This is a genomic window from Pseudomonas fortuita (assembly GCF_026898135.2).
GTDB lineage: Bacteria > Pseudomonadota > Gammaproteobacteria > Pseudomonadales > Pseudomonadaceae > Aquipseudomonas > Aquipseudomonas fortuita.
The window spans coordinates 1221654-1452339 of record NZ_CP114035.2 but is presented as its reverse complement, the minus strand read 5'-3'; the positions used below and the strand labels follow the sequence as shown (position 1 = coordinate 1452339).

Sequence of the window (230686 nt, the reverse complement as noted above, 5' to 3'; positions counted from 1 at the left end):
TAAGCAGAACACTATTGCAGCGGGCCAAATGGCCTGAAGTAACAGGAATACACAATGCAATACGATAATCCCGTATCGAGCAGCGATCTGCTGGCAACCCTGACCGCCGACAGCGCCAACCTCTCCGACTCCACTATCGCAGCTATTAACAGCCTGCTGAACCTGGATAACGTAGACACCGTTGACGTTGCTGGCATCACCGGCACCACCGTTCAGCTGCCACAATCCGGCACCGCAAGCGCCGTTCACGGCACCGTTGCTGGCGTTAAAGGCGACACAGTCGTTGTTGACCTGGCCGCTGCTGAAGCCGCTGGCGCTAGCGTTTATCACCTGCAGAGCGATGCCAACCTGGTTGTGAACCTGGAAGGTCAAGCTGCTGCTGGCGCTGCCGACGTACAACTGTTCGCTGCCCTGGCAGTCGACACCTCGGCTATCGACCTGGTAGTTACCACCGGCAACGGTGATGACGTGATCACCGTCAAAGGCGACCAGAACACCCTGATCGACGCTGGCGACGGCAACGACACCATCGTTACTGGCAACGGCGACAACGTCGTTATCGCTGGCGCTGGCAACAACAACGTGACCACCGGTTCGGGCAATGACACTGTCATCCTGAGCGGCAGCAACCACGCTGACATCGTCAACACCGGTGCAGGCTACGACGTTGTCCAGCTGGACGGCTCGGCTGAAGACTACGACTTCGCAGTCGGCAACAACTTCACCGTGAACCTGACCGGCAACCAGACTGCTGCAATCAGCAACGCTGAGTTCCTGTCGTTCGCCAACGGCGACACTGTGGCCCTGGCTCACAGCGACGACGAAGCTGCTGCCCTGCGCCTGTACCAAGGCATCCTGGGTCGCGACGCTGACCTCGACGGCGCTAAAGCCTTCGTTGAAGCTGTCAACGCTGGCACTTCGCTGAACGACATCGCCAACACCTTCCTGAACTCTGACGAGTTCGGCGGTGCCAACAACGCTGCTGACATCAACGAGCTGTACAAAGCTCTGCTGGGTCGTGACGCGGAAGAAGGCGGTTCGGCTGTATGGCAAGAAGTTCTGGCCAACGGCGGCTCCCTGGCTGACATCGCTGCTGCTATCGCAGTATCGGCTGAAGCTCAGGAGCTGGACGCTTCGAACGCTACCTTCGTTAACGACCTGTACGTGAACGTACTGGGCCGCGACGCGGAAGAAGCTGGCCTGAACAACTGGGTCGACGCTCTGTTCAACGGCGCAAGCCGCGCAGAAGTTGCCCAAGCCATCGTTGGTTCGTCGGAAGCTTCCGACAAAGCCAACAGCGACTTCGTCGACGCTCTGTACCAGTCCGCACTGGGCCGTACCGCTGACGAAGCTGGCAAGGCTGCCTGGACCGAAGCACTGGCTGCTGGCGTTTCGCACGCTGACGTGGCCCTGGGCATCGTTGGTTCGGCCGAAGCCATCGACCACATCGACAACGTCGTTGTACTGCACGGCCAAGTTTAACTAGCCCTGCTTTGACGTTGCATATGTCCGGCCTTCGGGCTGGGCATATGCCAAAGGGGCGACTTTCGGGTCGCCCCTCTTTTTTATTTGTGTAGCCAAGCCAAAGCTTATGTCCATACACCTCGATCATGGGCGAGAAACGCTCATGGACATTTTCCATCGCCACCGCAATGCCGGTGAACATGAACTTGCCGCCAGCGTACTGGAGCGGGCCACGCAAATCGCTGAGCACCGGCCGGAAGCGTTGATATGGAAAGGGATTGCGGCTCTGCCGCGTAACCCGAAGCTGGCCTTTTTATTTCTTGTAACCGCTGCACAGCTGCTACCAGAACGCGCCGATGTTAAGGCACTGGCAGGCCGCGCCCTGCTGGCACAAGGGCACGCGGAACTCGCCACTCGCTATCTCACCATGGCATGGCAGAAACTCCCCGGGGACGCCACGCTTCGCATGCTGCTATGGCAAGCACGCAGCCAGTCTGAAACACCGGCCAAGCTACGCAGCATGATTCTTGCCCATTTGCCTGAGATCAATTCGCCCAAGGAACTGGCGCAGGTACTCAAGTTACTCACAGCGCAAACTGGCGCCGCTGGCACAGTAGGTGTGGTGCATTACCTGGAGCAGCAGCGCGAAGTGCAGGGCTGGGCCATTGATCTTGGCAACCCGCACGCTCCGGTCTCATTAAAGATTGAGGCTGGCAGCGCCAAGGTTGACGCCGTAGCCAATATACCCCACCCATTACTTAGCGCTGCCGGCCTGCCGACCACCCATGGCGGCTTGCGCATACGCGTGCCAAATCCCACCGCCGCTGTGCATATCCGCTTTGCGGACAATACACCGCTACTGGGCAGCCCTGTGTTTGCGGCGCCGTCATTTGTGCCGCCTCCAGAACACCCCAGCCTGGGTGTGCAGCAGCACGTAGATGTACTGATACCGGTTTATAATGGGCTGCACGAAACACTTGAATGCATCAACAGCGCCCTCGAAGCTCGCAAACTTAACCGCACGCCTCATCGCCTGGTCGTGATCGAAGACGCCACACCCGTGCCGGCTCTGGCGAAAGCGCTGAAAATGCTGGCCGGTAAAGGCAAAATCACGCTGGTGAACAACGCTGTGAACCTGGGTTTCATCCGTACCATGAACCGTGCGATGGCACTGAGCCCTGGCAGGGATGTGGTATGGCTGAATGCCGACACACGGGTACAGGGCAACTGGCTCGACCGCTTGCGCAACATCGCTCTCAGTAGCGCAGATATCGCCTCTGTCACGCCATTCACAAACAATGGCGAGCTGATGAGTTTCCCACAGAGTCAAGTCAGCCATGCCATGCCCAATGCTCGTGAGCAGGCAGCGCTGGATGAACTGGCCAAACATGCCAACATCTCTCCCGTCGAGATCGAGACTGGCTGCGGCTTCTGTCTGTATATAAAGCGTGCAGCGCTCAACCAGGTCGGCTACCTGGATGAAGTTCACCTGGCCAGAGGTTATGGCGAAGAAACCGACTGGTGCCTGCGTGCGCGCAGCTTTGGCTGGCGCCATATGGGCGCGCCTAATGTATTCGTGGCACATCAAGGCGGGATTTCTTTCGGGGCAGAAAAAACACTGCGCGTAGCACAGAACAACGCTATCTTGCGCCGCCGCTATCCAGACGCTTCGGTACGCTATAATGCGTTCTGCCTGCGGGACCCGATCAAGGCTGCCCGTGGCGCGCTACAGCGTGCCCGCCTGGCCCGCTTCGCACAACAAAGCGATGAACGAAAAGCCTCGCAATGGCCGATGGAGGCAAGTCATTCGCTGCACATTCACGACGGCACAGGGGCTGATTCTATCCTCTCTCTTGTCTGGCACCGGGACAGCCATCGCACTTGGGTCACATTGAAAGCCCCGCTTGCCCCCTTGCCTTTGGAGCTTGACTACGAGATGCCTGGAGAATTCTCCGAGCTGGTCAAGAACCTGGCCGCGCTGCCACTGAAAGACATCGTGCTCGAACACCAGGTCCAGTGCCCCTCCAAGCTCTGCGATCTGCCTTCACTGCTGAACATTCCTTACACAATCGTATACCGTGACGGCCATCTGCAAGGCCTGGACGCTACCTACGATTGGCAGCGCTTTGCCAACCAGGCAGAAAGCGTGGTTTTACCGTGGCAGTCCTGGCATAGCGCATTCGCCGAGGCGTTCCCGCAAGCCAACCTCGTGATTCAACCATGCGCCGAACTGCCCACGCCTGCAACCAGCCAACCCAACATACTGCTGATCGGCGACGCCCTGGATGATCCAGAGATCATCCAGACCTGGGTTCGCCTTGGCAGACGCATCACTCGAGAGCGGTTACCGCTTACGCTACTGGTCAAACAAGACACACCGTGGCTTAAAACCTTATCTGCAACCGGTGCGGTTCAGGCACTACCCCAAGTGAACGGTTTCAGCTTGCCGGAGATTGCCAAGGCGACCGGATGTGATGCAGTGGTCAGTCTTGCCCCTTCTCCTGGCGAAAAATGGCAAGCCCCGGAACTTGCCAGCGAGTACGATTTGCCGTTGTATACGCGTTGCCATTCCCTAGGCACTGAAGCAAGGGCGAACTGTGTAACCCAATTACCATTTTCACTGAGCCAAGCCTGATGACACAGAACGTCCTGAACGAGCAGCCGGCGGGTCAGAAACCTATAGCGCTCTCCTCTTTTCGTGGCTGCATCAACGGACTGTACGGGGATGTTCTGCAGGGGTGGGCTATCGATATCACGCAGCAAGATCAGCGGCCTGTCATCGAGGTGTTCGTTGATGGGGCCAGTGTCGCATTGGCCAGAGCAGACCAACATGAGCCCAATGCTCCGCACGGCGATCAATTCCATGGCTTTACCGTGCAACTGCGCCAGAGCCTGCTGGCAAATGCCAACCGAATAACCGCTCAAATTGCTAATACAGGCATCCAGCTCGAAGGTGAGATTGAGCTCCCTTCCCAGCCTCCACAAGAAACTGCTGCCGTAGCTTCACAGGTATGGCATACGGGTGGGTTGCGCGTCGGCGGCTGGTCTTGGGATCCACAGGCGCCGCATCGCCATGTGGAAGTTACGCTACGCGAAGGTAGCCGGGTTATCGCCCAGGTCACTTGCAATACCCACCACCAGGCACTCGCGTATCGCGCCACAAGTGATCACGGTTTCACGATAGACCTGCCGTGGGAACTGGCAGATGGCAAGTTGCATGTCATTGAAGTGACCAATGACCTCGGACAGTCGTTATCAGGAAGCCCGATTCGTTTGCGCTGCCGCCCGGAGGGCCTGGAAGGCCTGTTGCATCAGCTTGAACTGAAACCCGATTCTGCAGTGCAGGCACTGGTGGCAGAAGTTGCGAAGGAGCAATCATCGCGCTTGCCAAAAAGCGCAGGATGGCAGCACTACCCACGATGGTACGACGCCTTCCAGAAGCGCGAACCTATCGCTGCCACCCCGTCCAGGTTCACACCCGGCCTGTTGCTGCTCAGTGAAGGTGACGCCGCCCTGGAACAAATCAGCCTCGATAGCCTGGGCGATGACGCTGAAAGTGTCCATCAGCTGGCGAAGGCTGCCCCGGCCGACCTCCTCCCCGCCGTTGAACAACTGCTGGCAGCCGGCTGCGACAGCATTATCCAGATCGCTGCAGGTGACAGACTGGCGCCCCGAGCCATCGCACAGCTTTGCAATTTGCTGGAGGATGGTTGCGCTTGGGCCTATGCCGACTGTGACCGCGACGGGCCGCAAGGCCAACGTAGCCAGCCATGGTTCAAGCCGGTTTGGGACATTGACCTGTTCATTGGCGCAGACATTTTCTCTGCTGGCGCAATTTTCTCTGCCGCCATTGTCAAAGAGGCTTTGGTTCTGCTCAACGCAGGCCAAAAGCAGTCTGCCATTAACCGCCACGATCTAATCGCCGGTATAGCACTAGCTACGGAGCTAAACGGCCGATCTGTAACACACCTGCCTCGGGTTCTCTACCATCGCTCTAGCGATGCCTGTACAAGCCCGGAGCAAGCTGCGCCCTCAAAGCAACGCAAGGACGCCGTGACGTGGTTATGCCAAAGCCTCGCACCAGGCGCGCAGGTCAGCGCCGTAACAGACTACCCTGCTCTGCTCAGGGCTCACTGGCCGCTCCCTGAGCAACTGCCACGTGTCAGCCTGATCGTACCCACACGTGACCAGTACAAGCTGCTGCACGCCTGTATCGAAGGCCTGTTGAACAACACGGATTATCCAGACCTGGAGATCATTGTTGTCGACAACCAGTCGACTGATCCGCAGACATTGGCCTACCTCGCCGAACTCATTCAGCGCGGCGTTAAGATTCTTGCGCACCCACACCCCTTCAACTACTCCACGGTCAACAATCGCGCGGCGAGCGTTGCCACGGGAGAGCTGATCGGCCTGGTCAACAACGATATCGAAATCATCGAAAGCGGCTGGCTGAAAGAAATGGTTTCGCAGGCACTGCGCCCCGGAATCGGCGCAGTGGGTGCCAAGTTGCTGTGGCCCAACAGGATGGTCCAGCATGGTGGCGTAGTTGTTGGCGTCAATGGCCTCGCTGCCCATGCCGGCAACACCTTGGAGCAACGAGATGCCGGGTACCTGGGGATGAACCAGGTTACCAGGCGGCAGAGCGCGGTTACGGCGGCATGCCTGCTGCTCCGCAAGTCGTTGTTCGACTCGATTCAGGGATTGGATGAACGAGCGTTTCCTGTGGCGTTCAACGATGTCGATTTATGCTTGCGCATTCATGAACTTGGCCTGCGTAATCTATGGACCGCCTTCGCGCAATTGATCCATGCCGAATCCGCCAGCCGAGGGAAAGATATCTCGCCAGAGAAAATGGCACGCGCCCAGCGAGAGCAGCAGTTGTTTACAGAACGATGGTCCGTCAGCTACAGGGATCCCTACTACCATCCCGCATTAAGCCTGGACTATCTGACCGGCCCCTACGGGGGCTTGTCATTGCCGCCAGAACCAGAATATTGCGCCCCCAGAAAATTGGCATCCAGTGAGATTCATGGTCATATCTACTTGGCTGATCCTTCCTGAAGCGCCAATACAATCACCCATCAATACAGGGACACATTGACATGAAGCATCTGGACTGCACACTTCGAGATGGTGGTTATTACAATAACTGGAACTTCTCCGAAGCGCTGATTGCACAGTACATAACCGCCATGCAAGCGGCTGGCATTCAAACGATTGAACTGGGCCTTCGTTCGTTAAAAAACAGCAGTTTTAGCGGCGCCTGCGCTTATACCACTGATGCCTTCCTGAGCACCCTGGATCTGCCCCCCTCCATGACGATTGGCGTGATGGTTAACGGCAGTGAACTGGTCGGAAAAAACGCGGGGCAGCAAGCACTGCAGCTACTGTTCCCCAGCCCGGCGAGTGAATCGCCGGTTGACCTGGTGCGTATTGCTTGCCACGTTCATGAGTTTGCAGAAGCACTCCCAGCGGCGAGCTGGCTTAAGGAACAGGGCTACGATGTAGGCTTTAACCTGATGCAGATCGCGAACTGCTCAGAAAGCGAAATCAAAGCGCTGGCTAAACTTGCAAACAACTACCCGCTGGATGTGCTGTATTTTGCTGACAGCATGGGGAGCATGTCCCCTGATGAAGCGGCACAGATCATCCAGTGGCTGCGTAGTGAGTGGCAGGGGGCCTTGGGGATCCACACCCATGACAATCTCGGCTTGGCGCTTTCCAATACCTTGCGCGCGATGGATGAAGGCGTTACCTGGGTCGACTCTACAGTCACGGGCATGGGCCGAGGGCCCGGCAACGCCCGTACCGAGGAGCTGGCTATCGAGATTGCTGCACGCACTGGGAAACCCGCGAATCTGATACCTTTGATGACGCTTCTTCGTGAGCACTTCAAACCCATGCAAGTTAAGTATGGCTGGGGGACCAACCCCTATTATTACCTCGCTGGCAAATATGGTATCCACCCAACCTACATTCAAGAAATGCTGGGTGACTCCCGCTTCGGCGAAGAAGATATTCTTGCGGTCATTGAATACCTTCGCAATGAAGGCGGTAAGAAGTTCAGCGTGCATACACTTGATGCCGCCCGACACTTTTACCGTGGCGCGCCCACAGGTCAGTGGGCACCGCAGGATCTTTTCGCCGGCCAAGATGTATTGCTTCTAGGTACGGGCCCTGGCGTAGCGGCGCACCGGCAAGCGTTGGAACACTTCATTCGCCAGCATAAACCGGTTGTGATGGCGCTGAACACGCAGAGCTCAATTGCCGCTGAATTGATTGACGTCAGGGTCGCTTGCCATCCCGTCCGCCTTCTGGCCGATTGCGAGGCACATATCGAGCTGCCTCAGCCTTTGATTACGCCCTACTCCATGCTACCGATGGATGTGCAGGGTGCGCTCGCCAATAAAAACGTTCTTGATTTCGGCCTGAATGTTCAGCCCGATAATTTCACGTTCGAGGACACCCATTGCACTATCCCCACCTCGCTAGTGGTAGCGTACGCCATGGCTGCCGCCAGCTCTGGCAAAGCTAAACGCATTCTCATGGCTGGCTTCGATGGGTATCCTGGCGAAGACCCGCGAAATGCTGATACCAACAAGCTTTTGAGGCAGTATCAAGACACCCCGTCCAGCACGCCGCTGCTCTGCCTGACGCCAACTCGATATGACATTAGCTGCCAAAGCATTTATGGGCCACTGAAATGAAATATGAAAAAACGACGTGTTTTCTGCCCTGCCGAAAAGGCAGCGAACGCATTCCGAATAAAAATATAAAACCATTTGGCGGCCACGCATTCGGCTTGATTGAAATCAAGTTGAAGCAACTGCTTGAAGCTGAGGCTGTTGATGCCATCGTGCTGAGCACCAACGACGAAAGCATCCTTGACTACGCCTCATCGCTTCAAAGTAATAAAATCACACTCCATAAGCGACGAGAAGAGCTGTCTTCCAGCCAGACCAGCACTGACCAGTTGGTGGCGCATGCGCTTGAGTTGATCGGCGAAGGTAATATCTTGTGGACCCACGTTACCTCGCCCTTCCTCAGCGCCAGTCATTACAACGAAATCGTAAAGCTTCACAATGAGAAAGTACTGACCGGGTACGACTCCTTGATGACCACAAATTTGCTGCACGGCTTCCTCTGGCAAAATGGCGAAGCCATGAACTATGACAGAAACGTAGAGAAATGGCCGAGAACGCAAACCCTCACCCCCGTACATGAAGTAAACAGTGGTGTATTCCTTGCTCATGCAAGTATTTACAGGGAGCTAGATGACCGAATTGGTCGTAAACCCTACCTTCATCCACTGGGCAAACTGATCAGCCATGACATTGACTGGCCGGAAGACTTCACCATCGCAGAATGCCTGCTAGAAAAAGGTTTGGTTACCCTATGAAGAGTATTAAATCGAATCTAGGCGACTACGCCACCCTGGTTTTTGACTGCGACGGCGTGCTGCTAGATTCGAATAAAGTGAAAACCCAAGCCTTCTACCAAGCAGCGCTGCCTTACGGCGAAATGGCCGCCCAGGCTCTCGCTGATCACCACGTCGCTAATGGCGGGGTTTCACGCTATAAAAAGTTTTCATATTTCTTAGAACACATAGTCGCCCAACATGTTGAAGGACCTACATTAGAGCAGCTTCTACACCGCTATGCTGAACACGTAAGGAGCGGCCTGCTCAGCTGCGATATAGCGAGTGGCATACGGGAGCTTCGAGCAAAAACTCCGAATACTCGCTGGTTGATCGTTTCTGGCGGTGACCAGACCGAACTCCGTGAGGTTTTTGCACAGCGAAAGCTTGCTGAGATGTTTGATGGCGGCATATTCGGAAGCCCAGATGCTAAAGAGGAAATTCTTGCGCGCGAGCAACGCAACTCAAATATCGTATCCCCTGCCCTCTTCATCGGCGACAGTAAATATGACTTCAAGGCAGCTCGCGAATCGAATTTGGATTTCCTTTTTTTGAGTGACTGGTCCGAAGTTAAGAACTGGCAGCAATGGTGCCATGAGAATAATATATATGCCCTAGGCAATATTTCTTCTCTGCTCGAAACCTGCACCCATCCTGAATAGAGAACGCATTAAATTATTACGCATTGGGCAGCGCCACTCCAGGCACTGCCTTGCGGGGAATATCCTGCACCCTCTGCGCTTTGTAAATTTCATTTCAACTTCAGCGCCCCAACCGAAAAATTTATTTCAGAACTCAGCCTCAGTCAAAGGTAAAAACCAGAGTCTAGCAAACCAAGTCAAATCCTGATAAACCATCTATGCCTACTTAGCATTGTAATTTTTACATTTTTATGATCGGACATTAACATGATTATTGGCCCCTCGCACGTAGTACGCTGGCAAAGGCTGAGAGATTTTTTTGAAATCGATAGCAAGTTTCATGGAGTCGGTGGCCTCCCGATCTGGCATGATAGTATCAAGCGCTGCTCAAGAACAAATAGCCCATTCATCATGGTAGGTGACTTTAGATTCGGCAACACTTATCACCTGACGCATAATGAAAGCGACGCCTTCATTGTAAAGAAAGAATTTATAAACCCAGAAATAGACAAGCTCATGTATGACAAGTCTGTTGAAAGCCTGGAAACTCTTCAAAGAGATGATATAAGGCTAGTTTTCTGGTGCCTATTAATCAGAGAATATAAAAATATCAATGAGGATAAATATTTCAAGAACAGCACATACCAACACCCCATTTGGAATCTACCCGAAATTGAAAACAAATTCAGGAACAGCGTAAAACTTTCTGACATACTTCATTACGATCTTAACTTTTTGTTTATTGACTCCAGCAATCATCCTTCAATTTTTGGTTATTACTTCCTCAAAAAAATCCACGAAGGATTGACTTCCACCCAAGCACTAACCTTGGCTCTGAAGGCAAAAAAATCGTTTTTCAAAATATTTGATTATTACAAAAACGACAGCTTTATTGTATCGGGAACCACTAACACATTCAGACTCATCAAGGATTACCTAAGACGAGGAATTCTTGACACAACAACAGTCGGCGGCTTTCATGTCAGGGAAGCTGATGAGGCTCTTTTTTCATCACATAAATATCATAAAACGCTAATCTATTTTGCAAAAGAAGAAGATTCCAAACCGAACGAAGCCAGTCTTACCTTCTTCGACAAAGCGCCATATCAAAATAAAGTACTCATCATAAAAAAAGACGGCAAGACCTTTTTTTACAAAGCATTTAAGCAAGAGAAACCAACACTATGCTTCGTAATGATTAATACTACTGAAGACGAAGAAATAGCTGGCGATATTTACAACCTCATCGGACTCGCGCAAGTACTTTATCTATCAATGGCCTTAATCAACAAAGATGGCACCATTAAAACCAATCCGTATTGCAAACTTAAATCAATATTATCATAACTACACATCAAAAAGCCTGAGGCGAGCGATTCCACATCCAAAAAACCGGTCGCCTCAGCTAAGCAAATTTATAAATAGCTCATTGCAAATCTGCAACGAGCCATTTAATTTTCTAGGATATCAAGAGCAGGTAGACTCTGAATACCCTGCTATGAATTAAGCGCCATTTCAGTCACGTCAAAAAACTCACTTTTAAATTTAGACCGCGAACTTTGAAACCTTGAAAATACGGGCGCGAAGCTTATTTTTCCACTGTACTTGATATCAGCATACCGGGACTCGGAGGGTATCCTGCCTAGACTTTTAGCAGCACATTTCATCGCTAATTCCCCGAGATTCAGGAGCGCATGGCAGTCCGATATCTGCCCCAGAACCCAATCATTCCTAGAATGGAATGTATCGTTTATAGCTTTTCTCGAAAAATCAAATGCAGCAAGGAACTTCCAGCCTGACTCTTTATTTCTACCAACAAAGGCAAGTATTGCAGCCTTTAGAATCAAGCACTGACAATAATTCCAATAGCTGAGCTGGTTTAGATTGGGCTCATATCTGCGCAGCGCCGAATCGATTACCCACTCAGCATCTTCAACACGGTCATTAAGGAGAAGCACTAGGGCAAATGCTGTCGCTGAGGAAATACCCCAGCGCGCAGTATTAGGGGTACAATATTCTACCGCGTCGTCAAACTTTGTCTTTGACTCCAATAGAACACCAATCACCCACCCCCGATACTCCGGGGCCTCAAGGTACTTATAGGAAATCAAAGTTATTAATGCGCCGTAAAAATGGTTGTTCACAGGCATAATTGACAGGGCATTGAATGCAACGAAAAATAATTCGTTATTTTCCATGCCGCGAGTAGCAGCGTTGATTATGGCGCCTGTAACATAGAACTCATCAGCGAGCTTTTTTTCATCCAGCCTATATTTTTCAAAGGCTCCGGCTAGCTCCAACTTATGTTCATCAGAAGCAAGTTGCAGACTTTCATAGACCGAAAAATCTCTGATATTGACCTCAATGGCTACCTGCTGAGGATCGCCAGCGTCCACCCATTTGAATGGCACCTCCCGCTGCGCCTGGCTAAGATTTATAAATTTGGAAGCATCGACGCTCGCAAATTCAATCACGACTGAGGACAGCCCTATATTTGTCACTTTCATTTTATAAGCTTCCTTCCTACTGCATGGCCATCTTTCAAGGTCATGTAGAGCTTCTTGAGGTCCATAGCTTGGCTAGCTGAGGTTCTCCTTACCTCTATGTCGGATGCCGCCTTGTGTTGGGCAATTGAGCTACTGATATGCTTTAACGTTACTACTAAGGCTTCCGTACTAGGCTCAATAACATAACCATTCTTATTTGGAACAATGTCTTCGCCTATGCCTCCCATGTTACTGGCGACCGCCCAGCATCCGCTAGCAACCGCTTCACGGGTTACAAGGCCGAAGCTTTCCGGCCACATCGATGGCGCAAAGAGGACATCCATTTTCCCATAAAGGTCTACGATTCCTTTCTGGCTTACGCGACCGATAAAGGTTACTGGCACTTTCCCCCACTGAGAATGATGTTCATACCCCTCTTCCTTGGAATGGTCAACAATCAAAAACTCAAGGTTCTCAGGCTGACTCTGAAGCACTGCTTCCTTAAGCAGATAATACCCCTTGTGCTCCGACATTCCGCCGATATGCCCGCAGACAACCCGCTTGGTGTAAGAGGTATCTTTCTGCGTCCACGGAATGTCACTGGAGACGCCATTAGCTACAACTTCTATCTGCGGGATACCGTTTCGACGATAAATGTCTGCGAACGCGTTCGACACGGTCAGCACCCTCGAAGCACTGTGCAGGAGGTCTTTGAGATCGCGGCGTCGCTCGATGGAATCTGCCAACTTCATATTCGTTGGCATTTCTATGAGCTCGTAAGGGTCAGGATGCCCGTCAGGATAAACTTTTGAGTTATGGTCGACCAAGAACTGGAAATCCGAGATCCACCAAGCATCGTGAATAGTGACCATGTAAGGAATTTTGGCATCTCGTGCCGCTTCCACAATCGAAGCTGTCAAGCGCTGGACGCAATGGAAGTGGATCAAATCGGGTTTTTCCAGCTCCAGGAACTCTTGGAACAGGCGATACATCTCTGGGTCTTTAGGATGCCAATCCATGTGCTCACGCCACAGGGTTGTAGACCGGTAGACCCGGCAGCCCTCATAGGTGTAGACAGTCATCTGATGAGCGGGTCTGCACTCGACATCCGCTGTGAACACACAGACATCGAAGTCCTCGGCGTAAGCGCTTCTGAACTCTGAGAAGTTATCAGCAACAACACGCGTGGCACCACCAATCGCCTGCGGTGGGAAAAATACGTTGACCAACGCAATTTTTTTCCTCGGCTTGGCTTTCTGAATGCCACTTACGAAATCATCGAGCGTAGCTGCCAGCGTACTTCCAAGCGCCTGCAGGCTGTAATCGTCCTGGGCCCGTTTCTGAGCGGCCTGGCCTACCTGTTGCCGTAAGGCTTGGCTACCAGCGAGGTTTTTTAATGCCAGGTACCATTCTTCTTCAGTCGTGGCAAGGAAACCATCTTCTCCATCTTTGACAACATCACGGTAATTGGCCGTGCTGCTCAAAACCGATGGGATACCAAAACAGCCTGCTTCAAACCATTTCAGCTCGCTTTTACAGGCATTGACTTTGTCATCGTGCAACACCGCGATATTGATATCCGCTTGCTCAAGCAGCGACCAATAACCTTGCACACTGTCCATGGCCGGCAACTGGGTAAACTGCTGAGCGTATTTTGCGGTAAATGACACTGGCAATCGCAGGTAACCCACAACGACCAAACGAGCCTGAGGGGTCTCGCTAAGCACACGCTCAATCGCAGGCAGCGCCTGTTCGATAAAGTCGGTGTTGTGTGCTTGAGTACCGCTGCCATAGAAGATATCGATGGTCTTCTTGTGCGATTTGTCGTTTGTGCGAATCTGATTCAATCTGTCCAGGCCGTTGCGATGCAACCAGCACTGTTTTTCTCTCACCAGCTTGGCGAGTTCCGAACGCAGCGGCTCAGTGGATGCGATCCCCTGACGGCAAAGTCGCGCAGCGGCATTGAACAACGCCATGCCGCGCGTGAGTTCCCGGTGTGTGGCCAGCGAGACATAACCACCATAGCTATCGATCGACGGCGGGTACTCCGGAACAAATAGCAGATCATCAATTTCGTACAGGCTGAGCTTACCCGTTGCGTTGACTTGAGCGATGGCCTTGATAACTTGAACTACCGCTGGCACTCGATAGAAGATCACCACATCGTGCAGTGCTAATGCATTTTGGTTCTTGTCCAGCTCGGTCCAGCTTATGGCAGTTACCTGCTTGCCAACTGCTTCCAGCTGTTCAATTTTCTGCTCAATGCGGTAGCGCACGCACTGGGCGATGTGGAAGTCACCAACAATTAAGACACGATCGGTATTCAAATTGCCCAAGGGCGGCAGTGCGGGCAAATCGTCTGCGGCGCTTTCCGACAGATCACCGTAAACAGGCAGGTACGCTCGATACAAGTCAACCGCGTAAGCGTAGGCCTCATTGATCAAGCGCTCCCGGTCCAGCATATCCACTCGGGTCATGAGCTTTGCGTGTAAGTCACGCCATTTCTGCTCGGCCAGACGCTCGAGTTCGTCTTGCTGGGGACGGTGATTCGGGTTGGTAGCAATACCTGCAGAAAGCACCCGAATGGCTTCATCTAGCTGATGCAGCTTAGCCAAGCAGTGCGCTCGGTTGAAGGCGGTCCACACCGGCGGATTCGGCAATTGCGCGGCAGCATTGAAGTACTGCAAGGCAATACTGAAGTGACCATCCTCCATGTAGCTACCGCCTAGACGGTTGAATACCTCAGCACTCGGCGCGATGCTCAAAGCCGCCTCAAGCAGGATTCTGCCCTCCTGGACCTTGTGCCGGGACAGGTAATGCATACCCAGTTTAGAGAACACTACCTGGCTTTTCTGAGGCGTCTCGGCGAGATCAACAGGGATAACATCCTGCCCCAGGAATATGCCCATGACCCGCTGTGGTTCAACCTCAAGGCCGCGCTTGGCGCTCCGTTCAATGACGGCGGAAAGGCTGAACCCGTTCGGTAACAGCTCTGGTGGGAGCTCGTGCTTCTTAGCCCAGGCATCGGGGGTAGGAAGTCGCCCCTCCGCCCGTCCGAAGCGTTGGAAATGTGCTTCCGCAATCGCTTGAGTTTCAACGCCGCCGGCTTTGAGGTCAGGGTAAAGGGTCAGGTAAAAATCCAAGTCTACTTTAGCAACATCAGGCTTGACCATGACGGCGCTGTCGGCCGCATTGAGCACTGCTTCAGCGATAAGCTCCGCATCACCACTTTCGTGCGAAGCCGAGGCATAACGGCCTTCTTGATAACCGAACGCATGCCAATGCTGCTCGAGCGCATCGTCCGTGAGCGAAGACAGGTCTGGGTATCGATTCCGATAATAAGCCAGATCCAGCACGAATCGCCTTGAGCCAGTCTTTTTCTGGGTGGCGGGTACTGAATTTCTCTTAACATGCATGCTCGGCTGCACATCTACGCTCGGCAAGCCTTCCTTAACAGACATTTTTCACTTTCCTATGAATTTTCAAGAGCGCCAGACCGCTGAAACATGAAGAATGACGTCTAACCTGCCGAGCCCCGAGCCTATTATATTTTTTGTTGGGTTGTTCAACATGAATGCAAGAACTGCCATCACTCTAATTCCTATTTCAGGAATGCTGACAAATAAAAATGACACTTTTCAACCCCCGGAAACGAACCCGACCCCTGAGGCGCGCGCTGCACGGCCATGCCCACCGAACTGGAACCACAAGATAGCGGTAGCTCAAGGCACTCTAGACTTGCCAGCACTCAGGTCAATCTCCGTGAGTTGCATTGCTCAAACAGCTGTTTGTTGCATGGACACCTGACGACTCCCTGTTGTGTCATGGCAACCATGAGGTCACCTTCCACCGCTGCAACGGCTCCTCCTCGTCCAGCATGAGCAGATCGGCACGGTCAGTACCGGCACCCAGCAGTGTATTTTTCGACATCAGGGTGGTCTAATTCCGGGCAGCGCTAGCAGCTCGCCTTGCGTTGCCGGGGCGAAGTTTCTCAGCGTCATCTGTCTACGACAACACCTTTTGTCCAATTAGAGCCAAATTATGATTCTAGTAACAGGCGGAGCCGGCTTCATCGGCTCAAATTTCGTACTGCAATGGTGTGCGAACAATGAGGAACCCGTCCTCAACCTCGACGCCCTGACCTACGCAGGCAACCTGGCCAACCTGCAGTCGCTGGAAGGCAACCCTCAACATCGCTTCGTCCAAGGCAATATTTGCGATGCAGCACTGCTGGCCAAGCTGTTTGCCGACCATCGCCCACGCGCCGTGGTTCACTTCGCCGCCGAATCCCATGTAGACCGCTCGATCACCGGCCCCGAAGCGTTTGTCGAAACCAACGTGATGGGCACGTTCCGCTTGCTTGAGGCCGCCCGGGCGCATTGGAACAGCTTGGAAGGTGCAGAGAAGGAGGCCTTCCGTTTCCTCCATGTCTCTACCGACGAAGTCTACGGCACTCTGGGGCCAAACGACCCGGCGTTCACCGAGACCACGCCGTACGCGCCGAACAGCCCGTACTCCGCCAGCAAGGCAGCCAGTGACCATTTGGTACGCTCGTATTTCCATACCTACGGCATGCCGGTACTCACTACCAACTGCTCCAACAACTACGGGCCGTTCCACTTCCCGGAAAAACTGATCCCGCTGATGATCGTCAACGCGCTCGCCGGCAAGCCGCTGCCCGTCTATGGCGATGGCCAGCAAATCCGCGACTGGCTGTATGTCGAAGACCACTGCTCGGGCATCCGTCGCGTACTGGAAGCCGGTGCGTTCGGCGAGACGTACAATATTGGCGGCTGGAATGAAAAAGCCAACATCGACATTGTGCGTACACTTTGCGGCCTTCTCGACGAGATGGCACCTGCGGCATCGCGCCAGGTGATCAACCAGAAGACCGGCGAGCCTGTCGAACAGTACGCAGAGCTCATCGCCTACGTAACCGACCGCCCAGGCCATGACCGCCGTTATGCCATCGATGCACGCAAGATCGAGCGGGAGCTCGGCTGGAAACCTGCCGAAACCTTCGAGACGGGCATTCGCAAGACAGTCGCTTGGTACCTGGCCAACCAGGAATGGGTAAAAGGTGTCATGGACGGCAGCTACCGTGACTGGGTGGCACAACAATACGGGGCAAATAAAGCGTGAAAATCCTGCTGTTGGGGAAAAACGGGCAAGTAGGCTGGGAGCTACAGCGCGCCTTGGCGCCGCTGGGTGAGGTCATCGCGCTGGATCGTCAGGGGGCCGAAGGCTTATGTGGCGACTTGTCCAACCTGGACGGCTTGGCCGCTACGGTTCGTCAACTGGCGCCGGACGTGATCGTCAACGCTGCTGCCTACACTGCAGTGGATAAAGCTGAGAGCGATCAGGCACTGGCCGCAATGATCAATGCCGAGGCTCCCGCTGTATTAGCACGTGAAGCAGCAGCTTTGGGCGCCTGGCTGATTCATTATTCCACCGATTATGTATTTGACGGCAGTGGCAGTCAGCGCTGGGAGGAAGCTGCGCCGACCGGCCCCCTTTCGGTCTACGGCCGTACCAAGCTGGAAGGCGAGCATGGCATACTCGCCAGCGGCGCCAAGGCCGTGGTACTGCGCACCAGCTGGGTGTATGCTGCGCGCGGGCACAATTTTGCCAAGACCATGCTGCGCCTGGCTGCGGAGCGTGAGACGTTGAGCGTGGTAGCAGACCAATTTGGCGCACCCACGGGCGCTGACCTGATCGCCGACGTTACCGCACACGTCCTGCGGCAAATCTTCAATGGGCAAGACAACCGTCACCTGGCAGGGATTTACCACTTGGCTGCGTCAGGTGAAACCTCTTGGCATGGTTTTGCTCAGTTCGTGCTGGCGCACGCTCAACGCACTGGCGTAGCGCTGAAAGTGACAGCTGATCAGGTTGCTGCAATCAGCACCGAAGCTTATCCAGTACCTGCACCACGTCCGCGCAACTCGCGCCTGGCACTGGGCAAGCTGGAACACACGTTCAATTTCAAAATGCCGCTTTGGGAGCAAGGCGTGCAACGTATGCTGGACGAAATCCAGTAATAGGGACTCTCATGGCTCGTAAAGGAATTATTCTGGCTGGCGGTTCGGGTACACGACTGCATCCGGCCACACTTTCGGTTTCGAAGCAGCTGCTGCCGGTGTATGACAAACCGATGATCTACTACCCGCTGAGCACCCTGCTGCTCGCCGGGATCCGGGACATCCTGATCATCTCCACCCCGCAAGACACTCCGCGCTTCGAACAGCTGCTGGGCGATGGCAGCCAGTGGGGCCTGAACCTGTCCTACGCAGTACAACCAAGCCCGGATGGCTTGGCCCAGGCGTTCACCATCGGCGCAGACTTTATCGGTAACGACCCGTCAGCGCTGGTACTGGGTGACAATATTTTCTACGGCCATGACTTCCAGGCTCTGCTATTGAATGCAGACAAGCGTGAAGCCGGGGCTTCGGTGTTCGCTTATCACGTGCATGACCCAGAACGCTATGGCGTAGCGGAGTTTGACGATAGCGGCCGCGTACTGTCGCTGGAAGAAAAGCCGGCTGTTCCCAAGTCGAGCTATGCCGTTACCGGCCTGTATTTCTATGACAACCAAGTAGTCGACCTGGCCCGCGATTTGAAGCCATCTGCGCGCGGCGAGCTGGAAATCACCGACCTCAACAATCTTTATCTGCAGCAACAACAGCTGCAGGTTGAAATCATGGGCCGGGGTTATGCTTGGCTGGACACCGGCACGCATGACAGTCTGCTGGAGGCTAGCCAGTACATCGCAACCATGGAGCGCCGTCAGGGCTTGAAAGTCGCCTGCCCTGAGGAAATTTGCTACCGCGCTGGCTGGATCAACGCTGAGCAACTCGAGTGCCTGGCTCAACCACTGCTGAAAAACGGTTATGGCAAGTATCTGCAAAACCTGCTGAAAGAGAAGGTGTTCTGATGCAAGCCATTGCGCTGGATATCCCTGAAGTCGTGCTGTTTACCCCCAAGGTTTTTGGCGACGAACGTGGTTTCTTCTACGAGAGCTTCAACGCCCGTGTCTTCAGCGAAGTGACCGGCCTGCAGCCCGACTTCGTACAAGACAACCACTCGCGCTCGGTAAAAGGCGTGCTGCGTGGCCTGCACTATCAGCTGGCACCTCACGCCCAGGGCAAGCTCGTACGTGTGGTGCAGGGCGAGGTTTTCGATGTTGCGGTGGATATCCGTCGCTCGTCCCCTACCTTCGGTAAATGGGTAGGTGCGGTATTGTCGGCCGATAACAAGAACCAGCTGTGGATCCCGCCAGGGTTCGCACACGGGTTCGTCACGTTGAGTGAAACCGCAGAGTTCCTCTACAAGACCACCGACTTCTACTCGCCGCAGTGTGAGCGCTGCATTGCCTGGAATGATCCGGCAGTGGGTATCGAATGGCCTATCGACTTCGCACCAAGCCTGTCTGGCAAGGACCAGCTTGGGGTCGCATTGGCTGACGCCGAACTGTTCGAGTAACAGCTCTCGCAGGGCAAGGCTGCGGTAGCGCAGCCTTGTCTCGGGCTATATTGCCTGGCAGCCTCTTTTTTGGGTCTGGCGGTTTTAATATTGCTCCAGAGGCCCCTCATAGCCTCGCTAGTCATCAGAACTCCCCTCCCTCCTTGTAGGCTATTTCCCAAAGATACCCGCTGCGCCGGCTTTTGATTGCACTCGCTAATCATGGGCCTTAGGCTCGCGTGGCCGCTACGATTCGCAGCATCCGTTGATACACCGATTGTGACGAGGGTTGGCTATTTGGCGGCCCGACAGCTCAGCGGCTTTGCCTGGAATTCAATACTCCAGTCGGCGAATGGGTACGTTACCCCGTTCATATTGCTGATAACCGGTATAGGGAAGAACTATGGTATCGGCAAGGCTTGACGCTGCCATGTCAACCAGGACGGGGAACGGTGCCCAGTGGGCGCCCGATCTCGCTGGAGCGTTCAGGCTGCAAAACTGATACGCCACACCGCTGTAGGCCCTGGGGATGCTGCGGCAGTCACTTTGCCATTTCGCCAGGTCATCTACCGCCTTGGCTTCGCTGAAAACGGTGTGTACAGTTCCGCAGCCTGCAAGCCCTGCGGCCAGCATTACACCTATCCATGGTCGCATGGGGATTACCTCTGGTTTCGACAGAGCCAAGCTTAGCGCGTTCTGTATGAAGGTTACAGAATGCCAGCAATGAGCTTCTCCTTGGTCCGGGTGATAACTACAATGCCACCATCTCCAGGAGAACCGGCATGCAACAAGCTTCAGACAGAGCGCTTTTCGCCAACCAGTTAAGAGGCGTGGCGGTGATCGCCGTGCTTATCGTTCACTGGTGCGGTGTTTATTGGTTTTCACGGGACGTGGTGGCGTCCTATATTCACGCCCCCATCGTGGAGGGGCCCTCGTCGAGCATGATCTATTGGCTGACGATCCCAACCTTCAACTACGGACCCTTTGGCGTTTCGGTCTTCTTCCTGATTAGCGGCTTTGTCATTCCGTTTTCGCTGAATCGTCTGGAGCCGGTGAAGTTTCTGATCGCGCGCTTTTTGCGCATCTACCCGACCTATATCGCTGCTTCGCTGATCATGTTGGCGCTGGTCTACTTGTCCAGCCGATACTGGGGTCAGCCGTTTTCGATGGCGCTTGACCGGCTGCTCGCCAACCTGCTTCTGCTGCAAGGCAACTTGCATTATCCCTCAATCGACATGGTCAACTGGACCCTGGCCATTGAGATCAAGTTCTACATCATCGCCGCGCTGCTTTATCGCTCGATCAAGGCTGGGAATGCGTTCCCACTGATCTTGTTCGCCGTGGCGGTGCTCGCAGCGTGCGAGGCGCTTCCGACATTGCTGGCCGGGAGAGAGCTGCGCGTAGGCCTGGTTGAATCGCTTGAGACCGAGTTGATGTGCGTAATCTTCATGTTCATCGGCACGGGCTTTTATCATCATTACACCGGTACCTATACGACTCGACAATTGCTGGCCTATGCAGCAATTATGATGCTGGTGTTTTTGCTGTGCTGGCCTCATACCGACTGGGATGTACAGATGCCATCGGTGCCGCAGAACTATGTTTACGGCTTGGTGCTGTTTAGCTTCAGCTACATGATGCGCAGGTATTTCCGCCCGTTTGCTCCGCTGGATTTCATCGCCAATATCAGTTACTCGATCTACGTGACGCATTCGATCATTGGCTACCTGTCTCTACGGATTCTGATGGACCAAGGGTTGTCATTCCCAGTATCAGGGTTGTTGACCCTGATCTTCGTGCTCACGCTTGCCTACGCACTTTATCGGCTGGTCGAAGTGCCTACCATGCACCTGGGCAAGCGGATTTTCGGGAAGAAAGCCAGGCCTGCGCCGGACGGCGCTGTGAACCTGGAGCAAGCGACGAAGTAGGCTGCGTGGGCGTGGGCTGCACCGGCTGTGCCGGTGGTTTGCGGGCACGCCCTCCCCCATTCAACATGACATGACTTATAGATTTGGCAGGGATTCTGTGGGAGCGGTGTTATCTGCATGACAGCACAGCCCAATGGGCCGTGCTTCTGCAGCACGCAGGCGATCAGGCCGCCGGTTTAAACGCCCAAAGCTTCATCACCAGGTAATTCAATACCGGCACCACGAAGATCACCATCGCCAGGCCCACCGCGTAATGCAGGCCCAGGTACTCCACCACAGAAGTGATCAACAACGTCAGGCCCAACGACACCAGCGACACCGCCAGGAAGCGCCGATAACCCAACAGGCTGGTTGGCGTCCTGAAGGTAAACCGGCTATTGAGCATGTACGACATTATGTTGGCAAAGCAGAACGCGATGCCATTGGCGACAAACGCTGGTGGCGCAAGCACCTCCATCAGCGCTATCACAATACCTGCATGCACCGCAGTGTTGGCAACGCCAACCAGCCCAAACCGTATGAATTCGTGATAACGCGCCGGGATGAGGTTTGTCACTTGATCACATCACGTACGATATAAACAGGCCGGTTTTTCGACTCGGTGAAGATACGTCCCACATATTCCCCCAGTACACCAATACCAATCAGCTGCACGCCACTGGCAAAGAGTACTGTAATCATGATCGAGGCGTAGCCGGGCAAGTCCACGCCAAAGAACAGGGTCTTGATCAGCAGATATGCCGCGTAGACAAACGACACTGCCGATACCAGGCAGCCCAAGTAGGTCCAGATACGCAACGGTACGGAGCTGAAGCTTGTAATCCCTTCGATGGCGAAGTTCCAAAGCTTCCAGGTATTGAAGCTTGAGCTTCCGTGTTCGCGGGCGGCCACTTTATATTCCACAGTCGTGGTCCGGAAGCCCACCCAAGCGAACAGCCCCTTCATAAAGCGGCGGCTTTCGGGCAACGTCTTCAAGGCATCGACAACCTTGCGGTCCATCAGGCGGAAATCGCCCACATCCGCGGGTATATCGATGTCCGAGATCCGGTTGTGCACCTTGTAAAAATAGTTGGCCGTGAATTTCTGGATCGGACGGTCGGTTTCGCGGTCAACACGCTTGGCCAACACCACCTCAGCGCCCTGCTCCCACTTTTCGACCAGTTCCAGGATGACTTCCGGCGGGTGCTGCAGGTCAGAGTCGATCGGCACAATGGCGTCGCCCGTGGCAAAGTCGAGCCCGGCAGAAATCGCCGCCTCCTTACCAAAGTTGCGCGACAGGTCCACCACGGTCAAGTACGCGTAATCCGCCTTGGCTTTGACCAACTGATCATACGTGTGATCGCGACTGCCATCATTCACGGCTATCACTTCCAGCTCGTAGCGATCAGCCAGGCTGGCGAATACTTCATTAATACGCTGAAAAAAAGCGTGCACCCCTTTTTCTTCGTTGTAAAAAGGCGACACCAGCGAAATCGTGCGCTTGTTCAGTTCGGTCATGGGTTCACCTGCCCTGCTTGGCCGACGCGGCAGACATGAGCAAAGTCGAGCACTTTGCACTCAGGCTGCCGATTTGATGGGAAAAGCTGCTTGACCTGATCAACTTGTGGGAAGTCGCCGGTATTAAACACGTACATGGAATTGGCAAAATCTGACGCGGCAATTTCTGCCTGGGTGCTCTCGGTACTGCAGTTGGCGTTGGAGCGGGCTACGTAACCAGTGTTGATCTTGATGTTATGCACGGCCGCGTAACGCATGATCGGCATCAGGGTCTGCAGCACCTGGTCGCCGCGCCCACATTTGAATTTGGGGAAGAAATACAGATACTCGGTGTTGCTCGCGGTCTGCGCATTCCACTCGGCCTGGTCAAGCACCGGCTCAGCCGGGCGGTTGGCCACCGCAACCAGCAGCCGGCGGAATGCCGACAAGTCGCTGATCTGCACAACAAGCATGACCAGCATACAAGCGGCGAACAACTTGGTACTCAAGTGGCGGTACAGATAGGTAATCGAGAAGATCACTATACAAAAGCCTACCGGCCAGAAGAACCGCCCAGAGGCACGGAACTGGGAGGTAATAGGGCTCAGAATCGACGGGTAGTCGATTGATACCAGGTGGCTGGTACCCAGATAAATCTCGTTGGAAAGCGCGTAGAGGGTAAACAGCGCCATCAACCAGGTGAGCGCTTTGTGTCGGCCAAACGTGTCGTCACCGTCTTTGCGCTTCAACACCAGGCTCAATACAAAGGCCATTACTACACCCAAGCCCAAGTAGTTGAAACCCTCACCCTGTCCTGGCATTTCCGGGTTAGGGAAGTGCAGGTATTTACCACCATGCAGCGGTGACAGCAGGTTCATCGAGAACACGCCGAAGCCGCCTTCCTTCGAAACTGCCGCCTCGCCCATTGGGAAGATGGTAAGGAAGAGGCTGGCCCCAATGACCACGAATGGCACCAGAGCGCGGGCAACGAACGCCGGCTTGAAGCGTTCAGCGCTGCCCAGGTGGCTCGCCAGATAGATGGCGCTGGCCATGGCGAACAGGTAGATATTGACGTAGAAGCCAGCAACCAGCAGCACGCCCCATGCCCACCGATGCGCCTGGCCGGTGTTGCGGCTACGCAGGTAAAGCGCCAGGGCGCACAGCACGATCCACTGCGACATCAGCGATACATGCGCAATGCGCGAGGTGAATTCAGGCATGCTCACCAGGCAGAACACTGCTGCGGCGAGCGCCAACCATGAACGCACCCGCAGTTCGCGCATGATCCACCAGGCGCAAATGGCCTGGGCGACGAAGCACCCGGCGATCCATACACCTAACGGGTTGAAGGGAGCAAAGCTCTTGGGCACGAACACTTTCAGCAAAAACGCATACAAGGGTATTGCGTCGACGAAGGTAGCCCGGGTGCCCTGCGGGTAGTTGATGCTGTCAAATGCCAACAGCGGGAAGCTAAAGGGGGCATTGAAGAAGGCATTAAAACCCGCGAAGTATTGGGTGACGTCTTCTACTTCGGTTTGCCAATACGAATTGGTGCCAAGGATGAAATCCAGTGGAAAGTGCCGCAGTACAAAAAACAACCCGAAGGCCACAGCGAACGCAAAGCCGGCTCGGCCTGTTGAGTCAAGCTTGAAACCCATTATCCTGTTTTCCCAACCATGTTTTTTCAGGGCGCTGCGATCAGAACGCATGCTTGCTGATTTCGTCGGTCAGTTGCTGCGCGCTGCCTTTCCAGGTCAGCCACGGCATCTGTACCGATGTTGGATGCTCGCCAGCGGCGTGCAACGCCAGCCACGCAGCGATGCTGTCGGCCACGTTACGCGCGTCATTGCCAGCAAAGAACCAGGCGTGCTCCCCCGCCACTTCACGGAACACTGGTAGGTCGCGTGCGATGATCGGCAGCCCATGCTGTGCGGCTTCGATCAGCGGCAGGCCAAACCCTTCACCGTAGGATGCTGCGATAAGGCAATCACACGCTTGGTACAAGTGCTCCAGGTACTCATCGCTGGCACCTTCCAGCCAAAGAAGCCGCTTGCCGCGCTCGGCGTGGTTGAGCAGCCTGCTGGCCAACTCCTCCACCAGCCAGCCGTGCTTGCCGACAATGACCAGGTTGGCCTGCACACCTTGCTGCCACAGCAGTTCGAAAGCGTCCAAGGTTTGCAAGTGCCCTTTGCGCGGCTCCAGAGTGCCAACCATGAGGAATGTAGGGTTGGCTTGCAGGGCCTCGACGCGCATGGCCGGATCTTCCGGAATGCCCGTGGTCGGTACCGACTGGTCAATGTCGGCGCCGAGGTGGAACACACCGATGCGGAACGGTCTCTCGCGTTTGGGCGCGTTCTCGTCCATCCAGGCCTGCAACTCGTCCCCGACTGCCCGGGAGATGCACATGGCACCGTCATAGCGCGCGATGGTGTTGATCCAGTCGACATAAAACGGGTGCAGGTGATCCGAGAAGAAGTGGCGCATCTGCAAGATCAACAGGTCGTACACAACGAAGAACAGGCTCACGCCATGGGCGCGCAGTGTGTCGAGATAAGCCTGGCGCTGCGGCAGCATGTCCAGCAGCAGGTCCAGGCAGATGTAGGCGTCCCCGGCTTTGTAGCTGATGGCCTCGTCCACATCGTCATCGTTTGGCGTATTCCCGAGGAACTGCGTCGTGAACTGCTTGGCGTAGCGGTAGAACGACTCTTCAACTTTGCTGTAGATCGGCGTGACGTTATAGCCCTCGGGCGGGTTTTTCAGCCACTCGAGCAGAATGCTGCGGACCACACGCTGGATACCGCTCTTGGCGTCGTGGCGGCACAGCTGAGAAATATCCACCAAAAGGTTTGGCTTGCCCGCCGGCCCCTGTAGCGAGTAATCGATCGCCTTGGCGAGGCGCTGCACATCAACTCCGCCCTTGGCCAGTTCACCTGAGGCAACCAGCGCCTCGACCAAGTGCTCGATGCGTTGCTCGGTAGGCAGGTCTTCGTCCACGGGGTGATCGGCCACTGGCGTTTTTTGCACGCACTGCTCGAACGCGGCGATGGCTGCCTTGCCCGTCAAGTCCCAGGAAAAGAGCTTGGCGCGCTCCAAGCCATGCTTGATCATGGCCTCACGGAAGTCATCGTCGACCAACGCCTGATTCATCTTCTGGGCGATAGAGGCGGTATCCAGCGGATCGAACGTGGCCTCATCCCAGCCAATCACTTCAGGCACGCTCGAGGTATTGGCACCGATCACTGGTGCGCCACATTTCATGGCTTCCAATGGCGGAAGGCCAAAGCCCTCATGCCAAGACGGGAATACGTAAAGGCGGCAGGTGTTATACAGCGCCACCAGCTCATCGTCGGTAATGAAACCTGTGAACACCAAGTCATCTTCGGCCAGGCCTTGCGCCAACGCTTCGCCACGGTAACGCTCGATGATGTGCTGGGAAATCTTGCCGGCGAATACCAGTTGCACGTCTTCGATCTCACGCTTGACGTCAGCGAAGGCGACAATCAGGCGGGACAGGTTCTTGCGTTCATCCGCCCCACCCGAGTAAAGCACGAATGCATCGCGCAGCCCGAACTTGGATTTGAGCGCGCTGCGTGCTTCATCGGTGAGCGTGACCGGCCGGAATATCGCGTCTGCCGCGCCCGAAACGTTGAACACCTTGTCCTGATCCAGCGGCAGCAACGACAGTGCTTCCTGGCGGGCACATTCCGAAATTGCCAGCAACACCCCGTGGTCCTTGAAGGAGCCAACGATGCCCATGTAGTACTGCTTGTACTGGGCGTGGTCCAGGTACTGCTGCGGGTTTGTCAGCGGAATAAGGTCGTAAAGCGTGACGCTGACGATTGCGCGCTTGTGCTCTGGCGGACGGCAGATCACCGCATCGTCGATAAAGCCCTCGACCGCACTGGTAATATGCACCACGTCCGGCTGTAGTTCGTCGATGGCAGCCTGGCGGATGAGCTTGGCCACTTCATGCCGACTTTCGTTGGCGGGATTGATGCCCGCCACAGGGCCTTGGGCGTACCAGACCCGAATATGGCTTTGCGGCAACAGGCCAACAAACGCACCACGAATTGCCTCGATGCTCTCGCTAAGCATACCGTTGAGCAGCAGGTAAACCTCGTGCTCGCCGCGATTGCGCACGATGCCCTGAGCCAGGGATACGCTATAGCGACCGATACCACGGAAGCGGCTTTCGGTTTGCGCACCTTGCATGTCAATTACAATACGCATTCGGTATCAGCTCTTCTTCATTGCTGCGTGGAGGGCGCTTTCGATAGCGCGGCCTCGCGGTGTCAGAGGGGCGTGATCGATCACGCCATGCTGCGGGTCAACGACCACACTGGCCGGATCCGGAGCTAACAAGTTGCGTAGTTTGGCACTCAGCCAGGGGCTTCGGTTCAACACGGCAAGTGCCAGACGCCGCACCGCCGGGCGGCGTGCCACCCACAGGCGGGCGTGCGGCGCCGCGTAGCGCAGTTTAAGCCGCAGCCACGTCTTGCCATGGCGAGCCGGCCACAGCACGACCCGCCCAGTCACCCGCAGTGGGCCGGTAATACGCCAAGATGTACTGCTACGCATGGCCTCAACTTGCTGCTCCGCACCCTGGGCACGCATGTGCTGCCAATGGCAGTTCTCCAGTGCCGCCTTGCGTTCCTGGGCCATGGCCTCAGCCTGAGCCTGAGCCTGGTTCAGGGCCTCCTGCAACGCACCGCATTGGCGGTGCAAGGCTTCGGTAGTGGCTTCGTAACTGTCCTTGAGCGCCATTAACTGCTGGGTTTGCTGCTGGCTGACCTCGGCCATCAGCCGCTGGAACTCGGCGGGTTCGAAAAAGGTAGCCCGCACCGCCTCAACACTGCTCTCCAACTGCCCCAGACGACGCTCGATGGCCTGGTCATAGCGCACTGCCATGTCGTCAAGCGACAAACCGTATGACGCTTCGAACACCGCCTCGAACATTTCCAGTTGGTGGGCGTCGGCTTGCTTCTGGGCCACCACAGCATAGTCGGGGCTGGCACCGGACAGCACTTCGCGCACCCCTACCTTGACCTGCTCATCATGCAATGAGGGCGCTTCCTGGAGGCGTACCACCTTGGAACGGGCAAAGCCGGTGTGCTCGGTGAGGAACGACATCAGCAAATTCGGGATTGGCTGATCGTGGGTCGGGTCCAGATAGAAATTGTTGGTACCCACCATGACGTTTTCGGCGTTGGGGGTTTCCAGAATCAACATTCCGCCCGGGCGCAATACGCGCAGCGCCTCGGTGACCAACTCACCCAGCACCGGGAATGGCACATGCTCGGCGATATGGAAGCCACTCACAACCACCTGGCTGGCATCTGGCAACGCTTGCAGGGCCTGCAACGCATCGCCTTTTTGCGCAGGCAGGCCCAGCGCCTGGCAGGCCTCCAGCATGCCGTCATCCAGGTCGACGCCCATCGGCTCGAAGCCTTCGCGACGCATCAACTCCAGCCATTCGCCACGGCCGCAGCCAATGTCGAATACCGGGCAGTCGGTGTAGATTTGCTTCAGAGGTTGCAGAAACGGCAAGTACGCTTCAAGCCGCTGGGTGATGAGCTCCCTCGACCCGCGATAGCGGTCTTCGAAAGCCCGGTAGAAACCAGCATTCATCAATTGCACTCCACGGTCGGCGGGATCCACGCCAGGCCTACGAAGGTTCGTTCGGACATGTTCACTACGTTGAAGACCAACGCCAGGTCACGCCACTCATAGTTATCGGCAATATGGGTGTCGCTCGCATGCAGCGCGATGGCCACTGAATATGAGCCAACGCCCAGGTTTGCAGGAAAGCGGAAACTGTACTTCAGCAATGCACCTTCGGCCAAATTCGTGCGAATGCATTGCAGGTGATGGGTATTGGTGCCGAACACGTCCTGGCCGAGGCGGTCCTTGATCACGTAGCCCACTACCAACTCGGGCAGTGGCGCATTGACCCTGACTTGAATATTCAAGCAAACATCTTCGCCCACCGAGACGTACTCGACCGGCGCACCTTCAGCATTATGCAGCGCTACCGTCTCGATGCTCGCCTTGCCGCTGCCAGATCGGGTCTGCCGGGTACCATCGGACAAGGTCTGGACCTCGACGGTGGCGTTCTCCTTTTGGGCGATGATAGCGTTGTAATAGTCCATCACCTCCTCGGGTGGGCCATCTTTGATCACCGTACCGCCGTCCAACAGGATCGCGCGATTGCAGAGGGCCTGGATCGAACCACGGTCGTGGGAGACGATCAGCAATGTGGTGCCGGCTTTCTGGAATTCCTTGATACGGCCAAAGCTCTTGTGCTGGAAGTAGCTGTCGCCTACCGACAAGGCTTCATCAATGATCAGGATCTCGGGGCGGAAGGCGGTGGCCACCGCGAATGCCACCCGCATCTGCATGCCACTGGAATAGGTGCGCACGGCCTGGTCGAAATACTCACCGATTTCCGCAAATGCCTCGATATCATCAATTACCGCGTCGATCTGCGCGGTGGTGAAGCCCATCAACCCGGCGGCATGATAGGCATTCTGCCGGCCGGTCAGCTCACCATTGAAGCCCATGCCCAGTTCAAGGATGGCAGCGATGCGACCATTGACGTGAACCTTGCCTTCGGTGGGCTGCAAGGTGCCGGTAATCATCTTCAACAAGGTCGATTTGCCAGCGCCGTTCTGACCCACCAGGCCTATGGCTTCACCGGCCTGAATGTTGAAGCTGATGTGCCTGAGCACCCAATGCTCGCTACTGGCCTTGACCGGCAGGTAGAACCAGCGAGCGATGCGCTGCCATTCAGAACGGTAGCTGCGGTAGGCCTTGCCTACGTTGTTGACGGCCAACAGGGTCATAGGGAGTCCACCATTTCGGCAGAGGCACGGCGGAACAGGAACAGGCCAGCCACCATCAAACCCACGGCAATGGCGAGCACCACCCCGAGCTGGGCAACTTCAGGCGCCTGCTTGTAAACCAGCACATTGTGATAGGCGGTGACGATGGGGTACATCGGGTTAACATCCAAAGTGCCTTTCAGGTAATCCGGCACAATGTTCACCGAGTACACAATGGGCGTGAACCAGAACCAAACCTGCATCACGATAGGTACCACCTGGCCGATATCCCGCAAGAACACGTTCAGCACACCCAGCACCAGGCCGATACCAACTGCCAGTGCTACCACCAACAGGGTCAAGGGCATCAGCCAAAGCATCTGTGCGTCAGGGGCGTGGCCTAGCACGGCAAACACGATCATTACTGCAACAAACAGCAGCAAATTATTGAGTAAGCACGACCCCACCACGATCACTGGGAGCGCGATGCGCGGGAAGCGCATCTTCTTCATCAGGTTGCCCTGATCGATGAACACCGAAAGGCAGCGCTGGATAATTTCTGAGAACAGGTTCCAGGCCAGGATGCCGGCGATCAGGTACAACGCGTAGGCGTACTTGTTATCGATGCCCGGCAGGCGCGCGCCCAATACGTTGGACAGGATCAACGCATAAATCGCAACCTGGGCCAGGGGGTGGATGATCATCCACAAGCCACCCAGCTTGCTGCGTGCGAACCGGGAAATGAACTCGTTCTTGATGGACGTGAGGATGAAGCCTCTGTAATCCCAGACGCCCCGAAACATGCCAAACATAATTATCCTTGAATCAGGCGGGCGATTTCTGCGACACGCTCAGCGACCAGCGCCTCGTCGCCACGGCTCTCCACGTTAAGCCTCAGCAGCGGCTCGGTGTTGGAACCGCGCAAGCTGAAACGCCAGTCGGCAAACTCAACGCTGATGCCGTCAGTGCGGTCGACGGTGGGCTCATATGGCAGGTAGAACGCCAGGATTTTGTCGATGGTCGCCTTTACGTCAGCCACCTCGTAGTTTATCTCGCCGCTGCAGGGGAACCTGGCTATGCGCTCGTCCACCAGTTGCGCCAATGTCTTGCCGGTGGCGCTCATCAACGCCGCTACAAGCAACCACGGGATATTGCCGCTGTCGCAGTAGGCAAAATCGCGGAAGTAGTGGTGAGCGCTCATTTCCCCGCCGTATACGGCGTCTTCTGCGCGCATGCGTTCTTTGATGAACGCATGCCCAGTCTTGCTCTGGATCGCCACACCGCCGGCAGCTTGCACCTGCTCGATGGTGTTCCACGTTAGCCGCGGATCGTGAATGATCTTGCTGCCTGGATGCTTGGCCAGCAGCATTTCAGCGAGCAAGCCAACCACGTAGTACCCTTCGATGAAACGACCGTGGCTGTCGAAGAAAAAGCAGCGATCAAAGTCACCATCAAACGCAATCCCCATGTCGGCGTTGGTATCAATTACTGCCTGACGGGTAAGCTCACGGTTTTCTGGCAGAAGCGGGTTGGGAATACCATTGGGGAAATTCCCATCTGGCTGGCCATTGATAATGGTCATGTGCAGCGGCAACTTAGCGCTGAGCAATTCAAGCACTGGCCCGACGGCGCCATTGCCCGGATCGGCCAGTACCGTTAAAGGGTTGAGGGCAGACACGTCGATGTAGCTGAGCAAGTGGTCGATATAGGCGCTTTTGTCAAAAGCCTCACTGACGCTGCCCGGGATGGCTGCCACCTGGCCAAGATCGCCCGCCTCGACACGCTGGCGGATATCGTTCAAGCCGGTGTCGCCACTGATGGGACGGGATTGTTCACGCACCAGTTTCATGCCGTTGTAACCCTTGGGGTTATGGCTGGCAGTGATCATGATGCCGCCGTCGGCCTGATGATGGCTGGTGGCGAAGTAGACTTCTTCAGTACCGCACAGCCCGATGTCGATCACATTGACCCCGCCCTGGGTCAGCCCCTTCATGAGCGCTAACGACAGGCCCGGGCTTTCAAGACGCATGTCGCGCCCTACTACATAGGTGCGTCCACCCAGTTCGGCCACGATGGCACGGCCTATGCGATATGCCACATCATCATTGAGGTCAGCGGGCACTTGGCCGCGAATGTCATAGGCCTTGAAGCAACGGGTCTGGATAGGTGGGTACATAGGTCTCACTTGGTGCGGTGACACCTGCGCGTCACCGATCAGAACTGGGATAGCAAACAGCCGACAACGGGTTGCGACCACAGGCCGGCCCTGTACCTCGTTGGGCAGCGGCCGACCCTGCGGACCACCTGGATTCAGGCGTCGCAACGACCGTAGTTGTCTTCGAAGCGAACGATATCGTCTTCGCCGAGATAATCACCGCTTTGTACTTCAATGAGTACCAAGTCAATGACACCCGGGTTTTGCAAACGGTGCTTGTGGCCGGCACGAATGAATGTGGACTCGTTGGTATTAAGCATCAATTCCTGGTCGTCATTGACAACCACTGCCATGCCGCTGACGACGATCCAGTGTTCACTGCGGTGATGATGCATTTGCAGCGACAGCGATGCCTTGGGCTTTACTACGATGCGTTTGATCTTGAAACGTTCGCCATCCTCCAGGGTGGTATAGGTACCCCACGGACGATGAACGGTCTGATGCAACAAGTGTGCGGCGTGGCCGTCACTCTTCAGGCGCTTGACGATGTGTTTCACATCTTGGGCATGATCTTTGTGGGCAATCAGGAATGCATCAGGTGTATCGACCACAAGCAGGTCCTGTACGCCAACCAGTGCCGCCAGGCGATCCTCGGAGCTGACATAGTTGTTACGCGCTTCGTAGGCTATGACCTCGCCTTCGAAACGGTTGCCATGCTCATCAGGCGGGGTCAGCTCGCTGACCGCGTTCCAGGACCCGATGTCGCTCCAGCCAATATCGCAGGGAATGGTCGCGACCTTGCGCGAACGCTCCATCAAGGCGTAATCGATGGAGATGTCCGGCACGCTGGCAAAGCTATCGGCGTCCAGGGCAAGGCAACTGTAGTCCTTGGCCGTGGAGCTGCGAGATGATTCCAAGGTAAGTGCAACGGCCTCCAGCACATCAGGCGCATGCTCCTTGAATTCTTCTAACACAGCGCCTACTTGGAAACAGAACATCCCGGCGTTCCAGAAGTAGTTGCCTGCCGCTACATATGACTCCGCAGTTTTGGCGTCAGGTTTTTCAACAAAACGCTCAACTTTCAAACCGCCTTCCAGCAAACCTTCAGCTGTGGCTTCGATATACCCGAAGCCTGTTTCCGGGTACTGGGGCTTGATGCCGAAAGTCACCAACCACCCCTGTTCGGCCAACTGTATGGCTTTGCGAACAGCTTCGGAGAAAGCAGCTTCGTTCTGGATAAGGTGGTCAGCCGCCAATACCAGCATAAGCGCCTGAGGCCCATACGAGGCTTGCAGCTTAAGGGCAGCCGCGGCTACCGCAGCAGCGGTGTTTCGGCCGACAGGTTCAAGAATGTAGCCCTGGGGGAGACCCTTGGTATTAATGGTCCGGTATTCGTCTTCGGTTTTGAACAGCAATTCGCGATTGGTGACAGTCAGCACCTCAACAACACCTTCCAGCCACGCAGCGCGCAAGAAAGTCTTTTGAATAAGGTTCTGCCCATCAGGCAAAGACATGAACGGCTTCGGATGAGCCTCACGAGAAACTGGCCACAAACGGCTGCCAACACCACCGGATAGAATAACCGGGATCAATTCCATATTTGGATCCTTAAGGCCTCTTAGAATTAGCTCAAGAGGCCGGCATGAGTCTTTTTTTGATCGCTGCCGCGATGGCTCACGACAACGCTTATTTACGCGCCCAGCGTGTGTAATCCTTGGCTATCCATAGGCTCAAGACGCAAGCTTCGACCCTTAGGATACCAGAGATTGCTATTCGTAGCTGCCTGGCTGACAGCAGGCGCCGCAGGGTGAATCAGCATGCCACTCATCGCAGCACTCAGCTGCCGACAGCTCATGTAAACAATAGTGAGCATCAGACAACGTGCTGGCACATCGTTCCCTTGGGACAGGGCTTTAAATTGCAACACGTATGCTAGTCATCCACTTTCTGGCTTTCATCCGCCCCCTCAGGGCAGCGACAAGCGCGGCCTTGGCGGCGGGCTCTCCATGCACCAGCACAACCGTATCAGGCGCTTGATCCATACCACTAGCAAAGTCAACCAGCCCTGCTTGATCAGCATGGCCACTATAGCCGCTGAGCGTAACCACTTTGGCGCGCAGGTCATGCATTCGCCCATCCAGGTCAATCTGCACAAACCCTTCTGCCCCTTCACTCGCCTGTATCACCGCCCCCGGCGTACCCTTGGCCTGATAGCCGACAAACATCACCTCATGCCGTGCATCCCCGAGCATAGCCTTGAGGTAATTGACGATGCGCCCACCCGAGCACATGCCATTGCCTGCTATCACGATCGCCGGTCGCCCGGTGCTTTTGAGGTAATTGACCACCTGCTGATGCCGGGCATGGGTATCCACGCTGATCAACTGGCTGAAATCCAGTGGGTCTCGCCCCTTGGCAAGTCGCACCCTAGCCTCGGCATTCCAGTAGCCGTGCAGTTCCCGGTACACGCTGGTGATGCGCTGAGCCAAGGGCGAGTCGAGGATGATGGGCAATTGCGACCAGTCGAGCGGGTCACCATCAGGCCCGGGATCAGCGCCGCCCAATAAAGCCTTGCGATGGAGGATGTCTTCCAGCTCGTACAGCAGTTCCTGGGTGCGGCCCAGGCTAAACGCCGGGATGAGGATGGTGCCTTTGTCAGCCAGGGCGCGATCGATGGCGCCTTCCAGCCGTTGCCTGCGGTCGCCGGCCTGGGCATGCAGGCGGTCGCCATAGGTACTTTCCAGCACGAGCACATCAGCACGCTCCGGCGGCTGCACCGGGCGCAGCAACGGGTTGCCACACGCACCCAGGTCGCCGGAAAACACATAGCGGCTATTGGCCTGACCATGCTGCATGTCGCACTCGACATAAGCCGAACCCAACAAATGCCCGGCGCGCTGCAGGCGAATACGACAAGCCAGACCAGGGCCCTCGACCACCGCGTGCCACTGCTCAAAAGGCAGCGGCACGATAAGGTCACGGATGAATTCGATATACCGGGCTACCTGCGCAGGCTCGCTGCTGATGCTTAATTTGTAGGCATCTTCCAGTACAAGGGGCAGCAGCCGGGCAGAAGGTTCACTGCACAGGATGGGGCCACGATAGCCGGCGGCCAGCAGCGCGGGAATGCGGCCAACGTGGTCAAGATGAACATGGGTGATGACCAGGGCCTGAATGCCCAGTATGCCGAAGCCGAGTGCCGCGCTTTCCGCACCCGTCGCAGCCTCGCTCCCCTGCTCAAGCCCGCAATCGATCAGCAGACTGGTGGACGGGTCAAGGTGCAACTGGTGGCAAGACCCGGTAACGCCGCGGGTACCACCGTGATGGGAAAGGCTGGGATATTCCATGCTGCACACACTCGCCGGGGCCGAAAATGAAGTGGGCTATTACTCCATGAGGGCAGGTGCATGCATAGGTGAGACTTTCCTAAGAGGATGTAGGAAATTTCCTTAGTTGCTGTTGAGTGCCGCCTGACGGGCAGACTCCCTGATCTTGCGCTTGCTGCGCTGCACGCCATAGGCGCCCAGCAAGGGCCCGACTGCCAGGCCAATGACCAGTGCTGCCAGCACAAGTACGGCAACCGGCATTTCCGGCGCAGCCCAGCCGAACAGAACCAGCGACACGGCTTGCTGGTTCTCCAGCACGAAGAACAGCACCACGGCCGCCAACAGCAGCACGAACACCGCCGCCAGGGCGCGCTTGAGGTTACGCATCAGATTGCTCCTTGAGTGCTCAGGCTTCAGCCTCGTCATCTTCGTTGACCCGGTCGCGCAGCTCTTTACCGGGCTTGAAGTGCGGCACAAACTTGCCATCGAGGCTGACCGACTGACCGGTCTTGGGGTTACGGCCCACGCGCGGGGCGCGATAGTGCAGCGAGAAGCTGCCAAAACCGCGAATTTCGATGCGATCGCCAGTGGCAAGGCATTGAGACATCTGCTCAAGCATGGTCTTGATGGCCAGCTCCACGTCCTTGGGCGAGAGCAGGCCCTGATGGGTGACAATACGTTCGATCAGCTCCGACTTCGTCATATTTTTCCCTTCGTTATCAAGCAGCTAGATCATTGCTTAACCAGTTTGTAGCACGCTGGGAGGGATTTGAACAGGGTGGTTCTTGACTTAATAAAAAAATTCAAGATTGAAGTTTTGCAAGAATGGTCTAGCCGGCGGGGATTGACGGGGCCTGGCGAGGAATTTGCGCTGGTGCAACCATCGAGCGCCGCCCGCGCGGCGCATCGCGAGCTGCGCTCGCTCCTACGGTTGTTTCGGGCCAGTTATTTCTGCGGGATTTGCGCGCGGGCGCCTTGGCGCATGGCACGATCTCGCGTCGTACAAACAAGGCGGTCGCGCGCGCCTGCCACAGGTATAACTGGCCCGAAACAAATGTAGGAGCGAGCGCAGCTCGCGATGCGCCGCGCGGGCGGCGCTCGATTTCTGCAGCCCCCTAAAACTCACGCCAAACATACCCGGCCATTGCGCAACCTCCTGCCATACGGTGTGGCTCTAAAGGTATGGCGGTAGAGGTATGTCGCCTGGGAGATCGAGCGCCGCACGGGCGGCGCATCGCGAGCTGTGCTCGCTCCTACGGTGATCCAGGCGGTCGCCTTGGTGCGCGTTTACATACTGCAAATTTCTATCGAATCGATTCCCGCATGGGCTGGCTACGCTAATCCAGCACACACTCGCTCAAGGATGAACGCAATGCCCAACCCTCATGGTTGCAGGCTTCGCCGCGCAAGATGCTCGGTGCCTGGCAGGCTCTATATGCTGACTACCGTCACTCACCTACGCAGGCCTTTGTTTCATGACCTCCACTTTGCACGACTGGTCATTCAGAACCTTCGTTACGCGGAAGAACAACACCACTGCCGATCACTGAGCTGGGTCGTAATGCCAGACCACGTGCATTGGCTGATTGAGTTGAAAGATGTGACGCTTGGAACACTGATGCAACGTTTCAAATGCCAGTCCAGCAATGCGCTGCACAAGGCAGGGGCAAAGGGGAAGCCGGTGTGGCAGGCAGGCTATTACGACCGGACCTTGCGCAAGGACGAGGATGTTTTAAAGGCCGCGAGATATATCGTTGCCAATCCAGTAAGGGCAGGATTGGTGGCCACGGTTGGTGATTATCCGCATTGGGATGCGGTGTGGCTTTAAAGTATGACGGTAGCGGGGCGCCGCCTGGGAGATCGAGCGCCGCCCGCGCGGCGCATCGCGAGCTACGCTCGCTCCTACGTTTGTTTCGGGCCAGTTATTTCTGTGGGATTTGCGCGCGGGCGCCTTGGCGCATGGCGCGATATCGCGTCGTACAAACAAGGCGGCCGCGCGCGCCTGCCACAGGTATAACTGGCCCGAAACAAACGTAGGAGCGAGCGCAGCTCGCGATGCGCCGCGCGGGCGGCGCTCGGTCTCACTAGCGATAAACCCCTTACGGCGAACACCTCCACCCCACCACACAACCAACAGAAGCAAAAAAAAGGGCGACCCGAGGGTCGCCCTTTTTACCGATCAAACAGAACTTAGTTCTGCTTGGCCATTGCTTCGCGCAGCAGCGCAGCCATGGTGGTGTCGGCAGCAGCTTCCGGAGCGTTTTTCAGGCTCTGGATAGCTTCGCGCTCTTCAGCGTCGTCTTTCGATTTGATCGACAGGCTGATAACGCGGGACTTGCGGTCAACGCTGATGATCTTGGCTTCGATCTCTTCGCCTTCCTTCAGAACGTTACGCGCGTCTTCAACGCGGTCACGGCTGATTTCGGAAGCTTTCAGAGTAGCTTCGATGTCGTCGGCCAGGGTGACGATGGCGCCTTTGGCGTCAACTTCTTTCACGATGCCCTTGACGATAGCGCCCTTGTCATTGACAGCAACGAAGTTGGAGAACGGATCGTCTTCCAGCTGCTTGATGCCCAGGGAGATGCGCTCGCGCTCTGGGTCGACCGACAGGATGACGGTTTCCAGCTCGTCGCCCTTCTTGAAACGACGTACGGCTTCTTCGCCGGTTTCGTTCCAGGAAATGTCGGACAGGTGAACCAGACCGTCGATGCCGCCGTCCAGGCCGATGAAGATACCGAAGTCGGTGATCGACTTGATGGTACCGGTGATCTTGTCACCCTTGTTGAACTGGCCGGAGAAGTCTTCCCATGGGTTGGACTTGCACTGTTTGATGCCCAGGGAGATACGACGACGCTCTTCGTCGATGTCCAGAACCATGACTTCCACTTCGTCGCCAACCTGAACGACTTTCGACGGGTGGATGTTCTTGTTGGTCCAGTCCATTTCGGAAACGTGTACCAGACCTTCAACGCCTTCTTCCAGCTCAGCGAAGCAGCCGTAGTCGGTCAGGTTGGTAACGCGAGCTTGTACGCGAGTACCTTCTGGGTAACGGGCAGTGATAGCTACCCACGGATCTTCGCCCATCTGCTTCAGACCCAGCGAAACGCGGTTGCGCTCGCGGTCGAACTTCAGAACGCGTACGTCGACTTCGTCGCCAACGTTAACGATTTCCGAAGGGTGCTTGATGCGCTTCCAAGCCATGTCGGTGATGTGCAGCAGGCCGTCGATACCGCCCAGGTCCACGAATGCGCCGTAGTCGGTGAGGTTCTTGACGATACCTTTGACTTGCTGGCCTTCCTGCAAGGTTTCCAGCAGGGCTTCGCGCTCGGCGCTGTTCTCGGCTTCCAGCACGCTGCGACGCGAAACAACAACGTTGTTGCGCTTCTGGTCCAGCTTGATGACCTTGAATTCCAGCTCTTTGCCTTCCAGGTGGGTGGTGTCGCGCACAGGGCGGACATCAACCAGGGAGCCCGGCAGGAACGCACGGATGCCGTTAACGTCGACAGTGAAGCCGCCTTTAACCTTACCGTTGATAACGCCCTTGACCACTTCTTCGGCGGCGAAAGCTGCTTCCAGAACAATCCAGCACTCGGCGCGCTTGGCTTTTTCACGGGACAGTTTGGTTTCGCCAAAGCCGTCTTCGACCGCGTCCAGCGCAACGTGAACTTCGTCACCGACCTTGATGGTCAGCTCGCCAGCTTCGTTGTAGAACTGCTCGAGCGGGATGACGCCCTCGGACTTCAGGCCAGCGTGTACGGTAACCCAGTCGCCGTCGATGTCGACAACGATACCGGTGATGATCGCACCCGGCTGAAGATTGAGGGTTTTCAGGCTTTCTTCAAAGAGTTCTGCAAAGCTTTCGCTCATTTTAATTCCTGTAGATTCGGGCGAAACAAACGCCCATAACCACATTCCAGACAATGTGGGTTCGTTTTAAGTAAAGGAAAGCCGGCAGGACGTTGACTGGTGCCCCTGCCTGCTTTCCTGGCGATCAGATGAGGTCGCGCTGGGCGATCTCGCTTCTGATACGTTGCAACACCTGCTCGATGGACAACTCGGTAGAGTCCAACTGAATGGCATCGGCCGCCGGCTTCAGCGGGGCCACTGCACGTTGGGTGTCGCGCTCATCGCGCGCACGAATCTCATCCAGCAGACTCGACAGACTAACATCTTCACCCTTGCCCTTCAACTGCAGGTAGCGGCGACGTGCCCGCTCCTCTGCGCTGGCAGTGAGGAAGACCTTCAACGGCGCGTCGGGGAACACCACGGTACCCATGTCGCGACCATCGGCGATCAACCCCGGCATATCGCGAAATTCACGCTGACGCACCAGCAGCGCATCACGCACTGCCGGCAGCGAGGCGACCATCGACGCGCCCGCGCCAACGGTTTCGGTGCGGATGACGTTACTGACGTCCTCACCCTCGAGGATGATCTGTTGCAGCTTACCGGGCTGGGCTGCGATGAACTGCACATCCAGATGGGCGGCAAGCCGGGTCAGCAGCTCTTCGTTGGTCAGATCGACGCCATGATTGCTGGCGTTGAACGCCAGCAAGCGGTACAGCGCGCCGGAGTCCAGCAGCTTCCAGCCCAGCTCGCGGGCCAGCAGGCCGGCGACCGTGCCCTTGCCCGAGCCGCTTGGCCCGTCGATGGTGATGACCGGTACCAGCGAATTCACGACTTGCCCTCTTCCGCCACGCGGATACCCACTTCGGCGCACAGCGCCAGGAAGTTGGGGAACGAGGTGGCGACGTTGGCACAATCGTGGATGCGGATAGGCGCGCTGGCGCGCAACGAAGCGACGCTGAAGGCCATGGCAATACGGTGGTCACCGTGGCCATGCACTTCACCACCACCCAACTGGCCACCCTCGATGATGATGCCGTCCGGGGTCGGTTCGCACTTGATGCCCAAGGTAATCAGGCCGTCAGCCATGACCTGGATACGGTCGGACTCTTTCACCCGCAGCTCTTCTGCGCCACGCAGCACGGTACGCCCTTCGGCGCAGGCGGCAGCCACGAACAGTACCGGGAATTCGTCGATGGCCAGCGGCACCAGCTCTTCGGGGATGTCGATACCTTTCAGCCTGGCACCGCGTACGCGCAGGTCGGCCACTGGTTCGCCGCCGACTTCACGCTGGTTCTCCAGGGTGATGTCGCCCCCCATCAGGCGCAGGATATCGATGACACCGGTACGGGTCGGGTTGATGCCAACGTGTTCCAGCACCAGCTCGGAACCTTCGGCGATGGAGGCCGCGACCAGGAAGAACGCTGCCGAAGAAATGTCGGCCGGTACTTCGATGCGGGTAGCGGTCAGCTTGCCACCGGACTGCAGCGAAGCTACCGGGCCGTTGCTTTCGACTGTGTAGCCAAAGCCACGCAGCATGCGCTCGGTGTGATCACGGGTAGGCGCAGGCTCGGTGACAGTGGTCTTGCCTTCAGCGTACAGGCCAGCCAGCAGCAGGCAGGATTTGACCTGGGCGCTGGCCATCGGCAGCGTGTAGGTCAACCCTTTGAGCTTGTGGCCACCGCGGATGGTCAGCGGCGGGCGCCCTTCCGGGCCGGTCTCGACCACAGCCCCCATTTCACGCAGCGGGTTGGCCACGCGGTTCATCGGGCGCTTGGACAGCGAAGCGTCGCCAGTCATGGTTACGTCGAACGACTGGCCGGCCAACAGGCCCGACAGCAGGCGCATCGAGGTGCCGGAGTTGCCCACATACAGCGGCCCGGGCGGCGGCTTCAGGCCGTGCAGGCCTACACCATGAATGGTGACGCGACCGTGGTTGGGGCCTTCAATGACCACACCCATGTCCCGGAATGCCTGCAGAGTCGCCAGTGCGTCTTCACCTTCGAGGAAGCCTTCGACTTCGGTGGTGCCTTCGGCCAGCGAGCCGAGCATGATCGAGCGGTGGGAAATCGACTTGTCGCCCGGTACGCGGATTCGCCCGGACAGGCGGCCACCCGGTTGGGCCAGGAAAATCAGATCGTTGGCGTTCATAGCGTCCACATAGGCCCGGCGGGCCAGGATTTTACTAAAATGCTCGCGGGCAACACGTGCACGGGTGAATACACCCAGCAACTGGTGCCCGTCCCCTTCAGCGATCGCGTCGCGCAAGGCGTCGAGATCGCTGCGATATGTATCGAGTGTGCGCAGGACAGCGTCGCGGTTGGCGAGGAAGATGTCATGCCACATGGTCGGGTCGCTGCCGGCGATTCTTGTGAAATCGCGGAAGCCTCCCGCAGCGTACCGGAAGATCTCGAGGTTTTCATTGCGCTTGGCCAGCGAATCGACCAAACCAAAGGCCAGCAGGTGCGGCAAGTGACTGGTGGCTGCCAGCACCTCGTCATGGCGCTCGACCGACATGTGCTCCACGTCGGCATCCAGCGCACGCCACAGCCGGTCGACCAGGGCCAGCGCGGCCGGGTCGGTTTCGGCCAGCGGCGTCAAAATCACCTTGTGCCGACGGAACAGGGCGGCGTTGGAAGCCTCCACGCCGCTTTGCTCGGAACCGGCGATGGGGTGGCCAGGGACGAAGCGTGGCAGCCGCTGGCCGAAGACCGAACGCGCCTCACGGACGACATTACCCTTGGCACTGCCAACATCGGTAATGATCGCATCGCCCAGATCGAGCCGGGCCAGGACGGCCAGGACTTTTTCCATGGCCAGGATGGGTACGGCCAGCTGGATGACATCGGCACCAACACAGGCTGCGGCGAGGTCTTCTTCGCAGCGGTCGACCACGCCCAGGGCCACGGCCTGCTTGCGCGAAGGCGCGTCCAGGTCGACACCGACCACTTCGCGGCACAGGCCGCTTTCACGCAGGCCCTTGGCGAACGAACCACCGATCAGGCCGAGGCCGACCACGACCAGGCGGTTGATGATCGGCTCAGGTTTGGTTTTTGCTGCTTTTACCACTGGTGCGAACCCTGTTCTGAAATCTGGACAGCCTGCTGGACCCTACGGCGCCGCTTCGCGACCCTTTCGCGGCACAAGGCCGCTCCTACAAGGACCCTGCAGGAGCGGCCTTGTGCCGCGAAAGGGCTGCAAAGCAGCCCCAAGGGCCTTGAATCAAAGCACCGCCTTCGGATAAGAGCCCAGCACCTTCAGCGCCACCGCCTCCTGGCTGATCTGCTCGAGCACCGCCTTGATCAGCGGGTCGCGGTGGTGGCCAACGAAGTCGATGAAGAACACGTAGGTCCACTTGCCACTGCGCGACGGGCGGGTCTCGATGCGGGTCAGGTCGATGCCGTTCTGGTGGAACGGCACCAGCAACTCGTGCAAGGCACCTGGCTTGTTGCTCATCGAGACAATGATCGAGGTCTTGTCATCGCCAGTCGGCGGCACTTCCTGGCTGCCGATCATCAGGAAGCGCGTGGAGTTGTCCGGGCGGTCTTCAATCTTTTCGGCCAGGCGGGTCAAACCATACAGGTTGGCCGCCATGTCACCGGCGATCGCCGCCGAGTTCCACTCACCCTTGACCCGCTTGGCCGCCTCGGCATTGCTCGACACGGCCACGCGCTCCACGTTCGGGTAGTGGGCGTCCAGCCACTTGCGGCACTGGGCCAGCGACTGGGCGTGGGAGTAGATGCGGGTGATGCTGTCGGTCTTGGTGTTTTCGCCTACCAGCAGATGATGGTGGATGCGCAGCTCGACTTCACCGCAAATCACCATGTCGTGCTCAAGGAAGCTGTCCAGCGTGTGGCTGACAGCACCTTCGGTGGAGTTTTCCACCGGCACCACGCCAAAGTTGACGGCACCGGCCGCCACTTCGCGGAACACTTCGTCGATAGCGGCCATTGGCCGGCTGATCACAGCGTGGCCGAAGTGCTTCATGGCTGCGGCCTGGGTGAAGGTACCCTCTGGGCCGAGATAGGCGATTTTCAGCGGCTCTTCAAGGGCCAGGCACGACGACATGATTTCGCGGAACAAACGCGCCATCTCTTCGTTGCCCAGGGGCCCCTTGTTGCGCTCCATCACGCGCTTGAGCACTGCGGCCTCACGTTCGGGACGGTAGAACACCGGCTTCTCGCCTTCTTTCAGCGAGGCGGTCTTGACCCGGGCGACTTCTTCAGCGCAACGGGCACGGTCGCTGATCAGCTCGAGAATCTTTTCGTCGAGGCTGTCGATGCGTACGCGCAGCGCCTTGAGTTCCTGTTCGGACATCAGCCGTGCTCCTTCTCGAATTCGGCCATGTAGCCAACCAAGGCTTCCACAGCCTCAAGGCCCAGGGCGTTGTAGATGGAAGCGCGCATACCGCCCACCGAACGGTGGCCCTTGAGGTTGAGCAGGCCACGGGCATCGGCGCCGGCGAGGAAGGCCTTGTCCAGGCGCTCGTCAGCCAGGCGGAACGGCACGTTCATCCACGAACGGGCGTTGACGCTGATCGGGTTGGTGTAGAAATCGCTGTTGTCGATGAAGCCGTACAGGCGGTCTTTCTTGGCGCGGTTGCGCTGTTCCATGGCGTCGACGCCACCCTGCTCCTTCAACCACTCGAAGACCAGGCCCGAGAGGTACCAGGAATAAGTGGCCGGGGTGTTGTACATCGAGCCGTTGTCAGCCGAGACCTTGTAGTCGAGCATGGTCGGGCAGCTGCTGCGGGCATGGCCCAGCAGGTCTTCGCGAACGATGACCACCACCAGGCCGCTGGGGCCGATGTTCTTCTGCGCGCCGGCGTAGATCAGGCCGAACTGCGACACGTCGATGGGGCGCGAGAGAATGTCGGAGGACATGTCGACCACCAGGGGCACATCACCAGTCTGCGGCACCCAGTCAAACTGCAGACCACCAATGGTCTCGTTGGACGCATAGTGCACATAGGCGGCGTTTTTGGTCAGATTCCAGTCGTTCTGGCCAGGGATGCTCAGGTAGTCGTAGGGCTTGGCACTGGCGGCGACGTTGATGTGGCCGAAGCGGCGCGCTTCTTCGATGGCCTTTTTCGACCAGATACCGGTTTCGATGTAGTCGGCAGTGCCGTTTTCCGGCAGCAGGTTCAGCGGAATTTCGGCGAACTGCTGGCTGGCGCCGCCCTGCAGGAACAGCACCTTGTAGTTGGAGGGGACGGACAGCAGGTCGCGCAGGTCCTGCTCGGCCTTTTCGGCGATGGCCACGTAGTCGTCGCTGCGATGGCTCATTTCCATCACCGACAAGCCCTTGCCGCGCCAGTCCAGCATCTCGGCCTGGGCGCGCTGCAACACAGCATCAGGAAGCGCGGCAGGGCCTGCGCAGAAGTTAAAGGCTCGTTTGCTCACATCCACTCTCGCTCTGCCAAATAGAACAAAATCATAATTCGGTGGCCACATTCCATGCAGGATCGGTGGCGCCTGCATCGCGGGCAAGCCCGCGCCTACACAGGCAAACGGGGCGACCTTGGTCGCCCCGTCCGGGTTTACGCTCGCTTACTCCTGCGGGGCCTCTTCGGCACCCGCAGCGTCTTCATTGTCTGGCGCTTCAGCCTCGGTGCCCTCCTCGTCCACCTCGATCACTTCATCGAGTTCGTCCTCGGACGGCTCCTGGATCCGCTCCAGGCCCACCAGTGTTTCATCCGCCGCCAGCTTGATCAGCGTCACACCCTGGGTGTTACGGCTCAGGCTGGACACTTCGCCAACACGGGTGCGCACCAGGGTGCCCTGGTCGGAAATCAGCATGATCTCCTCGCCTTCCTGCACCTGGATAGCACCGATCAGCAGGCCGTTGCGCCCTTTGGTACCCATGGCAATCACGCCCTGGCCACCACGGCCGCGACGCGGGAACTTGGACAGCGGGGTGCGCTTGCCGAAGCCACGCTCGGAGGCAGTGAGAATCTGCGAACCGGACTCCGGGATCAGCATCGAAATGATCTGCTGGCCTTTGCCCAGCTTCATGCCGCGAACACCACGGGCAGTACGGCCCATTTCACGCACTACGCTCTCGGCGAAACGGATGACCTTGCCGGCGTCGGAGAACATCATGACTTCTTTGGCGCCGTCAGTGATGGCCGCCGCAATCAGGGTGTCACCTTCCTTCAGCTTCAGGGCGATCAGGCCGTTGGAGCGTGGGCGGGCGAACTGCACCAGCGGGGTTTTCTTGACGGTACCGGAGGCCGTGGCCATGAAGATGTAGGCGCCTGTCGGCTCTGCCACCCACTCTGCGGTGTCGCCATCTTCCTCGTCGACTTCCTCGGCCTCTACCAACTCACCCTCGAGCACGGTGTCATCAGCGTCTTCCAGCTCTTCGTCAAGGTCAGCGTTCTGCTGCAGCGCTTCGAGGTCGATCTGCAGCATGGCGGTGATGCGCTCACCTTCCTCCAGCGGCAGCAGGTTGACCAGCGGGCGACCACGGGCAGCGCGGGACGCTTCGGGGATTTCGTAGGTCTTCTTCCAGTACACCTTGCCCTTGCTGGAGAACAGCAACAGGGTGGCATGGCTGTTGGCGACCAACAGGTGCTCGATGTAGTCCTCGTCCTTCACGCCGGTCGCCGACTTGCCTTTACCGCCACGGCGCTGGGCCTGATAAGCGGACAATGGCTGGGTCTTGGCATAACCACCGTGGGAGATGGTGACCACGCGCTCTTCTTCCGGGATCATGTCGCCGTAGTTGAGGTCGTGGCTGGCATTGAGAATTTCGGTGCGGCGCACATCGCCGTATTCGGCACGGATGGCTTCCAGCTCTTCGCGGATCACTTCCATCAGGCGCTCTGCGCTGCTGAGGATGCGGATCAGCTCGCCGATCTGCTCGAGGATTTCCTGGTACTCGGCCAGCAGCTTCTCGTGCTCAAGGCCGGTCAGGCGGTGCAGGCGCAGGTCGAGGATGGCCTGGGCCTGTTCCGGCGACAGGAAGTACTTGCCGTCATGCAGGCCGTACTGCTCCGGCAGGTCCTCAGGGCGGCAGGAATCGGCGCCGGCGCGCTCGACCATGACCTGCACGGCACTGGATTCCCACGGCGTGGAAACCAGGGCTTCTTTGGCCTCGGACGGGGTTGGCGACGCCTTGATCAGGGCGATGACCGGGTCGATGTTGGACAGTGCAACCGCCTGGCCTTCAAGGATGTGGCCACGCTCACGGGCCTTGCGCAGCTCGAATACGGTACGGCGTGTCACCACTTCACGGCGGTGACGGACGAACGCTTCGAGCAGGTCCTTGAGGTTGAGCAAACGCGGACGGCCGTCGATCAGGGCGACCACGTTGATGCCGAACACGCTCTGCAGCTGGGTTTGCTGGTAGAGGTTGTTGAGCACCACCTCCGGCACCTCGCCGCGGCGCAGCTCGATGACGATGCGCATGCCGTCCTTGTCGGACTCGTCGCGCAGCTCTGTGATGCCTTCGATCTTCTTCTCTTTTACCAGCTCGGCGATCTTCTCGATGAGGCGCGCCTTGTTCAGCTGGTACGGCAGCTCGGTCACGACGATCTGCTGACGGCCGCCAACCTTGTCGATGTCTTCGATTTCGGAGCGGGCACGCATGTATATGCGGCCACGACCGGTACGATAGGCCTCGATGATGCCCTGACGGCCGTTGATGATACCGGCAGTCGGGAAGTCCGGCCCAGGGATGAACTGCATCAGCTCATCGATGGTGACTTCGGGGTTGTCGATCAGCGCCAGGCAGCCGTCGATCACTTCACCGAGGTTGTGTGGCGGAATGTTGGTCGCCATGCCCACGGCGATACCGCTGGATCCGTTGACCAGCAGGTTGGGAATACGGGTCGGCATGACCGCCGGGATCTGCTCGGTGCCGTCATAGTTGGGCACCCAGTCGACGGTTTCCTTGTGCAGGTCGGCCAGCAGCTCGTGAGCCAGCTTGGTCATGCGCACTTCGGTGTATCGCATGGCCGCAGCGTTGTCGCCGTCCACCGAACCGAAGTTGCCCTGACCATCGACCAGCAGGTAGCGCAGCGAGAACGGCTGGGCCATACGCACGATGGTGTCGTAGACCGCAGTGTCGCCGTGCGGGTGGTACTTACCGATCACGTCACCGACCACACGGGCGGATTTCTTGTACGGCTTGTTCCAGTCGTTGCCCAGTTCGCTCATCGCATAGAGAACGCGACGATGCACGGGCTTCAAGCCGTCACGCGCATCGGGCAGCGCTCGCCCGACAATCACGCTCATCGCGTAGTCGAGGTAAGACTGTCTCAGTTCGTCTTCGATATTGACCGGGAGGATTTCTTTGGCCAGTTCGCCCATGAGAAGCCTGATTCCTTTTTCTGGTGAAACTTCGCAGCTCCATCAAGGGCCGAACGAAGCTCGCCGCCGCAGCGCATAAGGGTGCGACGACTTACGACAAATCAATGAGTTGTGCCATGGATCTGCGCAATGAAGGCCGCCGTGATGAGCGGTCTTGGAAACTGCCGGATGTTATCACAAAGGCGGGGGCGGTGGGGAGAGGTGGCACGGGGTGCTTGCCTTGAATATTGTGTCGCCTGGGAGAACGAGCGCCGCCCGCGCGGCGCATCGCGAGCTGTGCTCGCTCCTACGTTTGTTTCGGGCCAGTCAAGCCTGTGACAGGCGTGCGCGACCGCCATTTTTGTACGGCACGATAGCGTGCCATGCGCCAAGGGGGCCGCGCGCAAACGGCACAGGAAAAATTGGCCCGAAACAAACGTAGGAGCGAGCACAGCTCGCGATGCGCCGCGCGGGCGGCGCTCGATCTAAAAAACGACAGACGTCTATCGCCTTACGCCCTCAATGCAGCCGCTTGCGGCAAATCAACTGGGCCAGCTTGGCGGTATCCGGGCGCTCTACGATGCCCCGCTCGGTCACGATCACGTCGATCAAGTCGGCCGGGGTCACATCGAACACCGGGTTGAACACTTCGACATCCGGTACCGCCGGGGCACCGCCAAAGTCCAGCCACTCGTCGGCGTCACGCTCTTCCAGCGGGATATCCTCGCCGGTGGCCAGGTTCAGGTCGATGCTGGTGCTCGGCGCCACCACCATGAAGCGCACGCCGTGGTGCATGGCACTGACCGCCAGCTGGTAAGTGCCGATCTTGCTGGCCACGTCACCATTGGCAGCAATGCAGTCCGCCCCCACCACCACCCAGGTGATGCCCTTGCTCTTCATCAGGTGCGCCAGCGCCGAGTCGGCACAGAGCGTTACCGGGATGCCTTCGTTGGCCAGCTCCCAGGCGGTCAGGCGCGAGCCTTGCAACCAGGGGCGAGTCTCGCCGGCGTACACCCGCTCGACCATGCCCTCCAGGTAGCCGGCGCGAATCACCCCCAGGGCGGTGCCAAAACCGCCGCTGGCCAGGGCACCGGCATTGCCGTAGGTGAGCAGGGCCTGGGCATTGCCCTGATGACGACGGATCAGCTCGATACCTTGCTGGGCCATGGTCAGGTTGGCTTCACGGTCGCTTTCGTGGATGGCCACGGCCTCTGCCTCCAGCACGGCCAGCACGTCTTCATCAGGGCGCAGGCGCAGCAGGCGTTCGCGCATGCGGTTCAGCGCCCAGAACAGGTTGGCCGCCGTGGGGCGTGCTTCGGCAAGGGTGAGGTAGTCTTCTTCCAGGTCCATTTCCCAGTCGCCACCCTCGGCCAGCCGCTCTTCCAGGGCCAATACCAGGCCGTAGGCCGCGGCAATACCAATGGCCGAGGCGCCGCGCACCGCCATGTCGCGGATTGCCGCCGCCACCTGCGCAACATTGTCGCAGGCCAGCCAGCGTTCCTCCGACGGCAGCAGGCGCTGGTCGAGCAGGTGCAAGATGCCGCCCTGCCAGCGGATCCCGGTCACCTTCTCCGCCGCCAAAAGTCGCTCGCGCATCGCCTCTCCCCGTGGTTCGCATGTCAAAAGCCGGCGATTATAGCGAGCCTGGGGGCCGAGCGCTCGGGTATACTCCGGCCCAATTTTGCGAAGTTTCAGAGGACTGTTCAATGAGCAACGTCGACCGCGCCGAAATCGCCAAGTTCGAAGCGCTGGCCCACCGTTGGTGGGACCGCGAAAGCGAGTTCAAGCCGCTGCACGAAATCAACCCGCTGCGCGTCAACTGGATCGACGAGCGGGCCAGCCTGGCCGGCAAGAAAGTGCTGGACGTAGGCTGCGGCGGCGGCATCCTCAGCGAAGCCATGGCCCTGCGCGGCGCCACGGTAACCGGTATCGACATGGGCGAGGCACCACTGGCGGTGGCCCAGTTGCACCAGCTGGAGTCGGGCGTACAGGTGGAGTACCGGCAGATCACCGCCGAAGCCCTGGCCGAAGAAATGCCTGAACAGTTCGACGTTGTCACCTGCCTGGAAATGCTCGAACACGTCCCCGACCCGTCCTCGGTGATTCGCGCCTGCTACCGTATGGTCAAGCCAGGCGGCCAGGTGTTCTTCTCCACCATCAACCGCAACCCCAAGGCCTACCTGCTGGCCATCGTCGGCGCCGAGTACATCCTGAAGATGCTGCCGCGCGGCACCCATGACTTCAAGAAGTTCATCCGCCCGTCCGAACTGGGCGCCTGGAGCCGTGATGCCGGCCTGCAGGTGAAGGACATCATTGGCCTCACCTATAACCCGCTGACCAAGCACTACAAGCTCAACAGCGACGTCGACGTCAACTACATGATCCAGACCCTGCGCGAGGAATGAGCATGCGTTTGCGAGCAGTACTCTTCGACATGGACGGCACCTTGCTCGACACGGCGCCGGACTTCATCGCCATTTGCCAGGCCATGCTCGCCGAGCGCGGCCTGCCAGCCGTTGCCGACCACCTGATCCGTGGCGTGATCTCTGGCGGCGCCCGCGCCATGGTTGCCACTGCGTTTGCCATGGACCCGGAAGCCGAGGGCTTCGAGGCCCTGCGCCTGGAGTTTCTGGAGCGCTACCAACGCGACTGCGCGGTCCACAGCAAGCTGTTCGACGGCATGGCCGAGCTGCTGGCTGACATCGAAAAAGGCAACCTGCTGTGGGGCGTGGTCACCAACAAGCCGGTACGCTTCGCCGAGCCGATCATGCAGCAGCTGGGCCTGGCCGAGCGCTCGGCACTGCTGATCTGCCCGGACCACGTGAAGAACAGCAAGCCTGACCCCGAGCCGCTGACCCTGGCCTGCACCACCCTGGGCCTGGACCCTGCCAGCGTGCTGTTCGTTGGCGACGACCTGCGCGACATCGAGTCTGGCCGCGACGCTGGCACGCGCACGGCTGCGGTGCGTTACGGCTATATTCATCCAGAGGACAACCCCAACAACTGGGGTGCCGACGTGGTGGTGGACCACCCGCTGGAACTGCGCAAAGTGATCGACAGCGCGCTGTGTGGCTGCTGAACTAGAGACAGGGAATACACAATGTTCGACTACACCGCCCGTCCCGACCTGCTGCAAGGCCGGGTCATCCTGGTTACCGGCGCCGGCCGCGGCATTGGTGCCGCGGCCGCAAAGGCTTACGCTGCACTGGGCGCCACCGTGCTACTGCTGGGCAAGACCGAGGCCAACCTGAACGAGGTCTACGACCAGATCGAAGCCGCCGGACACCCGCAACCGGTGGTCATCCCGTTCAACCTGGAAACCGCCCTGCCCCACCAGTACGACGAGCTGGCAGTGATGATCGAAGACCAGTTCGGCCGCCTGGACGGCCTGCTGAACAACGCCTCGATCATTGGCCCGCGCACGCCGCTGGAACAGTTGTCGGGCGACAACTTCATGCGCGTGATGCACATCAACGTCGATGCCACCTTCATGCTCACCAGCACCCTGCTGCCCCTGCTGAAGCTGTCGGAAGACGCCTCGGTGGTGTTCACCAGCAGCAGCGTCGGCCGCAAAGGCCGGGCCTACTGGGGCGCCTATGGCGTGTCGAAGTTCGCGACCGAGGGCCTGATGCAGACCCTGGCTGACGAACTGGAAGGCGTGGCACCCGTGCGCTCCAACAGCATCAACCCGGGCGCCACGCGCACAGCGATGCGGGCCCAGGCTTACCCCAGCGAAAACCCGCAGAACAACCCGCTGCCTGAAGAGATCATGCCGGTGTATCTGTACCTGATGGGGCCGGACAGCAAAGAGGTGAATGGGCAGGCTCTCAACGCCCAATAAGCTCTTTTGCCTGTCCTGGCCCTATCGCCGGCAAGCCAGCTCCCACAGGATCACCACAGGCCAGGGCAATGTGGAATCCCTGTGGGAGCTGGCTTGCCGGCGATAGGGCCAGTACAGGCGAAAGATCAGCCGGCCGCCAACGCCGGGCGCAAACGGCCTTGCTGGCGGCTCTCCAGCTGCATGCACCGCTCCAGGAACAGGTACATGCAGTCGTAACTCTTGCAAATCGCCCTGCGCAACTCGGTACGCAGCCCAAGGCTCGGGTTCTCGCCGGCCAGGGTACAGATGATTTCCAGCGCCTCCCAAGGGTGCGCATCATCGTACTGGGCATGCATTTTCAACCACTTCATCGCCCGCTTGCGCTGGTCTTCCGGGAAGCCTTGGGCGTAGGTATCGGTCGAGCACACCACCGCCGACCATTCCCCGGTCGCACCCTCGATGGCGTAGTTGGTCGCTGCCATGGAAATGGCCAGGTTCTCGGTGGCGCACACGCGCCAGCACCAGTCGTTCAGGCCGTTCAGCTCGGGTGGCACTTCCTGGGCCTGCAAATCATGCAGGTGCACACCATGGGCCTGGCACCAGTTCACCCAGTAGTCGGCATGGTTGAGCTCGACGCGGATGTTGCGCATCAGCCAGCGCCGCGCCATGTCTTCGCCCTGATGGCGGCCATAGCGGGTCTTGGTCAGGTTATGGGCCATGTACAGAGAGAACTGCTCCACCACCGGCCAGCCACCGATCAGGTACTGACGAATGGTCGACTGCTTGAGCTGGCCGTCGCGCAGGCGCGCGTAGAACTCATGCTCCACCACCCGGCGCTTGCTCTCCCGGCAGTCTTCAATCAGTTGCTGGGCCCATTGGGGGTAGCTGGCGGGGTCCATCAGAGGCCCGATACGAACGAATGCATCAATCACTTTCAGCTCCTTGATCCTTGTGATTTCTCGCTAGCGAAATGTGCCAGGTGCCCGCTGCAACAGAGGCCGGGCGGCAATCCGTTGGCGCTGCAGACTGTCACAGGTGAACACCTGGGGGCGCTCGATCAGGTAACCCTGGGCGTAATCCACGCCTATTTCCTGCAGGGCCTGCTCGATCAAGGGTGTTTCGACGAACTCGGCGATAGTGCGTTTACCCATGACATGGCCGATGTGGTTGATGACCTCGACCATGGCCCGGTTGATCGGGTCGTCGAGCATGTCCTTGACGAAACTGCCGTCGATCTTCAAGTAATCCACCGGCAAATGCTTGAGGTAGGCGAACGACGACATGCCGGCGCAGAAGTCATCGAGCGAAAAGCGGCAGCCCAGCCCCTTCAACTCGTTGATGAAGCGAATGGCACTGCCCAGGTTGGCAATTGCGCTGGTTTCGGTGATTTCGAAACAGATCATCCGCGGCGGAATGGCATACTCGACAAACAACCGCTGCAGGTATTCAAGGAACTTGTCATCGCCAATGCTCGACCCTGACAGGTTGATCGCGCAGGTCGACAGCGGCCCTTCGCGGCCTTCGTCCAGGCATTGGCGCACAACCTGGAACACATTGCGCACCACCCAACGGTCCAGCGCACTCATCAGGCCGTAGCGCTCGGCCGCAGGAATGAAGCTGCTGGGCAGGATGGTGCGGCCACTTTCGTCGTGCAGGCGCAGCAGGATTTCGATATGGCCTGGGCCTTCAAAGGCTTTCAGCGGCGCTATTTCCTGTGCGTAGAGGCAGAAGCGGTTTTCTTCCAGAGCCACGTGCAAGCGCTGGATCCAGGCCATTTCGCCAAAACGCATGGACAGCTCGCTGTCGTCGGTGTGGTACACCTGTACGCGGTTGCGGCCCTTCTCCTTGGCCATGTAGCAAGCCATGTCGGCGGCCCGCAGCGAGGCCTCCAGGGTGCCAGGTGCCTGGGCCATGTGCACCAGGCCGACGCTGACCGTAGTGACGAACGGCCGCCCCTTCCACACAAAGTGCAAGCTCTGCACCATCTGGCGCAACTGCTCGGCAATGCGCTCGGCCTGCTCGGGCGGGCAGTTTTCCAGCAGCACGCCAAACTCATCGCCACCCAGCCGCGCCAGGGTATCGCCTTCGCGCAGGCCCGATTGCAGCACAGCGCAGATGTGCCGCAACAATTCGTCGCCAGCGGCATGCCCGCAGGTGTCGTTCACCAGCTTGAACTGGTCAAGGTCAAGGAACATCAGCGAATGCCGCCCGGCCTGGCGCGCCAGGCCGTTCAGCGCCTGCTCCAGGCGGTATTCGAACTCACGGCGGTTGGCCAGCCCGGTCAGGGCGTCATGGGTAGCCTGCCAGGACAGGTTGGCGATGTACTGCCGCTCCTGGGTCATGTCATGCAGCACCAGGACGATGCCACTGAGCTGGCCGTTACTGACGATCGGCGAGCCCACCAGGTTGATCGACACGGTGCTGCCATCCAGGCGCTGGATCAGCCGGGCATGCTCGGCGCCGCCCTTGAGGCTGCCACTCAGTACCTGCTCGACCAGGCTGCGGCCATCTTCCTCCGCCTGCTCGTCCACCAGGCTGAACAGCGCCGACAACGGCAAGCCCTGGGCCTGGCCAGACTGCCAGTGCGTCAATTGCTCGGCGGCTGGGTTCATGTAGCCGATGCAGCCATCCACGTCGGTGGTAATGACCGCATCGCCAATGGCCTGCAAGGTGGTCTGGGCCCGCTCTTTTTCTTCCTGCAGGGCGCTGGCAAATGCCTGCCGCTGGGCCAGCAGCTTGCTGGAGCGGCGCCAGGCAATGGTAATGAGGAACATCGCTGTCAGCAGGTTGGTAATCAGTAGCACCCGCAGCAACATGCGCGAGCCTTCGCCCAAGGCATCGCTGAACGCCTTGGCCGCCGGCGTGACCCCTTCGTTGATGGTGACGATGCGGGCCTTCCAGGCGTTGACTGCCTGGGCGTCGACCGGGCCATTGGCAAAACTTTGGCGCATCTCGCCGGCCAGTACATCGAGCTTGGCCAGGTAGTCGTCGCCGATGTCCCAGTAGTCGATGGCTGTCTGCATGTAGCTGATGTTGCGAAAGTTACGGTAGAACCAGATGATCCGTTCGACATCGTTAGAGTGGTTGCCGCCTTGCAGCACAGCTTGGCGCGCGGCAGCCAGGTCGGGGCTGGGGTGGTCGAGCACCTCGCGTAGCTGGTGGTCACCCTGGGGCACGGTAATGGCCTGGCGATAACGCTGGTAGGTGCTTTCGTCGCGGGTGTCGGCGTACAGGTTCAGGTAATAGATGGCGTCTTTCTGCGCCTTGGACCACAGGCTTTCGCCCGCGACATAGGCACGCACGGCCGACAGCGTATAAAGGCTGAGGCTACCGAGTGCCACCTGGAAGACCACAACGGCGATGAAGGGCCAAGTGATGCCGAGCAACTTTGGCGCTTCGAGTGTGCGATGTCCCTTCATGGAGTCCCTGTCACAGAGCAGATAAGGCGCAAATCGACCCAGACAAGCACAGCGTAGGCCATCTGCCATCAACGTGACGGGGTTTTTTATGACAGGGAATCGCAGGATTTGCACGCACGCTGTGGGAGCGGCCTTGCGTCGCGAAAGGGCCGCGACGCGGCCCCCGGATTTCAAGGTTGATGCTGAAATTGCCGGGGCTGCTTTGCAGCCCTTTCGCGACACAAGGCCGCTCCCACAGCGACGGCACAAGGCACCTGAAATTCAGCTTTGCTGCAAGTGCCCATAAAGCTTGGCGTACAACCCACCCTCGGCAATCAGCTGCTGGTGGTCGCCATCTTCGGCCACATGCCCGCCATCGAACACCAGCACCCGGTCGGCCTGCTTCACCGCCGACAGCCGGTGGGCGATGATCAGCGTGGTGCGGCCGCTGAGGAAGCGCGCCAGGGCCTGGTGCAGGTTGTACTCGGTGGCGGCGTCCAGGGCCGAGGTGGCTTCGTCGAGAATGACCACCTTGGGCTCGGCCAGCACCATGCGGGCAATGGCCAGGCGCTGGCGCTGCCCGCCAGACAAGCGCACGCCGGAACGCCCCACCACACTGTCCAGGCCCTGTGGCAAGGCGGCGATGGTGGCATCCAGCTGGGCGATGCGCAGCGCCTGCCAGCACGCCTCGTCGCTGCAGTCGCGGCCCATGGCCAGGTTGGCGCGTACGGTGTCGTTGAACAGCGACGGGTGCTGCAACACCACCGCGACGTTTTCGCGCAGGGTTTCCAGGCCGATTTCCTGCAGGCTGGCACCGCCAAAGCGGATGGTCCCGGCCTGGGCGCTGTAAAGGCCAAGCAGCAGTTGCACCAGGGTGCTCTTGCCGCCACCACTGGCGCCGACAATCGCCACCTTTTCCCCCGGGGCGATGGACAGGTCGAGGTTTTCCAGCACCGGCTCGTCAGCATAGGCAAAGCGCAAGTCGCGCACTTCGATGCCCACCGTCTCGCGGCCGGCGAACGGGTCGCTGGCGGCCGGGTACTGCGGCTCGTCATCGCGTGCCAGCAGCTCGTTGAGGCGGCTCAGCGCACCTCCCGCGGCGTAGTAGGCATATTGCAGGTTGAGCAATTGCTCCACCGGCCCGATCATGAACCACAAGTAGCTGAACACCGCCAGCATCTGGCCGATGGAAAGGTCGGAGAACAGTACGGTCAGCATGGCCGCGGCGCGGAAGATGTCGATGCCGAACTGGAACAACAAGCCACTGGCTCGGCCACTGGCATCGCTCTTCCACTGGGAATCTACGGCGTAATCACGCACCTCGCGGGCGCGCAGGCCCAAGCGACCAAGGAAGTAGCCCTGGCGGTTGCTTGCACGGATTTCCTGGATGGCATCAAGGGTTTCCGTCAGCGCCTGGGTAAAACGCGCGGTGCTGTCGTTCTCAAGCTTTTTAAGGTGTTTGACGCGCTTGCCCAACTGCACGGTGAAGTAGATCACCAGCGGGTTGAACAGCAAGATCAGCAAGGCCAGCTGCCAGTGCATCCAGATCAGGATCGCCGCTGTGCCGGTCAAGGTCAGCATGGCCACCAGGAAACGGCTGAGTGTTTCGCCAACGAACTTGTCGAGGGTGTCCAGGTCGGTGACCAGATGGGTAGTGACCGTGCCACTGCCCAGGCTTTCGTATTCCTTCAGCGAAATGCGCTTGAGGCGCTCGATCAGGCGGATGCGCAGGCGGTAGACGATATCCTTGGCCAAACCGGCAAACAACTTGGCCTGGAGCACGTTGAATGCCAGGGCAGCCAGGCGCAGGCACAAGGTGAGCGCCAGCATCAGCCCGATATAACCGGCTGCCACCTGCCAGCTGGATGGCAGCAGGTGGTTCATCCACTTCAGGGCGGCATCGCCATGGCCCAGCAGCACTTCGTCCACCAGCAGGGGCAACAGCAACGGGATGGGCACACTGCAGCAAGCCGCCAGCACGGCGATGAGGTTGGCAGACCAGAGGTTTTTCTTGTGATGCAGGGCCAGGCGGCGGATTTCCGCCCAGCTCAGTCGATCGCCCGCAGCATGAGGCTTGCCCGGCACCGGGTCGGGTGACCCCGGCACATCAAGCACAGGCGGCCTGCTGCAGCCAGCGGCCGAGCAAGGGTTGCAGGCGCTCCAGCGGCTGGTAGCCGTTGGTCAGCAGCGCCAGCTGGCCATTGCGTTCGGCCAGCAGGGTCGGGAAGCCGGCGATACCCAGGTCCTGGGCCCAGCTGAAATCGGCTGCGGTGGCGGCTCGGGTATCGGCGCGGGCGAAGGTGTCGGCAAACACGGCGCGGTCGAAGCCGCACTGCGAGGCCAGCTCGACCAGCTGTGGCGCAGTGGTCACGTCCACGCCCTGCTCGTAGAACGAACGCTGGATCAGCGCCAGCAGCGGCCAGACGCGCTCGGCGTCAAGCTCGCGGGCGGTGACCAGGGCGCGACAGGCCGGCTCGGTGTCATAGACGAAGCCGTCAGGCATGGCCCCCTCGAAACGAAAAGGCTGGCCGGTGGCGTCAGCCACCGCCTGCCAGTGTTCGAGGATGTACTTGCGGGTGGAGCCGTCCAGCGCGCTGCCGCCGGTGCGCAACCCGCCCGGCACCACGCGGGTGGCAACGCCCGCCTCACGCGCCTGGGCGATCAGGGCGGCGGCTACCGGCGCGAACCCCCAGCACCAGGAGCACATCGGGTCCATCACATAGATCAGGCGGGCAGACATGCATCAAGCCTCGGCTTTGTAGTTGTAACCGATCGGGTGCGGCAGGTTGCGGGCCTTGGCCAGCTCGATCTGCTTCTGCCGGTCGATGGCGCTGCGCCGGGTCTTCTCGCTCAGGGTGTCCCAGCAATGCGGGCAGCTGACACCTGGCGAATAGTGCTCGGACGCGCGCTCTTGTGCATTGATCGGGTGGCGGCAGGCGTGGCACTGGTCGTACTCGCCTTCGGTCAGGTCATGGCGCACCGTGACGCGGTTGTCGAAGACGAAGCAGTCGCCGTCCCACAGGCTTTCTTCCTGAGGCACTTCTTCGAAGTATTTCAGGATGCCGCCCTTAAGATGATAGACCGCCTCGAAGCCTTCACCGAGCATGTAGCTGGAGGCTTTTTCGCAACGAATGCCGCCGGTGCAGAACATGGCCACTTTCTTGTGCTTGCTGGGGTCGAAGTTGGCCTTGATGTACTCCGGGAACTCGCGGAAGGTTTCGGTCTTGGGGTCCACCGCGCCCTTGAAGGTGCCAATGGCCACTTCGTAGTCATTGCGGGTGTCGATCAGCAGCACTTCCGGGTCGCTGATCAGCGCGTTCCAGTCCTTGGGTTCGACATAGGTGCCGACCGCCTGGTTCGGGTCCACGCCTGGTACGCCGAGGGTGACGATTTCTTTCTTGAGCTTGACCTTGGTGCGGTAGAACGGCTGCTCGTCGCAGTACGATTCTTTATGGTCGACATCGGCCAGGCGCGGGTCGTTGCGCAACCAGGCCAGCAGCCCGTCGATGCCTTCGCGGGTGGCCGACACAGTGCCGTTGATGCCTTCGTGGGCCAGCAGCAGGGTGCCTTTGACGTCGTTGTCGAGCATGGCCTTGAGCAGCGGTTCGCGCAGCTCTACGTAGTCTTGCAGGGTGACGAACTTGTACAGCGCCGCGACGACGATGGGTTGTGACATGAAACAGGTTCTCCAGGTGGTTGCCCTCGTAAGGGGCGGACCGGGTTTGACAGGTATTGAAAAAAGCATGGGGGCGCTTTGCGCCCCTTTCGCGGCACAAGGCCGCTCCCACAGGGACCGCGTAACCCGATGGCGAGTGCGGTTCCTGTGGGAGCGGCCTTGTGCCGCGAAAGGGCCGCAAAGCGGCCCCCGGATTTTGCAGGATTCTACCAGAACAACAGAAAGGTTTCAGTGCCCGCCGCCGGCACACACCGGCGAGGCCGGCGCTGCGCCGACCTTGGCCCACTCTTCTGCGGTGTAGGTATGGATGGCCAGGGCATGGATCTGCTGCATCAGCTCACCCATGGTGGCGTACACCTTCTGGTGGCGCTTGACGCTGTTCAACCCGGCAAACTGCTCGCTGACGATCACTGCCTTGTAGTGGGTCTCCTGACCACGACTGTGCATGTGGCTTTCGTCGAGCACTTGCAGGTGCTGCGGCGCCAAGGCACCCAGCTGTTGTTCAATGCGCTGTTGCATGGTCATCGCGGCGTGCTCACTTCTTGGCAGGAACGGCGGCCTTGCCTGCGTTAGGGTCCAGTTCCTTGGTCATGTCTTCCAGCAGCTTGTTCACCACCGGCACTGCTGGCTCCAGGCTCTGCTGGGTCAACTGGGCCGACTGCTGGGTAACCTTGGGCATTTCACGCAGTACTTTCTTGCCCAGCGGCGATTCGTAGAACTTGACCAGGTCTTTCAGCTCTTGTTCGGTGAAGGTCTGGGTGTACAGGTCGACCATCTTCGGCTTCAGCTTGTTCCAGCCGATGGCGTTGTCCAGCGCGGCGTTGGCCTTGGCCTGGTAGCTTTCCAGCACCGGCTGCTTGGCGGCCGGGGCCTTGGTCTGGGCAAAGCGCTGGGCGAACATCTGCTGGACCTGCATGTACACCGGGGTGCCCAGCTTGTCGGCGTTGGCCAGGGTCAGGAATTTCTCGGCAGCAGCGTTATGGCTGGCGGTGGCAGCGAGCACCTGGCCGCTGGCGCAAGCCAGGGCAACGGCGGCACAAAGGACACGGAGACGGGTCATTGCATTTCCTTCAAGGAGAGGGAGGCGGGTACCTCAGAGTAGAGCATTCTGCGCCGTGGTGGCGATGTGCTCAAGTGGCACGACGAGCGACGGAACCGCTCGGTCGAATCAAGGCCTAAACTGCGATTTCGAACTACACAGGAGTGAGTACAGAATGAGCCGTATCGAGACAGACAGCCTGGGCCCGGTCGAAGTTCCTGAAGGCGCCTACTGGGGTGCGCAAACCCAGCGCTCGCTGATCAACTTCGCCATTGGCAAGGAGCGCATGCCCATCGCGGTGCTGCACGCCCTGGCGCTGATCAAGAAGGCCGCGGCACGCGTCAACGACCGCAACGGCGACCTGCCGGCCGACATCGCGCGGCTGATCGAACAAGCCGCCGACGAAGTGCTGGGTGGCCAGCACGACGACCAGTTCCCGTTGGTCGTCTGGCAGACCGGCAGCGGCACGCAAAGCAACATGAACGTCAACGAAGTGATCGCCGGGCGCGCCAACGAACTGGCCGGCAAAGGCCGCGGCGGCAAAGCGCCAGTACACCCCAACGATCATGTCAATCGCTCGCAAAGTTCCAACGATTGCTTCCCGACTGCCATGCACATTGCTGCTGCGCAGGCGGTGCACGCGCACCTGTTGCCCGCCATCGCCGAACTGTCGTCGGGGCTGGCCGAGCTGTCGGGGCGCCACCAAAAGCTGGTAAAGACTGGCCGCACCCACATGATGGACGCCACACCGATTACCTTCGGCCAGGAGGTGTCTGCCTTCGTCGCCCAGCTCGACTATGCCCAGCGCGCCATCCGCGCCACCCTGCCGGCAGTGTGCGAACTGGCCCAGGGCGGCACCGCCGTAGGTACCGGGCTGAATGCCCCGCACGGTTTTGCCGAAGCCATCGCCGCCGAGCTGGCGGCGCTGTCCGGGCTACCCTTTGTCACGGCGCCGAACAAGTTCGCCGCCCTCGCCGGCCACGAACCACTCACCAGCCTGGCGGGCGCCCTGAAAACCCTGGCCGTGGCGCTGATGAAAATCGCCAACGACCTGCGTTTGCTGGGCTCCGGCCCGCGCGCCGGTTTGGCCGAAGTGCGCCTGCCAGCCAACGAACCGGGCAGCTCGATCATGCCAGGCAAGGTCAACCCGACGCAGTGCGAGGCGCTGTCGATGCTGGCCTGCCAGGTGTTGGGCAACGACGCGGCCATCGGTTTTGCCGCCAGCCAGGGGCATTTGCAGCTGAACGTGTTCAAACCGGTGATCATCCACAACCTGTTGCAGTCGATCGAACTGCTGGCCGATGGCTGCCGCAACTTCCAGCTGCACTGCGTGGCGGGCATCGAGCCCGATGCCGAGCAGATGGCCGCGCACCTGGAGCGTGGCTTGATGCTGGTAACGGCATTGAACCCGCATATTGGCTACGACAAGGCGGCGGAAATTGCCAAGAAGGCTTATAGCGAGGGCAAGACCCTGCGCGAGGCTGCACTGGAGCTGAAGTACCTGACCAATGAGCAGTTCGACCAATGGGTACGGCCGGAGAACATGCTGGCACCGGGTGGCAAGGGCTGAGTCATCTATAGCCTGTGCTGGCCCCTTCGCGGGTAAACCCGCTCCCACAGGGGTAGCACAACATTCAGCCCCGTGGTGAACCTGTGGGAGCGGGCTTGCCCCGCGAAAGGGACCGCGCGGTGCAAGGCACCGGCTTCGCCGGTGTTCGCGGGGCAAGCCCGCTCCCACAAAACGCTCAGTGAAACTGGGCCAATCGCGCCTTGCGGGCACGCCAACTGGCCACCAGCGATGGCCCCAGCGCCACCAGCGCCGAGCCGCACACCACGGTCACCGCCCCTACATAGCCCAGGGCATTGATGTCTTCGGCCTGCACGTACTCCGGCCACACCCCTGCCGCCACCGCCACCGCAACGAACGTCACCAGCGGGGTCAGCGCCAGGGTGGCACTGACCCGCGACGCCTCCCAGTGCGCCAGCGCCTCGGCGAACGCGCCGTAGGCCACCAGCGTATTCAGGCAACAGGCCAGCAACAGCCAGCCCTGCACCGGGGTCAACTGCAACGCCTCCAGTGGGTGTACCCAAGGCGTGAGCAGCGCAGCGCAACTGAGGTAGATCACCATCATCACCTGCTGTGAATGCCACACGGTCAACAGTTGCTTCTGGCTGAGGGCATAGAACACCCAGATGCTGGTGGCCAGCAGAATGGTCAGCACGCCGGTGGTGTAGGTACCCAGTGAGGTCAGCAGCTCTTCGAGGCGCTGGTTGAAGAACAGCCCAAAACCCGCCAGCAGAATCAGCAGGCCCACCCCCTGCCCCAGGCTGAAGCGCTCACGGAACACAAACACGCTGGCCACCAGCAACAGCACCGGGCCGACCTGCACCACCAGTTGCGCGGTACCGGGGCTGAGCAGGTTGAGGCCGATCAGGTACAGCACGTAGTTGCCCATCAGGCCAAGCACAGCCACCACTACCAGGCCTTTGCCCCTGGGGGCCAGGCGCGTGAACGAGGGCAAGCGCTGTTGGGCTGCCAGCCAGGCAAACAGCAGGCCACCTGAAACCAGCAGGCGGTACCAGGTGACGGTGATCGGGTCGACCACCTGCAGTACCTGCTTGAGCTTGATCGGCAAGATGCCCCAGAGCAGCGCGGTCAGAAGTGCCAGGAACAGGCCATAGCTCCAGCGGCCGGAAGTGGTGTGCATAGTGTCCTCGGTCAAGCCCGTGGTGGGGGTGATTGAATTCTACGGGCTTGGAGGGCAGTGACGGGGGTGGGTGCCGAGAAAAGAATTCATCAGGTCATTCTTTTGGGGCATGGCTGGGGCTTGCGAGCTTTTGCGCCCGTGACATCAAGCGCCGCCCGGGCGGCGCTTGATGTCACGGGCGCAAAAAAATCCCAAGACCAGCACCCGGCCTATTTCTTGTGCTTGGCAAACGCTGCCTCCAGCGCCTCATTGATAGTGCGCAGCACCTTCACTCGCGCCCAGCGCTTGTCGTTGGCCTCCACCAGCGTCCAGGGCGCAATTTCGCTGCTGGTCCGGTCGACCATATCGCCCACCGCCTGGGTGTAGTCGTCCCACTTGTCGCGGTTGCGCCAATCGTCCTCGGTGATCTTGTAGCGCTTGAACGGGATTTGCTCACGCTCCTGAAAGCGCTCCAGCTGGGTCTGCTGGTCGATCGCCAGCCAGAACTTCACCACCACCACGCCGGCATTCACCAACTGTTCTTCAAAGTCGTTGATCTCACTGTAGGCGCGCATCCAGTCCGCCGGGCTGCAAAAGCCTTCCACCCGTTCCACCAGCACCCGGCCATACCAGGAGCGATCGAAGATGGTGAACTTGCCGCGTGCTGGAATATGCCGCCAGAACCGCCACAGGTAGGGCTGCGCGCGCTCTTCCTCGGTGGGCGCGGCAATCGGCACGATGCGGTACTGGCGCGGGTCCAGCGCCGCCGCCACGCGGCGGATGGCACTGCCCTTGCCGGCAGCATCGTTGCCTTCGAACACCGCCACCAGGGCGTGCCGGCGCATGCGCTTGTCGCGCAGCAGGCCGGCCAGGCGGGCCTGTTCGGTGACCAACTGCTCCTGATAGTCAGCCTTGTCCAGGCGCAACGTCATGTCCAGGGCGCCGAGCAGGCTGCGCTGGTCGATACTGCGGCCCAGCGGTGCCACGTTGCCCTGGTGCTTGCCCTTGGGGTTGTTGGCCAGCGCGGCTTGCAGGCTGTCCAGCAAGATACGCCCCACCGCCAGGCTGCGGTAGTTCGGGTCTACGCCTTCAACGATATGCCACGGCGCATAATCGCGGCTGGTGCGGCGCAGTACGCGCTCGCCAAAGCGCACGAAGCGGTCGTAGGTTTGCGACTGCTGCCAGTCCAGCGGGCTGATCTTCCAGCTGTGCAGCGGGTCGTCCTTGAGCGACTTCAACCGGGCCTTCATCTGCTTCTTGGACAGGTGGAACCAGAACTTGATGATCAGTGCACCTTCATCGCACAGCATCTGCTCCAGGCGCTCGGCGCCCATGATGGCCTGATCAAGCACGGCATCCTTGAACACCCCGTGCACCCGCCCCTGCAGCATCTGGCTGTACCAGTTGCCAAAGAACACGCCCATCCGCCCCTTGGGTGGCAAAGCCCGCCAGTAGCGCCAGGCGGGCGGGCGGGCCAGCTCTTCGTCGGTCTGCTGGTCGAAGGTGAGCACGTCGATCATGCGCGGGTCCATCCACTCGTTGAGCAGTTTTACCGTCTCACCCTTGCCGGCGCCTTCGATGCCGTTGATCAGCACGATCACCGGGAAGCGCGCCTGCTGCTTGAGTTCGTACTGGGCTTCGAGCAGGGCCTCGCGCAAAGCGGGTACCTCGGCGTCGTAAGCCTCCTTGTCGATGCTGTGGCCGATTTCGGCGGATTCGAACATGCACTGGCTCCTTCAATGGATAAGCAAGACTAGCGGATTTCATTTCTGCCTGTACTGACCTCTTCGCGAGTGAACGCGCTCCCACAGGTAGCGGGTATGGCATAAAATCCCGCCATCCGCTGCAACCGAGCCAACCATGTCCACCCTCCTCCAGCACGCACAAATCGACTGGGACGACCAGGGCCGCCCCCACTCGCGGCAATATGACGACGTCTATTTCGCGGTCAACGAAGGCATCGAAGAAACCAAGCATGTGTTCCTGGGCCAGACCCGCCTGGCCGAGCGCTTTGCCAACCTGGCGCCGCATGCCTGCAAGGTGATCGGCGAAACCGGTTTTGGCACCGGCATGAATTTTTTCTGCGCCTGGCAGCTGTTTGACCAGCACGCGCACCGCGACGCCCGCCTGCACTTCGTCAGTGTCGAGAAATACCCTCTCGGGCACGAAGACATGGCCCGGGCAGTGCGCCTTTGGCCGGAGCTTGCCGCCTACACAGAGCCATTGCTGGCGCAATATGTGGCAGTGCACCCGGGCTTTCAGCAGTTCACCTTCGCCGATGGCCGGGTCACCCTGACCTTGCTGATCGGCGACGTACTTGAGCAACTGCCGCAACTCGATGCGCAGGTCGATGTGTGGTTCCTCGATGGCTTCGCCCCTGCCAAAAACCCCGACATGTGGACCCCGGAACTGTTCGCGCAACTGGCGCGGTTGTCGCACCCGGGCACTGTGCTGGGCACCTTCACCACCACCGGCTGGGTCCGCCGCAGCCTGGTCGACGCCGGTTTCGCCATGAAGAAGGTGCCGGGCATCGGCAAGAAGTGGGAAGTGATGAGCGGCGCCTACGTCGGCCCCCAGCCCAGCCCAGGGGCACCTTGGTACGCGCGTCCCGCCGTTACACAGGGACCGCGCGAGGCGCTGGTGATCGGTGCCGGGCTCGCCGGCAGCACAACGGCCGCCAGCCTGGCCCGACGCGGCTGGCAGGTGACCGTGGTGGAGCGCCACGGTGCCCCGGCACAGGAAGCTTCAGGCAACCCGCAAGGGGTGCTGTACCTCAAGCTGTCTGCCCATGGCACTGCGCTGTCGCAGGTGATCCTGTCCGGTTTCGGCTACACCCGGCGCCAGCTTGAACGCCTGCAGCGTGGCCGCGACTGGGAGGCTTGCGGGGTGCTGCAACTGGCCTTCGACAGCAAGGAAGCTGAGCGCCAGGGCAAGCTGGCCGCCGCCTTCGACCACAACCTGCTGCACGCACTGCCGCGCACGGAGGCCGAAGCCGTCGCCGGGGTGGCGTTACCGGCCGGGGGGTTGTTCTACCCCGAAGGCGGCTGGGTGCACCCACCTGCGTTGTGCCAGGAGCAACTGCAGCACCCAGGGATTCGACTGGTCACCCATCAGGAAGTGCTCGAGCTGCGCAAGGTCGACCAGCAGTGGCAGGCTTGGGCGGGTGACCGCCTGATCGCCAGCGCGCCCGTGGTGATTCTGGCCAGTGCCGCCGAGGTAAAGCGCTTCGAGCCTTGCGCGCAGCTGCCGCTCAAGCGCATCCGGGGGCAGATCACCCGCTTGCCGGCCACCGCCAGCAGCCGGGCACTGCGCACCGTGGTGTGCGCGGAGGGCTACGTGGCGCCGCCACGCGAGGATGAACATACCCTGGGCGCGAGCTTTGACTTCCACAGCGAAGACTTGGCGCCGACGGTGGCCGAGCACCAGGGCAACCTGGCGTTGCTGAACGAGATTTCCCTCGACCTGGCGCAGCGCCTGGGCACAGCCGGGTTGGCCCCTGAGCAGTTGCAGGGGCGCGCGGCGTTCCGTTGCACCAGCCCGGACTACCTGCCGATCGTGGGGCCGGTAGCGGATGGACAGGCATTTGCCGAAACCTATGCGGTGCTGAGCCGGGATGCGCGGCAGGTGCCGGATGTGGCCTGCCCTTGGCTGGATGGGTTGTATGTGAACAGCGGGCATGGGTCGCGCGGGTTGATCACGGCGCCACTGAGTGGCGAGCTGGTGGCGGCCTGGGTATGTGGGGAGCCGCTGCCGTTGCCCCGGGCAGTGGCAGAGGCGTGTCATCCGAACCGGTTTGCCTTGCGTAAGCTGATTCGGGGGAAGTAATCGGCCGGGGGCCGCCGGCGATTGGGCCGCACAGCGGCCCCATATAACAAATCGTTCTAAAACTCTCAAAAAGCACGCCGGTCAGTTCCTTAAGGTGCCCTAATCCTGGGCGCCCCCTCCCCAACGGAAAAACCGGTAAGGACTTATGTGCGGATTAGCAGGAGAGTTGCGTTTCACCCCCCTCGACCAAGCCCCTCGCCCAGCCGACCTGGCTGCGGTAGAGCGCATCACCCATCACCTGGCGCCTCGCGGCCCGGATGCGTGGGGCTTCCATAGCCAAGGCCCGATCGCCCTCGGCCACCGACGCCTGAAAATCATGGACTTGTCCGACGGCTCGGCGCAACCGATGGTCGACAACACCTTGGGCCTGTCACTGGCCTTCAACGGTGCCATCTACAACTTCCCCGAACTGCGCCAGGAGCTGCAGGACCTGGGCTACAGCTTCTGGTCCGACGGCGACACCGAAGTACTGCTCAAGGGCTATCACGCCTGGGGCGCAGCCTTGCTGCCCAAGCTCAACGGCATGTTCGCCCTGGCCATCTGGGAGCGCGACAACCAGCGCCTGTTCCTGGCCCGCGACCGTCTGGGCGTCAAGCCCCTGTACCTATCGCGCAACGGCGAGCGCCTGCGTTTTGCCTCGACCTTGCCAGCGCTGCTAAAGGGTGGCGATATCGACCCGATGCTCGACCCGGTGGCGCTCAACCATTACCTGAACTTCCACGCCGTGGTACCCGCGCCGCGCACGCTGCTGGCCAACGTGCAGAAGCTTGAACCCGGCACCTGGATGCGCGTCGACCGCCATGGCGAAGTGGAACGCCAGACCTGGTGGCAGCTGAAATACGGTGCCAACCCGGATGAGCGTGAGCTTGATCTGGAAGGCTGGACCACCCGCGTGCTCGACGCCACCCGCGACGCCGTGGCCATTCGCCAACGTGCTGCAGTGGACGTCGGCGTGCTGCTGTCCGGCGGTGTCGACTCCAGCCTGCTGGTCGGGCTGCTGCGCGAAGTCGGCGTGGACGACCTGTCGACATTCTCCATCGGGTTCGAAGATGCCGGTGGCGAACGTGGCGATGAGTTCCAGTATTCCGACCTGATCGCCAAACACTACGGTACCCGCCACCACCAGTTGCGCATTGCCGAACACGAGATCATCGACCAGTTGCCGGCTGCATTCCGCGCCATGAGCGAGCCGATGGTCAGCCACGACTGCATCGCCTTCTACCTGCTGTCGCGGGAAGTGGCCAAGCACTGCAAGGGCGTGCAAAGCGGCCAGGGCGCCGACGAGCTGTTTGCCGGTTATCACTGGTACCCGCAGGTGGACGGCGCCGATGACGCCTTTGCGGCTTACCGCGACGCGTTCTTCGACCGCAGCCATGCCGAGTACCGCGACACCGTGCAGGCGCCCTGGCTGCTGGACACCGACGCCGCCGGCGACTTTGTGCGCGAGCACTTCGCCCGCCCCGGTGCCCGCGACGCAGTGGACAAGGCCCTGCGGCTGGACAGCACGGTGATGCTGGTGGACGACCCGGTCAAGCGTGTGGACAACATGACCATGGCCTGGGGCCTGGAGGCGCGCACACCGTTCCTCGACTACCGCCTGGTGGAACTGTCGGCACGTATCCCGGCGCGCTTCAAGCTGCCCGATGGCGGCAAGCAGGTGCTCAAGCAGGCAGCACGACGGGTAATTCCCCATGAGGTGATTGACCGCAAGAAGGGCTACTTCCCGGTACCGGGCCTGAAGCACCTGGAAGGCGCCACCCTGGGCTGGGTGCGTGAGCTGCTGACCGACCCCAGCCAGGACCGTGGGCTGTTCAACCCGGCCATGCTCGACCGTCTGCTGAGCAACCCACACGGCCAGCTCACCCCACTGCGCGGCTCCAAGCTGTGGCAGCTGGCAGCGCTGAACCTGTGGTTGAGCGAACAAGGAATCTAACCCATGAAAGCCCATGAAATCGCTTACGGCCAGCGTCTGTTGCGCGGCCAGGCGCCGTCCTACGAGCGCCTGCAGGCGCGCCTGGCCGGCGATGGCAGCCAGCCCCATGACCAGCCTCGCGCGGTGCACTGTGGCTGGGGTCGATTGCTGATCGGCCATACCTACCCCGACCCGGTCAGCCTGGCCGAAGAGCTGCTGGACGAACGCCCTGGCGAGCGCGACATCGCCCTGTACGTGGCCGCGCCGCAGCAGTTGCTGGCCCAGGCCCCTCAGCAGCTGTTCCTTGACCCGTCCGACACCCTGCGCCTGTGGTTTACCGACTACCGGCCGGCGCAGCGGGTGTTCCGCGGCTTTCGCGTGCGCCGGGCGCAAAACCCGGCCGACTGGCAGGCCATCAACACCCTGTATCAGGCACGCAGCATGCTGCCGGTAGACCCAGACCTGCTTACCCCCAGGCACCTGGGCGGCCCGGTGTACTGGCTGGCCGAGGACGAAGACAGTGGCGCAGTGATTGGCAGCGTCATGGGCCTGAACCATGCCAAGGCGTTCGACGACCCGGAACACGGCAGCAGCCTGTGGTGCCTGGCTGTAGACCCGCACTGCACCCGCCCCGGCGTAGGCGAGGTGCTGGTGCGCCACCTGATCGAGCACTTCATGAGCCGTGGCCTGGCCTACCTCGACCTGTCGGTCTTGCACGACAACCGCCACGCCAAGCGCCTGTACCAGAAGCTGGGTTTTCGCAACCTGCCCACCTTTGCGGTCAAACGCAAGAACGGCATCAACCAGCAGCTGTTCCTGGGCCCGGGCCCTGAGGCCGAGCTGAACCCCTACGCCCGCATCATCGTCGATGAGGCCCTGCGCCGGGGCATCGACGTGCAGGTGGATGACGCCGCTGGCGGCCTGTTCACCCTGAGCCTTGGCGGGCGCCGCATTCGCTGCCGTGAATCGCTCAGCGACCTGACCAGTGCCGTGACCATGACCCTGTGCCAGGACAAACGCCTGACCCAGCATGCCCTGCACAACGCCGGGCTACAGGTGCCAGCGCAGCAGCTGGCCGGCAATGCAGACGACAACCTGGCGTTTCTCGACGAGCATGGCGCGGTGGTGGTCAAACCGGTCGATGGCGAGCAAGGCCAAGGCGTGGCGGTGAACCTGACCTGCATTGACGAGATCACCCGCGCCGTTGAGCACGCCCGCCAGTTCGACAGCCGCGTACTGCTGGAGAGCTTCCATGCCGGGTTCGACCTGCGCATCGTGGTAATCGGCTACGAGGTGGTGGCCGCGGCCGTTCGCCACCCTGCCCAGGTGCTGGGTGACGGCAAGCACAGCATCCGCCAGCTGATCGAAGCCCAGAGCCGTCGCCGCCAGGCCGCCACCGGTGGCGAAAGCCGCATTCCGCTGGACGGCGAAACCGAGCGCACAGTGCGTGCAGCGGGCTTTGCCTATGACGATGTATTGCCAGCCGGGCAGCGCCTGGCGGTACGGCGCACCGCCAACCTGCACACCGGCGGCACCCTGGAAGATGTGACCGAACGCCTGCACCCGGTGCTGGCCGACGCTGCCGTGCGCGCTGCACGGGCGCTGGAGATTCCGGTGGTTGGGCTGGACTTCATGGTGCGTGATGCCGGGCAGCCTGAATACGTGATCATCGAGGCCAACGAACGTGCCGGGTTGGCCAACCATGAACCGCAGCCAACCGCCGAGCGCTTTATCGACCTGCTGTTTCCGCATAGCCGGGCCTTGGCGTGAATCAATGACGGCCTTTTCGCGGGGCAAGCCCGCTCCCACAGGTCCACGGTGGCTCTCAAGTCAGCACTGACCTGTGGGAGCGGGCTTGCCCCGCGAAGAGGCCGATGAAGGAGTACATATGTCTGAGCACTACCCCGAGCCCGATCTCGACTACCTCAAACGAGTGCTGCTGGAGATGCTCGCCATCCCCAGCCCCACCGGTTTCACCGACACCATCGTGCGCTACGTGGCCGAACGCCTGGACGAACTGGGTATACCCTTCGAGTTGACCCGTCGCGGCACCATACGCGCCACCCTCAAGGGGCGGCAGTCATCCCCCGACCGGGCCGTATCGGCCCATCTGGATACCATCGGCGCCAGCGTGCGCCAACTGCAGGACAACGGGCGCCTGGCCCTGGCGCCGGTCGGCTGCTGGTCCAGCCGCTTCGCCGAAGGCAGCCGGGTCAGCGTGTTCACCGACACGGGGGTCGTGCGCGGCAGCGTGCTGCCGTTGATGGCCAGCGGGCATGCCTTCAACACCGCCATCGACCAGATGCCGGTCAGCTGGGACCACGTGGAGCTGCGCCTGGACGCCTACTGCGCCACCCGGGCCGACTGCGAGGCGCTGGGCGTGAGCATTGGTGACTTCGTCGCCTTCGACCCGCTGCCCGAGTTCACCGAAAGCGGCCACATAAGCGCCCGCCACCTGGATGACAAGGCCGGCGTAGCAGCGTTGCTGGCGGCGCTGAAGGCGGTGGTGGAAAGCGGCCAACAACCGTTGATCGATTGCCACCCGCTGTTCACCATTACCGAAGAGACCGGCTCGGGTGCCGCGGGTGCCCTGCCCTGGGATGTCAGCGAATTCGTTGGTATCGACATCGCCCCGGTGGCACCTGGGCAGGCCTCCAGCGAGCATGCGGTCAGCGTGGCCATGCAAGACTCTTCGGGGCCCTATGACTACCACCTGTCCCGGCATTTGCTGAAACTGGCCGGCGACCACGACCTGCCGGTACGGCGCGACCTGTTCCGCTATTACTTCAGCGATGCCCATTCGGCGGTAACGGCGGGGCATGACATTCGTACCGCGCTGGTGGCGTTTGGTTGCGATGCCACCCATGGCTACGAACGCACGCACATCGACAGCCTTGCGGCGTTGAGCCGGCTGCTGTCGGCGTACCTGTTGAGCCCGCCCGTGTTTGCCAGCGACTCGCAGCCGGCCAATGCCTCGCTTGAAAGGTTCAGCCACCAGCTGGAGCACGATGCGCAGATGGAGAGCGACACGCGGGTGCCGGCGGTGGACAGCCTGGTTGGCAATAAAGGCTGATGGCCTGGGGGCTGCTTTGCAGCCCCAAATGCCCGAACGTTTCGCGTAGCATTGCCCACACTTACTTCAGAACCTGCCCACCATGCTGATCCCCTACGAGCAACTGCAAGCCGAAACCTTGACCCGCCTGATTGAGGACTTCGTCACCCGCGATGGCACCGACAATGGCGACGACACCCCGCTGGAAACCCGTGTGCTTCGGGTACGCCAGGCGTTGGCCAAAGGCCAGGCGTTCATCCTGTTCGACCCGGAAAGCCAGCAGTGCCAATTGCTGGCCAAGCATGATGTGCCCCGCGAGCTGCTCGATTAGCACGCCAAGCCCGCGATGAGGTCAGCACTGGCAACCTCAAGCCCTGCGGGCCTTACGCTGACCTGCCTCCTTGATGCGCCTGTAGACCTCGGCACGATGCACTGACACCGCCTTCGGGGCGTCGATCCCGAAGCGCACCACCCCGTCACGCGTTTCTACCACCATGATCCGGATGTCATCGCCAATCACGATGACCTCCCCCACTTCGCGTCCTATTACCAGCATGTACCGCTCCTCCAGCGAAAGGGAAAAACGGAGCGTGCATCGCGGGCATTCACCTACTCAATAGCTCCACAGCAAATCAGAAGCACCCTACATTCGCGGGTAATTTCCCCTACAGACCATTCACTTCGAATGCCCTCTGGCGCGCATTTTTACCGCCATTTCCGCCATTTCTTCATACAGCCGCTCAGGCGCCTGCCGCTTCAACGCCCAAGCTTCGCGCCCGGCTTCGTGGGGCAGGATCAGGAACTCGCCAGCGGCCACCTGCTGATGCATGTAGTCAGCTATGTCCGACGCACTGATCGGCGAGCCTTCCAGCAGCTTGCCCACTTGCGCTTTCATTGCCGGGTTGGGCCCGCGGAACGAGTCCAGCAGGTTGGTCTGAAAGAACGACGGGCACACCACGTGCACCGCCACCTCCAGTTGGCGCAACTCCACCAGCAGGCTCTCTGACAAAGCCAGCACACCGGCCTTGGCCACGTTGTAGTTGCTCATGCCCGGGCCCTGCATCAACGCGGCCATCGAGGCGATATTGATGATGCGCCCCTTGCTGCGCTCCAGCAGCGGCAGGAAGGCCTTGCAGCCTTTGACCACCCCCATCAGGTTGACCGCAATCTGCCAGTCCCAGTCTTCCAGCGACAGTTCAGCGAAGAAGCCGCCCGAAGCGACACCTGCGTTGTTGACGATCACATCGATGCCGCCGAGCTGCTCGGTGCAGGCCTGGGCCATGGCCGTCAGCTGGCTGTAATCGCGGACGTCGCAGCGCTGGAAGAAGCCGTCGCCGCCGGCAGCGCGGACCAGCTCCAGGGTTTCGCGCAGGCCGGCTTCGTTGACATCGGCCAGCGCCACGCGCCAGCCCTCACGCGCCCAGCGCAGGGCGATCTCGCGACCGAGGCCGGACCCGGCGCCAGTGATCATGATGCGGTTTTGCATGGTGGCTGGCCTTGTTCTGGTGAGGGTGCAACGAGTCTAAACAAGGCCGAGTGGGCAGGCAGGGTTCATCAGGCTAGTGAATGGGCGGGCATGACTGTGTGGTCAGTACCGGCCCGGCGCGGCGAAGAATCCCATACCGGCAATACTCAAATGGAATCTTTGCCAAGCGGCAACAGTCCGACTTTACAAGAGGCCAGCAATCCGAGGCCCTTTACCCTCAACTACGCAAGGACTCCGTCATGACCACGATTCTCATCATCATCCTGATCCTGTTGCTGATTGGTGGCTTACCGGTCTTCCCGCACTCGCGCAGCTGGGGCTATGGCCCGTCTGGCATCGTTGGCGCCGTGCTGGTGATTCTGCTGGTGCTGTTGTTATTGGGCATGATATGAGCCTGTCCGCCTGAACTTGGGGGCTACTGGGCCTTTGTTATCAGCAGCCCCCCTGAAATGCAGAACGCCCCGGCAAGCGGGGCGTTCTGCATTTCAGGGGGGCTGCTACAGCATCAGTGGGAAACCGCCCCGCTGGCACCCAGGCCAGTCTGCGAACGCACGAACTGCGGGTAGAACAGCGCACGCTCGTCGTCAGCCGCCTTGGACTTGTCGGTGACCGAGAAGAACCAGATGCTGACGAAGGCAATGGCCATCGAGAACAGCGCCGGGTACTCGTACGGGTAGATCGGTTTTTCGTGGCCGAGGATCTGCACCCAGATGGTCGGGCCGAGGATCATCAGCGTCACCGCACTCACCAGGCCCAGCCAGCCGCCGATCATGGCGCCGCGGGTGGTCAGCTTCTTCCAGTACATCGAAAGCAGCAGTACCGGGAAGTTGCAGCTGGCGGCAATGGAGAACGCCAGGCCAACCATGAAGGCGATGTTCTGTTTCTCGAACAGGATGCCCAAGCCGATCGCCAGCACGCCCAGGGCGATGGTGGTGATCTTCGACACGCGGATTTCGTCCTTGTCGTTGGCCTTGCCCTTGCGCCATACGCTGGCGTACAGGTCGTGGGACACCGCCGAGGCACCGGCCAGGGTCAGGCCGGCAACCACTGCCAGGATGGTGGCAAAGGCCACTGCCGAAATGAAGCCGAGGAAGATGCTGCCACCCACGGCATCGGCCAGGTGCACCGCGGCCATGTTGTTGCCGCCCAACAGGGCGCCGGCGGCGTCCTTGAAGTCCGGGTTGGTGCTGACCAGCAGGATCGCGCCAAAGCCGATGATGAAGGTGAGGATGTAGAAGTAACCGATGAAGCCGGTAGCGTAAAGCACGCTCTTGCGGGCTTCCTTGGCATCACTGACGGTAAAGAAGCGCATCAGGATGTGCGGCAGGCCGGCGGTACCGAACATCAGCGCCAGGCCCAGCGAGAAGGCCGAGATCGGGTCCTTGACCAGGCCACCCGGGCTCATGATCGCCTCACCCTTGCTGTGCACCTTGATCGCTTCCGAGAAGAGGGTGTTGAAGTCGAAGCCTACGTGCTTCATCACCATCAGCGCCATGAAGCTGGCACCGGACAGCAGCAGCACGGCCTTGATGATTTGTACCCAGGTGGTGGCCAGCATGCCGCCGAACAGCACATACAGGCACATCAGGATCCCCACCAGGATCACCGCGACGTGGTAGTCCAGGCCGAACAACAGTTCGATCAGCTTGCCGGCACCGACCATCTGCGCGATCAGGTAGAACGCCACCACCACCAGCGAACCGGAGGCCGACAGGGTACGGATTTCCTTCTGCCCAAGGCGGTACGAGGCCACGTCGGCAAAGGTGTACTTGCCGAGGTTACGCAGGCGCTCGGCAATCAGGAAGAGAATGATGGGCCAGCCGACCAAAAAGCCGATCGAGTAGATCAGGCCATCGTAGCCAGAGGTGAACACCAGGGCGGAAATACCCAGGAAGGAGGCAGCCGACATGTAGTCGCCGGCAATCGCCAGGCCGTTCTGGAAGCCGGTGATCTTGCCACCGGCAGCATAGTAGTCCGCCGCCGACTTGTTGCGTTTGGAGGCCCAGTAGGTAATACCGAGGGTGAAGGCGACGAAGGCCACGAACATGGCAATCGCGGCAACGTTCAGCGGCTGTTTCTGCACCTCGCCGGTCAGGGCATCGGCTGCCCACACGGCGGGTGCAAAGGCTCCGCAGGCCAGTACGGCCAGGGCTTTGGCGTGACGAATCATTGTTGCGCCTCCTTGAGGATGGCCTTGTTCAGCTCATCGAATTCGCCGTTGGCGCGGCGTACGTAGATGGCGGTCAGGACAAATGCCGAAACGATCAGGCCGACGCCCAGGGGAATGCCCCAGGTGATCGACGACTCAGGGCTGAGCTTGGCGCCCAGCAGATGAGGACCGTAGGCGATCAGGAGGATGAAACCGCAGTACAGGCCGAGCATGATCGCCGAGAGAACCCAGGCGAACCGTTCGCGTTTGGTGACCAGCTCCTTGAAACGGGGGCTGTTTTGTATCGAGAGGTAAATGCTGTCGTTCATTGTTTTTGTCCTAGCAGCACAGGTAGGGGTGAAACCCACGCCCTTACTTTATGCGGCTGTTGGACGGCAACCAGACGACCTTAGTCTTAGATGCAACGGTGTTTTACCGGTTGCGTAACAAAGAAAAGATGGGGGCAGGGCTGGAATGGGACCGGCTTCGGTTTAGCGGTCGGGCATAAAACGAGCGCCGCGCAGGCGGCGCTCGATCTAACTGGCGCTAAAAAAGCAACGGCAAACGCTACTTACCCGTCCACTCCTTCACGCGATCAGGGTGCTTGGCCACCCAATCCTTGGCCGCCGCTTCAGGCTTGGCCCCTTCCTGAATCGCCAGCATCACCTCGCCAATCTCGTCCTTGGACTTCCAACTGAACTTCTTCAGGAACTCCGCCACTTCTGGTGCCTTGGTAGCCAGTTCCTTGCTGCCGATGCTGTTCACGGTTTCTGCCGCGCCATACACGCCTTTCGGGTCTTCGAGGAACTTGAGTTTCCACTTGGCGAACATCCAGTGCGGGACCCAGCCGGTCACTGCAATCGACTGCTGCTTGGCATAGGCACGGCCCAGTTCCGCAGTCATCGCCGCGCCCGAGCTGGCCTGCAGCTTGTAACCCGTCAGGTCGTAGTCCTTGATCGCCTGGTCGGTCTTGAGCATCACGCCGGAGCCCGCGTCGATGCCAACAATCTTCTGCTTGAAGCTACTATCGGTCTTGAGGTCGGCGATGCTCGCCGCCTTGACGTACTCGGGGACGATCAGGCCGATCTTGGCGTCCTTGAAGTTGGCGCCATAGTCGACCACGTTGTCCTTGTTCTTGGCCCAGTACTCACCATGCGTCACCGGCAACCAGGCGGACAACATGGCATCGAGCTTGCCGGTTGCCACACCCTGCCACATGATCCCTGTGGCCACAGCCTGCAACTTAACGTCGTAGCCGAGCTTTTGCTTGATCACTTCGGCGGCCACGTTGGTGGTCGCCACGCTGTCGGCCCAACCATCCACGTAACCAATGCTTACTTCTTTAGCCATTGCCTGTGCAGCGCCCATGGCCATTACCAGGGCGGTGCCCACACCCAGGAACCGTCGCATTTTTTTCAAAGTCGCCATCAAAGCATCCCCTCGTCAGGTCTTGGAGATTGCATCATCTGCCTGCAATACAGGTCGACCTGATCCAGCAGCGACCTGCACCCGCCCCATATGCGACAGCACTGTGCCATTAGCGTCATTGGCCTACACCCGCCTGCGCGATCCTTGCATGCCAAAGCTTTGGCGCCGGGCTACTATCTACCCTTTTGCGCCTGACGATGGACCGCCCGATGCCCAGTTCTGCCCGCCTGTTGCTGCCGCTTTACCTGCTTGCCTGCCTGCTGGCCCTGGCCGGGCTCGCCGGGCTCTGGTACGGGCTTGGCAAGCCGGTGCACCTGCCCGATGCGGCCAGCCCGACGCACAAGTTGCAATGCGCGTCGTACACGCCGTTCGACAAGGACCAGTCGCCGTATGACCAGCCGTTTCGCCTGCGCCCGGCACGGATGGACGCCGACCTTGCCTTGCTGGCTGAGCGTTTCCAGTGCATCCGCACCTATTCCATGACCGGCCTTGAGGCCATCCCGGCGCTGGCCCGCAAGCATGGGCTGAAAGTGATGCTGGGCGCCTGGGTGAACGCTCACCCGGCCGACACCGACCGGGAAATCGACTTGCTGATCGCCGCCGCCAACGCCAACCCCGATGTGGTCAGCGCGGTAATCGTGGGCAACGAGACATTGCTGCGCAAAGAAGTTACCGGCGCGCACCTGGCCAAGCTGATCGCCCGGGTGAAAAGCCAGGTCAAGGTGCCCGTGACCTACGCGGATGTGTGGGAGTTCTGGCTGCAGCACCCGCAGGTGGCGCCGGCGGTGGATTTTTTGACCATACACCTGCTGCCCTACTGGGAAGACGACCCGCGCGGCATTGACGATGCACTGGCCCACGTCGCCGATGTGCGGCGGGTATTCGGCACGCGCTTTGCGCCCAAGGACATCCTGATTGGCGAAACCGGCTGGCCCAGCGAAGGCCGCCAGCGCGAGACCGCCGTACCCAGCCGCGTCAACGAGGCGCGCTTCATCCGCGGTTTTGTAACCTTGGCCGAAAGCAACGGCTGGCACTACAACCTGATCGAAGCGTTCGACCAGCCATGGAAGCGTGCCAATGAAGGGGCGGTAGGCGGTTACTGGGGGCTTTACGATGCCGACCGGCAGGACAAGGGCATACTGGAGGGGCCGGTCAGCAACCTGCAGGACTGGCCGCAGTGGTTGCTGGCCAGTGCACTGTTGATGGCGGGCATGTTGTTGCTTGCCGGGCGCCCCGCCAGCCCGCAGGCTGCCTTGTTGCTGCCATTGCTGGCGGCGTTTGGCGCGGGTTGCCTGGGGCTGTGGGGCGAGCTGATGCGCACCCATGCACGCTTTGCCGGGGAGTGGCTGTGGGCCGTTGCACTGGCCGGGCTGAACGTGCTGGTGCTGGCCCATGCGCTGCTGGCGTTGGCGCAGCGTGCCGGTTGGCGCGTGCGCTTGTTCGCCTGGCTGCAGGCGCGGGCCGGCTGGCTGTTGCTGGCGGCGGGCTTTGCCGCGGCGGTGAGCATGCTGGCAATGGTGTTCGACCCGCGCTACCGCAGCTTCCCCAGCGCCGCGCTGGCGTTGCCGGCGCTGGTGTATGTGCTGTGGCCGGTGCCCGCGCGGCGGGCGGAGGTGGCGTTGCTCGCGTTCATTGTCGGGGCCGGGGTGGCGCCGCAGTTGTTCGTGGAAGGGCTGGAAAACCAGCAGGCCTGGGGTTGGGCGGTGGTGAGTGTGCTGATGACAGCCGCATTGTGGCGCAGCTTGCGGGTGCGCCAGGCTTGATGCCCGGGGGCCGCTTCGCGCCCCTGTCAGCCTTGCTGCGGTCTCCTGACCAGGCGCAACCCCGCCAACACCAGCGCAAACACGGCAATGCTGGCGGTATACAGCACCAGCGCCGGCACCGCGAATACCAATGCCAACACCGCCAGCCACCAGCCGGCCCGCGCAGGCACGAACTGCGACAGCAGCGCCAGGCCCAGCCCGCCCCAGGCCAGCACCTGGTGGTGAATGCCTAGCCCCAGCAGCGAGCGCACCTCGCACTGCCAGTACGCCGCAGGCAATGTGCACAGCCCTACCCACTGGCCATCCTCCATCAGCCCATAACGCACGCCATAACTGGCAGCGAGCCACAGCCCCAGAAACAGCAAGAGCAGCGCAGCCGGCACTGAACGAGACATCCTGTTCTCCAATAGCGGTAATCGAAAGCATCCATGATCGCTTATGCCCGGTTGTAAGGCAAAATCACAACCCTGCAGCTATGTTGCAAATAACAAGCACACCAAAGGCCACCGCAACTGGCAACTTTGCCCGGTTGGCTGTGGTCCTAGCCTGCACACTGCTCGACCTTGCGTTCTTTTGGGGGATTACATGCATCGATCTTTGCGCCTCGCTGCCCTGCTGGGTAGCCTGCTCATGGCGGTGGCCGCTTCAGCGCGGGATATCGACGCTGCCAGCTACGGCTACCCCTTGACCAACCCGTTCGAGGCGACCATCGCCACCACGCCGCCGGATCAGCGGCCTACCCTGCCCAGCGACGAGGACATTACCCAGTCGGACTACAGCCTCAACCTGCGCCCCGAGCGTGAATTCACGTTGCCCGACAATTTCTGGGCCGTGAAAAAGCTCAAATACCGCCTGGCCCGCCAAGACCGCGAAGCGCCGCTTATCTTCATTATTGCCGGCACCGGCGCACCGTACACCAGCAGCATCAACGAATACCTGAAAAAGCTGTTCTACCAGGCCGGCTTCCACGTGGTGCAACTGTCGTCGCCCACCAGCTACGACTTCATGAGCGCCGCGTCACGCTTTGCCACCCCCGGCGTCAGCCGGGAAGACGCCGAGGACATGTACCGGGTAATGCAGGCCGTGCGCGCCCAGCATCCACGCCTGCCGGTCAGCGATTTCTACCTCACCGGCTACAGCCTGGGTGCGCTCGACGCCGCGTTCGTCAGCCACCTGGACGAAACCCGCCGCAGTTTCAACTTCAAGCGCGTGCTGCTGCTGAACCCGCCGGTCAACCTGTACACCTCGATCAACAACCTGGACAAACTGGTGCAGACCCAGGTCAAAGGCATCGATCGCAGTACCACCTTCTATGAGCTGATGCTGACCAAACTGACGCGCTACTTCCAGGACAAAGGCTACATCGACCTGAACGACGCCCTGCTTTATGACTTCCAGCAGTCGAAACAGCACCTGTCCAACGAACAGATGGCCATGCTGATCGGCACTTCGTTCCGGTTCTCGGCAGCGGACATCGCCTTCACTTCCGACCTGATCAACCGCCGCGGCCTGATCATTCCGCCGAAGTTCCCGATCACCGAAGGCAGCAGCCTCACGCCGTTTTTCAAGCGTGCCCTGCAATGCGACTTTGACTGCTACATGACCGAACAGGTAATCCCCATGTGGCGCGCCCGCACCGATGGCAACAGCATCTTGCAACTGGTCAACCAGACCAGCCTGTATGCCCTGGAAGACTACCTGCGTGACAGTGACAAGATCGCCGTGATGCACAACGCCGACGATGTCATTCTCGGCCCGGGCGACATCGGTTTCCTGCGCAAGGTGTTCGGTGACCGGCTGACCCTCTACCCCCATGGCGGCCATTGCGGCAACCTCAACTATCGCGTCAACAGTGACGCCATGCTGGAGTTCTTCCGTGGTTAACAAACTCCTCTTCGCCACTGCCTTGCTTGCCGCTGGCCACACCCTGGCCGCCGAGACCGCGCCCCGGGCCAGCGTGGTCGAGGCCGACCCGCAGGTGATCGGTACCGCTCCACTGGTGCCCGAAGCCGATGGTTTCATCGACCCGCTGCGCGAGCTGAAATTCAACCCGGGGCTGGACCAGCGCGAGTTCGAGCGTTCAACCCTGGAAGCACTGAACGTGTACGACCCGCTGGAGTCGATCAACCGGCGCGTGTATCACTTCAACTACCGGCTAGACCAGTGGGTGCTGCTGCCACTGGTGAATGGGTACCAGTACGTCACGCCACGCTTCGTGCGCACGGGGGTGAGCAACTTCTTTAACAACCTCGGCGACGTGCCAAACCTGCTCAATAGCGTGTTGCAGCTCAAGCCCAAGCGCTCGGCCGAGATCACGGCACGGCTGATGTTCAACACCCTCATCGGCGTGGGTGGGCTATGGGACCCGGCGACCAGCATGGGCCTGCCGCGCCAGAGCGAGGACTTTGGCCAGACCCTGGGCTTCTATGGCGTACCGGAGGGGCCGTACCTGATGCTGCCGCTGCTGGGGCCATCGAACCTGCGCGATACCACCGGGCTGGTGGTGGACTATGCCGGCGAGCAGGCGATCAATTACCTGAACGTGGCCGAAGCCAGCACCGACCACCCGGAAATCTTCGCGCTGCGCGTGGTGGACAAGCGCTACTCCACCAACTTCCGCTATGGCCAGCTGAACTCGCCTTTCGAATACGAGAAAGTGCGGTATGTGTACACCCAGGCGCGCAAGTTGCAGATAGCGGAGTAAACCTGCTGCGGCCCGATCGCCGGCAAGCCAGCGCCCACAGCTGCGCACAATGCCCAAGGCTGTGGTAATCCTGTGGGCGCTGGCTTGCCGGCGATGAGGCCGGTACAGGCAACATTAAATTCCGAGGAACTGACACAGCTCCCGCTTCTTGGCCAGGGCATCCTTGCGCCCCAGTTCGATCAGCTCACTGCAATAGCTGGCCTCGAACAGCAGATAGCTCAACACCCCCGCCCCGCTGGTGCGGGTCGCCCCTGGCCCACGCAGGAACAGGCGCAACGCCGCCGGGAGCTCACGCCGGTGCCGGGCGGCGATCTCATCCAACGGCTGGCTGGGGGCTACCACCAGCACCTCGACTGGGGCCAGCCCCAGGCGCCGGGCATCCAGATGCGCCGGCAGCAGCCGGCTCAGGTGGTTCAGCCGCTGCAGCAGCTCGATATCGTCTTCCAGGCTGTCGATGAACGTGCTGTTAAGCAAGTGCCCACCAATCTGCGCCAGGCTGGGCTGCTGCCCGCTGAACACGCGCTGAGTGGGCAAGGGCGGCGCTGGCCGCTGCGGGTTGCCGCTGACCCCGACCACCAGCACCCGGCTGGCACCCAGGTGCAGGGCTGGGCTGATCGGCGCTGACTGGCGCACCGCGCCATCACCGTAGAATTCGTCGCCCAGCTGCACCGGGGCAAACAGCAGTGGAATGGCCGCGCTGGCCAGCAGGTGGTCGATGGTCAATGGCGTGGGCACACCGATGCGGCGGTGGCGCAGCCAGGCTTCGATGGTGCCGCGCCCTTGGTAGAAGGTGACCGCTTGGCCAGACTCGTAGCCAAAGGCGGTGACGGCCACCGCGTGCAACTGCTCGGCGGCCAGGGAATGGCCGATGCCATCCAGGTTCAGGTGTGCCTCCAGCAGGCTGCGCAACGGGCTGCTGTCCAGCAGCGCTACTGGCGCCTGGCCGCCCAGCCCCAGCAGGCTGTGGCCGACAAAACGGCTGGCCTGACGGACTACACCGGGCCAGTCGCTGCGGATGACCAGATGGCTGCGAAAGTTCTGCCAGAAGGCGGTTAGCCGCTGCACGGCGTCGTTGAAGTGGGTGGCGCCGCTGGCCAGGGTGACGGCATTGATGGCACCGGCAGAGGTGCCGACGATGACCGGGAACGGATTATGTGCGCCGGCGGGCAGCAGCTCGGCGATGCCGGCCAATACGCCGACCTGATAGGCGGCGCGGGCGCCGCCGCCAGAAAGGATAAGACCGGTTACCGGGGGTGGGGCCATGGCTTCCTTCCTGGATTCACTTTGTCAGTACCGGCCTCTTCGCGGGGCAAGCCCACTTCCACAGGTATCCCTGCTCCCTCAGGCCGTGTAGAAAACCCGTGGGAGCGGGCTTGCCCCGCGAGGGGCCGGCACTCACAGCAAAAATTTCAGCGCTTTTTCTTGTCATACAGCCGCGGCGCACCCTCGGGCCGCGACTTGAACCGGCGGTGCGCCCACAGGTACTGCTCGGGGCACTCGCGCAACACACGCTCGACCCACTGGTTGATGCGCAGGCAGTCGGCCTCTTCGCTTTCGCCGGGAAAGTCCGCCAACGGCGGGTGGATGACCAGACGATAGCCGCTGCCATCCTCCAGGCGCTTCTGGGTGAACGGAATCACCTGTGCCTTGCCCAATCGGGCGAACTTGGTGGTGGCGGTTACCGTCGCCGCCGGGATGCCGAACAGCGGCACGAAAATGCTCTGCTTGGCCCCGTAGTCCTGGTCCGGTGCGTACCAGATCGCCCGGCCCGAACGCAGCAGCTTGAGCATGCCGCGCACGTCCTCGCGCTCCACCGCCAGCGAATCGAGGTTATGCCGCTCGCGGCCGCTGCGCTGGATGAAGTCGAACAGCGCATTGCCGTGCTCACGATACATGCCGTCGATGGTGTGCTGCTGGCCCAGCAGCGCGGCGCCGATTTCCAGGGTGGTAAAGTGCACGGCCATGAGGATGGCGCCCTGCCCCGCCTGCTGGGCGGCCTGCAAGTGCTCCAGCCCCTCGATATGGGCCAGGCGCGCCAGCCTGGCCTTGGGCCACCACCAGCTCATGGCCATTTCGAAGAAGGCGATACCGGTAGAAGCGAAGTTGGCCTTGAGCAAACGGCGCCGTTCGTCGACCGACAGCTCCGGGAAGCACAGCTCTAGGTTGCGGGCGGCAATGCGCCGACGCTCGCCGGCAAAGCAATACATCACGGCCCCCAACGCGGCACCGGCTTTCAACAGGACCCGGTACGGCAACTGGACCACCAGCCACAGCAGGCCCAGGCCCAGCCACAGGCCCCAGAACTTTGGGTGAAGGAAATAGGGGCGAAAACGCGGGCGTTCCATTGAAGCTTCCGGAAAGACAAAGGCTGCGCATTCTACAACGGATCAGCGTATGTTGCGGGCAACCGGTGTTCTCGTTATAAATCAGGGCACTTTTTTCGCAACAAGCCGTCTATGCAGACCATGAGCCCAAACCACACACCCGACACCGCCTCCGTGTTCCAGCTCAAGGGCAGCATGCTCGCCATCACAGTGCTGGAACTGGCGCGCAATGACCTTGAGGGCCTCGACCGCCAGCTGGCGGCCAAAGTTGCCCAGGCACCGAATTTCTTCAGCAATACGCCACTGGTGCTGGCGCTGGACAAGCTGCCGGCCGGCGAAGGGGCAATCGACCTGCCAGGCTTGATGCGTATCTGCCGCCACCATGGCCTGCGTACCCTGGCCATCCGCGCCAATCGCATCGAGGACATTGCAGCCGCCATCGCCATCGACCTGCCGGTGCTGCCACCGTCCGGCGCCCGCGAGCGGCCGCTGGAGCCGGAACCCGAGGTTGTCAAAAAACCCGAGCCGGCCCCCGTGCCACCACCCGCCCCCGAGCCCGAGGTGCGCCCGACCCGGATCATTACCGCGCCAGTGCGCGGCGGCCAGCAGATCTACGCGCAAGGTGGCGATCTGATCGTTACCGCCTCGGTCAGCCCGGGCGCGGAACTTCTGGCCGATGGCAACATCCATGTGTACGGCGCCATGCGCGGCCGCGCCCTGGCCGGCATCAAAGGCAACACCAAAGCGCGTATCTTCTGCCAGCAGATGACCGCCGAAATGGTCTCCATCGCAGGCCAGTACAAGGTTTGCGAAGACCTGCGCCGCGACCCTCTGTGGGGCACCGGTGTGCAAGTCAGCCTGTCCGGTGATGTGTTGAACATCACCCGTCTTTAACGGATACTTGCCGTCATTTTCAGAGCAACTTTTTTAACTGTTGCCGTTTTTATGCTTTTTGCCGGGACACGTGTCCCGACTTATTTTAGGGGTGAAACACCTTGGCCAAGATTCTCGTGGTTACTTCCGGCAAGGGGGGTGTGGGCAAGACCACCACCAGCGCCGCCATTGGTACCGGCCTCGCACTGCGTGGCCACAAGACCGTCATCGTCGACTTCGACGTGGGCCTGCGTAACCTCGACCTGATCATGGGCTGCGAGCGCCGCGTGGTGTACGACTTCGTCAACGTGGTCAACGGCGAGGCCAACCTCCAGCAGGCGTTGATCAAGGACAAGCGCCTTGAGAACCTGTTCGTGCTGGCCGCCAGCCAGACCCGTGACAAGGACGCGCTGACCCAGGAAGGCGTGGAAAAGGTGCTGATGGAGCTGAAGGAAACCTTCGACTACGTCATCTGCGACTCGCCGGCCGGTATCGAGAAAGGCGCACACCTGGCCATGTACTTCGCAGACGAAGCCATTGTGGTCACCAACCCCGAAGTGTCCTCGGTACGTGACTCCGATCGCATGCTGGGCATCCTGTCGAGCAAATCGCGTCGCTCCGAAAAAGGCGAAGAGCCCATCAAGGAACACCTGCTGATCACCCGTTACCACCCCGAGCGCGTGGAAAAGGGCGAAATGCTGAGCATCGCCGACGTCGAAGAGATCCTGGCGATCAAGCTCAAGGGCGTGATTCCCGAGTCTCAGGCCGTGCTCAAGGCTTCCAACCAGGGTATCCCGGTCATCCTCGACGACCAGAGCGACGCTGGCCAGGCGTACAGCGATACCGTCGACCGCCTGCTGGGCAAAGAAAAGCCCCTGCGGTTCATCGAAGTGCCGAAGCAAGGATTCTTCGCGCGACTGTTTGGAGGCAAGTAAACCATGAACCTTTTTGACTTCTTTCGTGGCAGACAGAAACAGACCAGCGCGTCGGTAGCGAAAGAGCGTCTACAGATCATCGTGGCGCACGAGCGCGGCCAACGCAGCGAGCCGGACTACCTGCCGGCGCTGCAGAAAGAACTGCTGGAAGTGATCCGCAAGTATGTGAACATCGGCAACGATGACGTGCACATCGAGCTGGAAAACCAAGGCAGCTGCTCGATTCTGGAGCTGAACATCACCCTGCCGGATCGCTGATCTGGCTGAAAGCCGGGGCCGCTCTGCGGCCCATTCGCGGCACAAGGCCGCGCCTACAGGGGAGCGCGATCCCTTGTAGGCGCGGCCTTGTGCCGCGAATGGGCCGCAGAGCGGCCCCGCTTTTTTCTCCCGATTTAACAGAGACCATGCAATGCCGCTGTCCAATATCCAGATCCTGCACGAAGACGCCGCCATCCTGGTGATCAACAAGCCGACCCTGCTGCTGTCGGTGCCCGGCCGCGCCGAGGATAACAAGGACTGCCTGATTACCCGCCTGCAGGAAAACGGCTACCCCGACGCGCTTATCGTGCACCGCCTGGACTGGGAAACCTCCGGCATCATCCTGCTGGCCCGCGATGCCGACAGCCACCGCGAGCTGTCGCGGCAGTTCCACGACCGCGAAACCGAGAAGGCCTACACCGCACTGTGCTGGGGCCAACCGGCACTGGACAGCGGCAGCATCGACCTGCCGCTGCGCTACGACCCGCCAACCAAGCCACGGCATGTGGTGGACCACGAGCAGGGCAAACATGCGCTGACCTTCTGGCGCATCGTCGAGCGCTGCGGTGACTACTGCCGGGTAGAACTGACGCCGATCACCGGGCGCTCGCACCAGTTGCGCGTGCACATGCTGTCGATCGGCCACCCGCTGCTGGGTGACCGGCTGTATGCCAACCCCGAAGCACTGGCGGCCCATGAGCGGCTGTGCCTGCATGCCTCCATGTTGAGCTTTACCCACCCAGTGTCCGGTGAGCGGTTGAAGTTCGAGTGCCCCGCGCCCTTCTGATTTTCGGCTGGCTGTCCCGGCCTCTTCGCGGGCTCGCCCGCTCCCACAGGGATGACCCTGCGTTGGAAATGTGTGCAGTACCGGTGGGAGCGGGCAGGCCCGCGAAGAGGCAGACACATATTGTCGACATTGTGCGTTAAACTCGCGCCACTGCTGTCTGGAGTGAGCTATGCGCGATGCACTGAATACTGGCCTTATCGAATTCCTCAAGGCCTCTCCCACGCCCTTCCACGCCACCGCCAGCCTGGCCCAACGCCTGGAAGCTGCAGGCTATCAGCGCCTGGACGAGCGCGACAGCTGGGCCACCGTGCCTGGCGGCCGCTACTACGTCACCCGTAACGACTCGTCGATCATCGCCATCAAACTGGGCAAGCAGGCACCGTTGCTCAACGGTATCCGTATGGTCGGTGCCCACACCGACAGCCCGTGCCTGCGCGTCAAGCCGCAGCCCGAGCTGCAGCGCCAGGGCTTCCTGCAGTTGGGTGTGGAAGTGTATGGCGGCGCCCTGTTGGCGCCATGGTTCGACCGTGACCTTTCCCTGGCCGGCCGTGTCACCTACCGCCGTGACGGCAAAGTTGAAAGCCAGCTGATCGACTTCAAGCTGCCGATCGCGATCATCCCCAACCTGGCCATCCACCTGAACCGCACTGCCAATGAAGGCTGGGCGATCAACCCGCAGAACGAGTTGCCGCCCATCCTGGCTCAGGTAGCGGGTGACGAGCGTATCGACTTCCGCGCCCTGCTCACCGAGCAACTGGCCCGCGAGCACGAGCTGATCGCAGACGTGGTGCTGGATTACGAACTGAGCTTCTACGACACCCAGGACGCCGCGCTGGTCGGCCTGAACGGCGACTTCATCGCCGGGGCGCGCCTGGATAACCTGCTGTCGTGCTACGCCGGCCTGCAAGCCCTGCTGGCCGCCGACAGTGACGAAACCTGCGTGCTGGTGTGCAACGACCACGAAGAAGTCGGCAGCAGCTCGGCCTGCGGTGCCGACGGCCCAATGCTGGAGCAGACCCTGCAGCGCTTGCTGCCCGATGGCGACGCCTACGTGCGCACCGTGCAGCGCTCGCTGATGGTGTCGGCCGACAACGCCCACGGCGTGCACCCCAACTACGCCGACAGGCACGATGGCAACCACGGGCCCAAGCTCAACGCCGGGCCGGTGATCAAGGTAAACAACAACCAGCGCTACGCCACCAACAGCGAAACCGCCGGTTTCTTCCGCCACCTGTGCATGGCCGAGGAAGTGCCGGTACAAAGCTTTGTGGTGCGCAGCGACATGGGCTGTGGCTCGACCATCGGGCCGATTACAGCCAGCCACCTGGGCGTGCGCACGGTGGATATCGGTTTGCCGACCTTTGCCATGCACTCCATTCGCGAACTGTGCGGCAGCCACGACCTGGCGCACCTGGTGAAGGTACTGACTGCCTTCTACCGAAGCCGCGAGCTGCCTTGATGTAAGCAGGCCCGGCCTCTTCGCGGGCTCGCCCGCTCCCACAGGGACCGCACAACCTTCGGGAACTGCGCTGAACCTGTGGGAGCGGGCAAGCCCGCGAAGAGGCCGGGCCTGCTCAAGGTCAATCCCGCCTCGCTTGCCAAGCGCTATGCTTGTTACATGGCCCCACTGCAAAAGGATTGCTGTCCATGTCACCGTTCCTGTCACTGTTCGTGCCGGTGTTCCTGTTCCTGCTGCTGCTGACCATTGGCTTCAGCATGCGCGAGCGCAATATCGGTGTACTGATGATGTGGATCGGCACCTTGGGTATCTTTGGCCTCACCTGCTGGAAGATCCTCGAGAAACTGCCGACATAAACCTCTACACTCGGTCAATCGTTTGACCTGAGGTAGATTTGCCCGTGCCTGCCCTCCTGCGTTACCTGTTCCTTCTCCTGCTGCTGTTCATCACTCCGGTACAGGCAGCGGGCCTGCCCGGCCTGCTGGGCGGCAGTGCGCCCGCGCAACCGGAGGCTACCGAGCCGCTGGGCAAGTCGCTGGACGAAGTGATCAAGAACCTGGAAAACGACCAGCAGCGGGCCAAGCTGCTGGCCGATCTTAAAAAGCTGCGCGACGCCACCAGGCAATCGCAGCCCAGCGTGGAACAGGGCGTGCTCGGCCTGATTGGCGGCGCGCTGCATGATTTTGAAAAACAGTTCAGCGGCGATGCCAGCCCGTTTCACCGCTGGGCGGCAGAAATCGAACAAGCCCAAGCCGAACTGACCGACCTGGTAGTGCCGGTGCACCAGTGGCCGGCGATCCTGTTCGGCTTTGCCGCCGTCATTGCCGTGTGGAGCGTGCTGGCCTACGCCTTCAACTGGGTCGGCCACCGGATACGCCTGCGCTTTGGCCTGAGCGAAGAACTGCCCCAGCACCCGCGTACCTGGGACCTGGTGCGCTTTGCCCTGCGCAAGCTCGGCCCTTGGCTGGTGGCGCTGGTGTTCACCGTGTACCTGAGCGTTGTGCTGCCACCGTCACTGGGTAAATCGCTGGCCATGGTGCTGGCCTACGCACTGGTCGTCGGCACCTGCTTCTCGGCCATCTGCGTGATCGCCTTCTCGCTGCTCGACGGCCCGCACCGCCACCGCGCCCTGCATATCCTGCGGCATCAGGCATTTCGCCCGCTGTGGCTGATCGGCAGCTTCGCAGCGTTTGGCGAGGCCATGAGCGACCCGCGCATGCTGGTCGCACTGGGGACCCACCTGGCCCATGCCCTGGCGACCTTGGCCAACGTCATCGCCGCACTGTGCACCGGGCTGTTCATCCTGCGCTTCCGCCGCCCCATCGCCCACCTGATCCGCAACCAGCCGCTGGCACGGCGCCTGACCCGGCGAACCCTCAGCGACACCATCGAGATCCTCGGCAGCTTCTGGTTCATACCGGCGCTGATTCTGGTGGCCATTTCGCTGTTCGCCACCTTTGTCTCGGCCGGTGACACCAGCACCGCCCTGCGCCAGTCGCTGATGTGCACGGTGCTGGTGGTGGTGTGCATGGTGCTCAACGGCCTGGTGCGCCGCCACGCCGCCAACCCCAAACGCGCCAACAAGCGCCAGGCGGTGTATGCCGAACGCCTGCGCAACTTCGGCTACCTGCTGGTGCACCTGTTCATCTGGCTGGTGTTCATCGAACTGGGCCTGCGGGTGTGGGGCCTGTCGATGATCGGCTTTGCCGAGGGCGACGGCCATGAAGTGAGCCTGCGCCTGCTGGGCCTGGCCGGCACGCTGATCGTCGCCTGGCTGGTGTGGATCCTTGCCGACACCGCCGTGCACCACGCCCTGGTGCGTTCGCGCCGGGGCCTGGCGAACGCTCGTGCGCAAACCATGATGCCGTTGATCCGCAACGTGCTGTTCGTGGTCATCTTCATCATTGCGGTGATTGTCGCCTTGGCCAACATGGGCATGAACGTGACCCCGCTGCTGGCCGGTGCCGGTGTGATCGGCCTGGCCATCGGCTTTGGTGCGCAATCGCTGGTGGCCGACCTGATCACCGGGTTGTTCATCATCATCGAAGACTCGCTGGCCATCGACGACTACGTGGACGTGGGCGGGCACCTGGGCACGGTAGAGGGGCTGACCATCCGTACTGTGCGCCTGCGGGACATCGACGGCATCGTGCACACCATCCCGTTCAGCGAGATCAAGAGCATCAAGAACTACTCGCGGGAGTTTGGCTACGCGATCTTCCGCGTGGCGGTCCCGCACAGCATGAACATCGACCAGGCGATCACGCTGGTTCGCGAGGTGGGGCAGAAGCTGCGCAATGACCCATTGATGCGCCGCAACATCTGGTCACCGCTGGAGCTGCAAGGCGTGGAGAGTTTCGAATCGGGGTCGGCGATCTTGCGGGCCCGGTTCAAGACCGCGCCGATCAAGCAGTGGGAAGTGTCGCGGGCGTTCAACCTGGCGCTGAAGCGGCAGCTGGATGAAGCCGGGCTGGACCTGGCGACGCCGCGGTTGTCGGTACAGGTGGTGACTGCTGGTGGAGGTGGGATAGCGGAATCCGGTTCCTCCAGTTAGGCCCCGAACGCCGGCAAGCCAGCTCCCACAGGCACTGCACAGGGCCTGAAGCCAATGCAATCAAGGTGGGAGCTGGCTTGCCGGCGATGGGCTGCAAAGCAGCCCAGAATCCAAGATCAACCGGCCTGTGCACGGATGCGGATGGCATCATGCCGCCAATACTCCAGGTCACAGTCGATCAGGTGCCCATGCTGGTCGCTGTTGACCCGCGTAATGTGCAGCCCCGGGCTGCCCACCGACACCTTCAACGCCCCTGCTGCCTCCACCGGCAATGCCGTCGGCAAGATTTCGAAGCATACCTGCCCGTACCGGATGCCATACACCCGCCCATAAATCTCGGTCAGCGACTGCGCCAGGTCCTGTTCGAGAATGCCCGGAAAATAACGGGGATTCAGGTAGTGCTCGGCATACAGCACCGCGCGCCCGTCAATTCGCCGCAAGCGGCAGATTCGCACCACGCTGGACAACGCCGGTAGCTGCAAGCGGGCACAGATGGCCGCCGACGCTGGCTGCAGCCGTGCCGAGAGGAGTTCGGTAGTGGCCACACGCCCCTGATCGCGCACCATAGCATGGAAGTGGCTGCGCTCGATCAGGTCGTAGGTGAGCCGCTCGGGCGCGACGAACCAGCCGCGACGCTCTTCGCGGTAGATCAGGCCCTGGGCCTCCAGCTGCGCCAGTGCCTCACGCAGGGTGATGCGCGTGGTGTCGAACACCTCGCTGAGCTTGCGCTCGGCCGGCAGCTTGCCGCCGGGCGCCAGCAGGCCGTGCTCGATTTGCTCCAGCAGGGCATGGCAGATGGCTGTTACCGCACGCGGTGGCATCGGCTGCATGAATGGTTACCTATCTGGACTAGTCCAGCCCCAGAACAGGGCACTTGGAGAATAGTGCAAGCCTAGGCAGGGCTGATGAACATCCTGTGACAAGGCTGCCGACGGGGTACTGCCAGAATCGGGCCAGCCCCGCAAAACCGGGGGTTCACCATGGTCTACGCTGTATTGCCAGGAGCCCGTCGACACCTTGGCGGGCCCTTCCCTACATCAAATTGTCACGCAAGCGGCCTACCTTGGCTCAAGGTTTGCTGACCTAGACCAAAGGTTCCAGGCAACGGCTTCACTCATAACAACGATCGGTTAAAGGCACCCACTCAAGGAGCTACGGATGAAAAAGTTGTTCATGGCGTCACTGCTCGGTTCGGCCATCGCGTTCTGTACCTCGGCCATGGCCGAGGACCTCAAGGCCCTGGAAGATGCCGCCCGCAAGGAAGGCACCGTCAACAGCGTGGGCATGCCCGATGCCTGGGCCAACTGGAAAGGCACCTGGGAAGACCTGGCCAGCAAATACGGCCTCAAACACAGCGACACCGACATGAGCTCGGCACAGGAACTTGCCAAGTTCGAAGCCGAGAAGGACAACGCCAGCGCCGACATTGGCGATGTGGGGGCCGCCTTCGGCCCTATCGCGGTGACCAAGGGCGTGAGCCAGCCATACAAGCCAAGCACCTGGGACCAGGTGCCGGAGTGGGCCAAGGACAAGGACGGCCACTGGGCGCTGGCCTATACCGGCACCATTGCCTTCATCATCAACAAGGACCTGGTCAAGGAAGAGGAACGGCCGAAAACCTGGCATGACCTGGAAAAAGGCAAGTACAAGGTCGCCATCGGCGACGTCGGCACTGCCGCCCAGGCCGCCAACGGCGTGCTCGCCGCCGCCATCGCCTACAAAGGCGATGAAAGCAACGTGGCCCCCGGCCTGCAACTGTTCACCAAACTGGCCCAGCAAAAGCGCCTGTCGCTGGCCAACCCGACCATCCAGACCCTGGAGAAAGGCGAGGTGGAAGTCGGCGTGGTGTGGGACTTCAACGGCTTGAGCTACCGTGAACAGATCGACCCCAAGCGCTTTGAAGTGCTGATCCCGTCGGATGGCTCGGTGATTTCCGGCTATACCACGGTCATCAACAAATACGCCAAGCACCCCAACGCGGCCAAACTGACCCGTGAATACATCTTCAGCGATGCCGGGCAGATCAACCTGGCCCAGGGGCATGCCCGGCCCATCCGTGCCGAGCACCTGAAGCTGCCGGCGGATGTGCAGGCCAAGTTGCTGCCTAACGAGCAATACGGAGCTGCCCAGCCGATCAAGAATGCCGAAGCCTGGGAAGCCACCTCGAAGAAACTGCCACAGATGTGGCAGGAGCAAGTGATCATCGAGATGGAATAAACGGCTAGCTTGCCTAGTGCCTGACCCGGCCCCTTCGCGGGCACGCCCGCTCCCACAGAGGCCGTGCAAAACCCTGTGGGAGCGGGCATGCCCGCGAAGAAGCCAACGCGGTTTATGACTGGAGCCACCATGCAACACAACGTCATCCTGGTCCTGCTAGACGGCCTGAACTATCAGGTCGCCCACCACGCCATGGGCCACCTGCATGCCTATGTAGAGGCCGACCGCGCCGCGCTGTACCGCGTGGAATGCGAGCTGCCGTCGCTGTCACGGCCGTTGTACGAATGCATCCTCACCGGCGTGCCGCCCATCGACAGCGGCATCGTGCACAATAACGTCAACCGCCTGTCCAACCAGCGCAGCGTGTTCCACTACGCCCGCGAAGCCAACCTGGGCACCGCAGCGGCGGCCTATCACTGGATGAGTGAGCTGTACAACCGCTCGCCTTTCGACCCCCAGCGCGACCGCCATACCCACGCGCCGAAGCTGCCGATCCAGCATGGGCTGTTCTACTGGGACGACCGTTACCCCGATTCGCATCTGCTGGCGGATGGCGAATACCTGCGCCGTCGCCATGCCCCCAACTTCCTGCTGGTGCACCCGATGAGCATCGACGATGTCGGCCACCGCCACGGCCTGGACAGCAGCCAGTACCGCAACGCAGCGCGCAGCGTCGATATCTTGCTGGCCGACTACCTGCCAGGCTGGCTCGAAGAGGGCTATCAGGTAATGGTCACCGCCGACCACGGCATGAACAACGACCGCTCGCACAACGGCCTGCTGACCGAGGAGCGCGAAGTGCCGCTGTTCGTCTTTGGTGACGCCTTCAGCCTGGACCCGGCGGCCAAGCCGCTGCAGACCGAGCTGTGCGGCACCCTATGCGAGCTGCTGGGCGCTGCCCACGACAAGACCGTGTGCCGGGAGCTGCTGAAGTGACCACACCCAAGCGCAGCGGCGCCCGTGGCCGCTACCTGGCCCTGCTTTGCTTGCTGCCGTTTGCCGTGTTCTTCGTCATCTTCCAGATTGCCCCGTTGGCCTGGGTGGCGATCAACAGCGTGCAATCGGAAGCCGGCTGGGGCGTCGAAAACTTCAGCAAGGTGTTCAGCTCCAAGTTCTACCTGCAGGCCATACAACGCAGCCTGGAGATCAGCTTCTGGTCGAGCCTGTTCGGCATCGTCATCGCCACCCTTGGCGCCTATTCGTTGCGCCAGGTGGACTCGAAGCTGCGCGACTTCGTCAGCGCCTTCGCCAACATGACCAGCAACTTTGCCGGCGTGCCGCTGGCGTTCGCCTTCATCATCCTGCTCGGGTTCAACGGCGCGCTGACACTGCTGCTGAAGCAGGTCGGCCTGCTGGAAGACTTCAGTATCTATTCCAAAAGCGGGCTGATCCTGGTGTACACCTACTTCCAGATCCCGCTGGGTGTGTTGCTGCTCTACCCCGCCTTCGACGCCCTGCGTGAAGACTGGCGCGAGTCGGCCGCCCTGCTTGGCGCCAACCACTGGCAATACTGGCGGCACATCGGCCTGCCGGTGCTCACCCCGGCACTGCTGGGCACCTTCGTCATCCTGCTGGCCAACGCCCTCGGTGCATACGCCACCGTGTACGCGTTGACCACCGGCAACTTCAACGTACTGCCGATCCGTATCGCTGGCCTGGTAGCCGGGGACATCAGCCTCGACCCGAACCTGGCCAGCGCCCTGGCCATGGTGCTGGTGGGGCTGATGACGCTGGTCACGGTGGTGCATCAATGGCTGCTGAAGAGGAGCTACCATGCGCGCTGACGCCCGTTCCGGCGGCTGGTACCACCGCGTTGTGGTCTACCTGCTGTTCTTGATCCTGCTGCTGCCACTGGCCGGCACCCTGCTCTATTCGCTGGCCACCAGCTGGTCGGCCAGCCTGCTGCCCAGCGGCCTGACCCTGAAATGGTACGTGGCACTGTGGAGTGAGCCGCGCTTCCTCGCCGCCTTCGGCCAGTCGCTGCTGGTGTGCCTGGGCGCGCTGCTGCTGTCGGTGGTGCTGATCCTGCCGCTGCTGTTCGTGGTGCACTACCACTTCCCGCGGCTCGATGCGTTGATGAACATGCTCATCCTGCTACCGTTCGCGGTACCGCCGGTGGTGTCCTCGGTGGGGCTGCTGCAACTGTATGGCAGCGGGCCGATGGCCATGGTGGGCACGCCGTGGATCCTGATCGGCTGCTATTTCACCATTGCCCTGCCGTTCATGTACCGGGCCATTACCAACAACCTGCAGGCAATCAACCTGCGCGACCTGATGGACGCCGCCCAGCTACTCGGCGCCAGCACCTGGCAGGCAGCGCTGCTGGTGGTGCTGCCCAACCTGCGCAAGGGCCTGATGGTGGCGCTACTGCTGTCGTTCTCGTTCCTGTTCGGCGAGTTTGTGTTCGCCAACCTGCTGGTCGGCACCCGCTACGAGACCCTGCAGGTGTACCTGAACAACATGCGCAACAGCAGCGGCCACTTCAACAGCGCACTGGTGATCTCGTACTTCGCCTTCGTGCTGGTACTGACCTGGGTCGCCAACCGCCTGAACAAGGACAAGACCTGACATGAGCTTCGTCAGCGTACAGAACCTGCAGAAAAGCTACGCCGGCAGCCCGGTGTTCGAGAACATCGACTGCCACATCGAGCGCGGCGAGTTCGTGACCCTGCTGGGCCCGTCCGGCTGCGGCAAGTCCACCCTGTTGCGCTGCATCGCCGGGCTGACGCCGGTGGACAGCGGGCAGATCCTTCTCGACGGCCACGACATCGTGCCGCTGAGCCCGCAGAAGCGTGGCATTGGCATGGTGTTCCAGAGTTACGCGCTGTTCCCCAACATGACCGTGGAACAGAACGTGGCGTTTGGCTTGCGCATGCAGAAGGTCAAGGCCGACGAAAGCCAGGCCCGTGTCCGTGAGGTGCTGGCGCTGGTGGAGCTGGGCAACTTTGCCGGGCGCTACCCGCACCAGTTGTCTGGCGGCCAGTGCCAGCGCGTGGCCCTGGCCCGCTCACTGGTTACCCGCCCGCGCCTGCTGCTGCTCGACGAGCCGCTGTCGGCACTGGATGCGCGTATTCGCAAACACCTGCGCGAGCAGATTCGTGCCATCCAGCGCGAGCTGGGGCTAACCACTATCTTCGTCACCCACGACCAGGAAGAAGCGCTGACCCTGTCCGACCGCATCTTTCTGATGAATCAGGGGCGTATCGTCCAGAGCGGCGATGCCGAAACCCTCTACACAGCGCCTGTGGACCTGTTTGCCGCCGGCTTTATCGGCAACTACAACCTGCTCGACGCCGAAAGCGCCAGCCGCCTGTTGCAGCGCCCGGTCACCAGCCGCCTGGCGATCCGCCCAGAGTCGATCACCTTGGGCGTCAACGGCGAACTGGATGCCGAAGTCCGCAGCCACAGCCTGCTGGGCAATGTGATCCGCTACCGGGTAAACGTGCGCGAGGTGGAGTTGGTGGTCGACGTGCTCAACCGCTCGCCGGCCGACCTGCACGGGGACGGGAAACGGGTAAGCTTGTCCATCGACCCCACGGCGCTGCGGGAAGTGGCTTAAGGAGATTCAACACAATGGCACTGGCAATTTTCGATCTGGACGAAACCTTGATCCACGGTGACTGCGCGTCGCTGTGGAGCGAGCAGATGGCCCGGCTGGGCTGGGTAGACGGCAAAGCGTTCCTGCGCCGCGACCATGAACTGATGGAGGCCTATGGCAAGGGCCACCTGCGGATGGAGGAGTACATGGCCTTCAGCCTGGAGCCGATTGCCGGGCGTACCCTGGAAGAAGTCGAGCACCTGGTGGAGCCGTGGGTAGAAGACGTGATAGAGCCGATCATCTTTGGCGACGCCTGCCGCTGCATTGCCGAGCACCGCCAGCGTGGGGACCGCATTCTGATCATTTCCGCTTCGGGGACGCACCTCGTCGGGCCGATTGCGGCACGGCTGGGGGTGGATGAATACCTGGCGATTGAGCTAGAGGCGGTGAACGGGGTGTATACGGGCAAGACTCACGGGGTACTGACCTACCGCGAAGGCAAGATCACCCGGCTGCTGGAATGGCTGGATCAGGAGCAGGAGAATCTGGAGGGGGCGAGCTTCTATTCCGATTCACGCAATGACCTGCCGCTGCTGCTGAAGGTGGATCACCCGCATGTGGTGAACCCGGATGCGGTGTTGCGCGAGCATGCCCAGACCAATGGCTGGCCGATCCTTAGCTGGTCCTGAAGATTTGTGTGGGCCTCTTCGCGGGCACGCCCGCTCCCACAGGTATCACCACACGCTCGGACATTGTGGGGTCTTTGTGGGAGCGGGCGTGCCCGCGAAGGGGCCGGGCCTGCTTACACCAGGCTTGGGTCGATCACCATTACCAGCTTGCCCGACACCTGGTTGGTCTCAAGCTCGGCATACGCCGCCTGGGCAAACTCCACCGGGTAGGTATCGACCAGCTGGGGTGACAAACGCCCTTCGGCGAACAGCGGCCACACTTGCTGTTGCAGCTCACGCAGCAACTCGGCCTTGAAGCCGTCATCGCGGTTGCGCAGCGTTGAGCCGGTAATTTCCAGGCGCTTGCCCAGCACCTGGGCCAAGTCCAGCTCAAACTTGCGCCCGCCCATCAGGCCGATGATCACCCAGCGCCCGTCACGGGCCAGCAGCTTGAGGTTGAGTTCGCCGTAGCTGGCGCCCACCGGGTCGAGAATCACGTCGAACGGCCCGAAACCTTCCAGTGCATCCAGGTTCTCGTTACGTACCACACCCCCCGCAGCGCCCAGCGCTTCGCAATAGGCCAGGCGATCCGGCGAGCCGACGCTGACCCACACCGGGCTGCCGAATGCCTTGCACAGCTGGATGGCAGCCGAGCCAACGCCACTGGCGCCAGCATGCACCAGCACCTTCTCACCGGCCTTCACACCCCCCAGCTGGAAGATGTTCAGCCAGGCAGTGGCATACACCTCCGGCAAGGCTGCCGCTTCATGCAGGCTGAGCCCTTCGGGCACCGGCAGTACATGACGGGCATCGACCACCACTTCCTCGGCCATGGCGCCACTGGCCAGCAGTGCGCACACCCGGTCGCCCACGCGCCAGTCGGCGCCGGCGCCCACTTCCTCGACCACCCCGGCGCATTCAAGGCCCATGTATGGGCTGGCGCCTGGCGGTGGCGGGTACAAACCTTTCATCTGCAGCAGATCGGCGCGGTTCAGGCCCGCAGCAGCCACGCGAATGCGCACTTGGCCCGCGTCACAGGCCGGGCGTTCGGCCTCGACCCACTCCACATGTCCGTCAACGCCTTGCAATGCCTTCACAGTGCCTCCATAGTTGAATCATGACTGGGCCTGGGGAACGCACACCCCAGGCTTTTTGCAGTATTTGCCCGGTTCCATGGAACCGGCAACGGAAAAGACGGCCTACTATGCGTGATCAATTGCCTCCACGTCGAATCAGCATGAAGCATTTCCTCCCAAGCACCGCCCTCGCTGTAATGATCGGCCTGGGCAGCCTCGCGCTCGGCGGCAATGCAGCGGCCGCCAACAAGTGGGACGGCCTGCAGCCGGACCGCGACGAGATCGTCGCCAGCCTCAACGTGGTGGAATTGCTCAAGCGCCACCACTACAGCAAGCCGCCGCTGGACGATGCCCGCTCGGTCATCATCTACGACAGCTACATCAAGCTGCTGGACCCGGCGCGCAGCTACTTCACCGCTGCCGACATTGCCGAATTCGACAAGTGGAAAACGCAATTCGACGATTTCCTCAAGAGCGGTAACCTGGACCCGGGCTTCACCATCTACAAACGCTACCTGGACCGTGTCAAGCAGCGCCTGGACTTCGCCCTGGCCGAGCTGAACAAAGGCGTGGACAAGATCGACTTCACCGCCAAGGAAACCTTGCTGATCGACCGCAAGGACGCACCGTGGATGAAGGACCAGGCCGAGCTCGACGACCTGTGGCGCAAACGCGTCAAGGACGAGGTGCTGCGCCAGAAGATCGCCGGCAAGGAACCCAAGCAGATCCAGGAAACCCTGATCAAGCGCTACAAGAATCAGCTGGCGCGCCTGGACCAGACCCGTGCCGAGGATATCTTCCAGGCCTATATCAACACCTTCGCCCAGTCCTATGACCCGCACACCAACTACCTGTCGCCAGACAACGCGGAAAACTTCGACATCAACATGAGCCTGTCGCTCGAAGGCATCGGCGCGGTGCTGCAAAGCGACAACGACCAGGTCAAGATCGTACGCCTGGTGCCGGCAGGCCCGGCAGCCAAGACCAAGCAGGTAGCACCGGCCGACAAGATCATCGGCGTGGCCCAGGGCAACAAGGAGATGGTCGACGTTGTCGGCTGGCGCCTGGACGAGGTGGTCAAGCTGATCCGTGGCCCGAAAGGCTCGGTGGTACGCCTGGAAGTCATCCCCGCCAGCAATGCGCCGAGCGACCAGACCAGCAAGATCGTGTCGATCACCCGTGAAGCGGTAAAACTCGAAGAGCAGGCGGCGAAAAAGTCGGTGCTCAAGCTCAAGCAGGACGGGCGTGACTACAAACTGGGTATCATCGAGATCCCGGCCTTCTACCTCGACTTCAAGGCTTATCGCGCCGGTGACCCGGAATACAAGAGCACCACGCGTGACGTGAAGAAACTGCTCACCGAGCTGCAGAAAGAGAAAGTCGACGGCGTGGTCATCGACCTGCGCAACAACGGCGGCGGCTCCCTGCAGGAAGCCACCGAGCTGACCAGCCTGTTCATCGAGAAAGGCCCGACCGTGCTGGTGCGTAACAGCGACGGCCGCGTAGACGTGCTCGAAGACGAAAACCCGGGTGCCTTCTACAAAGGCCCACTGGCGTTGCTGGTCAACCGCCTGTCGGCCTCGGCGTCAGAGATCTTCGCGGGCGCCATGCAGGACTACCACCGCGCGCTGATCATCGGTGGCCAGACCTTCGGCAAAGGCACCGTGCAGACCATCCAGCCGCTCAACCATGGCGAGCTGAAGCTGACCCTGGCCAAGTTCTACCGGGTTTCCGGGCAGAGCACCCAGCATCAGGGCGTACTGCCGGACATCGACTACCCGTCGATCATCGATACCAAGGAAATCGGCGAGAGCGCTCTGCCCGAAGCCATGCCGTGGGACACCATCCGCCCGGTAGTCAAGCCGGCGGCGGACCCGTTCAAGCCTTACCTGGCCATGCTCAAGGCGCAACATGAAGCGCGCAGCGACAAGGATGCCGAGTTCACCTACATTCGCGACCGCCTTGCCCTGACGCAGAAGCTGATGACCGAAAAAACCGTCAGCCTGAACGAGCAGGACCGCCGTGCACGCCACGACGAAATCGAAGCCAAACAGCTGGCGCTGGAGAACATCCGCCGCAAGGCCAAGGGTGAAGAGCCGCTCAAAGAGCTGAAAAAAGAGGACGAGGACGCGCTGCCGGTCGAGGACGAAAACACCAAGCCGGAAGACGACGCCTACCTTTCGGAAACCGGTCGTATCCTGATCGACTACCTCAGCGCCAGCACCAAGGTGGCCAAGAAGTAAGGCGAGTCGGCAGTGATGGCAAAATAGTGCGACCTGTCATCAAACAGTCATCGCGCTGTCGTGAAATACGGTGGCCGGGCATGCAAATGCCCGGCCCTTTCATTTTCAGGAATACGTCATGACCGTCGCCGAACAGCTCAGTGCCTTGAGTGCCATCCTGGCTCAACGCAGCATCCACAGTCTGTTTCAGCCGATCATGTGCCTGAGCGAGCAACGGGTTTTCGGCCATGAAGCGCTGAGCCGCGGGCCGTCCAACAGCCCGCTGCATGCCCCCCTGAACCTGTTCAGCATCGCCCGCCAGGCCGGCCGCCTCACCGAGCTGGAAGCCGCTTGCCGGGAAAGTGCCTGCCGGCGCTTTAGCGAACAGCAGTTGCAGGGCAAGCTGTTTCTCAACATCTCGCCTGAATCGCTGCTGGAGCCGCACTACCCGTCCGGCCTCACCCTGAAGCTGCTGGAGCAGGTCGGCCTGCCGCCCAGCCGGGTGGTAATCGAGCTGACCGAGCACACCCCGACCGACGACTTCCAGCTGCTGTCAAATGCGCTGCACCACTACCGTGACATGGGCTTTTCAATAGCCCTCGACGATCTGGGCGCGGGCTATTCAAGCTTGCGCCTGTGGTCGGAGTTGCGCCCTGAATACGTGAAGATCGACCGCCACTTCATCGACGGTATTCACCGCGACCCGCTCAAGCGCGAGTTCGTTGGCTCGATCTTGCAGATTGCCCGGGCATCGAAGGCACAGGTGATTGCCGAAGGCATCGAGCTGGCAGAGGAGCTGGCAGTGCTGACCGAGATGGGGGTAGACCTGGTGCAGGGCTACCTGCTGGGGCGCCCGCAAGAGCTGGGCGTACGGGAAAGCTGGCCGTTACCGGCGCTGGGCAGCGTGCCGTTGGCCGAGCAACCGACAGTGCGGCTCAACGCCACGCTTGGGCAGTTGCTGGAGTTGTTTGAGCGGCATCGGCACCTGGAGGCATTGGAGGTGGTGGATGCTGACGGCAAAGGTTGTGGATTGATCCACCGGCATGGTTTGCCTGCCCTGGCCCTATCGCCGGCAAGCCAGCTCCCACAGGTACAGCACAGGCTCTGAGTGATGGGGTGTGCCTGTGAGAGCTGGCTTGCCGGCGACAGGGCCAGAACAGGCCCCCATCAGGCGGTTTCGGGGTAGCTGTACTCGAACACCCGAGCCACCTCGGAGGCATGCCAGGAGGCCGCCTCCATTCCATCGACCGGCCCGGCAAACCGCCCCAGCCGTTCGACACATTCAAAAAAGCCGGTGCGCGGTAAACGGCTGGCGCCCTGGCTGATTACCAGCGAGCTGCGCAACGGCTGCTCGGCACGGGCATCCAGCACTGCCAGGTACTCCAGCGCGGCAGTCAGCGTCTGCATGGCGGGGCTGGGCAGTTGCAGTCGCTCGATCAGCGCTCGGTAGGTCAGCAAGTGACGTTGACGTCGGGCCAGATCAAGCTCGCCCAGCAGGTTCTCCCAGTGCTGACGGCTGATCCTGACCTGGCTCATGATGGCTCGCTCCAGCCAGCCACCCCCAGGTGCCAAGCCAAGGCGCGTCGGATGGCAGCATCCGGCTGACGTTCGCCCGACTCGATCATGGCCAGATACGCCGGGCTCACCCCGACATTGCGCGCCAGTTGCTCAGGGGCTATGCCCTTGGCCTGGCGGATCTGCCCTACTTCACTGAACGCCGGCATGGGCGCCACGGCAGCGGAGCCGGCATCTTCAGTGGCAACCGCCTCGGCAGGCGCCTGCCCTGCTGCCTTGAGCAGTGCCTGGTACTGCTCCCAGGGAACGACGGCGTACTCGGGTTGACCGTCCCGGCTGATGACCTGAATACCCATTACAAACCCCTTAAAAAAGGATTACAGCATGTAATCCGTAGGCATAACCCTTATGCCAATTATATTACCAACTCCGGGGTCTGTCCGGTTGAGGAGCAATTCAGGCTGATTTCACTGCGTATTGCGCTCCAGGCCCAGCGCTTGCGGGGTCGCTGGCAGGCGCTCGACCACGCGCAACCGCTCGGGTGCCTGGCTGTCGCGCCAGGCCCTGAAGCGCGCCAGTTCATCGGCCACAGTCTTCAACACCCAGCCCAGCACGGCGATGTCATCCAGAAAACCCACGCCCAGCAACCAGTCGGGGATGGCATCGATGGGGCTGACGAAGTACAACAAGCCGGCCACAATGGTGACCAGCGCTTTGGGGCTTATGGCGCGATACTCGCCGCGCCACCACGCCAGGCACAGCGACTGCAGCAGCTTCACGTCCTCACGCAGCTGGCCGAGGCGCGGGCCTTTGCGGGCCACTGCAAACAGCAGGGCCGGCAGCCGGCCACGGCTTAGCAGGCGCTCGGCCAAGGGCAGGAAACGGGCAAAATTCCAAGGTGCGCTCATGGAGCCTCCAGGCGGAACAGGTTATCCACATTTATTGTGGATAACCTTGTGAACAGGGGTACGTTTCTGACCCCAGGTGCCTGCCAGGCAAGGGCCACGGTCAGATCGGGCGTTTTTTACACAGCCGTTTCAAGCCGTGGATGCCGGACCGCAAACGATTTGCGTCAGAAACATCCTACATCTACACACTGCATTTTCTCGGACAGTATCAGTTGTCGCAGGTTCGTCCAATCGCCAAAAACGAAAACGCCCCGTCAGAACGGGGCGTTTGGCGAGCACCAGCCAGTGTTACTTGGCAGGTGCTTCAGCTGGAGCCTCGGCTTCCGGCTCAGCGCCTTGCAGTTGGGCCGGGTCCTTGATGGCGATCAGTTCCAGGTCGAACACCAGTACCGAGTTTGCCGGGATCAGCGGGCTTGGGCTTTGTGCGCCGTAAGCCAGTTCAGCCGGGATGAACAGTTTGTACTTCTCGCCGACGTGCATCAACTGCAGGCCTTCAACCCAACCCGGGATCACACCGCTGACCGGCAGATCGATCGGGCTGCCACGCTCCACAGAGCTGTCAAACACCTTGCCATCGATCAGCTTGCCTTCGTAGTGAACAGTGACCACGTCGGTCGGCTTGGGCTGCGGGCCATCGGCCTTCTTGACCACTTCGTACTGCAGGCCCGAGGCAGTGGTGACCACGCCAGGCTTCTTGGCGTTTTCTTCGAGGAACTTCTTGCCGGCCGAGGCGGCTTCTTCGCTGGCCTTGGCCAGACGCTCTTCGGCACGTTTCTGCAAGGCGGTGAACGCCTCTACCAGCTCTTCATCCTTGATGCGTTGCTCTTTCTTGCCAACCGCGTCTTCGATGCCCAGAGCGACCGATTTCGAATCAAGGTCTTCCATGCCTTCCTGAGCCAGGCTCTTGCCCATGTTCAGGCCGATACCGTAGGAGGCTTTCTGCGCCGGAGTCTTCAGCTCGGGGCTGCTGGCCTGTTGATCACAGCCAGCCAGTACCAGGCCTACCAGGGCAACCGCAGCCGCCAAACGATGCTGTTTCATGCTAATTCCTTGTTCATGCGCCATAAGGGCAATCAGGGTAAAGCCGCGAGCTTAGCAGGCGGCCATGACCAATGGCTACCGGCATAGGAGCGGGTTTCACGGACTAAGTTCAGTAGGCAGTGCGCTTCTTCACAATCTTCCGAGGCAATGGCCAGTATTGACCATTCGCAGCGACAGCGCCTCGCAGCCAACAGCCTTTTTAAACAACAAAAGGCTCAGCGAGCAAGCCGAAAAACCTGACATTTCTGCCAGTAGCGCCGAACTCGAGCCTGCTTTCCAATGACCAGGCAACGTAATTTGCCAAATCTGAGTGACCCGCCATTGCGGCCGCGCGCTCTGCATGTACCCTTTTCAAAGGAAATGTCATGAACGCCTCACGAAAGCCTAACCGTTCAACCCTGTTCCCCTCCGGTCCGGTCCCATCATCTACTCCATTGCCGAAGGCGCCGATCGATCAACATTATGGCGTCGGCGGGCTTGCATGTATCTTCGAAAAGGCAACTGGGTCTCGCGCCGATAGTAATGGGGTCATCAATAGCAGGACACGCCGTGGGCGCAGTTATGTAATGGGTAGGAGTAGCAACCCCAATACCGATGAGTTCAAGGTCTTCGTGGCTTGCTTGAATGAACACGGGGGGTTGGATAGCGGCTTCCATGGCGATGGCGTCTTCGATTTCAATCAGGTACCAAAAGCTGCCTACAGCAGGCTGAGCGGCCTCGTTGAAGATGCTGCAGGGAATTTACTGATCATTGCCCTCGTGGAGGGCGTGGAGGGTGAATCAACAAGTCACCTCTGGAAATTGACTGCCTCGGGGGAACCGGACCTCACATTTGGCCAAGGCAAAGGATTCGTAGATATTCGTGATGTGATCCAAGAAGAGCTGCTGCTTGAACACGTGGCACTGGCGAAAGATCGAATTTTCGCCAGCGGGTTGCGTCGCGGGCCTCAGATGTTCGAACCGGTGGTGATCGCGCTCGACCTCGAAGGCGCGCTATGGAAGCGTTTTGCGACTGATGGCGTCCTTGATGTGCTCAAGCTGATTCCAAATGCCCAGGATCACATCATCGATGGTATTGCCAGTTTCACGCTCCCCTCTGGCCCGGAGCGTCTGCTACTACCCCTGTACCTGATGCGCAACGGCGATGCGTACAGCGTCACTACGGCCTTGACCCTCGACGGAACAATGGATGATGCCTTTGGCGATCATGGCCAGCATTGGTCGGACCCTTGGGTGATCAACAATGGCTTTTCAGTGGATGCCATCTCTCAACGCTTCAGTTTTTATGGCGAACTTTACTCCCTCGATGCAGATATCAGCCACCCGGCTGTTTACCGCATCGACTATTCCGGCAAGCCAGCCAAAGAGTTCAATGACGGCAACGTTTTGGTATTCGACCGCCCCGGAGGCTGGTACGCAGGCGTCGAGGTAGCGAACGGCCTGGTCGGCTATGGCATGTTCTATACCCACTCTCTTGCCTTTCGCTTCACCTCGGACGGCAAATTTGACACCACCTTCGTCCCTCCTCACGGTTATGGCACGTTCGGCGCTCATCTACCCGAGGACGGCTTCTATACATCGACGGGGTCGATCGCCCTCGATACACCTAACCAACGCCTGTTGCTCAGTGGCCGTGACGAAGAGGACCGAGGCTCCACTGTGCCTTGTGTGATCGCGGTCTCCTTGCGGGCTACGTGATTGCTACCGGGGTGATCCGTGCGAGCGTTTCTCAGCTGGAAACGCTCAACGGCCACGATGCTCACGGATACGACTGCTCCCGATATTGCGCCGCCACCTCACGCAGCACCTCGCATACCCACTGCCCCGGCAGGCTCTGCGGCAAGGCCGCATTGCGGCAGATGCCAACCGAGCCGCCGGGCTCGCGCACGCCCAGGTCAAGCTCGACCAGCTCGCCTCGGCGCAGGTCGAGCAGCACGGCATCGCGCGGTGCCACCCACAGGCCATCACTGCCCAGCACATAACGCCGGCTCAAAGCCAGCGACAAGGTCTCCAGGCGCTGCGCCGGCATCTGGATGCCGCATTGCACAAACAGGCTGTCGGCGTGCTGGCGGATGGTGGTCCCGGCGGGCGGCAGCACGAGCGGGTAACGCCCGACCTGCCCCCGCTCGACGGGCGTGCTGGCCAGCAGCGGGTGGCCCGGGCGCACCACCAGGCTCATCGACTCGCTGTACAGGTGTTCGAACGACAGCCCCTGGATCTGCGGGCTGTCAGTCATACGCCCGACCACCAGTTCCAGCTCGCCCAGGCGCAGTTGACCGAGCAGCTGCGCGCTGACCCCGGTGGCCACGCTGATGACCAGCGCTTCATGGCGCTGGTGCATGCGGCACAGCACTTCGGGCATGAGCAGGCCCTCGACCGTCGACAGCACGCCAATACGCACCTGCGACGGCGCCCGCGCTTCACCGCGCAGGCTGCTGACGCCATCGCGCAGGGCTTGCACGCTGGGCCCGGCATAACGCATGAAACGGGTCCCGGCCGGGGTAAGCTCGACGCCCTGCCGGCTACGCGCGAACAGGCGCGCTTCCAGCAGGTCTTCGAGTTCCTTGAGGGTCTTGGAGATGGCCGGCTGACTGATGGCGAGCACGTCGGCAGCCCTGGCCAGGCTGCCCTGCCGGGCAATCTCCAGGAAGCACAGCAGGTGGCGGTATTTAATGCGGGTGTCGAGGTTCATGGCCTCAAGCTTACCGCATCAGCATCTTCATCGCCTGGGAGACCGAGCGCCGCCCGCGCGGCGCTCGATTTCCCAGGCGACGAAAATGCAACGGCGAACAACTGCCGAGCCCCCGCAACCTCTCAGCCCACCGCCAACTCCACAGCCTCACCGTTCAAGCGCACCGGCCACACCCGCAACCTCTGCCCGCCATCCTCCAGGCACTCCCCGGTCTGCAGGCTGAAATGCTGCTTGTACAACGGCGCTGCGACCACCAGCTCGCCCTGCACACTGCCCACCAGCCCGCGGCCGATGATGTTGGCACCGGACCGCGGGTCACGGTTGTCCACCGCATACAGCGGCTGCGCCTGCCCCGGCAGGTAGAACAGCGCCACTTGGGCCCCGTCCAGCCACACTACCACCCCAGAGTCGGGCACCAGGTCTTGTGCCAGGCACACCGCTTGCCAGTTCGCGTGGGTTTTCACAGCAGCATTGGACAGGTTCATCAGACAGCCTCCTCGACAGTAGCAATGAGGTGCAGCGGTGCAGCGGGCCGGCGTTGTTCGCGTTCGCGCACAAAGTGCACGTCGGGGTCGGCACGCCGGTCATTGACGAAAGTGCGAAAGCGCTTGAGCTTCTCCGGGTCGTTGAGCGCGTTGGCCCATTCGCACTCGTACTGGTCGACCACATGCTGCATCTGCGCTTCCAGCTCGCTGGCCAGGCCCAGGCTGTCGTCGATGATCACCTGCTTCAGGTAGCCCAGCCCGCCATCCAGGTTTTCGCGCCACACCGAGGTGCGCTGCAGCTTGTCGGCCGTGCGGATGTAAAACATCAACACGCGGTCGATCAGCCGCACCAGGGTTTCGTCGTCCAGGTCGGTGGCAAACAGTTCGGCATGCCGTGGGCGCATACCGCCGTTGCCACACACGTACAGGTTCCAGCCCTTGTCGGTGGCGATCACGCCGATGTCCTTGCTCTGCGCCTCGGCGCATTCGCGGGTGCAGCCCGACACTGCAAACTTGAGCTTGTGGGGGCTGCGCAGGCCCTTGTAGCGGTCTTCCAGGCGCAGGGCCATGGCAACGCTGTCCTGCACGCCGTAACGGCACCAGGTGCTGCCCACGCAGGATTTCACCGTGCGGGTCGACTTGCCGTAGGCATGGCCGGTTTCGAAGCCTGCGTCGATCAGCTCGCCCCAGATCAGCGGCAGTTCGTGCAACTGGGCACCGAACAGGTCAATGCGCTGGCCGCCGGTGATCTTGGTGTACAGGTCATATTTTTTGGCCACCTGGCCGATGACGATGAGCTTGTCGGGGGTGATTTCACCCCCGGGAATGCGCGGCACTACCGAGTAGGTGCCGTTCTTCTGCATGTTGGCCATGAAGGTGTCGTTGGTATCCTGCAACGGCACCAGCGCGGGGTCCATGATCGGCTGGTTCCAGCACGAGGCGAGGATGTTGCCCACCGCCGGCTTGCAGATGTCACAGCCAACGTGGCCCTTGCCGTGGCGTTCGAGCAGCTCGCTGTAGGTGCGGATGCCCTCCACCCGCACCAGCCCGTACAGTTCCTGACGGGTGTAGGTAAAATGCTCGCACAGGCTTTTGTCCACCGCTACGCCGCGGGCGGTCAGTTCGTGCTCGAACACTTGCTTGAGCAAGGCCGCGCAACCACCACAGCCGCTGGCGGCCTTGGTGCAGCCTTTGACCGCAGCAAGGTCGCTGCAGCCGCTGTCGATGGCCGCGCACACCGCGCCCTTGCTGACGTTGTGGCACGAGCAGATGGTTGCGCTATCGGGCAGCGCATCGGCGCCAAGGGCCGGTGCACCACCGCCTTGGGGCAGGATCAGCGCTGCAGGGTCGGCTGGCAGGGCAATACCGTTCTGGGCGTACTGCAAGAGGGTGTCGTAATACGTGTTGTCGCCGACCAGCACCGCGCCGAGCACGTGCTTGCCGCTGGCGTCCACCACCAGCCGGCGGTAGGCGCTGTTGGCTTCGTCGATGAAGCGGTAGCTGCGTGAACCGGCGGTGGCGCCATGGGCATCGCCGATCGAGCCGACATCCACGCCCAGCAGCTTGAGTTTGGTCGACATGTCCGCGCCGGTGAACGCTACCGCCGCCTCCCCCATCAGTAATGCGGCCAGGTTGCGCGCCATGCTGTAGCCGGGGGCGACCAGGCCGAACACGCTGCCGTTCCAGGACGCGCACTCGCCAATGGCGAAGATGCGCGGGTCGCTGCTGCGGCAGTGGTTGTCGATTACCACGCCACCGCGCACAGCGATATCCAGGCCGCAGCCACGGCCCAGGGCATCCTGTGGGCGGATACCGGCGGAGAACACGATCAGGTCGGTTTCCAGGTGCTCGCCACCGTCGAAGTTCATGCGGTAGCGGAATGCTTCACCGGTGCTGATCGACTGGGTGGCGCGCGACAGGTGCACGCCAACGCCCAGCGCTTCGATCTGTGCCTTGAGCGCGGCACCGCCCTCGCCGTCCAGCTGAACCGGCATCAGCCGTGGGGCAAATTCCACCACGTGGGCTTCCAGGCCCAGCGACTTGAGCGCATTGGCGGCCTCCAGGCCGAGCAGGCCACCACCGACCACCACGCCACGGCGGGCACCAGCGGCTGCGGCGCGAATGCCATCGAGGTCGTCGAGGGTACGGTAGACCAGGCGGGCATTGCCACTGGAGCCTTCGATCGGCGGCACGAACGGGTAGGAGCCGGTGGCAAGGACCAGTTGGTCGTAGCCATAGCGCCCCTCGGCGGTGACGACCTCGCAGCGCTCACGGTCGATTTCCAGCACGGCCTCACCGAGGTGCAAGTGCACGCCGTTGGCGGGGTAGAACTCGTGTTCGCACAGGGCCAGGGTCTCGGCACAGCTGCCGCCGAAGTACTCGGAAAGGTGCACACGGTCGTAGGCACGTTGGCGCTCTTCGCCGAACACCCGCACCTCGAAGCGCTGCAGGGCGCCGCGGCTGACCAGTTGTTCGACGCAATGGTGGCCGACCATGCCGTTGCCGACGATGACCAGTCGCTCTCGTTGCCCGCTGCTCGCTGTTGCCTTCATAAGCCGATCCTCGATCAAAAAAAAAGCGCCTGGAGCCGAAGCTCCAGGCGCCTTTGCCTGTATTCATCACGGTGTGCCCCCAGGTTGATCGCCGTTGATCAGTGGGGCTTGTTGTAGTGGAGGTAAAGCAGGGAATGTGCCAATTGCTTTGCCTGTACCGGCCTCTTCACAGCACAGGGCTGCTCCTACAGGAGCACGCGATCCCTGCAGGAGCAGCCTTGTGCTGCGAAGGGGCCCCACAGGCGATCAAAATGCACAACCGGGGTGCACATCAGCCCATCCCGGTGCACTCAGTACACATCCCGCCGATAACGCTTGGCCTTGCTCAACCCTTTGACATAGGCAGCCGTCTGCGCCTCATCCATCCCGCCATGCTCAGCCACAACCGTGCGCAACGCCGCATCTACATCCTTGGCCATGCGCTGCGCATCGCCACACACATAGAAATACGCCCCCGCCTCCAACCACTGCCACAGCTGGGCGCCCTGTTCGAGCATGCGCTGCTGCACATAGACCTTATGCGCCTGATCCCGCGAGAACGCCGTGTCGAGCCGCAAGTGCCCTGCTTTCTCCCAAGCCTGCAACTGTTCGCGGTAATAGAAGTCGGTAGCGGCGTACTGCTCACCAAAGAACAGCCAATTCCGCCCTTTTGCGCCCCGCGCCTCCCGTTCTTCAAGAAACGCCCGGAACGGTGCAACGCCGGTACCTGGGCCAACCATGATCACCGGCACGCTGTCGTCCTCGGGCAACCGGAAGTGCTTAGATACCTGCGGGAAAATGGCCACCTTCAACGCTTGCGCACGGTCGGCGAGGAAGGCCGAACACACCCCCTTGCGCTCGCCGTAACGCACGGTGGAGACGGTCAGGTGAACCTGGCCCGGATGGGCCAACGGGCTGGAGCTGATCGAGTAAAGACGCGGCTGCAAGGGCTTGAGCAGGCCAAGCCAGTCGGCCAGCGGCAGCTGTTGGGGAAAGGCGCGCAGCACATCGGCCAACTGCCGGCCGCACAGCCATTCCTGCAGCTCGGCCTTGCACTCCGGCCGCAGCAGGCGCTGCAGGTCCGGGCTACTGCCAGCGAAGGCCTGCAGTTGCTGACCGGTGACCTTGGCGATCTCCAGGTGCGTTTGCAGGGCTTCGGCCAGGGGCATGGCAGGCTGGCCCTTGAGCTCGACCAGCGTCTGGCCATCGAGCTGCATCAGCGCCAGCAGTTCGTCGACCAGGGCCGGGCAATTGCGCGGCCACACGCCCAGGGCATCGCCGGGGGCATACCTGAAGCCGCTACCGCTCAGGTCGAACACCAGTTGCCGAGTTTCCTTGCTGGCACCGGGGCCGTTGAGCAGGTGGTTTTCCAGCAAGGTGGCAGCCCAGGGTTGCTGTTTGCTGTAGGCCGGCATGGGTACGGGGTGGCTCGCCGGCTGCGGTGCAGCGGCACTGCCCAGCGTGGGCAGCAAGGCTTCTAGCCACCCCGCGAAGGCTGCGTCAAAGTCCGGCTCGCAGTCCACCCGTTGCAGCAGGCGACGCCCACCGAGTTCGGCCAGGCGTTGGTCAAGCTTGCGGCCAAAGCCGCAGAACTGGTTGTAACTGGAGTCGCCCAAGGCCAGCACGGCATAGGGCAGCTCGGCACAACAGGCGCCCTCCTCGCCCTGCAAGGCCTGCCAGAATGCCGCCGCGCTGTCGGGCGCGTCACCATCGCCAAAGGTGCTGGTGATCAGCACCACGCTGGCCGCGCCCTGCAGTTGGCTTGGGCTGACCGCCTCCATGCAACTGAGCTGCACATCAAGGCCGGCACCGCGCAGGTGTTCGGCACAACGCTCGGCCAGCAGCTCGCCGTTACCGGTCTGCGAGGCCCATAACACTTGGTGCCGTGGGGCCACCAACGCTGCAACGGGCAGCGCCGCTGGCTGAGCGAACAGCCCGGCCAGCAAGCCGTCGATAAACAGCCGGCGGTTGCCGGCCAGTGGCGCACTGGCCGGCAGGCTAGGCACGCCCTCGGCGCGGGCCTGCTCCAGGCCCAGCAGGAAACCCTGCAGGTAATGGCGCTCTTCTTCTGCCAGCACCGGGGCTGGCAGGGTGTCCAGGCCAAGCAGACGGGACAGGGTGGCAGTGGGCATGCGGACTGGCTCCAGAATGGCAGTGTGCAGCTCAAGGGCGTCGATACGCTCGCCGGCGACCCGCTGCAGGGCGACGGCGCAGTATTTGAAAGCCGGCTGTAGCGACAGTGGATCGACCGCATCGCAGGTCACGGCATTGATTGCCAGTTGCTCACCGACCAGGTCGTTCCAGTGAAACGGCGCAAAGCAGTTGCCTGGCAGCACCCGGTCGCTGATTCGCACCGGTAGCACGGCTTGCCCGCGCCGCGAGCGGATGGCGACCTGGTCTTTTTCAGCCATGCCCAGGCGTGCGGCGTCGTCGGGGTGGACCTCGACGAAAGGGCCAGGCTCCAGCTTGTTCAGCGCCGGCACCTTGCCGGTCTTGGTCAGGGTGTGCCACTGGTGCTGCACACGGCCGGTGTTCAGCACCATGGGGTAGTCGTCATCCGGCAATTCTGCTGCCGGCAACCAGGGCCTGGCGAAGAAACGCGCCTTGCCACTGGCGGTAGTAAAGGCCAGCGCCGGGCGATCGCCCTGGGCATCGTGCAGCAGCGCCTGGCTGCTGCCGTCGTTCAGGTAGCGCAATGGGCTGCGGTCGCTGCCATGGCCGGGTGCACAAGGCCACTGGTGTGGTTGCCGGCGCAGCTCGGCGTAACCGATGCCGCGCAGATCGTAGCCCGTTGCGGGGTTATGGAAATGGCGGATTTCTTCGTACACCGCTTCGGCATCGGGGTAGTCGAAGGCTTCGGCGTAGCCCATGGCGCAGGCCACCCGGGCGATGATCTGCCAGTCGGGCAGGCTTTGCCCGGGCGGCTCGACGGCGCGCGGCATCAGGGTAAGGTTGCGTTCGCTGTTTATCATTACACCCTCGCCTTCGGCCCACAGCGCGGCCGGCAGCACGATGTCGGCGTAGCGGTTGGTTTCGGTGTCGAGGAAGGCATCCTGGGTAATCACCAACTCGGCCTGGCACAGGCCATCGATCACCTGCTGACGGTTGGCGACGCTGGCCACCGGGTTGCTGCAGATGACCCAGCACGCTTTCACTTCACCCGCGTTCATCTGCTCGAACAGTGCCACCGTGCCCTCGCCGCCTTCACTGCGCAGGCTGCCGGGTGCCAGTTGCCACTGCTGCTCGACAAACGCGCGGTCGCCCTCCACCAACGCCGAGCGCTGGCCTGGCAAGCCGGGCCCCATGTAGCCCATTTCACGGCCGCCCATGGCGTTGGGCTGGCCGGTCAGCGAGAACGGCCCGCTACCGGGGCGGCAGATGGCGCCCGTGGCCAGGTGCAGGTTGCAGATGGCGTTGGTGTGCCAGGTACCGTGGATGCTTTGGTTCAGGCCCATGGTCCAGCAGCTCATCCAGTCGTTGGCACTGCCGATCCATTCGGCGGCCTTGATGATGTCGCCCACGGCCAACCCGGTGATGGCCGCCACGCGCTCCGGGCTGTAGTCATCGAGGAAGGCTGGCAGTTCGTCCCAGCCTTCGGTGTGGCGGGCAATGAAGTCGCGGTGGGTGTGGCCATTACGGTGTAGCAGGTGCAACAGGCCGTTGAGCAAGGCCATGTCAGTGCCGGGGCGTACCTGCAGGAACAGGTCGGCCTTGTCGGCGGTGGCGCTGCGCCGCGGGTCGACCACGATCAGCCTGGCGCCGGCCTTGACCCGGTCGAGCAGGCGCAGGAACAGGATCGGGTGGCAGTCGGCCATGTTGGCGCCGATCACCAGGAACACGTCGGCGTGCTCGAAGTCCTGATAACTGCCAGGTGGGCCATCGGCGCCGAGCGACAGCTTGTAGCCACTGCCGGCGCTGGCCATGCACAGGCGCGAGTTGGACTCGATGTGGCGGGTACGGATAAAGCCTTTGGCCAACTTGTTGGCCAGGTATTGAGCTTCCAGCGACATCTGCCCCGACACGTAAAGCGCCACAGCGTCGGGGCCATGCTGGTCAATGATGCCGCGCAGGCGTTTGCCTGCGTCGGCGATAGCCTGATCCATGCCAGTGCGCGCCGGCTGCTGGCTGCGCTGCTGGCGCACATAGGCGTCTTCGAGGCGGCCGGCGGCCGTCAGCGGCACGTGCGCGGTCAGGCCTTTGGTGCACAGCCGGCCAAAGTTGCTGGGGTGCTGCTTGTCGCCACTGACCTTGACGACTTTGCCATCGGCAACGCTCATGACGATGCCGCAGCCAACGCCGCAATAGGGGCAGACGCTGCGTACTTCGCTATTGGCCATGGGCGGGCTCCTGTTGAAAAACGCAAAAAGGCGCCGGCTGCCCCGCCTTGCTGAGCAAGTGGGGCAACACGGCGCCTTTGTCGTGAGTTTTTATGGGCTGTCGACGTTGATAGCCCGGGATGAAGGGAGATCAGCAATTTATGGGCCAGCCATACCGGCCCTTTCGCGGGCACGCCCGCTCCCACAGGGCTATCGCAAGGCCTGAGGGGCGTGCCGTACCTGTGGGGCGGGCGTGCCCGCGAAAGGGCCGGCACAGGCTGTGCACCATGCGGTGGCAAGCCGGTACCCGCTGGCGCTATGCTGGGGCAAATTCCAGCATGAGCAACTACCCTCCCCCCATGTCCCAGGTGATCCTCAAATCCCCCGCCCAACTCGACCTGATGCGCCGCGCCGGCCAGCTGCTGGCCCAAGTGTTCGCCGACCTCGACCGCTTCATCGGCCCCGGTGTGACCACCATGCAGATCAACGACCGCGCCGAAGCGTTCATCGTCGACACGCTCAAGGCGCGGCCAGCGAGCAAGGGCCAGTACGGTTTCCCCTACTCGCTCAATACCTCGGTGGACCACGTGGTGTGCCACGGCATGCCCAAGGTCGATGAAGTATTGAAGGAAGGCTCGATCATCAACGTGGACATCACCCTCGAACAGGGCGGCTATATTGCCGATTCGTCGAAGATGTACAGCATCGGCAAGATCAGCGATGAAGCCCGGCGGTTGGTCGACACCACCTATGACGCGCTGTGGAAGGGCATTGAGCAGGTGCGCCCCGGGGCTACGCTGGGCGATATCGGCCATGCCGTCCAGGCCCATGCCGAGGCGGCGGGCTACAGCGTGGTCCGCGAGTATTGCGGGCATGGTATCGGCCAGCAGATGCATGAAGGGCCTGAAGTACTGCACGTTGGCCAGCGTGGCATGGGCATGAAGCTGAAACCGGGGATGGTGTTCACCATCGAGCCGATGATCAACCAGGGTGGACGCGGAACGCGCACATTGAAGGATGGCTGGACGGTGATTACCCGTGACCACAGCCTGTCAGCGCAGTGGGAGCATACCGTGGCGGTGACTGAGGACGGGTTTGAGGTGCTGACGTTGCGGGAAGAAGAGCGCCGTAGCTGAAATCGCAGACACAAAAAAAGCGACACTAAGGTCGCTTTTTTTGTTACTTCCGGGTGTTCAGTGGGCCCTGGAAGTGGAATATGGCGCAGCGGACGGGACTCGAACCCGCGACCCCCGGCGTGACAGGCCGGTATTCTAACCGACTGAACTACCGCTGCGCTATACATCGAGTGGTGGGTGATGACGGGATCGAACCGCCGACCCTCTGCTTGTAAGGCAGATGCTCTCCCGGCTGAGCTAATCACCCATGTCTCTCGGTGTGGCGCGCATTCTACGGGCGACTTTGCGCTCTGGCAAGCACTTATCGAAGTTTTTTCAAACTTCGCGCCAACACCAGAATTCAGGCATAAAAAAAGCGACCCTAAGGTCGCTTTCTCTGTTACTTCCGGGTGTTCAGTGGGCCCTGGAAGTGGAATATGGCGCAGCGGACGGGACTCGAACCCGCGACCCCCGGCGTGACAGGCCGGTATTCTAACCGACTGAACTACCGCTGCGCTATACATCGAGTGGTGGGTGATGACGGGATCGAACCGCCGACCCTCTGCTTGTAAGGCAGATGCTCTCCCGGCTGAGCTAATCACCCTTCGTCTCGGTGTGGCGCGCATTCTACGGACGACCCCGCACCCTGGCAAGCACTTTTTAAACTTTTTTCAAAAAAAACCTCATGCCTTTCAAAGACCTAGCGTTGCCGGTTGTTTCTTTTATGCAGAAGCCACTGCTGGCCCTCTGACAGGGTTGGCCTCAGAGCTCCGCTCGGAGAATAATGCCCGCCTTATGCATTAAGGAGAGTTACCCCTCATGTGGTTCAAGAACCTGCTGACCTACCGCCTGACCCAGGAAGTCCCGTTCGAGCCTGAAGCGCTGGAAGCCGCACTGGCCAGCAAGCCGGCCCGCCCCTGCGCCAGCCAGGAGCTGACCACCTATGGTTTCGTCGCGCCGTTCGGCAAAGGCGAAGACGCTCCTCTGGTGCATGTCAGCGGCGAGTTCCTGCTGATTGCCGCCCGCAAGGAAGAACGCATCCTGCCTGGCAGCGTGGTCAACGACGCGGTCAAGGAAAAGGTCGAAGAGATCGAGACCGAGCAGATGCGCAAGGTCTATAAAAAAGAACGCGACCAGATCAAGGACGAAATCATCCAGGCCTTCCTGCCGCGTGCGTTCATCCGCCGCTCGATGATCTTCGCCGCCATCGCCCCGCGTCTGGGTGTGATCCTGGTCAACTCGGCGAGTGCCAAGCGTGCCGAAGACCTGCTGTCCACCCTGCGTGAAGTGATGGGCTCGCTGCCGGTGCGCCCGGCCACGGTGAAGGTTGCGCCAACCGCCACCATGACCGACTGGGTAAAAACGCAGCAAACCGCCGAAGGCTTCTATGTACTGGACGAGTGCGAACTGCGTGACACCGCCGAAGACGGCGGCATCGTGCGTTGCAAGCGCCAGGACCTGACCGGCGAGGAGATTCAGCTGCACCTGAGCACTGGCAAGGTGGTAACCCAGCTGGCCCTGGCCTGGCAAGACAAGCTGTCGTTCATTCTGGACGATAAAATGGTAATCAAGCGCCTGAAGTTCGAAGAGCTGCTGCAGGAGCAGGCCGAGCAGGACGGTGGTGATGAGGCGGCGCAGCAGTTCGATGCCAGCTTCCTGCTGATGATGATGACCTTTACCGAATTCCTGCCGGCGCTGTTCGAAGCGCTGGGTGGGGAGGAAATTCCGCAAGGGGTCTGAGGTGGTTTGAAGGACTGGTGCTGGCCTGAGGCACAACTTCAGCCAGTATCGGCCCCTTCGCGGGACAAGCCCGCTCCCACAGGTACATCACAATGCCTGAAGGCTGTGATGTACCTGTGGGAGCGGGCTTGTCCCGCGAAGGGGCCAGTAAGATTCATAGTGCTATAAAAAGAAAAGGAATTGCCCCATGCGCGCCCTCGCCGCCTTAAGCCGCTTTGTCGGCAATACCTTCGCCCTGTGGGTGCTGGTGTTTGCCGTGCTGGCCTTTCTGCAACCGCAATGGTTCATCGCCCTGAAGGTCGCCATTGTGCCGCTTCTGGGGCTGGTGATGTTCGGCATGGGGCTGACCCTCAAGCTCGACGACTTCGCCGCCCTCGCCCGCCAGCCGTGGCGGGTGATGCTGGGGGTCGTCGCGCACTTCGTGATCATGCCCGGCATGGCCTGGCTGCTGTGCCAGCTGTTCCACCTGCCGCCGGAAATTGCCGTGGGCGTGATCCTGGTCGGCTGCTGCCCGAGCGGCACGGCATCCAACGTGATGGTGTGGCTGTCCCGCGGAGACCTGGCGCTGGCAGTGGCGATCGCGGCAGTAACCACCCTGCTGGCACCGCTGCTGACCCCGGCGCTGATCTGGTTCCTGGCGTCGGCCTGGTTGCCGGTGTCCTTCATGGACATGTTCTGGTCGATCTTGCAGTTGGTGATGCTGCCGATCGTGCTCGGCGTGCTGGCCCAGCGCCTGCTCGGTGCCCGGGTTCAGGCGGCGGTGCAGGTACTGCCGCTGGTGTCGGTGGTGAGCATTGTGATGATCGTGTGCGCGGTGGTGGCTGCCAGCCAAGCGAAAATCGCCGAGTCGGGGCTGCTGATCATGGCGGTGGTGATGCTGCACAACAGCTTCGGCTATTTGCTGGGGTACCTGACCGGCAAGCTGTGCAAACTGCCGCTGGCCCAGCGCAAGTCGCTGGCGCTGGAGGTGGGCATGCAGAACTCCGGGCTGGGGGCGGCACTGGCGGCGGCGCACTTTTCGCCACTGGCGGCGGTGCCGAGTGCTTTGTTCAGCGTTTGGCACAATATTTCCGGGGCGTTGTTGTCGACCTGGTTCCGGCGCATGGATGAGCCTGAGACTGAGGCTGAAGGGATCGAACCGGCCAAGCATTGATGTCTGCCTGTGCGGGCCTCTTCGCGGGTACACCCGCTCCCACAGGTGCTGCGCAAGGCTTGATACTTATACGGTCCCTGTGGGAGCGGGTTTACCCGCGAAGAGGCCGGCACAGGCTTGCCCTGAAACCTGCAGGTGTGCACCATAGTGCCCACGGTGAGGACGGCCTCACGACGCACCGCGTGACCATTCCGGGGACGGCCCCATCATTTAAACGATGGAGACACTCACATGTCCTGGATCATCCTGTTCTTCGCCGGCCTGTTCGAGGTCGGCTGGGCCGTGGGCCTGAAATACACGGACGGCTTCAGTAAACCGATTCCCACCGTACTCACGGTCGGCGCCATGGTCATCAGCCTGGGCTTGCTCGGCCTGGCCATGAAAGAACTGCCGCTGGGCACCGCCTATGCCATCTGGACCGGTGTTGGCGCAGTCGGCACTGTCATCGCCGGGATCATCCTGTTCGGCGAGTCCATGGCCTTGGTACGTCTGGTCAGTGTGGCGCTGATCGTCTGCGGCCTTGTCGGCCTGAAAGTCAGCGCCAGCTGACCCTGCCTGGCTAGCGCAGGTCACCGCGCAGGCGGCTGACCTGCTCGCGCAACAGCTCAGGCTGCGCTGCCTCCACCGGGATGGCAGCGCCCGCCACAATGGTTACCCGCGACCACAGGCGCCTGAAAAAGCCCTTGGCCGGGTCACGGCTGAAGAAACTGCCCCACAACCCCTGCAAAGCCAGCGGAATCACCGGCACCGGCGTTTCTTCGAGGATGCGCTTGACGCCGCCTTTGAACACATCGATCTCGCCATCGCCGGTCAACTTGCCCTCCGGGAAGATGCACACCAGCTCACCAGCAGCCAGGTACCCGGCAATGCGTGCGAAAGCCCGCTCGTAGGTGGCGGGGTCTTCACTGCGCCCGGCAATCGGGATGGCGCCTGCGGTGCGGAACACGAAGTTGAGCACTGGCAGGTTGTAGATCTTGTAATACATCACAAAGCGGATCGGCCGGCGGATTGCTCCGCCCAGCAGCAATGCATCAACGAACGACACGTGGTTGCACACCAGCAGCGCCGCGCCTTCGTCGGGGATGCGCTCAAGGTCGCGGTGCTGCACGCGGTACATCGAATGGCTGAGCAGCCAGATCAGGAAGCGCATGGTGAACTCGGGCACGATCCTGAAGATGTAGGCGTTGACCGCGATATTAAGCAGCGACACCACCAGGAACAGCTGCGGGATGCTCAGCTCGGCAATCCCCATCAGGATGATGGTAAGCACCGCCGACACCACCATGAACAAGGCATTGAGGATGTTGTTGGCCGCAATCACCCGGGCGCGCTGGTCTTCGGCCGTGCGGGCCTGAATCAGCGCATACAGCGGCACAATGTAGAAGCCACCGAACACGCCCAGGCCGACGATCGACAGCAGAATCCACCAGGCCTGGCCCATGCCCAGCAGCGCCAGCCAGTCGTGCGACGCCGCTGCAACCGGCACATCGCCGGAGTGCCACCACCAAAGCAGGCCGAACAGGGTCAGGCCGAACGAGCCGAACGGCACCAGGCCGATCTCCACCTTGCGCCCGCTAAGCCGTTCGCATAGCAACGAACCCAAGGCGATGCCCACCGAGAACAGCGTCAGCACCAAGGTCACCACCGTGCCATCGCCGTGCAGCCAGTCTTTGGCATAGGCCGGGATCTGCGTGAGGTAGATGGCCCCGACAAACCAGAACCACGAGTTACCCACGATCGAGCGCGACACAGCGGGCGGCTGCCCCAGGCCCATGCGCAGAATTGCCCACGACTGCCTGAAGATGTTCCAGTCCAGCGCCATGTTCGGCGAGGCGGCAGCGGCCCGCGGGATCCAGCGGCTGGCCAGGTAGCCGAGCACCGCAGTGCCGACCACACCGCCGGCCACTACCGTGGCATAGCTGTCGGCCGACATCATGACCCCGGCACCGATGGTGCCGGCAAGGATGGCGAGGAACGTGCCGGTTTCCACCAGCCCGTTGCCGCCGACCAACTCCTGCTCGCGCAGGGCCTGCGGCAGGATCGAGTACTTCACCGGGCCGAACAGCGCCGAGTGGGTTCCCATGCCGAACAGCGCCACCAGCATCAGCGCCAGGTGGTTGGTGATGAAACCGAGCGCACCGATTGCCATGATGACGATCTCGGCCAGCTTGATCGCACGGATAAGCGCGTCCTTGGCGAACTTCTCACCAAACTGCCCGCCCAGCGCCGAGAACAGAAAGAACGGCAGAATGAACAGCAAGGCGCACAGGTTGACCCAGATCGAACGGTCACCGTCACCAAGACTGAGCTTGAACAGGATCGCGAGGATCAGCGATTGTTTGAACAGGTTGTCGTTGAAGGCACCCAGCGACTGGGTGATGAAAAACGGCAGGAAGCGCCGCTTGCCGAGCAAGGTGAATTGCGAGGAGTGACTCATCGTCCTTGGTCCTGAGGGCTTTTCAATTGGAGGCGCGCCGGGCACGTCAGGCCACAAATCTGCATGGCAAATGCCTTGGCTGGCAAGCCTACACGCTTTTTGCAGAAGCAGCCGGGGCACTCCTGCCGAGGCCACATGTGGCTTATGCTTGTGCCCGGCAAACCAGAACAACAAGGACGTGGTAATGCTAGCTGCCCTGAAACGCTACCCGCACACCGTACGCCTGCTGCTGCTGACCACGTTCACCCTCACTGTCGCCCGCGCCCTCACCCTGCCCTACCTGGTGGTGTACCTGGCCGACAACTTCCAGCTGCCGATCAGCCAGATCGGCCTGCTGATCGGTGGCGCGCTGATCATCGCCTCGCTGCTGAGCCTGTATGGTGGCCACCTGGTCGACACCGTGCGCAACCACACGCTGGTCAGCGCCAGCACCCTGCTGTTCGCCCTGGCCTTCGTCGCCGCGGTCGTCAGTGAATCGGCGCTATTGTTCTTTTTGTGCCTGGTGCTGATCAACCTGGCGCTTGCAGTGGTCGACATCGCCGCCAAGGCAGGCTTCTGTGCCTTGCTGCCAGTGGAAGCGCGGGCCGAGGTGTTCGCCATCAAGTACACCCTCAGCAACGTCGGCTACGCCGCCGGCCCGCTGCTGGGGGTCGCCATGCTGGAACTGGACGACCACATGCCGTTCATCGCCTCGGCCCTGCTAGGCCTGGGCATGTGCCTGGCCTACTGGCGCCTTGGCGACCGTGACCTGCAGGCGAGCGCACCGGACAAGCCTGCGGCCGGCTTCGGCCAGGTGGCGCTGGGGCTGGCGCGTGACCGCCGGCTGGTGTATTTCACCTTGGGCGGGGTGCTCAGCGCGGTGGTGTTCGGCCAATTCACCGCCTACCTGTCGCAGTACCTGGTGGTCACCAGCAGCCCGACGGAGGCGGCGCGGCTGGTCGGCTACCTGGTCACCACCAACGCAGTGACGGTGATTGCCCTGCAGTACCTGATTGGCCGGCGCATCAGCCGCCAGCACCTGATGCCCTGGTTGCTGGCCGGCATGGCCCTGTTCATCGCCGGGCTGCTGGGCTTTTCGCTGGCAGGCTCGGTGCTGGCGTGGTGCCTGGCGATGCTGGTGTTCACCCTGGGCGAGATCATCGTGATCCCTGCCGAATACATGTTCATCGACCTGATCGCGCCGGAGCACTTGCGCGGGGTGTATTACGGCGCGCAGAACCTGTCCAACCTCGGGGCGGCGCTGGGGCCGGTGATGGTGGGGTTTGCCCTGGTGCACCTTTGGCCGGGGGCAATTTTCTACCTGCTGGTGTTGTCGGTGTTGCTGGCGGGGGTGTTTTACGGGTTGGGCACCCGAAAAAAATGATGTTTTGTTTCAGATCAATCGCGAGCAAGCTCTCGCCTACAACCATGGTCTGCGCTGACGAAGCTGCACCTGCGTGCCAGACTGGTTGATCGGGACCGCGTTATCTTTTTTGCTTCGGAGTTTTCATGTCGTTGTCCAGCGGGCTGATCGCCGTGGTCGCCCTGGCCTATATGGCCGTCATGTTCGCCATCGCCTTTTACGGCGACCGCCGCAGCACGCCGTTGCCGCCGAAGCTGCGTGCCTGGGTGTACAGTCTGTCGCTGGCCGTTTACTGCACCAGCTGGACCTTCTTCGGCGCCGTCGGCCAGGCCGCCGAACAGCTTTGGGCATTCCTGCCGATCTACCTGGGCCCGGTGCTGCTGCTGATCTTCGCGCCCTGGGTGCTGCAGAAGATGGTGCTGATCAGCAAACAGCAGAACATTACCTCAATCGCCGACTTCATCGCCGCACGCTATGGCAAGTCGCAAACCCTGGCGGTGGTGGTGGCGCTGATCTGCCTGGTCGGCGTGTTGCCGTACATTGCCCTGCAGCTCAAAGGCATCGTGCTGGGGGTCAACCTGCTGATCGGGGCCAACGCGGACGCCACCGGCACCCGCGTGCAGGACACCGCGCTGGTGGTGTCCCTGGTGCTGGCACTGTTCGCCATCGTGTTCGGCACCCGCAGCCTGGACGTGACCGAACACCACCGTGGCATGGTGCTGGCGATTGCCTTCGAATCGCTGATCAAGTTGCTGGCCTTCCTGGCCGTGGGCATTTTCGTGGTGTTCAACCTGTATGACGGCTTCGACGACCTGTTCAGCCAGGCACGCCAGTCGATCCACTTGCAGGCCTATTGGCAAGAAACCGTCAACTGGCCGTCTATGGTGGTGCAAACCGCGGTGGCGATGATGGCGATCATCTGCCTGCCCCGGCAGTTCCACGTCACCGTGGTAGAGAACATCGAACCCCAGGACATGCGCCTGGCGCGCTGGGTGTTTCCGATGTACCTGGCGCTGGCCGCGCTGTTCGTGGTGCCGATTGCCCTGGCCGGGCAGATGCTGCTGCCGGGCACGGTGATTTCCGACTCGTTCGTCATCAGCCTGCCGTTGGCCGAGGCGCACCCGAGCCTGGCCCTGCTGGCGTTCATTGGCGGCGCTTCGGCAGCCACCGGCATGGTCATCGTCGAGGCGGTGGCGCTGTCGACCATGGTCTCCAACGACATGTTGCTGCCCTGGCTGCTGCGCCGCAACAACGCCGAGCGGCCGTTCGAGGCCTTCCGCCACTGGATGCTCTCGGTGCGTCGGGTAACCATTGTGGTGATCCTGCTGCTGGCCTACGTCAGTTATCGCCTGCTGGGCTCTACCGCTAGCCTGGCGACCATCGGCCAGATCGCCTTTGCCGCCGTCACCCAGCTCACCCCGGCCATGCTCGGCGCGCTGTACTGGAAGCAGGCCAACCGCCGCGGCGTGTTCGCCGGCCTCGCGGCAGGCATCTTCCTGTGGTTCTACACCTTGGTGCTGCCGATTGCCGCGCATAGCCTGGGCTGGCCGCTGCAGCTGTTCCCGGGGCTGGCCTGGCTGCATGGCAACCCACTGGGCCTGCCAATAAGCCCGCTGACACAAGGGGTGGTGCTTTCCCTGGCGGGCAACTTCACCCTGTTCGCCTGGGTCTCGGTACTGTCGCGTACACGGGTTTCCGAACACTGGCAAGCCGGCCGCTTCATCGGCCAGCAGACCAGCGCCCGCCCCAGCAGCAAGCCATTGCTGGCGGTGCAGATCGACGACCTGCTGACCCTGGCGTCGCGTTTTGTTGGCGAGGAGCGCGCCCGGCAGAGCTTCATCCGCTTCGCCTACCGCCAGGGCAAGGGCTTCAACCCCAACCAGAATGCCGACGGCGACTGGATCGAGCACACCGAGCGCCTACTGGCCGGGGTGCTCGGAACCTCGTCGACCCGCGCCGTGGTCAAGGCGGCCATCGAAGGCCGCGACATGCAGCTGGAAGACGTGGTACGCATCGCCGACGAAGCCAGCGAGGTACTGCAGTTCAACCGCGCGTTGCTGCAGGGCGCCATCGAAAACATCAACCAGGGCATCAGCGTGGTCGACCAGAACCTGCACCTGGTGGCCTGGAACCGTCGCTACCTGGAGCTGTTCAACTACCCCGACGGGCTGATCAGCGTGGGCCGGCCGATTGCCGACATCATCCGCTACAACGCCGAGCGTGGCCTGTGCGGCCCGGGCGAAGCACAGGTGCATGTGGCGCGGCGCCTGCACTGGATGCGCCAAGGCCGCGCGCATTCTTCCGAACGGCTGTTCCCCAATGGCCGGGTGATCGAGCTGATCGGTAACCCGATGCCGGGGGGCGGCTTCGTCATGAGTTTCACCGACATCACCCCGTTCCGTGAGGCCGAGCAGGCCCTGCGCGATGCCAACGAAGGCCTGGAACAACGGGTGGCCGAGCGCACCCACGAACTGTCGCAACTGAACCAGGCGTTGTCCGAAGCCAAGAGCCAGGCCGAAGCGGTAAGCAAGTCCAAGACCCGTTTCCTGGCGGCGGTCAGCCATGACCTGATGCAACCCCTGAACGCCGCTCGGCTGTTCTCCGCCGCCTTGTCGCAGCAGGCCGAGGGCATGAACGAAGAGGCCCAGCAATTGGTACAGCACATGGACAGTTCGCTGCGCTCGGCCGAAGAGCTGATCAGCGACCTGCTGGACATCTCGCGCCTTGAAAACGGCAAGATCACCCCTGACGCCAAGCCCTTCGCCCTCAACGAACTGTTCGACACGCTGGGTGCCGAGTTCAAGGTACTGGCGGCCGAGAAAGGCCTGGAGTTCCGCCTGCGTGGCAGCCGGCTGCGGGTAGACAGCGACATGAAGCTGTTGCGTCGGGTACTGCAGAACTTCCTTACCAATGCCCTGCGCTACGGCAAGAGCCCGATCCTGCTGGGCGCGCGCCGCCAGGGCGAGCGGCTGTGGCTGGAGGTGTGGGACCGTGGCCCGGGCATCGCCGACGACAAGCTGCAAGTGATCTTCCAGGAGTTCAAGCGCCTGGACAGCCACCAGACACGCGCCGAAAAAGGCCTGGGCCTGGGCCTGGCGATTGCCGACGGCCTGTGCCGGGTGCTGGGGCACCCGCTGCAAGTGCGCTCGTGGCCGGGCAAGGGCACGGTGTTCCGCGTCAGCGTGCCGATTGCCCGCCAGGCCGCCCCGGCGCCAAGCGCCCCCGCAGAACAACAGGGCGGCCAGCCACTGGCGGGGCTGCAAGTGCTGTGCGTGGACAACGAAGACAGCATCCTGATTGGCATGAACAGCCTGCTCAGCCGCTGGGGCTGCCAGGTATGGACCGCGCGCAACCAGGCCGAATGCGAAGCCCTGCTGGCCAAGGGCATGCGCCCCCATCTGGCGCTGGTGGACTACCACCTGGATGACGGCGAGACCGGTACCGGGCTGATGGGCTGGCTACGTGCGCGCCTGGGCGAGCCGGTGCCAGGCGTGGTGATCAGCGCCGACGGCAGCAAGGAAACCATCGCCATGGTGCATGCCTCAGGCCTGGATTACCTGGCCAAACCGGTCAAGCCGGCGGCCCTGCGCGCCATGCTCAACCGCCATCTGAGCCAGGTTCAGTAACCGCTGCATCCGGCACCTCATCGGACAGCGCCCGCTCCAGCAAGTCTGCCGGCAGGCTCTTGCTGGCGCGGGCGCCCAGCAGCTTCAGCTGTTCGCTGCGGCTGACCAGGTTGCCGCGCCCCTCGCACAGTTTGTTACGGGCCGCCGCATAGGCCTTGTCCACCTGCTGCAGCCGGCTGCCAAGCTCATCCAGGTCCTGGATGAACAGCACGAACTTGTCGTACAGCCAGCCGGCGCGCTCGGCAATTTCCCGGGCATTCTGGCCCTGTCGCTCCTGTTTCCACAGGCTGTCGATCACCCGCAAGGTAGCCAGCAGGGTGGTGGGGCTGACGATCACGATATGCCGGTCGAAGGCTTCCTGGAACAGGTTCGGCTCGGCCTGCAAGGCCGCAGAGAAGGCCGCCTCGATGGGCACGAACAGCAGCACGAAATCCAGGCTGTGCAGGCCTTCGAGGCGGTTGTAGTCCTTGCTCGACAAACCTTTGACGTGGCTGCGCAGCGACTGGACATGCTGCTTGAGCGCGGCCTCATCATTGCTGGCGACAAACTGCTGGTACGCCGTGAGGCTGACCTTGGCATCCACCACCACCTGTTTGTCGCCGGGTAACATGATCAGCACATCGGGCTGGAAACGCTCGCCGTCGGCGCTCTTGAGGCTGACTTGGGTCTGGTATTCACGGCCTTTTTCCAGGCCGGCATGCTCCAGCACCCGCTCAAGGATCAGCTCGCCCCAGTTGCCTTGGGTTTTCTGGCCTTTCAGAGCCTGGGTCAGGTTGTTGGCTTCGTCGGACAGGCGCAGGTTGAGCTGTTGCAGGCGCTCAAGCTCTTTGCCCAGGGAAAAACGTTCGCGGGCTTCCTGCTGATAGCTTTCTTCCACGCGTTTTTCAAAAGACTGGATGCGCTCCTTGAGCGGGTCGAGCAACTGGCCCAGATGCTGCTGGCTGGTCTGGGCGAAGCGTTGCTCGCGCTCGTCGAAGATTTTGGTGGCCATGTCGGCAAACTGGGCGCGCAGGGTGTCGCGGGCTTCCTGCAGGTCTTCCAGGCGCTGCTGATGGCTTTCCTGCTGCTCACGCAGTTCGGCCTCCAGACGCGCTGCCTGCGCCTCCAGGCGCCGCAACTCGGCTTCACGGTTGGCGCGCTCCAGGCTCCAGGCGTGGGCCGCGTCACGGGCGTTGTCGCGGTCAATCTGCAGCAACTCCAGTTCGCGGCCTTGGGCGGCCATCTGAGCCTGCTTGACGGTATTGGCTTCGCTGAGGTCGCTGACTTCGTCGCGGCTGGCCTCCAGCTGGGCCTGCAGGCCAGCCAGGGTCAGTTGTGCTGCGTTGAAGCGCTCTTCGAGCAAGGCCTGCTCGCTTTGCCGTGCACCCTGGCGGCGCTGCACCTGCATGACCCACACCAGGCAAGGTAAAGCACCTGCCACCAAGCCCAGCAGAATGCTGCCCAGATCCACTGTCATGCTTACCCCGATCACGCTGTTGCAAATTGAGTGCAGCTTATCAGCCCGGGGCTTGTCGGAGCATTACTTCGCCTGGTCCGGTGCGTTGTTCTGGCACAGCCGCGCATACTCCAGCTGTGCTCGCCGATCACCGGCGCGGGCAGCCTGGCGCAGCAGTTCATGGCCAATACGCCGGTCGCGGGCATTGCCGCAATCGCGGCACAGCATCTGCCCCAAACGGCTCTGTGCCACCACCACGCCCTGACGCGCCGGCTGTTTCAGCAGCCGCCCGGCCAAGTGTTTGACCTGCCGCTTGTCGCCCAGGCGCGGGCTGTCGAGCAGCCACAAGGCAACTTTCAAGGAAAAGCGTTCGGGAAGAGGCGTCGATGCAGCGGGGCTGGTGAGGTGTTTACCGCGAAACTTCATGAGCAACAGGCTTGGTAACTCGAAAGGCGCGCCACTCTACTCTTTTTTTTCCGCCATGACCTGTCGATTTCTGAAGGATTGAAAAAAAATTTCAATGATCTTTTCTTGACGTTTTCCAGTCGATGACCAACTGGTCTGTCGGGGCATGTCGATTGTCGGACAGTTGATTGCAATGCTGGCACGCCCGTTCTAGAGCAAGCGCCCGGGACAATCCACAGTTCCTGTGGATAACTCGGTGGACAACCCCCTTGCACACCCCGCAAAGCCCCGTAAATTGGGGCTTTGTCTCAAACTGACGATTTTTTCACCAGCTAAAAATAGTGTTTTTTTTCATTGACTTAACCGCCCAGTCAAGGCATTGGCGAGGCTGTTGAGGCGTGTTGCCGGCTTGTTACAACCGCTGACCCGAATGTGAACAAGTGCACCATTAATCGTCATTGTCGTGCACGAAATGGGCACATCAGCCTGGATACGGGCCGTTTGCCCCTCTTCACAGCAATGCGATTACGCGCCATACTGCGCGGCTCACCTGAACAAACGTAGGGCTTGCCAAGCGCCAATCTTTCCAGTAAGGTGCCCCTCGTTAGTACCAAGCTGAAAGTCAATTCGGGCCACATCGTCCTTGCAGACCCACTCCCCCCAAGAGTGCGCTGCTGAAGCCAGGACGGCCCATTCGATGATTCACTTCGCCAGCCTCAGGCTGCTCAAGCACGAATCACGTGACAGATTGATCAGGATTCCACCCGACGGCCTAGAACCTTGGCCCCGGAGTGCTGCCTGCCTTCCGAAGTACCTACCAGTCAGCCCAAGCGCCCACATTTGATTGCGCTCCCTCTGGCTGCCCTGTTCCAGTCAGGTTCGTTCGTCCCTTAATAATGGCGTCACTGGAACGTTTCTATCATGCACGGATCATATCCCCCGTGTTTAAAGCAGGAACCTCCAACAATTATGCAAACTCATCATCAGATTCAGGCTGCCATTGGCACCCTCTCCCAGGCCTTCTCGCCGTTGAAGTGCCTTATCGTTGCCCCACGCAAGGGCAGCTTCAGCTTTACCCTGGTAGACGAACACGGCGTCGCCTGCCACACCGAGCGCCTGTACCCTGAACAGTACAGCCGGAACGAACCGCTGCAGGCGGTCATCGCCCGGACTCGTCAATCGCTCACCGCGTGAGCGGCGAATACCGTGGTATTCAAGCGCTGAATCGGCCTGTTGTAAGCCTGCCTGAACGTTCTTGGCGTAATTGCCTCAGGGCATATAGCCCGGGACGTCAGGCAGCAATCGATTTAAAAACAGCTCTTTACACCACGATTATCACACTACACTTCAACTCGAGCGGTGCTTACCGCTTCCGGCGGGCCTGATCTTTCACCAGCTGCCAAGCTCCAGCGCCCGTCCGGCCCTTAATTGCTCGAGGGCATCATGGGTATTGCGGCGAATGAATTGTGTCAGTATGTGATCCGACCCACCCTGGTCTACCTGAACCGTCACTGCGCCAGTGCTGAAGCCTTGTTGCTGGGCATAGCCGCCAGCCAGTCGGCACTCGGGTCAGCTTTGCATGACCGGCGCGGGCACGGCCTTTACCGCATTGGCGAACACCGTCACCGGGCACTCTGGGACGAATATCTGGCCCGCGACCCCGACCTGGCCAGCCTTGTACGCGGCCTGGCCAGCCAGCACGCCTTCCTGGGCGGCCCGCATCTGGAACTCACCGTCAACCTGCGTTATTCCACTGCAATTGCCTGGATGCTGGTCGAAGAGCAGGGCACGCCACTGCCCGCAGCTGACGACCTGTTAGCGCTGGCGCGGATCTGGCGGCAGATTTTCCATCCCCAAGGTCGCTTGCGCGACTTCACCCATGCCTGGCACACCTGCATAGATCAGAAATTGCCACAAGCATCTTAAGAAGCGTCCTACAACATTACCGGAAAAAAGGGAATTTTGGTCGGATTGTCCTACAAAAGCGCTCTATCTTCAGCGATTGCCGCTATAGCGCAGCGCGTGATTTGTTGGTAGCTTTTCGCCCCGGAGATCCCAAGGAGTTTTCTAATAATGAAAAAAGTAATGCTCAAAACCTCCCTCGGCGTAGCGGTTGCAATTGCTTCCAGCCAACTGCTCGCCAGCGGCTTCGCGCTCAACGAACAGAGCATCAGCAGCATGGGGACAGGTTTCGCGGGACGTTCTTCTTCTGCCGATGATGCCAGCACCGTGTTTGGCAACCCGGCCGGCATGTCCCGCCTCAAACGCGAACAGGCTACCGTGGGCGCCGCCGCCGTTATCGCCAAGTCCGATATCTCGGGCCGTGGCAGCAACCTCGGGGGGGAAACCGATGGTGACATGGTGCCTTTCGTTGGCGTACCCATGGGTTACTACGTCAAGCCGATCGATGACCACTGGAGCGTCGGCTTCGGTGTCTATGTACCGTTCGGCCTGGTAACCGACTATGGCAGCGATGATGCCGCGCGCTACTGGGGCAAAAAGAGCCACGTACAGGTTGTCACGTTCCAGCCGACGGTCAGCTATGCCTTCAACGACAAGGTCTCGATCGGTTTTGGCCCGACCATCAACCGCATCGAAGGGGAACTGGGCTCGAGCCTGATCAACCCGTTCACGCCAGGCCGTAATGACGGCGAAGTGAAAATTAAGGGTGACGATACCGCCGTTGGCTACAACATCGGCATCCTGGTGCAGGCCACCGACCGTACCCGCGTCGGCCTCACCTATCACTCGATGGTCGACTACAAGCTCGAGGGCAAGACCCGCGTCAGCACCCCGCTGATCGGGCCGTTCAACGGCAGCAAGTTCGACGCAACGCTGAAGATCAAGACGCCGGAATCGGTCGACCTCTCGGTGACCCATGAACTGGACGATCAGTGGACCCTGTATGCAGGCAGCACCTGGACCCGCTGGAGCCGCCTGAAAGACATCACCGTGCAGAACGATGTCCCGGCGCCACTGGCAGGTTCGGCGTTCCAGACCATCACCGAAGAACAGAACTGGCATGACACCTGGGCCCACGCCATTGGTGCGTCGTACAAGGTCAACAAGGAGTGGGTGCTGCGCACTGGCTTCACCGTCGACCAATCGCCGACCAACAACCACGACCGTTCGCCACGTATCCCGACTGGCGACCGCAAGGTGTTCAGCCTGGGTGCCGGCTGGAGCCCGAACGACGACATGACCATCGACGTGGCCTATTCCTACCTGTGGGAAGAAGACACCAAGGTCAATCAGGTGAGCGCAACCAAAGGTAGCTACCAGGCCAAGTACGAGAACAGCGCTCACGGTATCGGTGCCTCCCTCACCTACCGCTTCTGATCCGTACGTACCCTCTGAAAAACCGCCCTCGTGGCGGTTTTTTCATGCCTGTACCTGCCAACTGTCCCCCAGGCACTCGCGCAGATAATCCGTGAACACACGCACTTTCGCGGTCATGGCAAAACGGTCGGCCAGGCACAGGTAGATATCCATCGGTTCGGTCTGGGCGTAGGCTTGGCCACTGTCGCTGTACTCGAACAAGGGTACCAGTGCACCGCTGGCCAGATGCGGTCGCACAATGAACTCAGCCAGGCGGGTGATGCCGCCATCGTGCAGCGCCATCTGAGTCAGTGCGTCGATGTCGTCGCTGATCAGCACGCTGCCGAACTCCGCTTCAAAACGCAGCCCGTCGCGCATAAAGCCCCAGCGTAAAAACCGCCCATCCACCGGGTAGCGGAACACAAGGCAGCGGTGATCGCGCAATGCCTCGGGCGAACCCGGCACCCCAGCGCTTTGCAAATAACCGGGCGAGGCACAGCAAATGAACGGGATACGGGCTATGTGCCGAGCCAACAGCTGGTCTTCCAGTTGCGGGGCAATGCGCAGGCTCACATCGACGTCTTCACGGGCGTGGTTTACCCGCCGATCAGTCGTTACCAACTCTATCGAAAGCAGTGGATAGCGGCGACTGAATGCGGGGATGAGTGGCGCCAGCACGTGGCGGCCAAAAGCGGACGTCGAGGCAATGCAAAGACGCCCTTGGGGTTCACTGTCTGGCGTAGTGACGGCCTGCTCGGCCAGAGCCAGGTCACGTTCGATATGCCTGACACGCTCGTAATACTGCGTACCCGCCGGCGTTAGTGCCATGCTGCGGGTGGTACGACTGAGCAGGCGCACCTGCAGATGGCCCTCCAGGCGTGCCAGGTTCTGGCTGACCGCTGCCGGGCTAATGCCCAGGCTACGGGCGCCGCCGGCGATGCTGCCGGCCTCCACCACTTTGATGAAGCTGCGGATGGCGTTGAGCAGGTCCATGCGTGAGCTCTCGGATTCGTAAGAATCTCTTTATAAAGAACTCAGTAAAGCTGGTCTACAGCTGCGGCCGGGCGGGTTGCTAACCTGCGGCTCCACTCACCTTTCAGGAGTTCACATGAGCAACCTGTCCCAGTCGCGCAGCCGACGCAAATTGCACCCGGGTGCTACGCCTTACGTTTTTGCCTTTTTCATGTCGTCGATCATGGCGCTACTGATGTGCTTCGTGATCACTGCGGCGAATGCCGGGGTTACTGCGCAGTACCTGAGCAATGTGCTGAAGGCCTATCAACTGGCGATGCCTGTGGCGTTCGTTTGTGTGCTGATGGTCCGGCCGGTGGTTGTGCGGTTGGTGGCGATTACGGTGCATGCAAAGTGAAGTAACCCAAAGCCGAGCCCCGGCTCTTGCTCTTGCTCTTGCTCTTGATCTTGATCTTGATCTTCGCGACTTCAGGAGGCCGAACGCAGGCCTTGCGGAGGGAGGTGACGGGCATGGATGCCCGTCAAGCGCTGGGCCCCAGGATGGGGCCTGCAGCGCGGTCCTCCCGGGAGCGAGGCCGCAGTGAGGGAACCCCGGAGCGCAGCGCAGGGGCCGGATGATGGGAGCGCAGCGTTTTTTGGTTACTTTTTGTCGCGTTTGACAAAAAGTGACTCGCCGTAAGGGCGAAAAGGTGAGTGTGCGTCGCCATCGCAAATGGCCTATGCGCGAGCTAAAAACCAGCACCGTTTCGCTTGTCGCTTGTCGCTTGTCGCTTGGAGGCGTGGGCATCAATGAGGAGGCTAACATTCATTTTCGAAGGTGGCGTCAAGTCACCTTTCCGCCCTTACGGCGGGTCACTTTTTGTCAAACGCGACAAAAAGTAACCAAAAAACGCTGGCTCCCATCATCCGGCCCCTACGCTGCGCTCCGGGGTCCCCTCGCTCCGGGCTTGCTCCCGGGAGGACCGCGCTGCAGGCCCCATCCTGGGGCCCAGCGCTTGACGGGCATCCATGCCCGTCACCTCCCTCCGCAAGCCCTGCGCTCGGCCTCCTGAAGTCGCAATCTGCGTTGCCTGAACTACCGCGCACTTAGAAGCCAAAGCAAGAGCAAGAGCAAGAGCAAGAGCAAGAGCAGCGAGATTACTGCTGTGAGGAAATGGCCTTCTCGATGGCTGCGCGGAATTCGGGATCATCCGGTTTGGTCAGGCTGGAGAAGTTACCGATCACCTTGCCCTTACGATCGACAACGTACTTGTAGAAATTCCACTTCGGCGCACTGCTCTGGCTCGCCAACCCAGCGAACAGCGGTATCGCATCCTTGCCGCGCACCGCCTGCGTCTTGGTCATGGTGAAGGTAACGCCATAGTTGGCATAGCAAACCTTGGCAGTCTTCTCGCTATCGGTATCTTCCTGCTTGAAATCATTGGATGGCACGCCAAGCATTTCCAGACCTTGCTCGTGATATTCCTTGTAAGTCGACTGAAGCCCCTCGAACTGTGGTGCAAAACCACAATAGCTGGCCGTATTGACCACCACCAAAGGCTTCCCGCCAAAGCGCTGGCACAGGTCGATCGGCCCCTTGCCACGCAATTCCGGCAGGCTGCCTTGCAACAACGCCGGGCAATCGGCAGCCCAACTCGATGTGCTGGCAAGCACGGCCAACAACGGCACTGTCAACCAATGAGCACGCATGATTCGTTTCTCCTGCTAGACAACCCTTGAGCTTGCAGGGTAGCGCCTAACAAACACTCATGCCCAGTTGCATCAACGCCATCCCGCCCCTGTGCCAGCCCCACCACGCCAACACCAGCAGCGCCAGCGCGCCAAAGGCCAGCAACCCCCGGCCCAGGTAGCGCTTCATACAGCCTGGGCCTGCAGGCGCGCCACCGGCCGTTCGCGCACGGGCCAGTTCAGGGCAGCGGCCAGCAAACTGAGCAGGATGGAAATCTGCCAGACCAGGTCATAGCTACCGGTGCGGTCATACACCACCCCGCCCAACCAGCCACCCAGGAACGCACCCAGCTGGTGGAAAAGGAAAACGATACCGCCGAGCATGGACAAGTTACGCACCCCGAACACCGTAGCCACGGTGCCATTGGTCAGCGGGACCGTGGACAACCACAACAGGCCCATGGCAATGCCGAACAGATAGGCACTGAAAGCACTCACCGGCGCCCAGAGGAACAGCACGATCACCACTGCACGCAGCAGGTACAGCCCGGTCAGCAGGCGCGGCTTGGACATGCGCCCGCCCAGCCAGCCAGCGGTGAAAGTACCCACGATATTGAACAGGCCGACCAGCGCCAGCACCGTGGTACCGGTGGTCGCGGCCAGGTGTTGGTCAACCAGGTAGGCCGGCAGATGCACGCCAATGAACACCACCTGGAAACCACACACGAAGAAACCCAGCGCCAGCAACCAGAAGCCCGAATGCGAGCACGCTTCGCGCAGCGCCTGGCCCAGGGTCTGTTCGGTGCCATGGCTGGGCAGCGGGCGGTCGCGCAACAGGCCAACAAAGGGCACGATGAACGCCACCATCAGGCCCAGCACCAGCAACGCTGCGGACCACCCCAGCCACTGGATCAGGCCGAGAGTGCCCGGCAGCATGGCGAACTGGCCAAAGGAACCGGCCGCGCTGGCAATGCCCATGGCCATGCTGCGCTTCTCGGCCGGCACCGCACGCCCGACCACGCCGAGGATGACCGAGAACGATGTGCCGGACAGGCCGATGCCGATCAGCAAACCGGCACTGAGCGACAACGACCAGGCAGAGTCTGCCATGCCCATGAGGATCAAACCGACGGCGTACAGAATGCCGCCGATGATCACTACCCGTGCGGCCCCCATACGGTCGGCCAAGGCACCGGCAAACGGTTGCGCCAGCCCCCAGATCAGGTTCTGCAGGGCAATGGCAAAGGCGAATACCCCACGCCCCCAGCCAAAATCGGCGCTCATCGGCCCCAGAAACAGGCCAAAGCCATGCCGTACCCCCAGAGACAGCGCCAGAATCAAAGCCGCCCCCACCAGTACCCACCCGCTGGTTCGCCACACCGAAGTCATTGTCGTTATCTCCAGCACATCGCAAGGTTTTTACGGGTATATACCCGCTTATGGTCGTATCAATTCAGGCCAATTGGTCCAGCAAACGCACCAGTTCATCCCGCTGCCCGGCGCCCAACCGCTCCACCAGTTCGATCTGGGCTTGTTCCCAGGCTGGGTGCGCGGCATGCAGCAGCTGCGTCCCGGCCGCAGTCAGCAGCACCACGCGGTTGCGCTGGTCCTCGCCTTCGGCCAGGGCCACCAGCCCTTCCGCCTCCAGTACCCGCAGGTTACGCCCCAGGGTACTGCGCTCCAGGCCCATGGCTTCGGCCAAGGTGGTGATGCTGGGGCGGTCGAGCCGCTGCAGGTGCCTTAGCAGGGAAAACTGCGCGACATTGACCCCGAAGCCGGCAAGGGCCTCGTCATAATGCCGGCTCACCCCGCGGGCGGCGCGACGCAGATGGGTACAGATGCATTCACTGGTCAGCATGGATACGTGTATATACCCGCGTCATGACTGTTGCAAGAGATTTCACAGTGGGTGATGAGTGTCAGTCCGGGTTCAAGCGCTTTCGTATAGGCTCGAACTCAACCGTTGCTGTGCGCGGCAATGGGTCTGGCGTACCTTGCTCGATCGCCTGCCAGTAGCGCCACGGCACCTTCGCCGAACCCAGTTCGTAGTCCATGCCGTCCCAGTTGTCTTCACGGAAGCTATAGAAAGCCCAGTGCAACTGATTGCGATCCAGCACGGTGAGTACGTCTTCAAGGTATTGCCGGCAACCCGATAGCCTGCGCATGCAGCCAAACTCGCCTACCACCAGGCGCGACCGCGGCAGGCCCATGGCTTCGGCCCATGCCAACGGCTGGCGCAAGTAGCGTTCAACTCGCGCCCCATCCCACTGCTGGGTTTGCCCGGCAAACGGTGCGGCGCCCGGATAGGCGATGGGGTGCTTGCGCGTCATGTTGGGCGCACTGGTAGCGGCATAGGGCTCGTACATGTGCACGCTGTACAACACTCGCGGGTCTTCCAGGGGAGCAGGCCAGTAGTCGAAGGCGTCTGCGGCAGCGAACCAACCTGCATCGACCATGACCGGTGTGTCAGTGTCCTGCTCGCGAATGGCCGCTATCAGTTGCCGGTACAGCAACGGCAGATCGCGCGCGGTGCCCTGCGCTCGCACATACCACTGCTGCATTTGCCCCGGTTCGGCGTGTTCGGCCAAGCCGCCCAGTTTTTCCGGGGCGGGCTCATTGATCAGGTTGTAGGCCGCAATGGCCGGGTGGCCTTTCAGTTCACGTGCCATGTCTCGCCAGAAGGCCATGGCCTGGGACCAGTAGCGCTTGTCTTGCCACAATCGATCATCGAATTGGCCCTGGTTGTTTTGCGACCAGCGCATACCGGGTAGCGAGAGCGGGGCAATGACCACCTTGAGCCCCGCCTGATGAGCACGGTCAAGGGTGGCGCGCAGCGTAGCCAGGTCGGCGGCGGGCAGGCCTGCATAAGCGTCGGCATTGCCGAGCAGGAAATCACGTTGTACCGGTTGCCATTTGTCGTACGACAGCCGCACCCATGTGGCGCCATACCCCTTCAGGGCATCGAAATAGGCTTGATCGGGTGGCAGCCGGTTGAAGCTGTTACCGCCGTGGCGAGGGGCATCCCAGAACGCCATGAGGTCTGCGGCGGTGGCTGGGAGGTTGGGCAGCATCAACAGACTGGCAAAGATCCAGTTTCGCACGGGAGGCCTACCGGGTCGTATGGGGGGAGGCAGAGGATACGCTGGCAGAGAAGCTGCAGGACTTACCGAACCGTTGCCGGAAGTTACTGCACCCACCCCACAGGCACCGACGGCACGGGCTTTGCTCGTGTTCGCAGGCAAGCCCGCTTCCACAGCAGGCCAGTGGCCTTCACAACGCGCCCAGGCTTTTAGATTTCGACCGACCTCAAAGGCCTAGCGCCAATCCAAGCACGACAACCAGTTCGAGCAACTCCAGCATCGCGCCAGCTGTATCCCCGGTAGTTCCACCCAGGCGTCGGCAAATGAGGTGCCGCAACCAGGCAAACATGGCCAGCGCCAGCACTGCCACCCAGCCGCCCAAGACCAGGCAGAACAGCGCACTGCCCAGCAGCACCCACCCGGCTATACGTCGGGGCAAGTGCTCGGCCAACGCCTGGCCCAACCCGCCAGGCCGCACATAGGGTGTACAGAGGAACAGGCCCAACATCGCCGCCCGGCCGATCAAGGGAGCCAGCAGCACCTGCGCCCCGATGCCCTGCTCAACCAACACCCACAAGGCGCAAAACTTCAGCAACAGCACCAGCACCAGGGTGACCACGGCAATCGGCCCGCTACGGGGGTCTTTCATGATCTGCAAGGTGCGCTCACGGTCGCCGAAACCACCCAGCCAGGCGTCGGCACTGTCAGCCAGACCATCCAGGTGCAAGGCGCCACTGAGCAATACCCACAACGTCAGCAGCAATGCCGCATGCAGCGGCGCTGGCGTACCCTGCAGCAGAAGGCTGGCCAGCCACAGCAGCAGCCCGAACAACAGCCCGACCAGTGGGTAGAACAGCAGCGAACGCCCCAGCTCACGCGGCTCCGGCATGCCCGGCAGGCTCACGGGCAAGCTGCTGAGAAACTGCAAGGCAATCCAGAACGGCAACATCTCAGTGTTCCTCGGCCAGTTGACCGTCGCCACCCATCACCAGCCGCACCAGCGCCCCGTGCCCGACTTCAACCTGCAATAACTGCTCCTTCGGCAGGCCTCGCGCCCGGGCCAGCAATAACCGCATCACCCCGCCATGGGTGACCAGCAGCACCCGCTTACCCGCATGCTGGCGGCTCAAACGCTCGACAGCGGCCAGCACCCGCTCGGCGAATGCCTGCACCGGTTCGCCGTTGGGCGGGGTGCAGGCGTAGGGGTCTGCCCAAAAGCGCCCCAAGGCATCCGCCTGGTCTTCCATGATCTGCGCTGCGCTACGGCCTTCCCAGTCACCAAAATGCAGCTCTTGCAAACCTGCTTCGCGTTGCACGGTCAAATCCAGCCGCCGACCCAGTTCATCGGCAAAACGCGCACAGCGCTGCAGCGGCGAACTGACCAGCACCTGCCACGGGCCCGCTTCGGCCACGGCGCTGCGCATCTGCGCCCAGCCCTTGTCAGTGAGGGCATCGTCCAGGCTACCGCGCAAGCCGCCCTGTTCCGTTTCGCCGTGGCGCAGCAGGTCGAGGATCATGCCGGGCGGTCCGCCACGGCGGCCTCGGCAAAGGTCGCCATCTGCCCGTGCAGCGCACAGGCCAGGCGCAACAACGGCACGGCCAACGCAGCACCACTGCCCTCGCCCAGGCGCAGGCCCAATGCCAATAGCGGTTCGGCCTGCAACGCATCCAGCAAAGCCTTGTGCCCAGGCTCCGCGCCCTGATGGGCAAACAGCAACCACGCCCGGCACTGCGGGTTGAGGCGCACCGCCACCAGGGCGGCAACGCTACAAATGAAACCGTCCACCAGCACGGCGATGCCCGCCTGCGCGCAGCCGATATAGGCCCCGGCCAATGCCGCGATCTCGAAACCGCCGACACAACCCAGTGCCTGCAATGGATCTGCGGCCTGCAGGCCATGCAGGTTCAGCGCCCGCTCGATGACCTCGGCCTTGTGCCGCACGCCAGCGTTGTCCAGGCCGGTGCCCGGGCCGCTGAGTTCAGCAGGCGGGCAGCCTAGCAGGACGCTGGCCAAGGCCGCAGCGGCCGTGGTGTTGCCAATCCCCATCTCGCCGCCAATGAACAGCTGCGCGCCCTGTTCAGCGGCACGCAGGGCGCTGTCGCGGCCTGCCTGCAAGGCTGCGTGCAACTGCCCCTCGGTCATCGCTGGCTGGCGGGCGAAGTTGGCCGTGCCGGCCCCCAGGCGCAGGTGGCGCACACCGGGCAGTTCCAGATGAGGATCGATGGTGCCAAGGTCGACCACCTCAAGGCTGGCCTGCAGCTGGCGCGCCAGTACGCTGATCGCCGCACCACCGCCGACGAAGTTGCGCAGCATCTGACCGGTCACCGCCTGCGGGTAGGCCGAGATACCTTCTTCGACCACGCCGTGGTCACCCGCGAAAATGCTGATGGCGGCCTGATCCAGGGCTGGCCGTTCACGCCCTTGCAGGCCCGCCAGCTGAACGGCCAGGCCTTCCAGTTGCCCGAGTGAGCCAGCAGGTTTGGTCAGCTGTTGCTGACGGGCACGAGCCTTGTCCATGGCGGCGTTGTCGAGAGAATGGCAGGCGTCACGCCACCAGGCTTGAGTCATAGTGCAGCTCCTTTGAGCATTAGGGGCAGGCCGGCTACGGTCAGCACCACGCGCTGGCAGCGTTCGGCCACGGCCTGGTGCAGCCAGCCGGCCAGGTCGACATAGCGCCGGGTCAGCTCGCCCATGGGCACGACGCCCAGGCCAGTTTCGTTGCTGACCAGAATGAGGGTGCCAGGCAACTGCTCCAGGCAGGCCAGCAGGGCGTCACGCTCCTCGGCCAGGCGCTGGTCGTCTTCCAGCATCAGCAGGTTGCTCAGCCACAGGGTCAGGCAGTCCACCAGCAGGCAGCGCCCTTCGGCCGCTTCGGTACGCAGTACTGCCGCCAGGGCCAACGGCTCTTCGATCAGCCCCCAATCGGCGGGGCGGCGCTGACGGTGCAGCGACACGCGTTCACTCATTTCACCATCCAGAGGCTGGCTGGTGGCGATGTAGGTTACCGGCAGGCCGCTTGCACTGGCCAGCTGTTCGGCCAGGCGACTCTTGCCGGAACGGGCCCCGCCGAGAATAAGGTTGCGCATGTCAGGCCACCCCACACAGTTGGCGCAAGTGCGCCGTGTCCAGGTGTTTTTCCACCAGGTCGGCCAGGCGCTCTATGTCGCGTTCACGCAAGGCTTCGTAATCGATGCTTTGCACCTCCTCCAGGCCAGCCCAACGTAGCAGCGCAGCACACGACTGGCTGCCTTCGAACAGGCCGTGCAGGTAGGTGGCGAGGATCTGGCCATCGGCGCTCACAGCACCCTCGCAGCGGCCATCGGCGAGCTGTACCGCTGGCTGTTCGAGGGCCGGCCCCGTGGTGACGCCAGCGTGAATTTCATAGCCGGCCACCGGCACTGCTTCAAGCTTCAGCGTACCGGCAACGTTGCGCAGTTGCTTCTCGGCCTCCAGCACCGTGGCGTAATCGAGCAGGCCAAGCCCAGCGCTTGAGCCGGGAGCCCCTTCCAGACCCAGCGGGTCATGCACTTCGCGGCCCAGCATCTGCAGGCCGCCGCAGATCCCGATCAGCTTGCCACCGTAACGCAGGTGCCGCTCGATGGCTTTATCCCACCCACGCTCGCGCAGCTGTGCCAGGTCACTGCGTACGCTCTTGGAGCCCGGCAGGATGATCAGGTCTGCAGCCGGGATCGGCTGGCCCGGGCCAATGAACTGCAGGTCCACCTGCGGATGCAGGCGCAACGGGTCGAAGTCGGTATGGTTACTGATGCGCGGCAATACCGGCACAATCACCTTGAGCACGCGCTCGCTTTTGGCGCCTTGGCGCACATCGATGCCGTCTTCGGCTTCCAGGTGCAGGTCGGTGACATAAGGCAGCACCCCCAGCACTGGCTTGCCGGTGCGTTGCTCCAGCCAGTCCAGCCCCGGCTGCAATAAAGCGATATCGCCACGGAAGCGGTTGATGACAAAGCCTTTGACCCGCGCCTGCTCACTGGGCGACAGCAATTCCAGCGTGCCCACCAGGTGGGCGAACACCCCGCCGCGGTTGATGTCGGCAACCAGGATCACCGGGCAGTCCACCGCCTCGGCAAACCCCATGTTGGCGATGTCGCCGGCACGCAGGTTGATCTCCGCTGGCGACCCCGCGCCTTCGACCATGACCACCGGCCAGGCGGCACTCAGGCGCTGGTGCGAAGCCAGCACCGCCTGCATGGCGATGGCTTTGTAGTCGTGGTAAGCCACCGCGTTCATGCTGGTGACCGCACGGCCGTGGATGATCACCTGGGCGCCGGTATCGCTGTTGGGTTTGAGCAACACGGGGTTCATGTCGGTATGGGGTGCCAGCCGGCAAGCCTGCGCCTGCACCGCCTGGGCGCGGCCAATTTCACCGCCGTCGGCAGTTACCGCGCTGTTCAGTGCCATGTTCTGTGGCTTGAACGGCACCACGCCAACGCCTTGGCGCAACAGCCAGCGGCACAGGGCAGTTACCAGCGTGCTCTTGCCAGCGTCGGAGGTGGTGCCTTGCACCATGAGGGTGGTCATGCCGATTCCTTTTGAAAGTCCGCCAGGGCCTGGGCGAGACGCTGTTCGTCCGCCGCACATTCAGGCAGCCCCAGGCGCACGGCCGGTGGGTGTTCGAACAAGCGCACCAGGATGCCGCGGCGGGCAAGAAAGTCATGCAACTGCACGGCGCGCTCGCTGCGCACGTACTGGAACAGGTCACAGCCGCCGCTGGGGGCAAGGCCGGTGCTGGACAGCATTGTTGCCAAGCGCTGGCTGGCGGCAGCGCAACGTTCAATCTGCACGCGCTGGGCAGGCTTGTCGGCCAGGCTTGCCTGGGCCAGCACCCGGGTTGGCCCGTTGACCGTCCACGGGCCAAGCAGCTCGGCCAGGCGCAGCAACAGGCTGCGCTCGGCGGCGACGAAGCCCAGGCGTACCCCGGCCAGCCCAAAGAACTTGCCGAATGATCGCAGCACGATCAGCCCCGGGAGGTCGGCGCAATCGACCACGCCATCCGCCGGGGTGTTGTCCATGAACGCTTCGTCGACCAACAGCCAGCCACCGCGTGCAGCCAGGCGCGCGTGCCAGCCCAGCAGGCGCTCACGCGGTACCCGCTGCCCGGTCGGGTTATTGGGATTGACCAGCACCAGCACGTCGAGGCTGTCGAGCATCGCCTCGACCTGCGTTTCATCCAGCTCGACCAGATGATGGCCCGCCCGATGCCAGGCATACGGGTGTTCGGCATAGCACGGCGACAGCACCCCTACCCGGCCAGCCGCACGCAGCAGCGGCAAAGCCTGGATCGCCGCCTGGGAACCCGCCACCGGCAGCAGCTCGCGGGCGCCGTAATACCCGCGTGCCGCCGCCTCCAGGCCGTCTTCGGTCTCAGGCAGGCGAGCCCAGGCATCTGTAGGTATCGGCGGGATCGGGAACGGCCAGGGCGCGATGCCGCTGGACAGGTCGAGCCACTGCTCGCGAGGGATACCGTAATGTTGCACCGCACGCAGCAGGCGGCCACCGTGTTCAAGCATTGATGTAAGCCCCCAGGCAGATCAACAACAGCCACAGCCACACGCCGCGCTGCACCAGGCTCCAGCCACGCTCGATGGCATCGGCGTCAGCCATCGGCCCTTCGCCCAGGCGTGGCCGCTCATGCAGTTCGCCGTGGTAAACAGCCGGGCCGCCCAGCGCTACACCGAGTGCTCCGGCACCGGCGGCCATCACCGGTCCGGCGTTGGGGCTGTCCCACAGCGGGCCCTGCTTGCGCCAGCAAGCCAGCGCCAGGCGGGTCTTGCCCAGCAGTGCGTAAGTCAGCGCCACCAGCCTTGCGGGAATATAGTTGAGCACATCATCAATGCGCGCCGCGCACCAGCCGAAGCGCTCGAAGCGTTCGTTGCGATACCCCCACATGGCATCCAGGGTGTTGCTCAGGCGGTACAGCACCACGCCCGGCGCGCCGGCCACCACAAACCAGAACAGCGCGGCGAACACCGCGTCACTGCCGTTTTCCAGTACCGACTCGGTGGCTGCGCGGGCCACGGCGGGCTCGTCCAGCTCCCGGGTTTCGCGGCTGACCAGGTAGCCGACGCGGCGCCGGGCTTCCTCCAGGTCGCCCTGGCGCAAGGCGTTGGCCACCGGCAGCACATGTTCGCCCAAACTGCGCAGGCCCAGGGCGCAGTACAGCGCCAGCACATCCACCAGCCAGCCGATGTACGGCAGCCAGGACAGGATCAGCGCCACCAGGGTCAGCGGCACCACCGCCAGAAACCACGCACTCACGCCGTGGCTGCGCCAGCCGCGGCCACCTGCATTCAGGCGGCGCTCCAGGTTACCGGCCATATTGCCGAAGGCCACCAGAGGGTGGCGCCGCTGCGGTTCGCCCAGCAAGGCATCCAGGGCCACCCCGGCCATGGTCAGCAAGGCCACGCTCATTGGCGCTCTCCCCATTGGTTTTCGTACAACATGTCACTCAAAGGCCGTTCTTCGGCCCAGTTTTCCAGCACCAGCATGGGTGCAGGGTAAAATTCGGTCACGGGTCCCAGGCACAGCACCGCCACCGGTTTGGCCCCTTCCGGCATACCCAGCAGTGCTGCCAGCGCCAGAGGGTCGAACAGCGACACCCAGCCCATGCCCAGCCCTTCGCCACGGGCCGCCAGCCACAGGTTCTGAATGGCGCAGGCCAGCGAGGCCAGGTCCATCTCCGGCAGGGTGCGACGGCCGAAGATGTGCGGCTCGCGGTTGTCCATCAAGGCCGCTACCAGCAGCTCGGCACAGTCATTGATGCCTTCTACCTTCAGCTTCATGAAGTCATCAGCCCGCTCGCCCAATGCCTCGGCAGTGCGCAGACGCTCCGCCTCCACCAAGGCCTGGATGCGGGTACGCAGGTCACGCTGGGTGATGCGAATGAAACGCCAGGGCTGCATCAAACCGACGCTAGGCGCCTGGTGTGCGGCGGCCAGCAAGCGGCCCAGCAGTGCTGGCGCAACCTGGCCACCGGCAAAATGGCGCATGTCGCGACGCTCACCGATAGCCCGATAGATCGCAGCGCGTTCGGCGGCGCTGTAGGCGTGTTCGCTCATGGTCGCAACAGCGCCGCCGCCGCATCAGGGTTGGAGGGGAAGTAGAAGTGCACGTAAGAGGCCGTCAGCCGACCCAGGCGATACACCGCTTCGTTGCCCCGCCCGCCGTTGGGGCTGAGGCCTCGGGCGATCGGCTCCAGCGGCGTGCTGGTTAGCGAGTGGTGATAGGTATGGCCGCGCAGGGTACCTTCCGGCAGCTCCACCGCCTGCAAGGCCAGGGCCGCCAGGCGCTTTTGCATGGTCGCCTCGCCTGGTAGCAGGCCGAGCAATTCGGCACGCTCGCCGGCGACGTCAGTCAGGGCATCCAGCAGGTACAGCATGCCGCCACATTCAGCCAGCAACGGCTTGCCCTGAGCATGATGGGCGCGGATTGCCTCGCTCATTGGCGCATTGGCAGCCAGGGCGTGGTGATGCAGTTCGGGATAGCCACCCGGGAGGTACAGGCTGTCCACCACTGGCAGTTCACGGTCGTGCAGCGGCGAGAAGAATTCCAGCTGCGCGCCCAGGCTGCGCAGCAGCTCAAGGTTGGCACCATAGGTGAACGCGAACGCTTCGTCTCGCGCCACACCAATGCGCACACCGTCCAGCGAGGCAGCACGCACCTGCGGCTCGGGGCCGACAAAGGTCACCGGCGGAGGCATGGCGGCGTCGCAGCTGGCGGCAAGCGCCTCGGCGGCGGCATCTAGGCGGGTATCCAGGTCGTTCAGCTCGCTGGCCTGAACCAGCCCAAGATGACGGCTGGGCAATTCAATGCCGCGCTCACGGGACAAGCCGCCATACCAGCGCAGGCCCTCGGTCAGGCTACCTTCGAGCAGCTGCGCGTGGCGCAGGCTGCCCACGCGGTTGGCCAGTACGCCGGCGAACGGCAGGTCGGCCTGGTAACGCGCCAGGCCCAGGGCCAGGGCGCCGAAGGTCTGGGCCATGGCCGTACCGTCGATCACAGCCAGCACTGGCACGCCGAAGTGGCGCGCCAGGTCGGCACTGGACGGGGTGCCGTCGAACAATCCCATGACCCCTTCGATCAGGATCAGGTCGGCCTCGCCGGCAGCTTCCCACAGCAGGCGGCGGCTTTCCTCGGCTCCGATCATCCACAAATCCAGCTGGTACACCGGCGCGCCACTGGCCCGCTCGAGAATCATCGGGTCCAGAAAGTCGGGGCCACACTTGAACACCCTCACCTTGCGCCCGAGGTTGCGGTGCAGGCGGGCCAAAGCAGCAGTGACGGTGGTCTTGCCCTGGCCAGAGGCCGGTGCCGCGATCAACACCGCGGGGCAGTGGCGCGATTGACTCACAGCTCGACGCCCTTCTGTGCACGGATACCGGCCTGGAAGGCGTGCTTGAGCATGCCCATCTCGGTCACGGTATCGGCCAATTCGATCATCTCGGGCTTTGCAGCGCGGCCAGTCACGATCACGTGCTGCATGGGCGGACGGCCCTGGATGTCGGACAGGACCTGGTCCAGGTCGAGGTAGCCATGCTTGAGGGCGATATTCAGCTCATCCAGCACTACGAACTGCACACTTGGATCCTGCAGCAACTGCCGCGACACCGCCCAGGCGGCTTCGGCGGCAGCGATGTCACGCTGGCGGTCCTGGGTTTCCCAGGTAAAGCCCTCACCCATCACGTGATAGCGAACCTGCTCGGGGAAGCGGCGGAAAAACAGCTCTTCGCCGGTGCTATTACGGCCTTTGATGAACTGCACCACTCCACACTGCATGCCATGGCCCAGGGCGCGGGCGAGCATGCCGAAGGCAGAGCTGCTCTTGCCTTTGCCATTGCCGGTCAGCACCAGCAGCAAGCCGCATTCGTTGGGGGAATTGGCGATGCGTTCGTCGATGACCGCCTTCTTGCGCTGCATGCGCGCCAGGTGACGTTCGTCGCGTTCGGTGGCTTCGCTCATCAGGGTTCTCCGCAGGCTGGCACCACGGCACGCGTGGCGACAGGGAATAGGCAGGCAGACGGAGAGCGCGCAGGGGCCATGGCAGGGCGCCACGGTGCACCGCGCATCACCCTCCGTGATGCCGTTGACAGTTTCAGGCCGGTCTCCGGGCTTGTGAGCGGGCCTTGGCCCAAACCTGCGCGCCTTCCCGGATGCTGGCATCCAGTGGCCCTGCGCGGCCTTCTACTCACCTACCGTTGCGGGGGCAGCGCCGGAATCGCGCCATGCTGGCGCCCACCGGCTTCCCAGTTTCACCCTGCCCAGTCGGGGCTGGCAGGGCACCTGAAACACGCCGCGAAGGTTAGAGGGTTGCACCGGGAGCGTCAATCGAAGTGGTTGCTGCAGCAACGTAAGCTTTTGATCTTGATCTTGATCTTGCTCTTGCTCTTGCTCTTGCTCTTGCTCTTGCTCTTGATCTTGATCTTGATCTTGATCTTCGCGACTTCAGGAGGCCGAACGCAGGCCTTGCGGAGGGAGGTGACGGGCATGGATGCCCGTCAAGCGCTGGGCCCCAGGATGGGGCCTGCAGCGCGGTCCTCCCGGGAGCGAGGCCGGAGTGAGGGAACCCCGGAGCGCAGCGTAGGGGCCGGATGATGGGAGCGCAGCGTTTTTTGGTTACTTTTTGTCGCGTCTGACAAAAAGTGACTCGCCGTAAGGGCGAAAAGGTGAGTTAGTGTCGCTATCGCAAATGGCCTATGCGCGAGCTAAAAACCAGCACTGTTTCGCTGTTCGGTCTTGCTGTTCGCTGTTCGCTGTTCGCTGTTCGCGTTCAGGTGTGAGCATCAACAATGAGTCAACATTCATTTTCAAAGGTGGCGCCAAATCACCTTTCCGCCCTTACGGCGGGTCACTTTTTGTCAAACGCGACAAAAAGTAACCAAAAAACGCTGGCTCCCATCATCCGGCCCCTACGCTGCGCTCCGGGGTCCCCTCGCTCCGGGCTTGCTCCCGGGAGGACCGCGCTGCAGGCCCCATCCTGGGGCCCAGCGCTTGACGGGCATCCATGCCCGTCACCTCCCTCCGCAAGCCCTGCGCTCGGCCTCCTGAAGTCGCAATCTGCGTTGCCTGAGCTACCGCGCGCTTAGAAGCCAAAGCAAAAGCAAGAGCAAGAGCAAGAGCAAGAGCAAGCAAACCAAGGGGAACCTGCCGAACCCAGCCGGCCTCTCAATTCAACAGGCTTCTTTAGAGGACGCCGCACATGAAATGCCTGATGCCTTGGTTAATCGCAGCCAGCCTGGCAGGCTGCGGCGAAACAGCCCTGTTGAGCGTAAACGACGGCAGCGGGCCAAACCCCCGCCTCCCCACCCCCGTCACAACACTGATCCCCACCGTAAATATCGCCCCTGCAGTGGGCTGGCCAAAGGGCAGCAAGCCGACCCCGGCACCAGGCACCCAGGTCAAAGCCTTCGCCAGCGGCCTCGACCACCCGCGCTGGCTCTACTTGCTGCCCAACGGCGATGTACTGGTGGCAGAGACCAACGCGCCACCCAAGCCCGAAGATGGCAAGGGCATTCGCGGCTGGGCCATGGACAAGGCGATGAAACGCGCCGGCGCGACCGTACCCAGCGCCAACCGTATAACCCTGCTGCGCGATGCCGACCATGACGGGGTGGCAGAAACTCGCACCCCTTTCATCGAAGGGCTCAACTCACCCTTCGGCATGACCCTGGTGGGCAAGGACTTGTACGTGGCCGACACCGACAGGCTGCTGCGCTTTCACTATGAACCGGGCGCCATGCAGATAACCGATAAAGGCCACCCGGTGACCGCGCTGCCCGGCGGGCCGCTGAACCATCACTGGACCAAGAATGTGATCGCAAGCCCCGATGGCAAGAAGCTTTATGTGACGGTTGGCTCGAACAGCAACATCGGGGAAAACGGTATGCAGAAGGAGCAAGGCCGCGCCGCTATCTGGGAAGTGGACCCCGCAAGCGGCAAGCACCGGCTGTTCGCCACCGGCCTGCGCAACCCCAACGGCCTGGCCTGGGAGCCACACAGCAACGTCTTGTGGACAGCAGTCAATGAACGTGACGAAATCGGCAGCGACCTGGTGCCTGATTACATCACCTCGGTAAAAGACGGCGGCTTCTATGGCTGGCCATACAGCTACTACGGGCAGCATGTAGATCACCGGGTACATCCACAGGCCCCGCAAAAGGTGGCCCAGGCCCTGGCGCCAGACTATGCGGTCGGCCCGCATACCGCATCCCTGGGGCTGGCATTCACCGAGCCTGGTGTACTGCCGCCGCCTTTCGATCAGGGGGCATTGGTCGGCCAGCACGGGTCGTGGAACCGTAAACCACACAGCGGCTACAAAGTGCTGTTCGTACCTTTCGACCGCTCAGGCAAACCTGCCGGCCGCCCCATCGACCTGCTCACGGGGTTTCTCGACCAAGAGGGCAAGGCGATGGGGCGTCCGGTGGGCGTGATCAACGATGGGCAACGCGGTGTATTGGTGGCCGACGATGTCGGCAATGTGATCTGGCGGGTGAGCAAAGCACCTTGAAACCGGGCGGCCTGTATCAGCCCCGTTGAACGGGGCCGCTGCTACAGGCGTTGATCATCAGGGGTTCTGCGCCAGATGCCCTTGCGGAATCACACGCTTGGCTTGAAGGTAAGCCTTGGCCCAATAGCTGTTGGACAGATAGTCCAGGCGCACCGTGCCACCCGTGGAAGGCGCATGCACAAAACGCCCTTCCCCTACATAAATGCCAGCATGACTGACTTGCGAACCGCCACTGGTGGCAAAGAACACCAGGTCGCCGGATTGCAGTGCCTTGGCATCCACCGTAGGTGCACGCATGACGATCATCTCCCGCGTTGAACGCGGCAAGCTGATACCGGCCGCGTCACGGTAGACGTATTTGATCAAACCACTGCAGTCGAAGCCGGAGTCCGGGGTGTTGCCGCCCCAGCGATAGGGCGTGCCCACCAGGCCAATGGCGCGGATCAATACGTCATCGGCAATCGGCGAAGGGCTTGGCTGGCTGTAAGTAACCTGCGGCGTAACCACAGGGGCCGGCGCAGGCGCACGGCTGGAGCAGGCAGCAAGCAATGCTGCCAGGGAGAGAAATGCAAAGCGCGCCATCTTTATCATGGCCAGAACATCCTGTCTGAGACCGCTGCGCTGCAGCCGAAAAGAGTTGAGAATTTAGATTAGACGCTTTCTGTAAATGCGCACGGCGGCGAGCTTTTTTCAAAGCATCGCCGCCGCAGCAGGATATATCATTTTGCTATCAGTTGCGCGCGATGTTGGTCGGCGCCATGGCCAAGGCACGCTTGGCTTCAATGAAGGTCTTGCTCCAGTAGCGGTCACCGAGGCTGTCGATGCGAACGCCACCGCTGCGGCGGCTGCTGGAGTGGATGAACTGGTTGTCACCCAGGTAGATCCCGGCATGGCTCACACGACCGCGGCCGTTGGTGCTGAAGAACAGCAGGTCACCTGGCTTGAGCTTGTTGCGGGCCACTTTCGGGGCATCGACGTTGATCATTTCACGCGTGGAACGCGGCAGGGTCATGCCCGCTTCTTCGCGGAACAGATAGCCGATGAAACCGCTGCAGTCGAAACCGGACTTTTCCGAGGTACCACCGAAGCGGTAGCGGGTGCCGATCAACGACATGCCGCGCTCGAGAATGCTGTCCGCCAGTACCGGCAACTGGTAAGGCTTGCTGTTGCTGGAGAAAGCCTCCAGGTCATCTTCAGTGGCCAGCTCTTCCGGTTCGCCGAATACCGACGAAGGCGAGGCCTTGGCCTTGATTGCCGATTGTGCGGCGATCGGGGTGTGATCCTGGGGCTGCAGCGCTGAATGAGAAGCTGGGCCTTGGGCCGCGCAGCCAAAAAGCAGGGTCACGAGTGCGAGTGGCACGAGGGGTGCGAAGCGCTTTAGCATGGGCACGACCGTGTCTGTAATCCTTTAGAGGGGGAAACTATGCCCTCTATCATGGCCATTTGCAAATTTTATCGAAAAAGATGTGACTTTTCTGTTTTGCCGCTCTGGCCCAGCGTTTTCAGGGGATTACCAGCCCAGGGTTTCCTTGAGAAACGGGATGGTCAGCTTGCGTTGTGCCTGCAGCGAGGCCTGGTCGAGGCGTTCGAGCAGGTCGAATAGCGCACTCATGCTGCGCGCACCGCGGGTGAGAATGAAGTGGCCGACTTCGTCGGTAAGGTGCAGGCCGCGGCGCGAAGCACGCAACTGCAGGGCACGCAGCTTGTCTTCATCGGACAAGCCACGCATCTGAAACACCAGCGCCAGGGTCAGCCGCGACTTTAGGTCCGGCAGCTTGATCGGCAGCTCCCGTGGCGATGCCGAGGCGGCCAGCAACAGGCGACGGCCACTGTCGCGCAGGCGGTTGAACAGGTGGAACATGGCCTCTTCCCAGTCTGCCTTGCCGGCGATCACATGCAGGTCGTCGATGCACACGAGCTCGTACTGGGCCAGGTAGTCGAGCACCTCCACACCCCGATCGAGCAGTTGCGCCAATGGCAGGTAGACAGCGGGCTCGCCGCGTTGCTGGAAACGGTGGGTGGCGGCCTGCAACAGGTGGCTACGGCCAACACCCTGCTTGCCCCACAGATAGATAAGGCTCTCGGTCCAGCCGGCGTCGGCTTCGCATAGCCGCTCGACGTAACCCAATGCCGCAGCATTGGCGCCCGGATAGTAGTTGATGAAGGTGGCGTCATCGCGCAGGCGCACACCCAGGGGCAACTGGATCGGTGGTTTCATGCTCGCGGGCGGTCGGCAGGACCGCAGGGGGCCTTTGGTGAACAATCTGCAAAGTCTATACCCGCAACGCGGGGCGCACAATCACGGCAATGGATAGCACAAGCAAAATCAACAAGTTGCGCTATTTTGCCGCTGACATCGATCCCTGTGGGAGCGGGCGCGTGCGCGAACACCGGCAAAGCCGGTGCCATGCACCTTGTTACATGCTTGGCGGGCATGCCCGCTCCCACAGGTTTGGCACAGACCTGTCCCTCACAGCTCCGGGTCAATGTCCCCGGCGTACATGTCCGATTCTTTGTACAGGTCATGGGCATGGCGCAGCAGCACCATGATCACCGCCGCCACCGGCAGGGCCAGCAGCACCCCGGTAAAGCCGAACAGCTCACCACCGGCAAGAATGGCAAAGATCACCGCCACCGGGTGCAGCCCGATACGATCGCCTACCAGCAGCGGGGTCAGCACCATGCCTTCCAGCGCCTGCCCGACCATGAACACCGCAACGATACCCAGCATCGGGTACAGGTCACCGCCAAACTGGAACAGGCCGGCCACCAGCGCGGCACCAATGCCGATGATGAAGCCCATGTAAGGCACGATGGCCGCAAGGCCCGCAAGCATGCCGATCAGCAGGCCGAGTTCAAGCCCCACCAGCATGAGCCCGGCTGAATAGATGATGCCCAAAGCCACCATCACCATGAGTTGCCCGCGCACGAATGCCCCCAGCACTTCATGGCATTCGCCAGCCAGGCCCACTACTTGCGGTTCACGCTGGCGCGGTAGCAGGCCGCGCAGCTTGCCCATCATCAGGTCCCAATCGCGCAGCAGATAAAAACCCACCACAGGGATCAGCACCATGTTCGCCAGCCAGGCCATCAATGCCAGGCTCGAGGCAGTGGCCTGAGACAACAGCATGCCAACGATATCGGTGGTCTGCCCCATGTGCGCGCCGATGGCGGCCTTGATCTTGTCGAACTTCCAGAAACCATCGGCCAGGCCCAGGCGACCCTGCACCCAAGGCAGCGCCACCTGTTCGAGCCAATCGAGCATCTGCGGCGCCAGTTCGTACAGGCGCACCAGCTGCTTGGCAAGCATCGGCACCAGCACCAACAACAGGGCGAGCATCAACAGGGTGAACAGGCTGAACACCACCACAACGCCCCAGGTGCGCGACAGGCCCAGGCGCTCGAGGCGGTCAACCAGCGGGTCGGCCAGGTAGGCCAGCAGGATGCCTACCAGGAACGGCGTAAGGATATTGTGCAAGCTATAAAGCAGCACAGCGATCAGCAGAGCAACACCCAGCCAGATCCAGCGACGAACATCGGTCACGGTATGCTCCTCTTACCAGCGAAAACGCAGGCCGTCGAACGGCTTGGGCGCAGGTGTGGCCGGCGCGGGTTGCTCACCCGTTGCACTCGCAGACGGGGCTGGTGCGGGGGGCATTGCGGGCGCCTGGTCGGCAGGCAGTTCCTGCAACTTGGCCAGGCCAAGCTGGGCACGCAATTGCTCGCGGTTGCCGGTCACGCCATAGGTCAGGGTGGTGCCCTCGGCCATCTGCAGGCGCGGGCCGTAAGGCTCAAGCACACGGGCAAGCTCGGCATAACGCTGCAGGCTCATCCCCTGCACTTGCACCTGCATCTGGCTGCTGGCGCCCGGACGGGCGACATAACGTGGCGCCAGACGGCTGCTTACCGCCAACATCACCGCATCGGCCAGGGCTGCCGGGTCGGCCCCCTCGGCCGTGCCCTGCTCACGCTGGTAGCCAAGCCACAACTGCCACTTGCCCTGCCACTTTCCGTCGGCTTCCTGGGCATGTACCGCCAGCAAGGCGTCGGCGCCGTAGCGTTCAGAGGCCTCGCGCAGTGGGGCCGGGTCGCTGCCTTCGATCTGCTTGGCATTGGCCACCAGTTGCTCCTGCAGGTCGGCCAGTGGCAGGCGCAGCGGCAGACCACGGTGCTGGGCGGCACGACGCAAAGGCTGGGCGCTGGCCTGACCATCACCGACCAGGCTACTGCCTTCGACGCTGTCATTCAGCCACCAGCCGAGAATCGATGGCCGATTGCTACCCCACAGCGCGAGGCCGGCCTTGCGCAGGGCGCGCTCGGTACTACCCGGGTCGAACTCGACCAGCACAGACTCGGGCGGGCCGGCTTCGCTGCCGACCTGGTTGATGATTTGCTGCGGATCCTTGCGCAGGCCGGCCAACGCCGGGCTCTGCGCTGCCTTTGGGTCGCCGGTCAGGCGCAGCACCAGCGTGTCGAGGGCTTTGGCGGTGGCAGCGGTACGGGCTTCGGCGCCCTGCCCGGTGACCGGCTCGCGCACCTGATAAAGGCCGGAAACATTTTCAGCCAAGGCAGTGGCCGAGATCAGGGCCAGGCAACCGGTTGCCAGAATATTGAACAAACGCATGGAGGATTCCTGTCCAGTTACCGCAATGTCTATACCTTATACACGGGGGCGCAAGGTAACCAGTCGTGAGAGGGTGAAAGATTGGTTGCGGGGTGTTGTCGGGAGCGTGCGCCGGGTCGGACAGGTGTTCGCCACAACAGGTTCAGTGCCTGGGCGAGCGAGCGCCGCCCGCTCGGCGCATCGCAAGCGAAGTTCGCGCCTGGATCTGTTTCGGGCCAATGTCGCTTGTGCCTGAGCGCTCAACCGCCCTGTTTGTCCGGCAAGATAGCCATTTTCATGCCCTGCCCGTCGGCCTGAGGATGGCCGCTGCCCGGCAACCCTGATAAAATCGCGCGCCTTCACAGACCACTGACGTTTCAGGCAGCCGCCGCTTACCCGCCGGTCTTGGCCGTCATGGTCGTTTTTAAGAATCCCTCCCTCCTAAAGGCCTGGATCAATGAGCAAGCAACCCTCCCTGAGCTACAAGGACGCCGGTGTAGACATCGACGCCGGCGAAGCACTGGTCGAACGCATCAAGGGCGTGGCAAAACGCACCGCACGCCCTGAAGTCATGGGTGGCCTGGGCGGCTTCGGCGCCCTCTGCGAGATCCCGGCCGGCTATAAGCAGCCAGTACTGGTCTCCGGCACCGACGGCGTCGGCACCAAGCTGCGCCTGGCGCTGAACCTGAACAAGCACGACAGCATCGGCCAGGACCTGGTCGCCATGTGCGTCAACGACCTGGTGGTGTGCGGTGCCGAGCCGCTGTTCTTCCTCGACTACTACGCCACCGGCAAACTGAATGTTGACGTGGCCGCCACCGTGGTTACCGGCATTGGCGCCGGTTGCGAACTGGCTGGTTGCTCGCTGGTGGGTGGTGAAACCGCCGAAATGCCTGGTATGTACGAAGGCGAAGACTACGACCTGGCCGGCTTCTGCGTCGGCGTGGTGGAAAAGGCTGAGATCATCGACGGCTCCAAGGTTGCCACTGGCGACGCGCTGATCGCCCTGCCGTCTTCGGGCCCGCACTCCAACGGCTATTCGCTGATCCGCAAGATCCTCGAAGTGTCCGCCACCGACATCGAGAACACCCAGCTGGACGGCAAACCGCTGACCGACCTGCTGATGGCGCCTACCCGCATCTACGTCAAGCCGCTGCTGCAGCTGATCAAGAACACCGGTGCCGTGAAGGCCATGGCCCACATCACCGGTGGCGGCCTGCTGGACAACATCCCGCGCGTACTGCCGAAAAACGCACAGGCCGTGGTTGACGTAGCCAGCTGGCAGCGCCCGGTGGTGTTCGACTTCCTGCAGGAAAAAGGCAACGTCGACGAGCATGAGATGCACCGTGTGCTGAACTGCGGCGTGGGCATGGTCATTTGCGTAGCCCAGGATCAGGTCGAAGCTGCCCTGAACGAACTGCGCGCCGCCGGTGAGCAGCCATGGGTGATCGGCCACATCGCCGAAGCCGCCGAAGGCGCCGCCCAGGTCGAGCTGCAAAACCTCAAGGCACACTGATGCCAAGCAAGACCTGCAATGTAGTGGTGTTGCTGTCGGGCTCCGGCAGCAACCTGCAAGCCCTGATTGACAGCTGCCAAGGCCAAAACAGCCCGGTGCGCATCCGTGCGGTGGTTTCCAACCGCGCCGATGCCTACGGCCTGCAACGCGCAGCGGCGGCCGGCATCGACACCGTCGTGCTCGACCACACCCAGTTCGACGGCCGTGAGGCCTTCGATGCCGCGCTGATGGCGCGCATCGACGGCTTCGCTCCCGACCTGGTGGTGCTGGCCGGTTTCATGCGCATCCTCAGTGGCGGCTTTGTGCGCCACTATCAAGGCCGCCTGCTCAACATTCACCCGTCGTTGCTGCCCAAATACAAGGGCCTGCATACCCATCGCCGGGCGCTTGAGGCAGGCGACGCCGAACATGGCTGCAGCGTACACTTCGTGACGGAGGAACTCGATGGCGGCCCACTGGTCGTACAGGCTGTGGTACCGGTTGCGTCTGACGACACCGTCGAAAGCCTGGCCCAGCGGGTACACCATCAGGAACACCTGATCTATCCGCTGGCAGTGCGCTGGTTCGCTGAAGGGCGCTTGCGCCTTGGCGAACAGGGTGCATTACTGGATGGCCAGCCGCTGGCGGCCAGCGGCCACTTGATTCGATCCTAGGAGAATTTATGCGTCGCGCCCTGCTCTTGGCTCTTGCCGTGCTTGCCCTGCCCCTCCAGGCAGCTGACCTCAAGCCTTTCTCGGCCAGCTACACCGCCGACTGGAAGCAGCTGCCTATGAGTGGCACCGCCGAGCGCAGCCTGGTCAAGAATGCCAACGGTACCTGGGACCTTAACTTCAAGGCTTCCATGATGATCGCCAGCCTGACCGAGCAAAGCACCCTGCGCCTGGAAAACGACACCCTGCTGCCGCAGAAGTACCATTTCGAGCGCGGCGGCCTGGGCAAAGCCAAGAAGGTCGACCTGAACTTCGACTGGACCGGCAAGAAGGTCACCGGCAGCGACCGTGGCGATGCCATCAACCTGCCACTGATCCGCGGCGTGCTGGACAAGTCGTCCTACCAGCTGGCGCTGCAGCATGACGTGGCGGCCGGCAAGAAGAGCATGACCTACCAGGTGGTCGACGGTGACGAGATCGACACCTACGACTTCCGTGTACTGGGTACCGAAAAGGTCACCACCAAGACCGGCCAGGTCGATGCCGTGAAGGTCGAGCGCGTGCGCGACCCAAGCCAGAGTAAACGCATCACCGAGCTGTGGTTCGCCAAGAGTTGGGACTACCTGCTGGTGCAACTGCGCCAGGTCGAGACTGATGGCAAGGAGTATGTGATCGTGCTGCAGGATGGCATGGTCGATGGCAAGCCGGTGAAGGGCAACTGACCCCGCACTGCCAGCAGCATCCGAAGCCCCGCTCAGTGCGGGGCTTTTTGTGCCTGCCCTGCACCGCCATCGCTTCATGAAATTTGTTTCATGCCCGTTTTATTTACTTAGCCTGCTAACAAACTCTATAAAGAGGGTGTGCGACACACTGTCGCAGCCAACTGAAGAAGTGGAGTTTACCGATGACAGTCCAAGTAACCGAACGCGACGAATCGAAAATGTCCCACGAAGGCCTGGCCGCTGGCGTGCGGATCTGGGATGTGCACCAACAAGGCCAACTGGTGGGCATGTTCCACAATGAACACGAAGCACACCAGTACCGCGCAGAGCTGGAAGACCTGGAAAGCCAGCGCACCACGCAGTAGCCCTCTTCAAATAAAAAACCCCGCCAAGGCGGGGTTTTTGGTTTTTACCACATCAGATCGTCCGGGATCTTGTAGGCCGCGTACGGGTCATCCTCGTCCGCTTCCTCGACATGGGTGTTGAGCAGCAGAATGCGGTTGGGGTCGCGCTCCTGGATCTTGACCGCCGCCTCACGAGGAATGACCTCGTAGCCGCCGGCATGGGCCACGACCGCCAGTGCGCCGTTACTCAACTTGGTCCGCATCAGGGCATTGACAGCAATGCGCTTGACCTTCTTGTCGTCGACAAAGTTGTAGTAGTCCTCGGTGTTCAGCTTGGGCAGGCGCGTGGCTTCGATCAATTGCTTGACCTGCGCGGCACGGGCCTTTTGCTCAGCCTTTTCCTGCTGCTGGCGATTCAGCTCCTGGTCGCGCTTGACCTTTTCGGCCATGGCTTCCTTGGCAATGCGCTGTTGGCTGTCGTCGACTTCGACCTGGCCTTTGTGCTCCATGCGCTTCTGTTTCTTTTCAGCTTTGTTGGTCTGCGAGACCTGTTTCTGGTTGACCAGACCGGCTTTGAGCAATTGGTCGCGAAGGGAAAGGCTCATGAATGTTCACTCACTTATGCAACAGCTCAGCCGCAGCTGGGCAGGTTCTTTTCCTGACGCTTGGCTTCACCCCAAAGGGCGTCCAGTTCGTCAAGGTCACAATCTTCAATGGGGCGGCCACTGTCGCGCAACGCCTGTTCGATAAAACGGAAACGTCGCTCGAACTTGCGGTTGGCGCGGCGCAGGGCGTTTTCCGGGTCTTGCTTGAGGTGGCGGGCCAGGTTGACGGCGGCGAACAGCAGGTCGCCCACCTCGTCTTCAAGCGCATCGGCATCACCGTCGGCCATGGCCTGAAGCACTTCATCCAGCTCTTCGCGCACCTTGTCCAGCACCGGCAATGCAGCAGGCCAGTCGAAACCGACCGTGGCCGCACGCTTTTGCAGTTTGGCTGCCCGCGACAGGGCCGGCAAGGCTGACGGTACATCGTCGAGCAACGACAGTTGCTCGGGTGTGCTTTTCTCGGCCCGCTCCTGGGCCTTGATCTCTTCCCAGCGTGACTTGACCTGGGCCTCGTTCAGGCTGGGCGTATCCAGCGGCGCATACAGCTCGCCGGTAGGGAATACATGTGGGTGGCGGCGGATCAGCTTGCGGGTGATGCTGTCGACCACGCCATCGAACTCGAAACGGCCCTCTTCCCGGGCCAGTTGGCTGTAGTAGACCACCTGGAACAGCAAGTCGCCCAGCTCACCCTGCAGGTGCTCGAAATCGCCGCGCTCGATGGTGTCGGCGACTTCGTAGGCTTCTTCGATGGTGTGCGCAACGATACTCGCGTAGTTCTGCTGAAGATCCCACGGGCAGCCATATTGCGGGTCGCGCAGGCGGGCCATGAGGTGCAGCAGGTCTTCGAGGGTGTAGGTCATCTAGACAAGTCCTTCGGCAGTGGCTTCTTCGCGGGCTTGCCCGCGAAGAAGCCACGCAATCTCAAGGGGTTCTATTACGCCGCGTCTCGATGATGTTCGGCAACTGCGAAATCCGCCCCAGCAGGCGCCCCAGCGCATCCAGGCCTGGAATCTCGATGGTCAGCGACATCAACGCAGTGTTGTCTTCCTTGTTCGATCGGGTGTTCACCGCCAGCACGTTGATCTTCTCGTTCAGCAGCACCTGCGACACGTCGCGCAGCAACCCCGGGCGGTCGTAGGCACGGATAACGATGTCGACCGGATAGGTCTGCACCGGGATCGGCCCCCAGCTCACCTGGATCATGCGCTCCGGCTCCTTGCCCGCCAGCTGCAGCACCGAGGCGCAATCCTGGCGGTGGATACTCACGCCACGGCCCTGGGTGATATAACCGACGATGGCGTCGCCCGGCAGCGGCTGGCAGCAGCCGGCCATCTGCGTCAGCAGGTTGCCGACCCCCTGAATCTGGATGTCGCCACGCTTGCCGCTGCGCGGCCCGGTAGGTTTGCGCGGGACCAGTTCGATCTGCTCGATACGCTCGGGCTCCAGCAATTGCTGGGCGGCGTTGACCAGGTGGGCCAGGCGCAGGTCGCCCGCGCCAAGCGAGGCGAACATGTCCTCGGCAGTCTTGACGTTGGTCTTCTCTGCCAGGCGCTCGAAGTCCACCTGCGGCAAACCCAGGCGGCTGAGCTCGCGTTCGAGCAGGGTTTTGCCGGCGGCTACGTTCTGGTCGCGCGCCTGCAGCTTGAACCAGTGCACGATCTTTGCCCGCGCCCGCGAGGTGGTGACGTAGCCCAGGTTGGAGTTCAACCAGTCACGGCTGGGGTTGCCGTGCTTGCTGGTGATGATCTCCACCTGCTCACCGGTCTGCAGGCTGTAGTTCAGCGGCACGATACGGCCGTTGATCTTGGCACCCCGGCAGTTGTGGCCGATCTCGGTGTGCACACGGTAGGCGAAGTCCAGCGGGGTCGCGCCCTTGGGCAAGTCGATGGCGTGGCCGTCAGGGGTGAACACATAGACCCGGTCCGGCTCGATGTCGACCCGCAACTGATCGACCAGGCCACCGATGTCGCCCAGCTCTTCGTGCCATTCCAGCACCTGGCGCAGCCAGGAGATCTTCTCTTCGTAATGGTTGGAGCTGGGCTTGACGTCGGTGCCCTTGTAGCGCCAGTGGGCGCAAACCCCCAGCTCGGCCTCTTCATGCATGCCGTGGGTGCGGATCTGCACCTCCAGCACCTTGCCCTCGGGGCCGATCACTGCGGTGTGCAGCGAGCGGTAGCCGTTTTCCTTGGGGTTGGCGATGTAGTCGTCGAACTCTTTGGGGATGTGCCGCCACAGCGTGTGCACGATACCCAGCGCGGTGTAGCAGTCGCGAATTTCCGGCACCAGCACACGCACTGCACGCACGTCGTAGATCTGGCTGAATTCCAGGCCTTTGCGCTGCATCTTGCGCCAGATCGAATAGATATGCTTCGCCCGGCCGCTGATGTCGGCATTGACGCCCGTGGCCAGCAGCTCGTTCTGCAGCTGGTTCATCACGTCGCTGATGAAGCGTTCGCGGTCCAGCCGGCGTTCGTGCAGCAGTTTGGCGATCTGCTTGTACTGGTCGGGTTCGAGGTAGCGGAAAGACAGGTCTTCCAGCTCCCACTTGATGTGGCCGATACCCAGGCGGTGCGCCAGCGGCGCATAGATGTCGAACACCTCACGCGCGACACGCAGGCGTTTCTCGTCGTCGGCGGCCTTGACCGCACGGATTGCACAGGTACGCTCGGCCAGCTTGATCAGTGCCACACGCACATCGTCGACCATGGCCACGAGCATCTTGCGCAGGTTCTCGACCTGCGCCTGCGAACCCAGCACCAACGACTGCCGCGGGCTGAGACTGGCGCTGATGGCCGCCATGCGCAACACGCCGTCGATCAGCTTGGACACCACCGGCCCGAACCGCTGGCTGACCTCGGCCAGGGTCACTTTGCCTTCGCGTACCGAACGGTAGATGACCGCTGCCACCAGGGAGTCCTGGTCAAGCTTGAGGTCTGCCAGAATTTCGGCAATTTCCAGGCCTGCCTGGAAACTGGACGTACCGTCCGCCCAGGAATGCTTGGCCGGGTTGCCCTTCTTCTCGATCTCATGGGCAAACTCGCAGGCTTCTTTGAGCGCTGCGCGATCCAGTGCCGAATCGACGCTTACCACATGGTCCAACCATCCTTCGAGATTGATACTGCCGTCGGTGTTGACCGGCTGGTGCACTCTCACCTGTACCATCTTTGTTTTACCTTTCCATACAGCGCGCCACGCGGGAGCGCTGGAGATCACCGTACGGCAACCATTCCATGGAAGCCGCACCAAGGGGCCACTCTGCTAGCCCGCTTCGAATAACGCCATGGCCTCGACATGCGCCGTTTGAGGAAACATGTCGAGAATCCCGGCCCTTTTTAACCGGTACCCCTGGCCGACCAGCACCTGCGCGTCTCGCGCCAGCGTGGCCGGGTTGCACGATACGTAGACCAGCCGTTTGGCCTTGAGGCGTGCGATGCCTTGCACCACCTCGAACGCACCGTCGCGCGGTGGATCCAAGAGTACCGCAGAAAAGCCTTCGGCGGCCCATCCGGTGCCTGCCAAAGGCTGCGATAAATCGGCCTGAAAAAACCGTGCGTTATGCACATTGTTGTTCCGGGCATTGGCCGCGGCCCGATCGACCATGGCCTGAACACCTTCTACCGCCACTACCTCGCGCGCCTTGCGGGCCAGCGGCAGGGCAAAGTTGCCCAAGCCGCAGAACAGGTCAAGCACCCGCTCGTCGGCTTGCGGTGCCAGCCAGGCCAGGGCCTGCTCGATCATCGCCGTGTTGACCTGGGCATTCACCTGCACGAAGTCACCAGGGCGCCAGGCCAGTTCCAGCTGCCACGGCGCCAGGGCAAAGCCCAGTTGTGCGGCAGGGTCCACCGGCGCCGGCTCATCTTCACCCTGCAGCCACAGCTGGGCATTGGCCTGTTCGCAGAACGCCTGCAGCTTTGCCAGGTCGTCTGCCGGCAGCGGCGCGACGTGGCGCACCAACACCGCCTCGGCGGTACCGCTGAACAGTTCCACATGGCCCACCGCCTGCGGTTTGCTCAACGAGCGCAGCACCGTCGGCAAGTGACGCAAAATCGATTGCAAGGGCTGTACCAGCACCGCGCAATCGTCGATGGCAATAATGTCCTGGCTGGCTTCGGCACGGAAGCCCACCTCCAGCTGACGCGCCTTGACGTCCCAGCGCACGGCCACACGGGCCCGGCGCCGGTAGCCGAATTCCGGCCCGCTCAGGGGCGCGGCCCATTCCTCGGGTTGCACGCCGGCCACCCGCTGCAGTTGCTCGGCAAGGGTGCGCTGCTTGAGTGCCAGCTGCGCTTCATGGGGCAGGTGCTGCAGGTTGCAGCCACCACAGCGCGCATAATGGCGGCACGGCGCCTCACGGCGCTCGGGGCTGGCCTGCAGCAGCCGCTCCAGGCGGGCCTCGACCACTTTGCCACGGGCGTTGAGCACCCGCGCCTCCACGGCCTCACCGGCAAGGGCACCACTGACGAACCAGGTGCGCCCGTCAAGGAAGGCGATGCCACGGCCGTCACCGGCCAGGCGCTCGATGTCCAGGCGCTGCTTCTTGCCCACGGGGACCTGGGGGGTGCGGTTGCCGCCGGCCGGCTGGAAGCGCAGGCCGCTGTTGCTTTTTTTCTTGGACATTTAGCTCGGATCAAACAGGCCGGTGGACAGGTAACGGTCGCCGCGGTCGCAGATGATGGCAACCATCACGGCATTTTCCACCTCGCGGGAGAGGCGCAGCATGGCCGCAACCGCACCACCAGAGGACACGCCGCAGAAAATGCCCTCTTCACGGGCAAGGCGGCGGGTGGTGTCTTCGGCTTCCTGCTGCGACATGTCGACCACACGGTCGACACGGGTGGCGTCGAAGATTTTCGGCAGGTATTCCTCGGGCCAGCGGCGAATGCCCGGGATAGCCGAGCCTTCCATCGGTTGCAGGCCGATGATCTGCACCGCCGGGTTCTGCTCCTTGAGGTATTGCGAGCAACCCATGATGGTGCCGGTAGTGCCCATGGAACTGACAAAATGGGTGATGCTGCCCTGTGTCTGCTGCCAGATCTCAGGGCCGGTGCTGTTGTAGTGGGCAATCGGATTGTCGCCGTTGGCGAACTGGTCAAGGACCAGGCCGCGGCCTTCGGCTTGCAGTTTCTCGGCCAGGTCGCGGGCGCCTTCCATACCCTCCTCCTTGGTCACCAGGATCAGCTCGGCGCCGTAGGCGGTCATGGCGGCCTTGCGCTCGGCGGTGGAGTTGTCGGGCATGATCAGAATCATCTTGTAGCCCTTGATCGCCGCCGCCATTGCCAGGGCAATGCCGGTATTGCCGGACGTGGCTTCGATCAGGGTGTCGCCGGGCTTGATCTGGCCACGCAATTCGGCGCGGGTGATCATCGACAGCGCCGGGCGGTCCTTCACCGAGCCGGCAGGATTGTTACCTTCGAGCTTGAGCAGGAGGGTGTTGCTGGTTTCACCAGCAATGCGCTGCAGGCGAACCAGGGGCGTATTGCCGACGCAATCGGCGATGGTTGGGTACTGCAAGGTCATGGTGTATTTCACAATCCGGACGGCAGGGGCGCCTATCATACCGGCAAACCCTTCGCGGCCATATCACGCAATCTGTGGTGTATATAGCTACAAGCTATAACGCGGACCTGTGCGGGCTTCTTCGCGGGTAAACTCGCTCCCACAGGTACTCCACTGGCCTCAAGAGTAGTGGTGACCCTGTGGGAGCGGGTTTACCTGCGAAGGGGCCGGCGCATGTAACGGCAACCTCATCCACAGCCGCAGCCCACGCTTGCCATTCTGCGCCCACAAAGTGCCGCCTTGGCGCTGAATGGCACTGCGGGCGATGCTCAAGCCCAGGCCGAACCCCCCATCCCCTGGCCGAGAACCGTCCAGCCGCGAGAACGGGGCGAAGATCCGCTCCAGGTCTTCTTCAGCCACACCGCCGCCCTCGTCCTCCAGCCACAGCCGCCAATAACTGCCTTCGGGCTGACCACCCAGCCGCACCACCCCCTCGGCCGGCGAGTGACGAATGGCGTTGCGCAAGATGTTTTCCAGTGCCTGGGCCAAGTGGTTGAGGTTGCCCTGCACCCAACAGTCGGCCGGTACTTCGCAGCGCAGGCGCGCGGGAGACCAGCCGCTTTCGTAGCTGGCATTCTCTGCCAGCAGTTCCCAAAGCGCGTGGACTTCGATGGGCTCCAGGTTCATCGGCGCACGTTCGGCGTCCTGCCAGGCCAACTGCAGGGTGTCCTCCACCAACTGCTGCATGCAGTCCACTTCGCGGGTCAGGCGTTCGCGCAGGCGCTGCAGGTCGGTTTCGCCGTCGCATGCCACCCGCAAGCGGCTCAGCGGTGTGCGCATTTCGTGGGACAGGTCGCGCAGCAACTGCTGCTGCATGGCCACCGTGCCCTGCAGGCGCTCGGCCATCTGGTCAAAGGCGCGGGCCAGTTCGCCCAGCTCGTCATGGCGTGCGATAGTGCGCGAGTCGAGGCGAGCCGATAACTGATCGGCGCGCCAGGCATTGGCCTGCTCGCGAAGCTGATTCAGCGGCACGATCAACATGCGGTACAGGCCCACGCACAACAGCAAGGTGAACAGGCCAGGGATGACGCCGTTGGTGACGATGCGCCACAGCAACCGGTACTGGTCCGGATTGAACCGCTGTGGCAGTTCGATCACCACCATGCCCTGCTCAGGCGCCCCCGGGAACGGTATACGTACCCACGGCTGGTCGACGCTGCGCCGGCTCATCGGCCAGTCGACACCCCGCAGGCGCGTCAGCCGCTGCATGATCTGCGGGTCGAGGGTGGCGCTGTCGAGCGGCCTCAGGTTGATATCGAGCACGCCAACCCAGCCCCGTTCGCGCTGGTGCATCGTCGCCACCCACTGGTCAAGCCCTGCCCGGCCGCCGCTGCGCCAGGCCTGTTCAGCCTCGCCGGCATAGCCACGCAACACCTGCCGCGCCGGCTCCGAGAGGAAGGCATTCTGGATTTCCATGTGCCGGCCCCAGGTGTAACTGAGGCCGATCATCAGCAGGCAGAAGCCCACCAGCAGGATGGCCAGTTTCCAGAACAGCGAATGGCGGTCAAGCATGGGGGATCACTCCGCCTCGCTGGCGCTGAGGACATAACCCTTGCCCCACACGGTTCGGATCTGCCGTTCGTGATAGCCAATGCCCTTGAGCTTGCGGCGGATCTGGCTGACGTGCATGTCCAGGCTGCGGTCATGCCGCGAATAGCCACGCTGCAACACCTGCTGGTACAGGAATGGCTTGCTCAGGACATCATCGAAGTTGCGGTTCAGGATGTCGAACAGGCGGTATTCACTGGGGGTCAGGCCCGCCAGGCGACCGTCCAGGCGTACGTCACACAAGCCCTCGTCAAACTGCAGCTCGCCGCAGGCGGCATGCTCCAGCGGGGCTTGGTGACGGCGCTCCAGCGCCACCCGGCGCAAGATTGCCTCGATGCGCACCTGCAGCTCGGCCATGCTGAACGGCTTGGGTAGGTAATCGTCGGCCCCGCGCTGGAAGCCGCTGATGCGGTCAGCCTCGGCACCTAGCGCCGACATCAGGATCACCGGCGTCGCGCTGCGCTTGCGCAATTGCGCCAAGGCATCCAGGCCGTTCAACCCGGGCAGCAAAATATCCATGAGCACCACATCGAAAACCTGGCGACCCGCCGTTTCCAGCCCCTCCAGCCCATTTCGGCACCAGGTTACCTGGAAGCCGCCGCGTTGCAGCTCTTCGTGGAGATAGGCACCCAGAACCGGGTCGTCCTCGATGGCGAGGATGTTGGAGTTGTAAATAGCTACAGGATTCATTGGCAACTGCCATGCATTCTCAATTGCGCGATTATTGAGCATCCAATACCCGCCAGGCAACCGCCCTGTGACCAATGCCCCGGCAATGGTGCAAAACAGCGACTAAAGAGGTGCAATAGCGCTGCAGGCGGAGTAACTTCCCGGCTTGGCCGTCATCGCTTGACGGCGTCCAGGCACATGACAGGAGGCGAGTGTGCTCGATCGTTTGGGAATCCGCAGCCGGGTCCTGCTGCTGGCCCTGCTGCCGGCCGCTCTGATGGCCCTGGTGCTCGGCAGTTACTTTACCTGGCTGCAACAGAACGACCTGCGTACCCAGTTGCTGCAACGCGGCAAGATGATCGCCGAGCAGCTGGCGCCGTTGGCTGCACCCGCCATGGCCCGGCTTGCGCCCGCACAGCTGGAGCGCATCGCCGCGCAGACCCTGGAACAGGCCGATGTGCGCGCAGTCGCATTCCTGGCCCCGGACCGCACGCGCCTGGCCCACGCGGGCCCGAGCATGCTCAACCAGCCGCCCAGCGGAGGCACTGGCACGCAACTGCTGCAACGCAGCGGCAATGACGCCACCCGCTACCTGATGCCCGTGTTCGGCCACCACCGCGACCTCGCCACCGATGCCGTGCCGGCCGAAGCCGAGCGCCTGCTAGGCTGGGTCGAGATCGAGCTGTCGCACGACGGCACCCTGCTGCGCGGCTACCGCAACCTGTTCACCAGCCTGCTGCTGATCCTCGCCTGCCTGGTACTCAGCGGCCTGCTGGCGCTGCGCATGAGCCGCACCATCAACGACCCCATCGAGCGCATCAAACACGCGGTCAACCAACTCAAGGACGGCCACCTCGAAGAACGCCTGCCGACCATGGGCAGCCACGAGCTGGACGAGCTGGCCCGTGGCATCAACCGCATGGCCGAAACCCTGCAAAACGCTCACGAAGAACTGCAGCACAGCATCGATCAGGCCACTGAAGACGTGCGCCAGAACCTGGAAACCATCGAAATCCAGAACATCGAACTGGACATGGCGCGCAAAGAGGCCCTTGAGGCCAGCCGCATCAAGTCGGAGTTCCTGGCCAACATGAGCCACGAAATCCGCACGCCGCTCAACGGCATCCTGGGCTTTACCCATCTGCTGCAGAAAAGCGAGCTGACGCCACGCCAGCTGGACTACCTGAACACCATCGAGAAGTCAGCCGACAACCTGCTGGGGATCATCAACGAAATCCTCGATTTCTCCAAGATCGAGGCCGGCAAGCTGGTGCTCGACAGCATTCCTTTCAACCTGCGCGACCTGATCCAGGACACCTTGACCATCCTCGCCCCGGCCGCCCACGCCAAGCAGCTGGAATTGCTCAGCCTGATCTACCGCGACACCCCTTCTTCGCTGATCGGCGACCCGTTGCGGCTCAAGCAGATCCTCACCAACCTTGTCAGCAACGCCATCAAGTTCACCCGCGAAGGCACCATCGTCGTGCGCGCCATGCTCGAAGACGAGCACGAGGACAGCGCGCAGCTGCGCATCAGCGTGCAGGACACGGGTATCGGTTTGTCACCGCAGGAGGTGCGCACGCTGTTCCAGGCCTTCAGCCAGGCCGACAACTCGCTGGCCCGCCAACCCGGTGGCACGGGGCTGGGGCTGGTAATTTCCAAGCGCCTGATCGAGCAGATGGGTGGCGAAATCGGTGTCGACAGTACCCCGGGCGAGGGGTCGCAGTTCTGGATCAGCCTCAACCTGCCAAAAGCCCACGACGACCTCGAGGAGCAGCCGTTGCAGCCGCTGCTGGGCCGCCGCGCAGCCATCGTCGACGGCCACGAGCTGGCGCGCCAGGCCTTGGAACACCAGCTGGAGGACTGCGGCCTCAGCGTCAGCCTGTTCGCCTCCTACGAGCAGTTGCTGCAGGCGGTACAGGCCGCCAGCCAGGCCGGCCTGCCGTTCGAGTTCGCCGTGCTCGGGGCGAACATGGGCAACCTGTCGCCCGAACAACTGGGCCACTATCACCAGCAACTTGAGCGTTACCATTGCCAGTGCGTGGTGCTGTGCCCCACCACCGAGCAGGCGCTTTATCACCCCTACCTGCCCAACGGCCATGGCCAGTTGCTGTCCAAGCCCACCTGCACCCGCAAACTGCGCCGTCTGCTGATGGAGCTGGTGCAACCGCGCCGTCCACAGAGCGAGGCGCACAACATCAATGGCCAGCGCCAGCCGAAGGTTCTCTGCGTCGACGACAACGCCGCCAACCTGCTGCTTGTGCAAACCCTGCTCGAGGACCTGGGCGCCCAGGTGCTGGCCGTGGACAACGGCTATGCAGCGGTGGAGGCCGTGCAGGACGAGCCGTTCGATCTGGTGCTGATGGACGTGCAGATGCCCGGCATGGATGGCCGCGCCTGCACCGAGCAGATCCGCCTTTGGGAAAACACCCAAAGTAGTAACCCTTTGCCAATCGTCGCCCTCACCGCCCATGCCATGGCCAACGAAAAGCGCGCACTGCTGCACGCTGGCATGGACGACTACCTGACCAAGCCGATCAGCGAGCGGCAACTGGCGCAAGTGGTGATGAAGTGGACTGGTTTGAGCCTGGGCGTGCCGCAACAGGCGCAGACAGAGCCATTGGCCAGCAGTGATGACCTGAAGGTGCTCGACCCCGAAGAAGGCCTTCGCCTGGCGGCAGGCAAGGCGGACCTGGCGGCCGACATGCTGAGCATGCTGCTGTCCTCGCTGGACGCCGACCGCGATGCCATACGCGCCGCCCGCGAGGCAGACGACCGCAATGCCCTGATAGAACAGGTACACCGCCTTAACGGTGCCTCGCGCTATTGTGGTGTGCCACAGCTGCGCGCAGCCTGTCAGCGCAGCGAAACCCTGCTCAAGCAGGACCACCCACAGGCACAGCAAGCGCTGGATGAGCTGGACGGTGCGATCAGCCGGCTAGCGGCGCAGGCCAGATTGAGTGCATGGCCGTTGCTGTGGCCTACGCAGCACTTGTAGGAGGAGCCTGACCATGCGCGTCCTGTTGTTCAGCAGCCAGCATTACGACCAGGAAAGTTTCACCCGGGCCGCCAGCGGCAGCGCGCTGGAGCTGCATTTCCAGCCCGCCCGCCTGACCCTCGACACCGCTGCCCTGGCCAGCGGCTACGAAGCCGTTTGCGCCTTCATCAATGATGAACTCGACGCCTCGGTGCTCCAGCGCCTGGCCGAAGGCGGCACACGCCTGATCGCCCTGCGTTCGGCCGGCTACAACCATGTCGACCTGGCCGCTGCCCAGCGCCTGGGCCTTGCCGTGGTGCGCGTGCCGGCCTACTCGCCGCACGCTGTGGCCGAACACGCCGTGGCACTGATCCTGGCCCTCAACCGGCGCCTGCACCGGGCCTACAACCGCACCCGCGAAGGCGACTTCACCCTGCACGGGCTGACCGGTTTCGACCTGCACGGCAAAACCGTCGGTGTGGTCGGCACCGGCCAGATCGGTGCCGCCTTCGCCCGTATCATGGCTGGCTTCGGCTGCCAGCTGCTGGCCTACGACCCCTACCCCAACCCAGAGCTGCTGGCCCTCGGCGCGCGCTACCTGACCTTGCCCGAGCTGTTGCGCGAAGCCCGTATCATCAGCCTGCACTGCCCGCTGACCGAGCACACCCGGCATTTGATCAATGCACAAAGCCTGGCGCAACTGCAGCACGGCGCCATGCTGATCAACACGGGGCGTGGCGCACTGGTCGATACCCCGGCACTGATCGACGCGCTGAAAAGCGGCCAGCTTGGCTACCTGGGCCTGGACGTCTACGAAGAAGAAGCCCAGCTGTTCTTCGAGGACCGCTCCGACCTGCCCCTGCAGGACGATGTACTGGCCCGCCTGCTGACCTTCCCCAACGTGATCATCACTGCCCATCAGGCCTTCCTTACCCGCGAAGCGCTGGACGCCATTGCCGCCACCACGCTGGACAACATCAACCGCTGGGCGGCAGGCAATCCACAGAATCTGGTCATGGGTTAGTGCTAGGATACGCGGCATTTCTGGAGGACCCATGGTCGAGCACGATTTCCGCTACACCCTTTTCAACCCGCAACACACCCTGATCGAGTGCCGTGCACTGGTGCCGGGCCGCTATCAGGTCACCGGCAACGGCGGTTCGATGCACAAAGGCGACACCCTGCTGGTGACCCTCAAGGGCAGCAAGGACTTGTCCATGCGACTGACCGTGGACAGCGTGCGCCACCTGATCAACCCGCGCGGCCAGTGGGTTGCCGTGGCCAGCGGGCCCGTGTTCAACGAACTGGAAATCCTCACTTGGCAGGTTGAGTGCGACAGCTGCGACGCCGTGCTGGATTTCGAATTTGCCGTGGACGCCAAGCTGGGCAAGAAAGCCCGCCAGCCCGCCGCCAACGCACGTATCGCCGAACTGGGCTGGGCCAGCCGTGGCGAAAAACACCTGTGCCCGGGTTGCCAGGAGAGCGCCGAGTGAAAAATCTGCTGACCGGCGTGCTGATTACCACCAGCCTGCTCGGCTGCGCCGCACAACCTTCAAAACTGCAACAGGAGCGCAGCTACGTGCTGGAGTGGATTGGCGAACGCCCGCTGATCGACTACAGCCACCTGACCCTGACCCTGGCCAGCGACGGCCGCGCCTATGGCAATGCCGGCTGCAACCACTGGTTTGCGCCGTATACGCTGGAGGGTGAGCGCCTGAGCTTCGGCAAGGTCGGCAAGACCCGCAAGCTGTGCGCACCGGCGTTGATGGAGCAGGAAAAGCGCTTTTTGCAGGCGCTGGAAACGGTAGAGCGCTGGGATGTGTCGCCGGTGGAGCAGATGCGCTTCTGGCCCGCCGAAGGCAAGCCACTGCGGTTCTGGCCTGAGGAAGGCTGAGGATTGCCGGGGCCGCTTTGCGGCCCCAACTGCATCAGGCGCCTTTCAGGGCCTTGATCTTGGCCTGCAGCCCTTCCAGGGTCTGCTCGCCCATCAACTGCTCACGCACCTTGCCCTTGTCATCGATGATGTAGGTCACCGGCAGCGCCTCGCTGCGGGGCAGGTCATAACGCTCGGCCGGGTCCTGGGCCAGTACGGTAAAACCGATGCCCAGGGTTTCAGCGGCCTGTTTCAGGTCCTGCCCTTGCAAGCCATCGAAGTTCACCCCCACCACCTTGATGCCATCGGCCGCCCACTGCTTGGCCGCCGCGTTCAATTCCGGGATTTCGGTACGGCACGGCCCGCACCATTCGGCCCAATAGTTGAGCACCAGCCAGTGCCCTTCGATCTGTTCGGCCTTAACCGTATTACCGTGTTGGTCCACGCCATAATCGGCACCGCAACCACCGAGCAACAGGCTCGCGGTGATGGCCAGTACTGCTGCCAGACGCCTTGCCATGGGTCAATCCTTCTCGAGTTTTAAAGCAAATTGGTCAGTCGCTGCGGTTAGAATAGCCGCCACACCCAGCTGGATGCGACCCGACATGACTGACCTCACGCTTTATCATAACCCGCGCTGCTCGAAATCCCGCGGCGCGCTGGAACTGCTCGAAGCCCGCGGGCTGGCACCGACCATCGTGCGCTATCTGGAAACCCCGCCCGACGTGGCCACCCTCAAGGCACTGCTCGACAAGCTGGGCATCGCCCCACGCCAATTGCTGCGTACTGGCGAGGACGAATACAAAGCGCTGAACCTGGCCGACCCGGCAATGACCGACGCGCAGCTGATCGAGGCCATGGCCCAGCACCCCAAACTGATCGAACGGCCGATTCTGGTTGCCGGCGGCAAGGCCGTGGTAGGCCGCCCACCGGAAAAAGTGCTGGAGATCCTGCCGTGAGCGCCCCCTACATCCTGGTGCTGTATTACAGCCGCCATGGGTCGACCAGTGAAATGGCCCGGCATATTGCCCGCGGCATCGAACTGGCCGGCATGGAGGCTCGCCTGCGCACAGTGCCCGCTATTTCTACCGAATGTGAAGCGGTGGCCCCGGACATTCCGGCCAGCGGGGCGCTGTACGCCACCCTGGACGACCTGCGCCACTGCGCCGGCCTGGTACTGGGCAGCCCGACCCGCTTCGGCAACATGGCGGCGCCGCTGAAGTACTTCCTGGATGGCACCAGCAGCCTGTGGCTGGGTGGTGAACTGGTCGGCAAGCCGGCGGCTGTGTTCACCTCTACCGCCAGCCTGCACGGCGGCCAGGAAACTACCCTGCTGTCGATGATGCTGCCATTGATGCACCACGGCATGCTGGTGATGGGCCTGCCGTACAGCGAGTCGGCCTTGCTGGAAACCCGCGGCGGCGGCACGCCTTACGGCGCCAGCCACCATGCAGGTGCAGATGGCAAACGCGAACTTGACCAGCACGAGACCGTCCTGTGTCGTGCCTTGGGCCAACGCCTGGCCACCACAGCCAAAGCCCTGGAGGCCGCGCGTGGCTAAAAAGCCCAAGGTGTTGCCGCCGCTGGAATGGCTGGCACCGCGCCTGCGCCTGACACGGGCCTTGAGCCTGGCGTTCTTCTTCGGCCTCATCGCCCTGCTGGTGGTGAACAACCTGTGGTTTGCCAACCTGCATGGGGCACGGGTCGGGGTGATTCTGGCGATCGAGCTGGTGCCGCTACTGCTGCTGTTGCCGGGCATGCTGACAGGCAGCGCCCGGGCACATGCCTGGGCCTGTTTCGTGGTGAATATCTATTTCATCAAGGGCGTGCTGGCGGCATTTGACCCGGCGCGGGCGATTTTTGGCTGGCTTGAAGTGTTGCTGAGCCTGGGGTTGTTCATTGCCGGGCTGCTGTATGTGCGCTGGAAGTTCCAGCATGAGCGGCGCATGGCGGGCGAAGGGAGTTGAATTTTTCGCGGGCTCGCCCGCTCCCACAGGGATCGCGGCACACTTGAGGCCTGCGCTGGACCTGTGGGAGCGGGCATGCCCGCGAAAAGGCCAACACAAATCTCAATGGTTGACGGTATGCGCCAGCATCACCGACAACTGGCACAGCGGCCGCCCACTCTCTGCATGCCACTGGTTGAACGCCTGTTGCACCAAGGCCAGGTCGCGTTGACTGGTCGGCTGCTTGTCGATCACCTTCTGTGCAATCAACGCCGCCGCCATGTCATCGGTGGGGATAAAGGTGTCCTTGCCAACCATACGCAGGAAACGCGGCGCCGACAGCCCACCCAGCTGGTTGCCGTGCTTGGCCAGGTACTTCCACAAGCCGATAATGTCGGTCACCGGCCAGTCGGCGATGAAGGCGCCAAAGCTGCCCTTCTCCTTCGTCACGTCGAGGATCATCTGCGCATTGCGCGGCACGCTCTTGAGCTTGCCCAGGTGGCGAATGATGCGCTCGTCTTGCATCAGCCGCTCCAGGTGCTCGGCGCCCATCAGCACCACCTTCTCCGGGTCGAAACCGAAAAACACCTGCTCGAACACTGGCCACTTGGCATCCACCAGGCTGTGCTTGAGCCCGGCGCGGAACACGCGCAGCGCCAAGGTCGACAGGTAGCGGTCGTCGCTGATGCCGCGCAGCTGCGCCGACGTGCGCGGCTGCGGCAGAAAGGCCTCCAGCGCCTGGGCCGAGCCAAAGCGGTTCAGGCAGTACTCATGCAACCACTGATAGTCGCGCATCGGCTCAGATGTTCAGCACGTCGAGGAAACGCGGCGTGGCGTTCTCGTCGATTTTCAGGCTGGTGAAGTCGAACAGGTTGCGGTCGGCCAGTTGCGACGGCGCCACGTTCTGCAGGGCACGGAAGATGCTTTCGGTACGGCCCGGGTGCTTGCGCTCCCACTCCACCAGCATGTCCTTGACCACCTGGCGCTGCAGGTTTTCCTGCGAGCCGCACAGGTTGCACGGGATGATCGGGAATTGCTTCATGTCCGAGTAGGCCTGGATGTCCTTCTCGCTGCAGTAGGCCAGCGGGCGGATCACCACGTTGCGGCCATCGTCGGCGCGCAGCTTCGGCGGCATGCCCTTGAGCGCGCCATTGAAGAACATGTTGAGGAAGAAGGTTTCGACGATGTCGTCGCGGTGGTGCCCCAGCGCCATCTTGGTTGCGCCGATTTCGTCGGCAAAGGTATACAAGGTGCCACGGCGCAGGCGCGAGCACAGCGAGCACGTGGTCTTGCCCTCGGGCACCAGTTCCTTGACCACCGAATAGGTGTCTTTCTCGACGATGTGGTATTCGACGCCCAGCTCTTTGAGGTAAGCCGGCAGCACGTGCTCTGGAAAGCCCGGCTGTTTCTGGTCCATGTTCACCGCGACGATCTCGAACGTGATCGGTGCCACCTTCTGCAGGTGCAACAGAACGTCGAGCATGGTGTAGCTGTCCTTGCCGCCGGACAGGCAGACCATGACCTTGTCGCCATCCTCGATCATGTTGAAGTCGGTGATGGCTTCGCCGGCGAGACGACGCAGGCGTTTTTGCAGTTTGTTCTGGTTGACCGAGAGGGTGCCCATAGCGCTTGGATCCGCGAGGTGTGACAAAAGCCGGCTATTTTACGCACAAACGCAGCATCGCTGTAGGCATTCCGATAAAGACTTCGATGTAATCAACAGCCCCACTGACAGCGCAATTTGCTCTAAAAAGCACGGTTCGTGCCGGTAACCGCTTCCTATACTGCGACATAAGGCCACATTACCGCTTGCATCGGTGTTCGGGCCTCGGGCCGCTTGCGCTCCATTTGGGGGGCGTTTGGCAACATTGAGAGGAGTGATCGGCATGATTCATCACGTTGTGGGGCTGTTTACCCATCCCGATCAGGAATGGCGGGAAATTCGTGGCGAAGAAGAAACCATCAGCCACATGTACCTGACGCACACCCTGATCCTGGCAGCCATCCCTGCCATTTCGGCCTTCATCGGCACTACCCAGGTGGGCTGGGTCATCGGTGACCGGCCGGCGGTGATGCTGACCATGGAAAGTGCCATCTGGATGAGCATCATGTCGTACCTGGCCATGCTCGCCGGGGTGGCGGTAATGGGCGCATTCATCCACTGGATGGCCCGCACCTACGATGCCAACCCGTCCATGGCGCAGTGCATCGCCTTTGCCACCTACACCGCCACACCGCTGTTCATCGGTGGCCTGGCGGCGCTGTACCCGCACCTGTGGCTGGGGATGCTGATCGGCACTGCCGCCATCTGCTACACGGTGTACCTGCTGTATGTCGGCCTGCCGACGTTCATGAACATTCCGTCCGACGAAGGCTTCCTGTTCTCCAGCTCCGTGCTGGCGGTGGGCCTTGTGGTGCTGGTGGCGATCATGGCTGCCACGGTCATCATCTGGGGACTGGGCGTGGGGCCCGTCTACACCAACTAGAACAGACTCAACCAACACTGGGGCATCAACCAGGGGCCGCCGCAAGGCGGCCCCTGGCTGTGCGCTGACCGGTGGCTCGGCAGCCCGCCAGTGCTTGCGGCATAATGCCCGGTCAGGAGAACCGCCCCACCATGCCCGAGCTGCTCAGACAACGCGTCGAAACCTGTTACCAGCAAGCCGAAACCTTTTTCAAACGCCCCTTCTCGCGCCCGGAAGTCAGCTTCAAGCTGCGCGGGCAAAAAGCCGGCGTCGCCCACCTGCACGAGAACCTGCTGCGCTTCAACCTGCAGCTCTACCGGGAAAACCAGGACGACTTCCTGCGCCAGACCGTTGCCCACGAAGTGGCGCACCTGGTGGCCCACCAGTTGTTTGGCGACCGCATCCAGGCCCATGGCGAAGAATGGCAATTGATCATGCGCGGGGTGTATGAACTGCCACCCAACCGTTGCCACAACTATGAAGTGCAACGGCGTGTGGTAACCCGCTACATCTACCGCTGCCCATGCCCACAGGGTGATTTCCCATTTACCGCCCAGCGTCACAAGCTGGTGCGCCAGGGGCGGCGGTACCTGTGCAAACGCTGCCGGGAGATTCTGGTGTATAGCGGTGAAACTCGCGTCGAATAGATTGTGCACGGCCTGTGCGGGCCTCTTCGCGGGGCAAGCCCGCGCCAACAGGGTCACCATTCGCACAGGCCCAGTAGTATCCCTGTGGGAGCGGGCTTGCCCCGCGAAAGGGCCGGTGCAGCCCATATACAACTTTCAGGCATAGGAAAGGCGACCCGGGGGTCGCCTTCCTGTACCAGCCTGCGCCTTACTTCTCGACGAAGGCACGCTCGATCAGGTAGTCACCCGGCTCACGCATGCGGGCGGAGACTTTCAGGCCGAAGCTGTCCAGCACTTCACTGGTCTCGTCGAGCATGCTCGGGCTGCCGCAGATCATCGCACGGTCGTCCTGCGGGTTGATCGGTGGCAGACCAATGTCGCTGAACAGCTTGCCGCTGCGCATCAGGTCGGTCAGACGGCCCTGGTTCTCGAACGGCTCGCGGGTCACGGTCGGGTAGTAGATCAGCTTTTCGCGAACCGACTCACCGAAGAACTCGTTCTGCGGCAGGTGCTCGGTAATGAACTCGCGGTAGGCCACTTCGTTCACGTAACGCACACCATGCACCAGGATCACTTTTTCGAAGCGCTCATAGGTTTCCGGGTCCTGGATCACGCTCATGAACGGCGCCAGGCCAGTGCCGGTGCTCAGCAGGTACAGGTGCTTGCCCGGGTTCAGGTCGTCCAGCACCAGGGTACCGGTAGGCTTCTTGCTGATGATGATCTCATCGCCTTCCTTCAGGTGCTGCAGCTGCGAAGTCAGCGGGCCATCCGGCACCTTGATGCTGAAGAACTCCAGGTGCTCTTCCCAGTTCGGCGAAGCGATGGAATAGGCACGCATGAGCGGACGGCCGCTTTCCTGTTGAAGGCCGATCATCACGAACTGACCGTTCTCGAAGCGCAGCCCCGGGTCGCGGGTGCACTTGAAGCTGAACAGGGTGTCGTTCCAGTGGTGCACACTGAGGACACGTTCGTGGTTCATGTTGCTCATCGATGGGGCTCCTGAAGAAAAACGCGGCGCGCAAAACGCGCAGTTGCGCGATAGTTTAGGGGCAGCGACAATATCTGTTAACTGAATTATCAAGATATGTGTTATCGGTTATATAGATATGCGATTCACACTTCGTCAACTGCAGGTCTTCGTCGCCGTCGCACAGCATCAAAGCGTCTCTCGGGCCGCTAGCCTGCTGGCGTTGTCGCAGTCGGCCGCCAGCACTTCCATCACCGAGCTGGAGCGGCAATCGAGCTGCCAGTTGTTCGACCGTGCCGGCAAGCGCCTGGCCCTGAACGCCTTGGGACATCAACTGCTGCCACAAGCCGTGGCCCTGCTCGACCAGGCCAAGGAAATCGAAGACCTGCTAAACGGCAAGTCCGGCTTCGGTTCGCTGGCGGTCGGCGCCACACTGACCATCGGCAACTACCTGGCCACCCTGCTGATCGGCAGCTTCATGCAGACCCACCCGGAAAGCCAGGTCAAACTGCATGTCCAGAACACTGTGCACATCGTGCAACAGGTCGCGCACTACGAAATTGATCTGGGTCTGATCGAAGGCGACTGCAACCACCCGGACCTGGAAGTGCAGCCGTGGGTCGAGGACGAGCTGGTGGTGTTCTGCGCACCGCAGCATCCGCTGGCCAAGCTGGGCCGTGCCGATATCGAAAGTTTGTCGCAAGAGGCGTGGATTTTACGTGAGCAAGGCTCCGGGACGCGCCTGACCTTCGACCAAGCCATGCGCCATCACCGCGCCAACCTCAACATCCGCCTGGAGCTGGAACACACCGAAGCGATCAAGCGCGCGGTGGAATCGGGCCTGGGCATTGGCTGTATTTCGCGCCTGGCGCTGCGTGACGCCTTCCGCCGAGGCAGCCTGGTACCGGTAGAAACGCCGGAACTGGACCTGATGCGCCAGTTCTACTTCATCTGGCACAAACAGAAGTACCAGACCTCTGCAATGCGCGAGTTTCTGGAACTGTGCCGCAACTTCACTGCGGGCTATACCCGCAGTGACGAAATCGTGCTGCCGCCGATCGCTTAAAGCAGGATCACGCCCCACACCAGCGCCACCATGGTCATTGCCACCAGTTGCGCGGCGCTGCCCATGTCCTTGGCGTTTTTCGACAGCGGGTGGCGCTCCAGCGAGATACGGTCGATGGCCGCCTCCACCGCGGAGTTGAACAACTCGACAATCAGCCCCAACAAGCACACCGCGATCATGATCGCCCGCTCCGCACGGCTGACCGGCAACCAGAAGGCGATCGGGATCAGCAGCACGTTGAGCAGCACCAGCTGGCGGAATGCGGCCTCACCCTTGAAGGCGGCGCGCAGGCCGTCCAGCGAGTAGCCGGCGGCGTTGAAGATGCGTTTCAGGCCGGTCTGGCCCTTGAATGGCGATGTCATGTGAGTCACTTCACAACAGAAAGGCCAGCAGACTAGACCGGCACGGGTCAAAAAAGCGTGAAGCCACGCGCAGTCAGTTGCTGGCAACCGATTCAAGTTGTTGCAGCAGCAGCGCGGCCTGGGTGCGGGTACGTACGCCCAGCTTGCGGAAAATCGCAGTCACATGCGCCTTGATAGTGGCTTCGGAGACACTCAGTTCATAGGCAATCTGCTTGTTCAGCAGGCCCTCGCAGACCATCGTCAGTACGCGGAACTGCTGCGGCGTGAGGCTGGCGAGGCCTTCACTGGCGGCCTTGGCCTCGGCAGAGACATCGACCTTTTCGAACGCCTGCGGCGGCCACCAGACCTCGCCATCGAGCACCTTGCGCACGGCCTCCTGGATCACTTCCAGGGTGCTGGACTTGGGAATGAAGCCACTGGCGCCAAACTCGCGGGACTTGACCACCACGGCGGCCTCTTCCTGCGCCGACACCATCACCACGGGGATCTGCGGGTATTGCCCGCGCAGCAGCACCAGCCCGGAAAAACCATAAGCACCCGGCATGTTCAAGTCCAGCAGCACCAGGTCCCAGTCGGCTTTTTCGCTCAGGCGGGTTTCCAGTTCGGCAATGCTCGCGACTTCGACCAGGCGCACATCCGGGCCCAGGCCAAGGGTAACGGCCTGGCGCAGGGCGCCACGGAACAGCGGGTGGTCATCGGCAATCAGGATTTCGTAAGTGGCCATCGATCTAAGGATCCTGTTCTATGCCAGGCACTCGGGGGTATGAGAAGCGCCCGGCGGGGAATCGGCGCCAAGGATGCCGAGCACGGTCCAGAGCGGTCAAGCCATTGCTCTGCCGTCTCGCCCACCCTGGCTGCCAGCCCCGTCATTATGAACCAAAGCAGGGGTTGTGCCCCTTGGACTATAGGAAGGTATGCAAACGCTGGTGGGTATCGTCCTGATCATCCAGCGGCAGGCGCCGCTTGCCGCTCAGGTAGTGCAGGCTGAATACATCCAGGTAGGCATCCAGCGCCTGGGAGGCCTGACTGTCGCCGGCCAGGTCCAGGCACATGGCTGCGACCTCTGCCGTGCAGAAGTGATCGTCGCGCTTGGAGCGCCGCAGCCGGTAGCGCGACATCTGCTCGGCCTGCAGGCTCAACACCGGGAAGCGGTCAAGGTACGGGCTTTTGCGGAACATCTTGCGGGCTTCGGTCCAGGTGGCATCCAGCAGGATGAACAGCGGGCGCTTGCCCGGCTCACGCGCCACCTCGCTGACCACCCGCTGCTCGGCCACGAACTCACCGGGGAAGACGATATAGGGCTGCCAGGTCGGGTCGTCCAGCAAAGCCAGCAAGCGTTCGTCGACCGAGGTGCGCAGCCAGCCAAAGGCCCAGGTGTCTTCGATCAGGTCGGCAATCAGCCAGCCGGTGTTGGTGGGTTTCAACGGCTCGGTATCGTGCATCAGCAGGCACACGCCCGACTCGGCCTGCACCCTGGGCTTCCAGGCACACAGGCAATGGGTGGCGATGACCCGGCAATCCGGGCAGCGTTCGGCACGCGAGCCACGGGCAATGAAGGGCTTGTTGCTGCGGGCCAGGCGTTCGGCGCGCAGGCGCGCTACCGCGTGGCTCATGCCGACAGGCCTTTGGACAGGTTGGAAATGGGCACAAGGATGGCTCGGAAAAAACAAGGCGGCCAGTTTACCAGAACAGGGGGCATTTGCTGTGCAGCTGGCAAGGCGCGCCTTATAATCGATGCTTGCCGTGCACCTGTGGGAGCCGGCTTGCCCGCGATGGGACTTTGCACGGCCCCAATTGCAGCCACAGTATCGTTTTATGGAACACTGCAGACCTGCGCATGTCAAAGCGCCAGTCATCGAACCAGGAGAGATTCATGCTGCGCCTTATCGTCCCCGCCCTGAGCCTGCTACTCGCTCTGCCACTGGCAGCCCAGGCAGCCTCCAAGCAGGATTACGACCTGAACAGGACATTGCAGAAGGTCGCCAAAGAGAGCAGCGTCGGTACCCCACGCGCCATCAACGAGGACATCCTCGACCAAGGCTACACGGTGGAAGGCAAGGCGCTGGTCAACCACCTGAGCGTACGCGAGAGCCACGCCGAGCGCATGCGGGCCAATCCCGCTCAGGTACGCAGCCAGCTGGGCGACAGCGTCTGTCGCAACAGCGGCTTCCGCAACCTGATGTCCAAGGGCGCGGTGATGGTCTACCGCTTCACGGTGTACAAGACCAACCAGCCGATCATGGACCAGGCCTTCGACAATGCCAGCTGCGTGGCCGGTAACAAGAAGAAATAACCACAGCTGTTCAAGCTACACCTTCTCGTCCTCGCGGGCGCGCCAATGCCCTTCGGCGGCATCGGCGCGCATCTCGGCCAATAACGCCTGCAAGTAGCGCGATTGGCACTCCAACCCCGCCAACCTGCGACAGCACTCGTCCTCAAGGCTCAAGTGATGCACCTGAGCCGCATCCTCCAGCTGCTGGTAGAGCTGCCGGTCCACCTCGATGATCAAGCGATGCATACCGCCACCTCCTGCATCGATACGTTTCGCTTCACCAGTTAACCAAACCCCTGCTGCCGGTGGCCACATACCGACGGGCGGCTGCACCAAACAGCCCGGCACGAACCGGCCCGAGGGTCTAGATTGAGGTCAGAGGTATTGGTGCAGAAGGAGACGTTGCATGCCTTACCAAGCGAATGACCTGCTGTTCAGCCACTTCCGCGACAACAATATCGACCTGAGCAACATCGACGCACAACTGCAACTGGTAGCCCCCGACAGCCCCAACCTGCCGCTGTATCGCGACATGATGCTGACCATCCTGCGCATGGCTCATGACGACAGCGACCGCTGGAGCGCCAAGATCACCCTGCAGGCCCTGCGTGAACTGGACCAGTCATTCCGCACGCTGCAGCGCTACAAGGGCCGGCGCAAGGTGACCGTGTTCGGCTCGGCGCGCACCCCGCTGGAGCACCCGATGTACGCCCTGGCCCGAGAGCTGGGCGCCACCCTGGCGCGCGCCGACCTGATGGTCATTACCGGCGCCGGCGGCGGCATCATGGCCGCCGCTCACGAGGGCGCTGGCAGCGACCACAGCCTGGGTTTCAACATCACTTTGCCCTTCGAGCAACACGCCAACCCGACCGTGGATGGCACCGACAAGTTGCTGCCCTTCCATTTCTTTTTTATCCGCAAGCTGTTCTTCGTCAAAGAGGCTGACGGCCTGGTGCTATGCCCGGGCGGTTTCGGCACACTGGATGAAGCGCTCGAAGTACTGACGCTGATCCAGACCGGCAAGAGCCCCTTGGTGCCAGTGGTGCTGCTGGACTCGCCCGGCGGCAGTTTCTGGCGCGACTGTTTGGACTTCATCGGCCGCCAACTGGAAGAAAACCGCTATATCCTGCCCAGCGACCTGAAGCTCTTGCGCCTGGTGCACAGTGCCGATGAGGCCGTGGAGGAAATCAACCAGTTCTATAGCAACTACCACTCCAGCCGCTGGCTTAAGAACCAGTTTGTGATCCGCATGCACCACCCGCTCAGCGAAGCAGCGCTGTTTGATATCCAGGAAGGCTTTGCAGACTTGCGCCTGAGTGGCAAGTTTCACCAGCAAGCGGACAGCAGTGCGGAACATGAAGTGGGCAACTTCAACCACCTGACCCGGCTGTCGTTTGCCTTCACTGGCCGGGACCAGGGCCGGCTGCGCGAGCTGGTGGATTTCATCAACTTGTCGGAGAACTGGGCCAAACCGCAACCCATGCATACCACGCAGCGAGCCAGGGAGGCGTTGAAGGTGAGCTGATGCGGGGCGTTGAAGCGTTCGCCACGACAGTTTTATCGCCTGCGCGACCGAGCGCCGCCCACGCGGCGCATCGCGAGCTGCGCTCGCTCCTACGTTTGTTTCGGGCCAGTTATTTCTGTGGGATTTGTGCGCGGACGCCTCGGTGCATGGCGCGATATCGTGTCGTACAAACAAGGCGGTCGCGCGCGCCTGTCACAGGCATGACTCGCCCCAAACAAACGTAGGAGCGAGCGCAGCTCGCGATGCGCCGCGCGGGCGGCGCTCGATCTCACAGGCACTAAACAATCAGAGTGGTCAGTAATCGTCGAGCTCACGCCCGCTGAGCAGGCGGCCGATCATGTCCATGGGAAAACCCCGGTAAGCCAGAAACCGGGTTTGCTGGGCGCGGCTGCGCGGATCCTGTGGGCGCTGCCCGGCAAACTTGCGCTGCCAGACATCACGCATGCGCTCGCGCCAATCCACCTCGCTCTCGCGCAACGCCTGCTCGATATCAGCACGCGCCAGACCCCGCTGCCCCAGCTCCTCGCGAATTCGCAAAGGGCCATAGCCAGCGCTGGAACGGTACCTGATGAAGCTTTCGAGGTAGCGGGCTTCACAAAGCAGCCCTTCTTCGGCAAGCCGGTCGAGTTCAGGCTCGATCAGCTCATCCGAAGCACCGCGCTGACGCAACTTGCGCGTCAGCTCGACGCGACCGTGCTCGCGTCGGGCGAGCAGGTCCATGGCTGTCCGCCGAATGGCGACGGGGGTGTCGAGTACGGCGGACATGTTGGCTATCTACCGCGCAATCAATAACCGGCTTCGGCGTCAGCCACATCGTCAGCACTGGCATCAGCGGCGGCAGCCTTGCTGGCTTCAGCACCCGCACCGGCTTTCAGCAGCTTTTCACGGATCTGCTTCTCGATCTCGGCACCAATAGCCGGGTTCTCGGCCAGGTATTTGGCAGCGTTGGCTTTGCCTTGACCGATCTTGTTGCCCTGGTAGGCGTACCAGGCACCCGACTTCTCGACCAGGCCTTGAGACACGCCCAAGTCGATGATCTCGCCGTTACGGTAAATACCTTTGCCGTAAAGAATCTGGAACTCGGCCTGACGGAACGGCGGCGAGACCTTGTTCTTGACGATCTTGACGCGGGTTTCGCTGCCGACCACCTCGTCGCCTTCCTTGACCGCACCGGTACGGCGGATGTCCAGACGCACCGAGGCGTAGAACTTCAGGGCGTTACCACCAGTGGTGGTTTCCGGGCTGCCGAACATCACGCCGATCTTCATACGGATCTGGTTGATGAAGATGACCAGGCAGTTGGCGTTCTTGATGTTACCGGTGATCTTGCGCAGCGCCTGGGACATCAGACGAGCCTGCAGGCCCACGTGCATGTCACCCATTTCGCCTTCGATCTCGGCCTTCGGCACCAGCGCAGCCACGGAGTCGACGATAATCACGTCAACGGCGTTGGAGCGCACCAGCATGTCGGTGATTTCCAGGGCCTGCTCACCGGTGTCCGGCTGCGAGACCAGCAGGTCGTCGACGTTGACGCCCAGTTTGCCGGCGTACTCAGGGTCGAGGGCGTGTTCGGCGTCGACGAAGGCGCAGGTGGCACCGTTCTTCTGGGCCTCGGCGATAACCGACAGCGTCAGTGTGGTCTTACCCGACGATTCCGGGCCATATATCTCGACGATACGACCTTTTGGCAGGCCGCCGATGCCCAGCGCAATATCCAGGCCCAGCGAGCCGGTGGAAATGGCAGGAATGCCTTGGCGCTCGTGATCACCCATGCGCATGACCGCGCCTTTGCCGAATTGGCGTTCGATCTGACCCAGGGCCGCAGCCAAGGCGCGCTTCTTGTTGTCGTCCATTGAAATCCTCACGTGTTCGACTTGGCCCTGATGGCCGGAATACCTGTATAAGTAGCCAGTATTATTCCACAGGCAGGCGCTCGCGCAAACCCCTGTCGTCGATTTACTCGGCGCCAAGCTGTAACAAGCCGTCTAACGCGGCGATCACCGTCTGTCGGCGCACGGCTTCGCGGTCACCGTCGAACTGGCGGCGCTCGCTGAACACGCGGTTGCCATCGCCCCAAGCCAGCCACACGGTACCTACCGGTTTGGCTGGCGAACCACCATCCGGCCCGGCCACACCGCTTACCGCCACGGCAAAGCGGGCGCCGCTGGCGGCCTGGGCCCCTCGGACCATGGCTTCGACCACTTCCTGGCTGACTGCACCAACCTGGCCGAACAAGGCGGGGGGCACGCCCAGCAGGCGGGTTTTCTGGGCGTTGGAATAGGTCACGTAGCCCACCTCGAACCAGGCCGAGCTGCCAGGTATACGGGTGATGGCTTCGGCAATGCCACCGCCGGTGCAGGATTCGGCGGTAGCCACCTGTGCGTTGAAACGACGCAAGTGTTCACCCAGGCGGGTGGCAAGTGTGGTGATCGGGTCCATGTCAGGCTCCTGGAAGGCTACCCTCTACCCTATCACCGTGCCGCGGCCCCTGGCTCAGGAAACCTTCAGGCTCTCCCGGGCAATTTCGCTGAACGCACGCTCGTCACGCCGCCCCAGGCGCGGCAGCCCTGCTGGCCAATCCTGGTTCCAGTCGATACCACCTTGCTTGCGCATGTCATCAATCGCCGAACGCCACCAGATCACCTTGCAGGCACGCTGGTAGTCGTCGCCGCTCATCACACTGCCGTAAAGCAGCTTACGGCCGATGCCACGCAGCTCCCGAGGCACACGCTTGAGGCTCCATTTTACCGAGAGCCGCGCCAGCCACGAAGGGACAGGGCGATGTGCCGGCACCTTGAGGGCCAGCCTTGGCATCTGTGGATGGAAGCCTTCGCCGTGCCTGGCAAAGAAAATTTCCAGGATGGCATGCACGTACTGCTTCATCGCGAAGTAATGGCTGATCACGCCACGCGCTTCATTGACCTTCGCCCCGTGCAATTCGAAGGAAAAAGCAATCTGTTCGATGGTGTGGAGGTCACCGGTATAGGGTGTCCAGGCATCGATGCGCGGGATGGCGCGTTCAGCAATGCCGACATTGCAGCGGGTGAAGCCCATGACACCGCTGTTGCACAGCCGCAAATCATCGGCCGGCGCACTTCCTGCCTCGGCGAGCCCCGCGCTGAAGCGAAGGTAGTCGCTGCTGCGCAAAGCTTCGGCCCAGCTTGTTTCCACCTCGTCGACCAGAAATTGTCCGGCATCGACCTGACTGAACAGCTTCAGCGGCGATTGCAGGAACACCGTATCGGTATCGATAAACACAGTCTTTTCCGCCCACTGCCCCGCCTGGGCAATGGCGCAGGCCTTGCGCCGGTGCGTGTAGCCACCGTCACCGGTCCAGGCCTGCAGGGTCTGCTCATCCAGCGTGATCACTTCCACCGGCCAACCGACAAAGGCCTGTGGTTGGTCGGTAAGCACACGGATCACCGGCAGCTCTGCCGGGTTGCAGCGCGCCACGGCGGTGAGGATGCTGAGTTTGGCCTCCAGCTGATAGATCCGGCGCTCGCCGTACAGGAGGTAGATCAGCTGTTGCTTAACATAAGGGACAGGGCTGGACACATTCATCGTGCACGTCATGGCTACAGGCGTTCGTCGAGGGCCGCGCATTTTAGAGGCTAACGCCGCACAGCTCCACCATTGCCCGCCAGGCTGCGCGCACATGCCCCGAAGCCTGCGCCTGCATCGCAACAAAAAAGCCTGTACCATTGCCGGTTTACCATCGCCAACCAGATCACCCGCTGTAAGGCCCTGAATGTCAGATCTTTCCGCACACACCCCGATGATGCAGCAGTACTGGAAGCTGAAAAACCAGCACCCGGACCAGCTGATGTTCTACCGCATGGGCGACTTCTACGAAATCTTCTACGAAGACGCAAAGAAGGCCGCAAAACTGCTGGACATCACCCTGACCGCGCGCGGGCAGTCGGCCGGCCAGTCCATCCCCATGTGCGGGATTCCGTTCCATTCGCTGGAAGGCTACCTGGCCAAGCTGGTCAAGCTGGGCGAATCGGTGGTGATCTGCGAACAGATTGGCGATCCGGCCACCAGCAAGGGCCCCGTGGAGCGCCAGGTGGTACGCATCATCACCCCAGGCACCGTCAGCGACGAGGCGCTGCTGGACGAGCGCCGCGACAACCTGATTGCCGCGCTGCTCGGTGATGAACGCCTGTTTGGCCTGGCGGTGCTGGACATCACCAGCGGCAATTTCAGCGTGCAGGAAATCAAAGGCTGGGAAAACCTGCTGGCCGAGCTTGAGCGCCTGAACCCTGTCGAACTGCTGATCCCGGACGATTGGCCACGTGACCTGCCCGCCGAAAAACGCCCCGGTGCCCGCCGCCGTGCGCCATGGGATTTCGACCGCGATTCGGCACGCAAGGCCCTGTGCCAACAGTTCGCGACCAAGGACCTCAAGGGCTTTGGCTGCGACAAGCTGACCCTGGCCATCGGTGCCGCCGGCTGCCTGTTGACCTACGCCAAGGAAACCCAGCGCACCGCCCTGCCGCACCTGCGCAGCCTGCGCCATGAGCGCCTGGACGACACGGTCATCCTCGATGGCGCCAGCCGTCGCAACCTGGAGCTGGACGTCAACCTGGCGGGTGGGCGTGACAACACCCTGCAATCGGTGGTCGACCGCTGCCAGACCGCCATGGCCAGCCGCCTGCTGAGCCGGTGGCTGAACCGCCCGTTGCGCGACCTCAAGGTTCTGCAAGCACGCCAGGACTCGATCCGCTGCCTGCTCGACAGCTACCGCTTCGAGAAGCTGCAGCCACAGTTGAAAGAAATTGGCGACATCGAGCGTATCCTCGCCCGAATCGGCCTGCGCAATGCCCGCCCACGCGACCTGGCGCGCCTGCGCGATGCATTGGGCGCCCTGCCCGAACTGCAAAACGCCATGACCGAGCTGGAGGCGCCGCACCTTGCGCGCCTGGCAGCCATTACCGGCACCTACCCGGAGCTGGCCAGCCTGCTGGAGCGGGCGATCATCGACAACCCGCCGGCGGTAATCCGCGACGGCGGCGTGCTCAAGGCCGGCTATGACAACGAGCTGGACGAGCTGCTGGCGATCAGCGAGAACGCCGGCCAGTTCCTGATCGACCTGGAAGCCCGGGAAAAGGCCCGCACCGGCCTTGCCAACCTCAAGGTCGGCTACAACCGTGTACACGGCTACTTCATCGAGCTGCCCACCAAGCAAGCCGAGCAGGCACCGGGCGACTACATCCGCCGTCAGACCCTCAAGGGCGCCGAGCGCTTCATCACCCCCGAGCTGAAAGTGTTCGAGGACAAGGCGCTGTCAGCCAAGAGCCGCGCTCTGGCCCGTGAGAAGATGCTCTACGACGCCCTGCTGGAAACCCTGATCAGCCACCTGGCGCCGTTGCAGGACAGCGCTGCCGCCCTGGCCGAACTGGACGTGCTCAGCAACCTGGCCGAACGTGCGCTGACCCTCGACCTGAACTGCCCGCGCTTCGTCGACGAGCCGTGCCTGCGCATCGAGCAAGGCCGTCACCCGGTCGTGGAGCAGGTACTGACCACGCCGTTCGTGGCCAACGACCTGGGCCTGGACAACAGCACGCGCATGCTGATCATCACCGGCCCGAACATGGGCGGTAAATCCACCTACATGCGCCAGACCGCCTTGATCGTGCTGCTGGCGCACATCGGCAGTTTCGTGCCGGCGGCCAGCTGCGAGCTGTCGCTTGTCGACCGCATCTTCACCCGCATCGGTTCCAGTGACGACCTGGCCGGCGGGCGCTCGACCTTCATGGTCGAGATGAGCGAAACCGCCAACATCCTGCACAACGCGACCGAGCGCAGCCTGGTGCTGATGGACGAAGTGGGCCGCGGCACCAGCACCTTCGACGGCCTGTCGCTGGCGTGGGCTGCGGCCGAGCGCCTGGCTCAGCTGCGCGCCTATACGCTGTTCGCCACTCACTACTTCGAGCTCACCGTGCTGCCGGAAAGTGAGCCACTGGTGGCCAACGTGCACCTGAATGCCACCGAGCACAACGAACGCATCGTGTTTCTGCACCACGTACTGCCTGGCCCTGCCAGCCAGAGCTACGGCCTGGCCGTGGCACAACTGGCCGGTGTGCCGGGTGTGGTGATCCAGCGTGCCCGGGAACATCTGGCGCGCCTGGAAACCACCAGCCTGCCGCATGAACAAGCCCCGGCCGAAAAGGCCAGGGATGTGCCACAGGTGCCGCACCAGAGCGATCTGTTCGCCAGCCTGCCACACCCAGCCATCGAGAAGCTGGGCAAGCTGCAACTGGACGACATGACCCCGCGCCAAGCTATCGAAATGCTATATCAACTAAAGAACCTGTTATAACGGCGCCCACTACAAGCTGGTAGAATCCGCCGCGGTTTGCTGGTGCTGCAGGTTATTAGCCTGGCCTGCAGCCACATACCTGTAAACCGCGCGGCCCTGAGAGGAAGGGCCGCCGCCGTCGCCTGAGGAGAGAACTAGAAATGACCTTCGTCGTCACCGACAACTGCATCAAATGCAAATACACCGACTGCGTGGAAGTCTGTCCGGTGGACTGCTTCTACGAAGGCCCGAACTTCCTGGTCATCCACCCGGACGAGTGCATTGACTGCGCACTGTGCGAACCGGAATGCCCGGCGCAAGCCATCTTCTCGGAAGACGAAATCCCTGCCGGGATGGAGAACTTCATCGAGCTGAACGCCGAGCTGGCGGAAGTCTGGCCAAACATCACCGAGCGTAAGGAAGCCCTGCCTGACGCTGAAGAGTGGGACGGCAAGACTGGCAAGATTGCAGACCTGGAGCGCTGATAGCGCCCGGACACGGAAAAGGCCCCTCGGGGCCTTTTCTGGTTTTTTACGGGCAAAAAAAAGGGGCGGTTTGACCCGCCCACATTTTTTCCGTAGTCCCTGCTTGTCCCTAACATCATCCTGATGAAATCGCTTCTTGCGACGTCCTTGGCCTTCGTCCTGAAAGCCTGTGCATGTCCCTGTGCACAGTTCGAATATTAGCGGGTTGAGCCGGGCGGGCAAGCGCGAAACCTCACAAGGTATTGCTGGGGACACATTTCCTCACAGCCGAATAAGTCATGTTTTTCAATGGCTTGGAAAAATGCACAGGCTGGAAGCGACAATGATGTACTGAGGCTTGCATAGATAGCTTACAAAACAAGTAAGAAAAGGCTTACACGCAATGTTACTGAGGTAGCGCAGTACACATTAGCTATCTGTTTACCCGGCAGATTTTGGGCCTGCTTTGCAGCCCATTCGCAGCACAAGGCTGCTCCCACAAGAGACCGTGATTGCCCGGATGATCGCGTATCCCAACATTTTCAAATGACACACACAAAAACGCCCCGAGGTCATCGGGGCGTTTTGGGTGACAGGCCTTCGCTACTGGAACAAAGACTCGCTGGACAGGCCGTTCTTCTCAAGGATCTCGCGCAAACGCTTGAGCCCCTCTACCTGGATCTGCCGTACCCGTTCCCGGGTCAGGCCGATCTCCAGCCCTACATCTTCCAGGGTGCTGCTTTCATGCCCACGCAGGCCAAAGCGACGCACCACCACTTCCCTCTGCTTGTCAGTCAACTCGCCCAGCCACTGGTCGATGCTCTGCGACAGGTCGTCATCCTGCAACAGTTCGCACGGGTCGGTGGGGCGGTCGTCGGTCAAGGTGTCGAGCAGGGTCTTGTCCGAATCCGGGCCAAGCGACACGTCCACCGAAGACACCCGCTCGTTCAGGCCCAGCATGCGCTTGACCTCGGCGACTGGCTTTTCCAGCAGCGTGGCGATTTCTTCCGGTGAGGGTTCGTGGTCGAGTTTCTGGGTCAGCTCGCGTGCGGCGCGCAGGTAGACGTTCAGTTCCTTGACCACGTGGATCGGCAGGCGGATGGTGCGGGTCTGGTTCATGATCGCCCGTTCGATGGTCTGGCGAATCCACCAGGTCGCATAGGTCGAAAAACGGAAACCACGCTCCGGGTCGAACTTCTCGACCGCACGGATAAGCCCCAGGTTGCCCTCCTCGATCAGGTCGAGCAGCGACAGGCCGCGGTTCACGTAACGACGGGCAATTTTGACAACCAGGCGCAGGTTGCTTTCGATCATGCGCTTGCGGCCAGCAGGATCGCCCTTCTGCGACAAGCGCGCGAAGTGCACTTCCTCTTCTGGCGAAAGCAGGGGCGAGAAGCCGATCTCGTTGAGATACAACTGGGTGGCATCAAGCGCCCGGCTGTAATCGATGTACTTGTGTTGCTTGAGTGAAGAGCCCGACTTGGCCCTCGTCCGAACCGAAGATACAGCAGGTTCGTCTGACACCACATCCGTTTCCAAAACGATACCCGTCTCCATCAGGAGGACGTCATCGTCGATGTCAAACTCCGGCACTTCTTTACTGAGAGCCATTGTTATAGTCCTTTGCTGAGTTCGAACTCAGACTCGAGCGGCACCTTTTTCCCTGGCAGCGCTGGAGCCTGTCCCCTCTACATCACAGGAACAGGCCGGGTACAACGATCAACGGCGTGGCAGGAACTGGAGCGGATCGACGGGTTTGCCCTGGCGGCGAATCTCGAAATGCAGCTTCACCCGATCTGTGCCTGTAGACCCCATTTCAGCAATCGACTGCCCTGCCTTGACCTGCTGCCCCTCCCGAACCAACAGCCTGCGGTTATGGCCGTAGGCACTGACGTAGGTATCGCTGTGTTTGATGATGATCAGCTCGCCGTAGCCCCTTAAACCACTCCCGGCGTACACCACCGCACCATCAGACGCAGCAAAAACAGGCTGTCCCAAATCACCGGCGATATCAATGCCTTTATTCAAACTACCGTTTGAAGCAAATTTTCCAATCAGCACACCGTTGGCTGGCCAGGTCCAGCCGCCTACCGCGCGCTCCGCAGCCGGCACGGTGGCAACCACCGGCGCACTGCTGGACGGGGCAGGCGTGGCCGGTTTGCCGGTGCTGGCAGGCGACGTGGACGTGCTCCCCACAGGCCGCCGCGTGACCGTGGTGCGGCTCGACGAGGACGGGTTGGACACCACCGTGGTACTGCTGCTAGAACCACTGCTGAAACGAATCGCCTGGCCTGGGCGAATGGTATAAGGCGCCGAGATGCCATTGCGTGCGGCCAGCTCCTTGTAGTCCCAGCCATAACGGAAGGCGATGGAGAACAGCGTGTCACCAGGCTTGACGATGTACTGCCCGGACGTCACCGCCGGGCGCTTGGGCACGGTGTTGTTGCGGTCGACCACCCGCGCGCTGGTATTACTGGTGCTCGAACAACCCACCAGTAGCGTGCCCATGGCCAGTGCAATCAACAGAAGCTTGAAACCCGACCCATCCTTGCGCTGCCGAATGACTGTGTGACCCACCCGCGCTCCCCTCATGGTGCCGAAAAACGATATGAAGACAAGAAATGCAATATTATTGCAATTATAACCAAGCCGGCCGGTAATGGCAGGCTGATGCAAAAGGCTGTAGCAAAGCCGCGGTGCGCGCTGTGTGCTAGCGCTTCGCTCCGCCAGATAGACAGGGCGCAGCTACAAGAATTCGCCACCGGCGCAAAAATACCGTGCAGCTCATGCCCGCAGCACCCAGCTCGACGCTGCACTCAGGCCAGCGGGCCATTGAGCAGCGGCACGAAACGCACAGCACCCAGCACACGGCGGGAGAACCCATGCTCCTCGCGCACGATCAGCATCAGTTGCTGCGTTTCGCCGGCCGGCCCTACCGGTATGACCATGCGGCCACCGGGCGCCAGCTGGTCAAGCAGTGCCTGGGGGACTTCCGGCGCCACCGCAGTGACGATGATGCCGTTGTAAGGCGCCAGCGCCGGCCAGCCTTCACAACCATCGCCCCAGCGGAATACCACATTGCGCAGGTTCAGCTCCACCAGACGCTCCTTGGCACGGTCCTGCAGCACCTTGATACGTTCCACCGAGAAAACCCGCTCCACCAGCTGGGCCAGTATCGCCGTCTGGTAACCCGAGCCGGTGCCGATCTCCAGCACCTTGTCCAGCGGGCCGGCCTCTAGCAGCAGCTCGCTCATGTGGGCAACCATGAATGGCTGGGAGATGGTCTGGTTGTGGCCGATCGGCAGCGCGGTGTCTTCATAGGCACGATGCGCCAGTGCCTCGTCGACGAACAGGTGACGCGGGGTACGACGAATCACGTCGAGCACCTTGGTGTTCGACACCCCTTCTTCGCACAGGCGCTGGATCAGCCGCTCCCGGGTACGCTGGGAGGTCATGCCGATGCCACGCCGCAGCATATCGTCCTCGCGCATCAGAGCAGGCCCTCCAGCCAACCGTCGAGCTGCTCGAAGGCATCATTGAAGGTGCGGTCGAGCTGCAGCGGAGTGATCGAGACAAAGCCTTGCATCACCGCATGGAAGTCGGTGCCCGGGCCGCCATCTTCGGCATCACCGGCCACGGCGATCCAGTAGCCTTCCTTGCCGCGCGGGTTGACCACCTTGGTCGGTGCCGCCGCCCGCGCCCGGTGACCGAGGCGGGTCAGCTGGATGCCACGGATGTGCTCCAGCGGCAGGTTGGGGATATTGACGTTGAGTACGGTGCGTGGCGGCAGCACCAGGCGCGACTGTGCCTCGACCAGGCGACGGGCGATGTAGGCCGCCGTCGGCAAGTTGTCCGGCTGGCGCGACAACAGCGAAAACGCCAGCGACGTGCCACCAAGGAAACGGCCTTCCAACGCTGCGGCGACCGTACCGGAGTACAACACGTCATCACCCAGGTTGGCACCGAGGTTGATCCCCGACACCACCATGTCCGGCGCCTGCGGCAACAGCCCATTAAGCCCCAGGTGCACACAGTCGGTCGGTGTGCCGTTGAGGCTGATGAAGCCGTTGGCCAGGGTCTGCGGGTGCAGTGGCCGGTCCAGCGTCAGCGAACTGCTGGCGCCGCTCTTGTCTTGGTCCGGGGCAATCACCGCGCACTCGGCGTAATCCGCCAGCGCAGCGTGCAGCGCGGCGATGCCGGGTGCGGTGACACCGTCGTCGTTCGAAATCAGAATACGCATGGGCTGTCCGTCTGCCCTGCCGACACCAGATCCACGACTTCGCGCACCACCACGGTGGCGAAGCATCCGGCCGGCAGGACGAATTCCAGTTGCAGGATATCAGGCTCGGGATAATGCCATGTCAGGCCGCCAATAGGGAGCCGCAAAATACGCCGTTCGTGATCCATGCCCGCCTGGGCCAACCAATGACAAAGTGCCTGTTGCCGCTCGCCCACGGCATTTTCCAGCTGCGCGGTGGCGCCGCCTGCGGGGGAACTGCCCTCGCCCCACATCGGGCCGGTCGGATGCAGGTCGAGAATCGCCAGACGTGGGTCGGCGCATTCCGCCTCACCGGCCGGGAAGAAGCTACGGCTGTCGGTGAACGCCAGCAAGTCGCCGACCTGGGCCTGCGCCCAGCTACCTTCGGCGACACGTGCAGCCAGCACCTGATTGAACAGGTAGCTGCGCCCGGCCGAAAGCAACCGCGAACGCACGTTACGCTGCTCGGGCAACGCCTTGCGGGCGGCCCAGTCGAGGGCATCATGGACGTTGCCCCCCCCGTGGCCGAAACGCTGGGTGCCGAAATAGTTGGGCACACCGTGCTGCTTGAGCTGTGCCAGGCGGGCATCCACAGCCTGGTGGTCAGCAGCAAGGGCTGTCAGGCGCAGGGTGAAGCCGTTGGCCGAATGCGCGCCACGCTGTAGCTTGCGTTGGTGGCGCACCTGCTTGAGCACGCGCAGGCTGGCATCTTCAGCACGCGACAGGTCCGGGTCGGCCTTGCCCGGCAGGTGCAGGCTGAACCACTGACGGGTCAGGGCCTGACGGTCCTTGAGCCCGGCGTAGCTGATAGCGCGCGCCGGCACGCCTGCGGCGCGCGCCAGGCGGCGGGCGGCCTCTTCAGTGTTCAAGTCGCGCTTTTCGACCCACAGCCACAGGTGCTCACCCTGGCCGGACAGCGGAATGTCCAGCACTTCGTCAACCTGAAAGTCTTCAGCCACTGCCTTGAGGACGGCGGTGCCCAAGGGTTCGCCCGATGCGCGCGGGCCCAGCAGTTCCTGCTCGGTCATGCTGGCAGCAGCAGGGCGACCGAATGCACGGCAATCCCCTCCTCACGGCCAGTGAAGCCCAGCTTTTCAGTGGTGGTGGCCTTGACGTTGACCTGGTCGCGTTCAACCTGCAGGTCTTCGGCGATCAGCTGGCGCATGGTCTCGATGTGCGGGGCCATCTTCGGCGCCTGGGCGACGATGGTGGCGTCGACATTGCCGACCTTCCAGCCCTTGGCCTTGACGATGCCGACCACATGGCGCAGCAGCACGCGGCTGTCGGCGCCCTTGAATTGTGGGTCGGTGTCGGGGAAGTGCTTGCCGATGTCGCCCAGCGCCGCAGCGCCCAGCAAGGCATCGCTCAGGGCGTGCAGCAGCACGTCGCCGTCGGAATGGGCCAGCAGGCCGTATTTGTGGGGGATACGCACCCCGCCCAGGGTAATGAAATCACCGTCGCAGAAACGGTGCACATCGTAGCCATGGCCAATACGCATAGAAAAACGCCCTGAATGAGTCAGGGCGTGATTCTACCTGCTTTTGCAGCATTGGGGCTGCTTCGCAGCCCATCGCCGGCAAGCCAGTGCCCACCTCGCCCCCATGGCCCTGGAGCCATGCACAGTACCTGTGGGCGCTGGCTTGCCGGCGATGGCGCAAACACCCCAGCTACGCCTTACACCCGCCCCAGTGCCACCGCATGATGGCGCAGGTGATCTTCGATGAAGCTGGCAATGAAGTAGTAGCTGTGGTCATAGCCCGGCTGCAAACGCAGGGTCATTTCATGGCCCCCTTTTCGCGCGGCCTGCTCCAGCGCTTCAGGCTTGAGCTGCTTCTCGAGGAAGTCGTCACGGTCGCCCTGGTCAACCAGCAAGGGCGGGCATTCGCCGGCCGGTGTTTCAGCCAGCAGGATGCTGGCATCCCACTCGCGCCAGCGCGCTCGGTCTTCACCCAGGTAGCGGCTGAAAGCCTTCTCGCCCCAGGGGCAATCCATCGGGTTGCTGATGGGCGAGAACGCCGACACCGAGCGGTAGCGCCCCGGGTTGCGCAAGGCGCACACCAGCGCGCCATGCCCCCCCATTGAGTGGCCGCTGATGCTGCGCTCGCCCGAAGCCGGGAAGTGCGCCTCGATCAGCGCCGGCAACTCCTCCACCACATAGTCATGCATGCGGTAATGCTGGGCCCAGGGTTGCTGGGTGGCGTTGAGGTAGAAGCCGGCCCCCAGGCCGAAGTCCCAGGCGCCATCCGGGTCGCCCGGCACCTGTTCGCCACGCGGGCTGGTGTCGGGAGCCACGATGATCAGCCCAAGCTCAGCTGCCATGCGCTGGGCGCCGGCCTTCTGCATGAAGTTCTCGTCGGTGCAGGTGAGGCCGCTAAGCCAGTACAGCACCGGCAGCTTCTCGCCCTGCTCGGCCTGCGGCGGCAAGTACACGGCAAACACCATGTCGCAACCCAGCACCTTGGAGTGATGCCGGTAACGCTTGTGCCAGCCGCCAAAGCTCTTCTGGCAGGAGATGTTATCCAGGCTCATGGCACACCTCAGAAGTGGATCACGCTGCGGATGCTCTTGCCTTCATGCATCAGGTCGAAGGCTTTGTTGATGTCTTCCAGGCCCATGGTATGGGTGATGAAGGTATCCAGCGGAATCTCGCCCTTTTCGGACATTTCCACGTAGCTCGGCAGCTCGCTGCGGCCACGCACGCCGCCGAACGCCGAACCACGCCAGACGCGCCCGGTGACCAGCTGGAACGGACGGGTGGCAATTTCCTGGCCGGCACCGGCTACACCGATGATTACCGACTCGCCCCAGCCCTTGTGGCAGCATTCCAGAGCAGCGCGCATCAGTTGCACGTTGCCGATGCACTCGAAGGAGAAGTCCACGCCACCGTCGGTGAGGTCGACGATCACTTCCTGGATCGGGCGGTCGTAGTCTTTCGGGTTGATACAGTCGGTGGCACCCAGTTGACGGGCAATCTCGAACTTGGCCGGGTTGATGTCGATGGCGATGATGCGCGCGGCCTTGGCCTTGACCGCACCGATCACCGCCGACAGGCCGATGCCGCCCAGGCCGAAGATGGCCACGGTGTCACCCGGCTTGACCTTGGCGGTGTTGAGCACCGCGCCGATACCGGTGGTGACGCCACAGCCCAGCAGGCAGACTTTTTCCAGTGGGGCTTCTTTCTGGATCTTGGCCACGGAGATTTCCGGCAGCACGGTGTACTCGGAGAAGGTCGAGGTGCCCATGTAGTGGAACAGCTGCTGGCCCTTGTACGAGAAGCGCGTGGTGCCGTCCGGCATCAGGCCCTTGCCCTGGGTAGCACGAATGGCCTGGCACAGGTTGGTCTTGCCCGACAGGCAGAACTTGCACTTGCCGCATTCCGGGGTGTACAGCGGGATCACGTGGTCGCCGACGGCCACCGAGGTCACGCCCTCGCCTACCGCTTCGACGATCGCGCCGCCTTCGTGGCCGAGGATCGACGGGAAGATGCCTTCCGGGTCAGCACCCGACAGGGTGTAGGCATCAGTGTGGCAGACACCACTGGCGACCACACGCAGCAGCACTTCCCCGGCCTTGGGCATGGCCACGTCGACTTCGACGATTTCCAAGGGTTTTTTGGCTTCGAAGGCTACAGCAGCACGGGACTTGATCATCAAAGGTCTCCAAATAGAGGGGCGATTCAGTCTCACAGTGTAATTCACCGCCTTTTGATGAATAATCCGGCCAAAGACAAAACATTATTGCCACACAGGGATAATCCATGAGCAGCCGCTGGGAAGGCATCGACGAATTTGTCGCGGTGGCAGAATCGGGCCAGTTCACTGCAGCCGCCGAACGCCTGGGGGTTTCGTCGTCGCACATCAGCCGGCAAATCGCCCGTCTGGAAGAGCGCCTGCAGACCCGCCTGCTGTATCGCAGCACGCGTCGGGTAACCCTGAGCGAGGCCGGGCAGACCTTTTTGCAGCATTGCCAGCGTTTGCAGGATGGCCGCGAAGAAGCCCTGCGCGCCATGGGCGACCTGGCCAGCGAGCCCAAGGGCTTGCTGCGCATGACCTGCGCGGTAGCCTACGGCGAGCGCTTCATCGTGCCGCTGGTGACACGGTTCATGGCGCTGTACCCCCAGTTGCGGGTGGATGTGGAACTGAGCAACCACACACTCGACCTGCTGCATGAAGGCATGGACCTGGCCATTCGCCTGGGCCGCCTTGCCGACTCTCGGCTAGTGGCCACTCGCCTGGCGCCGCGACGCATGTACCTGTGCGCCTCGCCGGCCTACCTGGAGCGTTACGGCCGGCCGCACAGCCTGTCGGAACTGGCGCGGCACAATTGCCTGGTGGGCAGTTCGGACTTGTGGGCGCTGCAGCAGGACGGCCGCGAGATCAGCCAGCGAATACAGGGCAACTGGCGCTGCAACAGTGGCCAGGCGGTGCTGGATGCGGCGCTGCAAGGGATAGGGTTGTGTCAGTTGCCGGATTACTACGTGCTGGAGCACCTGAACAGCGGTGCGCTGGTGTCCTTGCTTGAGGCGCACCAGCCGCCAAATACGGCAGTGTGGGCGCTGTATCCGCAGCAGCGGCACCTGTCACCGAAGGTGCGGCGACTGGTGGATTACCTGAAGGAAGGGTTGGCGGGGTTGCCGGAATATCGCGGGATCTGATGGCAAAGGGGGCCGCAGAGCGGACTCGGCGATTTCAGCGCCTACCCGCCCAGCGTTGGCGCAACCATTCCAGGTCTTCGGGCCGGGTCACCTTGATATTGTCACTGCGCCCTTCCACCAGCCGCGGCGCCTGGCCGGACCATTCGATGGCAGAAGCCTCATCGGTCACCACCACATCCGACACCAGGCACTCGGCCAGCGCCCGGTGCAACGCCCCCAGGCGGAACATCTGCGGGGTATACGCCTGCCAGATGGTACTGCGGTCCACGGTAGCGCTCACCCGGCCATTGCTGTCGGCACGCTTGAGGGTGTCACGCGCCGGCACCGCCAGCAGGCCACCCACCGGGTCGTCCGCCAGCTCCGACAACAACTTGTCCAGGTCGCTGCGCGCAAGGTTTGGCCGCGCGGCATCGTGCACCAGCACCCAGTCGCTGTCCGAGGCCCCCTGGGCATGCAGTAACAGCAAAGCGTTGAGCACCGAGTCGGCGCGCTCACGCCCGCCCGCCGCGCGCTGGATGCGCGAGTCGCTGGCACAACGCAGGGCCGGCCAGTACGGGTCATCTTCAGCTAGGCTGACCACCACGCCGTTGAGCGCCGAGTGGCCAAGAAAACAGTCGAGGCTGTGCTCGAGCAGGGTCCGCCCGGCCAGCTCCAGGTATTGCTTGGGGCGGTCGGCAGCCATGCGGGCACCTACGCCCGCAGCAGGAATCACGGCCCAGAAGGCCGGCAACGTATCGATCATTTCTGTGGCAACTGGAAGAGGGTTTCGCCCTCTTTGACCATTCCCAATTCGTGGCGAGCCCGCTCTTCAACGGTCTCCATGCCTTTTTTCAGCTCCAGCACTTCGGCATCGAGCACACGGTTACGCTCGAGCAGGCGCTCGTTCTCGGCATGCTGCTCGGCAATCTGCTGCTTCAGCTCGGTCACTTGCGCCAGGCTGCCACTACCCACCCACAGGCGGTACTGCAGGCCACCCAGCAGCAGGAGCAGGACGAGGAACAACCAATAAGGACTGCGCATCTAGGTATCCAGGTTAAAAAGACCGCCGCACACTATGCATTTCGGGGTCTCAAATAGCACGAAGCCTGGCCGAGGCCAGGCTTCGTAGACAGAAACCCGTTGGAACGCAGTAAAGTTCAGTAAGAACGTTCCTACAGCTCCGGCTGCTGTCTTTTTACCATCTCTTGCTTAGCCGCGAAACTCGGCACGACCACGGTAAACCGCTTTGGCACCCAGTTGCTCTTCGATGCGCAGCAGTTGGTTGTACTTGGAAACGCGATCGGAACGGCACAGCGAACCGGTCTTGATCTGACCGGCAGCGGTACCCACGGCCAGGTCGGCAATGGTCGAATCTTCGGTTTCACCGGAACGGTGCGAGATCACCGCGGTGTAGCCCGCAGCCTTGGCCATCTGGATGGCTTCCAGGGTTTCGGTCAGCGAGCCGATCTGGTTGAACTTGATCAGGATCGAGTTACCGATGCCCTTCTCGATGCCTTCTTTGAGGATCTTGGTGTTGGTCACGAACAGGTCGTCGCCAACCAGCTGTACCTTCTCGCCGATCTTATCGGTGAGGATCTTCCAGCCAGCCCAGTCGGACTCGTCCAGGCCGTCTTCGATCGAGATGATCGGGAAGCGCTCGGTCAGGCCTTTCAGGTACTCGGCGAAGCCTTCGGCATCGAACGACTTGCCTTCACCAGACAGGTTGTACTTGCCGTCTTCGTAGAATTCGGAAGCCGCGCAGTCCAGGGCCAGGGTCACATCGGTGCCCAGCTTGTAGCCGGCCTTTTCAACGGCTTCAGCGATGGCGCCCAGGGCGTCTTCGTTGGATGCCAGGTTAGGGGCGAAGCCACCTTCATCACCTACGGCGGTGTTCAGGCCACGGGCCTTCAGCACGGCTTTGAGGTGGTGGAAGATTTCGGTACCCATGCGCAGGCCGTCGGAGAAGGTCTTGGCGCCAACCGGCTGAACCATGAACTCCTGGATATCGACGTTGTTGTCGGCGTGCTCGCCACCGTTGATGATGTTCATCATCGGAACCGGCATCGAGTACTGGCCTGGGGTGCCGTTCAGGTTGGCGATATGCGCGTACAGCGGCAGGTCCTGGTCCTGGGCAGCGGCCTTGGCGGCAGCCAGGGAAACAGCCAGGATGGCGTTGGCGCCCAGTTTGGCCTTGTTCTCGGTACCGTCCAGTTCGATCATGGCGCGGTCCAGGGCCTTCTGGTCCGAAGGGTCCTTGCCCAGCAGCAGCTCACGGATCGGGCCGTTGATGTTGCCGACGGCTTTCAGCACGCCCTTGCCCAGGTAACGGCTCTTGTCGCCATCACGCAGCTCCAGCGCTTCGCGCGAGCCGGTGGAAGCACCGGACGGCGCGCAAGCGCTGCCGATGATGCCGTTGTCGAGCAGTACATCGGCTTCCACGGTGGGGTTGCCACGCGAATCGAGAACTTCACGACCTTTGATGTCGACGATTTTTGCCATTGTTGTAAGCACTCCAGAATTGACGAAAACAACCTAGCTTAAGAAATTCTTGCCGTTCACCAGGCGGGTTTGCAGTGGGCAGGCCGGGTGAAGGGAGCCCCTGACCGATTGGTCAGGGGTGGATCGGGCGCTACTTTACCCGAGAAATGAGCTTTACGCGGTTTCTACCGTCGGAAAACTTTTTACCAGGTCATCCAGTTGCTTGAGCTGGGCCAGGAATGGCTCCAGTTTGTCCAGGCGCAGGGCGCATGGGCCATCGCACTTGGCGTTGTCCGGGTCGGGGTGGGCTTCAAGGAACAGGCCGGCCAGCCCCTGGCTCATGCCTGCCTTGGCCAGGTCGGTGACCTGGGCGCGACGGCCGCCGGCGGAATCGCTACGGCCACCCGGCATCTGCAGGGCGTGGGTCACGTCAAAGAATACCGGATACTCGAACTGCTTCATGATGCCGAAGCCGAGCATGTCCACCACCAGGTTGTTGTAGCCGAAGCTAGAACCGCGCTCGCAGAGGATCAACTGGTCGTTACCGGCCTCTTCGCACTTGGCCAGGATATGTTTCATTTCCTGGGGGGCGAGGAACTGGGCTTTCTTGATGTTGATCACCGCGCCGGTCTTGGCCATGGCAACCACCAGGTCGGTCTGCCGCGACAGGAAGGCCGGCAGCTGGATGATGTCGCATACCTTGGCAACAGGCTCGGCCTGGTAAGGCTCGTGCACATCGGTGATCACCGGCACGTTGAAGGTGCGCTTGATCTCTTCGAAGATCTTCAGCCCTTCTTCCATGCCCGGACCACGATAGGACGTTACCGACGAACGGTTGGCCTTGTCGAAACTCGCCTTGAACACGTACGGGATACCGAGCTTCTCGGTCACCCGCACGTACTCTTCGCAGACCTTCATTGCCAGGTCACGGGACTCCAGGACGTTCATGCCGCCGAACAGGACGAACGGCTTGTCGTTGGCGATCTCGATGTTACCGACGCGAATGATCTTCTGGGTCATTGATCAGGCCTTGTTCTTCTGAGCCAGGGCTGCCTTGACGAAACCACTGAACAGCGGGTGGCCGTCACGCGGGGTGGAGGTGAATTCCGGGTGGAACTGGCAGGCGACGAACCATGGGTGGTCCTTGGACTCGACCACTTCCACCAGCGCACCGTCTTCGGAACGACCGGAAACCACCAGGCCAGCATCGACCAGTTGCGGCAGCAGGTTGTTGTTCACTTCGTAGCGGTGACGGTGACGCTCGGTGATCACGTCCTTGTTGTAGCAGTCGTGCACCTTGGAGCCGGCGGCCAGTTGGCAATCCTGTGCGCCCAGGCGCATGGTGCCGCCCAGGTCGGAAGCCTCGGTACGGGTTTCGACGGCGCCGGTGGCATCTGCCCACTCGGTGATCAGGCCGACCACCGGGTGGCCGCTGTTGCGGTCGAATTCGGTGGAGTTGGCGTCTTTCCAGCCCATCACGTTACGGGCAAACTCGATCACGGCCACCTGCATGCCCAGGCAGATGCCCAGGTACGGTACTTTGTTCTCACGGGCATACTGCACCGCGGTGATCTTGCCTTCCACGCCACGCAGGCCGAAACCGCCCGGCACCAGAATGGCGTCGGCGCCCTCGAGCAGGCTGGTACCCTGGTTCTCGATGTCTTCCGAGTCGATATAGCGCAGGTTTACCTTGGTGCGGTTGGTGATGCCGGCGTGGCTCATCGCTTCGATCAGCGACTTGTACGCATCCAGCAGCTCCATGTACTTGCCGACCATGGCGATGGTCACTTCATGCTCCGGGTTGAGCTTGGCATCGACCACTTTGTCCCACTCGGACAGGTCGGCACCATTGCACTGCAAGCCGAAACGTTCGACGACGAAGTCGTCCAGGCCCTGAGCGTGCAGCACGCCCGGGATCTTGTAGATGGTGTCGACATCTTCCAGCGAAATTACCGCACGCTCTTCAACGTTGGTGAACAGCGCAATCTTGCGACGCGACGAGGCATCGACCGGGTGGTCGGAGCGGCAGATCAGCACGTCAGGCTGCAAGCCGATGGAGCGCAGCTCCTTGACCGAGTGCTGGGTCGGCTTGGTCTTGGTTTCGCCAGCGGTGGCGATGTACGGGACCAGGGTCAGGTGCATCAGCATGGCGCGCTTGGAGCCCACTTCGACGCGCAGCTGGCGGATCGCCTCAAGGAACGGCTGCGACTCGATGTCACCCACGGTACCGCCGATTTCCACCAGGGCCACGTCGGCATCGCCGGCACCCTTGATGATGCGACGCTTGATTTCGTCGGTGATGTGCGGAATGACCTGGATGGTCGCGCCCAGATAGTCACCACGACGCTCTTTACGTAGCACGTGCTCGTAAATGCGACCGGTGGTGAAGTTGTTGTTCTGGGTCATGGTGGTGCGGATGAACCGCTCGTAGTGGCCCAGGTCGAGGTCAGTCTCGGCGCCATCCTGGGTGACGAACACTTCCCCGTGCTGGAACGGGCTCATGGTGCCCGGGTCGACGTTGATGTACGGATCCAGCTTGAGCATGGTGACCTTCAGGCCCCGCGCTTCCAGGATGGCCGCCAGGGAAGCCGAGGCAATGCCTTTCCCCAATGAAGAAACAACACCGCCCGTGACGAATATGTAGCGCGTCATGAAAAACCCTAGAAGTCTGCGTTAAGGCGGCCAGCGCCGCCGGAGAAAGCGAAGGAAGGCCGAAGCCCCCGATCACCTGCGTCAATCACAGTGCATCTCGAAAAACTGTCGCGTCTGTACAGACCAGGGGTATCCCCGGCATGGAGCTCGCTCGTCATTTCCAGAATTCAGCCCAGCAAAAAACTGCTTGGTAATCGGCAACCCCTGTGTTTTCGCGGAAGCCACAGAAGTTGTATCAAGAAGGGAGGGTAGTCTACCGGAATGTACCCTTCATCTCAAACCTTGCGCGCTGGTCGGCAACTGCCAATGCAGCTGGCAATCCGCCTGCACCAGCCCGGGCAGGTTGGCCACCGCCAGCAGGCGCCCGCCCTGATAGAGCAATGGCAGGCGCGGACGCAGGAAATGCGGCACCTGCTGCTCATTGAGCAGGCGCTTGAGGTCGCGCTGGCCGCGCCCTGGGACCTCCAGCCTTTCGCCGCCCTGGCGGTAGGCAATGCGCAGGCCAGCCAGCGGCCCGGCGACATCAAGACGCACCCTGCCGTTTCCTGGCAGCACCAGGGCAGCAGCTGAATTGAGCCAGGCTAGTTCGCCGACAGGCTGCTGCAACCAGTCGCCGCTCAGCCACCAGATGCGACCTTGGCTGCGCACCAGCTCCCCATCGGCAAGCCGCCAGACGGGCTGGGCATCGGCGGCGGCATCGCGCAGGTCGCCCCAGCCAGCCCAATGCCGGGCGTCGGGCAGACGGGTGCGCCGGCTCAGCCAATATTGAACGGCATTACGCTGACGGGCCGGCGACAGCATCACCAGGGCGGCCAGGTCGAGGGATTCCAGTCCCGACCAGGCAAGGGGCGCGCCTTCTTGCGCAGCCGCCAGGTCGCTCTGGGCCAGTTCGTCCAGCAGGCCCAGCGCTTCACCCAGGTGCTCGGCGGCACGAGCGAAGTTCTGGCCGGCCTGCGGCCAACGTTGCTGCAAGTGCGGGAACACCTCGCTACGCAGGTAGTTGCGGGCAAATTGTGTGTCGCTATTCGAAGGGTCTTCAATCCATGCAAGCCCGTTCACCCGGGCATAGTCATGCAGTTGCTGGCGTGAACAACCCAGCAACGGCCTGATCAGGCTCCCCTGCCCTAGCGCCCGCTGCGCAGGCATCGCCGCCAGGCCACGCAGGCCGGCGCCGCGCAACAGGCGGAACAACAGCGTTTCAGCCTGGTCGTCGCGGTGCTGCCCGGTAAACAGCATGTCGCCTGGGCCCAAGGCTTGCTCGAAAGCAGCATAGCGAGCGTTGCGGGCAGCCTGTTCGAGGCTGGCGCCGGGAGTGACCTGGACGTGAATGACCTGAAGTTCGATGCCAAGGTTGTCGCAGATGGCTTGGCAGTGGGCAGGCCAGGCGTCGGCCGCGGCTTGCAGGCCGTGGTGGATATGGATGGCGCGCAGCGGGGGGGAAGCGTGGTTGCGGGCGTGGGTGGCCAGCAGGTGCAGGAGGACGGTGGAGTCGAGACCACCGGAGAAGGCTATGTACCAGGTGGGGGCTTGCAGCCAGGGGGTGAGGTTGATCATGAGGGCCTCACATGGCTTGAGATTGCCGGGGGGGCTTTGCACCCCATTCGCCGGCAAGCCAGGCTCCCACAAGGCTCACCGTGGGAGCCCGGCTTGCCGGCGAATGGGCCGCAGAGCGGCCCCTTGGGTATGTCAGAGGCCGTAGCTCATCAGGCGCTCGTAACGGCGAGCCAGCAGCGCGTCGTTGTCCAGCTTGCCGAGCATGTCCAGCTGCTGTATCAGGTCAGCGCGGATGCTTTCCGACACTTTCACCGGGTCACGATGGGCGCCGCCCAACGGCTCCTGGATGACCTTGTCGACGATGTTCAGGCTCTTCAGGCGCTCGGCAGTGATGCCCATTGCCTCGGCTGCGTCGCACGCCTTGTCGGCAGTCTTCCACAGGATCGAAGCGCAACCTTCCGGCGAGATCACCGAGTAGGTGGAGTATTGCAGCATGTTCAGCTGGTCGCACACGCCGATCGCCAGTGCACCGCCAGACCCGCCCTCACCGATCACGGTAGCGATGATCGGGGTTTTCAGGCGCGCCATCACGCGCAGGTTCCAGGCGATTGCCTCGCTCTGGTTGCGCTCTTCGGCGTCGATGCCCGGGTAGGCACCCGGGGTGTCGATGAAGGTCAGGATCGGCATCTTGAAGCGCTCGGCCATTTCCATCAGGCGGCACGCCTTGCGGTAGCCCTCCGGGCGCGGCATGCCGAAGTTGCGGCGTACCTTTTCGCGCACTTCACGGCCCTTCTGGTGGCCGATGACCATGACCGGCTTGCCATCCAGGCGCGCGGTACCACCTACGATGGCGGCGTCGTCGGAGAAGTGGCGGTCACCGTGCAGCTCTTCGAACTCGGTGAAGATGTGCTCCAGGTAGTCCAGGGTGTAAGGACGACGCGGGTGACGTGCGAGGCGGGCGATCTGCCAGCTGGTCAGGTTGCCGAAGATGCTTTCGGTCAGTGTGTTGCTCTTGTCTTGCAGACGGGCAATTTCATCGCTGATGTTCAGCGAATTGTCGTTGCCTACCAGGCGCAGGCCTTCGATCTTGGCTTGCAGGTCGGCAATCGGCTGTTCGAAATCGAGAAAATTCGGGTTCATAGTCATCCGTCTTGGGTCTACGGCCAGGCGGCCGGCCGGTTGATCCGTTTGGCGCCATACCTTAAGGGATCAGGCGCATTCAGGTCGAGATTAAATTTTGGGTCGGTTCAACGATATTGCAGGAAGACGTTCTCACGCCCGAACTGGTCACGCAGCGCCTGAATCAGCCCGTCGGCCGGGTCGATCGACCACTGCTCACCGAACTGCAGCATGGCCTTGGCGTCGCTGCCGGTGTACTCCAGGGTAATCGGGCAAGCACCGCGATGGCGCGTGATCAGCTCGCCCAGCCACTTCAGCCGGTCGCCTTTCAGCGCCTCGTGTGCCACCTTCAGGCGCAGGCTCTCGGCCAGCTTGGTGCGCGCATCTTCCATGGTCATCACCTGCTTCACCCGCAGGCGCAGGCCACCCGAAAAGTCATCGTTGCTGACCTCGCCTTCGACAACCACCATGGCATCGGCCTGCAGCAAAGACTGTGCCGCCATGAAGGAATCAGCGAACAGGGAGGCCTCGATGCGGCCGGAACGGTCATCCAGGGTGACGAAGCCCATCTTGTCGCCCTTCTTGTTCTTCATCACCCGCAGGGCAATGATCATGCCGGCGATAGTCTGGGTCTCGCGCGACGGCTTGAGGTCAATGATGCGCTGACGGGCGAAGCGGCGGATCTCTGCCTCGTACTCGTCGATCGGGTGACCGGTGAGGTACAGGCCCAAGGTGTCCTTCTCGCCCTTCAGGCGCTCCTTGAGGGTCAGCTCGCGCACCTTGCGGTGATTGGCATAGACATCGACTTGCGCTTCATCGAACATGCTGCCAAACAGGTCGACATGGCCACTGTCCGCCGTATGGGCTGCCTGCTCGGCTGCCTTGATGGCTTCGCCCAGCGCCGAGAGCAAGGTTGCACGGTTGATGTCGATGTTGGCCTGGTAGGCCTTGATCTCGTCATGGAAGTGCGGGCCCAAGCGGTCCAGTGCGCCGCTGCGCACCAGGGCATCCAGGGTGCGCTTGTTCACCCGCTTGAGGTCGATGCGTTCACAGAAATCGAACAGGTCCTTGAACGGCCCGCCTTGGGCGCGGGCCTCGACAATGGCCTCCACCGGGCCTTCGCCGACGCCTTTGATCGCGCCCAGACCGTAGACGATTCGGCCGTCGTTGTTGACGGTGAACTTGAAGTCGGAGAAGTTCACGTCGGGCGCGTCGAGGCGCAACTTCATGCTGCGGACTTCTTCTACCAGCACAACCACCTTGTCGGTGTTATGCATATCCGCCGACAGCACGGCAGCCATGAACGGCGCCGGGAAGTGGGTTTTCAGCCAGGCCGTCTGGTAGGACACCAGGCCATAGGCGGCGGAGTGGGATTTGTTGAAGCCATACCCCGCAAACTTTTCCACCAGATCAAAGATGTTACCGGCCAGGTCGGCATCGATGCCGTTGTTGGCGCAACCTTCGATGAAACCACCACGCTGCTTGGCCATTTCCTCGGGCTTTTTCTTACCCATGGCCCGGCGCAGCATGTCCGCACCACCGAGGGTGTAGCCCGCCATCACCTGGGCGATCTGCATCACCTGTTCCTGGTACAGGATGATGCCATAGGTAGGCGCCAGCACCGGCTGCAGGCCTTCATACTGGTAATCCGGGTGCGGATAGGCCAGCTCGGCACGGCCGTGCTTACGGTTGATGAAGTCGTCCACCATGCCCGACTGCAACGGGCCCGGGCGGAACAGCGCCACCAGTGCGATAAGGTCCTCGAGGCAGTCGGGTTTGAGCTTCTTGATCAGCTCCTTCATGCCCCGGGATTCAAGCTGGAACACCGCCGTTGTTTCGGCTTTTTGCAGCAACTCGTACGTCTTGCGGTCATCCAGCGGGATGAAGTCGATGTTCAGATCGGGCAGGTTCTTCTTGGCCTGCTCGCGGTTGATGATCTCCATCGCCCACTTGATGATGGTCAGGGTACGCAGGCCGAGGAAGTCGAACTTGACCAGGCCGGCGGCCTCGACGTCGTCCTTGTCGAACTGGGTGACCAGGCCGCCGCCCTCTTCATCACAGGCGATCGGCGAAAAATCGGTGAGCTTGGTCGGCGCGATAACCACACCACCGGCGTGCTTGCCGGTACCCCGGGTGACGCCTTCCAGCTTCAGCGCCATGTCCCAGATTTCGCGGGCGTCCTCGTCACCCTTGAGGAAGTCGCGCAGGATTTCTTCCTGCTCGTAGGCCTTCTCCAGGGTCATGCCCACTTCGAACGGGATCATCTTGGACAGGCGGTCGGCCAGGCCGTAGGACTTGCCCTGCACCCGCGCCACGTCACGCACCACCGCCTTGGCGGCCATGGTGCCAAAGGTGATGATCTGGCTGACCGCATTGCGCCCGTAGGCATCGGCCACATATTCGATCACCCGGTCCCGGCCGTCCATGCAGAAGTCGACGTCAAAGTCGGGCATGGAAACACGTTCAGGGTTGAGGAAGCGCTCGAAGAGCAAGTCGTAGGCCAGCGGGTCGAGGTCGGTGATCTTCAGCACGTAGGCCACCAGCGAGCCTGCACCCGAACCACGGCCAGGTCCCACCGGCACGCCGTTGTTCTTGGCCCACTTGATGAAGTCCATCACGATCAGGAAGTAACCGGGGAAGCCCATCTGGATAATGATATCCAGCTCGAATTTCAGGCGGTCCAGGTACACCTGGCGCTTCTCTTCGTAATTGGGCGTGGTCTCTTTGGGCCACAGTACCGCCAGGCGCTCTTCCAGGCCTTCGTGGGAAACGTGACGCAGGTAATCGTCGATGCCCATGCCGTTCGGCGTAGGAAAGTCGGGCAGGAAGTGTTTGCCCAGTTGCACCTGGATGTTGCAGCGCTTGGCGATCTCGACGGTGTTGGCGATGGCATCGGGCAAGTCGCTGAACAGCTCGGCCATTTCCTCGGCCGATTTCAGGTACTGCTGGTCACTGTAGCCACGCGGGCGGCGCGGGTCATCAAGGGTCCAGCCTTCACCAATGCACACGCGGGTTTCGTGGGCGTCGAAGTCCGCTTGCTTGATGAAACGCACGTCGTTGGTGGCCACCAGCGGGGCACCAAGCTTGTCGGCCAGCGCCACCGCCGCGTGCACGTATTCCTCGTCGCGAGCGCGGTTGGTGCGCTGTACTTCAACGTAGAAGCGCTCGGGGAACATGCCCATCCAGTCTTGCAGCAAGGCCTGAGCTTCTTCGTCCCGGCCGGACAACAAGGCCATGCCGATATCGCCTTCCTTGCCCGCTGAAAGGGCAATCAGGCCCTCGCTGGCAGGGGCGATCCAGTCCCGCTGAAGAATGACCAGGCCGTTACGCTGGCCTTCGGTCCAGCCGCGCGAGATCAACTCGGTGAGGTTGCGGTAACCCTTGGGGTCCATGGCCAGGAAGCAGATGCGCGACAGCGGGGCTTCCGGGTCGGCACCGGCCAGCCACAGGTCGGCACCACAGATCGGCTTGATGCCCGCGCCCATGGCCGTCTTGTAGAACTTCACCAGCGAGCACATGTTGCTCTGGTCGGTGATCGCCACCGCCGGCATGTTCATCCCGGCCAGCGCCTTGGCCAGCGGTTTGATCCGCACCAGGCCGTCGACCAGCGAGAATTCGGAGTGGACGCGCAGGTGAACGAAGGGAACCGACATGGAAGATCCTGTAGCAGTGCTTAACGACAAGGGCGGGATTGTAGCTCAAATGGGGAAGAGATTTGGGGCTGCTTGCACCCTCCCTGCAGGAGCAGCCTTGTGCTGCGAAGAGGCCAGTACCGGCGTAGCAACTGCATTTACCTGACTGGCCCTTTCGCAGCACAAGGCTGCTCCTACAAGAGCGAAAGGGCCGCGAAGGGCCCTGGCAGGTCAGATCAGGGAATGGGTGACGCCTTCGCGTGCTTCCCAGGCCGCCCGCACCGGGGCAAAGGAACGCCGATGAATGGGCGTAGGCCCCAACCGCGCCAACGCCTCAAGGTGCACCGGGGTCGGGTACCCCTTGTGCCCACCCATGCCATACCCAGGGTAGATCAGCTCGAACGCGCTCATCTCACGGTCACGGCTGACCTTGGCCAGGATCGAGGCAGCCGCAATAGCCGGCACCTGGCTATCGCCTTTGACCACCGGCGACGCCGGAACGGCCAGCTTCGGGCAGCGGTTGCCATCGATCAAGGCCAGTTTCGGCGTAATGTGCAGGCCTTCCACCGCGCGCTGCATGGCCAGCATTGTGGCCTGCAGGATGTTCAAGCGGTCGATTTCTTCGACCTCGGCACGGGCGATGCAGAAGCTCAGGGCCTTTTCACAGATCTCGTCGAACAACGCCTCGCGCTTGGCTTCGGTGAGTTTCTTCGAGTCGTTCAGGCCGAGGATCGGGCGCGCCGGATCAAGGATTACCGCCGCCGTTACCACCGCACCGCACAGCGGGCCGCGGCCGACTTCGTCGACGCCGGCGACCAGGTCCTCGACCAGGTTGAAGTCCAGTCCAATTTGCATGTCAGCGGTCCTTGAGCAAGGCCAGTACCGCCTCGGCCGCCTGGTTGGAGGCGTCACGGCGCAGAGTGCGGTGAATTTCGTCGAAACGTTCGGTCTGCTGGCTGCCATCGCGCACCAGCGGCGCGAGGGTGTTGGCCAGGGCATCGCTGGTGGCGGCGTCCTGCAACAGTTCGGGCACCAGTTCGCGCTGGGCGAGCAGGTTCGGCAATGACACGTAAGGGCTCTTGACCAGGCGCTTGAGGATCCAGTAGGTCAAGGGCGCCAAACGGTAGGCTACCACCATGGGGCGCTTGTACAGCAACGCTTCGAGGGTGGCGGTACCCGAGGCGATCAAGACCGCATCACAGGCTGCCAGCGCCTGGTGCGACTGGCCATCGAGCAGGGTCAGCGGCAGTACCCGGCCTTCGAGCATGTGTTCAACCTGGGCACGACGCGCGGCGTTGGCGCAGGGCAGCACGAAGTGCACGCCCGGTACCTGCTGCTGCAGACGCTCGGCAGCGTCAAGGAACAACGCCCCAAGGCGCCCTACTTCGCCGCCCCGGCTGCCGGGCATCAGCGCAACCACCGGGCCCGCGCCCAGGCCAAGCGCAGCACGTGCTGCAAGGCGGTCGGCTTGCAGCGGTATGGTGTCGGCCAGCGGATGACCGACAAAACGCACCGGCACGCCCTGCTCTTCATAGAACCGCGCCTCGAACGGCAGCAGCGTCAGCATCAGGTCGCAGCCTTCGCGAATTTTCAGCACGCGCTTCTGCCGCCAAGCCCAGACCGACGGGCTGACGTAATGCACGGTCTTGATCCCGACCTGACGCAGTTTCAGTTCGATGTTGAGGGTGAAGTCAGGGGCGTCAATGCCGATGAAGACATCGGGCTTTGCGTCGATCAGTGTCTGGATCAGCAGCTTGCGGCGCTTGAGCAGCTCGCGCAGGCGCCCCAGCACTTCGACCAGGCCCATGACCGCCAGGCGCTCCATGGGGAAGTACGATTGCAGCCCTTCGGCTTCCATCAAAGGGCCGCCAACGCCAATGAAACGTACATCGGGGTGGCGCGCCTTGAGGGCACGCATCAAGCCTGAACCAAGGATATCGCCGCTGGCCTCACCCGCGACCAAGGCTACGCAAAGCGGGGCCATGTCAGCGGGTGATGCCGCGGGCGGAGTTCACGATCGACTGACGGAACAGTTCGACCTCAGGGTGCTTCGCAGCCATCTCGGCCAGCTCCTTGAGCGCGTCTTCGACGGTCAGGCTCTGACGATAGACAATCTTGTAGCAACGACGCAGTACGTGAATCACCTCGTCGCTGAAACCGCGGCGGCGCATGCCTTCGAAGTTCATGCTGCGGGCTTCGGCCGGGCTGCCGAACACGGTGACGAAGGCCGGGACGTCCTTGCCGATTGCCGTGCCCATGCCGGAAAACGCGTGGGCACCGATATGACAATACTGATGCACCAGGGTGTAGCCGGACAGGATCGCCCAGTCCCCCACATGCACATGGCCTGCCAGGGCCGTGTTATTGACCAGGATGCAGTGGTTGCCGATGACGCTGTCGTGGCCGATGTGGGCATAAGCCATGATCAGGTTATGGTCGCCCACGGTGGTTTCCGCACGGTCCTGAACGGTGCCGCGGTGAATGGTCACCCCTTCGCGGAACACATTGTGATCACCGATCACCAGGCGCGTCGGCTCCCCCTTGTACTTGAGGTCCGGGGTATCTTCGCCGATGGAGGAAAACTGAAAGATACGGTTGTGCTTGCCGATACGGGTCGGCCCTTTGAGCACAACATGCGGGCCGATAACGGTACCCTCCCCGATTTCCACATCGGGGCCAACGATCGACCAAGGGCCGACCTCGACACCATCGGCCAGCTTGGCCGACGGATCGATAATGGCCCGAGGATCAATCGAATTCATAGGGAGCGTTCCGCGCATGTGATCTGTGCCGAGCAAACCGGCTTGCCGTCCACCAGCGCGCGGCATTCGAATTTCCAGATCATGCTCTTGCGGCTCAGGAACTTGGCTTCCAGCACCAACTGGTCACCCGGCAGTACCGGCTGACGGAAACGCAGCTTGTCGGAACCGACGAAGTAATACAGGGTGCCATCAGCCGGCTTGGCATCGAGCATCTTGAAACCGAGGATGCCTGCCGCCTGGGCCATGGCTTCGATGATCAAAACGCCCGGCATGATCGGGTGCGCCGGGAAATGGCCGTTGAAGAACGGCTCGTTGATGCTGACATTCTTGTAGGCACGAATGCTCTGGGCCTCGAAGTCCAGATCCGTCACCCGGTCCACCAGCAGGAACGGGTAACGGTGAGGCAGGTATTCGCGAATCTCGTTGATGTCCATCATTTCGGGGGGGAAGCCTGTAATAAGAATAGGGAGCGCAGGTGCTGAACACACGCTCCTTTAGCAATCCAAAGAGGAGCCAGCTAGCGACTGTTCACTCTTGCTCAGGGAATGGTATCAGCCTTCTGATGTCGGCAGGCCACCTGAGGTCACGGTATCGACGCGTTTTTCCAGCTGCTGGAGGCGCTTGGCCATGTCATCAAGCTGGCGGATACGCGCAGCGCTCTTGCGCCAGTCAGCCAAAGGCTGCATGGCAGTGCCGGATGAATAGGAACCGGGTTCAGTGATCGAACGGGTTACCATTGTCATCCCGGAAATAAATACGTTATCGCAAATATCAATGTGCCCTACCAGGCCCACGCCCCCGGCCAGCATGCAATGCTTGCCGATGCGCGTACTGCCGGAAATGCCCACACAAGCGGCCATGGCCGTATGGTCACCAATCTGCACGTTGTGGGCGATCTGGATCTGGTTGTCGAGCTTGACCCCGTCACCGATCCGCGTGTCGGACAGCGCACCACGGTCGACGGCAGTATTGACGCCGATTTCCACGTCATCACCAATGGTGACGCCACCGATCTGGGCGATCTTGCGCCAGATACCCTTCTCATTGGCAAAGCCGAAGCCCTCGCCGCCGATCACAGCACCCGACTGGATGACCACGCGCTTGCCGATGACGACGTCGTGATACAACGTAACACGCGGCGCTAGCCAGCCCCCTTCACCTACAACGCAACGTGCACCGACGAAGCAATGCGCGCCGATGCTGACATCAGCCTCGATGCGCGCACCGCTTTCGATCACCGCGAACGGGCCGATGCTGGCGCTGGCGTCCACCTGCGCGTCCCCAGCCACCACGGCGCTGGGATGGATTCCCGCCACAGCCTTGGGTTTGGGGTCGAACAGGTGGGAAATACGCGCATACGCCTGGTACGGGTCGGCCACAATCAGGGCATTGCCAGCGAAGCTTTCGGCATCCGCAGCCTTGAGCAATACCGCACCCGCCTGGCAGTTATCCAGGTACTTGCGGTACTGCGGGTTGGCGAGGAAGCTCAATTGACCGGGGCCAGCCTCCTGCAAGGTGGCCAGCCCGGTAATCTGCAATGCCTCGGGCCCCTTGAGGGTGGCACCGAGGGCCTCGGCCAGCTGGCCTAGCGTCATGGTCACACTCATATCAACGGGCTTGGTTCATGCGCTCGATGACCTGGCGGGTGATGTCGTACTGAGGCTTGACATCGATGACCGCGCCACGCTCGAGGACCAGGTCGAAACCGCCTTTCTTGATCACTTCCTCGACAGCGCCATCCAGCTTCGGCTTCAGTTGCTTGAGCATGTCGCGATCAGCAACGGCCTTGGCTTCGTTCAGCTCCTTGGACTGGAACTGGAAGTCACGGGCCTTTTGCTTGAACTCGAGCTCCAGGCGCTCACGCTCCTGCTGCTGCATCTTGTCACCGCCTTTGATCAGGCGGTCCTGGATGCCCTTGGCGCTGCTTTCCAGGCTTTTCAGCTTGGTCAGTTGCGGGCCGAACTTCTTCTCGGCATCAACCGCGTATTTCTTGGCGGCATCCGACTCGAGCAGTGCCATCTGATAGTTCAGGACGGCAACCTTCATTTCGGCGAATGCCGGGGTGGCGACCAGCGCCGCGGCCACTACGGCCAGTTGAGCCAATTTACGCACGATGCACTCCTGGATAAACCGTTGTCGTTAAGCAAGGGCCGACCTTAGAAGGTCTGGCCCAGAGAGAATTGGAACACCTGGGTATCGGCATCGTCCGGCTTCTTGACCGGCATTGCCAGGCTGAAGCTCAACGGGCCCAGTGCGGTAATCCAGGTCACACCCAGGCCGACCGAACTGGCCATACCCGAGAAGCCGACCTTTTCGCAATCAGGTTTGTTGCCGCAGTTGGTGTCGAACACGTTACCCACGTCCCAGAACACGGAGGTGCGCAGCGAACGCTGGTCCTTGACGAACGGCAGCGGGAACAGCAGCTCGACACCGCCCTGTACCAGCACGTTGCCACCGAACGGCAGCGGATCCTGATCCGGGTCACGGATGGTGCCAGGTTTACCGCCTTCGTCTGCACCTTTACTCGGCGTGCTACGCGGGCCCAGGCTGCTGTCCTTGAAGCCGCGCACGGAGTTGAAGCCACCTGCGAAGTAGTTCTCGTAGAACGGCAGGCCCGAAGTGCTGCCATAACCATCACCATAGCCCAGCTCGGTGTGCAGGCGCAGGGTGTAGTCGTTGTTGATCGGCTGGAACAACTGGCCACGGTAGTCCAGCTTGAAGAACGACAAGTCGCTGCCAGGAATGGTGGATTCCAGGGTCAGGCTTTGCGAGTGACCACGGGTGGCCAGCACGCCTTTGTTCAGGGTCGACTCGGACCAGCCAATCGATGCCTTGAAGTTCAGGAAGTTTTCGCCCTCCTGATCGAGGAAGTCGAAGATCTCGTCAACGGTGTACTTGCCGGTCTTGATCTTGTCCTGCTGCACGCTCAGGCCGTATGTCAGGCGCGAGGTCTCGCTGATCGGGTAGCCCAGGCTGACGCCTGCACCCAGGCTGTCCACTGCGTAGCTGGCCACGTCGACGTCGAGGTCGTCGTAGTTGGTGCTGCGGTAGAAGGCGTTGTAACCCAGGCTGACGCCATCGGCAGTGAAGTAGGGGTCCACGAAGCCGAAGTTGTAGCGGGTCTGGTATTCCGAGCGGGTCAGCCCGATGGACACCTTGTTACCGGTACCGAGGAAGTTGCTCTGGCTGATCGAACCCCCGAGGATCAGGCCGGCGCTCTGGGCGAAACCGACGCTGGCGGTGATCGAGCCGGAGGCTTGCTCTTCGACGCTGTAGTTGACGTCGACCTGGTCGTCAGTACCTGGTACTGGCGGGGTCTCGACGTTGACTTCCTTGAAGAAGCCCAGGCGCTCCAGACGGGTCTTGGACTGGTCGATCAGGTAGGTCGAAGCCCAGCCACCTTCCATCTGGCGCATTTCGCGGCGCAGCACTTCGTCTTCGGTCTTGGTGTTGCCGCGGTAGTTGATGCGGTTGACGTAGGCACGCTTGCCCGGGTCGACCACGAACATGATGTCGACCGTGTGGTCCTGGTCGTTGGGCTGCGGCACGCCGTTGACGTTGGCGAAGGTGTAGCCTTCGTTACCCAGGCGGCGGGTGATCAGCTCGGACGTGGTGGTCATCACCTTGCGCGAGAACACCTGGCCCGGCTGCACCAGCAACAGCGATTTGACCTGGTCTTCTGGCACTTTCAGGTCACCGGACAGCTTCACGTCGCGAACGGTGTACTTCTCGCCTTCGTTGATGTTGACGGTGATGTAGACGTGTTTCTTGTCCGGCGTGATGGACACCTGGGTGGAGGCGATGTCCATGTTGATGTAGCCGCGGTCCAGGTAGTAGGAACGCAGGCGCTCCAGGTCACCGGACAGTTTTTCGCGGGCATACTTGTCGTCGTTCTTGAAGAACGACAGCCAGTTGGTGGTCTTCAGCTCGAACAACTGGCCCAGGGTTTCATCATCGAACACGTTGTTGCCAACGATGTTGATGTGCTGGATGGCAGCAACGGTGCCTTCGTTGATCTTGATCTTCAGTGCCACACGGTTGCGCGGCTGCGGCACCACTTCGGCGTCAACCTCGGCCGAGTAGCGGCCTTGGGCCACGTACTGGCGCTGCAGCTCGTTACGCACACCTTCGAGGGTGGCGCGCTGGAAGATCTCGCCTTCGGCCAGGCCCGATTGCTTCAGGCCCTTCATCAGGTCGTCGGTGCTGATGGCCTTGTTGCCTTCGATCTCGATGCTCGACACCGACGGGCGCTCCACCACGTTGATGATCAGCACATTGCCATCGCGGTTCAGCTGGATGTCCTGAAAGAAGCCGGTCTTGAACAGGGAACGGGTCGAGTCCACCAGGCGGCGATCATCGGCCTGGTCGCCGACATTCAGCGGCAAGGCACCGAAAACACTGCCAGCGGAAACCCGCTGCAGGCCGTTGACGCGAATATCGGAGATGGTGAAGGACTCGGCGTGAACTTCAGCGATCATCAGTGCGGACATGACCGCAGTTAGCAGCAGACGTTTCATGAAGTCCTTTTATTCCAACTGGCAATAAACAACCTGCCGCGAAAAAGCGGCAGGTTCGCAATTGAGCGAAGCTTTATAGTCGACCCAGATCGTTGATCAGGGCGAGCAACATCACCCCTATGACCAAACTGATACCGATCTGGACCCCCCAACCTTGCACCCGATCCGACAGCGGACGACCGCGCGCCCACTCGACCAGGTAAAACAGCAAATGCCCCCCATCCAGTACCGGGATGGGCAGCAAGTTAAGAACCCCCAGGCTTATGCTCAGGTAGGCCAGGAAATTCAGGAAATCCCCCACGCCGGACTGGGCTGAAGCGCCCGCCACTTTAGCAATGGTTATCGGTCCACTCAAGTTTTTTACCGAGAGCTCCCCGAACAGCATTTTCTTCAGCGATTCGAGGGTCAGCACGCTCATGCTCCAGGTGCGTGACAAGCCCTCACCCACCGCTTCAAGCGGGCCGTAGCTGATTTCGCGGAGCATGCTGGCAGGCCATTCGCCACCTTTTACTCCGGCACCCAGATAACCACCGGCAGCCTTGCCCTCCCCCTTGCGCGCCAGGGTTACCCGCACGTCCAGGGCCGCGCCGTCACGCTCGACACGCACTACCACATTGGCAGCCGGGCGGGCACGCACACTGTCGACCACCTGCTGCCATTGCGTCACGGCAACACCGTCGATACTCAGCAGCTTGTCACCCGTCCTGAGGCCCGCAGCGGCAGCCGGCCCCTTCGGATCGATCTCGGCCAGCACCGGCTCAATCGCCGGGCGCCAAGGGTGCAGCCCCAGGGACTGGATAGGGTCCGGCTCGTCAGCGCCCTTTAGCCAGCTGTCCAGCTTGACCGGCAGTTGGCGCTCGGCGGACGCGCCTTCGTCGCGCACCCCAACCTGCAAGGTGCCGCTCTCGCCAAGGCGACGAACAAGCTGCAAGTTGACCGCCGACCAACCGCTGGTCGGCTTGCCGTCGATAGAGACGATTTCCTGACCTGCGGTCAGCCCGGCCGATGCAGCCAGGCTGCCAGCATCGACCGCACCGATCACCGGCCGCACTTGCTGGGTACCCATCATTGCCAGCACCCAGAAGAACAGGATGGCCAGCAGGAAGTTGGCGATCGGGCCCGCCGCGACGATCGCGATACGCTGCCCCACGGGCTTTCGGTTGAACGACTGATCAGCCAGCGCTGGCGGTACATCACCCTCGCGCTCGTCGAGCATCTTCACGTAGCCACCCAGCGGGATGGCGGCGACCACAAACTCAGTGCCATGGCGATCGTGCCAGCGCAACAGCGGTGTGCCGAAGCCCACCGAGAAGCGCAGCACCTTGACGCCGCAGCGGCGCGCCACCCAGAAGTGGCCGAATTCGTGGAAGGTGACCAGCACACCCAAAGCCACAAGGGTGCCGATAATCATGTAGAGCGCTGTCATGTCCATCTCCGAATGATGTTCAGCGGGCCGGCTGTATGCCAGCCCCCTCAGAAACCTGGGTGGGTTTGCATCAGCGACCGTGACGCCTCAGCCACTCACGGGAAAGCTCCCGGGCACGCTGGTCGGCGGCGAACACCGCGTCCAGCGACGGCAGCGGCACGACGGGCTCCTGATCGAGCACCTGTTCGATCATACCCGCGATCTCCGGAAAGCGGATACGCCGCTCAAGAAATGCTTCGACCGCCACCTCATTGGCTGCATTGAGTACGGCGGGTGCGCTGTTGCCCGCCTCGGCAGCCTGCCGCGCCAGGCGCAGGCAAGGGAAGCGCTGTTCGTCGGGCGCATGGAAATCCAGACGGGCGATGGCGAACAGGTCGAGCGGGGCCACCCCGGAATCGATACGTTCAGGCCACGCCAGGGCATTGGCGATCGGCGTACGCATGTCCGGATTACCCAGCTGCGCCAGCACCGAACCGTCCACGTAATCGACCAGGGAGTGAATGACACTCTGTGGGTGCACCACCACCTCGACCTTGGCCGGAGGGGCATCGAACAACCAGCAGGCCTCGATCAGCTCGAGCCCCTTGTTCATCATGCTGGCCGAATCCACGGAAATCTTGCGCCCCATCGACCAGTTGGGATGCGCACAGGCCTGCTCCGGCGTCACATCCAGCAAAGCTTCGACCGGCGTTTCACGGAACGGGCCACCGGAAGCCGTCAGCAGTATCCGGCGCACGCCAACCGCGCTCAGGCCACGCGCGTAGTCGCCGGGCATGCACTGGAAGATCGCGTTGTGCTCGCTATCGATCGGCAACAGCACGGCACCGCTGCGCCGCACGGCCTCGATGAACAGCGCACCGGACATTACCAAGGCTTCCTTGTTGGCCAGCAGCACCTTCTTGCCCGCCTCGACGGCAGCCAAGGTGGGGCGCAGGCCGGCAGCGCCGACAATCGCTGCCATCACCGCATCCACTTCCGCTGCCGAAGCCACCTGACAAAGCCCGGCCTCGCCTTCCAGCACCTCGGTGGTGCAGCCGGCAGCCGCCAGGTTTTCGCGCAGTCGCACAGCTGCTTCGGCACTCGGCACTACAGCGAAGGCCGGGCGATGGCGCATGCACAGGGCCAGCAACTCGTCGATGCGCGAATAACCGCTGAGGGCGAACACCTGATAGCGATCGGGGTGGCGCGCGATCACATCCAGCGTGCTCAGACCGATGGAGCCGGTGGCCCCGAGTACGGTAATACGTTGCGGACGGCTCACATCACACCCCATTCGGCAGCCCACAACAACACGGCAAAAATCGGGATCGCCGCAGTAAGGCTGTCAATGCGGTCGAGTACACCACCATGGCCGGGCAGCAGATTACTGCTGTCCTTGATACCGGAGCGGCGTTTGAACATGCTCTCTGTCAGGTCACCGACCACCGAGGACATGACCAGCAGCGCGGCACCCAGCAGGCCCAGCAGGATCTGACCGAAACCCCAGTCACGACTGATGCCAACCGCCAACGTAATCGCAAGGCTCACCGCCAGGCCGCCATACACGCCTTCCCAGCTCTTGCCTGGGCTGACCTGCGGGGCCAGCTTGCGCTTGCCGAAGGCCCTGCCAGAGAAGTAAGCGCCAATGTCGGCGGCCCACACCAGCACCATGACCGACAGGATCAGCCAATTGCCCAGCGGCCAGTGCTTGAGCAACACCAGCCCCTGCCAGGCAGGCAGCAATACCAGCAGGCCGATCAGCAACCGGCAGGCGGCACTGGCCCACAGCTCGCTGCTACGCGGGTAGGTAAGCACCAGCCAGGTGGCCAGCCCCCACCAGATCACTGCAGCACCCAGCACCCAGGGCGCCAGCTCCGGAAGGATGTACAGCAACATCAGCGCTCCGGCGACCACCGCGGCATAGGCGATACGCAGCGGCTGGGCCATCAACCCGGCCAGACGTGCCCACTCCCAGGCGCCAAGGGTCACCACGAAGCCGATGAACAGGGCGAAATCCCCGCCGTTGAGCAGGAAGAAGCCACCCAGCGCGATCGGCAGCAGGATCAGCGCAGTCATGATGCGTTGTTTAAGCATTAAGCACGAGCTCCAGCCTCGACCTGCTCGCTGGTCTTACCGAAGCGGCGCTGGCGCGAAGCGAAATCGGCCAGGGCATTGCGCATGGCCTCGTGTTTGAAGTCCGGCCAGTACAGGTCGGAGAAATACAGCTCGGCGTAGGCCAGCTGCCACAACAGGAAATTGCTGATGCGGTGCTCGCCACCGGTGCGAATGCACAGGTCCGGCAGCGGTAGCTCGCCGGTTGCCAGGCAGGTCTGCAGCAGGCCCGGGGTAATGTCTTCCGGGCGCAGGTGCCCGGCTTGCACTTCCCGCGCCAGCCGCTGAGCGGCCTGAGCGATGTCCCACTGGCCACCGTAGTTGGCCGCAATCTGCAGGATGAAGCGGTTGTTGCCGGCGGTCAGCGCCTCGGCCTCGCGCATGGCAGCTTGCAGTTCGGGATGGAAACGCGAACGGTCACCGATGATGCGCAAGCTGATGTTGTTCTCGTTGAGGCGCTTCGCCTCGCGGCGCAGGGCCGAGAAGAACAGCTCCATCAGCGCACCGACCTCTTCGGCGGGGCGCTGCCAGTTTTCGCTGGAGAACGCGAACAGGGTCAGTACCTCGACCCCGGACTTGGCACACACTTCGATGACCGCGCGAACGGCGTCTACACCCGCCTTGTGCCCGGCAACGCCGGGCAGCAGGCGTTTTTTCGCCCAGCGGTTGTTGCCATCCATGATGATCGCGACGTGACGCGGCACCGAGGACGGCGCCACTGGCTTGGTCTTTTCCATTAAGAAACCCCGGCCTTAGACGGCCATCAGGTCCTTTTCCTTGGCTTTGAAGGCAGCATCGACTTCGGCAACGAACTTGTCGGTCAGCTTCTGGATCTCGTCAGCGGCGCGACGTTCTTCGTCTTCGCTGATTTCCTTGTCCTTGGTCAGCTTCTTCAGGTCGGCAAGGGCGTCGCGGCGTACGTTGCGCACGGCAACCTTGGCATCCTCGCACACGCCACTGGCCTGCTTGGTATAGCCCTTGCGGGTTTCCTCGGTCAGGGCTGGCATTGGCACACGAATGGTAGTGCCGGCGCTGGACGGGTTCAGGCCCAGGTCAGAAGTAAGAATGGCCTTTTCGATGGCAGCGCTGAGGTTTTTGTCATGAGCGACAATTTTCAGGGTGCGGGCATCTTCGACGCTGATCGCAGCCACCTGGTTCAGCGGCATTTCGCTGCCCCAGGCAGTGACCTTGACGCTATCCAGGATGCTTGGGTGGGCACGACCGGTGCGGATCGCCGCCAGGTTACGGCTCAGGGCCTCAAGGGACTTGGTCATGCGCTCCTGCGCGTCTTTCTTGATGTCGTTGATCATGCTTGGCCTTCCTCGATCAGAGTACCTTCAGCGCCACCCACCACGATGTTCAGCAGGGCGCCAGGCTTGTTCATGTTGAATACCCGCAATGGCATCCCGTGGTCGCGGCACAGGACGATTGCGGTCAGGTCCATCACACCCAGCTTGCGATCCAGGACCTCATCGTAGGTCAGGTGATCGAACTTCTCGGCGTGTGGGTCCTTGAATGGATCGGCAGTGTACACACCATCGACCTTGGTCGCCTTCAGCACGACGTCGGCATCGATTTCGATGGCGCGCAGGCAAGCGGCGGAGTCGGTGGTGAAGAACGGGTTGCCGGTACCGGCGGAGAAAATTACCACATCCCCGGAGTTGAGGTGGCGAATAGCTTTGCGGCGATCATAATGATCGGTGACGCCGACCATGGAGATGGCGGACATGACCAGGGCCGGGATGTTCGAGCGCTCCAGCGCATCGCGCATGGCCAGGCCGTTCATCACGGTGGCCAGCATACCCATGTGGTCACCGGTGACGCGGTCCATGCCGGCTGCGCTGAGTGCAGCGCCACGGAACAGGTTGCCACCGCCAATCACCAGGCCGACCTGGACACCAATCCCTACCAACTGGCCAACTTCAAGGGCCATGCGATCCAGCACCTTCGGGTCGATCCCGAAGTCTTCCGAGCCCATCAGGGCCTCGCCGCTAAGTTTGAGCAAAATGCGTTTATAGCGAGGTTGGCGACCACTCACCTGCTGAGCCATTGCGAGTCTCTCCTGCGGCGTACTTTAGAAAATTCGTGCGGGCTGTTTTCAGCCTGCTAACTGTAGCGTGGCACCGCTTTGGTGCCAGCGGCGGCGGGTTTCATAAACCCTTCGCCGTTTTGACAAAGAGGCTGCGCGCGTGAGCGGGCAGCCTCTTTGGGGCGACAGACGGGGCTGTCTTACTGCTTGGCGGCAGCTACCTGAGCGGCAACTTCAGCAGCGAAGTCGTCGACTGGCTTCTCGATGCCTTCGCCTACTTTGAAGTAGGTGAAGGAAACGATTTCAGCGCCGGCTTTCTTGGCCAGCTCGCCAACCTTGACTTCTGGGTTCATGACGAAGGCCTGCTCTTTCAGCGAAGCTTCAGCCTTGAACTTGGTGATACGGCCGTTGATCATGTTCTCAACGATGTTTTCCGGCTTGCCGGCAATCTTGTCGGCGTTCAGCTGCAGGAAGACATTCTTCTCGCGCTCGATGGCCTCGGCGGAGATTTCCGACGAATCCAGGAACTCAGGGTTCGACGCTGCAACGTGCATGGCGATGTTCTTCGCCAGCTCGACGTCACCGCCTTTCAGAACGACGACTGCGCCGATCTTGTTGCCGTGCAGGTAGGCACCGACAACGTCACCTTCAACGCGCACCAGGCGACGGATGTTGACGTTCTCGCCACACTTGGCAACCAGGGCTTCACGAGCTGCTTCACGCGAGGCGATCAGCGGAGCGGCGTCGGTCAGTTTCTGGGCGAAGGCTTCTTCAAGGCTTTCGGCAACGAAGTTCTTGAAGTCGTCTTGCAGGGCCAGGAAGTCGGTCTGCGAGTTCACTTCCAGCAGAACGGCGGATTTACCGTCGGTCTTGACGGCGATAGCGCCTTCAGCAGCGACGTTGCCAGCCTTTTTGGCGGCCTTGATGGCGCCCGAGGCACGCATGTCGTCAATGGCTTTCTCGATGTCGCCGCCAGCCTTTTCCAGGGCTTTCTTGCAATCCATCATGCCTTCGCCAGTACGCTCGCGCAGTTCTTTTACCAGCGCTGCAGTAATTGCTGCCATTTCAAAATCCTCTTGGAAAGTTTTTCAACCATTCCACCCGTTCGTCACGGGCGTTAAATTCTGCGAATCCGCTGTTGTTATCTCAGCCAACCCATAATGCGGGGCCCTTGCTGACAGCAGGATTTCAAGGTGGCAAAAAGGGGGCAAAGCCCCCTTTTTGCGTGCCAAGTAGACGCTAGCGCCTATTACTCAGCAGCAGGTGCAGCCGCTTCTTCAACATAGACTTCGGTGCCGCCAGCAACGTTGTTGCGGCCGCGGATGATGGCGTCAGCCATCGAAGTCATGTACAGCTCGATGGCGCGGATGGCGTCGTCGTTGCCTGGGATGATGTAGTCAACACCTTCCGGGCTGCTGTTGGTATCGACAACGCCGATAACCGGGATGCCCAGCTTGTTAGCTTCGGTGATAGCAATGCGCTCGTGGTCAACGTCGATCACGAACAGGGCATCAGGCAGACCGCCCATGTCCTTGATACCACCCAGGCTGCGGTCCAGCTTTTCCAGATCGCGCGAACGCATCAGGGCTTCTTTCTTGGTCAGCTTGGCAAAGGTGCCGTCTTCGGCCTGGGCTTCCAGGTCGCGCAGACGCTTGATCGAAGCGCGGATGGTCTTGTAGTTGGTCAGCATGCCGCCCAACCAGCGGTGGTCAACGTATGGCGAACCGGCACGAGCAGCTTGCTCGGCGACGATCTTGCCGGCGGAACGCTTGGTGCCGACGAACATGATCTTGTTCTTGCCCTGAGCCAGACGCTCTACGAACGCCAGGGCGTCGTTGAACATTGGCAGGGTTTTTTCCAGGTTGATGATGTGGATCTTGTTACGCGCGCCGAAAATGTACTTGCCCATTTTCGGGTTCCAGTAACGGGTCTGGTGGCCGAAGTGCACACCGGCCTTCAGCATATCGCGCATATTGACTTGGGACATGATAGTTCCTTGGTAAGTCGGGTTGGGCCTCCACGCGTCCCAATGACCAACCCGCAAATTCGAGAATCCGGGGCACCCAGGTCATCGTGTCGACACGTGTGTGGGTTTAGGCTTACGGGGTCGTCCCCGAAAGCGGCGCATGTTATACCACAGACCGCCAGCGAACGAAACCCGAATGAGGTTGCGTCTGTCAGCGGTTTTTGCAGCGCCCCGCCAAACAGGCCAGAATGCCTCCTGTAGACAGCAGCATGGCCGCCTTTATCCCGACAGAATGCCGCCCTGCTCTGCTAGAATCCGGCCTTTCCCGTTTGTTCGCGCCGCGTGCGGCGCCGTAGAGAGCCTGTAATGACCGTCAACATCAAGACCGCAGAAGACATCGAGAAGATGCGCATCGCCGGCCGCCTGGCCGCCGAGGTGCTGGAAATGATCGAGGAGCACGTCAAGCCCGGTGTTACCACCGAAGAGCTCGACCGCTTGTGCCACGACTATATCGTCAACGTCCAGCAGGCCATCCCGGCGCCGCTCAACTACAAGGGCTACCCGAAGTCGATCTGCACCTCGATCAACCATGTGGTCTGCCACGGCATCCCCAACGACAAGCCGCTCAAGGACGGTGACACGCTCAACATCGACGTCACCGTGATCAAGGACGGCTACCACGGCGATACCAGCCGCATGTTCCACGTGGGCAACGTGCCGGTGTGGGCCGAGCGCCTGTCCAAGGTTACCCAGGAGTGCATGTACAAGGCCATCGAGCTGGTCAAGCCGGGCTGCCGCCTGGGCGATATCGGCGAAGTGATCCAGAAGCACGCGGAAAAGAACGGCTTCTCGGTGGTACGCGAGTTCTGCGGCCATGGCATCGGCAAGGTGTTCCACGAAGAACCGCAGATCCTGCACTACGGCCGCGCCGGCACCGGCATGGAGCTTAAAGAAGGCATGACCTTCACCATCGAGCCGATGATCAACCAGGGCAAGGCCGACACCAAGGTGCTGGGCGACGGCTGGACCGCCATCACCAAGGACCGCAAGCTCTCGGCCCAGTGGGAACACACCCTGGTGGTGACCGCGACCGGCTATGAGATCTTCACCCTGCGCAAGGACGACACCATCCCGCGCACCTCGGCCTGACCGCACTCCCACAGGCCACCCGACGACAGGAACGTGACGCGATGCCCCAGGTGGACCCCGAGCTGTTCGACCGCGGCCAGTTCCAGGCGGAACTGGCCCTCAAGGCGAGCCCCATCGCCGCCTTCAAGAAAGCCATCCGCCAGGCCGGCGAGGTGCTCGACAAGCGTTTCCGCAGTGGCGACGATATCCGTCCACTGATCGAAGCCCGCGCCTGGCTCGTCGACAATATCCTGCAACAGGCGTGGAACCAGTTCGACTGGGGCGACCAGAATGGCATCGCCCTGGTCGCGGTGGGTGGCTACGGGCGCGGTGAGCTGCACCCGCATTCAGACATCGACCTGCTGATTTTGCTGGGCGCCGCCGAGCACGAACAATACCGCGACGCCATCGAACGCTTTCTCACCCTGCTGTGGGACATCGGCCTGGAAGTGGGCCAGAGCGTGCGCACCGTCGACGAGTGCGCCGAACAGGCCCGCGCGGACCTGACGGTGATTACCAACCTGATGGAAAGCCGCACCATCGCCGGCCCCGAGGCCCTGCGCCAGCGCATGCTGGAGGTGACCAGCACCGCGCACATGTGGCCGAGCAAAGACTTCTTCCTGGCCAAACGCGCCGAACTCAAGGCCCGTCACCACAAGTACAACGACACCGAGTACAACCTCGAACCTAACGTCAAGGGCTCGCCCGGCGGCCTGCGCGACATCCAGACCGTGCTGTGGGTGGCCCGCCGCCAGTACGGCACCCTGAACCTGCACGCCCTGGCCGGCGAGGGTTTCTTGCTGGAAAGCGAGAACGAACTGCTGGCCTCGTCCCAGGATTTTCTGTGGAAGGTACGTTACGCCCTGCACATGCTGGCCGGTCGCGCCGAGGACCGCCTGCTGTTCGACCACCAGCGCAGCCTCGCCGCGCTGCTTGGGTACAGCGACGACAACCCCAAGCGGGCAATCGAGCAGTTCATGCAGCAGTACTACCGGGTGGTGATGAGCATCAGCCAGCTGTGCGACCTGATCATCCAGCACTTCGAAGAGGTCATCCTCGCCGACGAAGACAGCGGCACCACCCAACCGCTGAATGCACGCTTTCGCCTGCACGACGGCTATATCGAGGCCACCCACCCGAACGTGTTCAAGCGCACACCGTTCGCCATGCTGGAAATCTTCGTGCTGATGGCCCAGCACCCGGAAATCAAGGGCGTGCGCGCCGATACGGTGCGCCTGCTGCGTGAGCACCGCCACCTGATCGACGACACTTTCCGCACCGATATCCGCAACACCAGCCTGTTCATCGAGCTGTTCAAGTGCGAAATCGGCATCCACCGCAACCTGCGGCGGATGAACCGCTACGGCATCCTTGGCCGCTACCTGCCGGAGTTCGGCCTGATCGTCGGGCAGATGCAGCATGACCTGTTCCACATCTATACGGTCGATGCACACACCCTCAACCTCATCAAGCACCTGCGCAAGCTGCAGTACACACCGGTGTCCGAGAAATTCCCGCTGGCCAGCAAGCTGATGGGGCGCCTGCCCAAGCCCGAGCTGATCTACCTTGCCGGCCTTTACCACGACATCGGCAAAGGTCGCCAGGGCGACCATTCCGAGCTGGGCGCGGTGGATGCGAAGAAGTTCTGCGAGCGACACCAGTTGCCGGCCTGGGACAGCCGGTTGATCGTCTGGCTGGTGCAGAACCACCTGGTGATGTCGACCACAGCCCAGCGCAAGGACTTGTCCGACCCGCAGGTAATCAACGACTTTGCCCTGCACGTGGGCGACGAGACGCGCCTGGACTACCTGTACGTGCTGACCGTGGCCGACATCAATGCCACCAACCCCAGCCTGTGGAACTCGTGGCGGGCCAGTCTGTTGCGCCAGCTCTACAGCGAGACCAAGCGCGCCCTGCGCCGCGGCCTGGAAAACCCGCTGGACCGCGAAGAGCAGATCCGCCAGACGCAGTCCTCAGCACTGGATATTCTGGTGCGCGAGGGTACCGACCCGGACGACGTCGAGCAGCTGTGGTCGCAACTGGGTGATGACTACTTCCTCAAGCACACCGCCGCCGACGTAGCCTGGCATACGGATGCGATCCTGCAGCAACCGGCTGATGGCGGGCCCCTGGTGCTGATCAAGGAAACCACCCAGCGGGAGTTCGAAGGCGGCACGCAGATCTTCATCTACGCCCCCGATCAGCACGATTTCTTTGCCGTGACGGTGGCGGCCATGTCGCAGCTGAACCTGAACATCCATGACGCGCGGATCATCACGTCGAGCAGCCAGTTCACCCTCGACACCTACATTGTGCTGGACAACGACGGCGGCTCGATCGGCGACAACCCGCAGCGGGTCAAGCAGATTCGCGATGGCCTGACCGAAGCGCTGCGCAACCCCGAAGACTACCCGACCATCATCCAGCGCCGGGTGCCGCGCCAGCTCAAGCACTTCGACTTCCCGCCGCAGGTGACCATCCTCAACGATGCCCAGCGGCCAGTGACCATCCTCGAAATCACCGCACCCGACCGCCCAGGCCTGCTGGCCCGGCTGGGGCGCATTTTCCTGGAGTTCGACCTGTCGCTGCAGAACGCCAAGATCGCCACTCTGGGCGAACGGGTGGAAGACGTGTTCTTCATCACTGATGCCGACAACCAGCCGCTGTCCGACCCGCAGCTGTGCAGCCGCCTGCAGGAGGCCATCGTGCAGCAGCTACAAGCCGGCCAAGGTAGCGACACCAGCCCGACCCGCGTGACCATTTAACGATTAGACGATTGACGAGACCTTGCGCCGATGAACCATGCCTTGACCCAGCTTCAGCCCTACCCGTTCGAAAAGCTCCGCGCCCTGCTGGGTAGCGTGAAGCCTGCGGCGGACAAACGCGCCATCGCCCTGTCGATCGGTGAGCCGAAGCACGAATCGCCGGCGTTCGTGGCCCAGGCCATGGCCGACAACCTCGACAAGCTGGCGGTGTACCCCAGCACCATCGGCGTGCCGGCCCTGCGCCAGGCCATCGGCCAGTGGTGCGAGCAGCGTTTTGGCGTGCCGGCCGGCTGGCTGGATGCCGAGCAGCACATCCTGCCGGTCAATGGCACCCGTGAAGCGCTGTTTGCCTTCACCCAGGCGGTGGTCAACCGTGCAGATGACGGCCTGGTAATCAGCCCAAACCCGTTCTACCAGATCTACGAAGGCGCAGCACTGCTGGCCGGGGCTACACCGCACTACCTGCCCTGCTTGGAAAGCAACGGTTTCAACCCCGATTTCGATGCCGTAACGGCGGACGTGTGGAAGCGCTGCCAGATCCTGTTCCTGTGCTCGCCGGGCAACCCCACCGGTGCATTGGTGCCGATGGACACCCTGAAAAAGCTGATTGCCCTGGCTGACGAACACGACTTCGTGATCGCCGCCGACGAGTGCTACAGCGAGCTGTACTTCGACGAAGATGCGCCACCACCGGGCCTGCTGACCGCCTGCGCCGAGCTTGGCCGTAGTGATTTTGCCCGCTGCGTGGTGTTCCATAGCCTGTCCAAGCGCTCCAACCTGCCGGGCCTGCGTTCGGGCTTTGTGGCTGGCGACGCCAAGATCATCAAGCCGTTCCTGCTGTACCGCACCTACCACGGCTGTGCCATGCCGGTGCAAACCCAGCTGGCCAGCATTGCCGCGTGGCAGGACGAGGCGCATGTGCGCGAGAACCGCGACCAGTACCGCGCCAAATACGATGCCGTGCTGGACATCCTGCAGCCGGTGCTGGACGTGCAGCGCCCGGATGGCAGCTTCTACCTGTGGGCCAAGGTGCCGGGCTGCGATGCCGAATTCACCCGCGACCTGTTCGAAGCCCAGCATGTGACCGTGGTACCAGGCTCGTACCTGTCGCGTGAAGTGGAGGGTGTGAACCCAGGCGCCGGGCGCGTACGCATGGCGCTGGTTGCACCGCTGGCCGAGTGCATCGAGGCGGCAGAGCGGATTCGTGCCTTCCTGCAAAACCGCTAATTGAGCTGGGGGCGCTGTGCGCCCCATTCGCGGGACAAGCCCGCGCCCACAGGCCTCCAGCAACCTCAAATGGAGGACCTGTGGGAGCGGGCTTGTCCCGCGAATGGCAACAAGGAGATCTACTTGACCTGCCCCAGGTTGGCCTCACTCATATCCAGCTCCCCAAGCACCTGCCGCACCACCTCATCGCCCACCTGGTGCTGGCGATGCAGGTTATACAGCTCCAGCCGCTGCGCCCTCAGCGCACGCAAGCGCAAACGCCGCTCCAGCAAGTCCATCTGTTCGGCCAGGGCCTTGGCCTCGGCACTGTCGTTGTAGCTGTCCAGTTCATCCCGATACTCAGCCATCAACCGTGCCTTCAGCTCGGTCGCCAGGGTCGCCTGCGCAGCATCTTGCGGGGCATTGGCGTCGATCACCTCCTCTGCTTCCAGGGCATGAATCGCTGCCTCGGCCGTGCGCCGCCAGGCTTCCTGCACCTCTTGGTGCAAGCGTTCGTCCGGGCTCTTGGTCACCCCGCGCAGCAATATCGGCAGCGCGATGCAGGCGCTGATCAACGACAGCAGGATCACCCCGGCGGCAATGAAAATCAGCAAATCACGCTCAGGGAAGGCCTTGCCCGCCCCCATCAGCAACGGCACCGACATCACACCCGCCAGGGTCACCGCCCCGCGCACACCGCCCAAGGTCAGCAGCCAGCAGGAGCGCGCCGTAGGCATCAGCACCAGCGCCGGTTTGCCGCGCCAGCGGCGCACCACGCCGATCGACCGCCAGATGCTCTGCACCCAGATGAACCGCAGCAGGATCAGTGCAGCAAAGATCGCCACCACGTCCAGGCAGCGGTAGGCCAGGGTCGGCCACACGGTGGCTTCGTGGCTGACCACCGCCTTGATGATGTCTGGCAACTGCAGGCCCAACAGCAGGAAGATCAGGCCATTGAAGGCGAACTCCAGCAACGACCAGACGCTCCGGTTAAGCAGGCGGGTGCTGGTCTGGCGTGGCAGCAGGTCGAGCCAGCTTTGCATCATGCCGGCCGCTACCGCCGAAAGGATGCCCGAAACGCCTAGGCGCTCGGCCAGCACGTAGGCCGCGAACGGCAGCAGCAGCATGAACACCACGTGGGTGGCCGGGTCGTCCCAGCCGCGGGCGATCATCCAGGCGCGCAGGCGGCCGACTAGCCAGCTCAGGCCCACCCCCACCGCCAGACCGCCAAGCGCGACCAGCACAAAGCTGAAGCTGGCATCGGCCAGCGAAAACACCCCGGTGATCGCCGCCGCCAGGGCGAACTTGAAGGTCACCAGGCCCGATGCATCGTTCATCAGGGCCTCCCCCTGCAGCATGTGCATCAGCGGGGTGGGCAGGCGGTCCTGGGCGATGGCCGAAACCGCCACGGCATCGGTCGGCGACAGCACCGCCGCCAAGGCGAAAGCCACCGGCAGGGGGATGCTCGGCAGCAGCCAGTGAATGAAATAGCCGGCCCCGACCACAGTGAACAGCACCAACCCTACGGCCAGCGCCACCACTGGCCCGCGAATGCGCCACAACTCACGCTTGGGGATGCGCCAACCGTCGGCAAAGAGCAGGGGCGGCAAGAACAGGAACAGGAACAACTCGGGGTCCAGGGCCACATGCAGCCCCAGTGTCGGCAGGGCCAGCAAGGCACCGGCAGCGATCTGCACCAGCGGCAAGGGCAGCGGGATCATGCGGCCGACCAGCTTCGACAGGCTGACCAGCGTCAGCAGGATGAGGACGGTGTAGGCGGACTGCATCCGGGAAAGCTTCCTTTGTGAACCAGAAACGGTAGCAAGGCGAACCATCGCCATTGAAACAATATGTTAGCGGCGACCGACGGTTCGGGGCCGCTGCACGATAGTCGCAGGTGACGGCGGAATATGTAACATGATGATACTTCAGAAGGTGCAGGCCTTGATTCTTGCAGCGCCCATGAGATCGAGCGCCGCCCGCGCGGCGCTGGATCTCATGGGCGCTGCAAGGCTCAAGGCAAGTACACCCGTGGCGCTCACTGTTTCGTTCCCGCATAATCCCGCGACTGACATCGAAAGACGGAGAGATTGGGGCGACTTGTAACCCCAATGTACACAATGACCTACACGCTCTACGGCATCAAAGCCTGTGACACCATGAAAAAAGCGCGTACCTGGCTCGAAGACAAAGCCATCGCCTACGAATTTCACGATTACAAGACCCAAGGCATCGACCGCGACCGCCTGAACCGCTGGTGCGACGAACACGGCTGGGAAGTCATCCTCAACCGTGCCGGCACCACCTTCCGCAAGCTGGACGACGCCAGCAAGGCAGACCTCGACCAGGCCAAGGCCGTCGAGCTGATGCTGGCCCAGCCGTCGATGATCAAACGCCCGGTGCTGGACCTTGGCGCGCGCACCCTGGTCGGCTTCAAGCCGGACCTGTACGCCGCTGCCCTGGCCTGAGCCCCCACCCTATTTCGCACGAGGTAATCACATGTCCAATACCCTGTTCAGCCTGGCCTTCGGTGTCGGCTCCCAGAACCGCCAGGGCGCCTGGCTGGAAGTGTTCTACGCGCAACCGCTGCTCAACCCGAGCGCCGAGCTGGTTGCCGCTGTAGCCCCTGTTCTCGGTTACGAAGGTGGCAACCAGGCCATCGCCTTCAGCAACGGCCAGGCCTTGAAATTGGCCGAAGCCCTGAAAGGCGTGGATGCGACCCAGGCCGCCCTGCTGACCCGCCTGGCCGAAAGCCACAAGCCGCTGGTCGCTACCCTGCTGGCCGAAGACGCTGCCCTGACCTCCACCCCAGAGGCCTACCTCAAGCTGCACCTGTTGTCGCACCGCCTGGTCAAGCCACACGGCCTGAGCCTGGCTGGCATCTTCCCGCTGCTGCCGAACGTAGCCTGGACCAACCAGGGCGCGGTCGACCTGGCCGAACTGGCCGAGCTGCAACTGGAAGCGCGCCTGAAGGGCGAGCTGCTGGAAGTGTTCTCGGTGGACAAGTTCCCGAAGATGACCGACTACGTGGTCCCGGCCGGCGTGCGCATCGCCGATACCGCCCGTGTGCGCCTGGGCGCCTACATCGGCGAAGGCACCACCATCATGCACGAAGGCTTCGTCAACTTTAACGCGGGCACCGAAGGCCCGGGCATGATCGAAGGCCGCGTGTCCGCCGGCGTATTCGTTGGCAAAGGTTCCGACCTGGGCGGCGGTTGCTCGACCATGGGTACCCTGTCCGGTGGCGGCAACATCGTCATCAAGGTGGGCGAAGGCTGCCTGATCGGCGCCAACGCTGGTATCGGCATTCCGCTGGGCGACCGCAACACCGTTGAAGCCGGCCTGTACATCACCGCTGGCACCAAGGTGAACCTGCTGGACGAGAACAACGAGCTGGTCAAGGTGGTCAAGGCCCGCGACCTGGCCGGCCAGACCGACCTGCTGTTCCGCCGCAACTCGCTGAATGGCGCGGTAGAATGCAAGACCCACAAGTCGGCTATCGAGCTGAACGAGGCGCTGCACGCTCACAACTGAGCATGCTTGGCGTTTGAAATGTTAAGATCGGGTCTGGCACCACGCCAGACCCGATTTTCATTCCAGGCCCCGTGAACATGTTCCAGCCCTCCCCCTGGCGTGCCGACTTCCCCGCCATCGCCGCCCTGCAACGGCAGCACCAGACCTACCTGGACAGCGCCGCTACCACCCAAAAGCCGCAAGCCCTGATCGATGCCTTGAGCCATTACTACAGCCATGGCGCGGCCAACGTACACCGTGCCCAGCACCTGCCCGGTGCACTGGCGACCCAGGCTTTCGAAACCAGCCGAGACAAGGTCGCCGCCTGGTTGAATGCTGCGGACTCACGGCAGATCGTGTTCACCCACGGTGCCACCTCGGCCTTGAACCTGCTGGCCTACGGCCTTGAGCACCGCTTCGAAGCCGGTGACGAAATTGCCATCAGCGCGCTGGAGCACCATGCCAACCTGCTGCCCTGGCAACAGCTGGCACGCCGGCGCAACCTGCGCCTGGTGATACTGCCGCTGGATGCCTTTGGCCGCATCGACCTGAACCAGGCACTGCAACTGATAGGCCCGCGCACCCGGGTGCTCGCCGTCAGCCAGCTGTCCAACGTACTGGGTACCTGGCAACCGCTGCCGGCCCTGCTTTCCCATGCCCGCGCACAAGGCGCGCTGACCGTGGTCGACGGTGCCCAGGGCGTGGTGCATGGTCGCCACGATGTGCAGCAACTGGGCTGCGACTTCTATGTGTTCTCCAGCCACAAGTTGTACGGCCCGGATGGGGTTGGCGTGCTGTACGGCCACACTCGGGCGCTGGAGCTGCTGCGCCATTGGCAGTTCGGTGGCGAGATGGTGCAACTGGCCGAGTACCAGAGCGCCAGCTTTCGCCCTGCACCGCTGGGGTTCGAGGCGGGTACGCCGCCAATCGCCGGGGTGATAGGCCTGGGGGCGACCCTGGATTATTTGGCCAGCCTCGACGTCCCGGCTGTCGAAGCCCACGAAACCAGCCTGCACCAGCGCCTGCTGCGCGGCCTGGCTGACCGTGAGGGCGTGCGGGTATTGGGGGCACCGCAGACGGCGCTGGCCAGCTTCGTCATCGAGGGCGTGCACAACGCAGATATCGCCCACCTGCTCACCGAGCAAGGGATAGCCGTGCGTGCCGGACACCACTGCGCCATGCCGCTCTTGCAAGGGCTGGGGCTGGAGGGCGCAATCCGTGTATCGCTGGGCTTGTACAACGACAGCGACGACTTGCAGCGCTTCTTCGCTGCGCTTGATCAGGGCCTGGAGTTGCTGCGATGAGCATGCCGGAACAGGCGCGCCAGGCGCTGGAAGCGTTTGAACAGGGCAAGGGCTGGGAACAGCGCGCCCGGCTGCTGATGCAGTGGGGCGACCGCCTGGAGCCGCTGGCCGAGACTGACAAGACCGAAGCCAACCGGGTGCATGGCTGCGAAAGCCTGGTGTGGCTGATGGCCGAACTCGTCGAT

The 230686-nt window shown here is 61.7% G+C and carries 204 protein-coding genes, 4 tRNA genes, 1 pseudogene and 1 riboswitch (2 of these 210 only partly in view); of the genes and pseudogenes, 80 read left to right on the top strand and 129 right to left on the bottom strand.

Annotated elements, in window-relative coordinates; translation table 11 throughout:
* From OZ911_RS06590 to OZ911_RS06555, 8 genes are all read left to right on the top strand, one after another.
* On the top strand, positions 1-37 hold the final stretch of the coding sequence (locus OZ911_RS06590) for a hypothetical protein (RefSeq protein ID WP_016485387.1). It extends 845 nt beyond the left edge of the window; only the last 37 of its 882 coding nucleotides appear in the window; the start codon falls outside the window, past its left edge; its stop codon occupies positions 35-37.
* A gap of 17 nt (positions 38-54) precedes the next feature.
* Positions 55-1482: a DUF4214 domain-containing protein gene (locus OZ911_RS06585; RefSeq protein WP_016485386.1), complete on the top strand. Its 1428-nt coding sequence runs from the start codon at positions 55-57 to the stop codon at positions 1480-1482.
* Between the two features lie 145 nt (positions 1483-1627).
* The gene (locus OZ911_RS06580) at positions 1628-4099 is read left to right on the top strand and encodes a glycosyltransferase family 2 protein (protein WP_070086662.1); all 2472 of its coding nucleotides are present in this window, start codon (positions 1628-1630) and stop codon (positions 4097-4099) included.
* Positions 4099-6528, top strand: coding sequence for a glycosyltransferase family 2 protein (locus OZ911_RS06575; protein WP_070086663.1), 2430 nt, complete (start codon positions 4099-4101; stop codon positions 6526-6528). Before OZ911_RS06580 ends, OZ911_RS06575 begins: the two co-directional genes overlap by 1 nt.
* Positions 6529-6569: 41 nt before the next feature.
* A complete protein-coding gene (locus tag OZ911_RS06570; protein WP_016485383.1) occupies positions 6570-8174 on the top strand; it encodes an aldolase catalytic domain-containing protein in 1605 nt (534 codons plus the stop codon).
* Entirely contained in the window at positions 8171-8866 is a 696-nt protein-coding gene (locus tag OZ911_RS06565) for an acylneuraminate cytidylyltransferase family protein (protein ID WP_024717764.1), read from the top strand. Before OZ911_RS06570 ends, OZ911_RS06565 begins: the two co-directional genes overlap by 4 nt.
* Positions 8863-9546, top strand: a complete 684-nt coding sequence (locus tag OZ911_RS06560; protein WP_023047791.1) for an HAD family hydrolase — start codon at positions 8863-8865, stop codon at positions 9544-9546. The genes OZ911_RS06565 and OZ911_RS06560 overlap by 4 nt, the downstream gene beginning before the upstream one ends.
* Before the next feature lie 246 nt (positions 9547-9792).
* Positions 9793-10872, top strand: a complete 1080-nt coding sequence (locus tag OZ911_RS06555; protein ID WP_031311954.1) for a hypothetical protein — start codon at positions 9793-9795, stop codon at positions 10870-10872.
* A 149-nt stretch (positions 10873-11021) separates the two neighbouring features.
* Here the strand turns inward: OZ911_RS06555 and OZ911_RS06550 are convergent, their stop codons facing one another.
* Together OZ911_RS06550 and OZ911_RS06545 are read right to left on the bottom strand one after the other, a co-directional pair.
* Positions 11022-12032: a hypothetical protein gene (locus OZ911_RS06550; protein WP_023047793.1), complete on the bottom strand. Its 1011-nt coding sequence runs from the start codon at positions 12030-12032 to the stop codon at positions 11022-11024.
* The gene (locus tag OZ911_RS06545; RefSeq protein ID WP_023047794.1) at positions 12029-15472 is read right to left on the bottom strand and encodes a glycosyltransferase; all 3444 of its coding nucleotides are present in this window, start codon (positions 15470-15472) and stop codon (positions 12029-12031) included. Before OZ911_RS06545 ends, OZ911_RS06550 begins: the two co-directional genes overlap by 4 nt.
* Positions 15473-16052: 580 nt before the next feature.
* Between OZ911_RS06545 and rfbB the strand changes: the two genes are divergently transcribed.
* Genes rfbB through rfbC form a run of 4 tightly spaced genes read left to right on the top strand, consistent with a single transcriptional unit; the run spans position 16053 to position 19493 of the window.
* Positions 16053-17153 (top strand): dTDP-glucose 4,6-dehydratase, encoded by a 1101-nt coding sequence (gene rfbB, locus OZ911_RS06540; protein WP_016485376.1) that lies wholly within the window; start codon positions 16053-16055, stop codon positions 17151-17153.
* Positions 17150-18052, top strand: coding sequence for a dTDP-4-dehydrorhamnose reductase (rfbD, locus tag OZ911_RS06535; protein ID WP_023047795.1), 903 nt, complete (start codon positions 17150-17152; stop codon positions 18050-18052). The genes rfbB and rfbD overlap by 4 nt, the downstream gene beginning before the upstream one ends.
* A gap of 11 nt (positions 18053-18063) precedes the next feature.
* Entirely contained in the window at positions 18064-18945 is an 882-nt protein-coding gene (gene rfbA, locus OZ911_RS06530; protein WP_016485374.1) for a glucose-1-phosphate thymidylyltransferase RfbA, read from the top strand.
* Entirely contained in the window at positions 18945-19493 is a 549-nt protein-coding gene (gene rfbC, locus OZ911_RS06525; RefSeq protein WP_016485373.1) for a dTDP-4-dehydrorhamnose 3,5-epimerase, read from the top strand. Before rfbA ends, rfbC begins: the two co-directional genes overlap by 1 nt.
* Before the next feature lie 312 nt (positions 19494-19805).
* On the opposite strand, the gene OZ911_RS06520 is transcribed toward rfbC, so the two are convergent.
* A complete protein-coding gene (locus tag OZ911_RS06520) occupies positions 19806-20105 on the bottom strand; it encodes a YceK/YidQ family lipoprotein (protein ID WP_023047796.1) in 300 nt (99 codons plus the stop codon).
* A gap of 149 nt (positions 20106-20254) precedes the next feature.
* Here OZ911_RS06520 and OZ911_RS06515 point away from each other — a divergent pair, with 149 nt between their 5' ends.
* Positions 20255-21400, top strand: coding sequence for an acyltransferase family protein (locus OZ911_RS06515; protein ID WP_083283720.1), 1146 nt, complete (start codon positions 20255-20257; stop codon positions 21398-21400).
* A 163-nt stretch (positions 21401-21563) separates the two neighbouring features.
* Here the strand turns inward: OZ911_RS06515 and OZ911_RS06510 are convergent, their stop codons facing one another.
* The 12 genes from OZ911_RS06510 to ihfB all read right to left on the bottom strand — a co-directional run bounded on the left by OZ911_RS06510 (position 21564) and on the right by ihfB (position 35881).
* Positions 21564-21956, bottom strand: coding sequence for a GtrA family protein (locus tag OZ911_RS06510; protein WP_016485370.1), 393 nt, complete (start codon positions 21954-21956; stop codon positions 21564-21566).
* Positions 21953-22897, bottom strand: coding sequence for a glycosyltransferase family 2 protein (locus OZ911_RS06505; protein WP_016485369.1), 945 nt, complete (start codon positions 22895-22897; stop codon positions 21953-21955). Before OZ911_RS06505 ends, OZ911_RS06510 begins: the two co-directional genes overlap by 4 nt.
* Complete coding sequence (locus OZ911_RS06500; RefSeq protein WP_016485368.1) at positions 22894-24534, bottom strand: DUF6311 domain-containing protein; 1641 nt, start codon at positions 24532-24534, stop codon at positions 22894-22896. The genes OZ911_RS06505 and OZ911_RS06500 overlap by 4 nt, the downstream gene beginning before the upstream one ends.
* A gap of 40 nt (positions 24535-24574) precedes the next feature.
* On the bottom strand, positions 24575-27106 hold the full coding sequence (locus OZ911_RS06495) for a glycosyltransferase family 4 protein (protein ID WP_016485367.1): 2532 nt from the start codon (positions 27104-27106) through the stop codon (positions 24575-24577).
* 6 nt (positions 27107-27112) lie between these two features.
* The gene (locus OZ911_RS06490) at positions 27113-28504 is read right to left on the bottom strand and encodes a class I SAM-dependent methyltransferase (RefSeq protein WP_016485366.1); all 1392 of its coding nucleotides are present in this window, start codon (positions 28502-28504) and stop codon (positions 27113-27115) included.
* Positions 28504-29718 carry an ABC transporter ATP-binding protein gene (locus OZ911_RS06485; RefSeq protein ID WP_016485365.1) on the bottom strand — a complete coding sequence of 405 codons (1215 nt, stop codon included), beginning with the start codon at positions 29716-29718 and terminating at the stop codon, positions 28504-28506. The genes OZ911_RS06490 and OZ911_RS06485 overlap by 1 nt, the downstream gene beginning before the upstream one ends.
* Positions 29715-30509: an ABC transporter permease gene (locus OZ911_RS06480; RefSeq protein ID WP_016485364.1), complete on the bottom strand. Its 795-nt coding sequence runs from the start codon at positions 30507-30509 to the stop codon at positions 29715-29717. The genes OZ911_RS06485 and OZ911_RS06480 overlap by 4 nt, the downstream gene beginning before the upstream one ends.
* A 2-nt stretch (positions 30510-30511) precedes the next feature.
* Positions 30512-31873, bottom strand: coding sequence for a phosphohexomutase domain-containing protein (locus OZ911_RS06475; RefSeq protein ID WP_016485363.1), 1362 nt, complete (start codon positions 31871-31873; stop codon positions 30512-30514).
* A gap of 134 nt (positions 31874-32007) precedes the next feature.
* On the bottom strand, positions 32008-33450 hold the full coding sequence (locus tag OZ911_RS06470) for a mannose-1-phosphate guanylyltransferase/mannose-6-phosphate isomerase (protein ID WP_023047799.1): 1443 nt from the start codon (positions 33448-33450) through the stop codon (positions 32008-32010).
* A 315-nt stretch (positions 33451-33765) separates the two neighbouring features.
* Positions 33766-35199 carry an MBL fold metallo-hydrolase RNA specificity domain-containing protein gene (locus OZ911_RS06465; RefSeq protein ID WP_033731681.1) on the bottom strand — a complete coding sequence of 478 codons (1434 nt, stop codon included), beginning with the start codon at positions 35197-35199 and terminating at the stop codon, positions 33766-33768.
* A 102-nt stretch (positions 35200-35301) separates the two neighbouring features.
* Positions 35302-35565: a lipopolysaccharide assembly protein LapA domain-containing protein gene (locus tag OZ911_RS06460; RefSeq protein WP_016485360.1), complete on the bottom strand. Its 264-nt coding sequence runs from the start codon at positions 35563-35565 to the stop codon at positions 35302-35304.
* Between the two features lie 19 nt (positions 35566-35584).
* Positions 35585-35881, bottom strand: a complete 297-nt coding sequence (ihfB, locus tag OZ911_RS06455) for an integration host factor subunit beta (RefSeq protein ID WP_016485359.1) — start codon at positions 35879-35881, stop codon at positions 35585-35587.
* Between the two features lie 669 nt (positions 35882-36550).
* On the opposite strand from ihfB, the gene OZ911_RS06450 reads away from it, so the two are divergent.
* Positions 36551-37006 carry an REP-associated tyrosine transposase gene (locus tag OZ911_RS06450; RefSeq protein WP_023047801.1) on the top strand — a complete coding sequence of 152 codons (456 nt, stop codon included), beginning with the start codon at positions 36551-36553 and terminating at the stop codon, positions 37004-37006.
* Between the two features lie 362 nt (positions 37007-37368).
* Here the strand turns inward: OZ911_RS06450 and rpsA are convergent, their stop codons facing one another.
* From rpsA to mtnA, 7 genes are all read right to left on the bottom strand, one after another.
* Entirely contained in the window at positions 37369-39045 is a 1677-nt protein-coding gene (gene rpsA, locus OZ911_RS06445) for a 30S ribosomal protein S1 (RefSeq protein WP_003252673.1), read from the bottom strand.
* Between the two features lie 124 nt (positions 39046-39169).
* Entirely contained in the window at positions 39170-39856 is a 687-nt protein-coding gene (cmk, locus tag OZ911_RS06440) for a (d)CMP kinase (protein ID WP_016485358.1), read from the bottom strand.
* Positions 39853-42093, bottom strand: a complete 2241-nt coding sequence (locus OZ911_RS06435) for a bifunctional prephenate dehydrogenase/3-phosphoshikimate 1-carboxyvinyltransferase (RefSeq protein WP_016485357.1) — start codon at positions 42091-42093, stop codon at positions 39853-39855. Before OZ911_RS06435 ends, cmk begins: the two co-directional genes overlap by 4 nt.
* A gap of 153 nt (positions 42094-42246) precedes the next feature.
* Positions 42247-43341 carry a prephenate dehydratase gene (gene pheA / locus OZ911_RS06430; RefSeq protein WP_016485356.1) on the bottom strand — a complete coding sequence of 365 codons (1095 nt, stop codon included), beginning with the start codon at positions 43339-43341 and terminating at the stop codon, positions 42247-42249.
* Entirely contained in the window at positions 43341-44426 is a 1086-nt protein-coding gene (gene serC / locus OZ911_RS06425; RefSeq protein ID WP_024717769.1) for a 3-phosphoserine/phosphohydroxythreonine transaminase, read from the bottom strand. Before serC ends, pheA begins: the two co-directional genes overlap by 1 nt.
* 147 nt (positions 44427-44573) lie before the next feature.
* The gene (gyrA, locus tag OZ911_RS06420; RefSeq protein WP_023047424.1) at positions 44574-47339 is read right to left on the bottom strand and encodes a DNA gyrase subunit A; all 2766 of its coding nucleotides are present in this window, start codon (positions 47337-47339) and stop codon (positions 44574-44576) included.
* 498 nt (positions 47340-47837) lie between these two features.
* Positions 47838-48914 carry an S-methyl-5-thioribose-1-phosphate isomerase gene (gene mtnA, locus OZ911_RS06415; protein ID WP_016485353.1) on the bottom strand — a complete coding sequence of 359 codons (1077 nt, stop codon included), beginning with the start codon at positions 48912-48914 and terminating at the stop codon, positions 47838-47840.
* Positions 48915-49024: 110 nt separating this feature from the next.
* Here mtnA and ubiG point away from each other — a divergent pair, with 110 nt between their 5' ends.
* The 3 genes from ubiG to OZ911_RS06400 are packed head-to-tail and all read left to right on the top strand — an operon-like array spanning position 49025 to position 51159.
* The gene (gene ubiG, locus OZ911_RS06410) at positions 49025-49723 is read left to right on the top strand and encodes a bifunctional 2-polyprenyl-6-hydroxyphenol methylase/3-demethylubiquinol 3-O-methyltransferase UbiG (RefSeq protein WP_012271034.1); all 699 of its coding nucleotides are present in this window, start codon (positions 49025-49027) and stop codon (positions 49721-49723) included.
* 2 nt (positions 49724-49725) lie between these two features.
* Positions 49726-50397 (top strand): N-acetylmuramic acid 6-phosphate phosphatase MupP, encoded by a 672-nt coding sequence (gene mupP / locus OZ911_RS06405; RefSeq protein WP_070086496.1) that lies wholly within the window; start codon positions 49726-49728, stop codon positions 50395-50397.
* A 21-nt stretch (positions 50398-50418) separates the two neighbouring features.
* On the top strand, positions 50419-51159 hold the full coding sequence (locus tag OZ911_RS06400) for a YciK family oxidoreductase (protein ID WP_016485351.1): 741 nt from the start codon (positions 50419-50421) through the stop codon (positions 51157-51159).
* 125 nt (positions 51160-51284) lie between these two features.
* Here the strand turns inward: OZ911_RS06400 and OZ911_RS06395 are convergent, their stop codons facing one another.
* From OZ911_RS06395 to OZ911_RS06365, 7 genes are all read right to left on the bottom strand, one after another.
* Complete coding sequence (locus OZ911_RS06395; RefSeq protein ID WP_023047425.1) at positions 51285-52070, bottom strand: iron-containing redox enzyme family protein; 786 nt, start codon at positions 52068-52070, stop codon at positions 51285-51287.
* 30 nt (positions 52071-52100) lie between these two features.
* Positions 52101-54557 (bottom strand): EAL domain-containing protein, encoded by a 2457-nt coding sequence (locus tag OZ911_RS06390; protein ID WP_023047426.1) that lies wholly within the window; start codon positions 54555-54557, stop codon positions 52101-52103.
* Positions 54558-54818: 261 nt separating this feature from the next.
* Entirely contained in the window at positions 54819-56651 is a 1833-nt protein-coding gene (locus OZ911_RS06385) for an ABC transporter ATP-binding protein (protein ID WP_016485348.1), read from the bottom strand.
* Positions 56644-57276, bottom strand: a complete 633-nt coding sequence (locus OZ911_RS06380) for a DsbA family protein (RefSeq protein ID WP_016485347.1) — start codon at positions 57274-57276, stop codon at positions 56644-56646. Before OZ911_RS06380 ends, OZ911_RS06385 begins: the two co-directional genes overlap by 8 nt.
* A 3-nt stretch (positions 57277-57279) precedes the next feature.
* Entirely contained in the window at positions 57280-58212 is a 933-nt protein-coding gene (gene trhO, locus OZ911_RS06375) for an oxygen-dependent tRNA uridine(34) hydroxylase TrhO (RefSeq protein ID WP_016485346.1), read from the bottom strand.
* Between the two features lie 228 nt (positions 58213-58440).
* Entirely contained in the window at positions 58441-58737 is a 297-nt protein-coding gene (locus OZ911_RS06370) for a BolA family protein (protein WP_023047764.1), read from the bottom strand.
* Between the two features lie 10 nt (positions 58738-58747).
* Complete coding sequence (locus tag OZ911_RS06365) at positions 58748-59272, bottom strand: DUF2059 domain-containing protein (RefSeq protein WP_016485344.1); 525 nt, start codon at positions 59270-59272, stop codon at positions 58748-58750.
* Between the two features lie 154 nt (positions 59273-59426).
* Here OZ911_RS06365 and OZ911_RS06360 point away from each other — a divergent pair, with 154 nt between their 5' ends.
* Complete coding sequence (locus tag OZ911_RS06360; RefSeq protein ID WP_016485343.1) at positions 59427-60821, top strand: class II fumarate hydratase; 1395 nt, start codon at positions 59427-59429, stop codon at positions 60819-60821.
* Between the two features lie 175 nt (positions 60822-60996).
* Here OZ911_RS06360 and OZ911_RS06355 read toward each other — a convergent pair whose 3' ends face one another.
* Both OZ911_RS06355 and pap read right to left on the bottom strand, forming a co-directional pair.
* Positions 60997-61959, bottom strand: a complete 963-nt coding sequence (locus OZ911_RS06355) for a DMT family transporter (RefSeq protein WP_016485342.1) — start codon at positions 61957-61959, stop codon at positions 60997-60999.
* 209 nt (positions 61960-62168) lie between these two features.
* Positions 62169-63662, bottom strand: coding sequence for a polyphosphate:AMP phosphotransferase (gene pap / locus OZ911_RS06350; protein ID WP_016485341.1), 1494 nt, complete (start codon positions 63660-63662; stop codon positions 62169-62171).
* Between the two features lie 136 nt (positions 63663-63798).
* Between pap and mnmC the strand changes: the two genes are divergently transcribed.
* The 5 genes from mnmC (at position 63799) to OZ911_RS06325 (ending at position 71058) form a co-directional block, all read left to right on the top strand.
* Positions 63799-65763, top strand: a complete 1965-nt coding sequence (mnmC, locus tag OZ911_RS06345) for a bifunctional tRNA (5-methylaminomethyl-2-thiouridine)(34)-methyltransferase MnmC2/FAD-dependent 5-carboxymethylaminomethyl-2-thiouridine(34) oxidoreductase MnmC1 (protein WP_070086497.1) — start codon at positions 63799-63801, stop codon at positions 65761-65763.
* A gap of 145 nt (positions 65764-65908) precedes the next feature.
* A complete protein-coding gene (locus OZ911_RS06340) occupies positions 65909-67696 on the top strand; it encodes an N-acetylglutaminylglutamine amidotransferase (RefSeq protein WP_016485339.1) in 1788 nt (595 codons plus the stop codon).
* Positions 67697-67699: 3 nt separating this feature from the next.
* Positions 67700-69445 (top strand): N-acetylglutaminylglutamine synthetase, encoded by a 1746-nt coding sequence (ngg, locus tag OZ911_RS06335; RefSeq protein ID WP_016485338.1) that lies wholly within the window; start codon positions 67700-67702, stop codon positions 69443-69445.
* Between the two features lie 118 nt (positions 69446-69563).
* Positions 69564-70748: an osmoprotectant NAGGN system M42 family peptidase gene (locus tag OZ911_RS06330; protein WP_016485337.1), complete on the top strand. Its 1185-nt coding sequence runs from the start codon at positions 69564-69566 to the stop codon at positions 70746-70748.
* An 82-nt stretch (positions 70749-70830) separates the two neighbouring features.
* The gene (locus OZ911_RS06325; RefSeq protein WP_009682864.1) at positions 70831-71058 is read left to right on the top strand and encodes a YheU family protein; all 228 of its coding nucleotides are present in this window, start codon (positions 70831-70833) and stop codon (positions 71056-71058) included.
* Positions 71059-71094: 36 nt separating this feature from the next.
* On the opposite strand, the gene csrA is transcribed toward OZ911_RS06325, so the two are convergent.
* Both csrA and OZ911_RS06315 read right to left on the bottom strand, forming a co-directional pair.
* Positions 71095-71283, bottom strand: coding sequence for a carbon storage regulator CsrA (csrA, locus tag OZ911_RS06320; RefSeq protein ID WP_016485336.1), 189 nt, complete (start codon positions 71281-71283; stop codon positions 71095-71097).
* Positions 71284-71403: 120 nt separating this feature from the next.
* Positions 71404-72213, bottom strand: coding sequence for an SDR family oxidoreductase (locus OZ911_RS06315; RefSeq protein ID WP_060518708.1), 810 nt, complete (start codon positions 72211-72213; stop codon positions 71404-71406).
* Between the two features lie 239 nt (positions 72214-72452).
* Here OZ911_RS06315 and OZ911_RS06310 point away from each other — a divergent pair, with 239 nt between their 5' ends.
* Positions 72453-72605 carry a DUF3309 family protein gene (locus OZ911_RS06310; protein WP_016485334.1) on the top strand — a complete coding sequence of 51 codons (153 nt, stop codon included), beginning with the start codon at positions 72453-72455 and terminating at the stop codon, positions 72603-72605.
* A 113-nt stretch (positions 72606-72718) separates the two neighbouring features.
* Here OZ911_RS06310 and OZ911_RS06305 read toward each other — a convergent pair whose 3' ends face one another.
* The 3 genes from OZ911_RS06305 to OZ911_RS06295 all read right to left on the bottom strand — a co-directional run bounded on the left by OZ911_RS06305 (position 72719) and on the right by OZ911_RS06295 (position 75790).
* On the bottom strand, positions 72719-74383 hold the full coding sequence (locus tag OZ911_RS06305; RefSeq protein WP_016485333.1) for a cation acetate symporter: 1665 nt from the start codon (positions 74381-74383) through the stop codon (positions 72719-72721).
* A complete protein-coding gene (locus OZ911_RS06300; protein WP_016485332.1) occupies positions 74380-74691 on the bottom strand; it encodes a DUF485 domain-containing protein in 312 nt (103 codons plus the stop codon). Before OZ911_RS06300 ends, OZ911_RS06305 begins: the two co-directional genes overlap by 4 nt.
* 238 nt (positions 74692-74929) lie before the next feature.
* Positions 74930-75790, bottom strand: coding sequence for a glycine betaine ABC transporter substrate-binding protein (locus OZ911_RS06295; protein WP_016485331.1), 861 nt, complete (start codon positions 75788-75790; stop codon positions 74930-74932).
* A 197-nt stretch (positions 75791-75987) separates the two neighbouring features.
* Here OZ911_RS06295 and OZ911_RS06290 point away from each other — a divergent pair, with 197 nt between their 5' ends.
* Positions 75988-77553, top strand: a complete 1566-nt coding sequence (locus tag OZ911_RS06290; RefSeq protein ID WP_070086498.1) for a glycoside hydrolase family 17 protein — start codon at positions 75988-75990, stop codon at positions 77551-77553.
* Between the two features lie 26 nt (positions 77554-77579).
* Here the strand turns inward: OZ911_RS06290 and OZ911_RS06285 are convergent, their stop codons facing one another.
* Positions 77580-77948, bottom strand: a complete 369-nt coding sequence (locus OZ911_RS06285) for a hypothetical protein (RefSeq protein WP_016485329.1) — start codon at positions 77946-77948, stop codon at positions 77580-77582.
* Between the two features lie 190 nt (positions 77949-78138).
* On the opposite strand from OZ911_RS06285, the gene mlaY reads away from it, so the two are divergent.
* Positions 78139-79437, top strand: coding sequence for a lipid asymmetry maintenance lipase MlaY (gene mlaY, locus OZ911_RS06280; protein ID WP_016485328.1), 1299 nt, complete (start codon positions 78139-78141; stop codon positions 79435-79437).
* Between the two features lie 73 nt (positions 79438-79510).
* Positions 79511-80257: an MlaA family lipoprotein gene (locus tag OZ911_RS06275; RefSeq protein WP_070086500.1), complete on the top strand. Its 747-nt coding sequence runs from the start codon at positions 79511-79513 to the stop codon at positions 80255-80257.
* A gap of 114 nt (positions 80258-80371) precedes the next feature.
* Here OZ911_RS06275 and OZ911_RS06270 read toward each other — a convergent pair whose 3' ends face one another.
* Both OZ911_RS06270 and OZ911_RS06265 read right to left on the bottom strand, forming a co-directional pair.
* Entirely contained in the window at positions 80372-81520 is a 1149-nt protein-coding gene (locus OZ911_RS06270; protein ID WP_016485326.1) for a patatin-like phospholipase family protein, read from the bottom strand.
* A gap of 146 nt (positions 81521-81666) precedes the next feature.
* Positions 81667-82602, bottom strand: a complete 936-nt coding sequence (locus OZ911_RS06265) for a lipid A biosynthesis lauroyl acyltransferase (RefSeq protein WP_016485325.1) — start codon at positions 82600-82602, stop codon at positions 81667-81669.
* Between the two features lie 111 nt (positions 82603-82713).
* On the opposite strand from OZ911_RS06265, the gene minC reads away from it, so the two are divergent.
* The 7 genes from minC to OZ911_RS06230 all read left to right on the top strand — a co-directional run bounded on the left by minC (position 82714) and on the right by OZ911_RS06230 (position 89447).
* Complete coding sequence (gene minC, locus OZ911_RS06260) at positions 82714-83475, top strand: septum site-determining protein MinC (RefSeq protein WP_060518719.1); 762 nt, start codon at positions 82714-82716, stop codon at positions 83473-83475.
* Positions 83476-83576: 101 nt separating this feature from the next.
* Positions 83577-84389, top strand: a complete 813-nt coding sequence (minD, locus tag OZ911_RS06255) for a septum site-determining protein MinD (RefSeq protein ID WP_016485323.1) — start codon at positions 83577-83579, stop codon at positions 84387-84389.
* Positions 84390-84392: 3 nt separating this feature from the next.
* Positions 84393-84647, top strand: coding sequence for a cell division topological specificity factor MinE (gene minE / locus OZ911_RS06250; protein ID WP_003252572.1), 255 nt, complete (start codon positions 84393-84395; stop codon positions 84645-84647).
* A gap of 151 nt (positions 84648-84798) precedes the next feature.
* On the top strand, positions 84799-85434 hold the full coding sequence (locus OZ911_RS06245) for an RluA family pseudouridine synthase (protein WP_011532730.1): 636 nt from the start codon (positions 84799-84801) through the stop codon (positions 85432-85434).
* A gap of 169 nt (positions 85435-85603) precedes the next feature.
* A complete protein-coding gene (locus OZ911_RS06240) occupies positions 85604-86893 on the top strand; it encodes a M18 family aminopeptidase (RefSeq protein WP_070086499.1) in 1290 nt (429 codons plus the stop codon).
* Between the two features lie 188 nt (positions 86894-87081).
* Positions 87082-87249: a hypothetical protein gene (locus OZ911_RS06235; protein ID WP_012271002.1), complete on the top strand. Its 168-nt coding sequence runs from the start codon at positions 87082-87084 to the stop codon at positions 87247-87249.
* Positions 87250-87293: 44 nt separating this feature from the next.
* Positions 87294-89447: a mechanosensitive ion channel family protein gene (locus tag OZ911_RS06230; RefSeq protein ID WP_024717884.1), complete on the top strand. Its 2154-nt coding sequence runs from the start codon at positions 87294-87296 to the stop codon at positions 89445-89447.
* A 116-nt stretch (positions 89448-89563) separates the two neighbouring features.
* On the opposite strand, the gene OZ911_RS06225 is transcribed toward OZ911_RS06230, so the two are convergent.
* Positions 89564-90277 (bottom strand): UTRA domain-containing protein, encoded by a 714-nt coding sequence (locus tag OZ911_RS06225; RefSeq protein WP_023047315.1) that lies wholly within the window; start codon positions 90275-90277, stop codon positions 89564-89566.
* Positions 90278-90605: 328 nt separating this feature from the next.
* Between OZ911_RS06225 and OZ911_RS06220 the strand changes: the two genes are divergently transcribed.
* The 6 genes from OZ911_RS06220 (at position 90606) to OZ911_RS06195 (ending at position 95891) form a co-directional block, all read left to right on the top strand.
* Positions 90606-91664, top strand: a complete 1059-nt coding sequence (locus OZ911_RS06220) for an ABC transporter substrate-binding protein (RefSeq protein WP_016485319.1) — start codon at positions 90606-90608, stop codon at positions 91662-91664.
* A 129-nt stretch (positions 91665-91793) separates the two neighbouring features.
* On the top strand, positions 91794-92600 hold the full coding sequence (locus OZ911_RS06215) for an alkaline phosphatase family protein (protein WP_023047314.1): 807 nt from the start codon (positions 91794-91796) through the stop codon (positions 92598-92600).
* Entirely contained in the window at positions 92597-93448 is an 852-nt protein-coding gene (locus tag OZ911_RS06210; protein WP_016485317.1) for an ABC transporter permease, read from the top strand. Before OZ911_RS06215 ends, OZ911_RS06210 begins: the two co-directional genes overlap by 4 nt.
* Positions 93438-94232 carry an ABC transporter permease gene (locus OZ911_RS06205; RefSeq protein ID WP_016485316.1) on the top strand — a complete coding sequence of 265 codons (795 nt, stop codon included), beginning with the start codon at positions 93438-93440 and terminating at the stop codon, positions 94230-94232. The genes OZ911_RS06210 and OZ911_RS06205 overlap by 11 nt, the downstream gene beginning before the upstream one ends.
* 1 nt (position 94233) lies before the next feature.
* Positions 94234-95223 (top strand): ABC transporter ATP-binding protein, encoded by a 990-nt coding sequence (locus OZ911_RS06200; protein WP_016485315.1) that lies wholly within the window; start codon positions 94234-94236, stop codon positions 95221-95223.
* Positions 95224-95237: 14 nt separating this feature from the next.
* Complete coding sequence (locus tag OZ911_RS06195; RefSeq protein WP_016485314.1) at positions 95238-95891, top strand: HAD family hydrolase; 654 nt, start codon at positions 95238-95240, stop codon at positions 95889-95891.
* 113 nt (positions 95892-96004) lie between these two features.
* Here the strand turns inward: OZ911_RS06195 and OZ911_RS06190 are convergent, their stop codons facing one another.
* On the bottom strand, positions 96005-96967 hold the full coding sequence (locus OZ911_RS06190; protein ID WP_016485313.1) for an NAD(P)H-quinone oxidoreductase: 963 nt from the start codon (positions 96965-96967) through the stop codon (positions 96005-96007).
* Positions 96968-97107: 140 nt separating this feature from the next.
* Here OZ911_RS06190 and OZ911_RS06185 point away from each other — a divergent pair, with 140 nt between their 5' ends.
* Both OZ911_RS06185 and OZ911_RS06180 read left to right on the top strand, forming a co-directional pair.
* Positions 97108-99189 (top strand): carboxy terminal-processing peptidase, encoded by a 2082-nt coding sequence (locus OZ911_RS06185; RefSeq protein WP_016485312.1) that lies wholly within the window; start codon positions 97108-97110, stop codon positions 99187-99189.
* Between the two features lie 118 nt (positions 99190-99307).
* Positions 99308-100276 carry an EAL domain-containing protein gene (locus OZ911_RS06180; RefSeq protein WP_023047312.1) on the top strand — a complete coding sequence of 323 codons (969 nt, stop codon included), beginning with the start codon at positions 99308-99310 and terminating at the stop codon, positions 100274-100276.
* Between the two features lie 59 nt (positions 100277-100335).
* Here the strand turns inward: OZ911_RS06180 and OZ911_RS06175 are convergent, their stop codons facing one another.
* The 4 genes from OZ911_RS06175 to bamJ all read right to left on the bottom strand — a co-directional run bounded on the left by OZ911_RS06175 (position 100336) and on the right by bamJ (position 102632).
* A complete protein-coding gene (locus OZ911_RS06175; protein ID WP_016485310.1) occupies positions 100336-100704 on the bottom strand; it encodes a hypothetical protein in 369 nt (122 codons plus the stop codon).
* Positions 100701-101039: a helix-turn-helix domain-containing protein gene (locus OZ911_RS06170; protein ID WP_016485309.1), complete on the bottom strand. Its 339-nt coding sequence runs from the start codon at positions 101037-101039 to the stop codon at positions 100701-100703. The genes OZ911_RS06175 and OZ911_RS06170 overlap by 4 nt, the downstream gene beginning before the upstream one ends.
* A gap of 111 nt (positions 101040-101150) precedes the next feature.
* Positions 101151-101591, bottom strand: coding sequence for a YkvA family protein (locus tag OZ911_RS06165; protein ID WP_016485308.1), 441 nt, complete (start codon positions 101589-101591; stop codon positions 101151-101153).
* Positions 101592-101879: 288 nt separating this feature from the next.
* A complete protein-coding gene (gene bamJ, locus OZ911_RS06160; RefSeq protein ID WP_016485307.1) occupies positions 101880-102632 on the bottom strand; it encodes a BamJ family beta-barrel-assembly machinery protein in 753 nt (250 codons plus the stop codon).
* 365 nt (positions 102633-102997) lie between these two features.
* Between bamJ and OZ911_RS06155 the strand changes: the two genes are divergently transcribed.
* Positions 102998-104329 carry a hypothetical protein gene (locus tag OZ911_RS06155; protein WP_256549420.1) on the top strand — a complete coding sequence of 444 codons (1332 nt, stop codon included), beginning with the start codon at positions 102998-103000 and terminating at the stop codon, positions 104327-104329.
* Between the two features lie 61 nt (positions 104330-104390).
* Here the strand turns inward: OZ911_RS06155 and pcaQ are convergent, their stop codons facing one another.
* The 4 genes from pcaQ to OZ911_RS06135 form a co-directional block, all read right to left on the bottom strand.
* Positions 104391-105323: a pca operon transcription factor PcaQ gene (gene pcaQ / locus OZ911_RS06150; protein WP_016485305.1), complete on the bottom strand. Its 933-nt coding sequence runs from the start codon at positions 105321-105323 to the stop codon at positions 104391-104393.
* Positions 105324-105445: 122 nt separating this feature from the next.
* On the bottom strand, positions 105446-105808 hold the full coding sequence (gene nirD, locus OZ911_RS06145) for a nitrite reductase small subunit NirD (protein WP_016485304.1): 363 nt from the start codon (positions 105806-105808) through the stop codon (positions 105446-105448).
* Positions 105808-108360 (bottom strand): nitrite reductase large subunit NirB, encoded by a 2553-nt coding sequence (gene nirB, locus OZ911_RS06140; protein ID WP_268968584.1) that lies wholly within the window; start codon positions 108358-108360, stop codon positions 105808-105810. The genes nirD and nirB overlap by 1 nt, the downstream gene beginning before the upstream one ends.
* 290 nt (positions 108361-108650) lie before the next feature.
* The gene (locus tag OZ911_RS06135) at positions 108651-112676 is read right to left on the bottom strand and encodes a bifunctional nitrate reductase/sulfite reductase flavoprotein subunit alpha (protein WP_070086924.1); all 4026 of its coding nucleotides are present in this window, start codon (positions 112674-112676) and stop codon (positions 108651-108653) included.
* Between the two features lie 317 nt (positions 112677-112993).
* On the opposite strand from OZ911_RS06135, the gene map (OZ911_RS06130) reads away from it, so the two are divergent.
* The gene (gene map / locus OZ911_RS06130) at positions 112994-113791 is read left to right on the top strand and encodes a type I methionyl aminopeptidase (protein WP_232249004.1); all 798 of its coding nucleotides are present in this window, start codon (positions 112994-112996) and stop codon (positions 113789-113791) included.
* 81 nt (positions 113792-113872) lie between these two features.
* Here map (OZ911_RS06130) and OZ911_RS06125 read toward each other — a convergent pair.
* The 4 genes from OZ911_RS06125 to OZ911_RS06110 all read right to left on the bottom strand — a co-directional run bounded on the left by OZ911_RS06125 (position 113873) and on the right by OZ911_RS06110 (position 114374).
* A tRNA-Asp gene (locus OZ911_RS06125) sits at positions 113873-113949 on the bottom strand.
* Positions 113950-113962: 13 nt separating this feature from the next.
* Positions 113963-114038 (bottom strand) — tRNA-Val (locus tag OZ911_RS06120).
* 170 nt (positions 114039-114208) lie between these two features.
* Positions 114209-114285: transfer RNA gene (locus tag OZ911_RS06115), tRNA-Asp, on the bottom strand.
* Between the two features lie 13 nt (positions 114286-114298).
* Positions 114299-114374: transfer RNA gene (locus tag OZ911_RS06110), tRNA-Val, on the bottom strand.
* 215 nt (positions 114375-114589) lie between these two features.
* On the opposite strand from OZ911_RS06110, the gene rdgC reads away from it, so the two are divergent.
* The 3 genes from rdgC (at position 114590) to sugE (ending at position 117212) form a co-directional block, all read left to right on the top strand.
* The gene (rdgC, locus tag OZ911_RS06105; RefSeq protein WP_016485300.1) at positions 114590-115510 is read left to right on the top strand and encodes a recombination-associated protein RdgC; all 921 of its coding nucleotides are present in this window, start codon (positions 114590-114592) and stop codon (positions 115508-115510) included.
* 187 nt (positions 115511-115697) lie between these two features.
* On the top strand, positions 115698-116663 hold the full coding sequence (locus OZ911_RS06100) for a bile acid:sodium symporter family protein (protein ID WP_016485299.1): 966 nt from the start codon (positions 115698-115700) through the stop codon (positions 116661-116663).
* 231 nt (positions 116664-116894) lie between these two features.
* Positions 116895-117212, top strand: coding sequence for a quaternary ammonium compound efflux SMR transporter SugE (gene sugE, locus OZ911_RS06095; RefSeq protein WP_012270979.1), 318 nt, complete (start codon positions 116895-116897; stop codon positions 117210-117212).
* Between the two features lie 10 nt (positions 117213-117222).
* On the opposite strand, the gene OZ911_RS06090 is transcribed toward sugE, so the two are convergent.
* Positions 117223-119100: a 1-acyl-sn-glycerol-3-phosphate acyltransferase gene (locus OZ911_RS06090; protein WP_023048187.1), complete on the bottom strand. Its 1878-nt coding sequence runs from the start codon at positions 119098-119100 to the stop codon at positions 117223-117225.
* A gap of 184 nt (positions 119101-119284) precedes the next feature.
* On the opposite strand from OZ911_RS06090, the gene OZ911_RS06085 reads away from it, so the two are divergent.
* A complete protein-coding gene (locus OZ911_RS06085; RefSeq protein WP_023048188.1) occupies positions 119285-120463 on the top strand; it encodes an MFS transporter in 1179 nt (392 codons plus the stop codon).
* Positions 120464-120588: 125 nt separating this feature from the next.
* Entirely contained in the window at positions 120589-124068 is a 3480-nt protein-coding gene (locus tag OZ911_RS06080; RefSeq protein WP_016485296.1) for a hybrid sensor histidine kinase/response regulator, read from the top strand.
* Here the strand turns inward: OZ911_RS06080 and OZ911_RS06075 are convergent.
* Positions 124040-125410 carry a DNA recombination protein RmuC gene (locus OZ911_RS06075; protein ID WP_161775563.1) on the bottom strand — a complete coding sequence of 457 codons (1371 nt, stop codon included), beginning with the start codon at positions 125408-125410 and terminating at the stop codon, positions 124040-124042. The genes OZ911_RS06080 and OZ911_RS06075 overlap by 29 nt on opposite strands.
* A 180-nt stretch (positions 125411-125590) precedes the next feature.
* Positions 125591-125929: pseudogene (locus OZ911_RS06070) on the bottom strand (sel1 repeat family protein); the annotation flags it as partial.
* A 948-nt stretch (positions 125930-126877) separates the two neighbouring features.
* On the opposite strand from OZ911_RS06070, the gene OZ911_RS06065 reads away from it, so the two are divergent.
* From OZ911_RS06065 to OZ911_RS06055, 3 genes are all read left to right on the top strand, one after another.
* Entirely contained in the window at positions 126878-127102 is a 225-nt protein-coding gene (locus tag OZ911_RS06065; RefSeq protein ID WP_009686213.1) for a hypothetical protein, read from the top strand.
* 249 nt (positions 127103-127351) lie between these two features.
* Positions 127352-127834, top strand: a complete 483-nt coding sequence (locus OZ911_RS06060; RefSeq protein ID WP_016485293.1) for a hypothetical protein — start codon at positions 127352-127354, stop codon at positions 127832-127834.
* A gap of 147 nt (positions 127835-127981) precedes the next feature.
* Positions 127982-129247: an OmpP1/FadL family transporter gene (locus tag OZ911_RS06055; protein ID WP_023048965.1), complete on the top strand. Its 1266-nt coding sequence runs from the start codon at positions 127982-127984 to the stop codon at positions 129245-129247.
* 42 nt (positions 129248-129289) lie between these two features.
* Here the strand turns inward: OZ911_RS06055 and OZ911_RS06050 are convergent, their stop codons facing one another.
* Positions 129290-130219 (bottom strand): LysR family transcriptional regulator, encoded by a 930-nt coding sequence (locus tag OZ911_RS06050; protein WP_023048964.1) that lies wholly within the window; start codon positions 130217-130219, stop codon positions 129290-129292.
* Between the two features lie 115 nt (positions 130220-130334).
* Between OZ911_RS06050 and OZ911_RS06045 the strand changes: the two genes are divergently transcribed.
* Positions 130335-130595, top strand: coding sequence for a DUF2798 domain-containing protein (locus OZ911_RS06045; RefSeq protein WP_016485290.1), 261 nt, complete (start codon positions 130335-130337; stop codon positions 130593-130595).
* Between the two features lie 740 nt (positions 130596-131335).
* Here the strand turns inward: OZ911_RS06045 and OZ911_RS06040 are convergent.
* The 16 genes from OZ911_RS06040 to OZ911_RS05965 all read right to left on the bottom strand — a co-directional run bounded on the left by OZ911_RS06040 (position 131336) and on the right by OZ911_RS05965 (position 144453).
* On the bottom strand, positions 131336-131887 hold the full coding sequence (locus OZ911_RS06040) for a glutathione peroxidase (protein WP_023049316.1): 552 nt from the start codon (positions 131885-131887) through the stop codon (positions 131336-131338).
* 46 nt (positions 131888-131933) lie between these two features.
* Positions 131934-132056, bottom strand: coding sequence for a hypothetical protein (locus OZ911_RS06035; protein ID WP_016485287.1), 123 nt, complete (start codon positions 132054-132056; stop codon positions 131934-131936).
* A complete protein-coding gene (locus OZ911_RS06030; RefSeq protein ID WP_023049317.1) occupies positions 132053-133255 on the bottom strand; it encodes an MFS transporter in 1203 nt (400 codons plus the stop codon). The genes OZ911_RS06035 and OZ911_RS06030 overlap by 4 nt, the downstream gene beginning before the upstream one ends.
* Before the next feature lie 64 nt (positions 133256-133319).
* Positions 133320-133724: a MarR family winged helix-turn-helix transcriptional regulator gene (locus tag OZ911_RS06025; RefSeq protein ID WP_016485285.1), complete on the bottom strand. Its 405-nt coding sequence runs from the start codon at positions 133722-133724 to the stop codon at positions 133320-133322.
* Positions 133725-133785: 61 nt separating this feature from the next.
* On the bottom strand, positions 133786-134901 hold the full coding sequence (locus OZ911_RS06020) for a glycoside hydrolase family 5 protein (protein ID WP_031312574.1): 1116 nt from the start codon (positions 134899-134901) through the stop codon (positions 133786-133788).
* Positions 134902-135172: 271 nt separating this feature from the next.
* Positions 135173-135895 carry an adenosylcobinamide-GDP ribazoletransferase gene (locus tag OZ911_RS06015; protein WP_023049319.1) on the bottom strand — a complete coding sequence of 241 codons (723 nt, stop codon included), beginning with the start codon at positions 135893-135895 and terminating at the stop codon, positions 135173-135175.
* A 1-nt stretch (position 135896) separates the two neighbouring features.
* On the bottom strand, positions 135897-136463 hold the full coding sequence (gene cobC / locus OZ911_RS06010; protein WP_070087016.1) for an alpha-ribazole phosphatase family protein: 567 nt from the start codon (positions 136461-136463) through the stop codon (positions 135897-135899).
* Positions 136460-137515 carry a nicotinate-nucleotide--dimethylbenzimidazole phosphoribosyltransferase gene (gene cobT / locus OZ911_RS06005; protein ID WP_070087017.1) on the bottom strand — a complete coding sequence of 352 codons (1056 nt, stop codon included), beginning with the start codon at positions 137513-137515 and terminating at the stop codon, positions 136460-136462. The genes cobC and cobT overlap by 4 nt, the downstream gene beginning before the upstream one ends.
* Positions 137512-138033: a bifunctional adenosylcobinamide kinase/adenosylcobinamide-phosphate guanylyltransferase gene (gene cobU / locus OZ911_RS06000; protein ID WP_031312568.1), complete on the bottom strand. Its 522-nt coding sequence runs from the start codon at positions 138031-138033 to the stop codon at positions 137512-137514. Before cobU ends, cobT begins: the two co-directional genes overlap by 4 nt.
* A gap of 1 nt (position 138034) precedes the next feature.
* Positions 138035-139489, bottom strand: coding sequence for a cobyric acid synthase (locus OZ911_RS05995; RefSeq protein ID WP_070087018.1), 1455 nt, complete (start codon positions 139487-139489; stop codon positions 138035-138037).
* Positions 139486-140478, bottom strand: a complete 993-nt coding sequence (gene cobD / locus OZ911_RS05990; protein ID WP_145913272.1) for a threonine-phosphate decarboxylase CobD — start codon at positions 140476-140478, stop codon at positions 139486-139488. The genes OZ911_RS05995 and cobD overlap by 4 nt, the downstream gene beginning before the upstream one ends.
* Positions 140471-141379: an adenosylcobinamide-phosphate synthase CbiB gene (cbiB, locus tag OZ911_RS05985; RefSeq protein WP_016485277.1), complete on the bottom strand. Its 909-nt coding sequence runs from the start codon at positions 141377-141379 to the stop codon at positions 140471-140473. The genes cobD and cbiB overlap by 8 nt, the downstream gene beginning before the upstream one ends.
* Positions 141376-142026 (bottom strand): 5,6-dimethylbenzimidazole synthase, encoded by a 651-nt coding sequence (gene bluB, locus OZ911_RS05980; RefSeq protein WP_060519930.1) that lies wholly within the window; start codon positions 142024-142026, stop codon positions 141376-141378. The genes cbiB and bluB overlap by 4 nt, the downstream gene beginning before the upstream one ends.
* Positions 142023-143318 (bottom strand): cobyrinic acid a,c-diamide synthase CobB, encoded by a 1296-nt coding sequence (locus OZ911_RS05975; RefSeq protein WP_016485275.1) that lies wholly within the window; start codon positions 143316-143318, stop codon positions 142023-142025. Before OZ911_RS05975 ends, bluB begins: the two co-directional genes overlap by 4 nt.
* Positions 143315-143926, bottom strand: a complete 612-nt coding sequence (gene cobO, locus OZ911_RS05970) for a cob(I)yrinic acid a,c-diamide adenosyltransferase (protein WP_070087056.1) — start codon at positions 143924-143926, stop codon at positions 143315-143317. The genes OZ911_RS05975 and cobO overlap by 4 nt, the downstream gene beginning before the upstream one ends.
* Before the next feature lie 119 nt (positions 143927-144045).
* Positions 144046-144266: riboswitch (cobalamin riboswitch) on the bottom strand.
* Between the two features lie 22 nt (positions 144267-144288).
* A complete protein-coding gene (locus OZ911_RS05965) occupies positions 144289-144453 on the bottom strand; it encodes a hypothetical protein (protein ID WP_023049303.1) in 165 nt (54 codons plus the stop codon).
* A gap of 710 nt (positions 144454-145163) precedes the next feature.
* Between OZ911_RS05965 and OZ911_RS05960 the strand changes: the two genes are divergently transcribed.
* Entirely contained in the window at positions 145164-146471 is a 1308-nt protein-coding gene (locus OZ911_RS05960; RefSeq protein WP_023049025.1) for a PQQ-dependent sugar dehydrogenase, read from the top strand.
* 57 nt (positions 146472-146528) lie between these two features.
* Here OZ911_RS05960 and OZ911_RS05955 read toward each other — a convergent pair whose 3' ends face one another.
* The 5 genes from OZ911_RS05955 to OZ911_RS05935 all read right to left on the bottom strand — a co-directional run bounded on the left by OZ911_RS05955 (position 146529) and on the right by OZ911_RS05935 (position 151095).
* Positions 146529-147062 (bottom strand): C40 family peptidase, encoded by a 534-nt coding sequence (locus tag OZ911_RS05955; protein WP_016485272.1) that lies wholly within the window; start codon positions 147060-147062, stop codon positions 146529-146531.
* Between the two features lie 139 nt (positions 147063-147201).
* Complete coding sequence (locus OZ911_RS05950; RefSeq protein ID WP_016485271.1) at positions 147202-147855, bottom strand: C40 family peptidase; 654 nt, start codon at positions 147853-147855, stop codon at positions 147202-147204.
* 126 nt (positions 147856-147981) lie between these two features.
* Positions 147982-148689 carry a DnaA regulatory inactivator Hda gene (hda, locus tag OZ911_RS05945; protein WP_016485270.1) on the bottom strand — a complete coding sequence of 236 codons (708 nt, stop codon included), beginning with the start codon at positions 148687-148689 and terminating at the stop codon, positions 147982-147984.
* Positions 148690-148941: 252 nt separating this feature from the next.
* The gene (locus tag OZ911_RS05940; RefSeq protein ID WP_016485269.1) at positions 148942-150015 is read right to left on the bottom strand and encodes an AI-2E family transporter; all 1074 of its coding nucleotides are present in this window, start codon (positions 150013-150015) and stop codon (positions 148942-148944) included.
* Positions 150016-150027: 12 nt separating this feature from the next.
* A complete protein-coding gene (locus OZ911_RS05935; protein WP_070086964.1) occupies positions 150028-151095 on the bottom strand; it encodes a DUF2066 domain-containing protein in 1068 nt (355 codons plus the stop codon).
* Positions 151096-151531: 436 nt separating this feature from the next.
* On the opposite strand from OZ911_RS05935, the gene purM reads away from it, so the two are divergent.
* From purM to OZ911_RS05915, 4 genes are all read left to right on the top strand, one after another.
* Positions 151532-152590: a phosphoribosylformylglycinamidine cyclo-ligase gene (gene purM, locus OZ911_RS05930; protein WP_016485267.1), complete on the top strand. Its 1059-nt coding sequence runs from the start codon at positions 151532-151534 to the stop codon at positions 152588-152590.
* Complete coding sequence (purN, locus tag OZ911_RS05925; protein WP_070086963.1) at positions 152590-153243, top strand: phosphoribosylglycinamide formyltransferase; 654 nt, start codon at positions 152590-152592, stop codon at positions 153241-153243. The genes purM and purN overlap by 1 nt, the downstream gene beginning before the upstream one ends.
* 8 nt (positions 153244-153251) lie before the next feature.
* Positions 153252-153962 carry a DUF3108 domain-containing protein gene (locus OZ911_RS05920; protein ID WP_023049218.1) on the top strand — a complete coding sequence of 237 codons (711 nt, stop codon included), beginning with the start codon at positions 153252-153254 and terminating at the stop codon, positions 153960-153962.
* Between the two features lie 182 nt (positions 153963-154144).
* Positions 154145-154327, top strand: a complete 183-nt coding sequence (locus OZ911_RS05915) for a hypothetical protein (RefSeq protein WP_016485264.1) — start codon at positions 154145-154147, stop codon at positions 154325-154327.
* A gap of 44 nt (positions 154328-154371) precedes the next feature.
* Here the strand turns inward: OZ911_RS05915 and OZ911_RS05910 are convergent, their stop codons facing one another.
* The 7 genes from OZ911_RS05910 to OZ911_RS05880 form a co-directional block, all read right to left on the bottom strand.
* Positions 154372-154911 (bottom strand): DUF2058 domain-containing protein, encoded by a 540-nt coding sequence (locus tag OZ911_RS05910; protein ID WP_016485263.1) that lies wholly within the window; start codon positions 154909-154911, stop codon positions 154372-154374.
* A 26-nt stretch (positions 154912-154937) separates the two neighbouring features.
* Positions 154938-155771, bottom strand: coding sequence for a nucleoside triphosphate pyrophosphohydrolase (gene mazG / locus OZ911_RS05905; protein WP_016485262.1), 834 nt, complete (start codon positions 155769-155771; stop codon positions 154938-154940).
* Positions 155772-155832: 61 nt separating this feature from the next.
* Positions 155833-158073, bottom strand: coding sequence for a GTP diphosphokinase (gene relA / locus OZ911_RS05900; RefSeq protein ID WP_016485261.1), 2241 nt, complete (start codon positions 158071-158073; stop codon positions 155833-155835).
* Between the two features lie 96 nt (positions 158074-158169).
* Positions 158170-159528 (bottom strand): 23S rRNA (uracil(1939)-C(5))-methyltransferase RlmD, encoded by a 1359-nt coding sequence (gene rlmD / locus OZ911_RS05895; protein WP_016485260.1) that lies wholly within the window; start codon positions 159526-159528, stop codon positions 158170-158172.
* Positions 159529-160428 carry a cysteine synthase CysM gene (cysM, locus tag OZ911_RS05890; protein ID WP_024717686.1) on the bottom strand — a complete coding sequence of 300 codons (900 nt, stop codon included), beginning with the start codon at positions 160426-160428 and terminating at the stop codon, positions 159529-159531.
* A 159-nt stretch (positions 160429-160587) separates the two neighbouring features.
* Positions 160588-161979 carry a sensor histidine kinase gene (locus tag OZ911_RS05885; protein ID WP_070086846.1) on the bottom strand — a complete coding sequence of 464 codons (1392 nt, stop codon included), beginning with the start codon at positions 161977-161979 and terminating at the stop codon, positions 160588-160590.
* Between the two features lie 6 nt (positions 161980-161985).
* On the bottom strand, positions 161986-162705 hold the full coding sequence (locus OZ911_RS05880; RefSeq protein ID WP_016485257.1) for a response regulator transcription factor: 720 nt from the start codon (positions 162703-162705) through the stop codon (positions 161986-161988).
* A 193-nt stretch (positions 162706-162898) separates the two neighbouring features.
* Between OZ911_RS05880 and OZ911_RS05875 the strand changes: the two genes are divergently transcribed.
* From OZ911_RS05875 to OZ911_RS05860, 4 genes are read left to right on the top strand one after another with little or no spacing between them, the layout of a single operon-like run.
* Complete coding sequence (locus OZ911_RS05875) at positions 162899-165682, top strand: response regulator (RefSeq protein ID WP_016485256.1); 2784 nt, start codon at positions 162899-162901, stop codon at positions 165680-165682.
* Positions 165683-165695: 13 nt separating this feature from the next.
* Positions 165696-166685, top strand: a complete 990-nt coding sequence (locus OZ911_RS05870) for a 2-hydroxyacid dehydrogenase (RefSeq protein ID WP_016485255.1) — start codon at positions 165696-165698, stop codon at positions 166683-166685.
* A 31-nt stretch (positions 166686-166716) separates the two neighbouring features.
* Positions 166717-167154, top strand: a complete 438-nt coding sequence (locus OZ911_RS05865) for a hypothetical protein (protein ID WP_016485254.1) — start codon at positions 166717-166719, stop codon at positions 167152-167154.
* Positions 167151-167555 carry an META domain-containing protein gene (locus OZ911_RS05860; RefSeq protein WP_016485253.1) on the top strand — a complete coding sequence of 135 codons (405 nt, stop codon included), beginning with the start codon at positions 167151-167153 and terminating at the stop codon, positions 167553-167555. The genes OZ911_RS05865 and OZ911_RS05860 overlap by 4 nt, the downstream gene beginning before the upstream one ends.
* Positions 167556-167589: 34 nt before the next feature.
* Here OZ911_RS05860 and OZ911_RS05855 read toward each other — a convergent pair whose 3' ends face one another.
* Positions 167590-168054 carry a TlpA disulfide reductase family protein gene (locus OZ911_RS05855; protein WP_023047672.1) on the bottom strand — a complete coding sequence of 155 codons (465 nt, stop codon included), beginning with the start codon at positions 168052-168054 and terminating at the stop codon, positions 167590-167592.
* Between the two features lie 85 nt (positions 168055-168139).
* Here OZ911_RS05855 and arsC point away from each other — a divergent pair, with 85 nt between their 5' ends.
* The 3 genes from arsC to OZ911_RS05840 are packed head-to-tail and all read left to right on the top strand — an operon-like array spanning position 168140 to position 169501.
* Complete coding sequence (arsC, locus tag OZ911_RS05850; RefSeq protein ID WP_016485251.1) at positions 168140-168493, top strand: arsenate reductase (glutaredoxin); 354 nt, start codon at positions 168140-168142, stop codon at positions 168491-168493.
* Complete coding sequence (gene wrbA, locus OZ911_RS05845; protein ID WP_023047671.1) at positions 168490-169095, top strand: NAD(P)H:quinone oxidoreductase; 606 nt, start codon at positions 168490-168492, stop codon at positions 169093-169095. The genes arsC and wrbA overlap by 4 nt, the downstream gene beginning before the upstream one ends.
* Complete coding sequence (locus OZ911_RS05840; protein WP_016485249.1) at positions 169088-169501, top strand: DUF2069 domain-containing protein; 414 nt, start codon at positions 169088-169090, stop codon at positions 169499-169501. The genes wrbA and OZ911_RS05840 overlap by 8 nt, the downstream gene beginning before the upstream one ends.
* Before the next feature lie 102 nt (positions 169502-169603).
* Here the strand turns inward: OZ911_RS05840 and OZ911_RS05835 are convergent, their stop codons facing one another.
* Positions 169604-170275 (bottom strand): DNA-3-methyladenine glycosylase I, encoded by a 672-nt coding sequence (locus OZ911_RS05835; RefSeq protein WP_023047670.1) that lies wholly within the window; start codon positions 170273-170275, stop codon positions 169604-169606.
* A gap of 4 nt (positions 170276-170279) precedes the next feature.
* Positions 170280-171104, bottom strand: a complete 825-nt coding sequence (gene ttcA, locus OZ911_RS05830) for a tRNA 2-thiocytidine(32) synthetase TtcA (RefSeq protein ID WP_016485247.1) — start codon at positions 171102-171104, stop codon at positions 170280-170282.
* Between the two features lie 262 nt (positions 171105-171366).
* On the opposite strand from ttcA, the gene OZ911_RS05825 reads away from it, so the two are divergent.
* Together OZ911_RS05825 and OZ911_RS05820 are read left to right on the top strand one after the other, a co-directional pair.
* Entirely contained in the window at positions 171367-171966 is a 600-nt protein-coding gene (locus tag OZ911_RS05825; RefSeq protein WP_012270925.1) for a Yip1 family protein, read from the top strand.
* Between the two features lie 131 nt (positions 171967-172097).
* Entirely contained in the window at positions 172098-172592 is a 495-nt protein-coding gene (locus OZ911_RS05820; protein WP_023047669.1) for a SprT family zinc-dependent metalloprotease, read from the top strand.
* Between the two features lie 187 nt (positions 172593-172779).
* Here the strand turns inward: OZ911_RS05820 and fpr are convergent, their stop codons facing one another.
* Positions 172780-173559, bottom strand: a complete 780-nt coding sequence (fpr, locus tag OZ911_RS05815; RefSeq protein WP_012270923.1) for a ferredoxin-NADP reductase — start codon at positions 173557-173559, stop codon at positions 172780-172782.
* A 118-nt stretch (positions 173560-173677) separates the two neighbouring features.
* On the opposite strand from fpr, the gene finR reads away from it, so the two are divergent.
* A complete protein-coding gene (gene finR / locus OZ911_RS05810) occupies positions 173678-174604 on the top strand; it encodes a LysR family transcriptional regulator FinR (protein ID WP_016485245.1) in 927 nt (308 codons plus the stop codon).
* On the opposite strand, the gene OZ911_RS05805 is transcribed toward finR, so the two are convergent.
* The 3 genes from OZ911_RS05805 to OZ911_RS05795 all read right to left on the bottom strand — a co-directional run bounded on the left by OZ911_RS05805 (position 174601) and on the right by OZ911_RS05795 (position 176579).
* Positions 174601-174966 carry a diacylglycerol kinase gene (locus OZ911_RS05805; protein WP_016485244.1) on the bottom strand — a complete coding sequence of 122 codons (366 nt, stop codon included), beginning with the start codon at positions 174964-174966 and terminating at the stop codon, positions 174601-174603. The genes finR and OZ911_RS05805 overlap by 4 nt on opposite strands.
* A gap of 73 nt (positions 174967-175039) precedes the next feature.
* Positions 175040-175690, bottom strand: coding sequence for a response regulator transcription factor ErdR (gene erdR / locus OZ911_RS05800; protein ID WP_016485243.1), 651 nt, complete (start codon positions 175688-175690; stop codon positions 175040-175042).
* Positions 175691-175868: 178 nt separating this feature from the next.
* Positions 175869-176579 carry a tRNA-uridine aminocarboxypropyltransferase gene (locus OZ911_RS05795; protein ID WP_016485242.1) on the bottom strand — a complete coding sequence of 237 codons (711 nt, stop codon included), beginning with the start codon at positions 176577-176579 and terminating at the stop codon, positions 175869-175871.
* A gap of 260 nt (positions 176580-176839) precedes the next feature.
* On the opposite strand from OZ911_RS05795, the gene OZ911_RS05790 reads away from it, so the two are divergent.
* Complete coding sequence (locus OZ911_RS05790) at positions 176840-177259, top strand: quorum-sensing-regulated virulence factor family protein (protein ID WP_016485241.1); 420 nt, start codon at positions 176840-176842, stop codon at positions 177257-177259.
* Positions 177260-177274: 15 nt separating this feature from the next.
* Here OZ911_RS05790 and OZ911_RS05785 read toward each other — a convergent pair whose 3' ends face one another.
* Positions 177275-177484, bottom strand: a complete 210-nt coding sequence (locus OZ911_RS05785; protein WP_016485240.1) for a hypothetical protein — start codon at positions 177482-177484, stop codon at positions 177275-177277.
* A 160-nt stretch (positions 177485-177644) separates the two neighbouring features.
* Between OZ911_RS05785 and OZ911_RS05780 the strand changes: the two genes are divergently transcribed.
* Positions 177645-178763, top strand: a complete 1119-nt coding sequence (locus OZ911_RS05780) for an LOG family protein (RefSeq protein WP_023047668.1) — start codon at positions 177645-177647, stop codon at positions 178761-178763.
* 294 nt (positions 178764-179057) lie between these two features.
* Here the strand turns inward: OZ911_RS05780 and recX are convergent, their stop codons facing one another.
* The 4 genes from recX to OZ911_RS05760 all read right to left on the bottom strand — a co-directional run bounded on the left by recX (position 179058) and on the right by OZ911_RS05760 (position 182324).
* Positions 179058-179528: a recombination regulator RecX gene (gene recX / locus OZ911_RS05775; RefSeq protein WP_016485238.1), complete on the bottom strand. Its 471-nt coding sequence runs from the start codon at positions 179526-179528 to the stop codon at positions 179058-179060.
* A 20-nt stretch (positions 179529-179548) separates the two neighbouring features.
* On the bottom strand, positions 179549-180616 hold the full coding sequence (gene recA, locus OZ911_RS05770) for a recombinase RecA (protein WP_016485237.1): 1068 nt from the start codon (positions 180614-180616) through the stop codon (positions 179549-179551).
* A 103-nt stretch (positions 180617-180719) separates the two neighbouring features.
* On the bottom strand, positions 180720-181202 hold the full coding sequence (locus OZ911_RS05765; protein ID WP_016485236.1) for a CinA family protein: 483 nt from the start codon (positions 181200-181202) through the stop codon (positions 180720-180722).
* A gap of 54 nt (positions 181203-181256) precedes the next feature.
* A complete protein-coding gene (locus OZ911_RS05760; protein WP_023047667.1) occupies positions 181257-182324 on the bottom strand; it encodes a hypothetical protein in 1068 nt (355 codons plus the stop codon).
* Positions 182325-182511: 187 nt separating this feature from the next.
* On the opposite strand from OZ911_RS05760, the gene mutS reads away from it, so the two are divergent.
* Together mutS and fdxA are read left to right on the top strand one after the other, a co-directional pair.
* Positions 182512-185085, top strand: coding sequence for a DNA mismatch repair protein MutS (gene mutS, locus OZ911_RS05755; protein ID WP_060519606.1), 2574 nt, complete (start codon positions 182512-182514; stop codon positions 185083-185085).
* Between the two features lie 140 nt (positions 185086-185225).
* On the top strand, positions 185226-185549 hold the full coding sequence (gene fdxA / locus OZ911_RS05750) for a ferredoxin FdxA (RefSeq protein WP_016485233.1): 324 nt from the start codon (positions 185226-185228) through the stop codon (positions 185547-185549).
* A 582-nt stretch (positions 185550-186131) separates the two neighbouring features.
* Here fdxA and rpoS read toward each other — a convergent pair.
* The 8 genes from rpoS to OZ911_RS05710 form a co-directional block, all read right to left on the bottom strand.
* Positions 186132-187139, bottom strand: a complete 1008-nt coding sequence (rpoS, locus tag OZ911_RS05745) for an RNA polymerase sigma factor RpoS (RefSeq protein WP_003252351.1) — start codon at positions 187137-187139, stop codon at positions 186132-186134.
* A gap of 108 nt (positions 187140-187247) precedes the next feature.
* Positions 187248-188105, bottom strand: a complete 858-nt coding sequence (locus OZ911_RS05740; RefSeq protein WP_016485232.1) for a peptidoglycan DD-metalloendopeptidase family protein — start codon at positions 188103-188105, stop codon at positions 187248-187250.
* 239 nt (positions 188106-188344) lie between these two features.
* Positions 188345-188983 (bottom strand): protein-L-isoaspartate(D-aspartate) O-methyltransferase, encoded by a 639-nt coding sequence (locus tag OZ911_RS05735; protein ID WP_015269209.1) that lies wholly within the window; start codon positions 188981-188983, stop codon positions 188345-188347.
* Positions 188984-189018: 35 nt separating this feature from the next.
* Positions 189019-189768, bottom strand: coding sequence for a 5'/3'-nucleotidase SurE (surE, locus tag OZ911_RS05730; RefSeq protein WP_016485231.1), 750 nt, complete (start codon positions 189766-189768; stop codon positions 189019-189021).
* Positions 189756-190814, bottom strand: a complete 1059-nt coding sequence (truD, locus tag OZ911_RS05725; protein ID WP_016485230.1) for a tRNA pseudouridine(13) synthase TruD — start codon at positions 190812-190814, stop codon at positions 189756-189758. Before truD ends, surE begins: the two co-directional genes overlap by 13 nt.
* Positions 190811-191284 carry a 2-C-methyl-D-erythritol 2,4-cyclodiphosphate synthase gene (ispF, locus tag OZ911_RS05720; RefSeq protein ID WP_016485229.1) on the bottom strand — a complete coding sequence of 158 codons (474 nt, stop codon included), beginning with the start codon at positions 191282-191284 and terminating at the stop codon, positions 190811-190813. Before ispF ends, truD begins: the two co-directional genes overlap by 4 nt.
* A 176-nt stretch (positions 191285-191460) precedes the next feature.
* Entirely contained in the window at positions 191461-192315 is an 855-nt protein-coding gene (gene fghA / locus OZ911_RS05715) for an S-formylglutathione hydrolase (protein WP_023048355.1), read from the bottom strand.
* A gap of 8 nt (positions 192316-192323) precedes the next feature.
* The gene (locus OZ911_RS05710; RefSeq protein WP_016485227.1) at positions 192324-193436 is read right to left on the bottom strand and encodes an S-(hydroxymethyl)glutathione dehydrogenase/class III alcohol dehydrogenase; all 1113 of its coding nucleotides are present in this window, start codon (positions 193434-193436) and stop codon (positions 192324-192326) included.
* Between the two features lie 107 nt (positions 193437-193543).
* Here OZ911_RS05710 and OZ911_RS05705 point away from each other — a divergent pair, with 107 nt between their 5' ends.
* Entirely contained in the window at positions 193544-194440 is an 897-nt protein-coding gene (locus OZ911_RS05705; RefSeq protein WP_023048356.1) for a LysR substrate-binding domain-containing protein, read from the top strand.
* A gap of 34 nt (positions 194441-194474) precedes the next feature.
* Here OZ911_RS05705 and ispD read toward each other — a convergent pair whose 3' ends face one another.
* The 23 genes from ispD to rpsB all read right to left on the bottom strand — a co-directional run bounded on the left by ispD (position 194475) and on the right by rpsB (position 220606).
* Positions 194475-195182 (bottom strand): 2-C-methyl-D-erythritol 4-phosphate cytidylyltransferase, encoded by a 708-nt coding sequence (gene ispD / locus OZ911_RS05700; RefSeq protein WP_023048357.1) that lies wholly within the window; start codon positions 195180-195182, stop codon positions 194475-194477.
* Positions 195179-195460: a cell division protein FtsB gene (gene ftsB, locus OZ911_RS05695; RefSeq protein ID WP_016485224.1), complete on the bottom strand. Its 282-nt coding sequence runs from the start codon at positions 195458-195460 to the stop codon at positions 195179-195181. Before ftsB ends, ispD begins: the two co-directional genes overlap by 4 nt.
* A gap of 168 nt (positions 195461-195628) precedes the next feature.
* A complete protein-coding gene (eno, locus tag OZ911_RS05690; protein WP_016485223.1) occupies positions 195629-196918 on the bottom strand; it encodes a phosphopyruvate hydratase in 1290 nt (429 codons plus the stop codon).
* 153 nt (positions 196919-197071) lie between these two features.
* Positions 197072-197917, bottom strand: a complete 846-nt coding sequence (gene kdsA, locus OZ911_RS05685) for a 3-deoxy-8-phosphooctulonate synthase (RefSeq protein ID WP_012270852.1) — start codon at positions 197915-197917, stop codon at positions 197072-197074.
* A gap of 3 nt (positions 197918-197920) precedes the next feature.
* Positions 197921-199549, bottom strand: coding sequence for a CTP synthase (pyrG, locus tag OZ911_RS05680; protein ID WP_016485222.1), 1629 nt, complete (start codon positions 199547-199549; stop codon positions 197921-197923).
* 270 nt (positions 199550-199819) lie between these two features.
* The gene (tilS, locus tag OZ911_RS05675) at positions 199820-201103 is read right to left on the bottom strand and encodes a tRNA lysidine(34) synthetase TilS (protein WP_023048358.1); all 1284 of its coding nucleotides are present in this window, start codon (positions 201101-201103) and stop codon (positions 199820-199822) included.
* Positions 201104-201235: 132 nt separating this feature from the next.
* Complete coding sequence (accA, locus tag OZ911_RS05670; RefSeq protein WP_024717683.1) at positions 201236-202183, bottom strand: acetyl-CoA carboxylase carboxyl transferase subunit alpha; 948 nt, start codon at positions 202181-202183, stop codon at positions 201236-201238.
* 107 nt (positions 202184-202290) lie between these two features.
* Positions 202291-205815 carry a DNA polymerase III subunit alpha gene (gene dnaE / locus OZ911_RS05665; protein WP_016485219.1) on the bottom strand — a complete coding sequence of 1175 codons (3525 nt, stop codon included), beginning with the start codon at positions 205813-205815 and terminating at the stop codon, positions 202291-202293.
* Positions 205816-206025: 210 nt separating this feature from the next.
* Positions 206026-206649: a ribonuclease HII gene (gene rnhB / locus OZ911_RS05660; protein ID WP_023048359.1), complete on the bottom strand. Its 624-nt coding sequence runs from the start codon at positions 206647-206649 to the stop codon at positions 206026-206028.
* A 1-nt stretch (position 206650) separates the two neighbouring features.
* Positions 206651-207778, bottom strand: coding sequence for a lipid-A-disaccharide synthase (gene lpxB, locus OZ911_RS05655; RefSeq protein ID WP_023048360.1), 1128 nt, complete (start codon positions 207776-207778; stop codon positions 206651-206653).
* Position 207779: 1 nt separating this feature from the next.
* Positions 207780-208556 (bottom strand): acyl-ACP--UDP-N-acetylglucosamine O-acyltransferase, encoded by a 777-nt coding sequence (gene lpxA, locus OZ911_RS05650; RefSeq protein ID WP_016485216.1) that lies wholly within the window; start codon positions 208554-208556, stop codon positions 207780-207782.
* Complete coding sequence (gene fabZ, locus OZ911_RS05645; RefSeq protein ID WP_008094893.1) at positions 208553-208993, bottom strand: 3-hydroxyacyl-ACP dehydratase FabZ; 441 nt, start codon at positions 208991-208993, stop codon at positions 208553-208555. The genes lpxA and fabZ overlap by 4 nt, the downstream gene beginning before the upstream one ends.
* Before the next feature lie 114 nt (positions 208994-209107).
* Entirely contained in the window at positions 209108-210163 is a 1056-nt protein-coding gene (gene lpxD / locus OZ911_RS05640; RefSeq protein ID WP_016485215.1) for a UDP-3-O-(3-hydroxymyristoyl)glucosamine N-acyltransferase, read from the bottom strand.
* A 1-nt stretch (position 210164) separates the two neighbouring features.
* The gene (locus OZ911_RS05635; RefSeq protein WP_012270843.1) at positions 210165-210668 is read right to left on the bottom strand and encodes an OmpH/Skp family outer membrane protein; all 504 of its coding nucleotides are present in this window, start codon (positions 210666-210668) and stop codon (positions 210165-210167) included.
* Between the two features lie 44 nt (positions 210669-210712).
* Positions 210713-213073 carry an outer membrane protein assembly factor BamA gene (gene bamA / locus OZ911_RS05630; RefSeq protein WP_096425675.1) on the bottom strand — a complete coding sequence of 787 codons (2361 nt, stop codon included), beginning with the start codon at positions 213071-213073 and terminating at the stop codon, positions 210713-210715.
* A gap of 73 nt (positions 213074-213146) precedes the next feature.
* The gene (gene rseP / locus OZ911_RS05625) at positions 213147-214499 is read right to left on the bottom strand and encodes an RIP metalloprotease RseP (protein WP_016485213.1); all 1353 of its coding nucleotides are present in this window, start codon (positions 214497-214499) and stop codon (positions 213147-213149) included.
* Between the two features lie 70 nt (positions 214500-214569).
* Positions 214570-215760 carry a 1-deoxy-D-xylulose-5-phosphate reductoisomerase gene (gene ispC / locus OZ911_RS05620; RefSeq protein ID WP_060517529.1) on the bottom strand — a complete coding sequence of 397 codons (1191 nt, stop codon included), beginning with the start codon at positions 215758-215760 and terminating at the stop codon, positions 214570-214572.
* Complete coding sequence (locus tag OZ911_RS05615) at positions 215757-216572, bottom strand: phosphatidate cytidylyltransferase (protein WP_016485211.1); 816 nt, start codon at positions 216570-216572, stop codon at positions 215757-215759. The genes ispC and OZ911_RS05615 overlap by 4 nt, the downstream gene beginning before the upstream one ends.
* Entirely contained in the window at positions 216572-217327 is a 756-nt protein-coding gene (uppS, locus tag OZ911_RS05610) for a polyprenyl diphosphate synthase (protein ID WP_016485210.1), read from the bottom strand. Before uppS ends, OZ911_RS05615 begins: the two co-directional genes overlap by 1 nt.
* Before the next feature lie 15 nt (positions 217328-217342).
* A complete protein-coding gene (gene frr / locus OZ911_RS05605; protein WP_016485209.1) occupies positions 217343-217900 on the bottom strand; it encodes a ribosome recycling factor in 558 nt (185 codons plus the stop codon).
* Positions 217897-218640, bottom strand: coding sequence for a UMP kinase (pyrH, locus tag OZ911_RS05600; RefSeq protein ID WP_012270836.1), 744 nt, complete (start codon positions 218638-218640; stop codon positions 217897-217899). The genes frr and pyrH overlap by 4 nt, the downstream gene beginning before the upstream one ends.
* Before the next feature lie 179 nt (positions 218641-218819).
* Positions 218820-219683, bottom strand: coding sequence for a translation elongation factor Ts (gene tsf / locus OZ911_RS05595; protein WP_016485208.1), 864 nt, complete (start codon positions 219681-219683; stop codon positions 218820-218822).
* 185 nt (positions 219684-219868) lie between these two features.
* Entirely contained in the window at positions 219869-220606 is a 738-nt protein-coding gene (rpsB, locus tag OZ911_RS05590; protein ID WP_016485207.1) for a 30S ribosomal protein S2, read from the bottom strand.
* A 345-nt stretch (positions 220607-220951) separates the two neighbouring features.
* On the opposite strand from rpsB, the gene map (OZ911_RS05585) reads away from it, so the two are divergent.
* The 3 genes from map (OZ911_RS05585) to dapC are packed head-to-tail and all read left to right on the top strand — an operon-like array spanning position 220952 to position 225705.
* Positions 220952-221734 (top strand): type I methionyl aminopeptidase, encoded by a 783-nt coding sequence (map, locus tag OZ911_RS05585; RefSeq protein WP_016485206.1) that lies wholly within the window; start codon positions 220952-220954, stop codon positions 221732-221734.
* A 41-nt stretch (positions 221735-221775) separates the two neighbouring features.
* Positions 221776-224478 carry a [protein-PII] uridylyltransferase gene (locus tag OZ911_RS05580; protein ID WP_016485205.1) on the top strand — a complete coding sequence of 901 codons (2703 nt, stop codon included), beginning with the start codon at positions 221776-221778 and terminating at the stop codon, positions 224476-224478.
* A 30-nt stretch (positions 224479-224508) separates the two neighbouring features.
* Positions 224509-225705 carry a succinyldiaminopimelate transaminase gene (gene dapC, locus OZ911_RS05575; RefSeq protein WP_016485204.1) on the top strand — a complete coding sequence of 399 codons (1197 nt, stop codon included), beginning with the start codon at positions 224509-224511 and terminating at the stop codon, positions 225703-225705.
* A 119-nt stretch (positions 225706-225824) separates the two neighbouring features.
* On the opposite strand, the gene OZ911_RS05570 is transcribed toward dapC, so the two are convergent.
* Positions 225825-227471 (bottom strand): Na+/H+ antiporter, encoded by a 1647-nt coding sequence (locus tag OZ911_RS05570; protein WP_023047678.1) that lies wholly within the window; start codon positions 227469-227471, stop codon positions 225825-225827.
* A 333-nt stretch (positions 227472-227804) separates the two neighbouring features.
* Here OZ911_RS05570 and OZ911_RS05565 point away from each other — a divergent pair, with 333 nt between their 5' ends.
* The 4 genes from OZ911_RS05565 to OZ911_RS05550 form a co-directional block, all read left to right on the top strand.
* A complete protein-coding gene (locus tag OZ911_RS05565) occupies positions 227805-228152 on the top strand; it encodes an ArsC family reductase (protein ID WP_031311924.1) in 348 nt (115 codons plus the stop codon).
* 31 nt (positions 228153-228183) lie between these two features.
* Positions 228184-229218, top strand: a complete 1035-nt coding sequence (dapD, locus tag OZ911_RS05560) for a 2,3,4,5-tetrahydropyridine-2,6-dicarboxylate N-succinyltransferase (protein ID WP_023047675.1) — start codon at positions 228184-228186, stop codon at positions 229216-229218.
* A 77-nt stretch (positions 229219-229295) separates the two neighbouring features.
* A complete protein-coding gene (locus tag OZ911_RS05555; protein ID WP_023047674.1) occupies positions 229296-230501 on the top strand; it encodes a cysteine desulfurase in 1206 nt (401 codons plus the stop codon).
* Positions 230498-230686, top strand: the start of a protein-coding gene (locus tag OZ911_RS05550; RefSeq protein WP_060517535.1) for a SufE family protein. Its footprint extends 222 nt past the window's final position; 189 of the gene's 411 nt are visible here — the first part of the coding sequence; it begins with the start codon at positions 230498-230500; its stop codon lies off the right edge, out of view. Before OZ911_RS05555 ends, OZ911_RS05550 begins: the two co-directional genes overlap by 4 nt.

What these genes read in the sequence shown, in the direction of transcription:
- OZ911_RS06585 (WP_016485386.1), top strand. Translation starts at nt 55, where the DNA reads ATGCAATACGATAATCCCGTATCGAGCAGCGATCTGCTGGCAACCCTG.
- OZ911_RS06580 (WP_070086662.1), top strand. Translation starts at nt 1,628, where the DNA reads ATGGACATTTTCCATCGCCACCGCAATGCCGGTGAACATGAACTTGCC.
- OZ911_RS06575 (WP_070086663.1), top strand. Translation starts at nt 4,099, where the DNA reads ATGACACAGAACGTCCTGAACGAGCAGCCGGCGGGTCAGAAACCTATA.
- OZ911_RS06570 (WP_016485383.1), top strand. Translation starts at nt 6,570, where the DNA reads ATGAAGCATCTGGACTGCACACTTCGAGATGGTGGTTATTACAATAAC.
- OZ911_RS06565 (WP_024717764.1), top strand. Translation starts at nt 8,171, where the DNA reads ATGAAATATGAAAAAACGACGTGTTTTCTGCCCTGCCGAAAAGGCAGC.
- OZ911_RS06560 (WP_023047791.1), top strand. Translation starts at nt 8,863, where the DNA reads ATGAAGAGTATTAAATCGAATCTAGGCGACTACGCCACCCTGGTTTTT.
- OZ911_RS06555 (WP_031311954.1), top strand. Translation starts at nt 9,793, where the DNA reads ATGATTATTGGCCCCTCGCACGTAGTACGCTGGCAAAGGCTGAGAGAT.
- OZ911_RS06550 (WP_023047793.1), bottom strand. Translation starts at nt 12,032, where the DNA reads ATGAAAGTGACAAATATAGGGCTGTCCTCAGTCGTGATTGAATTTGCG.
- OZ911_RS06545 (WP_023047794.1), bottom strand. Translation starts at nt 15,472, where the DNA reads ATGTCTGTTAAGGAAGGCTTGCCGAGCGTAGATGTGCAGCCGAGCATG.
- rfbB (WP_016485376.1), top strand. Translation starts at nt 16,053, where the DNA reads ATGATTCTAGTAACAGGCGGAGCCGGCTTCATCGGCTCAAATTTCGTA.
- rfbA (WP_016485374.1), top strand. Translation starts at nt 18,064, where the DNA reads ATGGCTCGTAAAGGAATTATTCTGGCTGGCGGTTCGGGTACACGACTG.
- rfbC (WP_016485373.1), top strand. Translation starts at nt 18,945, where the DNA reads ATGCAAGCCATTGCGCTGGATATCCCTGAAGTCGTGCTGTTTACCCCC.
- OZ911_RS06520 (WP_023047796.1), bottom strand. Translation starts at nt 20,105, where the DNA reads ATGCTGGCCGCAGGGCTTGCAGGCTGCGGAACTGTACACACCGTTTTC.
- OZ911_RS06515 (WP_083283720.1), top strand. Translation starts at nt 20,255, where the DNA reads ATGCAACAAGCTTCAGACAGAGCGCTTTTCGCCAACCAGTTAAGAGGC.
- OZ911_RS06505 (WP_016485369.1), bottom strand. Translation starts at nt 22,897, where the DNA reads ATGACCGAACTGAACAAGCGCACGATTTCGCTGGTGTCGCCTTTTTAC.
- OZ911_RS06500 (WP_016485368.1), bottom strand. Translation starts at nt 24,534, where the DNA reads ATGGGTTTCAAGCTTGACTCAACAGGCCGAGCCGGCTTTGCGTTCGCT.
- OZ911_RS06495 (WP_016485367.1), bottom strand. Translation starts at nt 27,106, where the DNA reads ATGCGTATTGTAATTGACATGCAAGGTGCGCAAACCGAAAGCCGCTTC.
- OZ911_RS06490 (WP_016485366.1), bottom strand. Translation starts at nt 28,504, where the DNA reads ATGAATGCTGGTTTCTACCGGGCTTTCGAAGACCGCTATCGCGGGTCG.
- OZ911_RS06485 (WP_016485365.1), bottom strand. Translation starts at nt 29,718, where the DNA reads ATGACCCTGTTGGCCGTCAACAACGTAGGCAAGGCCTACCGCAGCTAC.
- OZ911_RS06480 (WP_016485364.1), bottom strand. Translation starts at nt 30,509, where the DNA reads ATGTTTGGCATGTTTCGGGGCGTCTGGGATTACAGAGGCTTCATCCTC.
- OZ911_RS06475 (WP_016485363.1), bottom strand. Translation starts at nt 31,873, where the DNA reads ATGTACCCACCTATCCAGACCCGTTGCTTCAAGGCCTATGACATTCGC.
- OZ911_RS06470 (WP_023047799.1), bottom strand. Translation starts at nt 33,450, where the DNA reads ATGGAATTGATCCCGGTTATTCTATCCGGTGGTGTTGGCAGCCGTTTG.
- OZ911_RS06465 (WP_033731681.1), bottom strand. Translation starts at nt 35,199, where the DNA reads ATGGAATATCCCAGCCTTTCCCATCACGGTGGTACCCGCGGCGTTACC.
- OZ911_RS06460 (WP_016485360.1), bottom strand. Translation starts at nt 35,565, where the DNA reads ATGCGTAACCTCAAGCGCGCCCTGGCGGCGGTGTTCGTGCTGCTGTTG.
- ihfB (WP_016485359.1), bottom strand. Translation starts at nt 35,881, where the DNA reads ATGACGAAGTCGGAGCTGATCGAACGTATTGTCACCCATCAGGGCCTG.
- OZ911_RS06450 (WP_023047801.1), top strand. Translation starts at nt 36,551, where the DNA reads ATGCCCAACCCTCATGGTTGCAGGCTTCGCCGCGCAAGATGCTCGGTG.
- rpsA (WP_003252673.1), bottom strand. Translation starts at nt 39,045, where the DNA reads ATGAGCGAAAGCTTTGCAGAACTCTTTGAAGAAAGCCTGAAAACCCTC.
- pheA (WP_016485356.1), bottom strand. Translation starts at nt 43,341, where the DNA reads ATGTCCGAACAGGAACTCAAGGCGCTGCGCGTACGCATCGACAGCCTC.
- gyrA (WP_023047424.1), bottom strand. Translation starts at nt 47,339, where the DNA reads ATGGGCGAACTGGCCAAAGAAATCCTCCCGGTCAATATCGAAGACGAA.
- mtnA (WP_016485353.1), bottom strand. Translation starts at nt 48,914, where the DNA reads ATGCGCGAGCGACTTTTGGCGGCGGAGAAGGTGACCGGGATCCGCTGG.
- ubiG (WP_012271034.1), top strand. Translation starts at nt 49,025, where the DNA reads ATGAGCAACGTCGACCGCGCCGAAATCGCCAAGTTCGAAGCGCTGGCC.
- mupP (WP_070086496.1), top strand. Translation starts at nt 49,726, where the DNA reads ATGCGTTTGCGAGCAGTACTCTTCGACATGGACGGCACCTTGCTCGAC.
- OZ911_RS06400 (WP_016485351.1), top strand. Translation starts at nt 50,419, where the DNA reads ATGTTCGACTACACCGCCCGTCCCGACCTGCTGCAAGGCCGGGTCATC.
- OZ911_RS06390 (WP_023047426.1), bottom strand. Translation starts at nt 54,557, where the DNA reads ATGAAGGGACATCGCACACTCGAAGCGCCAAAGTTGCTCGGCATCACT.
- OZ911_RS06380 (WP_016485347.1), bottom strand. Translation starts at nt 57,276, where the DNA reads ATGTCTGCCCGCCTGATCTATGTGATGGACCCGATGTGCTCCTGGTGC.
- trhO (WP_016485346.1), bottom strand. Translation starts at nt 58,212, where the DNA reads ATGTCACAACCCATCGTCGTCGCGGCGCTGTACAAGTTCGTCACCCTG.
- OZ911_RS06370 (WP_023047764.1), bottom strand. Translation starts at nt 58,737, where the DNA reads ATGACCATGCAACAGCGCATTGAACAACAGCTGGGTGCCTTGGCGCCG.
- OZ911_RS06365 (WP_016485344.1), bottom strand. Translation starts at nt 59,272, where the DNA reads ATGACCCGTCTCCGTGTCCTTTGTGCCGCCGTTGCCCTGGCTTGCGCC.
- OZ911_RS06360 (WP_016485343.1), top strand. Translation starts at nt 59,427, where the DNA reads ATGAGCCGTATCGAGACAGACAGCCTGGGCCCGGTCGAAGTTCCTGAA.
- OZ911_RS06355 (WP_016485342.1), bottom strand. Translation starts at nt 61,959, where the DNA reads ATGCACACCACTTCCGGCCGCTGGAGCTATGGCCTGTTCCTGGCACTT.
- pap (WP_016485341.1), bottom strand. Translation starts at nt 63,662, where the DNA reads ATGTTCGAATCCGCCGAAATCGGCCACAGCATCGACAAGGAGGCTTAC.
- mnmC (WP_070086497.1), top strand. Translation starts at nt 63,799, where the DNA reads ATGTCCACCCTCCTCCAGCACGCACAAATCGACTGGGACGACCAGGGC.
- OZ911_RS06340 (WP_016485339.1), top strand. Translation starts at nt 65,909, where the DNA reads ATGTGCGGATTAGCAGGAGAGTTGCGTTTCACCCCCCTCGACCAAGCC.
- ngg (WP_016485338.1), top strand. Translation starts at nt 67,700, where the DNA reads ATGAAAGCCCATGAAATCGCTTACGGCCAGCGTCTGTTGCGCGGCCAG.
- OZ911_RS06330 (WP_016485337.1), top strand. Translation starts at nt 69,564, where the DNA reads ATGTCTGAGCACTACCCCGAGCCCGATCTCGACTACCTCAAACGAGTG.
- OZ911_RS06325 (WP_009682864.1), top strand. Translation starts at nt 70,831, where the DNA reads ATGCTGATCCCCTACGAGCAACTGCAAGCCGAAACCTTGACCCGCCTG.
- csrA (WP_016485336.1), bottom strand. Translation starts at nt 71,283, where the DNA reads ATGCTGGTAATAGGACGCGAAGTGGGGGAGGTCATCGTGATTGGCGAT.
- OZ911_RS06315 (WP_060518708.1), bottom strand. Translation starts at nt 72,213, where the DNA reads ATGCAAAACCGCATCATGATCACTGGCGCCGGGTCCGGCCTCGGTCGC.
- OZ911_RS06310 (WP_016485334.1), top strand. Translation starts at nt 72,453, where the DNA reads ATGACCACGATTCTCATCATCATCCTGATCCTGTTGCTGATTGGTGGC.
- OZ911_RS06305 (WP_016485333.1), bottom strand. Translation starts at nt 74,383, where the DNA reads ATGATTCGTCACGCCAAAGCCCTGGCCGTACTGGCCTGCGGAGCCTTT.
- OZ911_RS06300 (WP_016485332.1), bottom strand. Translation starts at nt 74,691, where the DNA reads ATGAACGACAGCATTTACCTCTCGATACAAAACAGCCCCCGTTTCAAG.
- OZ911_RS06295 (WP_016485331.1), bottom strand. Translation starts at nt 75,790, where the DNA reads ATGGCGACTTTGAAAAAAATGCGACGGTTCCTGGGTGTGGGCACCGCC.
- OZ911_RS06290 (WP_070086498.1), top strand. Translation starts at nt 75,988, where the DNA reads ATGGACCGCCCGATGCCCAGTTCTGCCCGCCTGTTGCTGCCGCTTTAC.
- OZ911_RS06285 (WP_016485329.1), bottom strand. Translation starts at nt 77,948, where the DNA reads ATGTCTCGTTCAGTGCCGGCTGCGCTGCTCTTGCTGTTTCTGGGGCTG.
- mlaY (WP_016485328.1), top strand. Translation starts at nt 78,139, where the DNA reads ATGCATCGATCTTTGCGCCTCGCTGCCCTGCTGGGTAGCCTGCTCATG.
- OZ911_RS06270 (WP_016485326.1), bottom strand. Translation starts at nt 81,520, where the DNA reads ATGGCCCCACCCCCGGTAACCGGTCTTATCCTTTCTGGCGGCGGCGCC.
- OZ911_RS06265 (WP_016485325.1), bottom strand. Translation starts at nt 82,602, where the DNA reads ATGGAACGCCCGCGTTTTCGCCCCTATTTCCTTCACCCAAAGTTCTGG.
- minC (WP_060518719.1), top strand. Translation starts at nt 82,714, where the DNA reads ATGCAGACCATGAGCCCAAACCACACACCCGACACCGCCTCCGTGTTC.
- minE (WP_003252572.1), top strand. Translation starts at nt 84,393, where the DNA reads ATGAACCTTTTTGACTTCTTTCGTGGCAGACAGAAACAGACCAGCGCG.
- OZ911_RS06245 (WP_011532730.1), top strand. Translation starts at nt 84,799, where the DNA reads ATGCCGCTGTCCAATATCCAGATCCTGCACGAAGACGCCGCCATCCTG.
- OZ911_RS06240 (WP_070086499.1), top strand. Translation starts at nt 85,604, where the DNA reads ATGCGCGATGCACTGAATACTGGCCTTATCGAATTCCTCAAGGCCTCT.
- OZ911_RS06235 (WP_012271002.1), top strand. Translation starts at nt 87,082, where the DNA reads ATGTCACCGTTCCTGTCACTGTTCGTGCCGGTGTTCCTGTTCCTGCTG.
- OZ911_RS06225 (WP_023047315.1), bottom strand. Translation starts at nt 90,277, where the DNA reads ATGCAGCCGATGCCACCGCGTGCGGTAACAGCCATCTGCCATGCCCTG.
- OZ911_RS06220 (WP_016485319.1), top strand. Translation starts at nt 90,606, where the DNA reads ATGAAAAAGTTGTTCATGGCGTCACTGCTCGGTTCGGCCATCGCGTTC.
- OZ911_RS06215 (WP_023047314.1), top strand. Translation starts at nt 91,794, where the DNA reads ATGCAACACAACGTCATCCTGGTCCTGCTAGACGGCCTGAACTATCAG.
- OZ911_RS06205 (WP_016485316.1), top strand. Translation starts at nt 93,438, where the DNA reads ATGCGCGCTGACGCCCGTTCCGGCGGCTGGTACCACCGCGTTGTGGTC.
- OZ911_RS06200 (WP_016485315.1), top strand. Translation starts at nt 94,234, where the DNA reads ATGAGCTTCGTCAGCGTACAGAACCTGCAGAAAAGCTACGCCGGCAGC.
- OZ911_RS06195 (WP_016485314.1), top strand. Translation starts at nt 95,238, where the DNA reads ATGGCACTGGCAATTTTCGATCTGGACGAAACCTTGATCCACGGTGAC.
- OZ911_RS06185 (WP_016485312.1), top strand. Translation starts at nt 97,108, where the DNA reads ATGAAGCATTTCCTCCCAAGCACCGCCCTCGCTGTAATGATCGGCCTG.
- OZ911_RS06180 (WP_023047312.1), top strand. Translation starts at nt 99,308, where the DNA reads ATGACCGTCGCCGAACAGCTCAGTGCCTTGAGTGCCATCCTGGCTCAA.
- OZ911_RS06175 (WP_016485310.1), bottom strand. Translation starts at nt 100,704, where the DNA reads ATGAGCCAGGTCAGGATCAGCCGTCAGCACTGGGAGAACCTGCTGGGC.
- OZ911_RS06170 (WP_016485309.1), bottom strand. Translation starts at nt 101,039, where the DNA reads ATGGGTATTCAGGTCATCAGCCGGGACGGTCAACCCGAGTACGCCGTC.
- OZ911_RS06165 (WP_016485308.1), bottom strand. Translation starts at nt 101,591, where the DNA reads ATGAGCGCACCTTGGAATTTTGCCCGTTTCCTGCCCTTGGCCGAGCGC.
- bamJ (WP_016485307.1), bottom strand. Translation starts at nt 102,632, where the DNA reads ATGAAACAGCATCGTTTGGCGGCTGCGGTTGCCCTGGTAGGCCTGGTA.
- OZ911_RS06155 (WP_256549420.1), top strand. Translation starts at nt 102,998, where the DNA reads ATGAACGCCTCACGAAAGCCTAACCGTTCAACCCTGTTCCCCTCCGGT.
- pcaQ (WP_016485305.1), bottom strand. Translation starts at nt 105,323, where the DNA reads ATGAACCTCGACACCCGCATTAAATACCGCCACCTGCTGTGCTTCCTG.
- nirD (WP_016485304.1), bottom strand. Translation starts at nt 105,808, where the DNA reads ATGAACCTGTCCAATGCTGCTGTGAAAACCCACGCGAACTGGCAAGCG.
- nirB (WP_268968584.1), bottom strand. Translation starts at nt 108,360, where the DNA reads ATGAAGGCAACAGCGAGCAGCGGGCAACGAGAGCGACTGGTCATCGTC.
- OZ911_RS06135 (WP_070086924.1), bottom strand. Translation starts at nt 112,676, where the DNA reads ATGGCCAATAGCGAAGTACGCAGCGTCTGCCCCTATTGCGGCGTTGGC.
- map (WP_232249004.1), top strand. Translation starts at nt 112,994, where the DNA reads ATGAGCAACTACCCTCCCCCCATGTCCCAGGTGATCCTCAAATCCCCC.
- rdgC (WP_016485300.1), top strand. Translation starts at nt 114,590, where the DNA reads ATGTGGTTCAAGAACCTGCTGACCTACCGCCTGACCCAGGAAGTCCCG.
- OZ911_RS06100 (WP_016485299.1), top strand. Translation starts at nt 115,698, where the DNA reads ATGCGCGCCCTCGCCGCCTTAAGCCGCTTTGTCGGCAATACCTTCGCC.
- sugE (WP_012270979.1), top strand. Translation starts at nt 116,895, where the DNA reads ATGTCCTGGATCATCCTGTTCTTCGCCGGCCTGTTCGAGGTCGGCTGG.
- OZ911_RS06090 (WP_023048187.1), bottom strand. Translation starts at nt 119,100, where the DNA reads ATGAGTCACTCCTCGCAATTCACCTTGCTCGGCAAGCGGCGCTTCCTG.
- OZ911_RS06085 (WP_023048188.1), top strand. Translation starts at nt 119,285, where the DNA reads ATGCTAGCTGCCCTGAAACGCTACCCGCACACCGTACGCCTGCTGCTG.
- OZ911_RS06080 (WP_016485296.1), top strand. Translation starts at nt 120,589, where the DNA reads ATGTCGTTGTCCAGCGGGCTGATCGCCGTGGTCGCCCTGGCCTATATG.
- OZ911_RS06065 (WP_009686213.1), top strand. Translation starts at nt 126,878, where the DNA reads ATGCAAACTCATCATCAGATTCAGGCTGCCATTGGCACCCTCTCCCAG.
- OZ911_RS06060 (WP_016485293.1), top strand. Translation starts at nt 127,352, where the DNA reads ATGGGTATTGCGGCGAATGAATTGTGTCAGTATGTGATCCGACCCACC.
- OZ911_RS06055 (WP_023048965.1), top strand. Translation starts at nt 127,982, where the DNA reads ATGAAAAAAGTAATGCTCAAAACCTCCCTCGGCGTAGCGGTTGCAATT.
- OZ911_RS06050 (WP_023048964.1), bottom strand. Translation starts at nt 130,219, where the DNA reads ATGGACCTGCTCAACGCCATCCGCAGCTTCATCAAAGTGGTGGAGGCC.
- OZ911_RS06045 (WP_016485290.1), top strand. Translation starts at nt 130,335, where the DNA reads ATGAGCAACCTGTCCCAGTCGCGCAGCCGACGCAAATTGCACCCGGGT.
- OZ911_RS06040 (WP_023049316.1), bottom strand. Translation starts at nt 131,887, where the DNA reads ATGCGTGCTCATTGGTTGACAGTGCCGTTGTTGGCCGTGCTTGCCAGC.
- OZ911_RS06035 (WP_016485287.1), bottom strand. Translation starts at nt 132,056, where the DNA reads ATGAAGCGCTACCTGGGCCGGGGGTTGCTGGCCTTTGGCGCGCTGGCG.
- OZ911_RS06030 (WP_023049317.1), bottom strand. Translation starts at nt 133,255, where the DNA reads ATGACTTCGGTGTGGCGAACCAGCGGGTGGGTACTGGTGGGGGCGGCT.
- OZ911_RS06025 (WP_016485285.1), bottom strand. Translation starts at nt 133,724, where the DNA reads ATGCTGACCAGTGAATGCATCTGTACCCATCTGCGTCGCGCCGCCCGC.
- OZ911_RS06020 (WP_031312574.1), bottom strand. Translation starts at nt 134,901, where the DNA reads ATGGCGTTCTGGGATGCCCCTCGCCACGGCGGTAACAGCTTCAACCGG.
- OZ911_RS06015 (WP_023049319.1), bottom strand. Translation starts at nt 135,895, where the DNA reads ATGTTGCCGTTCTGGATTGCCTTGCAGTTTCTCAGCAGCTTGCCCGTG.
- cobC (WP_070087016.1), bottom strand. Translation starts at nt 136,463, where the DNA reads ATGATCCTCGACCTGCTGCGCCACGGCGAAACGGAACAGGGCGGCTTG.
- cobT (WP_070087017.1), bottom strand. Translation starts at nt 137,515, where the DNA reads ATGACTCAAGCCTGGTGGCGTGACGCCTGCCATTCTCTCGACAACGCC.
- cobU (WP_031312568.1), bottom strand. Translation starts at nt 138,033, where the DNA reads ATGCGCAACCTTATTCTCGGCGGGGCCCGTTCCGGCAAGAGTCGCCTG.
- OZ911_RS05995 (WP_070087018.1), bottom strand. Translation starts at nt 139,489, where the DNA reads ATGACCACCCTCATGGTGCAAGGCACCACCTCCGACGCTGGCAAGAGC.
- cobD (WP_145913272.1), bottom strand. Translation starts at nt 140,478, where the DNA reads ATGCTTGAACACGGTGGCCGCCTGCTGCGTGCGGTGCAACATTACGGT.
- cbiB (WP_016485277.1), bottom strand. Translation starts at nt 141,379, where the DNA reads ATGAGCGTGGCCTTGCTGACCATGGCCGGGGTGGCCCTGGATGCCTTG.
- bluB (WP_060519930.1), bottom strand. Translation starts at nt 142,026, where the DNA reads ATGAGCGAACACGCCTACAGCGCCGCCGAACGCGCTGCGATCTATCGG.
- cobO (WP_070087056.1), bottom strand. Translation starts at nt 143,926, where the DNA reads ATGAGCGAAGCCACCGAACGCGACGAACGTCACCTGGCGCGCATGCAG.
- OZ911_RS05965 (WP_023049303.1), bottom strand. Translation starts at nt 144,453, where the DNA reads ATGCCCGTCACCTCCCTCCGCAAGGCCTGCGTTCGGCCTCCTGAAGTC.
- OZ911_RS05960 (WP_023049025.1), top strand. Translation starts at nt 145,164, where the DNA reads ATGAAATGCCTGATGCCTTGGTTAATCGCAGCCAGCCTGGCAGGCTGC.
- OZ911_RS05955 (WP_016485272.1), bottom strand. Translation starts at nt 147,062, where the DNA reads ATGATAAAGATGGCGCGCTTTGCATTTCTCTCCCTGGCAGCATTGCTT.
- OZ911_RS05950 (WP_016485271.1), bottom strand. Translation starts at nt 147,855, where the DNA reads ATGCTAAAGCGCTTCGCACCCCTCGTGCCACTCGCACTCGTGACCCTG.
- hda (WP_016485270.1), bottom strand. Translation starts at nt 148,689, where the DNA reads ATGAAACCACCGATCCAGTTGCCCCTGGGTGTGCGCCTGCGCGATGAC.
- OZ911_RS05935 (WP_070086964.1), bottom strand. Translation starts at nt 151,095, where the DNA reads ATGCGTTTGTTCAATATTCTGGCAACCGGTTGCCTGGCCCTGATCTCG.
- purM (WP_016485267.1), top strand. Translation starts at nt 151,532, where the DNA reads ATGAGCAAGCAACCCTCCCTGAGCTACAAGGACGCCGGTGTAGACATC.
- purN (WP_070086963.1), top strand. Translation starts at nt 152,590, where the DNA reads ATGCCAAGCAAGACCTGCAATGTAGTGGTGTTGCTGTCGGGCTCCGGC.
- OZ911_RS05920 (WP_023049218.1), top strand. Translation starts at nt 153,252, where the DNA reads ATGCGTCGCGCCCTGCTCTTGGCTCTTGCCGTGCTTGCCCTGCCCCTC.
- OZ911_RS05915 (WP_016485264.1), top strand. Translation starts at nt 154,145, where the DNA reads ATGACAGTCCAAGTAACCGAACGCGACGAATCGAAAATGTCCCACGAA.
- OZ911_RS05910 (WP_016485263.1), bottom strand. Translation starts at nt 154,911, where the DNA reads ATGAGCCTTTCCCTTCGCGACCAATTGCTCAAAGCCGGTCTGGTCAAC.
- mazG (WP_016485262.1), bottom strand. Translation starts at nt 155,771, where the DNA reads ATGACCTACACCCTCGAAGACCTGCTGCACCTCATGGCCCGCCTGCGC.
- relA (WP_016485261.1), bottom strand. Translation starts at nt 158,073, where the DNA reads ATGGTACAGGTGAGAGTGCACCAGCCGGTCAACACCGACGGCAGTATC.
- rlmD (WP_016485260.1), bottom strand. Translation starts at nt 159,528, where the DNA reads ATGTCCAAGAAAAAAAGCAACAGCGGCCTGCGCTTCCAGCCGGCCGGC.
- cysM (WP_024717686.1), bottom strand. Translation starts at nt 160,428, where the DNA reads ATGACCTTGCAGTACCCAACCATCGCCGATTGCGTCGGCAATACGCCC.
- OZ911_RS05885 (WP_070086846.1), bottom strand. Translation starts at nt 161,979, where the DNA reads ATGCTTGACCGCCATTCGCTGTTCTGGAAACTGGCCATCCTGCTGGTG.
- OZ911_RS05880 (WP_016485257.1), bottom strand. Translation starts at nt 162,705, where the DNA reads ATGAATCCTGTAGCTATTTACAACTCCAACATCCTCGCCATCGAGGAC.
- OZ911_RS05870 (WP_016485255.1), top strand. Translation starts at nt 165,696, where the DNA reads ATGCGCGTCCTGTTGTTCAGCAGCCAGCATTACGACCAGGAAAGTTTC.
- OZ911_RS05865 (WP_016485254.1), top strand. Translation starts at nt 166,717, where the DNA reads ATGGTCGAGCACGATTTCCGCTACACCCTTTTCAACCCGCAACACACC.
- OZ911_RS05855 (WP_023047672.1), bottom strand. Translation starts at nt 168,054, where the DNA reads ATGGCAAGGCGTCTGGCAGCAGTACTGGCCATCACCGCGAGCCTGTTG.
- arsC (WP_016485251.1), top strand. Translation starts at nt 168,140, where the DNA reads ATGACTGACCTCACGCTTTATCATAACCCGCGCTGCTCGAAATCCCGC.
- OZ911_RS05835 (WP_023047670.1), bottom strand. Translation starts at nt 170,275, where the DNA reads ATGCGCGACTATCAGTGGTTGCATGAGTACTGCCTGAACCGCTTTGGC.
- ttcA (WP_016485247.1), bottom strand. Translation starts at nt 171,104, where the DNA reads ATGGGCACCCTCTCGGTCAACCAGAACAAACTGCAAAAACGCCTGCGT.
- OZ911_RS05825 (WP_012270925.1), top strand. Translation starts at nt 171,367, where the DNA reads ATGATTCATCACGTTGTGGGGCTGTTTACCCATCCCGATCAGGAATGG.
- OZ911_RS05820 (WP_023047669.1), top strand. Translation starts at nt 172,098, where the DNA reads ATGCCCGAGCTGCTCAGACAACGCGTCGAAACCTGTTACCAGCAAGCC.
- fpr (WP_012270923.1), bottom strand. Translation starts at nt 173,559, where the DNA reads ATGAGCAACATGAACCACGAACGTGTCCTCAGTGTGCACCACTGGAAC.
- finR (WP_016485245.1), top strand. Translation starts at nt 173,678, where the DNA reads ATGCGATTCACACTTCGTCAACTGCAGGTCTTCGTCGCCGTCGCACAG.
- OZ911_RS05805 (WP_016485244.1), bottom strand. Translation starts at nt 174,966, where the DNA reads ATGACATCGCCATTCAAGGGCCAGACCGGCCTGAAACGCATCTTCAAC.
- erdR (WP_016485243.1), bottom strand. Translation starts at nt 175,690, where the DNA reads ATGGCCACTTACGAAATCCTGATTGCCGATGACCACCCGCTGTTCCGT.
- OZ911_RS05795 (WP_016485242.1), bottom strand. Translation starts at nt 176,579, where the DNA reads ATGAGCCACGCGGTAGCGCGCCTGCGCGCCGAACGCCTGGCCCGCAGC.
- OZ911_RS05790 (WP_016485241.1), top strand. Translation starts at nt 176,840, where the DNA reads ATGCTGCGCCTTATCGTCCCCGCCCTGAGCCTGCTACTCGCTCTGCCA.
- OZ911_RS05785 (WP_016485240.1), bottom strand. Translation starts at nt 177,484, where the DNA reads ATGCATCGCTTGATCATCGAGGTGGACCGGCAGCTCTACCAGCAGCTG.
- OZ911_RS05780 (WP_023047668.1), top strand. Translation starts at nt 177,645, where the DNA reads ATGCCTTACCAAGCGAATGACCTGCTGTTCAGCCACTTCCGCGACAAC.
- recX (WP_016485238.1), bottom strand. Translation starts at nt 179,528, where the DNA reads ATGTCCGCCGTACTCGACACCCCCGTCGCCATTCGGCGGACAGCCATG.
- recA (WP_016485237.1), bottom strand. Translation starts at nt 180,616, where the DNA reads ATGGACGACAACAAGAAGCGCGCCTTGGCTGCGGCCCTGGGTCAGATC.
- OZ911_RS05765 (WP_016485236.1), bottom strand. Translation starts at nt 181,202, where the DNA reads ATGGACCCGATCACCACACTTGCCACCCGCCTGGGTGAACACTTGCGT.
- OZ911_RS05760 (WP_023047667.1), bottom strand. Translation starts at nt 182,324, where the DNA reads ATGAATGTGTCCAGCCCTGTCCCTTATGTTAAGCAACAGCTGATCTAC.
- mutS (WP_060519606.1), top strand. Translation starts at nt 182,512, where the DNA reads ATGTCAGATCTTTCCGCACACACCCCGATGATGCAGCAGTACTGGAAG.
- fdxA (WP_016485233.1), top strand. Translation starts at nt 185,226, where the DNA reads ATGACCTTCGTCGTCACCGACAACTGCATCAAATGCAAATACACCGAC.
- rpoS (WP_003252351.1), bottom strand. Translation starts at nt 187,139, where the DNA reads ATGGCTCTCAGTAAAGAAGTGCCGGAGTTTGACATCGACGATGACGTC.
- OZ911_RS05735 (WP_015269209.1), bottom strand. Translation starts at nt 188,983, where the DNA reads ATGACCTCCCAGCGTACCCGGGAGCGGCTGATCCAGCGCCTGTGCGAA.
- surE (WP_016485231.1), bottom strand. Translation starts at nt 189,768, where the DNA reads ATGCGTATTCTGATTTCGAACGACGACGGTGTCACCGCACCCGGCATC.
- truD (WP_016485230.1), bottom strand. Translation starts at nt 190,814, where the DNA reads ATGACCGAGCAGGAACTGCTGGGCCCGCGCGCATCGGGCGAACCCTTG.
- ispF (WP_016485229.1), bottom strand. Translation starts at nt 191,284, where the DNA reads ATGCGTATTGGCCATGGCTACGATGTGCACCGTTTCTGCGACGGTGAT.
- fghA (WP_023048355.1), bottom strand. Translation starts at nt 192,315, where the DNA reads ATGAGCCTGGATAACATCTCCTGCCAGAAGAGCTTTGGCGGCTGGCAC.
- OZ911_RS05710 (WP_016485227.1), bottom strand. Translation starts at nt 193,436, where the DNA reads ATGATCAAGTCCCGTGCTGCTGTAGCCTTCGAAGCCAAAAAACCCTTG.
- OZ911_RS05705 (WP_023048356.1), top strand. Translation starts at nt 193,544, where the DNA reads ATGAGCAGCCGCTGGGAAGGCATCGACGAATTTGTCGCGGTGGCAGAA.
- ispD (WP_023048357.1), bottom strand. Translation starts at nt 195,182, where the DNA reads ATGATCGATACGTTGCCGGCCTTCTGGGCCGTGATTCCTGCTGCGGGC.
- ftsB (WP_016485224.1), bottom strand. Translation starts at nt 195,460, where the DNA reads ATGCGCAGTCCTTATTGGTTGTTCCTCGTCCTGCTCCTGCTGCTGGGT.
- eno (WP_016485223.1), bottom strand. Translation starts at nt 196,918, where the DNA reads ATGGCAAAAATCGTCGACATCAAAGGTCGTGAAGTTCTCGATTCGCGT.
- kdsA (WP_012270852.1), bottom strand. Translation starts at nt 197,917, where the DNA reads ATGACCCAGAAGATCATTCGCGTCGGTAACATCGAGATCGCCAACGAC.
- pyrG (WP_016485222.1), bottom strand. Translation starts at nt 199,549, where the DNA reads ATGACGCGCTACATATTCGTCACGGGCGGTGTTGTTTCTTCATTGGGG.
- tilS (WP_023048358.1), bottom strand. Translation starts at nt 201,103, where the DNA reads ATGATCAACCTCACCCCCTGGCTGCAAGCCCCCACCTGGTACATAGCC.
- accA (WP_024717683.1), bottom strand. Translation starts at nt 202,183, where the DNA reads ATGAACCCGAATTTTCTCGATTTCGAACAGCCGATTGCCGACCTGCAA.
- dnaE (WP_016485219.1), bottom strand. Translation starts at nt 205,815, where the DNA reads ATGTCGGTTCCCTTCGTTCACCTGCGCGTCCACTCCGAATTCTCGCTG.
- rnhB (WP_023048359.1), bottom strand. Translation starts at nt 206,649, where the DNA reads ATGCAAATTGGACTGGACTTCAACCTGGTCGAGGACCTGGTCGCCGGC.
- lpxB (WP_023048360.1), bottom strand. Translation starts at nt 207,778, where the DNA reads ATGGCCCCGCTTTGCGTAGCCTTGGTCGCGGGTGAGGCCAGCGGCGAT.
- lpxA (WP_016485216.1), bottom strand. Translation starts at nt 208,556, where the DNA reads ATGAATTCGATTGATCCTCGGGCCATTATCGATCCGTCGGCCAAGCTG.
- fabZ (WP_008094893.1), bottom strand. Translation starts at nt 208,993, where the DNA reads ATGATGGACATCAACGAGATTCGCGAATACCTGCCTCACCGTTACCCG.
- lpxD (WP_016485215.1), bottom strand. Translation starts at nt 210,163, where the DNA reads ATGAGTGTGACCATGACGCTAGGCCAGCTGGCCGAGGCCCTCGGTGCC.
- bamA (WP_096425675.1), bottom strand. Translation starts at nt 213,073, where the DNA reads ATGAAACGTCTGCTGCTAACTGCGGTCATGTCCGCACTGATGATCGCT.
- rseP (WP_016485213.1), bottom strand. Translation starts at nt 214,499, where the DNA reads ATGACAGCGCTCTACATGATTATCGGCACCCTTGTGGCTTTGGGTGTG.
- OZ911_RS05615 (WP_016485211.1), bottom strand. Translation starts at nt 216,572, where the DNA reads ATGCTTAAACAACGCATCATGACTGCGCTGATCCTGCTGCCGATCGCG.
- uppS (WP_016485210.1), bottom strand. Translation starts at nt 217,327, where the DNA reads ATGGAAAAGACCAAGCCAGTGGCGCCGTCCTCGGTGCCGCGTCACGTC.
- frr (WP_016485209.1), bottom strand. Translation starts at nt 217,900, where the DNA reads ATGATCAACGACATCAAGAAAGACGCGCAGGAGCGCATGACCAAGTCC.
- pyrH (WP_012270836.1), bottom strand. Translation starts at nt 218,640, where the DNA reads ATGGCTCAGCAGGTGAGTGGTCGCCAACCTCGCTATAAACGCATTTTG.
- tsf (WP_016485208.1), bottom strand. Translation starts at nt 219,683, where the DNA reads ATGGCAGCAATTACTGCAGCGCTGGTAAAAGAACTGCGCGAGCGTACT.
- rpsB (WP_016485207.1), bottom strand. Translation starts at nt 220,606, where the DNA reads ATGTCCCAAGTCAATATGCGCGATATGCTGAAGGCCGGTGTGCACTTC.
- map (WP_016485206.1), top strand. Translation starts at nt 220,952, where the DNA reads ATGACCGTCAACATCAAGACCGCAGAAGACATCGAGAAGATGCGCATC.
- OZ911_RS05580 (WP_016485205.1), top strand. Translation starts at nt 221,776, where the DNA reads ATGCCCCAGGTGGACCCCGAGCTGTTCGACCGCGGCCAGTTCCAGGCG.
- dapC (WP_016485204.1), top strand. Translation starts at nt 224,509, where the DNA reads ATGAACCATGCCTTGACCCAGCTTCAGCCCTACCCGTTCGAAAAGCTC.
- OZ911_RS05570 (WP_023047678.1), bottom strand. Translation starts at nt 227,471, where the DNA reads ATGCAGTCCGCCTACACCGTCCTCATCCTGCTGACGCTGGTCAGCCTG.
- OZ911_RS05565 (WP_031311924.1), top strand. Translation starts at nt 227,805, where the DNA reads ATGACCTACACGCTCTACGGCATCAAAGCCTGTGACACCATGAAAAAA.
- dapD (WP_023047675.1), top strand. Translation starts at nt 228,184, where the DNA reads ATGTCCAATACCCTGTTCAGCCTGGCCTTCGGTGTCGGCTCCCAGAAC.
- OZ911_RS05555 (WP_023047674.1), top strand. Translation starts at nt 229,296, where the DNA reads ATGTTCCAGCCCTCCCCCTGGCGTGCCGACTTCCCCGCCATCGCCGCC.